This is a genomic window from Salifodinibacter halophilus, from assembly GCA_012999515.1.
GTDB classification, from domain to species: Bacteria; Pseudomonadota; Gammaproteobacteria; order Nevskiales; family Salinisphaeraceae; genus Salifodinibacter; species Salifodinibacter halophilus.
Genome location: JABEEB010000001.1, coordinates 1,671,918 through 1,901,156 on the forward strand (window position 1 = coordinate 1,671,918; position 229,239 = coordinate 1,901,156).

Annotated in this window: 222 protein-coding genes, 4 tRNA genes and 3 pseudogenes (2 of these 229 running past the window's edge); 134 read left to right on the forward strand and 95 right to left on the reverse strand. The window is 60.1% G+C overall.

Annotated elements, in window-relative coordinates; translation table 11 throughout:
• The 4 genes from gyrB to dnaA form a co-directional block, all read right to left on the reverse strand.
• Window positions 1–1,951: the 5' portion of a DNA topoisomerase (ATP-hydrolyzing) subunit B gene (gene gyrB / locus HKX41_07665; protein NNC24033.1), read on the reverse strand. It extends 464 nt beyond the left edge of the window; only the first 1,951 of its 2,415 coding nucleotides appear in the window; it begins with the start codon at window positions 1,949–1,951; the stop codon falls past the left edge of the window.
• A gap of 44 nt (window positions 1,952–1,995) precedes the next feature.
• Window positions 1,996–3,075 carry a DNA replication/repair protein RecF gene (gene recF, locus HKX41_07670; protein ID NNC24034.1) on the reverse strand — a complete coding sequence of 360 codons (1,080 nt, stop codon included), beginning with the start codon at window positions 3,073–3,075 and terminating at the stop codon, window positions 1,996–1,998.
• 42 nt (window positions 3,076–3,117) lie between these two features.
• Window positions 3,118–4,218, reverse strand: a complete 1,101-nt coding sequence (gene dnaN / locus HKX41_07675) for a DNA polymerase III subunit beta (GenBank protein ID NNC24035.1) — start codon at window positions 4,216–4,218, stop codon at window positions 3,118–3,120.
• A 256-nt stretch (window positions 4,219–4,474) separates the two neighbouring features.
• On the reverse strand, window positions 4,475–5,782 hold the full coding sequence (gene dnaA, locus HKX41_07680) for a chromosomal replication initiator protein DnaA (protein NNC24036.1): 1,308 nt from the start codon (window positions 5,780–5,782) through the stop codon (window positions 4,475–4,477).
• A 147-nt stretch (window positions 5,783–5,929) separates the two neighbouring features.
• Between dnaA and rpmH the strand changes: the two genes are divergently transcribed.
• From rpmH to folB, 9 genes are all read left to right on the forward strand, one after another.
• A complete protein-coding gene (rpmH, locus tag HKX41_07685) occupies window positions 5,930–6,064 on the forward strand; it encodes a 50S ribosomal protein L34 (GenBank protein ID NNC24037.1) in 135 nt (44 codons plus the stop codon).
• Window positions 6,065–6,075: 11 nt separating this feature from the next.
• Entirely contained in the window at window positions 6,076–6,450 is a 375-nt protein-coding gene (gene rnpA, locus HKX41_07690) for a ribonuclease P protein component (GenBank protein NNC24038.1), read from the forward strand.
• A gap of 29 nt (window positions 6,451–6,479) precedes the next feature.
• A complete protein-coding gene (yidC, locus tag HKX41_07695) occupies window positions 6,480–8,192 on the forward strand; it encodes a membrane protein insertase YidC (GenBank protein NNC24039.1) in 1,713 nt (570 codons plus the stop codon).
• 5 nt (window positions 8,193–8,197) lie between these two features.
• Window positions 8,198–9,574, forward strand: coding sequence for a tRNA uridine-5-carboxymethylaminomethyl(34) synthesis GTPase MnmE (gene mnmE, locus HKX41_07700; GenBank protein NNC24040.1), 1,377 nt, complete (start codon window positions 8,198–8,200; stop codon window positions 9,572–9,574).
• 302 nt (window positions 9,575–9,876) lie between these two features.
• Window positions 9,877–10,791: a ubiquinol oxidase subunit II gene (gene cyoA / locus HKX41_07705; protein ID NNC24041.1), complete on the forward strand. Its 915-nt coding sequence runs from the start codon at window positions 9,877–9,879 to the stop codon at window positions 10,789–10,791.
• A 53-nt stretch (window positions 10,792–10,844) separates the two neighbouring features.
• A complete protein-coding gene (locus tag HKX41_07710; protein ID NNC24042.1) occupies window positions 10,845–12,893 on the forward strand; it encodes a cytochrome o ubiquinol oxidase subunit I in 2,049 nt (682 codons plus the stop codon).
• Window positions 12,894–12,948: 55 nt separating this feature from the next.
• On the forward strand, window positions 12,949–13,557 hold the full coding sequence (gene cyoC / locus HKX41_07715) for a cytochrome o ubiquinol oxidase subunit III (GenBank protein NNC24043.1): 609 nt from the start codon (window positions 12,949–12,951) through the stop codon (window positions 13,555–13,557).
• A complete protein-coding gene (gene cyoD, locus HKX41_07720) occupies window positions 13,554–13,895 on the forward strand; it encodes a cytochrome o ubiquinol oxidase subunit IV (protein NNC24044.1) in 342 nt (113 codons plus the stop codon). The genes cyoC and cyoD overlap by 4 nt, the downstream gene beginning before the upstream one ends.
• 41 nt (window positions 13,896–13,936) lie before the next feature.
• Window positions 13,937–14,293: a dihydroneopterin aldolase gene (folB, locus tag HKX41_07725; protein ID NNC24045.1), complete on the forward strand. Its 357-nt coding sequence runs from the start codon at window positions 13,937–13,939 to the stop codon at window positions 14,291–14,293.
• Window positions 14,294–14,463: 170 nt separating this feature from the next.
• Here the strand turns inward: folB and HKX41_07730 are convergent, their stop codons facing one another.
• The 7 genes and pseudogenes from HKX41_07730 to HKX41_07760 all read right to left on the reverse strand — a co-directional run bounded on the left by HKX41_07730 (window position 14,464) and on the right by HKX41_07760 (window position 20,504).
• Complete coding sequence (locus tag HKX41_07730) at window positions 14,464–14,574, reverse strand: hypothetical protein (GenBank protein ID NNC24046.1); 111 nt, start codon at window positions 14,572–14,574, stop codon at window positions 14,464–14,466.
• 46 nt (window positions 14,575–14,620) lie between these two features.
• Window positions 14,621–14,752: pseudogene (locus HKX41_07735) on the reverse strand (YbhB/YbcL family Raf kinase inhibitor-like protein).
• A gap of 38 nt (window positions 14,753–14,790) precedes the next feature.
• Window positions 14,791–15,225, reverse strand: a complete 435-nt coding sequence (locus tag HKX41_07740; protein ID NNC24047.1) for a GFA family protein — start codon at window positions 15,223–15,225, stop codon at window positions 14,791–14,793.
• Between the two features lie 82 nt (window positions 15,226–15,307).
• The gene (gene purL, locus HKX41_07745; GenBank protein NNC24048.1) at window positions 15,308–19,189 is read right to left on the reverse strand and encodes a phosphoribosylformylglycinamidine synthase; all 3,882 of its coding nucleotides are present in this window, start codon (window positions 19,187–19,189) and stop codon (window positions 15,308–15,310) included.
• Complete coding sequence (locus HKX41_07750; GenBank protein NNC24049.1) at window positions 19,186–19,950, reverse strand: MBL fold metallo-hydrolase; 765 nt, start codon at window positions 19,948–19,950, stop codon at window positions 19,186–19,188. Before HKX41_07750 ends, purL begins: the two co-directional genes overlap by 4 nt.
• 8 nt (window positions 19,951–19,958) lie before the next feature.
• Complete coding sequence (locus HKX41_07755; GenBank protein ID NNC24050.1) at window positions 19,959–20,321, reverse strand: DUF1820 family protein; 363 nt, start codon at window positions 20,319–20,321, stop codon at window positions 19,959–19,961.
• Window positions 20,322–20,413: 92 nt separating this feature from the next.
• Window positions 20,414–20,504 (reverse strand) — tRNA-Ser (locus HKX41_07760).
• A 102-nt stretch (window positions 20,505–20,606) separates the two neighbouring features.
• Between HKX41_07760 and HKX41_07765 the strand changes: the two genes are divergently transcribed.
• Both HKX41_07765 and HKX41_07770 read left to right on the forward strand, forming a co-directional pair.
• Window positions 20,607–22,076: a transglycosylase SLT domain-containing protein gene (locus HKX41_07765; GenBank protein ID NNC24051.1), complete on the forward strand. Its 1,470-nt coding sequence runs from the start codon at window positions 20,607–20,609 to the stop codon at window positions 22,074–22,076.
• A 53-nt stretch (window positions 22,077–22,129) separates the two neighbouring features.
• The gene (locus HKX41_07770) at window positions 22,130–22,708 is read left to right on the forward strand and encodes an adenine phosphoribosyltransferase (GenBank protein ID NNC24052.1); all 579 of its coding nucleotides are present in this window, start codon (window positions 22,130–22,132) and stop codon (window positions 22,706–22,708) included.
• Window positions 22,709–22,718: 10 nt separating this feature from the next.
• On the opposite strand, the gene moaB is transcribed toward HKX41_07770, so the two are convergent.
• Window positions 22,719–23,246, reverse strand: coding sequence for a molybdenum cofactor biosynthesis protein B (gene moaB / locus HKX41_07775; protein ID NNC24053.1), 528 nt, complete (start codon window positions 23,244–23,246; stop codon window positions 22,719–22,721).
• A gap of 102 nt (window positions 23,247–23,348) precedes the next feature.
• On the opposite strand from moaB, the gene HKX41_07780 reads away from it, so the two are divergent.
• The 6 genes from HKX41_07780 (at window position 23,349) to HKX41_07805 (ending at window position 30,743) form a co-directional block, all read left to right on the forward strand.
• On the forward strand, window positions 23,349–25,247 hold the full coding sequence (locus HKX41_07780) for an ATP-binding cassette domain-containing protein (protein ID NNC24054.1): 1,899 nt from the start codon (window positions 23,349–23,351) through the stop codon (window positions 25,245–25,247).
• Window positions 25,247–26,704, forward strand: a complete 1,458-nt coding sequence (gene sbcB / locus HKX41_07785; GenBank protein NNC24055.1) for an exodeoxyribonuclease I — start codon at window positions 25,247–25,249, stop codon at window positions 26,702–26,704. Before HKX41_07780 ends, sbcB begins: the two co-directional genes overlap by 1 nt.
• A gap of 225 nt (window positions 26,705–26,929) precedes the next feature.
• Window positions 26,930–27,703, forward strand: a complete 774-nt coding sequence (locus tag HKX41_07790; protein ID NNC24056.1) for an ABC transporter ATP-binding protein — start codon at window positions 26,930–26,932, stop codon at window positions 27,701–27,703.
• Window positions 27,684–28,391, forward strand: a complete 708-nt coding sequence (locus HKX41_07795) for an ABC transporter ATP-binding protein (protein NNC24057.1) — start codon at window positions 27,684–27,686, stop codon at window positions 28,389–28,391. The genes HKX41_07790 and HKX41_07795 overlap by 20 nt, the downstream gene beginning before the upstream one ends.
• Before the next feature lie 3 nt (window positions 28,392–28,394).
• Window positions 28,395–29,486: a branched-chain amino acid ABC transporter permease gene (locus tag HKX41_07800; protein ID NNC24058.1), complete on the forward strand. Its 1,092-nt coding sequence runs from the start codon at window positions 28,395–28,397 to the stop codon at window positions 29,484–29,486.
• A gap of 15 nt (window positions 29,487–29,501) precedes the next feature.
• Window positions 29,502–30,743, forward strand: coding sequence for a branched-chain amino acid ABC transporter permease (locus tag HKX41_07805; protein NNC24059.1), 1,242 nt, complete (start codon window positions 29,502–29,504; stop codon window positions 30,741–30,743).
• Between the two features lie 57 nt (window positions 30,744–30,800).
• Here HKX41_07805 and HKX41_07810 read toward each other — a convergent pair whose 3' ends face one another.
• Window positions 30,801–32,150: an ABC transporter substrate-binding protein gene (locus tag HKX41_07810; GenBank protein ID NNC24060.1), complete on the reverse strand. Its 1,350-nt coding sequence runs from the start codon at window positions 32,148–32,150 to the stop codon at window positions 30,801–30,803.
• A 296-nt stretch (window positions 32,151–32,446) separates the two neighbouring features.
• Here HKX41_07810 and HKX41_07815 point away from each other — a divergent pair, with 296 nt between their 5' ends.
• The 7 genes from HKX41_07815 (at window position 32,447) to HKX41_07845 (ending at window position 39,884) form a co-directional block, all read left to right on the forward strand.
• Window positions 32,447–32,677, forward strand: a complete 231-nt coding sequence (locus HKX41_07815) for a hypothetical protein (GenBank protein ID NNC24061.1) — start codon at window positions 32,447–32,449, stop codon at window positions 32,675–32,677.
• Window positions 32,674–33,933, forward strand: a complete 1,260-nt coding sequence (locus tag HKX41_07820) for a sugar isomerase (protein ID NNC24062.1) — start codon at window positions 32,674–32,676, stop codon at window positions 33,931–33,933. The genes HKX41_07815 and HKX41_07820 overlap by 4 nt, the downstream gene beginning before the upstream one ends.
• Entirely contained in the window at window positions 33,927–35,108 is a 1,182-nt protein-coding gene (locus tag HKX41_07825) for a zinc-binding dehydrogenase (GenBank protein ID NNC24063.1), read from the forward strand. The genes HKX41_07820 and HKX41_07825 overlap by 7 nt, the downstream gene beginning before the upstream one ends.
• Window positions 35,105–36,145 carry a proline racemase gene (locus HKX41_07830; protein ID NNC24064.1) on the forward strand — a complete coding sequence of 347 codons (1,041 nt, stop codon included), beginning with the start codon at window positions 35,105–35,107 and terminating at the stop codon, window positions 36,143–36,145. Before HKX41_07825 ends, HKX41_07830 begins: the two co-directional genes overlap by 4 nt.
• A 46-nt stretch (window positions 36,146–36,191) precedes the next feature.
• A complete protein-coding gene (locus HKX41_07835; protein NNC24065.1) occupies window positions 36,192–37,520 on the forward strand; it encodes a paraquat-inducible protein A in 1,329 nt (442 codons plus the stop codon).
• A 94-nt stretch (window positions 37,521–37,614) separates the two neighbouring features.
• Complete coding sequence (pqiB, locus tag HKX41_07840; GenBank protein ID NNC24066.1) at window positions 37,615–39,261, forward strand: intermembrane transport protein PqiB; 1,647 nt, start codon at window positions 37,615–37,617, stop codon at window positions 39,259–39,261.
• 2 nt (window positions 39,262–39,263) lie between these two features.
• Window positions 39,264–39,884 carry a hypothetical protein gene (locus tag HKX41_07845; protein ID NNC24067.1) on the forward strand — a complete coding sequence of 207 codons (621 nt, stop codon included), beginning with the start codon at window positions 39,264–39,266 and terminating at the stop codon, window positions 39,882–39,884.
• 68 nt (window positions 39,885–39,952) lie between these two features.
• On the opposite strand, the gene HKX41_07850 is transcribed toward HKX41_07845, so the two are convergent.
• The gene (locus tag HKX41_07850; protein NNC24068.1) at window positions 39,953–41,563 is read right to left on the reverse strand and encodes a glucan biosynthesis protein D; all 1,611 of its coding nucleotides are present in this window, start codon (window positions 41,561–41,563) and stop codon (window positions 39,953–39,955) included.
• 162 nt (window positions 41,564–41,725) lie between these two features.
• Between HKX41_07850 and HKX41_07855 the strand changes: the two genes are divergently transcribed.
• The 4 genes from HKX41_07855 (at window position 41,726) to HKX41_07870 (ending at window position 44,294) form a co-directional block, all read left to right on the forward strand.
• Window positions 41,726–41,884 (forward strand): hypothetical protein, encoded by a 159-nt coding sequence (locus HKX41_07855; GenBank protein NNC24069.1) that lies wholly within the window; start codon window positions 41,726–41,728, stop codon window positions 41,882–41,884.
• A gap of 182 nt (window positions 41,885–42,066) precedes the next feature.
• Entirely contained in the window at window positions 42,067–42,825 is a 759-nt protein-coding gene (locus tag HKX41_07860; GenBank protein ID NNC24070.1) for a transporter substrate-binding domain-containing protein, read from the forward strand.
• A 38-nt stretch (window positions 42,826–42,863) separates the two neighbouring features.
• A complete protein-coding gene (locus HKX41_07865) occupies window positions 42,864–43,523 on the forward strand; it encodes an amino acid ABC transporter permease (protein NNC24071.1) in 660 nt (219 codons plus the stop codon).
• A gap of 3 nt (window positions 43,524–43,526) precedes the next feature.
• A complete protein-coding gene (locus HKX41_07870) occupies window positions 43,527–44,294 on the forward strand; it encodes an amino acid ABC transporter ATP-binding protein (GenBank protein NNC24072.1) in 768 nt (255 codons plus the stop codon).
• A 54-nt stretch (window positions 44,295–44,348) separates the two neighbouring features.
• On the opposite strand, the gene HKX41_07875 is transcribed toward HKX41_07870, so the two are convergent.
• On the reverse strand, window positions 44,349–45,269 hold the full coding sequence (locus HKX41_07875; protein NNC24073.1) for a DMT family transporter: 921 nt from the start codon (window positions 45,267–45,269) through the stop codon (window positions 44,349–44,351).
• 153 nt (window positions 45,270–45,422) lie between these two features.
• Window positions 45,423–45,623 (reverse strand): hypothetical protein, encoded by a 201-nt coding sequence (locus tag HKX41_07880; protein ID NNC24074.1) that lies wholly within the window; start codon window positions 45,621–45,623, stop codon window positions 45,423–45,425.
• Window positions 45,624–45,705: 82 nt separating this feature from the next.
• Here HKX41_07880 and HKX41_07885 point away from each other — a divergent pair, with 82 nt between their 5' ends.
• The 8 genes from HKX41_07885 to HKX41_07920 all read left to right on the forward strand — a co-directional run bounded on the left by HKX41_07885 (window position 45,706) and on the right by HKX41_07920 (window position 52,799).
• Window positions 45,706–46,398 carry an ABC transporter permease gene (locus tag HKX41_07885; protein NNC24075.1) on the forward strand — a complete coding sequence of 231 codons (693 nt, stop codon included), beginning with the start codon at window positions 45,706–45,708 and terminating at the stop codon, window positions 46,396–46,398.
• Window positions 46,383–46,622: a hypothetical protein gene (locus HKX41_07890; GenBank protein ID NNC24076.1), complete on the forward strand. Its 240-nt coding sequence runs from the start codon at window positions 46,383–46,385 to the stop codon at window positions 46,620–46,622. Before HKX41_07885 ends, HKX41_07890 begins: the two co-directional genes overlap by 16 nt.
• 57 nt (window positions 46,623–46,679) lie before the next feature.
• Entirely contained in the window at window positions 46,680–47,789 is a 1,110-nt protein-coding gene (locus HKX41_07895) for a glycerate kinase (GenBank protein ID NNC24077.1), read from the forward strand.
• A gap of 290 nt (window positions 47,790–48,079) precedes the next feature.
• On the forward strand, window positions 48,080–48,823 hold the full coding sequence (locus HKX41_07900) for a (Fe-S)-binding protein (protein ID NNC24078.1): 744 nt from the start codon (window positions 48,080–48,082) through the stop codon (window positions 48,821–48,823).
• 14 nt (window positions 48,824–48,837) lie between these two features.
• Entirely contained in the window at window positions 48,838–50,304 is a 1,467-nt protein-coding gene (locus HKX41_07905; GenBank protein NNC24079.1) for a lactate utilization protein, read from the forward strand.
• Complete coding sequence (locus HKX41_07910) at window positions 50,301–50,933, forward strand: LUD domain-containing protein (protein ID NNC24080.1); 633 nt, start codon at window positions 50,301–50,303, stop codon at window positions 50,931–50,933. Before HKX41_07905 ends, HKX41_07910 begins: the two co-directional genes overlap by 4 nt.
• 139 nt (window positions 50,934–51,072) lie before the next feature.
• Window positions 51,073–51,816 carry a dienelactone hydrolase family protein gene (locus HKX41_07915; protein ID NNC24081.1) on the forward strand — a complete coding sequence of 248 codons (744 nt, stop codon included), beginning with the start codon at window positions 51,073–51,075 and terminating at the stop codon, window positions 51,814–51,816.
• A 98-nt stretch (window positions 51,817–51,914) separates the two neighbouring features.
• Entirely contained in the window at window positions 51,915–52,799 is an 885-nt protein-coding gene (locus tag HKX41_07920) for a DNA ligase (protein NNC24082.1), read from the forward strand.
• Window positions 52,800–52,849: 50 nt separating this feature from the next.
• Here the strand turns inward: HKX41_07920 and HKX41_07925 are convergent, their stop codons facing one another.
• Window positions 52,850–53,266, reverse strand: a complete 417-nt coding sequence (locus tag HKX41_07925; protein ID NNC24083.1) for an RNA-binding protein — start codon at window positions 53,264–53,266, stop codon at window positions 52,850–52,852.
• Between the two features lie 38 nt (window positions 53,267–53,304).
• Here HKX41_07925 and HKX41_07930 point away from each other — a divergent pair, with 38 nt between their 5' ends.
• Entirely contained in the window at window positions 53,305–53,583 is a 279-nt protein-coding gene (locus tag HKX41_07930) for a DUF3634 family protein (protein NNC24084.1), read from the forward strand.
• Between the two features lie 7 nt (window positions 53,584–53,590).
• Here HKX41_07930 and HKX41_07935 read toward each other — a convergent pair whose 3' ends face one another.
• Window positions 53,591–55,090 carry a hydroxymethylglutaryl-CoA synthase gene (locus HKX41_07935; protein ID NNC24085.1) on the reverse strand — a complete coding sequence of 500 codons (1,500 nt, stop codon included), beginning with the start codon at window positions 55,088–55,090 and terminating at the stop codon, window positions 53,591–53,593.
• A 245-nt stretch (window positions 55,091–55,335) separates the two neighbouring features.
• On the opposite strand from HKX41_07935, the gene mvaD reads away from it, so the two are divergent.
• Entirely contained in the window at window positions 55,336–56,316 is a 981-nt protein-coding gene (mvaD, locus tag HKX41_07940) for a diphosphomevalonate decarboxylase (protein ID NNC24086.1), read from the forward strand.
• Window positions 56,317–56,379: 63 nt separating this feature from the next.
• On the forward strand, window positions 56,380–57,405 hold the full coding sequence (locus tag HKX41_07945; protein NNC24087.1) for a hypothetical protein: 1,026 nt from the start codon (window positions 56,380–56,382) through the stop codon (window positions 57,403–57,405).
• An 81-nt stretch (window positions 57,406–57,486) separates the two neighbouring features.
• Here the strand turns inward: HKX41_07945 and mntR are convergent, their stop codons facing one another.
• On the reverse strand, window positions 57,487–57,948 hold the full coding sequence (gene mntR / locus HKX41_07950) for a manganese-binding transcriptional regulator MntR (GenBank protein NNC24088.1): 462 nt from the start codon (window positions 57,946–57,948) through the stop codon (window positions 57,487–57,489).
• A gap of 140 nt (window positions 57,949–58,088) precedes the next feature.
• On the opposite strand from mntR, the gene HKX41_07955 reads away from it, so the two are divergent.
• Window positions 58,089–60,386, forward strand: coding sequence for a hydroxymethylglutaryl-CoA reductase, degradative (locus HKX41_07955; protein ID NNC24089.1), 2,298 nt, complete (start codon window positions 58,089–58,091; stop codon window positions 60,384–60,386).
• Between the two features lie 48 nt (window positions 60,387–60,434).
• On the forward strand, window positions 60,435–61,013 hold the full coding sequence (gene idi / locus HKX41_07960) for an isopentenyl-diphosphate Delta-isomerase (protein NNC24090.1): 579 nt from the start codon (window positions 60,435–60,437) through the stop codon (window positions 61,011–61,013).
• Window positions 61,014–61,131: 118 nt separating this feature from the next.
• Here idi and HKX41_07965 read toward each other — a convergent pair whose 3' ends face one another.
• The 6 genes and pseudogenes from HKX41_07965 to HKX41_07990 form a co-directional block, all read right to left on the reverse strand.
• Window positions 61,132–62,250, reverse strand: coding sequence for a glycosyltransferase (locus HKX41_07965; GenBank protein NNC24091.1), 1,119 nt, complete (start codon window positions 62,248–62,250; stop codon window positions 61,132–61,134).
• Between the two features lie 72 nt (window positions 62,251–62,322).
• Window positions 62,323–63,492 (reverse strand): adenosyl-hopene transferase HpnH, encoded by a 1,170-nt coding sequence (gene hpnH / locus HKX41_07970; protein ID NNC24092.1) that lies wholly within the window; start codon window positions 63,490–63,492, stop codon window positions 62,323–62,325.
• Window positions 63,493–63,908: 416 nt separating this feature from the next.
• Window positions 63,909–65,189 (reverse strand): NAD-dependent epimerase/dehydratase family protein, encoded by a 1,281-nt coding sequence (locus HKX41_07975; protein NNC24093.1) that lies wholly within the window; start codon window positions 65,187–65,189, stop codon window positions 63,909–63,911.
• Between the two features lie 477 nt (window positions 65,190–65,666).
• Window positions 65,667–66,395 (reverse strand): purine phosphorylase, encoded by a 729-nt coding sequence (locus tag HKX41_07980; GenBank protein NNC24094.1) that lies wholly within the window; start codon window positions 66,393–66,395, stop codon window positions 65,667–65,669.
• Window positions 66,396–66,398: 3 nt separating this feature from the next.
• On the reverse strand, window positions 66,399–68,369 hold the full coding sequence (shc, locus tag HKX41_07985; protein ID NNC24095.1) for a squalene--hopene cyclase: 1,971 nt from the start codon (window positions 68,367–68,369) through the stop codon (window positions 66,399–66,401).
• A gap of 15 nt (window positions 68,370–68,384) precedes the next feature.
• A pseudogene (locus tag HKX41_07990) lies at window positions 68,385–69,425 on the reverse strand (squalene/phytoene synthase family protein).
• A 200-nt stretch (window positions 69,426–69,625) separates the two neighbouring features.
• Between HKX41_07990 and HKX41_07995 the strand changes: the two are divergent.
• Window positions 69,626–70,483 (forward strand): geranyl transferase, encoded by an 858-nt coding sequence (locus tag HKX41_07995; GenBank protein ID NNC24096.1) that lies wholly within the window; start codon window positions 69,626–69,628, stop codon window positions 70,481–70,483.
• A 3-nt stretch (window positions 70,484–70,486) separates the two neighbouring features.
• Here the strand turns inward: HKX41_07995 and HKX41_08000 are convergent, their stop codons facing one another.
• The 3 genes from HKX41_08000 to xth all read right to left on the reverse strand — a co-directional run bounded on the left by HKX41_08000 (window position 70,487) and on the right by xth (window position 74,154).
• The gene (locus HKX41_08000; GenBank protein ID NNC24097.1) at window positions 70,487–71,866 is read right to left on the reverse strand and encodes a hypothetical protein; all 1,380 of its coding nucleotides are present in this window, start codon (window positions 71,864–71,866) and stop codon (window positions 70,487–70,489) included.
• Between the two features lie 4 nt (window positions 71,867–71,870).
• Entirely contained in the window at window positions 71,871–73,283 is a 1,413-nt protein-coding gene (locus HKX41_08005) for an MFS transporter (GenBank protein ID NNC24098.1), read from the reverse strand.
• 91 nt (window positions 73,284–73,374) lie between these two features.
• Window positions 73,375–74,154 carry an exodeoxyribonuclease III gene (gene xth / locus HKX41_08010; protein ID NNC24099.1) on the reverse strand — a complete coding sequence of 260 codons (780 nt, stop codon included), beginning with the start codon at window positions 74,152–74,154 and terminating at the stop codon, window positions 73,375–73,377.
• 65 nt (window positions 74,155–74,219) lie between these two features.
• Here xth and pyrE point away from each other — a divergent pair, with 65 nt between their 5' ends.
• A complete protein-coding gene (pyrE, locus tag HKX41_08015) occupies window positions 74,220–74,870 on the forward strand; it encodes an orotate phosphoribosyltransferase (protein NNC24100.1) in 651 nt (216 codons plus the stop codon).
• A 42-nt stretch (window positions 74,871–74,912) separates the two neighbouring features.
• On the opposite strand, the gene hemB is transcribed toward pyrE, so the two are convergent.
• Window positions 74,913–75,923 carry a porphobilinogen synthase gene (gene hemB, locus HKX41_08020; protein NNC24101.1) on the reverse strand — a complete coding sequence of 337 codons (1,011 nt, stop codon included), beginning with the start codon at window positions 75,921–75,923 and terminating at the stop codon, window positions 74,913–74,915.
• Between the two features lie 300 nt (window positions 75,924–76,223).
• Between hemB and HKX41_08025 the strand changes: the two genes are divergently transcribed.
• Window positions 76,224–76,826 carry a sigma-70 family RNA polymerase sigma factor gene (locus HKX41_08025; GenBank protein NNC24102.1) on the forward strand — a complete coding sequence of 201 codons (603 nt, stop codon included), beginning with the start codon at window positions 76,224–76,226 and terminating at the stop codon, window positions 76,824–76,826.
• Between the two features lie 84 nt (window positions 76,827–76,910).
• On the opposite strand, the gene HKX41_08030 is transcribed toward HKX41_08025, so the two are convergent.
• The 3 genes from HKX41_08030 to HKX41_08040 all read right to left on the reverse strand — a co-directional run bounded on the left by HKX41_08030 (window position 76,911) and on the right by HKX41_08040 (window position 80,055).
• Window positions 76,911–78,104, reverse strand: a complete 1,194-nt coding sequence (locus HKX41_08030; protein ID NNC24103.1) for an aspartate/tyrosine/aromatic aminotransferase — start codon at window positions 78,102–78,104, stop codon at window positions 76,911–76,913.
• 123 nt (window positions 78,105–78,227) lie between these two features.
• Window positions 78,228–79,271, reverse strand: a complete 1,044-nt coding sequence (gene moaA / locus HKX41_08035) for a GTP 3',8-cyclase MoaA (GenBank protein NNC24104.1) — start codon at window positions 79,269–79,271, stop codon at window positions 78,228–78,230.
• A gap of 70 nt (window positions 79,272–79,341) precedes the next feature.
• Window positions 79,342–80,055 carry a DsbA family protein gene (locus HKX41_08040; GenBank protein ID NNC24105.1) on the reverse strand — a complete coding sequence of 238 codons (714 nt, stop codon included), beginning with the start codon at window positions 80,053–80,055 and terminating at the stop codon, window positions 79,342–79,344.
• A gap of 139 nt (window positions 80,056–80,194) precedes the next feature.
• On the opposite strand from HKX41_08040, the gene crcB reads away from it, so the two are divergent.
• The 3 genes from crcB (at window position 80,195) to HKX41_08055 (ending at window position 82,784) form a co-directional block, all read left to right on the forward strand.
• Window positions 80,195–80,596, forward strand: a complete 402-nt coding sequence (gene crcB / locus HKX41_08045) for a fluoride efflux transporter CrcB (GenBank protein ID NNC24106.1) — start codon at window positions 80,195–80,197, stop codon at window positions 80,594–80,596.
• Window positions 80,597–80,751: 155 nt separating this feature from the next.
• On the forward strand, window positions 80,752–81,990 hold the full coding sequence (locus HKX41_08050; GenBank protein ID NNC24107.1) for a DUF445 family protein: 1,239 nt from the start codon (window positions 80,752–80,754) through the stop codon (window positions 81,988–81,990).
• 95 nt (window positions 81,991–82,085) lie between these two features.
• Window positions 82,086–82,784 (forward strand): hypothetical protein, encoded by a 699-nt coding sequence (locus tag HKX41_08055; protein ID NNC24108.1) that lies wholly within the window; start codon window positions 82,086–82,088, stop codon window positions 82,782–82,784.
• A gap of 75 nt (window positions 82,785–82,859) precedes the next feature.
• On the opposite strand, the gene HKX41_08060 is transcribed toward HKX41_08055, so the two are convergent.
• The 3 genes from HKX41_08060 to queA all read right to left on the reverse strand — a co-directional run bounded on the left by HKX41_08060 (window position 82,860) and on the right by queA (window position 84,902).
• A complete protein-coding gene (locus tag HKX41_08060) occupies window positions 82,860–83,372 on the reverse strand; it encodes an acyl-CoA thioesterase (GenBank protein ID NNC24109.1) in 513 nt (170 codons plus the stop codon).
• 111 nt (window positions 83,373–83,483) lie between these two features.
• Window positions 83,484–83,810 (reverse strand): DUF3301 domain-containing protein, encoded by a 327-nt coding sequence (locus HKX41_08065; protein ID NNC24110.1) that lies wholly within the window; start codon window positions 83,808–83,810, stop codon window positions 83,484–83,486.
• Between the two features lie 63 nt (window positions 83,811–83,873).
• Window positions 83,874–84,902, reverse strand: a complete 1,029-nt coding sequence (gene queA / locus HKX41_08070; protein NNC24111.1) for a tRNA preQ1(34) S-adenosylmethionine ribosyltransferase-isomerase QueA — start codon at window positions 84,900–84,902, stop codon at window positions 83,874–83,876.
• Between the two features lie 82 nt (window positions 84,903–84,984).
• On the opposite strand from queA, the gene HKX41_08075 reads away from it, so the two are divergent.
• The 3 genes from HKX41_08075 to HKX41_08085 all read left to right on the forward strand — a co-directional run bounded on the left by HKX41_08075 (window position 84,985) and on the right by HKX41_08085 (window position 86,313).
• Window positions 84,985–85,383, forward strand: a complete 399-nt coding sequence (locus HKX41_08075) for a hypothetical protein (protein NNC24112.1) — start codon at window positions 84,985–84,987, stop codon at window positions 85,381–85,383.
• 93 nt (window positions 85,384–85,476) lie between these two features.
• Window positions 85,477–85,812, forward strand: a complete 336-nt coding sequence (locus tag HKX41_08080) for a hypothetical protein (protein ID NNC24113.1) — start codon at window positions 85,477–85,479, stop codon at window positions 85,810–85,812.
• A gap of 243 nt (window positions 85,813–86,055) precedes the next feature.
• Window positions 86,056–86,313, forward strand: coding sequence for a hypothetical protein (locus tag HKX41_08085; GenBank protein NNC24114.1), 258 nt, complete (start codon window positions 86,056–86,058; stop codon window positions 86,311–86,313).
• A gap of 243 nt (window positions 86,314–86,556) precedes the next feature.
• On the opposite strand, the gene HKX41_08090 is transcribed toward HKX41_08085, so the two are convergent.
• From HKX41_08090 to HKX41_08100, 3 genes are read right to left on the reverse strand one after another with little or no spacing between them, the layout of a single operon-like run.
• Entirely contained in the window at window positions 86,557–87,567 is a 1,011-nt protein-coding gene (locus HKX41_08090; protein NNC24115.1) for a L,D-transpeptidase family protein, read from the reverse strand.
• Between the two features lie 36 nt (window positions 87,568–87,603).
• Window positions 87,604–88,245 (reverse strand): pyridoxamine 5'-phosphate oxidase, encoded by a 642-nt coding sequence (pdxH, locus tag HKX41_08095; GenBank protein ID NNC24116.1) that lies wholly within the window; start codon window positions 88,243–88,245, stop codon window positions 87,604–87,606.
• Window positions 88,242–88,454, reverse strand: a complete 213-nt coding sequence (locus tag HKX41_08100) for a dodecin domain-containing protein (GenBank protein NNC24117.1) — start codon at window positions 88,452–88,454, stop codon at window positions 88,242–88,244. The genes pdxH and HKX41_08100 overlap by 4 nt, the downstream gene beginning before the upstream one ends.
• Window positions 88,455–88,717: 263 nt before the next feature.
• Here HKX41_08100 and HKX41_08105 point away from each other — a divergent pair, with 263 nt between their 5' ends.
• The 3 genes from HKX41_08105 to HKX41_08115 are packed head-to-tail and all read left to right on the forward strand — an operon-like array spanning window position 88,718 to window position 91,749.
• Window positions 88,718–89,842 (forward strand): 2-methylcitrate synthase, encoded by a 1,125-nt coding sequence (locus tag HKX41_08105; GenBank protein ID NNC24118.1) that lies wholly within the window; start codon window positions 88,718–88,720, stop codon window positions 89,840–89,842.
• A gap of 59 nt (window positions 89,843–89,901) precedes the next feature.
• Window positions 89,902–90,306 carry a hypothetical protein gene (locus HKX41_08110; protein NNC24119.1) on the forward strand — a complete coding sequence of 135 codons (405 nt, stop codon included), beginning with the start codon at window positions 89,902–89,904 and terminating at the stop codon, window positions 90,304–90,306.
• Between the two features lie 18 nt (window positions 90,307–90,324).
• Window positions 90,325–91,749 carry a bifunctional 2-methylcitrate dehydratase/aconitate hydratase gene (locus tag HKX41_08115; GenBank protein NNC24120.1) on the forward strand — a complete coding sequence of 475 codons (1,425 nt, stop codon included), beginning with the start codon at window positions 90,325–90,327 and terminating at the stop codon, window positions 91,747–91,749.
• 41 nt (window positions 91,750–91,790) lie between these two features.
• Here the strand turns inward: HKX41_08115 and uvrA are convergent, their stop codons facing one another.
• Window positions 91,791–94,643: an excinuclease ABC subunit UvrA gene (uvrA, locus tag HKX41_08120; GenBank protein NNC24121.1), complete on the reverse strand. Its 2,853-nt coding sequence runs from the start codon at window positions 94,641–94,643 to the stop codon at window positions 91,791–91,793.
• 134 nt (window positions 94,644–94,777) lie between these two features.
• On the opposite strand from uvrA, the gene HKX41_08125 reads away from it, so the two are divergent.
• From HKX41_08125 to HKX41_08150, 6 genes are all read left to right on the forward strand, one after another.
• The gene (locus HKX41_08125; protein NNC24122.1) at window positions 94,778–96,154 is read left to right on the forward strand and encodes an MFS transporter; all 1,377 of its coding nucleotides are present in this window, start codon (window positions 94,778–94,780) and stop codon (window positions 96,152–96,154) included.
• Window positions 96,155–96,156: 2 nt separating this feature from the next.
• The gene (ssb, locus tag HKX41_08130) at window positions 96,157–96,678 is read left to right on the forward strand and encodes a single-stranded DNA-binding protein (GenBank protein NNC24123.1); all 522 of its coding nucleotides are present in this window, start codon (window positions 96,157–96,159) and stop codon (window positions 96,676–96,678) included.
• A 222-nt stretch (window positions 96,679–96,900) separates the two neighbouring features.
• Window positions 96,901–97,248: a helix-turn-helix transcriptional regulator gene (locus tag HKX41_08135; GenBank protein ID NNC24124.1), complete on the forward strand. Its 348-nt coding sequence runs from the start codon at window positions 96,901–96,903 to the stop codon at window positions 97,246–97,248.
• Between the two features lie 10 nt (window positions 97,249–97,258).
• Window positions 97,259–97,672, forward strand: a complete 414-nt coding sequence (arsC, locus tag HKX41_08140) for an arsenate reductase (glutaredoxin) (GenBank protein NNC24125.1) — start codon at window positions 97,259–97,261, stop codon at window positions 97,670–97,672.
• The gene (arsH, locus tag HKX41_08145; protein ID NNC24126.1) at window positions 97,669–98,397 is read left to right on the forward strand and encodes an arsenical resistance protein ArsH; all 729 of its coding nucleotides are present in this window, start codon (window positions 97,669–97,671) and stop codon (window positions 98,395–98,397) included. Before arsC ends, arsH begins: the two co-directional genes overlap by 4 nt.
• A gap of 34 nt (window positions 98,398–98,431) precedes the next feature.
• Window positions 98,432–99,742: an arsenic transporter gene (locus HKX41_08150; GenBank protein NNC24127.1), complete on the forward strand. Its 1,311-nt coding sequence runs from the start codon at window positions 98,432–98,434 to the stop codon at window positions 99,740–99,742.
• 168 nt (window positions 99,743–99,910) lie between these two features.
• On the opposite strand, the gene HKX41_08155 is transcribed toward HKX41_08150, so the two are convergent.
• From HKX41_08155 to HKX41_08175, 5 genes are all read right to left on the reverse strand, one after another.
• Window positions 99,911–100,507, reverse strand: coding sequence for a membrane integrity-associated transporter subunit PqiC (locus tag HKX41_08155; protein NNC24128.1), 597 nt, complete (start codon window positions 100,505–100,507; stop codon window positions 99,911–99,913).
• Complete coding sequence (locus HKX41_08160) at window positions 100,508–102,223, reverse strand: MCE family protein (protein ID NNC24129.1); 1,716 nt, start codon at window positions 102,221–102,223, stop codon at window positions 100,508–100,510.
• A 7-nt stretch (window positions 102,224–102,230) separates the two neighbouring features.
• On the reverse strand, window positions 102,231–103,430 hold the full coding sequence (locus tag HKX41_08165) for a paraquat-inducible protein A (GenBank protein ID NNC24130.1): 1,200 nt from the start codon (window positions 103,428–103,430) through the stop codon (window positions 102,231–102,233).
• Window positions 103,431–103,701: 271 nt separating this feature from the next.
• Window positions 103,702–104,382 carry a type 1 glutamine amidotransferase domain-containing protein gene (locus tag HKX41_08170; protein ID NNC24131.1) on the reverse strand — a complete coding sequence of 227 codons (681 nt, stop codon included), beginning with the start codon at window positions 104,380–104,382 and terminating at the stop codon, window positions 103,702–103,704.
• Window positions 104,383–104,407: 25 nt separating this feature from the next.
• Complete coding sequence (locus HKX41_08175; protein NNC24132.1) at window positions 104,408–105,433, reverse strand: aldo/keto reductase; 1,026 nt, start codon at window positions 105,431–105,433, stop codon at window positions 104,408–104,410.
• Window positions 105,434–105,611: 178 nt separating this feature from the next.
• Here HKX41_08175 and miaB point away from each other — a divergent pair, with 178 nt between their 5' ends.
• The 16 genes from miaB (at window position 105,612) to HKX41_08255 (ending at window position 121,098) form a co-directional block, all read left to right on the forward strand.
• Complete coding sequence (miaB, locus tag HKX41_08180) at window positions 105,612–107,003, forward strand: tRNA (N6-isopentenyl adenosine(37)-C2)-methylthiotransferase MiaB (protein ID NNC24133.1); 1,392 nt, start codon at window positions 105,612–105,614, stop codon at window positions 107,001–107,003.
• Window positions 107,004–108,047: a PhoH family protein gene (locus HKX41_08185; protein ID NNC24134.1), complete on the forward strand. Its 1,044-nt coding sequence runs from the start codon at window positions 107,004–107,006 to the stop codon at window positions 108,045–108,047. It abuts the gene before it with no gap.
• Window positions 108,044–108,544 (forward strand): rRNA maturation RNase YbeY, encoded by a 501-nt coding sequence (ybeY, locus tag HKX41_08190; GenBank protein ID NNC24135.1) that lies wholly within the window; start codon window positions 108,044–108,046, stop codon window positions 108,542–108,544. The genes HKX41_08185 and ybeY overlap by 4 nt, the downstream gene beginning before the upstream one ends.
• A gap of 41 nt (window positions 108,545–108,585) precedes the next feature.
• On the forward strand, window positions 108,586–109,440 hold the full coding sequence (locus HKX41_08195; GenBank protein ID NNC24136.1) for a CBS domain-containing protein: 855 nt from the start codon (window positions 108,586–108,588) through the stop codon (window positions 109,438–109,440).
• Window positions 109,441–109,479: 39 nt separating this feature from the next.
• Window positions 109,480–110,979, forward strand: coding sequence for an apolipoprotein N-acyltransferase (gene lnt / locus HKX41_08200; GenBank protein NNC24137.1), 1,500 nt, complete (start codon window positions 109,480–109,482; stop codon window positions 110,977–110,979).
• Window positions 110,980–111,040: 61 nt separating this feature from the next.
• Window positions 111,041–113,491: a leucine--tRNA ligase gene (locus HKX41_08205; protein NNC24138.1), complete on the forward strand. Its 2,451-nt coding sequence runs from the start codon at window positions 111,041–111,043 to the stop codon at window positions 113,489–113,491.
• 54 nt (window positions 113,492–113,545) lie between these two features.
• Window positions 113,546–114,130 (forward strand): hypothetical protein, encoded by a 585-nt coding sequence (locus HKX41_08210; protein ID NNC24139.1) that lies wholly within the window; start codon window positions 113,546–113,548, stop codon window positions 114,128–114,130.
• Window positions 114,123–114,710 carry a nitroreductase gene (locus HKX41_08215; protein NNC24140.1) on the forward strand — a complete coding sequence of 196 codons (588 nt, stop codon included), beginning with the start codon at window positions 114,123–114,125 and terminating at the stop codon, window positions 114,708–114,710. Before HKX41_08210 ends, HKX41_08215 begins: the two co-directional genes overlap by 8 nt.
• A 121-nt stretch (window positions 114,711–114,831) precedes the next feature.
• Window positions 114,832–115,260: a 50S ribosomal protein L13 gene (gene rplM, locus HKX41_08220; protein NNC24141.1), complete on the forward strand. Its 429-nt coding sequence runs from the start codon at window positions 114,832–114,834 to the stop codon at window positions 115,258–115,260.
• A 2-nt stretch (window positions 115,261–115,262) separates the two neighbouring features.
• Window positions 115,263–115,655, forward strand: coding sequence for a 30S ribosomal protein S9 (gene rpsI, locus HKX41_08225; protein NNC24142.1), 393 nt, complete (start codon window positions 115,263–115,265; stop codon window positions 115,653–115,655).
• 29 nt (window positions 115,656–115,684) lie between these two features.
• Window positions 115,685–115,758, forward strand: a tRNA-Gln gene (locus HKX41_08230).
• Window positions 115,759–116,205: 447 nt separating this feature from the next.
• Entirely contained in the window at window positions 116,206–117,459 is a 1,254-nt protein-coding gene (locus HKX41_08235) for an FAD-binding oxidoreductase (protein ID NNC24143.1), read from the forward strand.
• A 203-nt stretch (window positions 117,460–117,662) separates the two neighbouring features.
• Window positions 117,663–118,715 carry an ABC transporter ATP-binding protein gene (locus HKX41_08240; protein NNC24144.1) on the forward strand — a complete coding sequence of 351 codons (1,053 nt, stop codon included), beginning with the start codon at window positions 117,663–117,665 and terminating at the stop codon, window positions 118,713–118,715.
• Window positions 118,716–118,725: 10 nt separating this feature from the next.
• Window positions 118,726–119,361, forward strand: coding sequence for an ABC transporter permease (locus tag HKX41_08245; protein NNC24145.1), 636 nt, complete (start codon window positions 118,726–118,728; stop codon window positions 119,359–119,361).
• 239 nt (window positions 119,362–119,600) lie between these two features.
• Window positions 119,601–120,152 (forward strand): ABC transporter permease, encoded by a 552-nt coding sequence (locus tag HKX41_08250; GenBank protein NNC24146.1) that lies wholly within the window; start codon window positions 119,601–119,603, stop codon window positions 120,150–120,152.
• A 61-nt stretch (window positions 120,153–120,213) separates the two neighbouring features.
• A complete protein-coding gene (locus tag HKX41_08255; GenBank protein NNC24147.1) occupies window positions 120,214–121,098 on the forward strand; it encodes an ABC transporter substrate-binding protein in 885 nt (294 codons plus the stop codon).
• A gap of 25 nt (window positions 121,099–121,123) precedes the next feature.
• On the opposite strand, the gene HKX41_08260 is transcribed toward HKX41_08255, so the two are convergent.
• The 3 genes from HKX41_08260 to HKX41_08270 all read right to left on the reverse strand — a co-directional run bounded on the left by HKX41_08260 (window position 121,124) and on the right by HKX41_08270 (window position 123,581).
• Window positions 121,124–121,966 (reverse strand): PHP domain-containing protein, encoded by an 843-nt coding sequence (locus HKX41_08260; GenBank protein ID NNC24148.1) that lies wholly within the window; start codon window positions 121,964–121,966, stop codon window positions 121,124–121,126.
• A gap of 159 nt (window positions 121,967–122,125) precedes the next feature.
• Window positions 122,126–123,181 (reverse strand): aldo/keto reductase, encoded by a 1,056-nt coding sequence (locus HKX41_08265; GenBank protein NNC24149.1) that lies wholly within the window; start codon window positions 123,179–123,181, stop codon window positions 122,126–122,128.
• Window positions 123,182–123,254: 73 nt separating this feature from the next.
• Window positions 123,255–123,581: a septal ring lytic transglycosylase RlpA family protein gene (locus HKX41_08270; GenBank protein ID NNC24150.1), complete on the reverse strand. Its 327-nt coding sequence runs from the start codon at window positions 123,579–123,581 to the stop codon at window positions 123,255–123,257.
• Between the two features lie 669 nt (window positions 123,582–124,250).
• Here HKX41_08270 and HKX41_08275 point away from each other — a divergent pair.
• From HKX41_08275 to HKX41_08350, 16 genes are all read left to right on the forward strand, one after another.
• A tRNA-Ala gene (locus tag HKX41_08275) sits at window positions 124,251–124,327 on the forward strand.
• Window positions 124,328–124,387: 60 nt separating this feature from the next.
• Window positions 124,388–125,230, forward strand: coding sequence for a ParA family protein (locus HKX41_08280; GenBank protein NNC24151.1), 843 nt, complete (start codon window positions 124,388–124,390; stop codon window positions 125,228–125,230).
• Between the two features lie 19 nt (window positions 125,231–125,249).
• Window positions 125,250–126,119, forward strand: a complete 870-nt coding sequence (locus tag HKX41_08285) for a ParB/RepB/Spo0J family partition protein (protein ID NNC24152.1) — start codon at window positions 125,250–125,252, stop codon at window positions 126,117–126,119.
• Between the two features lie 137 nt (window positions 126,120–126,256).
• Window positions 126,257–126,643, forward strand: coding sequence for a hypothetical protein (locus tag HKX41_08290; GenBank protein NNC24153.1), 387 nt, complete (start codon window positions 126,257–126,259; stop codon window positions 126,641–126,643).
• A gap of 4 nt (window positions 126,644–126,647) precedes the next feature.
• Window positions 126,648–127,496: a F0F1 ATP synthase subunit A gene (gene atpB / locus HKX41_08295; GenBank protein ID NNC24154.1), complete on the forward strand. Its 849-nt coding sequence runs from the start codon at window positions 126,648–126,650 to the stop codon at window positions 127,494–127,496.
• A gap of 249 nt (window positions 127,497–127,745) precedes the next feature.
• Entirely contained in the window at window positions 127,746–127,976 is a 231-nt protein-coding gene (gene atpE, locus HKX41_08300; GenBank protein NNC24155.1) for a F0F1 ATP synthase subunit C, read from the forward strand.
• A 44-nt stretch (window positions 127,977–128,020) separates the two neighbouring features.
• Window positions 128,021–128,497 carry a F0F1 ATP synthase subunit B gene (locus HKX41_08305; GenBank protein ID NNC24156.1) on the forward strand — a complete coding sequence of 159 codons (477 nt, stop codon included), beginning with the start codon at window positions 128,021–128,023 and terminating at the stop codon, window positions 128,495–128,497.
• Between the two features lie 2 nt (window positions 128,498–128,499).
• Window positions 128,500–129,036 (forward strand): F0F1 ATP synthase subunit delta, encoded by a 537-nt coding sequence (locus tag HKX41_08310; protein NNC24157.1) that lies wholly within the window; start codon window positions 128,500–128,502, stop codon window positions 129,034–129,036.
• Between the two features lie 69 nt (window positions 129,037–129,105).
• A complete protein-coding gene (locus HKX41_08315; GenBank protein NNC24158.1) occupies window positions 129,106–130,647 on the forward strand; it encodes a F0F1 ATP synthase subunit alpha in 1,542 nt (513 codons plus the stop codon).
• A 39-nt stretch (window positions 130,648–130,686) separates the two neighbouring features.
• On the forward strand, window positions 130,687–131,553 hold the full coding sequence (gene atpG / locus HKX41_08320) for a F0F1 ATP synthase subunit gamma (protein ID NNC24159.1): 867 nt from the start codon (window positions 130,687–130,689) through the stop codon (window positions 131,551–131,553).
• Between the two features lie 39 nt (window positions 131,554–131,592).
• Complete coding sequence (gene atpD / locus HKX41_08325) at window positions 131,593–132,987, forward strand: F0F1 ATP synthase subunit beta (protein ID NNC24160.1); 1,395 nt, start codon at window positions 131,593–131,595, stop codon at window positions 132,985–132,987.
• Between the two features lie 27 nt (window positions 132,988–133,014).
• A complete protein-coding gene (locus HKX41_08330) occupies window positions 133,015–133,431 on the forward strand; it encodes a F0F1 ATP synthase subunit epsilon (GenBank protein NNC24161.1) in 417 nt (138 codons plus the stop codon).
• A 94-nt stretch (window positions 133,432–133,525) separates the two neighbouring features.
• A complete protein-coding gene (locus HKX41_08335; protein ID NNC24162.1) occupies window positions 133,526–134,719 on the forward strand; it encodes a hypothetical protein in 1,194 nt (397 codons plus the stop codon).
• Between the two features lie 93 nt (window positions 134,720–134,812).
• The gene (locus HKX41_08340) at window positions 134,813–135,175 is read left to right on the forward strand and encodes a hypothetical protein (protein ID NNC24163.1); all 363 of its coding nucleotides are present in this window, start codon (window positions 134,813–134,815) and stop codon (window positions 135,173–135,175) included.
• Between the two features lie 35 nt (window positions 135,176–135,210).
• Window positions 135,211–137,199, forward strand: coding sequence for a pyrroloquinoline quinone-dependent dehydrogenase (locus HKX41_08345; protein ID NNC24164.1), 1,989 nt, complete (start codon window positions 135,211–135,213; stop codon window positions 137,197–137,199).
• 175 nt (window positions 137,200–137,374) lie between these two features.
• Complete coding sequence (locus tag HKX41_08350; GenBank protein ID NNC24165.1) at window positions 137,375–137,929, forward strand: cytochrome b; 555 nt, start codon at window positions 137,375–137,377, stop codon at window positions 137,927–137,929.
• Window positions 137,930–138,021: 92 nt separating this feature from the next.
• On the opposite strand, the gene HKX41_08355 is transcribed toward HKX41_08350, so the two are convergent.
• Window positions 138,022–138,711 carry a DUF4396 domain-containing protein gene (locus tag HKX41_08355; protein ID NNC24166.1) on the reverse strand — a complete coding sequence of 230 codons (690 nt, stop codon included), beginning with the start codon at window positions 138,709–138,711 and terminating at the stop codon, window positions 138,022–138,024.
• 321 nt (window positions 138,712–139,032) lie between these two features.
• Here HKX41_08355 and HKX41_08360 point away from each other — a divergent pair, with 321 nt between their 5' ends.
• The 4 genes from HKX41_08360 to HKX41_08375 are packed head-to-tail and all read left to right on the forward strand — an operon-like array spanning window position 139,033 to window position 142,569.
• Window positions 139,033–139,233, forward strand: coding sequence for a heavy-metal-associated domain-containing protein (locus HKX41_08360; GenBank protein NNC24167.1), 201 nt, complete (start codon window positions 139,033–139,035; stop codon window positions 139,231–139,233).
• Window positions 139,233–139,544, forward strand: a complete 312-nt coding sequence (locus HKX41_08365) for a metal-sensitive transcriptional regulator (protein ID NNC24168.1) — start codon at window positions 139,233–139,235, stop codon at window positions 139,542–139,544. Before HKX41_08360 ends, HKX41_08365 begins: the two co-directional genes overlap by 1 nt.
• Window positions 139,545–139,558: 14 nt before the next feature.
• On the forward strand, window positions 139,559–142,111 hold the full coding sequence (locus tag HKX41_08370; protein ID NNC24169.1) for a heavy metal translocating P-type ATPase: 2,553 nt from the start codon (window positions 139,559–139,561) through the stop codon (window positions 142,109–142,111).
• Window positions 142,112–142,161: 50 nt separating this feature from the next.
• Window positions 142,162–142,569, forward strand: coding sequence for a DoxX family protein (locus HKX41_08375; GenBank protein ID NNC24170.1), 408 nt, complete (start codon window positions 142,162–142,164; stop codon window positions 142,567–142,569).
• A gap of 26 nt (window positions 142,570–142,595) precedes the next feature.
• Here HKX41_08375 and HKX41_08380 read toward each other — a convergent pair whose 3' ends face one another.
• Window positions 142,596–143,201: a LysE family translocator gene (locus tag HKX41_08380; GenBank protein ID NNC24171.1), complete on the reverse strand. Its 606-nt coding sequence runs from the start codon at window positions 143,199–143,201 to the stop codon at window positions 142,596–142,598.
• A gap of 242 nt (window positions 143,202–143,443) precedes the next feature.
• Between HKX41_08380 and HKX41_08385 the strand changes: the two genes are divergently transcribed.
• Window positions 143,444–144,841, forward strand: a complete 1,398-nt coding sequence (locus HKX41_08385) for a PLP-dependent aminotransferase family protein (protein NNC24172.1) — start codon at window positions 143,444–143,446, stop codon at window positions 144,839–144,841.
• A gap of 33 nt (window positions 144,842–144,874) precedes the next feature.
• Here the strand turns inward: HKX41_08385 and rsmG are convergent, their stop codons facing one another.
• The gene (gene rsmG / locus HKX41_08390) at window positions 144,875–145,465 is read right to left on the reverse strand and encodes a 16S rRNA (guanine(527)-N(7))-methyltransferase RsmG (GenBank protein ID NNC24173.1); all 591 of its coding nucleotides are present in this window, start codon (window positions 145,463–145,465) and stop codon (window positions 144,875–144,877) included.
• A gap of 74 nt (window positions 145,466–145,539) precedes the next feature.
• The gene (locus HKX41_08395) at window positions 145,540–147,228 is read right to left on the reverse strand and encodes a glutamine--tRNA ligase/YqeY domain fusion protein (protein ID NNC24174.1); all 1,689 of its coding nucleotides are present in this window, start codon (window positions 147,226–147,228) and stop codon (window positions 145,540–145,542) included.
• Between the two features lie 307 nt (window positions 147,229–147,535).
• Here HKX41_08395 and HKX41_08400 point away from each other — a divergent pair, with 307 nt between their 5' ends.
• The 7 genes from HKX41_08400 (at window position 147,536) to HKX41_08430 (ending at window position 157,591) form a co-directional block, all read left to right on the forward strand.
• Entirely contained in the window at window positions 147,536–147,856 is a 321-nt protein-coding gene (locus tag HKX41_08400) for a hypothetical protein (protein NNC24175.1), read from the forward strand.
• Window positions 147,857–147,924: 68 nt separating this feature from the next.
• On the forward strand, window positions 147,925–149,214 hold the full coding sequence (locus HKX41_08405) for a TolC family protein (protein ID NNC24176.1): 1,290 nt from the start codon (window positions 147,925–147,927) through the stop codon (window positions 149,212–149,214).
• A 12-nt stretch (window positions 149,215–149,226) separates the two neighbouring features.
• Window positions 149,227–150,540, forward strand: a complete 1,314-nt coding sequence (locus tag HKX41_08410) for an efflux RND transporter periplasmic adaptor subunit (protein ID NNC24177.1) — start codon at window positions 149,227–149,229, stop codon at window positions 150,538–150,540.
• Window positions 150,541–150,558: 18 nt separating this feature from the next.
• Window positions 150,559–153,654 carry an efflux RND transporter permease subunit gene (locus tag HKX41_08415; protein ID NNC24178.1) on the forward strand — a complete coding sequence of 1,032 codons (3,096 nt, stop codon included), beginning with the start codon at window positions 150,559–150,561 and terminating at the stop codon, window positions 153,652–153,654.
• Window positions 153,655–153,668: 14 nt separating this feature from the next.
• Window positions 153,669–153,998: a P-II family nitrogen regulator gene (locus tag HKX41_08420; protein NNC24179.1), complete on the forward strand. Its 330-nt coding sequence runs from the start codon at window positions 153,669–153,671 to the stop codon at window positions 153,996–153,998.
• A gap of 185 nt (window positions 153,999–154,183) precedes the next feature.
• Window positions 154,184–156,097: a tRNA uridine-5-carboxymethylaminomethyl(34) synthesis enzyme MnmG gene (gene mnmG, locus HKX41_08425; GenBank protein ID NNC24180.1), complete on the forward strand. Its 1,914-nt coding sequence runs from the start codon at window positions 154,184–154,186 to the stop codon at window positions 156,095–156,097.
• A gap of 54 nt (window positions 156,098–156,151) precedes the next feature.
• On the forward strand, window positions 156,152–157,591 hold the full coding sequence (locus HKX41_08430; protein ID NNC24181.1) for a cardiolipin synthase: 1,440 nt from the start codon (window positions 156,152–156,154) through the stop codon (window positions 157,589–157,591).
• 58 nt (window positions 157,592–157,649) lie between these two features.
• On the opposite strand, the gene HKX41_08435 is transcribed toward HKX41_08430, so the two are convergent.
• Window positions 157,650–158,420, reverse strand: coding sequence for an EEP domain-containing protein (locus HKX41_08435; protein NNC24182.1), 771 nt, complete (start codon window positions 158,418–158,420; stop codon window positions 157,650–157,652).
• Window positions 158,421–158,649: 229 nt separating this feature from the next.
• Here HKX41_08435 and HKX41_08440 point away from each other — a divergent pair, with 229 nt between their 5' ends.
• Window positions 158,650–159,873, forward strand: a complete 1,224-nt coding sequence (locus tag HKX41_08440) for a hypothetical protein (GenBank protein NNC24183.1) — start codon at window positions 158,650–158,652, stop codon at window positions 159,871–159,873.
• Window positions 159,874–159,914: 41 nt separating this feature from the next.
• Here HKX41_08440 and HKX41_08445 read toward each other — a convergent pair whose 3' ends face one another.
• Window positions 159,915–160,175 carry an RNA-binding protein gene (locus tag HKX41_08445; protein ID NNC24184.1) on the reverse strand — a complete coding sequence of 87 codons (261 nt, stop codon included), beginning with the start codon at window positions 160,173–160,175 and terminating at the stop codon, window positions 159,915–159,917.
• Between the two features lie 193 nt (window positions 160,176–160,368).
• Window positions 160,369–161,121 (reverse strand): M48 family metallopeptidase, encoded by a 753-nt coding sequence (locus tag HKX41_08450; protein ID NNC24185.1) that lies wholly within the window; start codon window positions 161,119–161,121, stop codon window positions 160,369–160,371.
• A gap of 82 nt (window positions 161,122–161,203) precedes the next feature.
• Here HKX41_08450 and uvrD point away from each other — a divergent pair, with 82 nt between their 5' ends.
• Window positions 161,204–163,384, forward strand: coding sequence for a DNA helicase II (gene uvrD, locus HKX41_08455; protein NNC24186.1), 2,181 nt, complete (start codon window positions 161,204–161,206; stop codon window positions 163,382–163,384).
• 40 nt (window positions 163,385–163,424) lie between these two features.
• Here the strand turns inward: uvrD and HKX41_08460 are convergent, their stop codons facing one another.
• Window positions 163,425–164,297 (reverse strand): LysR family transcriptional regulator, encoded by an 873-nt coding sequence (locus HKX41_08460; protein ID NNC24187.1) that lies wholly within the window; start codon window positions 164,295–164,297, stop codon window positions 163,425–163,427.
• A gap of 115 nt (window positions 164,298–164,412) precedes the next feature.
• On the opposite strand from HKX41_08460, the gene HKX41_08465 reads away from it, so the two are divergent.
• Window positions 164,413–165,591 (forward strand): MFS transporter, encoded by a 1,179-nt coding sequence (locus HKX41_08465; GenBank protein NNC24188.1) that lies wholly within the window; start codon window positions 164,413–164,415, stop codon window positions 165,589–165,591.
• A 119-nt stretch (window positions 165,592–165,710) separates the two neighbouring features.
• The gene (locus HKX41_08470) at window positions 165,711–166,610 is read left to right on the forward strand and encodes a DMT family transporter (protein ID NNC24189.1); all 900 of its coding nucleotides are present in this window, start codon (window positions 165,711–165,713) and stop codon (window positions 166,608–166,610) included.
• A gap of 30 nt (window positions 166,611–166,640) precedes the next feature.
• Here the strand turns inward: HKX41_08470 and HKX41_08475 are convergent, their stop codons facing one another.
• The 6 genes from HKX41_08475 to HKX41_08500 form a co-directional block, all read right to left on the reverse strand.
• A complete protein-coding gene (locus tag HKX41_08475; protein NNC24190.1) occupies window positions 166,641–167,258 on the reverse strand; it encodes an SPOR domain-containing protein in 618 nt (205 codons plus the stop codon).
• A gap of 179 nt (window positions 167,259–167,437) precedes the next feature.
• A complete protein-coding gene (locus HKX41_08480) occupies window positions 167,438–169,174 on the reverse strand; it encodes an arginine--tRNA ligase (GenBank protein ID NNC24191.1) in 1,737 nt (578 codons plus the stop codon).
• Between the two features lie 79 nt (window positions 169,175–169,253).
• A complete protein-coding gene (locus tag HKX41_08485; GenBank protein NNC24192.1) occupies window positions 169,254–171,467 on the reverse strand; it encodes a primosomal protein N' in 2,214 nt (737 codons plus the stop codon).
• A 314-nt stretch (window positions 171,468–171,781) separates the two neighbouring features.
• On the reverse strand, window positions 171,782–173,179 hold the full coding sequence (locus HKX41_08490) for an NAD(P)(+) transhydrogenase (Re/Si-specific) subunit beta (GenBank protein ID NNC24193.1): 1,398 nt from the start codon (window positions 173,177–173,179) through the stop codon (window positions 171,782–171,784).
• Window positions 173,180–173,255: 76 nt separating this feature from the next.
• On the reverse strand, window positions 173,256–173,540 hold the full coding sequence (locus tag HKX41_08495) for an NAD(P) transhydrogenase subunit alpha (GenBank protein NNC24194.1): 285 nt from the start codon (window positions 173,538–173,540) through the stop codon (window positions 173,256–173,258).
• Window positions 173,541–173,595: 55 nt separating this feature from the next.
• Window positions 173,596–174,768 (reverse strand): NAD(P) transhydrogenase subunit alpha, encoded by a 1,173-nt coding sequence (locus tag HKX41_08500; GenBank protein ID NNC24195.1) that lies wholly within the window; start codon window positions 174,766–174,768, stop codon window positions 173,596–173,598.
• 216 nt (window positions 174,769–174,984) lie between these two features.
• Here HKX41_08500 and HKX41_08505 point away from each other — a divergent pair, with 216 nt between their 5' ends.
• Window positions 174,985–175,872 carry a phosphotransferase gene (locus HKX41_08505; protein ID NNC24196.1) on the forward strand — a complete coding sequence of 296 codons (888 nt, stop codon included), beginning with the start codon at window positions 174,985–174,987 and terminating at the stop codon, window positions 175,870–175,872.
• 120 nt (window positions 175,873–175,992) lie between these two features.
• On the opposite strand, the gene HKX41_08510 is transcribed toward HKX41_08505, so the two are convergent.
• From HKX41_08510 to HKX41_08520, 3 genes are all read right to left on the reverse strand, one after another.
• Window positions 175,993–176,340 carry a hypothetical protein gene (locus HKX41_08510; protein ID NNC24197.1) on the reverse strand — a complete coding sequence of 116 codons (348 nt, stop codon included), beginning with the start codon at window positions 176,338–176,340 and terminating at the stop codon, window positions 175,993–175,995.
• A 246-nt stretch (window positions 176,341–176,586) separates the two neighbouring features.
• On the reverse strand, window positions 176,587–177,117 hold the full coding sequence (locus tag HKX41_08515) for a GNAT family N-acetyltransferase (GenBank protein ID NNC24198.1): 531 nt from the start codon (window positions 177,115–177,117) through the stop codon (window positions 176,587–176,589).
• The gene (locus tag HKX41_08520) at window positions 177,117–177,395 is read right to left on the reverse strand and encodes a hypothetical protein (protein NNC24199.1); all 279 of its coding nucleotides are present in this window, start codon (window positions 177,393–177,395) and stop codon (window positions 177,117–177,119) included. The genes HKX41_08515 and HKX41_08520 overlap by 1 nt, the downstream gene beginning before the upstream one ends.
• 617 nt (window positions 177,396–178,012) lie before the next feature.
• Here HKX41_08520 and HKX41_08525 point away from each other — a divergent pair.
• Window positions 178,013–179,194: an acyl-CoA desaturase gene (locus HKX41_08525; protein NNC24200.1), complete on the forward strand. Its 1,182-nt coding sequence runs from the start codon at window positions 178,013–178,015 to the stop codon at window positions 179,192–179,194.
• Between the two features lie 79 nt (window positions 179,195–179,273).
• Here the strand turns inward: HKX41_08525 and HKX41_08530 are convergent, their stop codons facing one another.
• The 3 genes from HKX41_08530 to HKX41_08540 all read right to left on the reverse strand — a co-directional run bounded on the left by HKX41_08530 (window position 179,274) and on the right by HKX41_08540 (window position 182,292).
• On the reverse strand, window positions 179,274–180,899 hold the full coding sequence (locus tag HKX41_08530) for a peptide chain release factor 3 (GenBank protein NNC24201.1): 1,626 nt from the start codon (window positions 180,897–180,899) through the stop codon (window positions 179,274–179,276).
• A gap of 267 nt (window positions 180,900–181,166) precedes the next feature.
• Window positions 181,167–181,439 (reverse strand): acylphosphatase, encoded by a 273-nt coding sequence (locus HKX41_08535; protein ID NNC24202.1) that lies wholly within the window; start codon window positions 181,437–181,439, stop codon window positions 181,167–181,169.
• Window positions 181,440–181,467: 28 nt separating this feature from the next.
• Entirely contained in the window at window positions 181,468–182,292 is an 825-nt protein-coding gene (locus HKX41_08540; protein NNC24203.1) for a ParB/RepB/Spo0J family partition protein, read from the reverse strand.
• Between the two features lie 142 nt (window positions 182,293–182,434).
• Between HKX41_08540 and HKX41_08545 the strand changes: the two genes are divergently transcribed.
• Window positions 182,435–183,184: a VacJ family lipoprotein gene (locus HKX41_08545; GenBank protein ID NNC24204.1), complete on the forward strand. Its 750-nt coding sequence runs from the start codon at window positions 182,435–182,437 to the stop codon at window positions 183,182–183,184.
• A gap of 8 nt (window positions 183,185–183,192) precedes the next feature.
• Entirely contained in the window at window positions 183,193–183,897 is a 705-nt protein-coding gene (locus HKX41_08550; GenBank protein ID NNC24205.1) for a hypothetical protein, read from the forward strand.
• A gap of 12 nt (window positions 183,898–183,909) precedes the next feature.
• On the opposite strand, the gene HKX41_08555 is transcribed toward HKX41_08550, so the two are convergent.
• Together HKX41_08555 and HKX41_08560 are read right to left on the reverse strand one after the other, a co-directional pair.
• Complete coding sequence (locus tag HKX41_08555) at window positions 183,910–184,401, reverse strand: hypothetical protein (protein NNC24206.1); 492 nt, start codon at window positions 184,399–184,401, stop codon at window positions 183,910–183,912.
• A 36-nt stretch (window positions 184,402–184,437) separates the two neighbouring features.
• Window positions 184,438–184,836 (reverse strand): glycine zipper 2TM domain-containing protein, encoded by a 399-nt coding sequence (locus HKX41_08560; GenBank protein ID NNC24207.1) that lies wholly within the window; start codon window positions 184,834–184,836, stop codon window positions 184,438–184,440.
• A gap of 172 nt (window positions 184,837–185,008) precedes the next feature.
• Here HKX41_08560 and plsY point away from each other — a divergent pair, with 172 nt between their 5' ends.
• From plsY to HKX41_08600, 8 genes are all read left to right on the forward strand, one after another.
• Entirely contained in the window at window positions 185,009–185,629 is a 621-nt protein-coding gene (plsY, locus tag HKX41_08565; GenBank protein ID NNC24208.1) for a glycerol-3-phosphate 1-O-acyltransferase PlsY, read from the forward strand.
• 23 nt (window positions 185,630–185,652) lie between these two features.
• Entirely contained in the window at window positions 185,653–186,621 is a 969-nt protein-coding gene (locus HKX41_08570; GenBank protein ID NNC24209.1) for a biotin--[acetyl-CoA-carboxylase] ligase, read from the forward strand.
• The gene (locus tag HKX41_08575; protein NNC24210.1) at window positions 186,618–187,373 is read left to right on the forward strand and encodes a type III pantothenate kinase; all 756 of its coding nucleotides are present in this window, start codon (window positions 186,618–186,620) and stop codon (window positions 187,371–187,373) included. Before HKX41_08570 ends, HKX41_08575 begins: the two co-directional genes overlap by 4 nt.
• Before the next feature lie 7 nt (window positions 187,374–187,380).
• A tRNA-Thr gene (locus HKX41_08580) sits at window positions 187,381–187,456 on the forward strand.
• 64 nt (window positions 187,457–187,520) lie between these two features.
• The gene (locus tag HKX41_08585; protein NNC24211.1) at window positions 187,521–188,198 is read left to right on the forward strand and encodes a sulfotransferase family 2 domain-containing protein; all 678 of its coding nucleotides are present in this window, start codon (window positions 187,521–187,523) and stop codon (window positions 188,196–188,198) included.
• 332 nt (window positions 188,199–188,530) lie between these two features.
• Window positions 188,531–189,412 (forward strand): YihY/virulence factor BrkB family protein, encoded by an 882-nt coding sequence (locus tag HKX41_08590; GenBank protein NNC24212.1) that lies wholly within the window; start codon window positions 188,531–188,533, stop codon window positions 189,410–189,412.
• Between the two features lie 4 nt (window positions 189,413–189,416).
• Window positions 189,417–192,218 carry a bifunctional [glutamate--ammonia ligase]-adenylyl-L-tyrosine phosphorylase/[glutamate--ammonia-ligase] adenylyltransferase gene (gene glnE, locus HKX41_08595; protein NNC24213.1) on the forward strand — a complete coding sequence of 934 codons (2,802 nt, stop codon included), beginning with the start codon at window positions 189,417–189,419 and terminating at the stop codon, window positions 192,216–192,218.
• A gap of 87 nt (window positions 192,219–192,305) precedes the next feature.
• Window positions 192,306–193,226: a branched-chain amino acid transaminase gene (locus tag HKX41_08600; GenBank protein ID NNC24214.1), complete on the forward strand. Its 921-nt coding sequence runs from the start codon at window positions 192,306–192,308 to the stop codon at window positions 193,224–193,226.
• Here the strand turns inward: HKX41_08600 and HKX41_08605 are convergent.
• Window positions 193,217–194,176, reverse strand: a complete 960-nt coding sequence (locus tag HKX41_08605; protein ID NNC24215.1) for a hypothetical protein — start codon at window positions 194,174–194,176, stop codon at window positions 193,217–193,219. The genes HKX41_08600 and HKX41_08605 overlap by 10 nt on opposite strands.
• Window positions 194,177–194,313: 137 nt before the next feature.
• Between HKX41_08605 and rfaE2 the strand changes: the two genes are divergently transcribed.
• Entirely contained in the window at window positions 194,314–195,702 is a 1,389-nt protein-coding gene (gene rfaE2 / locus HKX41_08610) for a D-glycero-beta-D-manno-heptose 1-phosphate adenylyltransferase (protein NNC24216.1), read from the forward strand.
• A 38-nt stretch (window positions 195,703–195,740) separates the two neighbouring features.
• Entirely contained in the window at window positions 195,741–196,775 is a 1,035-nt protein-coding gene (gene galE / locus HKX41_08615) for a UDP-glucose 4-epimerase GalE (GenBank protein ID NNC24217.1), read from the forward strand.
• Window positions 196,776–196,800: 25 nt separating this feature from the next.
• Here galE and HKX41_08620 read toward each other — a convergent pair whose 3' ends face one another.
• Window positions 196,801–198,306 (reverse strand): YdiU family protein, encoded by a 1,506-nt coding sequence (locus tag HKX41_08620; protein NNC24218.1) that lies wholly within the window; start codon window positions 198,304–198,306, stop codon window positions 196,801–196,803.
• Between the two features lie 201 nt (window positions 198,307–198,507).
• On the opposite strand from HKX41_08620, the gene HKX41_08625 reads away from it, so the two are divergent.
• Both HKX41_08625 and HKX41_08630 read left to right on the forward strand, forming a co-directional pair.
• Window positions 198,508–199,461, forward strand: a complete 954-nt coding sequence (locus HKX41_08625; GenBank protein ID NNC24219.1) for an alpha/beta hydrolase — start codon at window positions 198,508–198,510, stop codon at window positions 199,459–199,461.
• A 338-nt stretch (window positions 199,462–199,799) separates the two neighbouring features.
• A complete protein-coding gene (locus tag HKX41_08630) occupies window positions 199,800–200,903 on the forward strand; it encodes a tyrosine-type recombinase/integrase (protein NNC24220.1) in 1,104 nt (367 codons plus the stop codon).
• On the opposite strand, the gene HKX41_08635 is transcribed toward HKX41_08630, so the two are convergent.
• Window positions 200,900–201,421 (reverse strand): hypothetical protein, encoded by a 522-nt coding sequence (locus HKX41_08635; protein NNC24221.1) that lies wholly within the window; start codon window positions 201,419–201,421, stop codon window positions 200,900–200,902. The genes HKX41_08630 and HKX41_08635 overlap by 4 nt on opposite strands.
• Before the next feature lie 430 nt (window positions 201,422–201,851).
• Between HKX41_08635 and HKX41_08640 the strand changes: the two genes are divergently transcribed.
• The 8 genes from HKX41_08640 (at window position 201,852) to HKX41_08675 (ending at window position 209,615) form a co-directional block, all read left to right on the forward strand.
• The gene (locus HKX41_08640) at window positions 201,852–202,967 is read left to right on the forward strand and encodes a hypothetical protein (protein ID NNC24222.1); all 1,116 of its coding nucleotides are present in this window, start codon (window positions 201,852–201,854) and stop codon (window positions 202,965–202,967) included.
• A gap of 1,080 nt (window positions 202,968–204,047) precedes the next feature.
• Window positions 204,048–205,559, forward strand: a complete 1,512-nt coding sequence (locus HKX41_08645) for a terminase (protein NNC24223.1) — start codon at window positions 204,048–204,050, stop codon at window positions 205,557–205,559.
• A 1-nt stretch (window position 205,560) separates the two neighbouring features.
• Entirely contained in the window at window positions 205,561–205,848 is a 288-nt protein-coding gene (locus HKX41_08650; GenBank protein ID NNC24224.1) for an HNH endonuclease, read from the forward strand.
• An 87-nt stretch (window positions 205,849–205,935) separates the two neighbouring features.
• Complete coding sequence (locus HKX41_08655; GenBank protein ID NNC24225.1) at window positions 205,936–207,189, forward strand: phage major capsid protein; 1,254 nt, start codon at window positions 205,936–205,938, stop codon at window positions 207,187–207,189.
• The gene (locus tag HKX41_08660) at window positions 207,189–207,743 is read left to right on the forward strand and encodes an HK97 family phage prohead protease (GenBank protein ID NNC24226.1); all 555 of its coding nucleotides are present in this window, start codon (window positions 207,189–207,191) and stop codon (window positions 207,741–207,743) included. Before HKX41_08655 ends, HKX41_08660 begins: the two co-directional genes overlap by 1 nt.
• On the forward strand, window positions 207,743–208,252 hold the full coding sequence (locus HKX41_08665; protein NNC24227.1) for a hypothetical protein: 510 nt from the start codon (window positions 207,743–207,745) through the stop codon (window positions 208,250–208,252). The genes HKX41_08660 and HKX41_08665 overlap by 1 nt, the downstream gene beginning before the upstream one ends.
• Window positions 208,249–208,566: a hypothetical protein gene (locus HKX41_08670; GenBank protein NNC24228.1), complete on the forward strand. Its 318-nt coding sequence runs from the start codon at window positions 208,249–208,251 to the stop codon at window positions 208,564–208,566. Before HKX41_08665 ends, HKX41_08670 begins: the two co-directional genes overlap by 4 nt.
• Window positions 208,566–209,615 (forward strand): phage portal protein, encoded by a 1,050-nt coding sequence (locus HKX41_08675; GenBank protein NNC24229.1) that lies wholly within the window; start codon window positions 208,566–208,568, stop codon window positions 209,613–209,615. The genes HKX41_08670 and HKX41_08675 overlap by 1 nt, the downstream gene beginning before the upstream one ends.
• Window positions 209,616–209,956: 341 nt before the next feature.
• Here the strand turns inward: HKX41_08675 and HKX41_08680 are convergent, their stop codons facing one another.
• From HKX41_08680 to HKX41_08720, 9 genes are all read right to left on the reverse strand, one after another.
• Window positions 209,957–210,748: a site-specific integrase gene (locus HKX41_08680; protein ID NNC24230.1), complete on the reverse strand. Its 792-nt coding sequence runs from the start codon at window positions 210,746–210,748 to the stop codon at window positions 209,957–209,959.
• Between the two features lie 65 nt (window positions 210,749–210,813).
• Entirely contained in the window at window positions 210,814–211,155 is a 342-nt protein-coding gene (locus tag HKX41_08685; GenBank protein ID NNC24231.1) for a helix-turn-helix domain-containing protein, read from the reverse strand.
• Window positions 211,156–211,211: 56 nt separating this feature from the next.
• Window positions 211,212–211,544, reverse strand: a complete 333-nt coding sequence (locus tag HKX41_08690; protein ID NNC24232.1) for a hypothetical protein — start codon at window positions 211,542–211,544, stop codon at window positions 211,212–211,214.
• Window positions 211,541–211,777: a hypothetical protein gene (locus HKX41_08695; GenBank protein ID NNC24233.1), complete on the reverse strand. Its 237-nt coding sequence runs from the start codon at window positions 211,775–211,777 to the stop codon at window positions 211,541–211,543. Before HKX41_08695 ends, HKX41_08690 begins: the two co-directional genes overlap by 4 nt.
• A gap of 37 nt (window positions 211,778–211,814) precedes the next feature.
• Entirely contained in the window at window positions 211,815–214,502 is a 2,688-nt protein-coding gene (locus HKX41_08700) for a bifunctional DNA primase/helicase (protein NNC24234.1), read from the reverse strand.
• A gap of 47 nt (window positions 214,503–214,549) precedes the next feature.
• Window positions 214,550–214,885 carry a hypothetical protein gene (locus HKX41_08705; protein NNC24235.1) on the reverse strand — a complete coding sequence of 112 codons (336 nt, stop codon included), beginning with the start codon at window positions 214,883–214,885 and terminating at the stop codon, window positions 214,550–214,552.
• A 9-nt stretch (window positions 214,886–214,894) separates the two neighbouring features.
• The gene (locus tag HKX41_08710) at window positions 214,895–215,137 is read right to left on the reverse strand and encodes an ogr/Delta-like zinc finger family protein (GenBank protein ID NNC24236.1); all 243 of its coding nucleotides are present in this window, start codon (window positions 215,135–215,137) and stop codon (window positions 214,895–214,897) included.
• Window positions 215,138–215,365: 228 nt separating this feature from the next.
• Window positions 215,366–215,575, reverse strand: coding sequence for a hypothetical protein (locus tag HKX41_08715; GenBank protein NNC24237.1), 210 nt, complete (start codon window positions 215,573–215,575; stop codon window positions 215,366–215,368).
• A gap of 12 nt (window positions 215,576–215,587) precedes the next feature.
• The gene (locus tag HKX41_08720; GenBank protein ID NNC24238.1) at window positions 215,588–215,797 is read right to left on the reverse strand and encodes a hypothetical protein; all 210 of its coding nucleotides are present in this window, start codon (window positions 215,795–215,797) and stop codon (window positions 215,588–215,590) included.
• A gap of 152 nt (window positions 215,798–215,949) precedes the next feature.
• Between HKX41_08720 and HKX41_08725 the strand changes: the two genes are divergently transcribed.
• From HKX41_08725 to HKX41_08735, 3 genes are read left to right on the forward strand one after another with little or no spacing between them, the layout of a single operon-like run.
• A complete protein-coding gene (locus HKX41_08725) occupies window positions 215,950–216,354 on the forward strand; it encodes a hypothetical protein (GenBank protein ID NNC24239.1) in 405 nt (134 codons plus the stop codon).
• A 60-nt stretch (window positions 216,355–216,414) separates the two neighbouring features.
• Window positions 216,415–216,648 carry a hypothetical protein gene (locus tag HKX41_08730; GenBank protein ID NNC24240.1) on the forward strand — a complete coding sequence of 78 codons (234 nt, stop codon included), beginning with the start codon at window positions 216,415–216,417 and terminating at the stop codon, window positions 216,646–216,648.
• A 26-nt stretch (window positions 216,649–216,674) separates the two neighbouring features.
• Complete coding sequence (locus HKX41_08735) at window positions 216,675–217,244, forward strand: hypothetical protein (GenBank protein ID NNC24241.1); 570 nt, start codon at window positions 216,675–216,677, stop codon at window positions 217,242–217,244.
• A gap of 108 nt (window positions 217,245–217,352) precedes the next feature.
• Here HKX41_08735 and HKX41_08740 read toward each other — a convergent pair.
• From HKX41_08740 to avd, 14 genes and pseudogenes are all read right to left on the reverse strand, one after another.
• A pseudogene (locus HKX41_08740) lies at window positions 217,353–217,478 on the reverse strand (adhesin).
• An 83-nt stretch (window positions 217,479–217,561) separates the two neighbouring features.
• On the reverse strand, window positions 217,562–218,182 hold the full coding sequence (locus tag HKX41_08745; GenBank protein ID NNC24242.1) for a hypothetical protein: 621 nt from the start codon (window positions 218,180–218,182) through the stop codon (window positions 217,562–217,564).
• Entirely contained in the window at window positions 218,179–219,810 is a 1,632-nt protein-coding gene (locus HKX41_08750) for a DEAD/DEAH box helicase family protein (protein NNC24243.1), read from the reverse strand. The genes HKX41_08745 and HKX41_08750 overlap by 4 nt, the downstream gene beginning before the upstream one ends.
• Entirely contained in the window at window positions 219,807–220,142 is a 336-nt protein-coding gene (locus tag HKX41_08755; protein NNC24244.1) for a hypothetical protein, read from the reverse strand. Before HKX41_08755 ends, HKX41_08750 begins: the two co-directional genes overlap by 4 nt.
• Window positions 220,142–220,642, reverse strand: a complete 501-nt coding sequence (locus tag HKX41_08760) for a hypothetical protein (GenBank protein NNC24245.1) — start codon at window positions 220,640–220,642, stop codon at window positions 220,142–220,144. The genes HKX41_08755 and HKX41_08760 overlap by 1 nt, the downstream gene beginning before the upstream one ends.
• 233 nt (window positions 220,643–220,875) lie before the next feature.
• Window positions 220,876–221,886 (reverse strand): phage late control D family protein, encoded by a 1,011-nt coding sequence (locus HKX41_08765; GenBank protein ID NNC24246.1) that lies wholly within the window; start codon window positions 221,884–221,886, stop codon window positions 220,876–220,878.
• 2 nt (window positions 221,887–221,888) lie between these two features.
• On the reverse strand, window positions 221,889–222,350 hold the full coding sequence (locus HKX41_08770) for a phage tail protein (protein NNC24247.1): 462 nt from the start codon (window positions 222,348–222,350) through the stop codon (window positions 221,889–221,891).
• Window positions 222,351–222,355: 5 nt separating this feature from the next.
• On the reverse strand, window positions 222,356–225,211 hold the full coding sequence (locus HKX41_08775; GenBank protein NNC24248.1) for a phage tail tape measure protein: 2,856 nt from the start codon (window positions 225,209–225,211) through the stop codon (window positions 222,356–222,358).
• 1 nt (window position 225,212) lies between these two features.
• A complete protein-coding gene (locus HKX41_08780; protein NNC24249.1) occupies window positions 225,213–225,347 on the reverse strand; it encodes a GpE family phage tail protein in 135 nt (44 codons plus the stop codon).
• Window positions 225,348–225,373: 26 nt separating this feature from the next.
• The gene (locus HKX41_08785; protein NNC24250.1) at window positions 225,374–225,712 is read right to left on the reverse strand and encodes a phage tail assembly protein; all 339 of its coding nucleotides are present in this window, start codon (window positions 225,710–225,712) and stop codon (window positions 225,374–225,376) included.
• An 18-nt stretch (window positions 225,713–225,730) separates the two neighbouring features.
• Entirely contained in the window at window positions 225,731–226,240 is a 510-nt protein-coding gene (locus HKX41_08790; GenBank protein NNC24251.1) for a phage major tail tube protein, read from the reverse strand.
• A 12-nt stretch (window positions 226,241–226,252) separates the two neighbouring features.
• The gene (locus HKX41_08795; protein ID NNC24252.1) at window positions 226,253–227,428 is read right to left on the reverse strand and encodes a phage tail sheath protein; all 1,176 of its coding nucleotides are present in this window, start codon (window positions 227,426–227,428) and stop codon (window positions 226,253–226,255) included.
• Between the two features lie 110 nt (window positions 227,429–227,538).
• A complete protein-coding gene (locus HKX41_08800; GenBank protein NNC24253.1) occupies window positions 227,539–228,576 on the reverse strand; it encodes an RNA-directed DNA polymerase in 1,038 nt (345 codons plus the stop codon).
• A 317-nt stretch (window positions 228,577–228,893) separates the two neighbouring features.
• Window positions 228,894–229,239: the 3' portion of a diversity-generating retroelement protein Avd gene (avd, locus tag HKX41_08805; GenBank protein NNC24254.1), read on the reverse strand. It continues 17 nt past the right edge of the window; only the last 346 of its 363 coding nucleotides appear in the window; the start codon falls outside the window, past its right edge; it ends in the stop codon at window positions 228,894–228,896.

The window sequence follows — 229,239 nt, forward strand, 5'->3', positions numbered from 1 at the left end:
TGGTCACACTGTAGCGATGGTTAGAGTCGGATACCGCGTCGAGTCGCTGTTGCAGCTGCGCTCCCCAGTCCGCTACAAACGATTGATCGTAGAAATAATCAGCCGAAAGCGCAGGTAAACCAAGCATCTCAGTGACCACTGTCGGATCGTAACGGCGCGCTAACCGCGCTATATCGTTTTGAACCCGGTTATAGCGACCCAGCAAATCGTGCAACGCGTCGCTGTCATACCGATTGCTTTGGCCCACGATCGTGGCATTCTTACTTGCCAAATCGAGTAAATGAGAGGCCAGCTCCGGATCGTCTTTGACGTAATACTCTCGTTTTCCGGAGCGGACCTTGTAGAGCGGCGGCTGTGCGATATACACGTAGCCAGCCTCAACCAGTGCCGCCATTTGCCGATAGAAGAACGTGAGTAACAGAGTTCGGATATGCGAGCCATCGACGTCCGCATCGGTCATGATGATGATGCGGTGATAACGCGTCTTATCTGGATCGAACTCGTCACGGCCGATCCCGCAGCCAAGCGCTGTGATCAATGCGCCCACTTCCACCGATGACAACATTTTGTCGAAACGGGATTTCTCGACATTCAAGATCTTGCCCTTCAACGGCAGAATCGCTTGATAATGCCGGTCTCGGCCCTGCTTGGCGGACCCGCCAGCCGAATCCCCCTCAACCAGAAACAGTTCCGATTTCGACGCTTCCTTTTCCTGGCAGTCAGCCAATTTACCCGGAAGGCCGGCAACGTCCAATGCGCCTTTGCGGCGCGTAATGTCGCGTGCCTTGCGTGCGGCGTCGCGTGCTCGCGCCGACTGCACCACCTTAGCCGCAATCTGCTTCGCCTCAGCAGGATTTTCCAACAGAAAACTGGACAGATACTCGCTAACCGCTGATTCGACCGCCGACCGAGCCTCGGACGAGACCAACTTATCCTTGGTCTGCGAGGAAAATTTCGGATCAGGCAGCTTAACCGATAGGACAGCGGTCAATCCTTCGCGCGCATCCTCACCACTCGGCGTAACCTTTTCTTTTTTCGCGACGCCATTACGCTCTATATAGCCATTAATGGAGCGGGTCAGGGCGCTACGGAAGCCCGCCATATGCGTGCCGCCGTCACGCTGTGGAATATTGTTGGTATAACACAGCACCTGATCTTGGTAGGAGTCGTTCCATTGCATCGCCGTTTCAACCGTGATGCCTTCGTTGACGCTCGACAGATAAATAACCGAATCGTGCAGCTTCGTCTTGTTCTCATTAAGCGACGCCACAAAAGCCCGGATCCCACCTGCGTATTCGAAACATTCCGAACGATCGGTTGATTCATCGTTTAGCCGAATCCGGACCCCCGAATTCAGAAAAGACAACTCGCGAAGACGCCGCGCTAAAATTTCGTAGCTAAACGTGATATTGGTAAAGACTTCCGGCGACGGATGGAAATGCATCACCGTTCCGGTTTCCGTCGTTGGGCCAAGTGAGTGCAGCTCCTCGCTTGGCTCGCCCATGGCGTAGCACTGACGATAATACTGGCCATCACGATAAATACTTAAGGTCAGCGCATCCGATAACGCATTGACCACCGACACACCGACACCGTGAAGCCCGCCTGAAACCTTGTACGAATTATCGTCAAACTTACCGCCGGCATGAAGCATCGTCATGACCACCTCGGCCGCAGGACGCTCTTCGTCGGTATGCCAGTCGACGGGAATTCCCCGCCCATCGTCGGCGACAGTTATGCTTTGATCTGGATGGATCGTCACCGCAATTTCGTGACAATAACCAGCGAGTGCTTCGTCGATCGCATTATCGACGACCTCGAAGACCATATGGTGAAGCCCAGTCCCATCATCGGTATCACCGATGTACATACCAGGCCGCTTACGGACAGCTTCCAGCCCTTTAAGCACTTTAATATCGCTGGAGTCGTAGGCCGGTGCGGGTTCCGCCATAGCAGTCTTATAACGTTATAAATGTTTGATTTTAGCACCTTTTGCTAAATAACGGTTGCTCCATTATCCGAAGTCGCCAAAGTAATGCGCCTGCCACTAGCTAATGGTTCGGGAACCGAAGCTGCATCGAGGAACGTGATAAAAACCTGACTTCCCAGAGCTGCAAGCTCCTTGCCGAGGAGGTCGCGGTATTCTTGGCCCAGCTCCGCTGCAATATCGTCTACCAACAAGACCGGTGATAATCCACGGCGCCCATACATGACACGGGCTTGGGCCAGAAGTAACGCCGTAGTCAGAAGCTTTTGCTGCCCGCGCGAGACCTGGTTTCGCGCTTGCACTTGATCAAGCTTAATGCGCAAATCCGCCCGGTGCGGCCCAACCTGGGTGAACCCTGCTTTCTGATCGCGATCCAGGGTGCGTGCGAGTGCCCGATCGAAGTTTTCATCAACCGGCCAACCGGGACGATAATGAAAACGAATCCTGGCATGGCCGAATTGGTCGCGAATCGACTGCGGTAAAGCATCTGCGATGGCGTCGACATGAGCGCGACGGCACGCATCGAGATGTTCAGCCTCACGGATTAATATCGCATCCCAGGCGACAACATCTTTCTTGGGCCAGGCATGACGCAACGCCCGATTTCGCTGTTTGAGCGCACGCCGAAACCGCTGCCAAGACCCGAAAAAAGAATGTTCCACGTGAAACACCCCCCAATCGAGAAAACGCCGGCGAAAACGAGGGCCCTCGGTCATCAACCGATGAACGTTGGGGTCAATAAGTTGTAACGGTATCGCTTGAACTAGATCGAGTCGCGTTGTATTAGATTCTGCATCGAGGTGTAACTGCGTCCGGTTACCAGCACCCTCGACGCTCACGCTACGACCTAGATTACGTTCATCGCGTATGCCTGCCTGAACTCGAAAGCGCGATTGACCATCCCGTATGCGATCCGAAAATCCAGTCTGTCGAAATGACTCGCCACGCGCTAAAAGAAATAGTGCTTCGAGCACACTGCTCTTGCCAACCGCATTGTCGCCGAGCAGGACATTGACTCCGGGGGTGGCCTCCACATTCAGGCTTTCGAAACAGCGGAATGCACGCAGAGCCAGGGTTTCGAAATACAAAGCTGGTCCTGACGTCGTTCCGCCCAGCGCTAAGCCGAGACGCTACAACCGCATCGGCATAACCACATAGCGCGTAGATGTGTCCCCTTGGGCTTGAATAAGGGCTGAACTATCCGATCCAGCCAAATCAACCGTGACTTCATCGGCTGACATCGCCCCGAGGGCATCCAGTAGATACGTGATATTGAAACCGATTTCAAACGATTCGCCGCTGTATTCGACTGCGATTTCGTCCTGAGCTTCCTCACGATCAACGTTTTGCGCTTGGAATTGCAGATTATTGGCCGAGAGGATCAGGCGAACGCCCCGATAGTTCTCATTCGATAGAATCGCTGTACGCGATAACGCTTGTCGGAGCGACTGCCGATCAGCGCGTAGCTGATTCGGGGCCGAATCCGGAATGACACGCTCATAATCCGGAAACCGACCATCGATAAGCTTGGTCGTTAATGTGATTTCCGGCAACTCGATACGTAGGTGTCGATCAGATATCCGTATCGACAGTGTTTCATCTTCGGTGCCAAGAAGACGCACCATTTCATTGACAGCTTTACGTGGTGCAATCGCTTGCAGTGGCTGTTCAACGCCGGTTGTCGACTCAATTTCTGAGAGCGCCAAGCGATGACCGTCGGTTGCCACACACCGAATGCCTTGCCCATTTACAACAAATAATAAGCCATTCAAGTAATAGCGGACATCCTGATTGGCCATAGCGAAATAAGTGCGCTCTAAAAGGCCTCGCAACGACCCTTGGTCGACCTGTATCTCCTGCTCGGTTTTCACATCATCCAATCGAGGCCAGTCAGCAGCCGTAATCGTCGCCAGTGAAAAGCGTGACTTGCCTGATTCCACACGCACGACATTTTGGTTCTCGGTCAACGACAGTGTGCTATTTCGATCCAGCCCCCGGCAGATATCCAAAAGCTTTCGGGCGGGCACGGTCACACTCCCCGATTGGCCAATCGACGCTGGACAACGAGCGATTAACTCAAGCTCGAGGTCAGTCGCTGTAATGATGACGGAGTCATTCTCTGCCTCGAGCAGGATATTCGACAGGATGGGCATGGTCTGGCGTTTTTCGACCACGCCTATAACCGACTGCAGAACAGGTAACAGATCGCTGCGTTGAATAGTTACTTGCAATTTGGACCATCCATCTAGTGCGTTTGTATTTGTAAAGTAGTAGTAGTAATAGATGTGAGTTTAACGGTGGACCGTTTCGTTAAATTAAAAATAAATCAAATACTTATAGTTCACATCAGCTCGTATAACAACGTTGTTTGCCTGGGTGCGGCCTGTGGATTACTTGTGTGGACCCAAACCCGTGTGGCGCAACGTTCCGTTTATACAGTTATTTATCCACAGGTTATCCGGGGACTGTACATAAGACAATGTTGGTTTAGCTGGTCAGCGTACGTACGAGGTTGTCGTAATCTTCCCGCAGTCGATGATCGGCTTCGCAAAGCTCGGTCACTTTGCGTTGCGCATGGAGAACTGTGGTGTGATCGCGGCCACCGAAACCACGGCCGATTTCGGGCAGGCTGTAGTTGGTGAGTTCCTTGGCCAGCGTCATGGCGAGTTGGCGCGGTCGTGCGATAGAGCGGCTGCGTTTCTTGCCAACCAGATCGGCGAGGCGGATCTTGTAATATTCGGCGACCGTCTTCTGGATGTTGTCGATAGTTACAAGCCGGTCATAAACCGCGAGCATATCGTTGAGTGCGCGTTTGGCGAATTCCAGATTGATTGGTTCGCCGGTAATTTGAGCAGATGCTTTCAGGCGATGGAGCGCACCTTCGAGGTCACGTACGTTGGAGCGGACGCGCTTAGCCACGAAAAAAGCGACCTCTTGCGGTAGCTGGATTTCATGCAGCGCGGCCTTGGATAACAGTATCGCGACCCGGGTTTCGAGCTCGGGGGGCTCGATCGCCACCGAGAGCCCCCAAGAGAATCGTGACTTCAGGCGATGCTCGAGACCTTCAACGTCCTTGGGGAAGCGATCGCAGGTCAAGATAATGCGCTGGTTCGATTCCAGGAGCGAGTTGAATGTATGAAAAAACTCTTCCTGTGAGCGATCCTTATGGGCAAAGAATTGAATATCGTCGATGAGCAGAGCGTCGAGTGAACGATAGTAGTTCTTGAACTGGTCCATCCGGTTATGCCGGATCGCAGTGATCATTTCGTTGACGAAATGCTCGGAGCGCACGTATTCCAAACGAGTGCTCGCATCGGCCTGCACCAGCCGGTGCCCGACGCCCTGCATCAGGTGTGTCTTGCCGAGTCCGACGCCGCCGTAGATCAGCAGTGGGTTATAGGCCAGGTTATCGGGGGTGGCGGCTTGCTCTGCGGCCGCCCGTGCAATCTGGTTCGATTTGCCTTGTACGAACGATTCGAACGTATAACGATGGTCGAGGTTGTGCGAGATCTCTTGGGCAGCAGGCGCTGCCTCGTTTTCTGATGTGTCCGCGCGGCCATCGGCCACATATACACGGATACGCTCCGGTGTAATGCCGATGTTTTGCAGCGATCGCCCGATCGCCTGTCGATATTCTCGATCCACCTGTTCACAAACGACATCGTTCGGGGCGATCAGGTCGACACCGTCAGCATCGATATGGACATCGAGTGGCCTGAGCCACAGGTTGATATCGCGTGCCGGGAGGTGGGATTCAAGCTGCGCCAGACAGCGCTGCCAGGTACTGTTGGCCAAGCTTAGACGTTCCGCTGTTTATGTGGGCCATAAGGTATAGGCCGGATCATAACGTATCCGGACAGCAGAACTGACCACTTGCGTGCGCATGCCCTGAAGTGTTTTACTTTGGCGGCTAAATGATTTCCACAACAATAGCTCGTTTCTATGAAGCGGACATATCAGCCCAGTAACGTTCGGCGTAAGCGTAAGCATGGCTTCCGAGCGCGGATGTCAAGCCGCGGTGGCCGTCGAGTGCTTGCTGCACGACGTGCCAAGGGCCGTCACCAACTAACACCGTAGCGACGCCGTCCGTGAAAGCCGCGGCGTTTCCTAGACGCCGGCGTTTGACGACCGGGCGAGACTATCGCCGTGTCTTTGCCGAGCGCGATCGAATACCGGGGCGATTTTTCGTTCTGGCGCTCGCACCAGGTACAGATGCGCGCCTTGGGCTCGCCGTCGGCAAGCGTTATTGTCGCCGAGCCGTCGATCGCAACAGGGTCAAACGCGTGGCGCGGGAGTGGTTCCGCCGGCGGCTCGTGTATTTGGATGGCCTTGAAATAGTTTGTAGTGTACGCCGAGGCGTGACGACTGCCAGTAATGATGCGCTTTACGCTGACCTTGAGCGGCTGGGTCGGCGGGCAGTACAGCGCGCCGGGGCTGGCTCGGCCGCTCGCCAGGACGCTTAAAGCCGCCCACCAACCTAACGCTGTACGCGATGGAAAATCTGCGCTTCATTCTTCTGGCGATCGCCGCGTTGTTCGGTGTGCTTCTCTACCAAGCCTGGCAAACGGATTATCCGGGTAACGCGGATAAGACCAAGCAAGCGAACCAGCAACAAACGCAGAACCGCCAAGCCAAGAATCAGTCGCAGGTTGCGCCAGGCCAAAAAGCGGAATCTGGTTCCAAATCCGATCTGGGGCAGAAGGCAAAAACAGCCACTAAGTCCGTGGCGGCCGATAAGCTTATCCACGTTGTTACCAACAATTACAGGATTGCGATCAACCCGCACGGGGGCAATCTGTACCGGACGACACTTCGAAATGTGCCGTTGTCTTCGGATCAACCCGATACGCCGCTGACTCTGCTTCAGCCCGGCGACAGTGATTTCTTTCGCCAGAGTAGCCGGGTCATTGGTGGTGACACGGCACAATCCAATGTGCGTACTTTCAAAGCCGCGAAATCAACGTACCGGCTTGGTGACAACCAGGATACGCTCAAGGTGCCGTTGGCCTGGCATGGGCCGAACGGCCGGACCATCAAAAAGACATTCGTTTTCAAACGCGATACGTATCGCATTGACCTCGATACCAAGGTGCAAAACGGTGATGGCGCCCCCTGGGAGGTATCGAATCTGGTTCGGTTTTGGCGACACGGCGGTGTAACCAAGACGCACCCATGGTTTATTCCATCGACGTTTTCCGGTGTCGGTTGGTATGCCGCCGGATCGAATGGCGACGACTTTAGCTATCATAAGCGGGAGACCGCCAAGCTCGGTCAAAAGCCCGTCAACATCACCCAGACCGGCGGCTGGGCCGCGGTCATGGAGCGTTATTTTCTCGCCGCTGCGATCCCGGACCAGAAAACCCGGGCTCGTTTTTTCGCTAGTCAGAAAGCAACCGACAGCGCGCCTGATGCCTTTACGACTGGCTTCAGAACAGCGCAGGTCAATGTCGCGCCGGGCGATTCAACCCAATTCAACTCACGCTTGTTCGTTGGGCCGAAGCTGCAGAATGATCTAGCCAGTGTCGCGCCTGGGCTGGATCTGACCGTGGATTACGGTTTCATGACAGTGCTTGCCCGACCGATCTTCAAACTGTTGAGTTTTCTGCACTCCGTTGTTGGCAATTGGGGTGTGGCTATCATTTTGCTGACGCTGATCATCAAGCTGCTGTTTTATAAGCTGTCGGAAAAGCAGTTCCGCTCGATGGCACGCATGCGCAAGTTCCAGCCACGCATGCAGCAAATCAAAGAGCAGTACGGCGACGATCGCCAGCAAATGCAAGCCAAAATGATGGAGCTGTACAAAAAGGAAGGCTTCAACCCGTTGGCTGGGTGTTGGCCGATGCTCGTGCAGGCGCCGGTGTTCATTGTTTTGTATTGGGTGTTGTTGGAATCGGCCGAAATGCGCGCGGCGCCATTTCTCTGGATCAATGACCTATCTTCGGCCGACCCGTTCTTCATCCTGCCGATTATCTTCGGCGTAACGATGTTCATCCAGCAACGGCTGACAACCAGCACGGCGATGGATCCGCTCCAGCAGCGCATGATGCAGATCATGCCGCTTGGTTTGGCTGTGTTTTTCACATTCTTTCCGGCTGGCCTGGTGCTCTACTGGTGTACCAACAACACGCTGTCGATCGCTCAGCAGTGGTATATCTATAAAAAATTGGATAACGAGGGGCTGGGCCACAAGGCCAGCAATAATTAGCCTGTATGTCCGGGGCCTCGGCCCGACCCGACACGATTGCTGCACTGGCTAGTGGCCGCGACCGCGCTGGCATAGCGGTCATTCGTGTATCGGGACCCGGCGTACGTCAGATCACGCCCGCGATAATCGGCGACCTGCCCGCCCCCAGACATGCGGTGCATCGATCGATATGTTCGGCCCAGGGGTCGGTAATTGATTATGGTTTGGCGCTGTTTTTTGCCGCGCCGGCATCTTTTACCGGTGAGGATGTGCTCGAATTACAGGGCCATGGCAGCCCGGTTGTGGCCGACGCGATTCTGGCGCGATTGTTCGAACTCGGTGCTCGACCGGCTGAAGCCGGCGAGTTTTCCCGCCGGGCGTTCGAAAACAACCGGCTCAGCCTGGACCAAGCTGAGGCCACAGCCGATGTAATCGCCGCTGAGAGTGCCGCGGCTGCCACGGCGGCGGTGCGCTCGCTCGAGGGTGAATTCGCGACCCGCGCCAACACGTTAACGCGCTCATTGACCGAGTTGCGCGCTTGGATCGAAGGGGCGCTGGATTTCCCCGATGAGGAAGATGTGGACTGGCTTGCGGATGGCCAGATCGGAGAGCGCCTCAACCAATTGCAGATAGATCTATCCAGTTTATCGCGCGAAGCTGGTCAGGGAGCACGGCTGCGCGATGGGCTTCGAATCGCGATTCTGGGACGCCCGAACGCGGGCAAGTCGAGTTTGGTCAATACGCTTGCGCGGCGCGAGACCGCCATCGTTACCACCATTCCGGGGACAACACGCGATGTTGTCACGGAACAAGTTGAGTTGAACGGGTTGCCGGCAACCTTGGTCGATACGGCGGGGCTTCGGGACAGCGATAACCCCATTGAACTCGAGGGCATGCGGCGTGCTCGTAATGCCGCAGAGCACGCCAACCATGTTTTGTACGTCTTTGATGCACACGAGGGTCTGTGTGCAACCGATCGCACCCATATAGACGCGTTACCGGCCGGGGTCGGCGTTACGCTTATCGCCAACAAGACCGATTTAACCACTGAAACCGAGGGTGGTCGGCGCACGGCGATGACCGAACAATCCGAGCCGGTTATCGCATTGTCCGCTGTGACTGGTGTTGGTCTCGAAACATTGATCGATCATCTGGGTGCGGATGTTGCCCGCGGCGCGGTCCGGGGCGCTACATTTTCAGCTCGGCGTCGGCATCTCGATGCTCTGGCGCGCGCTGAACAGTCGCTGCAAAGTGCGACGACAAGGCTGGTTGAAGACGGCGCACCAGAACTCGTAGCCCAGGAATTGGCAGATGCCCAGGCGAGTATCGGCGAAATCACGGGGGCCGTGTCGCGCGATGATCTGCTGGGTGAGATCTTTGCGACTTTTTGCATCGGCAAATGAGGCTGACATGAGCCGGCGGCCAATGGCCATGTGGTGATGCAAAAATAGCCATCAGTCTGGCCCCGCATTACGGGTCTGATATTGCCGTGCGATGATCATACGCTGTACACTAAAACGATTGTTTTGCTGCGGTTGTTATAGCCGACCCCGAATGACACGGGTGAATTGGGCATTCGGGGTGATGTATGGTCGTCTAGGCGGGCACAGATGGGGATCGCGCGTGGTAAGCGCAAGCGATGCTCGTTACATACCGCCCTGTTGGTTAACTAGCCTCCTGCTATGCAGATTGCATATGTCTCGGAGTGCTTCAAGCTTCTGAAGTGATGCGATTAGATAAATTCCGTCCTGTTCGACCCTTAGTTGGCCTGTTTGTTCTACCGCTGGCCGGTTGCAACCTGAAAAGCTTGAATGCGCTTTATACGGCGGGTTCGGTTAGCGCGCAACAGCGTGACTTAATCATCATAACCGCCGTGTTGATGCTGTTCGTGTTCATCCCGGTGGTGTTTTTTACGCTGTTTTTTGCTTGGCGTTATCGGGCGTCAAATGAGAAAGCGAAGTACTCACCGAACTGGTCGCATTCAAGGCTGTTGGAAGTGTTTCTCTGGGGCGGTCCAATCGTGATCATCGCGATTTTGGGCGTGCTGACCTGGAATTCCACGCATGCCTTGGATCCATACAAGGGACTGGTTACCGAGGGGGATAAGGATCCGGTTCGAGTTGATGCGATCGCCCTGTCCTGGAAGTGGTTGTTTATTTATCCCGAGTACAACGTGGCCGCAGTTAATGAGATGGCCATGCCGGTGGATACCCCAATCAGCATGCGCATCACGTCGGATACGGCCATGAATGCGATCATGATCCCGCGTCTGGGGAGTCAGATCTTCGCGATGTCTGGCATGCGCACCAAGTTGAATCTCGTGGCGAACCAGAAGGGGCGGTTTTTCGGTAAGAACTACCAGTACACTGGCGAGCATTTTGCGGCCGAGAAATTCCAAGCTGTCGCTATGGGCCAGCAGCGCTTCAAAGAGTGGATCCAAAACGCGAAAGCATCGGGTCAGAATCTCGACAAGGCTCGCTTCGCCAGCCTGACAAAACCGAGCCATATTGAAGACGTGATTTATTTTGCGCCAGTTAAATCGCAATTATTGGATCACGTCGTGCAGCAGTATAATAACGGCACGCCGCGTAATCGGCTGACCAAGACCGCCGAACGCTAGTGCGTTTCGACGCCTTAAGCCCTGACGCGATCGCCGGCTAATCGGAGTTAAAAATGCTTGGAAGACTCTCGTTACAAGCTATCCCCTACGACAACGTAATTATTATGTCCGCTGTCGCCCTGATGGCGATCACGGGCGCAGTCGTGGTTGGTGCGACGACTTATTACGGTCAGTGGGGGTATCTCTATCGGGAGTGGTTAACCAGTGTCGATCACACGAAGATCGGCATCATGTACATCATCCTTGCCTTTGTCTTTCTCCTGCGTGGTTTTGTCGATGCCGCCATGATGCGGGCTCAACAAGCCACAGCGGGCCCGGGTCAAAGCGGCTATTTGTCCTCTGAGCATTTCGCCGAATTGTTCACTGGGCACGGCACGATGATGATTCTTTTCGTGGCGATGCCATTGATCATTGGCATGATCAACTTGGCGGTACCGCCTCAGATCGGTGCCCGTGATGTGGCGTTTCCGTTTCTGAATTCGGTCAGCTTGTGGCTGACTTATGCCGGCGGCATGTTGATCATGGTATCGATGGCCCTCGGGCAATTTGGTACCGCCGGCTGGACTGGTTATACGCCGTTTTCGGAGCAAGCTTTCACGCCGTCCACTGGTGTGGATTATTGGATCTGGGCGATACAGATATCGGGTATCGGCACCACGCTGACCGGTGTCAACTTTCTGGTAACCATACTGCGTGAGCGTGCGCCGGGGATGACGCTGATGCGCATGCCCATATTCACGTGGTCGGCGTTGATCACGATGGTCTTGGTTGTGTTGGCCTTCCCGGCCCTGACGGTCGCGCTCGGCATGCTGTCGCTCGATCGCTTTTTCGATTTCCATTTCTTCACGGGAGATATGGGCGGCAACCAGATGATGTACATCAACATGTTCTGGATCTGGGGCCACCCGGAAGTCTATATCGTGATTCTGCCTGCCTTTGGGGTGTTCTCCGAGGTGACGGCGACCTTCTGTAACAAGCGCTTGTTCGGTTACAAAACCATGGTGTATGCGCTTGCCGTGATCGCGTTCATGTCCTTCGGTGTATGGGTGCACCACTTCTTCACCATGGGGCAGGATGCGCTACGCAACAGCATATTTGCGATCGCCACCATGATCATCGGCATCCCCACCGGGGTGAAGATCTACAATTGGATGGCGACCATGTTCCGGGCGCGCATTGAGTTCAAACAACCGATGCTGTGGACCCTGGGCTTCATCCTGCTGTTTACGATCGGCGGCATGACTGGCGTCATGCTTGCTATCCCGGGGATCGACTACAAAGCGCACAATAGTGAATTCCTGGTCGCTCACTTCCACAACGTTTTGATTCCCGGCACTATCTTCGGCATGTTCGCCGGCTATACCTACTGGTTCCCGAAAGCATTCGGTTTCCGTCTCGACGAAAAATGGGGTCGGCACGCATTCTGGGGCTGGTCGATCGGCTTTACGGTCGCGTTCATGCCGCTATATGTGCTGGGTGCGATGGGCATGCCGAGGCGCATGGCGTCTTATTCCAATCCAGAGTGGACCCCCTTGTTATGGGTGGCGGCCCTGGGTGCGGTGATCGTCATGTACGGCATCGTCTGCCAGATCATCCAGTTGATCTCGAGCATCAGAAATCGTCACCGGCTAGCCGACTTGACCGGCGATCCATGGGGCGGTCGTACGCTTGAATGGGCGATGTCGTCGCCGCCAGCTGAATACAATTTCCCTGTTATCCCCAGGGTTCACGGTATCGATGCCTTCATGGACATGAAGGAAAATGGCACGGCCTATCAGCGTCCGGCCGAGTACGGCGATATCCATATGCCGCAGAATACGGCTGCCGGCTTGATTCTCGGTATTGCAGCTTTCGTATTCGGCTTTGGTTTGATCTGGTATATATGGTGGCTGGCGATTCTGGCTGGCTTGGTCATGATGGGCGCGGTCATCTGGCGATCCTGCACGGACGACGTGGAATTCACGATTCCGGCGGATGAGGTCAAGCATATTGAGGATGAGCGCTTCCGCAAGATTGCGTTGGCCAGCCAACAAACCGACGTTATCGACTCGGAGTCGCGTGGCCGCGTGAATATTGACGGTGAGCCCCTGTCTCCTGGTTAATGCGCTGATATCAAACGGTATATCAGGACTGTCTTATATTTAAACTGGATCGATGATGGCAACTACTGACGCGGCAGCGCATGACGGCATTCGGGCCGAAGCCAGCCAGGGAACGGTCGTGAACTTCGGGTTTTGGCTCTACCTGATGAGTGACGTAATCATCTTTTCGATGCTTTTCGTCGCTTTCGTAAATCTGTCGACGAACTATGCACAAGGGCCTACTGGCCAGGAGCTGTTCGAGCTGCCGCTGGTCTTTATTGAGACCATGGCGTTGCTGATTAGCAGTCTGACCTATGGTCTGGTCATGATCTGTCTGCGTCAGGGCAATACAAAATGGGTCCAAGGTTGGCTGTTGATCACCTTCTTGCTGGGGGTGGGCTTCGTCGGCTTGGAGCTGTATGAATTTTTGCATCTGGCGTTCGAGGGATACGGGCCACAGCGGAGCGCTTTCCTGTCGTCGTTCTTCACGCTGGTTGGCACCCACGGCACACACGTTACGTTCGGGCTGATCTGGATCCTGGTGATGGTCGGCCAGGTGGCCTATAAGGGGCTGACACCGGCAGTTGCGTCACGCCTGACGCGACTGAGTCTGTTCTGGCATTTCTTGGATATCGTGTGGATTGCGGTATTCTCCACGGTCTATCTCGGAGGCATGTACCGATGAGTCATTCACCGGACACAGACGCCCAGGGCGGTAGCGAAGCGACACTGGGCAGCTATAGCGTTGGCTTTATACTCGCCATTATTTTGACGGCCATCCCGTTCGCCGTTGTCGGTTTCGGCTTGCTCCCGCGCCCCGAAGCCCTTATCACAGTTGGCGTCACCGCCGTCATCCAGATTCTGGTGCACCTGTATTTCTTCCTGCATCTGGATGTGTCGCGAGAACACCTGGCGAACACGATGACGGGCGTTTTCACCGCGCTGATCATGGCGGTATTGGTCGGTGGCACGATCTGGTTATTCTATAGTCTGAATTACCGTACGATGATGGGCGGCGGCTGAGCCGTCGCTGCCCCGCTTGCGCAGGTGACAGGCAGGCATTGATGGATACCGTCTTTATCCGTGGTCTGGAAGTGGCGGCCATCATTGGCATCCATGACGCTGAGCGCCACATGCCGCAGCGTCTGCGAATCGACTTGGCGCTTAACTACGACACTCGAGCGGCGGCTGCGAGCGACGTTGTGGCCGATACGCTCGATTACCAACAGATCAGTAGCGACCTTCAGGCGTTTGTCGAGTCGACTCGATACCAGTTAGTTGAAACGCTGGCCAATCGTATAGCCGAGAAGCTATTGCGCGATCACTCGATCGAAGCATTGACTTTAACGTTGACCAAGCCGGACGTCATGGCGCCTGATGTTGGCGTAACAATCGAACGTAGCCAGAAACCCGGGGCGTAGCCGGATAGAAAGTGCCACGGCTTTACGCCGCCCGGGTTCGATAGGTTTGGGCGTTAAGCGGAAGTCTCCGTGCGCGCGGTGTGATCGCCGCGCTCGTTCAACGAGCCTTGTAAGGTTGCTGTAAACCCTGCTTCGGCCGGCGCATACCCGCGGATTGCGCGTATTCGTTGTCAGCGAGAAACGTATTCGCGCTGCAACTTGGTATCGAGTGCGTAAAGCGTGAAATGATACTGGTGCACGCCGGGCGGGTAGACGCCGGTATAACCGGTATTGCCGGCCATTTTGACTAAAAGCGTGTTGGGTCGGCCAGTTGTGAGCGAGCCATATCTGCTGACAGCTGGTGACGCGAGGCTTCAGGTTATAGACGATCCAATGTACGCAGTGCCCGTTCGGTGTGCCCGGATCGATAATCGCCAACGCGAGTGACCCGCGCCGTCCCGATACAACATGCCGCCAAATACAGCGCTAACCCAAGTGTTCGCTGTGTCGCTCGCATCTCATGCGAGCGCCCATTCGGCACGCAGGGTGGCATCAGCGACCGTGGTTAATCTCGGGTCGGGCGCGTAGTAATCGCCTGCTTCGTCGGCGCAGATCGCGCCGGCGCAAATCAGTCCGGTTGGTGCATTGAGTACGCCGGCCGCGACCGAGATCTGATTGTGGTCGAATTTCTCATAGAACAAGCTACTGCCGCAGTTGCTGCAGAACCCGCGCCGGGCGATTGTTGATGAGTCGAACCAGCGCAGCGTATTGTCGCAGGTGAAGGTTAAATCGTGGCGATGCACCGCGAATGCGGCCCAGACGTGTCCGGAAGTCTTGCGACACGTGTGACAGTGGCACTCGAGCACGGGCCGAATTTCACTCGCTTCAATCTGAAATGTGACGCCACCACACGCACAAGAGCCCGCCAGGTCGATTGTTTCGGCGTGAGCCATACAACCCTCTCGTCGAGAAACGCTTGCTGCAATCGTAGCGCACCTCGTGTCCGCGATCGATCACGACGTTCGTGGTCAAACGTTAGTCGACGAACCGCCGCGCATTAGTGAAAAGTCGCGCCCATGGACTGACATCGTCGCTGCTGCGCGGTGCCCAGGACAAATTCGTCATACGGGTGACGCGCTCAGGGTGCGGCATGGTCAACAACACTCGGCCGTCGCGGCTGGTCACACCGGTGATGCCGTCGGGCGAACCGTTGGGGTTGGCTGGGTAAGTCGTGGTCGGACTGCCGTAATGATCGACAAACCGGAGCCCGACACGGTAATCGGCGGCCAATGTCGCCGGCGATGTGCCGTCAGGAAATTCGACTCGGCCCTCGCCGTGGGCGACTGCGATGGGCACGCGTGTGCCCGCCATACCCGCCAGTAGCACCGAGTTTGATTCCGCGATCTCGACCGCGCTGGTGCGGCCTTCAAACTGGCGCGAGGCGTTATGCGTAAAGCGCGGCCAGCCGCCGGCGCCGGGGATGATGTCGGCCAGTTCGGCGAGCATCTGGCAGCCGTTGCACACACCGAGCGTGAACGTTTCCGGCCGCGCGAAAAAATCGGCAAACACGCGCCGCAAGCGTTCGTCGAACAAAATGGAATACGCCCAGCCGCGACCGGCGCCCAGCACGTCACCATAGGAAAAACCACCGCAAGCAGCCAGCCCCTGATAGGCGGCGAGCGAGCTGCCGGCTTTAAGGTCCGACATATGGAGGTCGTAGGCATCGAAACCGGCGCGCGTAAACGCCGCGGCCATTTCGGCATGGCCATTGACGCCTTGTTCACGCAGGATCGCGACCGACGGACGCGTCGTCGCTGGCCGCGGCCAATCGATAGCCGCATCCGGTTGAAACGACAGCTCATAAGGTAGGCCTGGATCACGCTCGTCGCGGATGGCATCGAATTCGGCATCGGCCGAACCCGCATCGTCGCGCAGATGCTGCATGGCGTAGCTTGTCGCCGCCCAGGTTTGCTGCAGATCGGCGCGACGCGCGGCATAAACTGGCTTGCCGTCGCGCTGGATGCGCAGTTCACCCGTGTCGGTGACAGCGCCGAGTCGCTTGGTGGGCACGCCGAGGGCATCGGCCTCACGTTGCACGGTATCTATCACGCCGCGTTCAACTTGAACCACGGCGCCGAGTTCTTCGCTGAACAACTCGGCAAGGTTATCGGCATGGTTGCCGTGCTCGCTCAGCGCCAGATCGACGCCAACCCGGCCTGCGAATAGCATCTCGGCAACGCAAGCAAACAATCCGCCGTCGCTCCGATCATGGTAGGCCAGCAGATACCCCTCGTGGGTCAGCCGTCGAACCAGGTCGACAAAACCGATCAGACGCGCCGGATCATCGAGATCAGGCGCGGTCTCACCGATTGAATCAAACGCCTGCGCCAGTGCCGAGCCGCCCAGGCGATCGGCGCCAGCACCGAGGTCGAATAAAAGCAATTCGGTGTCGGCTTGCGACGGCGGTGCCAACTGTGGCGTGTGTGTCGCGGCCGCATCGCGTACGGGTGCGAAGCCCGTTATCACGAGCGAGACCGGGGCACGGGCGCTAACCGTCGTGCCTTCATCGCGCCATGCCGCCTGCATCGACAGCGAATCCTTGCCGACCGGAATGGAGATGCCGAGTGCTGGGGCTAGTTCCTGACCGACGGCGCGTACAGCATCGTAGAGCGCAGCATCCTCGGCGGGGTCGCCGGCCGCGGCCATCCAGTTCGCGGACAGCCGCACATCGGAGAGCGTATCGATCGACGCCGCGGCGATATTGGTAATGGCTTCGCCGACTGCCAGCCGGGCGGCGGCGGCCGAGTTGACCAGCGCAACACCCGGGCGTTCGCCTATCGCCATGGCCTCGCCCGTGTCGGCGTCGTGTGTGGTGGTCGTGACAGCGACGTCGGCGACCGGTACTTGCCACGGCCCGACCATCTGGTCACGCGCGGTACGTCCACCGATGCTGCGATCGCCAATCGTAATCAGAAATGCCTTGCTGGCAACGCTCGGTATCCGCAGCACGCGGTTGGCCGCTTCGTCGAGCGCGATATGGTTGACCGCGAATGCCGCCGGGCGCTGTTCGTTATGTATGGCCTCGCGCGTCAGGCGGGGCGTGTGGTCGAACAGCGCGTCCATGGGCAGGTCAACCGGATGCTGGTCGTCGGCTGCCTGTGTATCGGTGTCGACAAGACGCAGCTGTGGTTCGGCAATCGCCTGGCCAACCACACTGAACGGGCAGCGTTCGCGCTCGGCGATGTTGCGGAACCGGTCGAGATCGTCGGCCGTGATGGCGAGAACAAAGCGCTCCTGGGCTTCATTGCACCAGATTTCGGCTGGCGACAGGCTGGTGTCCGCCGCTTGCACGTCGCGTAACTGAAAATGACCGCCACGGTCATCGGCGTGGACCAGCTCCGGCAACGCGTTGGATAGGCCGCCGGCGCCGACGTCGTGTATCGATACGATCGGATTATGCCGGCCGTTGTCGGCGCAAGCGACGCAGGCGTCGATCACCTGCTGAGTACGGCGCTGGATCTCGGGATTGGCGCGTTGCACCGAGGCAAAGTCCAGTTCTGCGCGGTCGGCGGCGCTACCCAGCGAGGACGTCGCCCCGCCGCCGAGACCAATCCGCATTGCCGGGCCACCGAGCACAACCAGCCGCGCGTCGACCTCGACCGGCTGTTTAGCGACGTGGGCTGGACGCATGTTCCCCATGCCGCCGGCGATCATGATCGGTTTGTGATAGGCGCGCAGGCCGGTGGCCGGCTCGTCGTGGTTCAGCGTGCGGAAAAAGCCGGCGAGATTGGGACGGCCGAACTCGTTGTTGTAGCGCGCGGCACCGATGGGCCCATCGCGCATGATGGCAAGTGCGCTCTGGAGATGACTCGGGCGCCGGGCATCGGCTTCCCAGGGTTGAACATCGCCGGGCAGTCGCAGATCGGCTACCGCGAAACCGGTGACGCCGGCCTTGGAAAATCCACCGCGCCCGGTTGCGGCTTCGTCGCGGATTTCGCCGCCGGCTCCGGTCGCGGCGCCGGGCCCAGGGGCGATCGCGGTCGGGTGGTTATGGGTCTCGACCTTGATCGCTAGATGAACCGGCTCGTTGACCGGGCGGTAACGCTGGTGATCGTCGACCAGCAGGCGCGTCGCTTCAGGGCCCGCGAGCACGGCCGAATTATCGCTGTAGGCCGAGAGTACGCCGTTGGGCGCCGCGCGATGGCTTGTTCGAATCATCTCGAACAGCGAATCCGGCGCGCGCTCACCGTCGACGTCGAATGCGGCGTTGAATATCTTGTGGCGACAGTGTTCAGAGTTAATCTGGCCGAACATCATCAGTTCGACGTCGGTCGGGTCGCGACCCAACGTCTGGTAGCGTTCGGCCAGAAATGCGACTTCATCGTCGGACAGCGCCAGCCCCCAGTCGCGATTGGCCGCGGCGAGCGCGTCGATGCCGTTGGCAGCTAATGCGACGCGCCGGAGCGCGCCCGCGGCGTACTCGGCGAATAGTGCCGGCAGCTGGGCCAAATCGGCAACCAGCGTCTCGGTCATCGGATCGTGCAGCAAACCGGTTGCTGTCAGCGCCTCGAGCGGTGGTGCGCTATCGAATGTATACGCGGTGGCTCGCTCGACGCGCTCGACGGCGTCGATGCCACAGCGCGCCACGATATCCTGGGCTTTGCTGGACCATGGCGATACGGTGCCGAAACGCGGTATCGCGATCGCCTGTGGCGTTTGTCCGGTCAACGGCGCAGCGTCGAGAAGCGTGCGCAAGTGCGCCCATTGGTCCAGAGTCGGCTCATACTGCAAACCAACGACGAATAACTCGTGGGCCGCCGTTAAACGGGCATCAAGGCCGACGGCCTCGAGCCGGCGTTGAACATCCGCGTTTACGTTGATCGAACTGCCGGACAGTATTTGGGTATGCGCGATCATTGGCCAAGACTCCGCCAGCCAAGCCCGGCCCGCTGATCAGCAACCTGGACCCAGTCCGGTGTGCAATTCAGCGCGTCGGCCAGTGCCTCGCGGGCTAGATTGGTGTGGTTGTTAGATTGGCTGATATGCGCGGCGACAACGTGTTGCAGCGCATCCGTGTTCAATGCCGCAACAAGCTCGCGCGCCTGATGATTGCCGAGGTGGCCATGGCCGCTGGCAACACGTTTTTTGAGCGTGGCTGGATAAGGGCCACTGGCGAGCAGATCGGCGTCGTGATTGGCCTCTACGATCAGGCCGTGGCAGCCGTCGATCATGCTGCGAATATGCGGGGTGGCGTGGCCAGCGTCGGTTAATATGCCGAGTCGGCTGTCGCCGTTGCTGATTATCAACTGGGCCGGCTCACGCGCGTCGTGGGGGATTGGATACGGGTTGAAGGCCAAATCACCGATCGAAAATGGCTCATGCGGCGAATACAGCTCGCGTGCAAAAACTGGGTCATCGTGCGTGGCGAAGTGGGTGCCGGGCGTCAGCCAGACCGGGAGTTGGTAGCGGTGCGACAAACGCGATACGCCCTGCCAGTGATCGCTGTGTTCGTGCGTGATGACGATTGCGTCGAAAGCGTTGAAATCGCGTTCCAGCTCAGCGAGCCGTCGTTCCAGTGTGCGCGCGCTGAAACCAGCGTCGATGAGCACCCGTGTGTTTGCGTTTTCCACGACCAGCGCGTTACCGGAGCTGCCGCTCCCCAGAACGGCAAAACGCAGATCGTCAGTCACTTGTCACGGCCGTTGCCCGGTGGGCCCGAGCCCCTGTACGGCGATGGGAAATCGGTGATCTTGCTATTACCGTCGGCCGGTGTAATGCGAGCGTTGCCGCGCTTTGTTACTTCATCGATGCGAATGATCGAATGCATTGGCACGTGACAGCGCTCGACATCGGCGAATTCGCTGGCGAGTTTTTCCTCACTCGGATCCACGACAACCGCGCTTCGCTCGCCGAAGACCAGGTCCTCGATTTCGATAAACCCCATGAGATTGCTCTGGACGACCGACCGCGCGTAGACCTCGTAGACTTGGTTATTGTTAACAAAGGCAACGTGGTACAGCGTTTGTTGGGCGGTCGAATTCGCAACCATTATCGATGAATACTCAGAGCGCCTGTTCGAACTCGCGCGGGGCTGACACTGCGCCAGCGACCGGCTGTAAGGTCGTTATCGCATGCCCGGAATGGCGGAGAGGGTGGGATTCGAACCCACGTGGGACGCAAGCCCCCAACCGATTTCGAGTCGGTGCCGTTATGACCGCTTCGGTACCTCTCCGGAACAACGGGACCGCGGTCTCTCGACCGCTTGTACGCCGCTATAATAAACGATCATGAGAACACGTCCCAAACTCGGGCCGGCCATCGTGGCGCGGTCGCTGTGACATTTGGTGCCTTACGCCTTGGCATGCTGGCGATCGTCGTCGGTATGTGCTTGGTGACGACGACGTGTCGTCGTCCGCCGGACGCGCTCGGGCGCGTCGATGCCAATCATGTTCTGCGCGTGGCTGCCGTCCGCAGCAGTCTACCGCCGGATGCGGCAGCCGAAGGTATAACGCCGGTGGCGCGCGTGCTCATCAGCCGTTTTGCTAACGATCTTGACGCGCGTGTACGCGTCCAGATCGAGCCGAGTCAGCGCGCGGTGCGCGCGTCGGTGGAAGCCGGCACCGCTGATCTCGGGTTGGTACGCCAGCGGCCAGGTGCATCCATAGCCGGTATGCACCGGACCCAGGCAGTAGGCGCCAGTCGTCTCGTAGCGGTCGTCGGGCGGGGCGATGACCATCCGGACGAATTGTCCGATCTATCCGGTCGACTGGTGTTGTCCGGTGAGTCCGGGCTCGGTGATTGGCTCAGGAAGCGCCATCCGAGACTCGAATTTCGCGTTGAGCCGGACAAAACGACCAGCCAGATCGTCACGGCTGTGGCCCATGGCACGGATGAGGCGACTTTGATAACGCGCACTCGATTTCGGCGCTACCGACGCTATTTCCCGCAGTTGCATCAGGCGTTTCGGTTTTCGGGCGCGCGATACAAAAATTACTGGTTATTCAACGGACATATGGGAGGCGATAGCGCAGCCCTGTATCACAAGGCGGTGGCGTTTATTGCGCGCCATGAAAAATCGGGCCAATACAAGCGACTTAAGGCACGGTACGAGGCGCGTGGTGCCGATCTGGATTATGTGGGCATCCGCGCGTTTGCCGAATATTTCGGGAGCCGATTGCCGGAGTGGCAGTCGGATTTCGAGAAAGCCGCAAGACATTACGGCATCGACTGGCGGCTACTGGCGGCGATCAGTTATCAAGAGTCGCGTTGGCGTCAGCACGCCGTCAGCTCAACGGGTGTTCGCGGACTCATGATGCTAACCAGCTCCACGGCAAAAGCAGTGGGGGTCAAAGATCGGCGCGATCCCCAGCAGAGTATCGATGGGGGCGCCATCTACTATAAAAAAATGGCACACCGGTTGCCGGTCTCGATCGCACCACCGGATCGCAAATGGTTCGCGCTCGCGGCCTACAATGTCGGGTTCGGGCATGTCATGGACGCGCGACGTTTATTGAAACGCCGCGGGCAGGACCCCGATTTATGGGTGAATCTGAAGCAGGCGTTGTTGATGCTGACCAAGGAGCGTTACGCGCGCCACGCCCGCAACGGACAGGCAAAAGGCAAACAAGCGGTTGCCTACGTGGCGCATGTGCGCGCGTATTACGACATGCTGCGCTGGGAAACCCGCCATTCAGGGGGTTCTTCGTCGCAGCCATGGGGCGAAATGGCAATCGCGTCCGCGCAAGACAATAGCGCGTCGGGCGCAACCGACCCCGTCGCGCCGATTCGTTCGCCGATGTTCTAGAAAAGGCGCATCTTAATCGGGCACCATGGGGAGCTCGACGCGGAGTCTCTGACATGACCGACAGCGCAACGCACGAAATCGAGATCGCCGGGTTACAGCGCTCGTTGCCTTTATTCGAGGTGGCGCCCGGTGTCCGAATCGCCGTGTTGAACATACTAGGCGACACCGAGCTGACCGAGGCCGCGGCTGGCGGACTCGCGGTGCGGTTGGCCGCCCTCACCTACGATGTGCTGGTTACCGCTGAAGCCAAATCCATTCCGTTGGTGCACGCGCTGTCGATCGCGACGGGCAAGCCTTACGTCGTACTTCGCAAGAACTACAAAACCTATATGGGCGATGCAGTGAGCGCCGAGACGGAGTCGATTACGTCAGGCTCAACGCAGACATTGTTTCTGGATGCCAAGGACCGCGCGCTCGTCGAGAACGCACGTGTGGTCTTGGTCGATGACGTCATCAGCTCTGGTTCGACTTGTGCGGGCATGACCGAGATACTGGCCAAAGTCGACGCCGACATCGTGACGCAGGCGGCGATCTTGACCGAAGGCGAAGCCGATGCAGGCGACGTGATCGCGCTTGGCCATATACCCGTTCTCACCGATTCGCAAGCGCCGGCCGCGTCGTCAGTCGGCTAAGCGCGACACGCTACTGAGCAAACCGCGACCCTGGCAGTCGCGGCAGCAGCTCGTGCAGGTTGCAAGGGGCGGTGCGGGCGTCGATCTGCTCGGCGATCAATTTATCCCAGCCGTCGGCGCAGGCGCCCGAGGAACCGGGCAGGCAGAAGACGAAAGTGGCTTTGGCTACGCCGGCGAGCGATCGCGATTGTAGCGTCGACGAGCCAATATCGGCGTGCGACAACACCCGGAACATTTCGCCGAAACCGTCAATGGTCCGGTCGAGCAATGGTGTAATGGCTTCCGGCGTGACATCGTCGCCTGTCAGGCCGGTGCCGCCGGTGGTGATAACGACATCCGGGCGCTCGTTGGCGATCCAGCGCGCCACCCGCGCGCGGATTTCGTAGAGATCGTCGGCGCAGATGGCTTTTTCGTGTAGCAGGTGGCCGGCATCTTTCAGCCGTGTCGTCAGCAGCGCGCCTGACTTGTCGTCGGCCTCGCTGCGGGTGTTCGAAACAGTTAGAACCGCGATATTCAGGGCAACAAACGACTCGGGCATAGCGTTGGCGGACTGGCGGCTGAATAACCATGCCAGATGCTACAGCTTGCGAGGTCGATGCGCGATGGCGGCCGATTTAACCCGGTCGGATAGAATAAGCACATGATCGGATTTCGAAACGTTGTTCTACGCCGTGGCCCACGCCAACTGATCTCAGGATTGGATTGGCGTGTGCAGCCGGGCGAACGCATCGGCATTGTTGGCGCCAACGGCACTGGCAAAACTAGCCTGTTCCAGCTGCTGCTCGGTGAGATCCAGCCTGATGCCGGCGATATCGACCTCTCGCCGGGGCTGGAGATCGCGACGGTGCGCCAGCATGAGCCGGCCGGTACGCGCGCCGCGATCGATTATGTCATCGACGGCGACACCGAACTTAGAGATGTCGAAGCGCGACTGGCGGCCGCCGAAGCCGAAGGCGCAGGTAGCCGTATGGCGGAACTCCATGGCCGACTCGCCGAGATCGACGGCTATACCGCCCGCGCCCGCGCGGCTCGCCTGCTGCACGGGCTGGGGTTTGCTCCGTCCGTGCATGACCGAGCGCTGGACGAGTTCTCCGGTGGTTGGCGCATGCGTTTGAACTTGGCGGCCGCATTGATGCGGCGCTGTGACGTTCTCCTGCTCGATGAGCCGACCAACCATCTCGACATGGACGCTGTGTTCTGGTTGCAGGATTATCTGGCTACGCACCCCGCCGCGCTGTTGATTATTTCCCACGATCGCGATTTTTTGGACCATGTGATCGACACCACGCTGCATATCGAGCATGGCCGCGTCACGTGTTACAGCGGTAATTACACGACGTTCGAACACATGCGCGCCGAAGCCAAGGCGCAGCAGCAGGCGGCATTCGAGAACCAGCAGAAAAAACTAGCCCAGCTCCAGCATTTCGTCGATCGCTTCCGCGCCAAGGCGACCAAGGCCAGCCAAGCGCAGAGCAAGCTCAAACAGATGGAGCGGATGGAAAAGGTCGAGGCCGCACATGTCGACTCGCCGTTTCAGTTCGCCTTCCGCGAACCGAGCCGGCTGCCCGAAACGCTGGTCAACCTCGACCATGCGGCTGTTGGCTACGATGCTCAACCGCTGGTCAGCGGCATCAAACTGCGGTTGGTGCCCGGTGATCGGCTGGCGATTCTCGGTCGTAACGGCGCTGGCAAATCCACGGTGATGAAACTACTGGCCGGAGAGCTGACGGGGATGAGTGGCGAAATCCAGCCAAACCGTTATCTAAACGTCGGCTATTTCGCCCAACATCAATTGGAGCGCCTCGATATGAACGCCAGCGCGCTCGAGCACTTGCGGCGTGCGGCCCCCGAAGCGCGCGCACAAGATCTGCGCGATTTTCTCGGCGGCTTCGACTTTCGCGGCGACAAGGCACTGGAGCCGATTGCGCCATTTTCCGGCGGTGAGAAAGCGCGCTTGGCACTGGCATTGGTCGTCCATGCCCGGCCCAATCTATTGCTCTTGGACGAGCCGACCAATCACCTCGATTTGGATATGCGCCACGCGCTTGAAACCGCACTCGCCGGTTTTACGGGCGCAGTGGTCATGATCGCGCACGATCGACACTTGATTGATGCCACTTGCGATCAACTTTGGCGCGTTGACGACGGTCGGCTCGAGCCGTTTGAGGGCGACCTGGATGATTACCACCGCTGGTTAACACGCCAGCGATCGGCGACAGAGCAAAGCGCCGACCCAGGCGACCAGCCTGCAACCAAAAACCAGTCAGCGGCGGTCAGCGGCGGTCAGCGCCGCCAGCGTGTGAAGTCGCTGCAAAAAGAAGTGCGTCAGGCCGAAACCGAGATAAACCGGATCAGCGGCGAGATCGAAGCGGTCGACGCGGAGCTGGCCAAGCCCAGCGTGTACGAAAGCGCGACCGAATCGGCTCGGCTTGGCCAACAACAAAAGCAGCTGCGTAAACAGCTTGAAGCCGCCGAATCGCACTGGATGGAAAACGCTGAAGCCCTGGAAGCGCTGCAAGCCGACACGAGTACCGCCTAATGGGTGGCAATGGCGCGGCCCTGACCTATTTCTGGCACGACTACGAGACTTTCGGCGCGAACCCGAAGCGCGACAAACCCGCGCAGTTTGCCGGTGTGCGCACCGACGCCGATTTCAACGTCATCGGCGAACCGCTGGTGCGCTACTGCCAACCACCGTCGGATATGTTGGGCGACCCCAATGCGACACTGGTTACGGGCATCACGCCGCAGTATGCCGAACGCCACGGCGTAGCCGAGCCCGAATTCATCGCCGAAATCGTGGCCGAAATGAGCGTGCCGGGCACCTGTAGCGTGGGCTATAACAGCATCGCGTTCGACGATGAAGTCACCCGGCACACACTCTGGCGTAACTTTTTCGATCCGTACGCCCGCGAGTGGCAGCAGGGGTGCTCGCGGTGGGACATCATCGACATGGTGCGGCTTGCCTACGCACTGCGTCCTGACGGCATCGAGTGGCCGACGCGCGACGACGGTGCCCCCAGTTTCAAGCTTGAAGACCTGGCGGCCGCCAACGGCCTGGCTCAGGACAACGCCCACGATGCGTTGTCCGATGTCCATGCCACTATCGCACTGGCGCAGTTAATCCGCGACAAGCAATCAAAGCTGTTCGAGTTCGTGAGCAGCCACCGCGACAAGCAGAGCGCGCGCAAGCTGCTGGATATGGACACGTACAAACCGGCGCTGCATGTCTCGGCCAAGTTCGGTGCGATCAACGGGTGCCTGTCGCCCGTGATGCCGATCGCTCAACATCCGAGTAACCGCAATTGCGTCATCGTGTTCGACCTGCGCACCGATCCTGAGCCATTGTTATCGCTGGATGTCGAGACGATTCGCGACAGGATATTCACGCCAAGCGAAGACCTGCCCGAGGACGCGCCCAGAGTGGCCCTGAAAGGGGTGCATTTGAATAAATGTCCGGTGTTGGCGCCGTTCGAGATGTTGCGGGACACCGAAGCCGAACGGCTGAATATCGACGTGTCATTGTGTCGACGTCGCTGGAAGATGATCCACGACCGGTTGGCGGACATCCAGGCCAAGGCTGCGTCCGTTTTCGATCGCGGCGCCGGGTTCGGCGCTGCAGAAGACGCCGAACTAGCGCTTTACGATGGCTTTGTCACGAATCCCGATCGTGAACGGGCCACACAGGTGCGACAAACGCCGGTCGAGCAACTGGCCGACGACGCGCTGGCCTTCGACGACTGGCGACTCAACGCGTTGCTGTTTCGCTACCGTGCTCGAAACTACCCGCAAACGCTGACGTCGGAAGAAGCGCATACCTGGCGCACTTGGTGTGCCAACCAGTTGCAGTATGCACCGGCCGGCGGCCTGACCATGGATCAGTACGAAGAAACAGTCGCGGCGTTGATGGAAAGTGTCCAAGGGCAACCGAAGCAGCTCCAGCGCCTACTCGATTTGAAAGCCTGGGGGGACGCCCACCGTCGTCTGATCGACTGATCTATCGGATCATAACCGGATACCCCGTTGGGGCGTGCTCGTGGCTTGCCGGCAAGGGTTGGATCGGCCGCGCTAGCTTACGTTAATCGGATTGCGCGCTCGATTCGAATCAGCGTATGGTCGCTAGCGGCAGGATTATCCTGGCCAATGTGCCTGACCTAGCGGCCTTGCAACGAGACAAATGAGCCGGTTATGAGCGATTCCGCGGCGCAACAGGACCGGGCCTTGCTGTCGGTCAATGGGTTGGTCAAGGACTTCGGCGGACTACGCGCGATCGACCACTGCGATCTGTCGGTCGCCGACGGTACGATCACCGGCCTCATCGGCCCCAACGGCGCGGGCAAAAGCACGCTTTTCGACCTGATAACCGGTTTCATCGCCCCGGATACGGGGCGTGTCCATTTTCGTGGCGAAGACATTACCAACTTCCCGCCCTACCGCATGTTCCGGCACGGACTTGCGCGCACCTTCCAGACGCCACGCGAGCAGGCGAGCATGACCGCGCTGGAAAATCTCATGCTGGTGCCGGCCGAACAGTGCGGCGAACGTATCTGGAATAACTGGCTGACACCGGGGCGTGTCGCGCGCGACGAAGTGCGCCATCGCGACCAGGCACTCGAGGTGCTCGAGTTCATGGATCTTGTGCACATGGCCGACCAACCGGCCGGGCAGTTATCCGGTGGGCAGAAAAAACTACTAGAGCTCGCGCGCACGTTGATGGCCGATCCAAAACTGGTATTACTCGACGAGCCCGCGGCCGGGGTCAATCGAAGCCTGATGCAGCGGCTCGCCGAAACGATCGAAACACTCGCGCGCGATCGCGGGATCACGTTTTTGCTCATCGAGCACGATATTGATTTGGTCATGCGACTGTGTAATCCAGTCATCGTGATGAGCGAAGGCCACCATCTGATGGAAGGCGAGCCGACGACGGTGCGCAACGACCCACGTGTTCTCGAAGCTTATCTGGGAGGCCAGTATGGCGCTGCTGGCGGTTGATTCGATCACCTGTGGCTACGGCGACATGGAAGTTTTAAGCGACGTTTCTGCTGTGGTGGAAGCGGGCGAAATCGTGTCGATCATCGGGCCGAACGGCGCCGGCAAGTCGACGCTTATGAAAGCGGTTTTCGGCCTGATCGAACCCTGGCAGGGCTCGATTGATCTGGATGGCGCCGAGCTGATTGGCTGCAAGCCGTACGATATCGTCACTCGCGGCATGTGCTACGTGCCCCAGGTCTCCAATGTGTTTACCGACTTAAGCGCCGAGGAAAATCTCGAGTTGGGTGCGTATGTGGCTTCCGGCAGCGATCTGGACGTCCGCAAGCAGCGGGTGTTTGAACTGTTTCCGCGCCTGGCTGAACGTCGGCGCCAGCCGGCCGGCAAGATGTCGGGCGGCGAGCGTCAGATGGTGGCCATAGGCAGCGCGCTGATGTTGAATCCGAGTCTGCTGTTGCTCGACGAGCCCTCGGCCGGCCTGTCGCCCAAGATGGTCGAGACCATTTTCGAGCGGATCGTGCGGATTAACGAGGACGGCATCGCAGTCATGATGGTCGAGCAAAACGCCAAGGAGTCGTTGCGGATGGCGCACCGAGGCTATGTGATGGCTGCGGGTGAGAACCGGGCCGAGGGCACCGGCGACGCGCTTCTCAACGACACCGAAGTCGCGCGGCTGTATCTAGGAGGCTGATCAATGGCCGAGGATCCGTCGTATACGAGCAGCGATGATGCGGCAGACGGCCCGTATGCCGAGCACGCCGCCGGCGAACAGCGTATCGGTGAGCGTATCCGCGCGGCGCTTGCAAGCCGCACCGCGATCGCCATCGCTATCGCGGTGGTCGTGATTGCGCTGGTGACTCTGGCGCAGATTCAGGGCACGGGGTGGCAACGATTGCTGTCGCTGACCATCTGGGGCATTACCTTTGGCAGTATCATCGCGCTCGGTGCGATCGGGCTGACGCTGATTTATGGGGTGGTCAAATTCCCCAATTTCTCGCACGGGGGCCTGGTTACACTCGGCGCTTATGTCGCCTATACGGTGGTGACCGTATGGCCGGGCCAGTCGGCGGCTTTGCGGCCCCTGTCGTTTGGTTGGGACCTGGTCGTCGGCTTGTTCGTGGCCATGCCGGTGGTGGGGCTTGTAGCGCTTGTGCTGGATCGGCTGGTCTACCGCCGCTTGCGGCGGCAGCAAGCCTCGTTGGTGCTTTTTGCCATGGCGTCGCTAGCGATGGCCTTCCTGCTGCGCAGCGTGCTTTATATCACCTGGGGTTCAGATTTCCATTTTTACTACTCAGGCCGTGCTAACCCGGCCATGGCGCTGCCCTTCAACATCCGTATTCAGGCCGATCAACTATTCACGCTGGGCCTCGCGATCACGCTGGTCGTGGCCCTTTATCTGATGCTTGAGCGCACGCGCCTTGGCAAGGCGATGCGGGCCACCGCCAACAACCCTGAACTCGCCCAGATTCGCGGGATCAATACCGAAAAAATCATCGGCTGGACGTGGCTGCTAAGCGGTGCCTTGGCAGCCGCAGGCGGCGTGATCTATGGTCTGGCCTCCCAGGTGCGGCCGGAAATGGGTTTTTATCTCCTCATCCCGATATTCGCGGCCGTGATCATGGGTGGGATCGGCAATCCGCGCGGGGCTTTGGCTGGTGCCCTGATTGTCGGTGTCACCCAGCAGGTGTCGAGCGCGTTCATCAGCCCGGCTTACGGTCCAGCGATTGCTTTTTTATTGATGATTATCGTGCTCCTGCTGCGTCCGCAGGGACTTTTCGGGCATTAGCGAAGGAGAGCGGCCATGACCGACGACGCTGTGATCAAGGCTGCGCTGCTGGCCATACCACTGTGGATCGGCGCCAGCGCCGTGATCCGCACACGCTGGACGATTCGTTTGCCTGCGGGGTTGATCGCCGCGATCGTTATCGCCTTGCTGGCGGTGACGGTGCTTGACCGCGGCACGCTCAGCTATCTGGTGTCGTTCGCCTGTATGGGGGGCATCTATGCGTTGCTCGCGCTCGGATTGAACGTACAGTGGGGCTATGCGGCCCATCTGAACTTTGGCATTGCCGGGCTCTTTGCGGTCGGCGCATTTACGACGGCGCTTTTTACAACGGCCGCCCCGACCGGCCTGATGGCCAATTACACCCAACAGGTCTTCGGTCTCGAAGCGCCGTTTCTGGTTGGGATGGCAGCCGCTGGCCTCGTCGGCGGCATTGTGGCTTTTGTGATCGCAGTGCCGGTGTTGCGGTTGCGCATGGATTTTCTAGCCATCGCGACACTGGGCGTTGCCGAAATCATCCGACGTATCTTTCAAAATGAGCGTTGGCTCGCCAACGGCCCACAGCCACTGCGCGGTATTCCGCAGCCACTGCATTGCGTCACCGAAAACCCGGCTTGTGGTTGGTTGCCGGACTGGGCCGGCGATGCGCTGAAGCCGCTGACGCCCGGCGATTACAACTATCTGTACGTCATCATCATCACGCTCGTGTTGATGGTCACCTACCTGTTACTCGAGCATGCGGTTCGCTCTCCTTGGGGCCGGGTCCTGCGTGGCACGCGGGACGAAGAAGACGCCGCCACCATGAGCGGCAAGAACGTGACGGCCGTGCGCATCCAGTCGTTTGTCGTTGGCGGCGTGATCATGGGGGTCGCGGGTTCGCTCTACGCCCATTTTTTGGTGACCATCGATTACAGCCACTTTCGCCCCCTATTCGCGACGTTTCTGGTTTGGGTGATGCTCATGCTCGGCGGTAGTGGCAACAATCGCGGCGCAATCCTCGGCGCGTTCATTATCTGGGGTGTATGGAGCGGTACGGCCTTTCTAACCGATGCGATAGAGCCGGCGTTGAATGTAATCAGTTCGGATTTGGCGTCACGCGCTGCGTATCTGCGTTGGTTGTTGGTCGCATTGGTGCTGACCGGCATCGTGCTGTTCCGGCCACAGGGCATCCTGGCCGAGGAGACGATCGTGTCACGGCATTTGCTGGACCGGCGTCGTCGCAAGCAAGGCCAGCATCGCGTACACGAGCGCGCGACCTAGCTGTGCCACGGTGAGAGAGGCAAAGGGACGGGTCAGCGGCCCGCCCCTTCTACTCGCTTATTTATCGGGAATCTGATCGGGGTCACGCAGATCGATGGTTTCGATCTTGCCGTCGGCGGTGTATCGCCAGATGCTGACCGGAACTTTGACATCGCCGTTTTTATCGAACTCTATATCGCCGGCTGCGCCCCGGTAGTCGACATCCTCGCCTTTTTTGATGAGCGTTAGCGCCTTTTTCAAACCATCCACTGTGCCGCCGGAGACCTGGGTCCCGGGCGCATTGGTCACGGGGCGGAGACTGTCGTGTAGTGATTGGCCGGTAACTTTGTCGCCCTGAGCTATAACGCGGGCGGCTGCCAAGCCGATGGTTACGACCGCGTCGTAGGCCGAACTAGTAAATGGCGGCACCCGCTCATTGCCCTTTTGTTCGGCGTATGCCTTGGCAAAATCCTTATACGGTCCGAACGATGTATCGGCGGACGGTGCGGTTCCGTAACTGCCGGCCAGCGCTTTACCGCCGACGGCGTCGATCACATCCGTGGATTTGTTGCCGTCGGTGAATAGCCAACTGGTGTAATCAAAGATATCCCGTGATTCCTTGAGGAAGGTCGACGTATGGCCGGGATAGCTTGGCAGGAACAGAACGTCTGGATTGTCGCGCAGAGCGGCCGATAACTGCGATTTGTAGGTTGATTGCAGTTCCTCGGGATGTGGCACTTGCGCCTGAATGGTGCCGCCCCGAGCTTCAAACGAGCGCGCGAACGCGTCCGATAGCCCTTGCCCGTAAGGGTTATTGACATACAACGTGGCGGCGGTCTTGTGCTTATAGTCGTCGAGGATTTCACCGTTGACCAGTTGGGCATCGACGCGGCCTTGCAACGCATCCGATGCCGTGGTCCGAAACAGCAGATCGGCCTGTTTATCTTCGGGCAGCATCGTGATCAGCGGTGAGGTCGAGCCATAGGCGACGTGCAGCACTTGATTGGGGATCGTGGCCGAGGTTGCTACTGCGGTTGTTACACCACTCGACCAGGATCCGGTGATGGCCGGGACGCCGGCCGATTGGATCAATTTACGCGCCGCTTCGGTGGCTGCTGTCGGTAGCGTATTCGTATCTTCGGTTGCGAGTTCCGAAATCAGCGGGCCGCCTAAGACCGCCTTCGCCGCTTCGTTGAGCTGTTCAGCCGCCAGGTGGCCTGCGTCCCGCCAGAATGGGCCGTATTCGGATCCCGATCCGGTCATCGGTACGAGTTGGCCGAGGGGGAAAGCCGGTGGCGCTTCGTTGGCCATAAGCGACAGCGGCTTGCTGCCGAGGGCGAGGGCACCGCTGGTCACAGCCGTCGATTGCAGAAATCGGCGTCGGCTTATGGACCGGGCTGTTGTATCGTCATCACCGTTATCGGACATTGTTGTCGCCTCCCGTTGGCGCCAGCAGGCCTCAGAGCGCATACAGCACAGTCTGGGCCAGCTGCTTGACAATCAAATCATTGCCTGATTCTGAAACTAGCAAAACCGTCTCAAAAACGAAATGAGGGCCCGGGCTAGATAACAGCGCATGTGTTGAGCCAGATGCCGGCGTACCTGCCGTGCGATGCTCTGGCCCGCAAACGTCAGCGGTACCGATGGGTGGTGTTTTGTGTGGACGAGGCGTGCGCCGGGTTAGACTGCAGGCTAATCAGTGTTGCAGTGGAATCATTTGCCCCATGATGCGATTTGTTTGTGAGCTCGCCGATAGCGAGCATGTTATCGAAGCCGATACCCCCGAGGAGGCGGCGCAGATAGCCGCGGCGCGCGAAGCACGCACCGACCAGAAACAGTGTTTAACGGTGACTGTGTCTGAAGCGAACGAGGCGAATTTGCCGTTGATCGTGGGGGGTGATTACGAGGTCGAGTGCGAGCCGAACGCGGAACCGCGCGTGCGGGGTCGCGAATGAGTATCGGCACTGCCTATCGTTGGCCCGAACTGGCGACGCATCGCGACTGGCTGCGCGCTGAAGGTCGACGACTGCTGGATTTCCACCGCGCGGCTGTAAAGTCCAGCGGCGGTTTTGTCCGCCTGGACGGCGATGGCCGCGCGCCCCCCGATGCCACCGCCGAAACCTTGGTTACGGCGCGCATGACGCATGCGTTCGCGCTGGCCACACTGGCTGGTCACCCGGGCGCTGCGTCGCTGGCACGCCACGGCGTGGACGCGCTTCGCGGCGTGTTGCACGACGATGTGCATGGTGGCTGGCTGGCCGACGAAACCGTGGCGGCACAAAACGCGGACAAGCAGTGCTACCTCCATCTTTTTGTCGCCCTCGGTGCGGCCACGGCCCGGCACGCCGGTATTGATGGCGCCCACGCACTGCTGACGGATGTGCTGGCCATCATTCAGCGTTATTTCTGGTCCGCCGATGAGCAGGCGTTTGTCGAGTCCTATGACTGCGCATGGGGTACGTGTGCGGACTACCGAGGTGGCAACGCCAACATGCACGGCGTCGAGATGTGTCTGGCGCTGGCTGATGTGCTGGGCGAGCCAAGTTGGCGACAGCGCGCGCTCGCGGTCTGCGAGCGACTCATCCATGGGCACGCACGGGCGTGCGGCTACCACGTTGTCGAACATTTTGATGCGGGTTGGCATGAACTGCGCGACTTCAACCGGGAGGCGCCGAACGATGGTTTCCGTCCATTCGGCGTTACGCCCGGCCACGGCTGTGAGTGGGCGCGCCTGTTGTTGCATCTCGAAGCTGGACTGTCTGCTGCCGGCGAGGCGGTGCCCGATTGGTTGGTCGACGACGCCCGTGGCTTGTTTGATGCCGCGATGCAAGACGCGTGGGCGGCCGATGGTTATCCGGGGCTGGTCTATACGTTGGATTGGCAACGATGCGCCTCGTCGTCGCGCCGGCGCCACTGGGTACACGCCGAGGCGATCGCGGCGGCTGATGCGCTGGCCAAACGGACCGGCGAGCCTGCCTACGAGCAGTGGTATCGCGATCTCTGGGACTTCGCCGAGACGACTTTCATTGACCGCGAGCGCGGCAGTTGGCGTCACGAACTGGATCGCCATTTGGCGCTCGATCCGGCGTGTGGCGACGCTAAATCCGATTTATATCACGCCTATCAGGCCACGCTTTTACCGCAGCTACCGCTGGCCCCCGCGCTGGCAGTCGCTGTTGGCCGGCCGGCGGGGCGCACATTGTCATGGTGACCGAGGCTGTCGATACGGGCGCGAGAGTGCCGGCCACGATGGCTGCGATGCAGCTTACCGGCCATGGCGGCCTGGAACAGCTGGTCTACCGCGACGACGTGCCGGTGCCGGTTGCGAGCGCGGGCGAAGTGGTGGTCGAGGTAACCGCTACAGCCAAGAACAATACCGACCGCAAGGCGCGCGAAGGCCTGTATGCGACCGGTCGCCGTGCGACCACGACCTCGTTCGCGGTTGCCGGTGATCCCACGCTCGTTTTTCCGCGCATTCAGGGCGCCGATATTGTCGGCCGGATCGCGGCGGTCGGTTCTGGCGTTGATCCGGCGCGCATCGGCGAACGTGGCTTGCTGGATTTCAATATCTACGCCGATGACCGGCGGGATATCAATCTCATGCCAGACTATTACGGCCATGGCGCCGATGGTGGTTTTGCCGAGTATGTGGCCGTGCCGGCCGATCAGTTTCACGGCATCGACGATGCCCAGCTCACCGATGCCGAGCTCGCTAGCCTCGGGATGTGTTCTTATCAGACGGCGTATCACATGCTCACGGCTGCCGATGTGGCGGCCGGCGAATACGTGCTGGTGACTGGCGCCAGCGGTGGCGTCGGCACGGCGCTGATCCAGTTGTGCCGGGTGTTGGGCGCAGTGCCCATCGCGCTGTCGATGCCCGAGAAAGCCGCGCGCGTTCACCAGGTCGGCGCCGAAGTCGTGCTCGACCGTAGCCAGCCTGAGTCGTTGCTGGACCAGGTACGTGAGGCCACCGGCGGCGCGCCGATCGATGCCGTGATGGATCTGCTGGGAGGAACCGTCACCGAAAGCCTTATCGCGACCATGACGTTCGATATGCGGGCTCGGGCGACCTACCCGCGCTTGTCGATCGCCGGCGCCTCTGCTGGCCGCGCGACGGAATTGCCGTGGGCGCTGGTCTATCTCTATCAGGTACGCATCGTGGGCGTGTCGCACGGCACCCGCGCCGAGGCCGAGCAGCTCATCGAATGGATCCGTATGCGCCGGCTCGCGCCGATCCTGCACGGCACATTCCGGCTGTCCGCGCTACGCGAGGCCGAGCAGTATTTTGCCGATCAGAGCCGACAGACGGTCGGCAAGATTGTGATTGTGCCCGACCGCCACTGGGCGACGCATGGCGCGCCATACGCGCTCGCCGATACGCCATGAGTCATCGCCACGTCATCGAGCTTACCGACGTCCACGCCGGGGGGGACATCAGTCGGATCGTCACCGGCGGCGTAGGCACGATTCCCGGTACAAACGTCCGCGCGCAGATGGAGTATCTACGCGATCGAGCCGATGGTCTGCGTCGGTTGTTGCTCGAAGAGCCGCACGGTCGCCCGGATATGTCGGTTGATTTGATCGTGCCGGCCGCTGATCCGGCTGCCCAGGCCGGCTACGTCATCATGGAGGTAATGGGTTATCCCATCTATTCCGGCTCGAATACGATCTGCACGGCCACAGCGCTGCTTGAAACCGGCCGTGTTGCCAAACGTGAAGGGCGTCAGCAGTTCGTGCTTGAATCGCCTGCGGGCGCAGTTGATATCGCGGCCGAAATCCGGAACGACGTGGTTGAGTCGATTACTTGCGAAGGCTTGCCGAGCTACGTTGAGACGCCCGACGCCCGAGTTACGGTGCCAGGCGTCGGCACGGTCCATTACAGTGTGGTTTACAGCGGCGGTTTCTACGCCGTGGTCGATGCTGAGGCGCTCGGTTTTGATTTGGTGCCGGCCGAGCGCGACCCGTTGGCTGAGACCGCGCACGCCATCGTGACGGCGATCCGCGCCGATTCAGCACCGCGGCATTATCGCCTCGGTGACGTCGGACCGTTACCATTCGTGCATTTTGCGGGGCCGGTCTCGCAAATCGGAGGTGGTCGCTATCGCGCGCGCTCGGCGACTTATGTTCATCCGGGTGTGATCTGTCGCAGTACGACCGGTACGGGGACATCCGCACGGCTGGCGCTCATGCACCGCGACGGCCGCCTGACGCCCGGCGATGTCTTGGAAACGGTGTCGATTGGTGGTTCGGTGTTTTCCGGCTGTTTAACCGGTGTGACATACGAAGCGGAGCGAGCGCTTGTGGCCAATACGATTAGCGGCCGTGGTTACGTCACGGCACGCTCGCAGCTCGTGTTCGACCCTGACGACTCGCTGATCGCGCCCAACATGCGTGATCTGCCACGCGCGCCGGACACGCCCTGAGTAACAGCTCGGACGCGACCGCATTCAATATGAAGCGTCTCAACTATTGAATAGCAAGCCACAGCACGCCGAGGCCGTAACCGACACCGCTACGCTCCTCTGCGATGAATGCGACTGGATGTCGCGCGTCCCCGTGCGGTATTCGGGGCAGCGCGCACACTGCCCGCGTTGTGGCCATCATTTAACCGGCCCGGCGCAGCCAACGTTGCAAGCGCCTGCTGCCTGGGCGGTCGCTGCGCTGGTTCTTCTCGGACTCGCGTTCGCGTTTCCGTTTATCGGCTTTTCCAGCCATGGCATCGGTCACGTCATGCGCTTCGGCGACACCGTGGGCGCGCTGACTGCTCACGGCTATGCACTGATCGCATTTGTGTTGATCGTCACCACCGTCGTGGTGCCAGGGCTGTACGCGCTTGGCCTTGGCTATGTTGTCGCCGGTGTTCACGTTGGCCTGCGACTGCCCGGGATGGGCGTCACTGCGCGCCTGCTTCGGCGTCTCGAACCATGGATGATGCCGGACGTGTTGATCGTCGGTGTATTGGTCAGCCTCATCAAAATCGTGGGCATGGCCGATGTGCATCTCGATGCGGCGTTTGTCCTCTACTGTGGTTATGCGTTGGCGCTCTTGCGTAGCACCATGCTGGTCGATTGGCCAGCGGTTTGGGCCGCCATCGCGCCGCGTGTGTCAGCTGCTGCGGCCACGCCCGGGGCGACCGGTGCGGCACAGGCGGCCACTGCCTGCGCCGGATGTGGTCTGCCCATAGACGACGGTTTCCGTGGTCGCTGTCCACGCTGTGGTAAACGCCAGCGCGCGGCGGTTGTGGACCGGCGTCAGCTAACCGGTGCGTTGCTGGTGACGTCGGCCCTGCTCTATATCCCGGCCAATATCTATCCCGTGATGGTTATTGAACAGCTGGGCAATCAACAACCACAAACGATCGCTGCCGGTATTCTGCATCTGGTCCATGCGGGTGACTGGCCCATCGCCACGGTGATTTTCGTGGCCAGTATCATCGTGCCAATCGCCAAGATCGTAGCCCTGGCTTGGCTTTGTTTGGTGTCTTGCTACAAGCCGCGGGCGCCGCTGATGTACACACAGCTGTACCGCGTGACTGAAAAAATCGGGCGCTGGTCGATGATCGATGTGTTCGTGGTCGCCATGCTGGCGACGTTGGTGCAGACCGACGGCTTGATGTCGGTTACACCGGGCCCGGGCATCGCAGCATTTGCGAGTGTGGTTATCCTGACCATGGTCGCTGCCCTGACGTTTGATAGCCGCACGCTGTGGCCACAAGTGTCGGCTGCCGCGTCGCCATGCTTTGTCGTGATCGCAAACGATCAACGACAGGCGCTGCGACCGGTAGACTGCCGCCGGTAACATATAACGTTGGCCGCCGCGTGGCGTCCGAATGCATCGGGAGATCGGGGAGGCGTGCTTTGGGTAGTTTGAATGTTGAAGGGGTAATCGCTGCGTGACCGATGACAACGGACAAACCGCCCAATTGTCACGCGCGGGCTGGCTGCGCGTTTCGCCGGTCTGGTTGATCCCGCTGATCGCGGCATTAATCGGCGTGTGGCTGCTCTACGACACGTTCGCGAATCGCGGGCCGGTTATCAAACTGCATATGGATGCGGCGCAGTCGATCCAGGCTGGCAAGACGCAGCTCAAGGTGCGCAGCGTTTCGGTCGGGCATGTCACTGATGTATCGCTTGCTAGCGATTATCAGGATGCGGTTATAACTGTCCAGATGGATAGCGACACCGCGAAACTGATTGGCGATGATAGCCGTTTCTGGGTCGTCAAACCCCGGGTTGGTCCGCAGGGCATCAGCGGTCTCAATACGATCCTGTCGGGGGCTTATTTGCAGTTGCGCCCGGCGGGCGAGCCAAGCGGCAAGCGTCGCTTCAAAGTGCAGGATACGCCGCCAGCCGTGCCCGCCAATCAGCCGGGTAAGTCGTTGCAACTCGTGACTTCCGGCAACAACAGGCTGTCGGTGGGCGATCCCATCGTCTACCAGGGGCGCAACGTGGGGCGGCTCGTCGACAGCCGTTTTTCGGTGGGTAAACGCCAGACTGTTTACAAGCTGTTCATTCGCAAGCCTTATTCCAAATTAATCACCGATCGGACCCAGTTCTGGATGCGTTCGGGCATACAGTTCCACCTCGGTTCACAGGGCGCCGATGTTCAGGTTGGTTCGCTGGAAAGTATGCTCGTCGGCGGTGTGACTTTCGGGGTGGCCAAGGGTGTTAAAGCTGGCAAGCCGGCCGAAAATGGCGACCGTTTCAAGCTCTACGCCACACACAACGCCGCGAAGCAGGATCGCTACGATCGCCGCATTAAATACGTGATGCTTGTCGACCAGTCGGTGCGCGGCCTGTCTGATGGCGCTCCGGTCAACTATCGTGGCTTGCGGGTCGGAACTGTCGAAAAAGTGCCGTTTTACCGCAACTTTCACCTAGAGCGGTTCTCGGAGTTAAAAATACCAATTCTGATCGCGATCGAACCGCAACGCCCGAGTCTGGGTTGGACGGACTGGTCGGACGCCGAGTGGCGACAAAAGAACCGGCGCTTTTTCAAACATGGGCTGCGTGCCACTGTTAAATCGTCAAATCTACTGACGGGCAGTAAACTCGTGTCTTTAAATTTCGATCAAAATGCGCCGCCCTACGAGACGAAAAAGATCGGCAAATACCCGGTCTTTCCCAGCGAGCCGAGTCAGATCGCCAGTATTCAAAAACAGTTGTCGGATCTGATGTATCAACTAAACGATCTCGACGCCAAAGCGTTGGCCAATCAGGTCAAAGGCACCGTCGGCGAAGCCAACAAGACACTCAAACAAGTGCACCAGATGAGTCGCCGAATCAATCGTTTGCTAGCGCAGCGCGATACAAAACAATTGCCCGCGAAGCTCAATCAAACGCTCAAACAACTGCGTACGACGCTGGAGGGCTTCCAGCATGACTCGCCGGCCTACAAGCAATTGAACGACACACTGAATCGTCTCGATCAAGTGCTGGGTAATGTGGCGCCGTTGTCGCGCACCTTGCGTGACCAGCCGAATGCATTGATTTTCGGTCGCCCCGAGGGTGAGGATCCGATACCGCGAGCGAGTCACTGATCATGTGGCGAACGCGAGTGGCGACGGCACTGCTTGCTTGTGTACTGGTGCTGGCTGGCTGTGCCAGCAAGCCGTCATCGGTATCTTATTTTCGGTTGCATGCCCCGTCTGGGATCAGCTCGACGGCGCTGGATACGAGTGCGCCAACGCTTGTGATCGCGCCGGTTGCGGTCGCCGACTATCTCGACCATGACGGTCTCGTGTATCAGCCGGATGCGTATCGAGTCGTTATCGCCAACGACAACCGCTGGGCGTCACCACTGCCGGGTCAATTGACCACAACGCTCAAGCGGAATCTCGAGGCGGCCATGCCGAATACGCGTGTGGCACAAGCCGGCTCCGGTACGGCATCTGCCGCCACATTGCGTGTCAAAGTCGACAGTTTTGTCGGCAACCATAATGGCAATGCCCACATCGCCGGGCGTTGGCGACTGGTGGGGCCGGCCGGGCAGGTTCTCAAAACCCAGACATTTGCACGCGATACGCCATTGGCCAGCGATGGTTATCGGGCGTTGGTCGAGAGTCTGTCACGCGGATGGCAACAAGTCGGCCAAGCGATCGTGTCACGGATCACACCGGTGCTCCATTCGGCCGACGACCGAGCCGGCTCGAATGGCACCTGATTAAAACCGTTGGCAGATACGCGCTGATTGGGCCTTATCAGTTGGCCCAATAGCTGTCGCGTGGCTGCTTAGTAGTGTCGGTCCCCGGGCTGGGGTGGCACCCACTGATACAGCCAGGTCTCGGTCAATGTCTGGCCGCCGCTGTGTAGATAGCAGCGCATGGTCACCGGCTCGGTGGAAGCGCTTTCCGGTTGCCAATCGAATTCGGCACGGTATTCGCCGATCGGACCGAGTTGGCGCGTTGTCACCTTGCCGAGCTTGCCGCGTGAGATTGATATATTGGCTTCGACTTCGGCATCGTCACCCAGTTGGTCCAGCGGCTTGCCTTTGAAATCGATCGCAAAGCGCCGTGCGTAGTCTTGGGGCGGATTTTTGCCCGGTATTACGCCCGCTGGCACGTTACCCATGCCTGTGCGCGTCTGGTCCACTTCGGCGAGGCTCGGTGAGACGGGTGGCAGGGGGTACCAATAGAGTTTGTAATCGTAGCTCAGGTGTTCGCCGGCACTCACGGTTTGATGCGGTTGCCAAAACACTGTGATGTTGTCGACGGTCTCGCCCACGGTGGGGATTTCGATCAGTGTGACGGCGCCCTTGCCCCAGTCGTTTTGCGGTTCGATCCAGAGGCTCGGTCGACGGTTATACCAAGCGACGGTGTTTCGGTAGCTGTCGAAGTCGTGGTCGTGTTGGACCAACCCGAAGCCTTTCGGCGAGTCGTCCTGAAAAGCGTTGTCCTGAATCGTTGGGGGGTTATAGAGTGGGCGGCAAACCCATTCCCCATTGCCGCGCCACATCGATAGCCGGTCGGAATCGTGCATGCGCGGATAGATCGTGTCGCGAGCCTGCGGTTGTGCGCTGCCTTTGAGATACATGCTCGACATGGGGGCGATGCCGAGGCGGTTGACCGCCTTACGGGTATAGATATCGGACTGGACTTTCATGGTCACGCCCGGTTCAGCCGTATCGATGTCGAATCGGTAGATGCCGGTTGCGCTGGGCGAATCCATCAGCGAGTAAACGGTCAGTTGTGCCGAGCCATCCGCTGGACGCACGAACCAGTGCTCGATGAACTCGGGGAATTCCTCGTCTTCGGATGCGTTCACATCAATCGCCAGACCGCGCGCTGAAAGGCCGTACTGGTGGGTTTTGTCGACAGCCCGGAAATAGGTCTTGCCTAGAAAAGAGGCCAGTTGGGGCTGGTCGCTCTGGCTTTTTTTGATCGCATAATCAAAGCCCGCAAAGCCCAGTTTTTTGCCCTTCAGCTGCGCGGGGTCGATACCCGCGTCTTGATAATCGAACATGCCGGGTTGAAAGTCGACCCGATGGGCGCGTTCGGTTTTCGGGTTTACGACATTCATGCGCACCGGCGTGTCAAAGGCCATGCCGACGTGCGAAAAACTAACGACGACATTGGTCGAATCTTGGTCGGACCATAGATTCCCCGCCTTTTTCGAAGCGATCTGGTGAAACTGTTTCGGGCTCAGATCCTGTAAAACCGACGGCAGCTCCTCGCTATGTGGTTTGTACGCACGCTGGGCCATCCGTTGTGCACGTTTGTGTAGTGCGTCGACCGAAAACGCTTGGCCGTCGTGGTGCTCGGCGCTGTCGGCCAATGCTCGAACGGTCGGTGTTGCTGCTGCCCCCGAAGCTAGGATGGCCTTGAGAAAATCACGTCGCTGCATCGTGGAAGTTATAGCGTTTGAATGAACTTGGTGATCTAGACACGAAATGGCGCTAAAGATTCCGTGCCGGCGACCGGGGCGAGTGCGTCGGGGGGTACGATAGTACGTGTATCGCTCGCCGTTAATGAATCGGCGGCGTCATCCGGGCATGGAGGAAAGCGCATGTCAGCTAGTTTGATTGGTGTCATCGCCGGACTGACGGCCGTAGTCGTCGTTGCCGTCGCATTTTTGGGGTATCAGTTCTGGCGCGCGCGGCAGATACATAAGTATATCGACTACAGCAAACTCCGCGACTGGGACGATGATCAATGGAATGACTGAGCCGGCGAATGCGGGCTGTAATTTTGGAGCAACGCGCGGGCCGCCACCGCCACGGGCGTACTGAGTTTTTAGTACTCTAAAAAGTCGACTGCCAAGTTTTTCGCTACGGGGGCAAACAGATGCTTAATAAATCGAAGCAACACATGCGTTATGGACGACAGGCTGTAGCAGTCGCTGCGGTCATGGCGACACTGGTGTGGAACGCGGCCGCGGCCGCCGATCAGTCCAGCCAATCCAAGCCGACGCTAACTGCCGCCTTGGTCGCCAGTTTTGTGCCTTTTGAAATGAAGAAAAAAGGCGATGACCGCATCACTGGATTTGATGTCGATATCCTGAAAAACGTCGCCAAACGGGCCGGGTTCGATTATCGAGTCCGTTCACTGGACTTTAAAGGCATCATCCCGGCGCTGCAGACCGGCAGTGCCGATATCGCGCTGGCCGGCATCAGCATTACGCAAGAACGCGAGAAAGTGATCGATTTCTCCGATTCATACTACCTGTCTGGCCTTAAACTCTTGGTCCGTGATGGCGACTCAAGCATCCAGAAACTCGCCGATCTGGCGGGTCACACGGTAGCAACCAAAATCGGTTCGACGAGCTATGAATACCTGCAGTCGCACCTCGACGACAGGGCCAAAATTAAGCCTTATCCTAATAGTTCCAGTATGTATCTGGCGTTGATGTCGGGCAGCGTGGATGCTGTGTTCTACGACGCGCCCAATGTTGCCTACTTTGCACGTACCAAAGGTAAGGGCAAGGTACATATGGTGGGTAAGCTACGCGCTGGCCAGCCCTACGGCATTGCGTTTCCGCAGGGCAGCAAGTGGGTCGAGCCGGTGAACAAGGCATTGGCCGCGATGCATCAGGATGGCACCTACGCTCGCATCTATAAAAAATGGTTCGACAAGGAACCGCCCAAACAACAGACGGCCTCGGAGTAACTGTCTGACAGACAAGCGCGCCTCGAGATCACACTGTCATGCAATTTGACTGGCACGCCGCAATCGCGAGCATCCCGGCGCTGCTGACCGGTGTGCCGTGGACATTGCTGATCTCGTTTTCGGGGCTGGCGATCGGATTCGTGATCGGCATCGTTTTCGGCCTGTCGCGGATCAGTCCGGCAGCGCCGCTGCGTTGGTTGGCCACGACTTATATCGAGATCTTTCGTGGCACACCAGTGCTCGTACAGGTGCTGTTCATCTTCTATGGGCTGCCGCAAGTCATCGGCGGACCGATCAACGCCGTCGTGGCGGGCGTGGCCGCTATCGCGGTCAACGCCGGAGCCTATATCGCCGAAATCGTGCGCGGCGGCGTGGTGTCGGTCGACGCGGGTCAGAACGAAGCCGGCCTGTCGTTGGGACTCGGCCGTGCGCAGACCTTCTGGACGATCATCTGGCCGCAGGCGTTGCGACGCATGATCCCGGCGCTTGGCAATCAGGCCATCATCAGTATCAAGGACACGTCGCTTTTTTCGGTTATTGGCGTCGGCGAATTGGTACGCCAGGGTCAGATCTATATCGCGACCACGTTCGATGCCATGGAGGTCTATTTTATGGTGGCGGTGCTGTATCTGGTAATCACACTCAGCTTGTCGGCCGCGCTGCGTTTGCTTGAGCGGCGTGGCGTGGTTGGTGCGTGAATCATGGCGCAAAGCGACGACACGCAGGGCCCGATCGTTTCTTTAAGCGGCGTCGATAAATATTTCGGCGATGCCCGTGCGCTAGCCGAAATCGACCTGAGCGTGGCCGCCGGTGAAGTCGTCGTGGTGATCGGGGCCAGCGGTTCCGGTAAATCGACGTTGATCCGGTGCGTCAATGGCCTGGAGAGCTTCCAGAAGGGGCGCCTCGATGTTGCCGGGTACACGTTAACGCCGGACAGTGGCGCACAATCGGTGCTGCCCGCGGTGCGGCGCTCGGTGGGCATGGTGTTTCAGCAGTTCAATCTGTTCCCGCACCGATCCGTGTTGGCCAATGTCACGCTGGCACCACAAAAGGTCCAAGGCCAATCCGCCGCGCAGGCGACCGAAACCGCGGATCGGCTGCTGCGTCGTGTCGGCATCGCCGATCAACGCGACAAATATCCGGCACAACTGTCCGGCGGGCAGCAACAGCGCGTGGCGATCGCGCGTGCCCTGGCCATGAATCCGCGCCTGATGCTTTTTGACGAGCCGACCTCGGCACTGGATCCGGAAATGATCGGCGAAGTGCTCGATGTCGTACGCGAATTGGCCGCCGAGGGCATGACCATGATGATTGTCACGCACGAAATGGGGTTTGCGCGCGAAGTCGCCGATCGTGCGGTGTTTGTACACGACGGTCGGATCATGGAACAGGGCCGCCCCCAGCAGGTGTTCGATAATCCGACGGAGCCCCGGACAGCCGAATTCCTGTCACGCGTGCTGCACCACTGAGTCGGCTGAGCGTCGCCGATGGATGCCGGTCTGTGGCTGGGGCTGGCGACCTGATTACGAGCGCAGCGCCCCGCGGCGCGCCAGCAGTACGCCGGTAAGCACAATGGCAATGCCTGCGGCCTGTGTGCCGCCGACGGCTTCGTTGAAGGCCAGCCATGCGATTGCCGTGGCTAACACAGGCTGGATCAGCAGCGTGATAGCGCCAAACGCCGGTGGCAGAAACGCGAACGCGTAGGCAATAAGTCCTTGCCCGAGCGTCTGCGATAATAGTGCCAAACCGATCAACGGTAGCCAGGCCGCGGCACTGGCCGGCAGTGCGGGCGTGCCCGCTAGCCATGCTGCTGGCGCTAGGAAAAGTGCGGTGAAGATCATGGTCCCGGCCATCACACACGGCGTCGTGTACTCACCGCGCAGCCGTGCCACGGCCAGGAAATAGCCGGCGTAGAACATGGCCGTGGATAGGCCGAGAGCGTCGCCGACCAGGTGCTCGTGGTCGACGTTGATGCTAAGCCCAAGCAGCAGGGTAACCCCGATCAGAGCGATGGCCATGCCGAATAAAAACTTGGGCGCAAAGCGTGTCCCGAACAGTGCGAAGGAAAAAATCGCGACGAAGATGGGCGCGGTATTTGGAAAGAGTGTGGCATCGGCTACTGACGTATATTGGATGGCGAAGTGCCAGGTGCCGAGATCGCCGGCGAACATGAAGCCAGCCACCGCAAACCAACCAACATCCGAAGCCCGTGCCGGCGTGCGTCTCAGGTTGCGTTTGTTCGGCGTCATGGCGGCCGCGATCACGAGGCCGGGGACGGCCAGCACCGCGCGCCAGAACGCCGTTGGCAGCATACCGATGGTGGAAAGTCGCACGAATATCGGCGCGAACGAGATGAATACTGCGCCCACGATCAATATGTAGAAGGCACGTCGTGCGTGTATGTCGTTGGTAACGACGGCGAGACGGTGGGTCGCTGAACTCATAGAACACCGGAGCGCGGTGCCCGCGCGATCGGCCGAGGATAGGCTCGCTATTCTTACACGGTAACCCGTACCGTGCCGCCGCTTGCTGCGCGCTGACAAGAGGCCGCGTTTTGGCAACGCACATGGGCACCCCATAAAAGAGCGCGTCAGGGTTTAAGTCGAGGCGCACATGACGTGACGTCGCCAGTTGGCCCGGTAGTCGGTCAGATGGTCCATCCCGGCGGGCGTGGCACGGCACGTAGTCGTGGCTTGTCGGCGCGGGTCGGTCTCATTGGCGAGGCGTGCTGCGCCGGCCGCGTCAGCCGCGAGTTCGACCGGCTGGCCGCGAAGTTGGGCAACGATCGGCGCAAACAATGGGTTCTCGGTGAACCGGCCTTCCAGGATCAGTGGTCTCCGATCAGCGCTGGCCGATTATCAATCGACCAATGATGCGCTCATGGCCAACCACGCGGCGGCTACGGTGGCGGTGTTCTCCATAACGAGCCCCGGTATATGGACGCTGAACGGCATCTTCAGCATGGCGCTTTTGGGTGTGGAGATCGGAATCATTGCGCTGGGCCAGACATTCGTGATTAATACCGGTGCGATCGATCTTTCGGTCGGCGGCATGTATGCCCTGTCGCAGGTTGCGATGGCGCTGCTGATACACACTGATCTGCCGTGGCCGCTCGCCGTTGCCGCCGGCATTCTGGTTGGCACGTTACTCGGCGCGATTAACGGCTTGGCCGTGGTCGTGTTCGCTGTACCGGCGATCATCGTCACGCTGGCGACCATGTTTGCCTATCAAGGCCTAGCGTTGGTCGTGACCGGCGGCGTCAACGTATCCAATCTACCCGAGTCGTTTTTGTGGTTCGGTCAAGGCACGCTATTCGACATCCCGGTTCAACTGCTGCTTATTTACTTGCCGCTTTTGATCGTGTTCGGTTGGATACAACACCGTAGCCGTTTCGGCCGCGAACTCTATTTGGCCGGCACGAACAGTCTCGCTGCGCGGTTGTCGGGCATTCGCGTGGATCGTGTCTATCTACGTGTCTTCATGATTGCGGGCGGTTTGTCCGCCGTGGCTGGTGTCATCGATGCGGCACGGCTCATAATGCACGGCCGGACGCCGGCATGTCGGCCAATCTAGTCAGCATCACGATTGTGGTGCTGGGCGGGTCGAGTATCTTCGGCGGCACCGGCAGTGTGCTCGGAACCGCGGCTGCCACGCTTGTCATAGCGTTGGTCGAGTACGGTCTGAGTTTCAACAATGTGAATACGATCTATCAGTCAGGCATGGTCGGCGTTATCTTGATTGGCACCGTGATTGTTCAGAATGTGCTGCAACGATATGGCCGACGCCGGCCAACCTGATCCAACGCGCCCCGGACGCTGTCGCTATCCATGGCGCTCGGCCGAAGGTCTGTCGGTGTGAGTTCGCCACGCGTTGTCCTCGCGCCGGATAGTTTCAAGGGGAGTCTGGATGCACCGGCAGTTGCCAACGCACTGGCCGACGGCATCCGGTCTGTCGCGCCTCAGTCGGATATCGTGCGAGCACCGATGGCTGATGGCGGCGAAGGCACGCTGGCTTGTGTCGCGGCAGCATGCGATGGCCGGTGGCGATCGGTCACCATGACCGGCATTCACGGCCGGCCCGTTACCGCCGATTGGTACCAAGGTGTCGATGGCACGGCCTACATCGAGTCCGCTGCGGTCCTAGGCCTGCCATTGATCACGCACACCTCGGATGCACCATCGATATGGCATCGCAGCAGCGCGCCACTCGGCGCACTCATACGCCATGTGCTGGATGCCGGCTGTATATCGCTCGTCGTGGCGTTGGGCGGTAGCGCCTGCAACGATGCGGGTCTCGGGCTGCTGACCGAGCTTGGCCTGTGTGCTTTCGATACGAATGACAAAGCGGTCGCCGACGGCCCGGCCGATCTGTTGCGGTTGGCTCGAATCGAGCACTGCGCCTTGGCGGATTGGCGACAGGACATCGACGTGCGGGTGCTTTGCGATGTCGACAATCCGCTGCTGGGCGAACGCGGTGCGACGTATGTCTTCGGGCCGCAGAAAGGTCTCGACGATACCGATCTCGCCAGCGTCGACACGGCCTTCGCGCGTTTTGTGGACCAACTGGGCGCCGATGAATCGAGTCGCCGGCCCGGTGCGGGAGCAGCTGGTGGCCTGGGGTTCGCGCTGGCCACGCTCGGGGCGACACTCGAGCCAGGTGGAGACGGTTTGCTGGAGCTGACCGGGCTACGGGACGCACTTCCCGAAGCGGATTATGTGATTACTGGTGAGGGTCGCACCGACGCCCAGACCCTGGCCGGCAAGACCGCCCTGGCGATTGCCCGTGCCGCTGATCCGGCACCGACCGTGCTCGTGTCGGGTGCTATCGACGAGGCAGTACGTCCGCGGCTAGCAGCCGAGTTTAGCGCCTGTTACAGCTTGGCCGAGCAAAGTGGCAGTATCGATGCTGCACAAGCCGACACGGCATATTGGCTCCGCGAGGTTGGCCGGGATTGGGTAACCTGACCAAGATGCTGGACTCAGCAATCGGTTGTCCGCCGGCTGGCGCCCCCCTGGCCACGGTCGCCAACTGTGTACATATGGGGTAACGACATTCTCGGCGACAAACTGGTTACACTACGCCACGACAGACCCTATCTAGGTTGTAGTCGATGCTTGAGCGCATGGCCAAAGTCATTGCGAATGGTGTGACCGTCAGAGGTTGGCGCTTGCCTAGTAGCTACGCCGAGCTGGCGTTGCATGCTCGGCGGCTCGGGCGACGGGCCGCCGCCGGCCCGAGCTGAGCGATGGGCGCCGTGCACATCGGTCTGTTCGTTCCCTGTTTTATCGACGCGTTCTATCCGAAAGTCGGCATCGCCACGTTGGAGCTTCTCGAGCGCCTCGGTTGTCGTGTCGACTACCCGTTCGATCAAACCTGCTGTGGCCAGCCGATGGTCAATGCCGGCTGCCACGCGGAAGCTGCGGCCACGGAACAACTGTTTGTGGATAATTTCGCCGCGTATGACGCGATTGTCGCGCCTAGTGGTTCTTGCGTGCATCAGGTGCGCGATAACTTGACCGCGATCGAGCAGACGCCAGCGGTCAAGCATGTGCGCGAGAACACGTTCGAGTTGGTCGAATATTTGCACGACGTGCTGGAAGTTGAGGCTTTCCCCTGGGCGTGCTTTCCGCATCGGGTGGGGTATCACGATTCCTGCAATACGCTGCGCCATCTGGGCCATGGCAAGCCCAGCGAGCTGTATGGGCCATCGTTCTCGAAACCGCGCACGATGTTGAGCAAAGTCGAAGGTGTTGAGCTCGTCACCCCGGATCGGCCTGATGAATGCTGCGGCTTCGGTGGCACCTTTTCGGCGACCGAGCCGGAGGTCTCCGGTCAAATGGGACGCGACAAGATCGCCGATCACGGCCGCGCCGGCGCCGATTACATTGTGTCGGCCGATACCTCCTGCCTGATGCACCAAGCCGGCTGCGCCAAACGTATCGGGGCCGGTATCCAATTCCGCCATATCGCGGAAATCTTGAACGGAGCCAATGCTTGAGCAACGTCGATCATATGGCGAGTGATAACGGTGCGAATGCGACGAGTGAGGCCCAGCCGCGGCCGGCCAAGCCGGGCGCTGGCAAGCGTGTCGATCATGCAGCGGGTGCACGGCAGTTTCTCGCGGCCACCGAGCATGCGGAATCGCACGACGAACGCGTTTGGGCGATGCGCCAGCGCCGCGACGCCGCGGTTGAGACCATTCCGGAATGGGAGGAATTGCGCGATCTGGCCAGCCAGATCAAAACTCACGCGTTAACCCACCTCGACGAATATCTGGAACAGTTCGAGGCCAACGCGAAAGCCAACGGCATCCACGTGCATTGGGCCGCCGACGCCGCTGACCATAACCGTATCGTCCACGAGATTTTTCAAGAAAACGGTGTGCAGCGGGTCATCAAGTCCAAGTCGATGCTGATGGAGGAGTGCGGTTTTCGCCAGTACATGGACGCCGCGGGCTTCGATATGATCGAGACCGATCTCGGCGAGCGCATCCAACAATTGGATGACGAAGACCCCAGCCATGTCGTGGTGCCCGCTGTGCACAAGATGCGCTCGGACGTCTCGCAGGTGTTTTCAAAAACACTGGACTCGGATCCGGGCAACGACGACGCCCACTATCTGACCGAACACCAGCGTCAGGCCACGCGGCCGTTGATTTTGGATGCCGACGCCGGCATGACTGGCGCCAACTTCGCAATCGCCGAAACCGGTGGTTTTGTCGTCTGCACCAACGAAGGCAACGCCGACCTATCGGCTAATGTGCCCAATCTGCACGTGGCCAGTATTGGCATTGAAAAGGTCGTGCCCCGCGTCGAGGACATGGGTGTGTTCATCCGCATGCTTTCGCGTTCCGCGCTCGGCAGCCCAATCACGCAGTACACGTCGCATTTCCGCGGGCCGAAGCCGGGCGGTGAGACACATATCGTGCTGGTCGACAATGGTCGCTCCGAACGGCTCGGAAGCGAGAAGTTCTGGAGCGCGCTCAAGTGCATTCGTTGCGGCGCCTGCATGAACACCTGCCCCGTGTTCCGGCGCTCCGGCGGGTTGTCATACGGTGCGACTTATACGGGGCCGCTCGGATTGATCCTGGACCCGAGCATCGATGCCCGTCGCTATTCCAACCTGCCGTTTGCGAGCACGCTAAACGGCAGTTGCACCAACGTCTGCCCGGTCAAGATCAACATCCACGAACAGATCTTCGAGTGGCGTAAAGTGTTGGCCGAGGACAAACAGGTTCCCTGGACGAAGCGGTCCTCGCTGGCTGCTGCGGGGCGTGTGCTAGCTTCACCGAAAAGCTACCGTGCCGCACTCAAAACGGCCCATTCCGCGCTGCACTATCTGCCCGATTGGGCGATCTACAATCGATTGAATGCCTGGGGTCAGGTTCGCGATCTGCCTGATGTGCCCGCCGAAGGCACGTTTCACGACTGGTACCGCAAGCATCGTCTTAATACAGCCGAAGCCGGTGATAACGAATGAGTGCTCGCGCCGATATCTTGGCTGCCATTCGTGCCAACAAGCCCGGATTTTCAGGCCCGGCACCGGACATCCCGAACCACGATGACGGCTACCCATGTGACGCGGCCGATCTGCGGGCGCTCTTTGTCGGCGCGATGGAACAAATGGGTGGTGCCTGGGTTGAGCCAGCAAGTGACGAAACGTTGACCGCAACCGTGCACCGCGCGTTGGGCGATAGGCTCGATGCCGGTAGCTGCATCGCGTCGAATATTGCTGAAATACCCGGCGATCGACGTGTGTGCGAAGCCGATACCTCGGCCAGCCTGAACGATGTGGACGTCGCTCTGCTACGGGCCCGCTTCGGCGTCGCCGAGACTGGCAGTGTTTGCTTTACCGAACACGAGTTGGTCGTCAACGCGGTCGCGTATCTAGCCCAGCATTTGGTTGTTCTGCTCGATCCGAGCGAGATCGTCACCAATCTACATCGCGCCTATCAGCGCGACGACTACAAAACCGCCCGCTACACTGTCTTCCATACCGGCCCATCGGCGACTGCGGATATCGAAGGCGTGCTGGTGCGCGGTGCTCAAGGCGTGCGCTCACTGACAGTTGTTCCGGCAGTTGATCAGGCACCGACCCCAGGTGGATGAATCAGAGGCACCGGTTGAGGCCGTGTCGTTGTGCGTGCGCGGTGTTATCGAAGTCGCTTGCGACTGATTTCGCCAACGTTGCCAGATCGAGCCATCGGCGTTACAACCCCGTATTGGATTGACCAAAGGCGAGCAAGCAATGGCGCGCGCAATCGAAATCTCCAGCGACGACGGCATGATCGATGCCCACGTCTTTACGCCGGGTAGCGCCAGCGGCGCCTATCCCGGTATCGTGCTGTTTCCCGATATTGGCGGGGTGCGGTCGTCGTATTACGACAAGGCTCAGATCATCGCCGACGGCGGCTACGCGGTGCTAATGCCCAACATTTATTACCGCGACGTTACCGGGCCGGCCGTGCCCGCAGGCAAGTCATTTCGCGACGACGATGTGCGGCCGACGCTTTTCGAGTATGCCGGGCGGTTGACGCCCGAGGCACAAAAGCGTGATACCACCGCGCTGTTGGCGGCGATCGAGCGTGAGCCGGAATTCCAGGGCACGCCGATCGGCGTGGTTGGCTATTGTTTGACCGGTGGTTTTGCGCTTCGCATGGCGGCGGATCATCCGGCGGATGTGGCCGCAGCAGCCGGTTTTCATGCGGCCAATCTGGCAGTTGCTGACGACGACGCCAGCCCGGTCCATATCGTGGATCGTATCGGCGCGCGTGTATTTCTGGGCCATGCCGACGGCGATGCGTTGATGCCGCCCGAGCAGATCGCGCGCCTGGACGAAGCATTGGCTGCGTCGGCGGTCGATTTCACTACCGAGTTGTTCAAGGGCGCCGGGCATGGGTATACGGCGAACGATGCGCCGGTTTACAACAGGGGGGGCGACGCGCGCCACTACAAACGTCTGTTTACGTTGCTCGACGAAACAATCGCTTGAGATAAGGGCGCTTACCTTTGGTGTAGCGATAGTATCGTTTTTTAGCGCGCAATCCGCTAGGCTTGGCCCAAAATAAAAACGAATAAGCCATGCATACGATGATCGGCGCCGGCCGGCGACTTGCGGTGTGTGTTTTGTTGGTGATGCTGGCGCACACCGCGGCTGCCGCTTCGCCACCGCCCGTGGAATTGGTCGACGACTATACGGATGGTCTCGATCTATCGAAATTCTGGGTTAGCGAAAAATACGACGGCGTCCGGGGCTACTGGGATGGCGAGCGTTTGTTAACCCGCGGTGGCCAGGTCATTCATGCGCCGGCATGGTTTACCCAGGGTTGGCCGGATCAGCCGATGGATGGCGAGCTCTGGGTTGGTTACGGGCGCTTTGCGGCGGCCTCGGGTATCGCTCGCAGCGAGCAGTCCAGCGATAAGGCGTGGCATAAGGTTAGTTACCGCGTGTTCGACTTACCCGCGCACAGCGGCGATTTCAATGCGCGTGTGCCAGCCATCCGCCGCGTCGTCGCGACAATCGATCAGCCGTGGGTTGTTGCCATACGCCAGTTTCATGTGCCGACCCAAGCTGCGTTAGAGGCCGCGCTCGAACGTATCCACGCACGCGGCGGCGAAGGATTGGTGCTGCATCGCGGTGATGCGCCGTATCGAGCCGGGCGCCATGTAGGCCTTTATAAGCTCAAACCCTACCGCGACGCCGAAGCGCGCGTCGTTGGCTATAACCCTGGCGAAGGTCGGCTCGACGGCATGATGGGGTCGCTGGAAGTCGAAACGCCCGACGGCCGGCGCTTTGCCATTGGCACGGGATTTAGCGACGATGAACGCGCTGATCCGCCGCCAATTGGCAGTTGGGTCACGTATCGCTTCAATGGGCGCACGAGCACCGGTCTGCCACGGTTTGCGCGATTTTTGCATCGTCGGCCGGGTGGCCCGCCGCCAGAGGTTGGTCCTGTGGAGGACAAATCGCACTGACGGATCAGCCGCCCAGCGCCCATCGACTCTCGGTGATACCGGCTAGGCGGCTAATGATTTTGCTTGAATTGTCGCAGCGCCCGGCGCTGTTTCCGATCGGGGCGGCCCTGTGGTGTTGGCGTGGTATGCCGTGTCGCCCGCCGCGCAGCAGCTTCGCGTTCGCGACGGTCGTGGCTGGCCTGGGTTTCGGTGTATAGCTTTTCGGCCTCAGTCGCCGGGCCGCGCTGTTCGCTGATCGCCTGCACATCGACCTCGAACATCTGTTGGTCTTTGGTGATATGAAGCCGGTCACCCGGGCCAACGCCGCTGGCGGGCTTGGCTTTTGTGCCATTCAGCTCGACCTTGCCGCCCTTAATCGCGCTATGCGCCAGACCGCGCGTCTTGAAAAAGCGTGCGGCCCAGAGCCAACGATCAATGCGGGCTTTTGGGGACGAGGGTGACTGCTCGTTGCGCTTTGCTTTCGCCATAGCCAGACTGTGCCTGTGTCGTCTAACAATCGCCAACCGTGTTCGGCCGCTTCAAACTGAATTACAGACTGCGGATCGAGGCTACGGGCGCTCGCGTTATTGTTGGGCGGCCGACGCCGGCGTTTGTGCGCGCGGTTCGCGAGATCGCGCAGCTCCATAAGATTGAGCGCGGCGAGATCGATTGCCGCGGTACCGGTGCCAACGCGCGACTTCGTTTTTCGCGCGATTTTCCGGACCGTGGCCGTCAGGCGATCCGCAACGTTTGGCAGGAACCGACCGCGCCGGCACCGACGCCTGGGCGTCGCGCCAACGGCTGAGTCGGTGCTAGCCAGCCGCCGTTGTCAGCTCTTCAGCTGGTTCGGTGGGGATAAAGCGGTAATACTCGATGCCTTTATCGCAGAAGTCAGTGGTATGCGTGTTACCGATGCGGTCGACAACGAACTCGTCGAAAGCTGGTGTTGACGCGAAATCCACCGGCTGGCCGTCGTGCAAGGCGATGTACTGCTTTTCACTGAGATCTCTCGGCTCGGTGAGCGCACTATCGAAGTTGATTTGTGCGGCGGCACGTTGCCAGCCGTCGACGACCCGCATGGGCAGTGCTTCGGCGGCATCGCCGCTCCCGTAGCCAAGTGTCAGCCATTGCTGGCCGGCGATTTGGATATTGTTAGTCAGTGCCTCGGCGAGGCCGGCGGCCAGCCATGCGGGTAGTGCTGCCGTGTAGAGATTGCCAAGGTCGCGCATGCGTTCACTGCCGAGCGTGAGCTTATCGTCTACGAGATCGCTCCAGAGATCGGTTTTGCGTAGAAAACGTAGAAGCTCGGCGGCCTGCGGGAACGCGTCTTCGCTGCATGCGCCGTTGGCCACACGCTGGCGCATGTCCGGCGCGGTGCTGGCTAATTCATTGAATGCGGCGTCGGCGTCGACGCCGGCGCGCGCGCAATAGTCGTTTAGTTCGGCTCGGCAATCGGCATCCCCGTCGGCGAGCGCGAACAGATAGGCCATGGCCCAGCCAGCGGACGGCATGCGGTGATAAGGCCGGTGCATGAATACTTGATCGACGGTGTGGAAATAGTCGGCGCCTCGGCCGCCGTATTTCACAAGCATGTCGTTGATCGCGTGTCGCGTGGCGTCGACGTAGCAGCTTGTTGAGTAACGCCCATTGAACACGGGTAGGTCCTGCATCTGGCCATCGGCGCGTGCTGTTTGACCGCGGAAACGCGCGAACGGCTTGCGAAAGTCGGCGATCCGGTAGTCGGAGTCGCTGCCGGCGCGCGCCAGGTCGACTTCCAGCATGGCTGGTTCGCTTTCCAGCAGCATTGCCACGGCCCCGGCGCCTTGGGTCGGTTCACCACTGCTGCCGCGTTCATATTCGGCGACATCGGCGCAGACTACGATTGCCTTTTGCCCAGCGCCGTCCGCTGCCAGATAGCGCAGCGCACCCTTCATGGCATACACGCCGCCCAGGCAGGCGTGTTTGTACTCTGGTACTTCGCAGGCGCGGGCCAGCGGCGAATGCGCGTGATTGGCCAGAGCATCGTCCAGCATGCCCTTAACGATGACGGCGCCTGCTGCGTTGTCGCTCGATGATTCCGTGCCGAGCGCGAGATAACCGACTGTTGCCGGGTTGATATCGTACGCCTCGATCAAACGCCAGACGGCGTTGGCGGCCAGCGTGTAGACGCTTTGTTGTGGCCCGCGCATACGAAAACTGCGGCCAATGACCTTTTCAATTTTGGTCCAAGGTTGGTCGTTCCATTCACACCAGTCGGCGAGGTTGACGCGGTAAGGCGGGGTGTAAACAGCCAGTCCACTGATCCCGGGCATAACGATCTCCACAGTGGCGTTCGGCACAAAACGCACAAGAATTTTATACCCGCTAGTTTATCAAATGCTGCGTTATGCAACCTTTTGTTGCAGCGCAGCAAGGCGCTTTTAAGGTGTTTTTGTTGGCTTGTGATGGCGGTATTTCCATCAAACGTCAGGAGGTGTCAAATGCGTAAGGAAAAGGCACAATGCACGCGGCTGCGTAGCCGTGTAGTTGATACTCCCGTTTTTGACGACGCTTTTTGATGATTGCTGACTCGACACCGATATGTGCCCGTGCACACGCCAACATCGCCCTGATTAAGTACTGGGGGAAGCGTGATGCCGCACTCAATTTGCCGGCTGTGGGGTCAATCTCGATCACGCTCGCTGATTTATACACCGAGACGGCGTTGACCTGGCATAACGCGGCGACCGATACGGCGACACTCGATGGTCAGCCGGTCGAAAGCAAACGCATCAGCCACGTCATGGATCTTATACGCGCGCTGGCAGACACGGACCAGCGTGCTGCGGTCACCTCGACGAATAACTTCCCCACTGGCGCTGGGTTGGCGTCGTCGGCGTCCGGTTTTGCCGCACTTGTGGTATCCGCGTGTGCCGCTGCCGGGCTCGAGCTATCGACGCGAGAGCTTTCAATACTGGCACGCCAGGGCTCGGGCTCGGCTGCGCGCTCGATCGAGGGTGGCTTTGTCGAAATGCACCGAGGTCATCGCGCCGACGGCACCGATGCTTATGCCGCACCGTTGGCAGACAAGGATAGTTGGCCGCTGGAAGTTGTGGTGGCGATCACCACGCGCGCGCAAAAAGCCGTCGACTCGACCACGGGGATGACCGATACGGCCACGCGATCGGATTTTTTCGACGCTTGGGTGGCCGGCGCCGACGGCGATCTCGACGCGGCGCGCGAGGCCATCGCGAACCGCGACTTCGATGCGTTGGGTGCGCTGTCCGAACGAAGCTGTCTGAAAATGCACGGCTTGATGTTGTCGACTGGCGACGGGCTGATCTATTGGTCATCGGCTACGGTCGCGGCGATCCACGAAGTGCGCAAACTGCGCGCCGAGGGGGTGCCGGTTTATTTCACGATCGACGCCGGGCCGCAGGTTAAAGCGCTTTGTGCTCCCGGTTACGGCGCCATGGTTGCCGAACGCCTGGGCGCAGTTGTCGGTGTTGAAGCGGCACAGTTGATGGGACTCGGCCCGGCCGCACATGTGATCGCGTGAGCATGGATGGGGTTTTCCGCTCGATGTCCGCTTGCCTCGTAAAATCCAGGTCCGGCTGAATCAGTGTGTAACGCGGTAATTGAAGTCAGCGCGCCGGGCAAGTTATTTCTTGTTGGCGAATATGCGGTACTCGACGGTGCACCTGCGCTACTGACCGCCGTCGATCGGCGTGCAACAGTTCGATTAGTCCCGAGCACGTCTGGTGCTTGGACGCTGAGCGCGCCGGGCATCGGCGATGGTTTTTTCGAATTGAACGCAGACGGCTCGCCGCCGGCCGACGCTACCCCGCAGACGCGGCACGACCTGCGTGTATTCGATGCCTGTCGTCATGAATCAGTGGCGATGTTCGGGCAGCCGTCGTGGCCGTGTGCCATAACCATCGACTCACGCTCTTTTTCGGCTGATGGCCATAAGCTGGGGCTGGGCTCAAGTGCGGCCGTTTCGGTCGCTTTGTGTCAGGCTTTAGCGGTGGCCTCGGGTGCTGCGCCGACATGCGCCGAGCTTATGGATTTGGCGATCCGGAGTCATCGACGTGCCCAGGGTGGGCATGGCAGCGGAGGCGACGTTGCCGTCTCGGTTTATGGTGGGCTGATCCGTTATCAAGCCGGCGTTACTGTTGAGCCGCTGACCTGGCCGACTGGTCTGGATGCCGCCGTAGTTGCGACCGGTACAGGCGCGGATACCACCGAGTTGGTTGGCCAGGTCAAGGCTTTGGCCGAGGCCGAACCGGCAACCTATGCGCGTGTCATGGGCCAGCTGTTCGAGCGTGCCGAATCGGCACGTGACGCCACGGCCGATGTCGATGATTTCGTCCAGCTCTGCCGGGATTATTTCGAGGCGCTGATCGAACTGGATTATCACGCGCAGGCGGGCATCGTGACGGATTTGCACCACCGTTTTGCGGCACGGGCGGACGACAACGGTGCGGTATTCAAGTCGTGTGGCGCCGGCGGCGGCGACGTGGGGCTCGTTTTCGCCCGGTCCGATCAGTTGGCGACGCCGTTGTCGCAATTATTCGACGATAGCTTTGGCCAGGTCGTCGACTTGGCGATGAATGCGCCCGGTGTCCGGGTTGAGCACAGTTCGTGATTATCACGAGGAGACGTCGACTCAAAGCCAGATGAGGCCGGCCAGCTAGCGACGTATAAGTGCTCGGCCGCTAAGCGCGTGTCAGCGCTCGCGTTCGCTGGTGAATTGCTGCATCAACGCTAGCGTTTGGTCACAGACGTGGTGCTCGATCCCTTCGGCGTCCTGCCGCGCGTTGATATCGTCCACGCCGAGCGCATGGAGAAAGCGCAGCACGACCGCGTGGCGCTCGCGCGCACGCGCGGCCATGCGTGCGCCTGCGTCGGTCAGAAAAATCGACCGATATGGTTGACTCGTAACCAGGCCGGCATCCGAGAGTCGGCGTACCATCTTGGCGACCGTGGCGTGCGCGACGTCCATCCGCTGCGCGAGGTCGACGGCCCGGGCTTCACCGTTGGCTGCGATCAGGTCGCCGATCATCTCGACATAGTCTTCGATCAGCTCGGTTTCGTGGGCTTCACGCACGTAACGGTGCTGCCGCGCGTGAGTGGCAGCATCCACTAACTCGCTCGCAGAAGAACGTTGTGAGTGGTCGGAAGTGTTCATACTTTCGGCGTGCTCGGGCTTGTCCATATTTTACCGCGAGCGGTGTGCCGAGGTCTCGTACATAACGGCGGCCCGGCGTGCGTACGCTAAAATACCGCACGACCCCCGGCATACGGGCCGGGTCGTTTCGGAGCGTTGTTTTGGTTTGTTCGCGTTTCCCTGGATTTTATAAACAGTCGATTTCGGACCGACTAGCTGCGCTGCAAGCCAGCGGCGTGGCCGTCGACGCTGACTATCAGTCGTTGCGCGCGGGGCAGCAGGTTATTGACGTCGCAGCGGCCGATCGACTGGTAGAAAACGTGATTGGCGTTTTCGGCCTGCCGTTGGGGCTTGGTCTGAATTTCATCGTTAACGGGCGCGAGCGCGTGGTTCCCATGGTCGCCGAGGAGCCATCGATCATGGCCGCGGTCAGCTCGGCGGCACGCGTTGCTCGATCCAGCGGCGGTTTTACCGTCGAAGTTGGTCCGCGGCTTCTGACTGGACAGATCCAGGTCAACGACGTGCCCGATCCCGACGCCGCGCGCACTGCACTCGAACAAAACGTCGAAGCGTTGGTCCGTGAAGCTAATGCCGTGCACCCTAAGATGGCCGCGCGCGGCGGCGGCGCGCGGCACCTGACCGTGGTTGAACATCGTCACACGCACTATTGTGGCTCGATGTTGGTTGCGCATCTGGCTGTGGATACGCGTGACGCCATGGGAGCTAATTTGGTCAACACCATGTGCGAAGCCATCGCGCCGTCGATCGCCGAATTGACCGGTGGTGCGATCGGCCTGCGCATCTTGTCGAACCTAAGCGATGAAGCGTTGGTCCGAGCCCGGGTGCGGCTGGAACCGGCACAACTCGCGAGTAGCAACCACACGGGCGAAGCGGTCCGTGATGGCGTGGTGCGCGCCGGTGAGTTCGCCGAGGTTGACCCGCACCGCGCGGCGACCCATAACAAGGGCATCATGAACGGCGTCGATGCGGTGGCGATTGCGACCGGCAATGACTGGCGTGCCGTTGAGGCTGCGGCCCACGCATATGCAGCGCGCGACGGCCGCTACCGTGCCTTGACGCGCTGGACGCCTGACGATGGCGCGCTTGTTGGTGAGCTGGTGATGCCGATGAAAGTGGGTACTGTCGGTGGGCAGATCGAGTCCAATCCCGCGGTTGGAATTGCCCACCGCATTCTGGGTGTCGAAAGCGCTGCCGATCTGGCCGGAGTCATGGGTGCGGTCGGCTTGGCGCAGAATTTCGCTGCCCTGCGCGCGCTCGCGACCGAAGGCATCCAGTCTGGCCATATGAGTCTGCACGCGCGTAGCGTGGCGGCGGCCGCCAATGCCGACGACTCGATCTTTGAGGAAGTGGTCGCCCGGCTGATCGAAGGCGGCGAGATCAAGACTTGGAAAGCCCGTGAGATCGTCGATGAATTAACCGCCGGCCAGGGACACAACCAAGGTCAAGTCGCGAGCCAAACGCCGACGTCTGGTACGCACGACATCGCCCCGCACAGAATCGAAACGGCTGAAGCCAAGGGCTTTGGCAAGATTATCCTGCTGGGTGAACATTCAGTGGTTTACGGTCGGCGCGCGCTTGCGGTCCCGTGCCCATTGAAAATGCGCGCCACGGCAACGCTGCAAACCGGTGATTTCGAGTTGTCGATTCCGGCGTGGGACGCCTATGCTCGCCTCGGTGATCCGGCGCCCGCCATACGCTCGCTTCATGACTCGCTGGCGCTGATCGCCGAGCGTTTGGGTGTTGCTGGCTACGGCATGCACATTAACGTTACGCCTGAATTCCCGCGTGCCAATGGCCTCGGCGCATCGGCCGCGCTCGCTGTGGCGGTAATTCGTGCCGCGGCGCATTGTGCGGATGTCGATATGACTGACCATGCAGTCTCCGAACTGGCTTTCGAGTGTGAGCGCATCGCCCACGGTACACCGTCGGGTATCGACAATGCACTTGCCGCCTTTGGTGAGTCGATTGTCTATCAGCGTGACGCTGCCGGCGGCGAACCGTCTATACAGGCGTTACATGTCGCCGAGTCCTTACCGTTGGTCATCGGTTTCACCGGTGTCGCCACCTCGACGGCCGAGACCGTGGGCGCGGTACGTTCCGCGTGGCAGCAACACCCCGCGCGCTTTGACACGATTTTTGACCAGATCGACGAGCTGGCCGGCGCCGGCATTGACGCGCTCGCGACTGGTGATGCGGCCGAGCTCGGTGGGTTGATGAATATCGACCACGGTTTGCTGAACGCGCTTGGCGTGTCGTCCGGACCGATTGAGCAGATTGTGGCTATTAGCCGCGAAGCCGGTGCGCTGGGTGCGAAACTAACCGGTGGCGGCGGTGGTGGCGCGGTGATTGCACTCGCAGCCGATACCACGGGCCGTGATCATATCGCGCACGCTATTCGTGACGCGGGATTCGACGCGGTCGAGACGTGGCTGCGTTAACTGACTGAATGTGAATTGCGTAGGAGCAAATCCATGCACGACGACGAGATGACGGAATCAGCGCCCCAGATATCGTTTACCGATGAGCCGCTGATCCTGGTCGATTCCAACGACCAACCGGTCGGCACCATGGCCAAGGAAGAGGCCCACCGCGGCGAAGGTGTGCTGCACCGGGCGTTTTCCATTTTTATATTCAATCCGGCTGGTGAAGTTCTGTTGCAACAACGGAGCGCCGATAAGGCGCTGTGGGGTGGCTACTGGGCGAACAGTTGTTGTAGTCATCCGCGCCGCGGTGAAGCGATGGATGCGGCCGTGTGTCGCCGACAACACGAAGAACTGGGTCTGGATCCGGAGCCAACCTATCTGTATCGCTTCGAGTATCACGCGCAATTCGGCGAAGCCGGTGCGGAACACGAACTGTGTTCGGTTTTCGTTGGTTGCAGCAACCGGACGCCCGCCGTCAACGCGAACGAAATCGAAGCTACAGCCTGGCTATCGCCTGCGGCGCTCGACGAAGCATTGGCCTCCGAGCCGGAGCGTTACAGTCCGTGGCTGAAACTCGAGTGGCCGCGGATTCGGCGCGATCACTGGTCGACAGTCGAAGCATTGATTACCGCCGCCGGCTAGCGACTTTCTGTCCGTGACGTGGGCGCGGACATCGCGACGTTGAAACCAGTCGGGGTGGTATGGCGACGTGTACCGGGTCAGAGCGTGCCGGTAGGCTGCTGGACTGGTGGCGTCGCTGTCAGCGTTTGTAGATGCGTCCGCGCCAAGCGCTGCGTCGGCCGCGCCAGTAGCGGATGGCCGAAACCCAGGTCATGGCTAAATACATGCATCCGACAGCCGGCAACTGGAGTGCCCGCGCCAGCGACTGACGGTAGTAAGCCAGGGTCGGCAAAAAGCTGGCCACCATCGCCATATAGCCAATGACACCGGCTGCGCGCGCGGCCGGATCCGGCGTTAATACACCCGCGATGGGAGCGATGAACAACACCAACATAGCGGCTGTCGCAGCTAACAGGAGCAGTGTCGAGTAGCCGAGCTGGCTGAATGCCGAGCGCGCGACCATATCGCGTATGCCAGCGAAATCGTCGTAACCGCGCAGACTGACCGCCGCCCGGGTGACGCCCAGCCAGGTTCGGCCGCCTGCGGCGCGGACTTTCGCCGCGAGTGTGCAATCGTCAATGATTGCGCCGGCCAGCGCGCCGAAGCCGCCGATACGTTCAACGGCCGCCGCGTTGATCAACACGCAGCCGCCGGCGGAGGCTGTGACATACCGCGACCCGGCGTTCGATAACGCGAACGGATATAACAGCTTGAAGAAATAGATAAACGCCGGAATCAGCAGCTTCTCGACGGGTGCCTGCATCCGAAGATGGGCCATCAGCGATACCAAGGTGCGGTTGTCGCGTCTGGCTTTGTCTCGTAGGCCGGCTAGTGTGCCGGGTGCGAGCTGGATGTCGGCATCGAGCAGCACCAGCCACGGGGAGGCTGTTTGCTGCCAGGCATGTTCCAGTGCCCAGAGTTTGCCTGTCCAGCCATCGGGTAGAGGGGGTACCTCGACAACGGTAGGAGCAGCGGGATGTTCGTGTGCGATCCGTGCGGTGTCGTCGCTCGACTGGTCGTCGGCGACAATCACCGACAGGTTGTGGCCTTGTGAGGTTAGGCCATCGAGTACCGCGCCCAGTGTCTGGCTTTCGTCACGGGCCGGGATCAGGACTGTGACGTCATCCAGATTATGGTGGGTGTCGGCGGCGTCAGCCTCGAAGGTCTCGCGCATGCGCCACGGCTGCCACGGCAGGGCGAGCATGATCAGCCATGCAAGCGCGGCGGCAGTGGCAACTCCGGTCAGCCAGGCGGTCATCGGCGATCATGAAAATGGCCCGAACCGACGACAGTCGGTTCGGGCCTAATGAGCAACGTTTGGGAACAGGCCTTACGCGTCTTCGTGTTCGCGTTCTTCGGTTTCGACCTGTGTGCTGGTGCTCTCACGCTTGCCGATCGACGAGATCGGTACCTTGGTCGCCGTCGCGTCGGCGCGGGCCTGCTCGTCGTAGACGACCGGCGGATCGCCAGCGAATGCACCGCTCAGCTTGGAGCCGCGCAACTTGACCTTGAGCGATTTCAGGGGATGGCTGAAGGTATCCTCGATGGCCGTTCCCTCGTAGCCGCAATGTGCCATGCAGTTATCGCACTTCGGGTTGCGGCCGACGCCGTAGGAATCCCAGTCGGTGTTTGCCATCAGGTCCTTGAAGGTTGGCTCGTAACCTTCGTCGACCAACAGGTAACACGGTTTTTGCCAACCGAAGATATTGTAGGTCGGGTTCGACCAGGGGGTGCACTGGTACGACTGGTTGCCTGCCAGAAAGTCGAGATAAAGCGGTGAGTGGTTGAGTGGCCACTTGCTGCCGCGCTCGCGACCATGCGAGAAGATGTCGCGGAACAATTGCTTGGATTTGTCGCGACCCATGAACACGTCCTGGCTCGGGGCGTGGTCGTAGGAAAAGCCTGGCGAGGTCATGATGCCTTCGATGCCGAGTTCGGTCGCGTAGTCGAAAAAGTCCGCGACTTCCTTGGGAACTTCGCCGTCGAACAGCGTGCAGTTCACAGTTACGCGAAAGCCTTTGTCGCGTGCGGTTTGGATCGCGTCGATCACCTTGTCGAATACGCCCTCGCGGCAGACTGATTCGTCGTGGCGTTCACGCAGGCCGTCCAGATGGACCGACCAGGTAAAGTAGGGCGAGACCGGGTAATCGTCCATCTTCTTCTTCATCTGGATCGCGTTTGTACACAGGTACACAAACTTCTTGCGATCCACGATGCCTTGTACGATTTCCGGCATCTGCTTATGCAATAGCGGTTCGCCGCCGGGGATGGAAACCATCGGTGCGTCGCATTCATCGACCGCGCCCAGCGCGTCCTCGACGCTCATGCGCTGTTTGAGGATCTCTTTCGGATGGTCGATTTTGCCGCAACCCGCGCAGGCAAGGTTGCACTGGAAAAGTGGTTCCAGCATTAATACCAGTGGGTATTTTTTATTGGCTTTGAGTTTTTGCTTGATGATGTAGCTTGCAACTTTGTATTGCTGAATCATCGGTACGGCCATGCGAACCTCATCGTTTTGCGGGCGCGTGGAGCAACGTCATACACGCACCAGAAAGCTGTCAATGCTTCATCATACAAGCACTTAGCGCTGATTGCGAACGTTTGGCGTGGTTGCGGCGGTGAATGCGGGGTTGGTGCAACTGGGTGCAGTGCCGTTGAGCATGGCCGATGGTTTCAACCCGTCTGCGTCCTGAACCCAGGACAGCCGGTCTCTGTGGCGTTTCGGCCCGAAAGGCCGCTTGGGTAATCGATTTCCGATCCACGGCTCATAAGCGGCGTCCGGAGTCGCATCGACAGCGGGCCGAGCAGCGTGGCCCGAACGATGTAAGCGGCCGCGCATATCGGCAGGTGGTTACCGTTGCCATTGGCGGTTTAGTCCATCCCAGCGGTATGCCGGGCGGTGCGCCAACGTTCGTGTTATTGGGTCGATTTGTTCAGATAGCGGTGGGCGTCGTACCAGGCGATCGCATCAGCAATGGCGTCACGCGCCGGCCGTGCTGCGTAACCGAGCTCCTTGGCCGCACGTTGATACGAAAAGAACATGTGTTTGCGCGCGAGTTTGACACCGTCGACCGTTACGAACGGTGGCTTGCCGGTCAGACGTGCCGCCGCTTCCGCGGCATAGGCGATCGGCATGACCACGCCGTGTGGGATGCCAATACGCGGTGGCGGTCGGCCCGTTAGATTGGCGATCAGTTTCAGGATGCTGGCCAGCGTCATGTCCTCGCCGCCAAGCACATAATGTCGGCCGCTTACGCCATGGGCGTGGGCGAGTATGTGACCGCGTGCTATGTCGTCGACATGGACGATATTTAAGCCGGTGTCCACGTAGGCTGGCATGCGGCCGGCAGCGGCGTCGCGGATCATCTGCCCGGTCGGTGTGGGCTTGTGGTCGCGCGGGCCGACGGGGGCGGATGGGTTGACGATGACGATATCCATATCGTCGGCAGCAAACGTGCGGGCGAGGTCTTCGGCTATGAACTTCGACCGTTTGTAATGGCCGATCATGTCGGCGAGTTCGACCGGTGTGGTCTCGTCGCCGACACCCCCCGTGCTGGGTAGGCCGAGTGTGGCGACGCTACTGGTGTAGACAACCCGCGCGACCCCGGCTGCGCGTGCGGCCTCGAAGACGTTGCGCGTGCCGTCGACGTTATTGGCGTAGAGCTCAGCCGGGTCTTTCGCCCATAGTCGATAATCCGCAGCGACGTGGAAAACCGCGTCGCAGTCCGACATGGCGTGTGTTAGCGCCTCGCGGTCGTGCAGACTGGCGATCGTGGTTTCGATGTCGAGTTCGGCTAGCGCGCGCATATCGCTGGTCTCGCGCCGCAGGGCGCGCACCTCGAACCCGTCTCGCTGGGCGGCGCGGACTACCGCGCTGCCGACAAACCCCGTGGCGCCTGTGACCAGTGCTCGCATGTGCGTTATGCCTCGTCGTTCCGGGCCAGCCAGCACTGCGCAAAAGTGCCCACAATCCAGGCACTGAACAATGGCAGACCAACCGCGGCTAATAGAAGAAATGGAGCCTGCACCCCGAACAAGGTGATCAGCGGGAGCAGGTATAAAATGTCGTCGATCTCGAACCAGGTAAGTGTAGGCAGGCGAGCCCTGCTTTTTCTGAAATGCACGCGCATGACTTCGTGTATGACGGCGGTAAACGCAACGAGTGCGCCGCAGAAAATGCCCAGCCAGAGCGGCCATGTGCTGTCGTCGTAGCTAGCCAGTCCCAGCCCGAGGCCGACGAAAAGCAAGGCGTGAATCAGCCAGTCGGCAGCCAGCTTAAAAGCGTGGCCGAATCTCGTGGCGTCGTTGGTCGCGTGCGCCAGCTCATCGTCGGCGTGATCGATAAAGTTCGAAATGATGAATAAGAACGCGCCTATGTTGGCGGCGATGTAGCCCCCAAGCGCGAGCAAAAAGCACGCGACAAGCCCTAGCACCGCACGTGCTGCTTTGATGTGCGGCGGGCGCAGCCGTGTTGGACGAAATGACTCGATGAGCGTGCGCGCTAGTCGAGCATCAAGTGGTCTCGGCTCGTTGATCGCTGGCGTCGCTGCTGTTCTGGCGTTTGTTGCTGCCACGTCGCTTGGTCCCCACCTGCGGCTTGCGCCGGTCGGCGCCGCTTATTTTGTGTCCGCATTATATCGCCCTGATGCGATGCACTACAGCGTTGTGTGCGCCTCACGAGGCCTGATCGGCTGCGTCGGCGGCTGCGAGCAGCGCCGGCCGGGCGTGGCCGAGCGCGCGTTGGGCACTACGAAAGCCTGTGGCAGCCTGCTTCAGGCCGCGCAGTTCGGTGTGCAATTCGCGCCGTGCCGCGAGCAAGCAGCGGAGTAATTGACGCAGTGCCAAATGGCCGTCCGCAGCGACTGAGGCGCGTGCGCTGGCCGGTAGTGTAGTGCAGGCATCGTCAGCGATGGCGCGTATGGTCAGCATTGCTAGACCGTGCTCGGCGGCGACGCGAGCGATGGCCGCGCTTTCCATGTCGGCCGCTGAGGCTGCGGTATTGCGTGCCAATGCGGCTTTATCGTCGGTGGTGGCCAGTATGCTGGGCGCTTCAGCCATTAGCGTGTCTCGCGCCACCTGACAATCGGTGCTCATAGCCGAGGCAAGATGGTGACGCCAATCGGCATCGGTTTGGAGCCGCTCACCGTCGGCGGCAACCAATGTGCTTGGCAGCACTAAGGTGCCGGCCGGCAGTGACGGCTCGAGGCCGGCCGCGCTACCCCAGCTAATCAGGGTTTCTGCGCCGTCGGCCACCAGTTTGCGTGCGGTGGCTTTTGCCCGTGTCGCGCCGATGCCGGAGAGCGCCAGTTGGTGCCCGCCGGATAGCGTCGTGTGGCTACCGGCGCGCAGACGCGCGAACATCGCCGTCTCGGAGGGCAATGCCGCGACGATGCCGACGGGCACGTATCAGGTGTCCGTGGCCGTAACGCGTCGATATCGAGCCAGCGCCCAGAGCGGGAAGTAGCGCGTGTAACCGTGATATTTGAGATAGAACACGCGTGGGAAACCGGGGGCGGTGTGCTCGGGGTCGTGCCAGGCACCGTCGGCGCCTTGTCGGGCGATCAGCCACTCGGCGCCGCGATCGAGCGCAGGGCTGGGGTGCTCGCCAACGGCCATCAAGCCGAGCATTGCCCATGCGGTTTGGAAACTGGTTGCGATGTCGGCGCGGCCACGTGGCGGCTGCCAATAGCTGCCTTGGTCCTCGCCCCAGCTGCCATCGGCACGCTGCATCCCTTTGAGCCAGGTTATGGCCGACTGGATCCAGGGCTGGCTTAGGTCCTCACCCAGTGCGTTCACGGCCTCGAGTACTGACCATGTGCCGTAGATGTAGTTGGTGCCCCAGCGTCCGAACCAGGAGCCATCAGCTTCCTGTTCGCGCTTGATGTAGTTCAGCCCACGTTCGATGAACGCCTGATCCTCCGCCTCCGGACGCTGCATCAGCCCGAATACGGTCAGCGCACGCGCGGTGACGTCGACTGACGGTGGATCGAGTAGTGCGCCGTGGTCGGCGAACGGAATGGCGTTCAAGTAGGTGTGGTTGTTATCCGAATCGAAAGCGGCGACGCCGCCGTTGGACGACTGCATGCCGCGCAGCCAGTTGGCCGCGCGGGTCAGCGCAAAGCCGTAGCGTTCGGAATCGCCCGTGACTTGCAAGGCCCAGCCGATCATGGCGGTGTCGTCGAGGTCGGGGTAGTGGGCGTTCTGGTACTGGAATGGCCAGCCACCGCCGGGCAGATCTGGGTGTTCGTCGCGCCAGTCGCCCGGAGCGTCGAGCACTTGACGATCGCACAGCCAGTCAAGCCCGGCGCAGGCCGGCTCGCTGTTCGTATCGTCGTCGGCGGCCTGGAGCGCGAGCGCGGCGATACCGGTATCCCAAACCGGCGAGGCGCACGGTTGGACTGTGTCGGTGTCGCCCCGGTCGACGACCAGGTTGTCGATCGCACGTTTGGTAGATGCGCGGTCCGGATGGTCAGCGCTGTAGCCGAGTTCGCCGAGCGCTTCGTAGGCATTGACCATGGCCGGGAAGATGGCACCGATGCCGTGCTCCGAGTTGATCCGCTCGCGTATCCAGGCTTCGGCGCGTTTCATCGCGCGCTTTCGAACCATACCGGGGATGAATGGCTCGAAGCCGCGCCCAAGTTTATCCATGCGCTTGAATAAGCGGGAAATGGGGCCGCTGACAGCCGTAAATTCGCGTTGCTCTTCCGGAGGGGTGGTAAACAACTCGCGCACGTTCACGCCGCGCGGGTTGCGGGCCATGGCACGCAGGCTGGTCAGGATAAACAGCGGTACCATCACGGCCCGCGACCAGTACGAGACCTTGCTGATGTGGAACGGCGAAACGCGTGGCAGCAGCATCACCTCGACCGGAATGAACGGCACTGCCCGCCACGGCACCTGCCCGAACTGGGCCAGCGCGATCAGCGTAAAGACGTTGACGCCACCTGCGCCGCCGCGTGCCAGGATCGCTTCGCGGGCATGTCGCATGTGAGGGGCATCCGGGTCGTCACCCGCGATTTTGAGCGCGTAATAACACTTGACCGAGCAGGAAAGCTCCAGTTCGCCGCCGTAGTAAAGGGGCCAGCCGCCGTCGACACCTTGTTTTTGCCGTAGGAACGACGCGATGCGTGCTTCCCTGGTGCGGTCGATTTCGCCGGTGAAATGCATCATCAAGATGTATTCGGCCGGTATCGTGCAATCCGCTTCGCACTCATAGCACCAGTGGCCATCGTCGGCCTGGTCGGCCACGAGCCGGTCGCGGGCGCGTTTGATCGCGGCAGTAACCCCGTCCGGCCTCGTCGAGGCGGTGTGCGATGCGGCCTTGCTCTGGGCCGCCGGTTCGCTCTCGGTGACCGGTGCGCCCGGCTCGTCGGTCAGCTCCGGTGTCAGTGCGGGCAATGGCTTGGCGATCAGGTGGAACAGATGTCGCAGACGCTCGTTGTCGCCGACCGCGAGGTTAGTGGTGAAAATCGTCGCTTTGACCGTCCGGCGCGAGACTTTGACTTCTTCACCGTCGGTATACAGTGGGTTGGCGTGCAATTTCCGGAGCGTGAGCACCGCGAGGCCGATTGACCAGAGGCAAAAGCGTCGGATGCCGGTCTGATCCGAGGGCATGCTCAGGGTGTATTCCAGCGCGTTTCTCAAGTGGCCGTGTGCGACGGAGATCAGCTCGCGCATACCGGCAGCAAAGGCTTCGTTATCGGCCCGTGAGCGGGCGGAGCCGAGCCGTTCCAGGTCGAATCCGTGGCGGGCGAAGACATCCTGCGGGAGCCAGCATACGCCGCGGGCGTGGTCGGTCCAGATATCCTTGAGGATGTTGGTCATCTGCAAGCCTTGGCCGAAAGATACCGCCCACTGCGCCAGCGGTCGGTCGGTTTCGTCCAAGGCCGGCACATGGCCGGCAAATAACTCGGTCAACATCTCGCCAACTACGCCTGCCACGAAATAGCAGTAGCGATCCAGGTGGCGTTGTGTTGGTAAGCCATCGATGCTGGCTGCGCGCTCAAAGTCGGGCATGCCGTGGCACATGATGCGCACGCAGCGTGCGATAGCCCGCTGTTGGCGTGCGTCGAGCTCGGCCGTTACGGCCAGTACTGTGGCGGTGTTGCTGACCAGGCGAAGCTCGGCATCCGGCGTCTGGGCCGCGAGTTTGGGGGCCAGCATTTCGCCCAGTGCATGCCCGCCGGTCAGGTTCTCGACCACGGCGGTAAATTCGTCGTGCCAGTAAGCCTTATCGGCGGTCGGCAGCTCGGCGTCGTCCTCGATGGTGTCGGCAATCCGACACAATAGATAGGCGTTGGCTACCGCCGTATCTAGTGGCTTCGGGAGCTCGGGGATGGTCAGCGCGAAAGTTCGCGAGACCAAAGGCAGGATTTCATCCTGAAAAGCGAAGGCGTCGGTACCTTGTTCAGTTTCTGCCACGATTTCCGACATGTCTCGGCTCTTCCTTCGTTCGGGCATCGGGGCGATACGCCGATTCGTCCCGACGCATGACTATGCGATCATTACGCGGCCGCGAGGCGTTATCAACGCTAGCTCGTATCAGCGCCTCAAAAGTTGAGGCAGATTGTGTTGCCAATCCATTCGCGGGAGCGAACATTTAATTGACTGATTATACTAAACGTATCAACGACATGCTTGAGCTGAGCCTTCAGCCGGGTCAGCCAGGGCAGAATCAGCGGCTCGTCGAGGCCATGCGCTACAGCGTTTTAGGCGGCGGTAAGCGACTGCGTCCGAAGCTTGTTTATGCCACCGGGCAAGCCCTAGACGTGGCCGATTCACGGCTTGATGCGCCCGCTGCGGCAGTTGAATGCATTCATGCTTATTCGCTGGTGCACGACGACTTGCCGGCCATGGATGACGACGATCTCCGCCGTGGGCAGGCGACCACACATATCGCCTTCGATCCGGCCACTGCGATTCTTGCGGGCGACGCGCTTCAGGCGCGCGCATTTGAGATGCTGGCTGGTAACGAAGCGCTCGATTGCTCGGCGGGTGAGCGCAGTGAGCTCATCCGGTTGTTGGCCGAAGCTGCGGGTTGGCGCGGCATGGTTAGCGGCCAGATTAGCGATATGGCTGCCGAAGGTCAGGCCTTAACGCAGGAGCAACTGGAACACGTCCATGCCCGCAAGACCGGCGCGTTACTCCGTGCTTGCGTCTTGATGCCGGCCGCGCTGTGTCCGACATTGTCGCGTGATAGCCATGCTGCCCTGGATCGTTTCGCGACGCACATTGGTCTGGCCTTCCAGGTCCGTGACGATGTCATCGACGTGGAATCCTCGACCGAAACGCTGGGCAAGACCCAGGGGGCTGATGCAGCGCACCATAAGGCGACATACCCCGCGCTGATGGGGTTGGATGCTGCCAAGGCCTATGCCGAGCGATTGGTCGAAGACGCCTGTGCCGCCCTCGCCGAGATCGAGGGTCGAATCGATGGCGACACCGACGCACTCGAAGCGATCGCGCGGGCGATCGTCGAGCGCGAGAGTTAGCCGTTAGGAACGTTTCGGCCAGCGCACCGTATAGCGAAGCGAGGCGTTTGAATGCGCTTCGATCTCGAATTGCCAGCGTGCGTTCCCGGGCGACGTGTTGTCGGATGGTTGCGTAGCCGAGGTGACTTTCGCTTGCTTCGGCAGATGCTCATCCAATTTAACGGTCGCCGCGTTTGCCCCAGCATTGCGGAGTTTGATCGCTATCGTGCGCCGCTGTGTGTCGTTCTGGGTTTCGTCGGCGATGATCTGTCGTGTGCTGGTGACGTCGAAGGCTCGGCCCAGGTTCAAATCGACCTGGCCGCCGGCCGGTGTATTTGCAATCTGATCGGCGCCCAGTAGTGCAGCCGGGCGCTTGGCCGCGTAGATGCGAAAGGCGCCCGCGGGCAATGGCGCTTGGTCCGGGTTTTTGAAGCGCAAGCGCACCTCAGCATGGCGTCGATGTGGGGTTTTGTATTGGTCGTTGAAGCCGTTGTTGAACTTGAACGTGCGCGTGGCTTTGATTTGGTTGCGATGAATAATCGTGTAGGCCCGCGTCTGGCCGGCCGGTAGATTGAGCCCGTCGTCGAGCGTGTAACGGTAGCCTTGTCCAAGTTTTTTTGGCTTCGATGCTGCAGTACGTGAGCGTTTTGCTGCAGCCATCGTGGTTGGGCGTGGCTGATGGTTACCGACGCGGTTTATGTCGCCCGCGACAAGGTCGGCTTGGCTGGCATGAATGTCGGATTTCGACTTGTTGTGGACCACCGCGAGGCTGTGGAAGGTAAGCGTCTGATTGGCCGCATCGTATTCACCGGTTGTGCTTGCTTGCCAGTTCAGGCCACCGATCTGGTAGGTCGCCATGGGCTTCGTTTGGCCTGCTTGGTCGCTTTGCAAACGCAGCTCAAGCGTTCGCTCACTGTTGTGTTGTGCGGCCTGATCCGGCGCGGACCAGCTTATATCCCAGCGTGAATTCGGTGTGATCCGCAGGGTCTGTCCGTTGACGTCGACGTAGGCGGTGTCGTCAGTCACGGCGGTCAAGGTGCCGTGTTTTTCGTTGCTTGCCGGGTCGGTATCTTTGGATGCCTTGGCACGTGTCAGCGTGACTTGTTTGTCGATCCGGCGATGCAGCGGATCGTTCGGCGTCGGTGCTGATGCACCAGGTTTGACCTGGGTTAGCGACACGTTTTTATCAGCCAGCCAGAACGTGGCGGGTTGTAGATCGCCGATCACTGACCAGCGACTTTGGTTGGCACCTTCTTCAAGGTCGAGCGACTGTGAATCCGCGACTATGGCTGCGCCACTCGGATAGATCGCGAGATGATCGACAGACGGTGTCGCCGCCACGGTAGCCATCGGTGCGAGCGCCACGAAAATGGGGGCTAGGCGGCTAAAGGAAAAACCAGGCATCGTCTTACTCCTTGGGCACTGTCGCGGCGGGCGAAGTGTCGCGATGGATCTGCAATAGTGCTGTGACCAGTATTATAGCCGGCAAGCCGGCGGCCGCGGTGGCGAGGAAAAACCAGCCGTAGCCGTAGTGATCGACCATCCAGCCGGAAAATCCACCGAGGAGCTTGCCCGGCAGTGTCATCAGCGACGAGAACAATGCGTATTGAGTCGCGGTGTAGGCTGTGTTGGTCAGGCTTGAGAGATAGGCGATGAAGACCGTGCCTGCCAGGCCGCCGGCCAGATTCTCGGCCGAGATGGTGAGTGCGAGCAGTATCATGCCGGGATCGTCCGGTATCAGCAGCGGTGCTGGTGCGCTGGCAAGCAGGCGCGTCAACGGTGCCTGATCCGTCAGCGTCTGTGCGTTAGCGGCCACGAAATCCGGCGGCACGCTGGTCTGGCCTTGTGTCGCCAGCCAGGCGAATACGAGGTTGGCGCCGGTGGTCAGTAGCGCAGCGGCCCACAATGGCCGCATGATGCCGTAACGCACCACCAGCATGCCGCCGACGGCGGCACCGCCCAGCGTCATCAGCATGCCGAAGATCTTGGAAACGCTGGCGATCTGGTCGAGCGAGTAGTGCATGTCCAGATAGAACGGATTAGCCATGACACCGAGCGTGATATCGCAGATACGAAACACCGCGATGAAAGCCAGAATCACGAGCGCGCTTCGTCCGTAGCGTTTGAAGAAATCCGAAAGTGGGGCGATTAACGCGGTTAACACCCAACCGTAAGCAGTACGCGCCACGCCGTGTGAAAGGCCGATCTGGTCCAGATGCGTATCGACCCATGGCTCGTGTGCACGAGCGCTGGGCCGATTGGAGGCCTCCGGCTCGGCGACGATAAGCACCGTAACCATGCCTACACCGACCAGCATGGCCATGACCGCATAAGCGATGGGCCACGAAGTGCCGGAGGCGATGAAAAGCGCGCCGGCACCGGCGGTTAGAAGCGCGATTCGGTAGCCGGCTTGATAAGCCGCGGCCATCGCGCCCTGGATACTTGGTTCGATCGCTTCGATGCGCCACGCATCAATTGCTACATCCTGGGTCGCCGACGAGAACGCAACCAACAGCCCGAACCACGCCAGCCACGTGAGGTCCATCGCTGGGTCCGTGGCTGCCATCGCCGCCAAGCCTGTCATCAATCCAAGTTGGGCGACCAGCATCCACGCCCGGCGTCGGCCGAGCGTACGGGTCAGCACCGGCAATGGCACCCGGTCGATGACTGGCGCCCAGACCACCTTGATCGAGTAGGTAATCCCGAGCCAGGAAAAAAAACCGATCGCAGTGCGCGATACGCCGGCCTGGGTGAGCCATGCCGACAGTGTCGAGAACACCAGCAGAAATGGCAGGCCGGACGCAAAGCCCAGAAACGCCATGCTGGCGACGCGCGGCCGGGCATAGACCGCGAGTGCCTGCCACCAACCGCCGTGTCGACGCATATGCGTCGTATTGTCGTCGGGTGTTTCGCTAGAATGCGACGTCATAGTCGATGGTCAGCGGCGCATGGTCGGACAAGCGTTGCTCGCGGTAGACTGACTCGGCCGTGGCTTTGGCAGCCAGCGCTGGCGTGGCGACCTGGTAGTCAATCCGCCAGCCGACGTTGTTGTCCCATGCTCGGCCGCGCTGCGACCACCAGGTGAATTCGTCCTCGTTTGGATTCAGTTCGCGAAAGACGTCGGCAAACCCCCATTCGCCAAACAGTTTGTCCATCCATGCGCGTTCGTGCGGTAAAAAGCCCGAATTTTTCTTATTGTTTTTCCAGTTCTTGAGGTCGATTTCGTTGTGGGCGATGTTCCAGTCGCCACAAACCAGATAATCACCGGGCGCGGCTTCACGCTCGGCCAGCAGTTTGGGAAAATAGGCTAGGTAGCGCTCTTTTGAGTCCTGCCGGTGATCGCCTGACGAACCGCTCGGCGCATACAGGCTGGCGATGGATAATGAGCCGAAGCGCGCTTCGATGTAGCGTCCTTCGGCGTCGAATTCGGCATCGCCCATACCCCGAATGACTTCATCCGGTTCGCGCCGGGTGTAGATCGCAACGCCGGAATAGCCCTTGCGGTTCGTCGCGCCTTCGTAGAAGCAATGGAAACCGGCCGGCCAGAAGGCATCCATGCCTTGAAGCTGGTGTGGCTGGGCTTTTAGTTCCTGGATGCAGACCACGTCGGCGTCCTGCGTGGTCAGCCAGTCGAAAAAACCCTTGCGTTCAGCAGCGCGGATGCCGTTGGCATTGAAGGTGATTACGCGCATACAACGTTCAGCGTGGAATAATTGGCACGCATGATACCCATCACGACACGAAAATCACGATAACCATGACCGCACCCGACGCCGACGCTAGCCAAGCGTTTCTACGACTGGCGGCCGAGCATGACGCACTTAAGTTTGGTGAATTCACGCTTAAATCCGGCCGAGTGAGCCCGTATTTTTTCAACCTGGGCGCGATTGCGTCGGGCGATGGGTTGCGCCGTCTAGCTGAGTTTTACGCCCATGCGCTAGCTAGCGCCGGTATTGCGTTCGACACAGTCTTCGGCCCTGCCTACAAGGGGATCCCGTTGGCCGCGGCGCTTGCCACGGAATTAGCCGGGCGCGGCATCGATGCCGGCTTTGCCTACAATCGAAAAGAGGCCAAGGATCACGGTGAAGGCGGCAGCCTGGTCGGCGCGCCCGTGACGGGCCGTGTGGTGATCATCGACGATGTTATGACGGCCGGCACTGCAGTGCGCGAAGCGATTGAAACCATACGTGGCGCCGGTGGCGAAGTGGCGGCGGTTCTAATCGCACTCGATCGCGACGAGTGTGGCGCCGATGCACGCTCACCGACCGCCGCGCTCGAAGCCGACGAAGGTATCCCGACGATCGCGGTCGCGGGTCTAGCCGACGTGTTGGCTTATGCCCGGCGCGAAAATATAGGTCCCGGGACCGAAGCTGCCATCGAAGCCTACCGAGCCGAGTACGGCGCCTGAACATCCGCTGCATGGACGACGCGTACCCGTGCTCGGTACGTTTTAGTTGTAGGCCTCGGCCATCTGTTTGGCGACATCGTGCGCGAAGTAGGTGAGGATGCCGTCGCAGCCGGCCCGTTTGAACGCTGTGAGCGATTCCGCGACCACGCTGGCTTCGTCGAGCCAACCTTGTGCCGCCGCTGCCTTGAGCATGGCGTATTCGCCGGAGACCTGATAGGCAAACGTGGGCACACCAAAGTGCTCGCGGACGCGTGAGACCACGTCGAGATAGGGCATGCCGGGTTTGACCATGACCGAGTCTGCGCCTTCGGCCAGATCGAGGGCGACCTCCCGAAGGGCTTCGTCGCCATTGCCGGGGTCGAGTTGGTATGTCTTTTTGTCTGCCATGCCGAGGTTGGCGGCCGAGCCGAGCGCGTCGCGAAATGGACCGTAGAAGCTCGACGCGAACTTCGCAGCATAGGCCATGATCATGGTCTCACTGTAGCCATTGGCTTCGAATGCGTCGCGGATTGTGCCGACACGGCCGTCCATCATGTCGGATGGTGCGATGATGTCGGCGCCGGCTTCGGCGTGCGCAAGCGACTGGGCGACGAGTCGCTCGACCGTTTCGTCGTTAATGATTCGGCCGCTGTCATCCAGTACGCCGTCCTGGCCGTGGCTGGTATAAGGGTCGAGTGCGACGTCGGTAATAACACCGAGGTCTGGCACGCGCGCCTTTAAAGCGCGAATCGTGCGTGGAATGAGTCCATCGGGATTTTCGGCCTCGGTGCCATCGGCCGTTTTAGCGTTCGGGTCGATGACTGGGAACAACACGACTGCCGGAATGCCGAGCTGGGCGCTGGTTTCTGCGTGGTCGACCAGGGCGTCGATACTGCGCCGTTCGACACCGGGCATGGAGGGTACGGGCCCGGGCGCATAGTCGCTGACGAACAAGGGTTCAATCAGGTCGTCCGCACTTAGATTTGATTCCCGGCATAGGCGTCGGGAAAAAGCGTGGGCGCGACTCCGGCGCAGGCGCGTGGCCGGGAACCGGCCGGTAAACGGATGCTGCATTGTTGCGGTTCTTCGCGGGTTTGTCATGTATCTTAAGCGTGGCTTGCCACCAGTCAACGCCTGATATACTGTCTTTGGAAGGAGTGCCCGCGGCACCGGCGAGATCGTATGGTTCGACGCCGCATAACCGCGCGATGGTGTCTGACCGACGTCAGTTGCGTCGGCCGTTGACCCTTGAACGCCGGTCCGCTGAACGACGGGAGTCGTTGGTAAACGCAACACTAAAGATCTCGCGGGCTGGAAGCGCATCGAAAGCCGATTGACGCTGTCACCGCCCTGTGGCCCCGGCCGCAGGTGGAAATGCCGCCCGCCTGCCGTACGTCGAGGCCCAATACCGTGGTTGACCGTGAACAATTAGCCGAATGGCTCGTGGCGAGCGCCGATGGCGACCGCATCGCGTTTGAAAAGCTCTACGCCGCGACGTCGTCGCAACTCTATGCTTCGGTGCTGCGTATCCTGCGCAGTCCGGAACGCGCGCAGGATGTGCTTCAAGATGCGTATGTGCGCATCTGGCAGAAGGCGGGCACGTATGCACCGGAACGTGGCGCACCGCTGGCCTGGCTGAAGGCCGTCGCGCGCTATCGGGGTTTGGACGCACTCAGGCGCAAGCGCCCGGAAGTACCGATGCCGGAAGAGCCGGACATGGTGGCGCGTCTGTTGGAAGACGACCAGAGTCTGTCGCCGGACGAGAAAAACGAAAACCAGCAGTCGTTGGACGTAGTCAATAAATGCCTGCAGACATTGCAGGCGAAGCAGCGCGAGAGTGTTGTATTGGCGTACTACCAGGGCCTAACGCACCAGGAATTAGCTGAGCGCATGAATGCGCCGCTGGGTACCGTCAAGAGTTGGGTACGCCGTGGATTGGCGCGGTTACAGGCCTGCCTGGCGGAACAAACCGGTTAGCCACCGACACACCGACGAGTTTTAACTCGAACGCCAGGCCAGTGGCCGAACCGGCCGCTGGTTCGGCAAACGCCGCGCGTTGCCCTATCCGTTGACGACGTCGCTTATGGCGCCGGCCACATAATCCAGGTTGTCCTGCCGTAAACCGGCGACGTTGGCCCGGCCGGATGCAACCATGTAGATGCTGTACTCGTTTTTCAGCCGCTCGACCTGGTCGCTGTTCAAGCCGGTATACGAGAACATCCCGCGCTGGTTGGCGATGTGGCCGAACTGCTGCTCGAGCCCATAGGGCGCGAGTGCGTCCACCAGGTCGCTGCGCAGGGCATTGATGCGGCTACGCATCGCTGAAACTTCGTCGCGCCAGCGTGCGGATAACTCTTCGGAGTTCAGGATGGTCGACACGATTGCGCCGCCATGCGCGGGCGGGTTGGAATAGTTACCGCGCGCCGTCGTGGCGAGCTGCGAGCGCACATCGGTCATGGCTGATTCGTCGTGAGCGACCGCGATCAGGCAACCGATGCGTTCACGATAAAGCCCGAAATTCTTGGAACAGGACTGGGTGATCAGCGCTTCGTCACAGGACTCGGCGACCAGCCGCGGACCGAAGGCGTCGTCTTCCAGCCCGTTACCGAAGCCTTGGTAGGCGAAATCGACCAGTGGCAGCACACCGCGATCGCGTACCACGTCGACTACTTGTTGCCATTGCTCGCGATTCAGATCAAACCCGGATGGATTATGGCAGCAGGCATGCAACAAAACGATGTCACCGGCCGGGATCGACTTCAAATCGGCCAGCATGCCGGCGAAGTCGAGCTGATTATTATCGTCGACGTAGGTGTAGCGCTTGATCGGCAGGCCGGCCGCCTCAAACAGCCCGATGTGGTTCGGCCAGGTCGGTGTGGGCAGCCAAATCGAGGCCGTTGGGAACTGGGTGCGACAGAAATCGCCGGCCAGCCGTAGCGCGCCGGTGCCGCCCGGCGCCTGGGTGGCGGTGGCCCGGTTGGCAGCCAGCACGGGCGACGCTGCACCGAACACCAGCCGTTGTATGCTGTCACCGAATTCGGGGTCGCCGTGTGAGCCGATATAGGTCTTGGTTGCTTCCTCGGTCAGGCGCGTTTTTTCGGCTTCGTGGACGGTTTCCAAAATCGGTGTGCGGCCGTATTCGTCGCGATACACGCCGACACCGAGGTCCACCTTATTGGGGTTGTTGTCGGCCTGGAATTCTTGGATCAGGCCGAGTATGGCGTCACCCGGGACGCGGTCCACGTTCTCAAACATCGATTCGTACCTTGTGCGCTTGGCGCGTCGCGGCGACGGCGATGCGCGACGTTGGTAAAAGGTTGCGTAGCTTATGCTACCCGCTGTCGGCTGCCGTGCGCTAGTGGTGCTCGGCGCAGCTGATCAGCCGCCGATATAAGACATTTCGACGCGCCGGCCGGCGGTTTCATGTTGCGTCGCCGCGGTCCGGCGCTCCGAGAAGCGGTCGGTGCGGGTGCGCCAGATCGAAGCCAGTGTGGACTCGATCGTCGCGTCGTCGGCGCCATCACGAAGCAATGCACGCAGATCACGACCGTGAACGCCGAATAGGCAGGTGTACAACTCACCGATTGCCGATAACCGTGCCCGTGAACAGCCGCCGCAGAACGGCTGGGTAATCGACGCGATCACGCCGAATTGCAGGCTGTCGTCGGTTAAGCGCCAGCGGTTGGCGGTCGCACCCGGCGCGGCCGGCGCTAATGCCGTGATGTCGTGTTCCGTGCGTACGGTGTCGACGATCTCGCGCGCCGGGACCACGTCATCCAGCCGCCAGCCGTTACTCGCGCCGACATCCATATACTCGATGAAGCGTGGTACCACGCCCGTGCCGCGAAACTGTTCGATCATGGGCAGGATCTGGTTTTCATTGACCCCGCGTTGTAGTACGCAGTTCACCTTGATCGGCCCCAGTCCGGCACTCTGCGCGTTGTCGATCGCGCCCAGCACGTCAGCAACGGGGTAATCGACGTCATTGATCGATCTGAAAACCGCGTCGTCGATCGCATCGAGACTGAGCGTGACCCGGCTCAGGCCGCTCGCGGCCAGTGCCTCGGCGCGTTCGTGGGTCAGTAGTGACCCGTTGGTCGTCAGACAGAGGTCGTCAATGCCGTCGATGCGCGCCAGTCGGTCGACCAGTTCTGGCAATCCGCGTCGGAGCAGGGGTTCGCCGCCTGTCAGGCGGAGCTTATGGACACCCAAGCCGGCAAATAGCCGGGTGAGTCGTTCGATCTCGTCGAAGTCGAGCAGTTCGCTTTTCGGCAGGAACAAATGCTCGGCGCCGAAAAGCTCACGCGGCATGCAGTACGTGCAGCGAAAGTTGCAACGATCAGTCAGCGAGATCCGCAGATCGCTGAGGCCGCGATTGTATTGATCGGTCGGTTGCACGGGGTTGCTCGAGCGCCGCTCCATACACCGAGTCTGGGCCCGATGCTACGTTTCGGCAAGGTCCGGCGAGTACACGAATCCGGTTGTGCAGTCGCTAGCCCTTGTTCGCCTGACGCGACACCAGTTCCTTGATCTTTTCATACGGCTTGCCGCCGGTTATGACGCGATTGCCGATGAGCAGCGTGGGTGTTGCGCGGACGCCGATCTCCTGGCCGACCTTTTTCTCGGCGTTGACCGTATCCTGGGTTGCATCATTGGCAACGCATTGTTTGAGCGTTTTGGTGTTCACGCCAGCTTCGACGGCCAGGTCGAGGAAATGGCCCATCGGCTTATCGCTTTCACTCCACTCAGCTTGAGTGGCATATAAGCGGTCGTGGTAGGCCCAGAAATCGCCTTGACGCGCTGCGCAGCGCGCGGCGACGGCCGCCTTGGGCGCGTTCTGGTGCATCGATAACGGGAAGTCGAAAAATAGATACCGGACCTTGCCGCTGGCCACCAGTTGTTTGCGGATTTTTTTCGCGACCGGGGCAAAGGCGCCGCAGGCTGGGCATTGATAGTCGCCGAACTCGCGGATTGTCACCGGTGCGCTCTTAGAACCGATCGCCACGCCGCGCTGATCGTAGTTCTGGCGGAATTTTTTCATCGTGGCCGCGCTGAGGCGCTTGGAGTTGTCCGCATCGGACTGGCGCGAGCCATTGCCGACAGCGCTAAGGATCAGGAGTGCGACGATGATGAGAATTCCGACAAGGAACACCGGGATGGCAAAGGCGCCGATCAGGCGCCGGCGATCGGGGTTATCGTCGCTCATGGGCTTATCAACTCCATTGCTGGCACGGCCGGCAGTATACGCACGGGCGCCCGCCGGGTCAGCCCGGCGGGTGGGTAGGTGTTAGGTGTGTGATAGTTTTTGCTCCCGATGCGACTGGCTTTGTTCCGATAATGGCCCCATGAACGTATTCACGACCATGGCTGCAATCGGCGTGGGCGCTGCACTCGGCGCCAACCTACGCTGGGCGCTGGGTTTGACGCTGAATTATTTATTGCCGCAACTGCCTTTGGGGACGCTGGCGGCCAATGTGCTCGGTGCCTTCCTGATCGGGCTCGCGATCGCGCTGTTAGCTGCGGCCCCCGTTACCATGCCGGCCGTATTTCGACCGCTTGTCATTACCGGGTTTCTGGGCGCTCTAACCACGTTTTCGACATTCTCGGCGGAGATTTTCAACCAGTTGGCCGAGGGGCGGCCGCTGTGGGCCATTGCTGGCATCGGTGCACATGTCCTGATGTCATTGGCCGCTGTAGCCCTTGGTGTGGGGTTGGTCGGTCTGGCCCGCTACGGCCTGTCGTCGTAACGGACGATACGCCGGGCCTTGATTACAGCGCTTAGATGTCCCACAGATCATGGTGAATCCGCGATAATTGTGGTGGTGGCCTCCGAAATCCGGCCCGGACAACCACGGTTGCTGATGATACGACAGCGCAATGTCACGACGCGGCTAATCAAGGCGTGATTCCCTCACTGCCCGATCCGACGATCTGGAATTATCTGTCGATGCCGGTGATAACGGCCATTGTTGGCTATATCACCAACGTGGCTGCGATCTGGATGATGTTTCATCCGGTTCGTTTTGTCGGCATTAAACGGCTGCGGCTTGGCTGGCAAGGCGTGGTGCCGCGGCGTGCGTCGACCATGTCGGGCATCGCCGTCGACACTATCGTGGGACCGCTGATCACGCGCGAGGATATTGTAGGCCGGCTCGACGCGGACGCGCTGGCCGAACGCTTGCGACACTCGAGCGAAGAACTGGCCGACGCCATCGTGGACGAGATTGCGAGCCAGTACTTCCCCACGACGTGGGAAAGCATGCCGGCATCGCTTAAGGCACAAGCGCGGCGCCGTGTACGCCAGCAGGCGCCGTGGGTGGTGCGCGATCTGATCGCCGATCTGCAAGGCGAAATCGACTCACTGCTGGATTTAAAACATCTGGTCACGCATGCGCTCATTGCTGATAAGCGTCTGCTGAACCATATCTTCAAACAAATCGGACATCGCGAATTTGTTTTCATAGCGCGCGCCGGCGGCATTTTCGGGTTTTTGTTCGGCCTGATTCAGATGTCGGTCTGGGCGGCCTGGCAGCCGTGGTGGTTGTTGCCGGTTTTTGGCGCACTTGTTGGTGGTGCCACCAACTGGGTCGCGCTCAAGATGATTTTTAATCCGCGCCAGCCACGCCGGATCGGACCGTTTCGGGTGCAGGGTGTTTTTTTCCGTCGTCAGGCAGCGGTTGCCGGTCAGTATGGTCGACTAGTCGCCGAACGCTTACTGACGCCCGATAATCTGGCGTCGGCGATATTCACCGGGCCCAGGGCGTATCGCTTCCGAGCGCGCGTGGCCGCACGCATCGAACGTGGTTTCGATGACGCGTTGGGGCCGTTGCAGCCGCTGGGGTGGCTGGCAGTCGGCCGAATGCGGCGGGCATTGATACGCGGCGCGGCCGCCAACAGCTTGGCCCGGGGGCAGCAGATGATTGAGGCGAATCGCGATGATTTGACGCGGCGTATCGGTTTGGCTGATTTATTGGCCGATCGATTGCGTTCGCTTGCGCCGGTCGACTTCGAGCGCATGCTGCGGCCGGCATTCGAGCAGGACGAATGGTTGTTGATATTGGCCGGCGCAGCGCTCGGCACCGCGGCCGGCGTGTTTCAACTAATCACGCTTTTTACCAGCGTGATCGTTCATGCACTTTAAGCACGCGTCGTTACGCGAACGTGTGACCGGCTAAACTTGAGGCGTCGTTGCCAGCCGACTGAGCAGCGCACTAGAGGCCGCAAAGAGGAAACGACATGCCCGAGACCAAGCAATCGCCGCGTGCCGGCGATTTCTCCTGGAAACGTGAGCTCCACCGCTTGACCGACGATTGGCCAGTGGCCAATCGTGTGTTCCGCGGCATGGCCGATAGTCGGCACCGTGCCTTGATCGAGCTGAAACAACAGCTCGATGCCGTTGAACAAGAAGCCGCGCGTGCCAGCCAGCCTACGATTGCTGAGCTGATGAGCGAACGTCTGGCGCTCGCCGAACAGGTTGATGTGGCGTCGGCGATAGACGCCCTCTATCGGCGAACGCTGGCTGCACTCGTGCCCGATGAGCTTCTGATGGTGCGGCGCTTGGTGACAGTCGGTGAGGCGCCGTTGGCCCATATCGGCGTCGCTCGTTGGCCGTTCGGCCGAGCCCGCTGGTGGGTGCTGGAAAATGCGACGCCCCTGGGGCGCGATGCGGGTGTTGCACTGCCAGACCGAGTGGATGTCTACATCCGGCAATTGAAATCGTTGGCGCTGGTCGACGAAGTGCCGGCTGGCGGCCAGCTCGAGACGGGTTTCGAGCAATTAGGCGCCGAAACCGGCGTGCGACGGGCGTTGGAGACGATCCGGGGCACCACCGGCCAGCGCCCCAGGTTCGAACGTCGAAGTCTGAGGCCAAGCAGCTTGGCGACTGCTCTTATCCAGGCCGGTGGTATCTCGTCCGATGCCGAACGGGAGGCCTAACCGCGCGGGCCGTAGGCCAACAGATCACGTGTCAAATAGCCTCGCGAAGCGCATATCGCGCGCTTGATTGGCCATTTACTCGGCAGCTGGATCGTTATCCGCACCGCCGTTTCGGAGTTCGTTTTCGAACGCCTGAGCCTCTGTCTGGCCTGCTTCGCGCAACTCAATCATGCGGCGTGCATAGGTATTGAGTCGCTGTTCGTGTACCGAACTTGGTTGGAAGGTGGGCACCGGAGCCTTGGCGCCGTCGTCATCGAGTGCGACGAAGACGAGGATGCAGTGCGTGGTCAGCTGATTGTCGACATAGCGTGGGTTACGTGCGTGAACACTGACCGAGATATGCATGCTCGAGCGGCCTGTATACATTAATTCAGCGTGCAGGGTGACCAGGTCGCCGACGTTTATCGGTGCCACGAACTGAATGCCGCCGACGTACGCCGTCACGCAATAGCAGCCGCTCCAGTTGGCGGCACAGCTATAGCCGGCGTGGTCGATCCATTTCATGACCTGGCCGCCATGGACCTTGCCGCCGAAGTTGACATCCGATGGCTCGGTCAGAAAACGCAGGGTAATGTCGTGTTCGGCCATGAAGCACACTCAGGCAGTGGAGTTGAATAACCATGATGCCTTATACCGATGCCATGTGGCGTGGCGGCCATGGCGTCAACGCCCGTCGGCACATACGCACTTGGCCAGCGGTTACCGTGCCTCGTCGGGCGTGGGGTGTGGTTCGAGATGGACCCGGGCGGCACGGTGGCCGACAACGTCAACATGGCCAGTGTAGCGTTGGTCGCCGCGCTGGTAGAACTCGAAGCAGTAACTTCTGCGGATGCGCCAGCCATTGGGGCGGCCACGGTCTAGCCGCCATCCCTTAAATGCCAGCTCGTCGATGAAATAGAGGCCGTGTTCACGGCAATGACGTTTGGCAGCGCGTCGCGCGACATTACGCGCGCCAAGCGTGTGCCACCACACGAGTAAACCGACGGCCAGTCCCAATAGCCAGGGCAGGAGATCGAACGAGGTCATCCGAGGCGCATGCGCTGAGCTACCAAGCTTAGTTGGCCGGCACCATAGATTCGTTCACGGTTATCAGGCGATCCACATCGCATCGCCGTAGCTCAGAAATCGATAATCGTGGGCGAGAGCGTGGTGGTAGGCGTTTAGCACCGTTTCGTGTCCGGCGAATGCAGCAACCAGCATCAACAGGCTGGATTGTGGTTCGTGGAAATTGGTCAGCATCGCGTCGGTGACGTGGAACGTGTCTCCGGGTTTGACGAACAACTCGGTTTCGCCGTTATAAGGCGCAATCGTGGCATCGGTGGGCGCGGCGTGCGCGGCGGTCTCGAGCGCGCGCACCACGGTTGTGCCGATCGCCACCACGCGGTTCGATCGTGCCCGGGCCGCGTCGATTGTCTGGCAGGTGTGCGCATCGACGCTGAGTCGTTCGCTGTGCAGGCGTTGTGTGTGGATGTCGCCATCGCGTAGCGCTTGATAGGTGCCGGCACCGACATGGAGCGTGACGGTGGCGGTCTCGATGCCCCGAGCCGCGAGCTCGGTAAGAAGCGCGTGGTCAAAATGCAGGCTGGCTGTCGGCGCTGCCACAGCGCCATCATGGCGTGCCCAGACGCTTTGATAGCGAACGCGGTCATCTGCAGTGTCCGGCCGCTGTATATAGGGCGGCAATGGGGTGTGACCGGCGTGTTCGACCAATTCGGCGATTGGCTGCGAGGATTCGGTTTCCAGCGTGAATAATTCGCCGTCGCGGGCTGCCACCATCAATTCGGCTGCGCCGACCTGGATACGGGAGCCGATCGTGGGGGCTCGGTTGGCACGGATTTTAGCGCTTGCTTGGTGCTGGCCCAGAATCTGCTCGATGAGTATCTCGACCCGGCCGCCGCTTTGTTTGTGACCGAATAAGCGTGCCGGGATTACCCGCGTGTCGTTGAAAACCAGCACGTCACCGGCGGTAAGCTGATCTGGCAGCTCGGCAAACGTTTGGTCGGACAGTGCGCCGGTGTCTCGGTCGAGACATAGCAGTCGCGCATCGCGTCGTTGCGTTGGGGGATGCGTCGCGATCTGCTGTGACGGCAGGTTGTAGTCAAAATCGCGTTTATCCACGATACTGCGGGTCTGGTTTGATCGTCGAACAGCCTAGCGGAGTTGGCCAATGAGTGACAGCGAAGCGCGCATCGGTTACCGCATGTTTATTCGCGTTGTGGTTGTTGGCGCGGCGTCACTGACGGTTCTCGCGGGCTGCGCTAATCAAAAGCCCGTTATGTACGGCGATCACGGCAATGGGGTATCGCAGGCAATCAAGGTTTGTGAGCAGCGTGCCCACGCGCATGGCCTGAGCTATCGCAAGGGGGGTCATATGGCGCGCCGCTCGGCCGAACGGGGAGCGGTAGGTGCGGCCGGTGGCGCTGCAGCCGGTGCCATTTATGGCAATGCGGGCCGAGGCGCGGCCGCCGGCGCTGCCGGCGGTGTCGTGACCGGGCTGACGCAAGCGCTTTTCTCCAGCCATAAACCGGCGCCAATTTATCGGCGCTACGTCAATCGATGCCTCCGGGATAAGGGCTACAAGCCACTAGGTTGGCGATGAATGTGGCCGGACCGCGCAGCGCGTCTGTGCGCTAGACTTGATACGTGCAGCCGTTTTTCGATGTTCGCCATGCGATGTTCAAACCGACAATCAATGCCCACGCTTATCAGTTTAGCCGCTGCCGTGCTTTTGGCGGGCTGTACGCCACCGCCACATCACCAGGGCCCAAAGCAGATCAATACGCCTGCTGATGCCGTTCAATCGACGCCGGCTCCGCGTCAGATGGGCCATGCCCGGGGCAATACGGGGCTGACCAGTGACGTCGAGCAGTTGAAAGATGCGCGCAGTACTTATAAGCGGGCGCAGGAGCGCCGGCGAGCGCGCGTCAAGCGCAAGCAGGCGCGCTGCCACAAGGCTGAGAATAAAAAAGAAGTGCCGATTAACGAAGGCGGTCAAAGCGGTGCCCGTTTTTGCCAGCAAACAGACTGAATATAGAGCATATGCCCGGAAGACGCCCGCTATAGGCGCTTCGGAGTAGCGCGATATGGGGCGACTGGTGGCGTAGTCATGGGCCGTTGAGCGGTTACAAAAGGTAGATAAGCGGACAAAAATTGCCTGAATGAAGCGTATTGGTTGTCTCTACAATCATATTGTGTCTATCATTCAACCTCGGTTTAGGTCGGCACGAAGGTCGACCGCCATGCAAGAAAGGAGTCTTCTATGACTAAAACGATGCTCAAGTCTGGTTTCGCGGTCGGCGCAGCTGTCGTCATTTCGGGCTGTGCGGCTGGCAGCCAGCCGTCGACTGCTGACCAAGCCTTGAACAAGGCTGAGTCCGCACAACAGACCGCAAACTCTGCCAAGCAGACGGCGCAGAGTGCACTGCAACGTGCCAACAAAGCGCAGCAGACGGCGAACAAAGCCGGTAAGACGGCTCAGGCGAACTCGCGCCGTATGCAGCGTATGTTCAAGCAGTCGCAGCAGAAGTAATATCTTCTGAAACGGCCGGCCGCTACCGGGGTAACCGTTAGCGGCCTTTTAAAACCCCGCTGCGGCGGGGTTTTTTTATGCGCAAATGGTGGGGCCGATATTGTTTGCAACGCCCCATTGACGCGACGCGGTGCCCTTATCTGTCGTGAGACGGCTTAGCTTATAGCGTAGTCCACGCGCCGCGCGGGCTTAGTGGATCAGCGGCGCAAATCTAGCTGAGAGGCATGCATATCTGCTTTGGCGTCAGGAGTGGTTTTTAGCCTCCGAAGCAGATTCTGTTTTTTGTTCGTCGGCATTTGAATTATGGCTGGCCTCGGATGAGGCGTCGTTGCCAAGGTCCGTAATTGGTTGGGGTATGCCGTTTGCCTTACTGGCGACCGACTGCGCACGCTCCCAGTTGATGTTGGTGTGCTCATGCTCGTTTGAGGCGGTAACGATGGTCTTGGTCCAGGAGGCGTAGTTTTGTTTGCCTGATTTTTTTTCTTGAGCCGGCGGATGGGCTGACATCACGAGTTGCTGGCCGTTCCAGCCTACTTTGTAGGGCTGGTCAACGATATGTACTGGCGTTCTGGAACCGAGCATCGCGAACAGATTTTCGATGTCTTCCGGGTATAGCCGGATACAGCCGTGGGAGACTTGCATACCGATGCCACGTGGCTTGTTGGTGCCGTGTATCAGATAGCCTGGTAAGGCGAGTTGTAATGCGTACTGGCCCAGTGGGTTGTCCGGTCCCGCGGGTACCACTTTCGGCAGTGGGTCACCGTCTTCTTTATGTTCTTTGCGAATGGATTCGGGCACCGTCCAGGATGGTTTGCGAATCTTGTTGGAGACGTGGGTTTTGCCCAGCGGCGTCTGCCAGCCCTTGCGGCCGATGCCGAGCGGCATCGTCACGACCTTGCCAGCATTTTTGCTGCCTTTAGGCGGATAGTAGTAGAGCCGCATTTCGGACAGATTGATGACAATGCCCTTGTGGGGGGCGTTCGGCAGCACATAGCGGGTCGGTAGCGTGATGGGGGTGCCGTCGCCGGGCAGCCAAGGGTCGACATCCGGGTTGGCGTGCTCTAATTCCCGGTAGCCGAGGTCGTATTTTCGCGACAGGGCCACGAATGTATCCGAGTCCCCGGTTTTGGTGTGTTGGATTTTGCCGACCACGGTGACGCCGTCACCCGGTAGCTCATAAATCGCCGCCTGAGCGGCACTCAACCAGAGAGCCGGAATGCTGATCATGAACGTGATAGCGATGAGGCGTGCCATATTTTTTGATCTCGTTGAAACGTTCGATGTGCGTTGTCAAGGTGCCAGTCGTTCCAGCCGCCACCCGTGCGATTCGCGTCGATAACGGAGACGGTCGTGCAGCCGGTTCTTGCGGGCTTGCCAGAACTCGATGGAAGCTGGCGCAAGATTATAGCCGCCCCAGTGATCCGGTCGCTCGGGTGCTTGTTCACCGAGCTCGGTTGCCAATGCCTCCGCGTGGGATTCGAGCGCTCCGCGGTCGGTTACGACTTGGCTTTGGGGCGAAGCCAAAGCACTGATCTGGCTGCCGCGCGGACGCCGATCGAAGTAGGCGTTGGAATCTTTCGTGGGCAGTTTTTCGACCGATCCGGCGACCCGCACTTGGCGCTCACAAGCTTCCCACCAGAATACGAGTGCGGCCCGGGGGTCACTGTCGAGTGCCACGCCCTTGGCGCTTGAATAGTTGGTGTAGAAGCGAAATCCTTTGTCGTCGTAGCCTCTGAGCAGGACGATCCGTGCGCTGGGCGCGCCATCCGGGTCGACAGTAGCAAGCGTCATCGCGCTTGGCTCCTTCATGGCAGACTCTTGCGCGGCCTCGAACCAGTCGCTAAACAGCGCCAGCGGATTAGCCGGCGCGTTGGCCTCGCTCAGATCGCTGCGGTCAAAGTCGCCGCGCCAAGCGCTAGGTTGATCGTTCACTGGTTATCGATAGTGAAGCCGACTTTGACGCTAACCTGCCAATGGCCGATTTCGTTGTCGACGATATGCCCGCGCACGTCGGTGACTTCGAACCACCGCAGATTCGCGATGGATCGGCTCGCCTCGTGGATCGCCTTACGCACCGCATCTTCTTGACTGGTTTCCGACGAACCAGTCAATTCCACAGTTTTATAGACGTTGTCGCTCATGGTGTCGGCCATCTGGATTGGCGTTGGTTAGTGGTCAAGCCTATACGGCTCGCGGGATGGCCTCAAATATCGGGTGTGAATCGGAAAGCGTTGGCACGGTATGCTGCTTGGTCTGGACGCCAAGCAGACTGAAGGCGCGAGCGATGAAGGCACGCCGAGTTGTTGGTGAGAATGCGCGGGATGACGCCCTGATCGCGGGTGAACACGTCGGTCGCACGGCGGTTGCGATCGGCGCCGAGACTTGATTTTCGAGGAGGTGAGTCATGTCTGATAATACAGCCGGCCTCGCCGGCGTCACTGCCGGCCAAACAGCTATATCGACAGTGGGTGGCGAGAGTGCGGGGCTGACGTATCGTGGCTACGCGATCGCGGACTTGTCCGCTGGGGCATCGTTCGAGGAAGTCGCGCATCTGTTGATCCATGGTCAACTGCCTGGCGCTGGCGAATTGACCGCGTTTCATGCGCGGCTCGCTGAATACCGATCTCTGCCGCCGCAACTGGTGCGTGTGCTGGAAGCGATCCCGGCCGATGCGGCGCCGATGGACGTGCTACGTACCGGTGTGTCCATGCTCGGAACGCTGATGAGCGAGCAGGACGAAGCGTTGGAGGCGGCCACAGTCGGCGAGCGGCTATTGGCGATGATGCCGTCGATGCTGATGTACTGGCACCACTACGCGCGTGGCGGACAGCGGATCGAAGTCGAAACCGACGATGACACCATCGCCGGCCAGTTCCTTCACTTGCTGCATGGCGCTGCCCCCGAGGCCGATGCCGAAGGCGCGTTGGCCGCGTCGTTGATCCTCTATGCCGAGCACGAGTTCAATGCCTCCACATTCACTGCGCGCGTCATCACCGCGACGCAGGCTGATTGTTTTGCGGCAATCACCGGTGCAATTGGTGCCTTGAGTGGCCCGCTTCACGGCGGTGCCAATGAACAAGCGATGGCTTTGATCGACCGCTTCGCCGACGCGGATGACGCCGAACGTGGCGTGCGTGAGAGGTTGGCTGCAAAACAGCGAATCATGGGCTTTGGGCACCGGGTCTATCGTGAGTCGGATCCGCGTAGTGCGATCATCGAGGCTTGGGCGCAGCGGCTGGCCGGCGACGATCCGGGCCGTGCCAATGTTTATGACATTTCCAAGCGTATCGCCGAGGTCATGTGGCGCGACAAAGCGCTGTTTCCCAACGCCGATTTCTTCCACGCGAGCGCTTATCGCTTTCTCGGCATCCCGACCGATCTGTTCACGCCGATCTTCGTGATGTCGCGGCTGACCGGTTGGATCGCCCACATCGTCGAGCAGCGTGCCGATAACCGCCTGATACGGCCGAGCGCCGACTATGTCGGCCCGCCGCTGCAGACATTCGTCGCGCTCGACGAGCGCTCGTAGACCAAGCTGTTCCGGCGTATCATCCGAACGTCGGGGAATGTGACACACGAGGATTGCCGATGTTGATTGCCTACTGGTGCGTGCTGATTGCAGCCGTCATGCCGATCGGTTTTGTTGGCTACGCCAAGTTTGCCGGCCAGCGTAAGCTCGGCCCGCAGGCCAACCACGACCCGCGCGCCTGGTTGGAGCGCACCGAAGGTGCTCAGCGTCGCGCCTGGTGCGCCCAGCAGAACGGTTTCGAGGCGTTCCCGCCGTTTGCTGCTGGGGTGATCATCGCGGCGATCGCCGGGGCGCCGGCGGTCGCGATGAATGTCCTGGCCGTATTGTTTGTGCTGCTGCGCCTGCTCTATGGATGGTGCTATATATCCGATCGCGCATCGCTTCGCAGCACGGTTTGGTTCGCGGCGACGCTTTGCACCGTGGTGCTGTTTTTCTTGCCACTGTTTGGCTCGGCCATGCCTTAATCGTCGCTAGGTTCTGCCATGGCTCAGGCTGGTTTCGACGCCGTCATTGAAAACATTGCCGACTACGTCTGTAACGGCGTGGTCGACTCATCCGTGGCCCGTGAAACCGCGCGTCATTGTCTGATGGACACGCTCGGCTGCGGGCTGCTCGCGCTGGATTATCCGGCTTGTCGGCGAGTGCTCGGCCCGGTGGTCGACGGTGCCGGCATGGACGGCGGTGCCCGCGTACCCGGCACGGCTTATCAACTCGATCCGGTCACGGCCGCCTTCAATATCGGAGCGATGATCCGCTGGCTGGATTATAACGACACATGGCTGGCGGCCGAGTGGGGGCATCCGTCGGATAATGTCGGCGGCATCCTGGCTGTGGCCGATTACATGTCACGCCGTAACGCCGACCGCGGCGAGGCTCCGTTGATGCTGGGCGATGTTCTCACGGCCATGATCAAGGCCCACGAGATCCAGGGCGTGCTCGCGCTTGGCAACAGCTTCAACCGCGCCGGGCTCGATCATGTGCTACTGGTGCGAGTCGCCACGGCTGCGGTTGTTACGCCGATGTTAGGGGGCGATCGCGACGCTGTTTGTCGTGCGCTTAGCCATGCGTTTGCCGACGGCGGCTGCCTGCGGACCTATCGCCACGCGCCGAATGCGGGTCCTCGCAAATCGTGGGCGGCCGGGGATGCAACGGCGCGCGGTGTTTGGCTCGCGCTCATGGCGACGCGCGGCGAACTCGGCATTGCGTCAGCACTGACGGCGCCGGAGTGGGGGTTCCAGGATGTGCTGTTTGGTGGCCGCGAGATCACGCTGACACGCGAGCTTGGGAGTTACGTGATGGAAAACGTGCTCTTTAAGCTCAATTTTCCCGCCGAATTCCACGGCCAAACCGCTGTCGAAGCCGCGCTCGAGTTGCATCCGGCTGTGCATGGCCATCTGGCCGATATCGACCGTGTGGTTATCGAAACCCAGGCATCGGGCAAGCGCATCATCAATAAGACCGGCGCGCTGACCAATCCCGCCGACCGCGACCACTGTATCCAGTATATGGTGGCCGTGGCGCTGATTTTCGGGCGACTGACGGCGGACGACTATGAAGCCGACGTTGCCGCCGACCCGCGCATTGACGCGTTGCGCGATCGGATGAAAGTGGTCGAAAACGAGCGTTTGACCCGCGAGTATTTAGAAGAAGACAAGCGCGCCATCGGCAACGCGGTGCAAGTGTGGTTTGGTGATGGAACCGCCAGTGACCGGATCTGTATCGATTACCCGATTGGCCATCGCCGCCGCCGCCATGAGGGCATGCCGGTGCTCGAAAAGAAGTTTGCGCGCCATGTCGCCGGTGCGCTTTCGCCGCAGGCGGCCGCATCGGTGCATGCGGTGCTGGCCGACGCGACAAGCGTCGAGACAGCCGCCGTCGATACATTCACCGATCGACTTGTGCGTTAAACCGTCAGCGCGACGAACCGGGTTTTGTATGTGAGCCCGCGCTAAGTTCCCGTCTCGCGTGCCGGTTCGGCGGCACCCAAAAGCGGTTTCAGAAAACGCCCGGTGTGTGACGCCTCGATGTCGGCGACGTCTTCGGGGGTGCCGGTGGCGATGACCTCACCGCCCCCATCACCGCCTTCCGGACCGAGATCGATAACCCAGTCGGCCGTTTTGATGACATCAATGTTGTGTTCGATGACGACCACTGCGTTGCCCGCTTCCCGGAGGCGTAGTAGCACGCCGAGCAGTTGCTTGATGTCGTGGAAGTGTAGGCCGGTGGTTGGCTCGTCCAATAAGTATAAGGTGTTACCGGTGTTGCGCTTGGATAATTCACGCGCGAGTTTGATGCGCTGGGCCTCGCCACCGGACAGCGTGGTCGCGTTCTGGCCGAGTTTGACGTAGGACAGGCCGACATCCATCAACGTTTCCAGCTTGCGTTTTAAGCTCGGCACGGGCGAAAAGAAATCCAGCGCGGCTTCCACGCGCATATCCAGCACATCGGCGATGGTCTTGCCTTTGTAGTGGACTTCCAGCGTTTCACGGTTGTAACGCGCCCCGCGGCAAGTGTCGCAGGTGACATAAACATCAGGCAGGAAGTGCATCTCGACCTTGATCACGCCGTCGCCTTGGCAGGTTTCGCAGCGCCCGCCTTTGACGTTGAAGGAAAACCGTCCGGGTTTGTAGCCCCGAGCCCGGGCTTCCGGCGTGTTGGCGAAAAGGTCGCGAATGGTGTCGAACAGCCCGGTGTAGGTTGCCGGGTTGGAGCGTGGTGTGCGGCCGATCGGCGCTTGGTTGATGTCGATGACTTTGTCCAGGTGCTCGAGGCCGTCGATCGCGGTGACGGGGGCGCTGCGCGCGACGGTTCGGTTGACCTGGCGTGCGGCGGCTGGAAAAAGCGTTTCGTTGATCAGGGTGGACTTACCCGAGCCGGAAACGCCGGTCACGCAGGTCAGCTGCCCCATCGAGAGGCTCGCGTTGGCATTCTTTAAGTTGTTGCCGCGCGCGCCGCGGATGGTGATGGGACGCTCGGCATCGAAAGGCTGGCGTGCCTGGGGTATGGCGATAACCTCGCGCGCGGATAAATAGGCACCGGTTAGTGAATCCTGGTTGGCGGCGACCTGCTCGGCGGTGCCTTCAGCGATGACGTGGCCGCCGTGGTCGCCGGCGCCGGGGCCGAGATCCAGTACGTGGTCGGCTTCGCGAATGGCATCCTCGTCGTGTTCGACCACGATCACTGTATTGCCGAGATTGCGCAGGTGCTCAAGGGTGTTCAGCAGGCGCCGATTATCGCGCTGGTGGAGGCCGATCGATGGTTCGTCGAGAACGTACATCACGCCCACCAGGCCGGCGCCAATCTGGCTGGCCAGCCGGATGCGTTGAGCCTCGCCGCCGGACAAGGTTTCGGCGGCGCGTGACAGGGTCAGATAGTTCAGGCCGACGTCGAGCAGAAATCGTAAGCGCTGGTCGATTTCGCGGATGATGGGTGCCGCGATTTCGGCGCGGTGGCCTGGAATGGCCAGTGATTCGATCAGCGTTTGGGCGCCAGCGATACTCTCGGCATTGACCTGGCCGATGGTAGTGCCGGCCACGCGAACGTGGCGGGCCGCTTCGTTCAGGCGGGCACCACCGCAGGTGGGGCAGGGTTTCGACGACAGATATTTCGCCAGTTCTTCACGCACCGCGAACGACTCGGTTTCGGCGTAGCGCCGCTGCATGTTGTTCAGCACGCCTTCGAACGCGTGCTTGCGAACGCGCGTCCGGCCGCGAGCGTTGATGTAACGGAACTCGATTTTGTTGCCGCCCGAGCCGTGCAGGATGATGTCTCGGGCTTGTTGTGGCAATTCGCGCCACGGCTGGTCGACGTCGAAATCGTACGCATCGGCCAGCGATTCGATCAGGCCGAAGAAATAGGGGTTGCGCCGGTCCCAGCCACGCACCGCGCCGCCAGCTAGCGAGAGGTTCGCATCGATGACCACGCGATCTTCATCGAACACCGACTGAGAGCCCAGACCGTCGCAGTCCGGGCAGGCGCCGTGTGGCGAGTTGAAGGAGAAAAATCGCGGTTCCATTTCCTCGATCGAGAAGCCGCATCGTGGGCAGGCAAACTGCGAGGAAAAAACCTGTGTCGGCCCGTCGCCACGCCACGACATCGTCCAGGCGGTGCCCTCCGAGAGGCGCAAAGCGGTTTCGAAACTCTCGGCTAGCCGTTGTTCGAGTCCCTCGCGGATTTTGAAACGATCGACGACGACTTCGAGGTTGTGGGTCTTTTTGGGATCGAGCTCGGGCACGCCCTCGTCGAGCTCGACCACTTCGCCGTCGATGCGCATGCGGATAAAGCCTTGGCTGCGCATCTGCTGGAAGATTTCGCGGTGCTCGCCTTTACGGCCTCGAATGACGGGCGCCAGCAGCATGACCGCGGTTTCGGAGTCGCCGGCCAGGGTTTGGTCGACCATTTCCGATACGCTTTGGGCGGTTAATGGTTCGCCGTGTGTCGGGCAGTGCGGCGTGCCAACCCGGGCAAACAGTAGCCGGAGGTAGTCGTGGATCTCGGTGACGGTGCCTACCGTTGAACGCGGATTATGCGAGGTCGATTTTTGTTCGATGGAGATCGCCGGTGATAGACCCTCGATCGAGTCTAGATCTGGCTTTTCCATCATCGACAGAAACTGGCGCGCGTACGCCGATAGGGATTCGACGTAACGCCGCTGACCTTCGGCGTAGATCGTGTCGAAAGCAAGGCTTGATTTGCCGGAGCCGGATAAGCCCGTCATTACGATCAGCCGGTCACGCGGCAGGTCGACGTCGACGTTGGCTAGATTGTGGGTGCGTGCGCCGCGGATGCGGATGCTGTCCATAGCGGAGTCGGTCTCGCAACGATAAGTTGTCCAGTATACGTGTTGCGTCGCGTACTGGATGAGTGGCCCCGCATGCTAAGCTATCGCGTTGCTGTCAGCGTCCAGACAATACCGCAAATGCGAGCGGCAACCCCATGAATTCGACCGAGTTCCGCGCGGCCTATTCGCTGGCCGGCATTTTTTCGCTGCGCATGCTAGGTCTGTTCATGATCTACCCGGTGTTCACGATCTTTGCGCAGCAACATCTCGTCGGGGCAACGCCAATCACCATCGGGCTCGCATTGGGCGCCTATGGCCTGGCGCAGGCCGTGTTCCAAATCCCGTTCGGTTTGGCGTCGGATCGTGTTGGCCGCAAAAAGATGATTGCGATCGGCTTGTTGATTTTTGCCGTTGGCAGCGTCGTTGCCGCGCTATCAGACTCGATTTGGGGCGTGATCGCGGGACGTCTGCTCCAGGGCGGGGGCGCGGTCAGTTCTGTCATTCTGGCGCTCAATGCGGACCTGACACTGGAGGAAAATCGCAACAAGTCGATGGCGATTATCGGCATGACGATCGGGCTCGCGTTCGCGATCGCGCTGGTGTTGGGGCCGCTATTGAACGGCTGGATCGGTGTGCCCGGCATTTTCGGCTTCACCGCGGTTCTGGCCCTGGCCGGTGTGCCGGTGTTGTATAAGGTGACGCCCGAGCCGGCCGCCGCGTATTCCCACCGCGACACACAAGCCGTGCCGGCCATGTTTTGGACCGTGCTTGGCGATCCTGAACTGCGGCGCTTCGATTTCGGCATCTTCGCCTTACACGCCATGCTGGCGGCCAGCTTCATCGCGCTGCCCGAGTTGTTGCGCGGGACGCTCGATATTGGCGAGCGCCAGGAGTGGATGGTCTATCTGCCAGTGCTCGCGGTCTCATTCGTCGTCATGATCCCGGCGGTCATTCTGGCTGAGGCCAAACGGCTGATGAAGCCAGTATTCATTGGTTCGGTCGCGCTTTTGTTGGTCACCCAGGTGGTGTTGGCCGCGTATCACAATAGCTGGCTTGAATTAGTGGTATTGCTGACGCTGTTCTTCGCTGCTTTCAATGTCATGGAAGCGAGTTTGCCGTCGCTTATTTCCAAGGCCGCACCGGCCGATGGCAAGGGCACGGCGATGGGCGTTTATTCCAGCGCGCAGTTTTTCGGCATATTCGCTGGCGGTATGCTGGGTGGCTGGGCATATGGTGCCGATGGTGTCTCCGGCGTGTTCTGGGTAGGCAGTGCCATTGCTGTGGTCTGGCTCGGGGTCGCGGCAACCATGCCGCAGCCGCGGTTCGCGCGCACGCATCTGCTGGCGGTGGGTGCTTTGGATGACGACGAAGCCAACGCGCTCGCCCGGCGTATCGAGGCCGAAGCGGGCGTTTTCGAAGCCAGCGTGGTGTCGGCCGACCGCGTGGCATATATTAAATTTGACGGTAAGCTGACCAGCGCTGATCATTTGGATCAGTTCGCAGCCGCGCAAGCCCACGCAGGGGAGTCCTGATCATGGCCACTCGAGGTGTCAACAAGGCAATCATCATCGGCAATCTTGGCGCCGATCCGGAAACGCGTTATACCGCCAGTGGTAGTGCGGTAACCAACGCCAGTGTCGCGACCACGGATAGCTGGCGCGACCGAAACTCGGGCGAGACGCAAGAGCGCACCGAGTGGCACCGGATTGTGTTTTTCGGTCGGCTGGGTGAGATCGCCGGCGAATACCTACGAAAGGGCAGCAAGGTCTATATCGAGGGCCGGCTTCAGACCCGCAAGTGGCAGGGCCAGGATGGCCAGGACCGCTATACCACCGAAATCGTGGGCAATGACATGCAAATGCTCGATTCGCGCGGTGGTGGCGGCGGCAGCGCGCCCATGGGTGGCGGCCAGGGTGGCGGCCAGCAGCAACAAAACCGCCAGCCAGCTGGTAATCAGCCGCAGCCGCAGCCGCAGCCGCAGCAGCAACAGCAATCGGGGCAACAGCCGGTCGATACTGGCTTTGATGACGATCTGGACGACGATATTCCGTTTTAACGGTCGATCACGATGGGCGAGCTGCCCATTCGTTGCGGGCGCAGGTGGTTGAGTCAGCGCCGATGAGCTGACGGCGGCACTGATATTGCGGCCGATTATCGTTGTGTTGCGAGCTGTGTCAGTTCCCGGTGTGCGCGGGTTGAGAAACCCTGATATGTGACATGACAAGAACGCTGGCGCGTCGGTTTGTGGTTGGTTTAATATGTCAGTATTATTAGACATATGGACTCGAAGCAGGCAATCGAGTGCTTTTCAGCACTCGCACAGGACACGCGGTTCGCGGCTTTCCGCCTGCTCGTACGCTACGAGCCGGATGGCTTGCCGGCGGGTGAAGTCGCGCGTTTACTGGAAGTGCCGCACAACACCATGTCCGTGCACTTGGCGGCATTGACGCGGGCCGGTCTGACTTTATCCCAGCGTCATAGCCGCTCGATTATTTATCGCGCCAACCTCGCGCACGTACAGGAAACCGTGCAGTTTCTCGTGCGCGATTGTTGCGGCGGGCGACCAGAAGTTTGCCAGCCGTTGCTGGATTCGTTGGCTGATTGCACACCGCCGCCTGATCAATGAGGGCTGATGCATGCACCCGCTGATTTATCACAACCTGAACTGCAGCACGTCGCGTAATACGCTGGCCATGATCGAAGCAGCCGGTGAAACGCCCGCGGTCGTTGACTATGTCGAGGATCCACCATCGCGGGATCAGCTGTGCTGGTTACTCGAGCAAATGGGCATGTCGCCGCGTGAACTGTTGCGCCGCAAGGGCGCGCCCTATGATGAATTGGGTTTGGACGAACCGGGGTTAAGCGACGCGCAACTGATCGATGCCATGCTGGCACATCCGATCCTGATTAATCGGCCGATCGTGGTAACTGACCGGGGCGTGCGGCTTTGCCGACCGTCCGAACGGGTGCTAGCGCTACTGGATAATCCCGGCGATCGTTTTATCAAGGAAGACGGTGAAGTCATCACGTACGCACAGGACGCGACATGAACGATGACTTAGTTCGGCACGATCTGCCGAATATCGACCCGGATGCGCTCGATCCCGTCGATGTTGACGCACTGGCTGGTGCGGACAGTCCACGGCATGCGCCTCGCATTCTTATCCTCTATGGTTCGTTGCGGTCGCACTCCTATTCGCGCTTTCTCTCGCAGGAAGTTGGCCGATTGCTGCGCTGGTTCGGCTGCGAGGTGCGATTCTTCGATCCGGCCGGTTTGCCGCTACCCGACAATGCCGAGGCCGATCATCCACGTGTGCAGGCACTGCGCGATCTGGCGACCTGGTCGGAGGGCATGGTGTGGATTAGTCCGGAACGCCACGGTGCGATGACTGGCGTCATGAAGTCGCAAATCGACTGGATTCCGTTATCGCTGGGTGGCGTGCGGCCAACCCAGGGCAAAACGCTGGCAGTGATGGAGGTCTCCGGCGGTAGTCAGAGTTTCAATGCAGTCAATCAGTTGCGTGTGTTGGGCCGCTGGATGCGCATGGTCACGATTCCGAATCAGTCGTCGGTTCCCAAGGCATTTGGTGAATTCGACGATAATGGCCGCATGAAAGACTCAGCGCTGTATCGGCGCGTGGTCGACGTCTGCGAGGAGCTCGTGAAATTCACCTGGCTGATACGTGAGCGGGGCGATTATCTGACCAGCCGTTACTCCGAGCGCGTCGAAAGCGCTGAACAAACCTCGCGGCGTGTTAATCAGGCCGCGCACTAAAAGCGTCCCACCACCAGAAGCCTGAACGACGGACATGCTAGCGCTGGTCATTTTCATCGTCACGCTCGTGCTCGTTATCTGGCAGCCGAAGCGTGTGGGTATCGGATGGAGCGCATTGGGCGGCGCGGCTGTCGCGTTGGCTACCGGTGTCGTGCAGCCGGCCGATGTTGTCGTGGTCTGGCACATCGTCTGGGATGCCACGTTTACTTTCGTCGCACTGATCATCATCTCGCTGATTCTCGACGAGGCGGGGTTTTTTGCGTGGGCTGCGCTGCATATCGCGCGTTGGGGCAACGGACGTGGGCATGTCCTATTTCCACTGATCGTTTTGCTGGGTGCGGTGATCGCCGCTTTTTTCGCCAACGACGGCGCAGCCTTGCTGCTCACGCCGATTGTCATCGCGATCCTGGTGCGGCTGGAGTTTTCCGCTGCGGCGTCATTGGCCTTTATCATCGCCACTGGCTTTATCGCCGATACAGCAAGCCTGCCGTTGGTGATCTCGAACTTGGTCAACATCGTCAGTGCTAACTTCTTCGAGGTGTCGTTCGACCGTTACGCCACGGTTATGGTGCCGGTCGACCTAGTCTCAATTATCGCCACGCTGACAGTCGTCTGGCTGGCTTTCGGCCGTAAGATACCGCGGCGTTATGCGGTGGACGCACTCGATCAGCCGACCACCGCAATCGTGGATCCGTACGTGTTTCGGGCGGCGCTGCCCGTGCTGGTTGTTCTGCTGGTTGCCTATTTTGTGCTGGCGCGATGGCACGTGCCGTTTTGCGTTGTCACTGGTGCCGGCGCCTTCGTTCTGACAGGCATTGCTGGTCGCTGGTGGCGTGGCGGTCGCGGTACGACCATATCGCTCGGCCCAGTGATTCGCGGTGCGCCCTGGCAGATCGTGCTTTTCTCGCTCGGCATGTATCTGGTGGTCTACGGCTTGGGCCAAGCCGGACTGACGCACTATGGTGCCGTGGTGCTTGATTGGCTCGGTCAACAGGGTGTGATTGTGGCCACGCTTGGCACTGGTTTCTTGTCGGCATTTGTTGCTTCGATTATGAACAACATGCCGTCCACGCTTGTTGGCGCACTGGCGATCAAGCAGACGCAAGGGCCCGAATTAATCCACGAGCTGATGATTTATGCCAACGTCATCGGCAACGATCTCGGCCCGAAATTCACGCCGATCGGCAGCCTGGCGACACTGATGTGGCTGCATGTACTGGCCGGCAAGGGATATCGCATTGGCTGGGGGCAGTACATGAAAATCGGTCTTATCCTGACGCCACCGGTGCTGCTGGCAAGCCTGATCGCGCTAGCACTTTGGCTGCCATTGATCACATCCGGATGAGCCGGTTTTAACGCGCTCAACCGAAGTCTTACGGCCAAGCGCGTCATGAACATAACTGTGGCCTGGTGTCGCCGCGTGCCACCATGGCCTAGACAGCCTGCACCCGTGGCGCAGCGGGCCGTCAAGGTCATGGAAACCGCCGGCGACTGGCTCTGGCTCAGTTCGCGCCTAGCCGTTTGCCGGCTTACGTTGGAGCATGGCGACGATGCGCGTGCTCAGTTGCCCGAGTGCGTGACTCATGGCGGCGGCGATGTTGCCGGGCGTGTGGGACTCGGCCTTGATCGTTAGTTGCGCATGCCCTGAACGTCGGCGTTCTGCATCGGCAGCGCCCACATGCCAATCGGCCGTCAGGTGGACGACGTTATTTGCGTCCGCTATAAAGCGATCGATCGACACGCTCAAAATGCGCTCGGTATCCGAGCTCGAGACGGTGCCCGCGTATTGTTTCGAACCGAGCCGATTGGCCAGATCGCGGCCCAGGGTTTGGTGAACTTGCTGGTCGAGCGGGGCGATCCAGCGTGCGGTCGTGCTTACCTTGCGCGTATTGGCGCCGGTCTCGCGGACCAGATACGGTCGATCCAGTGCACTAGCAAGCTCGACATGCCCGAGCGCCAGCGCTGGTTGGCCGATGTCGGTGGTCGGGCCGGACGACGACGTAACGTTGAGTGCGATGAACTGCGTGGGCGGGCTGCCGGCACAGCCGGCGAGCAGCAATGTGCCCGAGACGATTAGCGCCGGGCGTATGAGCTGGCGATACAAGTGCATTTATTGCCCCCGTCCACGGAGCAGCGCGTCCGGATGTTGTTGGAGGTAACTCGTGAGTGCTCGAATCGAGCGCGAAGTACGTGTCACTTCGCCGACCAGTTGCTGCACGTTGGCCTGATTGCTCGCGGGGCCGCCTGTCACCTGCTTGATCTGTCGCAGTGTATTGTCGGCCTCCGCCGCCGCTTCACGTAAACTTTCCAGCGTCGGTTTGATCTGTCCGTTGGCGTTCGCCGTAACGTCTTCAACGTTGGCCAGGCTATGGTTCAAGTTCGACAGTGCCTGGCGGATTTGGGGAGAACTTGCGATCTGTTGCGCGTTTTCGGTCGTTTTGGCCACGTTTTGACCGATGCGGGCGATAGGCACGGCGTCGAGCTTGCTGGCGATATCGCCGATCTTGTCCATTATGTCGCCGATGCCGCCACCGGCGACCATCGGTATGGCAGGCGGATCCTGCGTATGGTCGAGACCCTGGGCGTCTTTCTGCCCGACCATTGCCAACTCGATGTGCTTGCCACCGACCACTGGAATATTGGCTGAGATTTTGGCACGCAGTCCGTTGGAGACCAGCTGGCTCAACGCATTAACGAGCCGGGCGGTGGCGTTGTTTTTCGCTGTTGCCTGTTCGTTATTGCTGGTCTGGCCACCGATGCCGAGCGCACGTGCGTAGATCGTTACATCCAGTCCGGTCTGAATACGTTTCGATGAAGGGTCGTAGCGCATTCGGACAGCGCTAACACGGCCTATCTTCTGACCTTCGAGTGTCACCGGTGCACCCGTCGAAATACCGTCTAGGCCGTTGGTTGGTGTCAGTGAGAAGCGCCGATTCGGGCCCGCGAGCGCCGACCGTGCCGCCGTTTGTCCATCGTAGAGCGGGTACCGATCAGCGGTTTTCTTGTCGCCGCCCGTATGGCCGTTTTGCGGCTGTGATTGTGCGACGTTGCCGAACGCGATCGCGCCGGAAACCAAGGCTTGGGGGCGTGGTGTCTTGATGTTGACAGCATCCGAGCCGGTTCCGATATTGAATCCGCCGGCGCGCCAGAAACGGGAGCTGTCGGTGAGTTTTTTGGCAAACGGTTGTTTGATTAGCGCACGGATTTCGACGCGGTCTTTATTGGCGTCATAATCCGTAGTCAGAATGCGCCCGGCCTGGATGCCGTGATAAAGGACCAGCGAACCGCGCCCCAGTAGCCCTTTATCCGCTGTGGTCAGCGTCACGATTCGCCCCGAGACTTGGTCGGGACGACGGGGCGGGTGCAGGCGACCCTTGAAATGCTCCCGGTCCGCGCCTTTGCCGGGGCGCATCGCGATATAAGGACCGCTGACGAGCGACTGTATGTCGCCGTTCAAAAGACTGGGCGACACAATCCAGAATTTGGTCCCATCGTTGACGGCATCGGCTACCGAGCCCCGTAGCTGAAGCGTTGCCTGCACTTTGCGCAAGTCGTCGACCAGATCGACGCTGGTGACATGGCCTACTCGCATGCCTTTGTATTTAACAACTGTCCCGGGCGCGCTAATGCCGGCGCTGTGTGGAAAGGTGACGGTTACGGTCGGGCCAGCGAACACCCAGGTGCGCACGACCAGATAGGCGACCAGGATCATCGCTGCGAGTGGCACAGCCATCAGCCAGCCACGCCAGGGCGTGCGACGGATGCGTGCCGTCGCCGGTCCGGTTTCGGCGCCCTCGAGGCGGCTGTTGTTGTTTGTTTGTTCCACTAAACAATCAAAGATGCGCGTAGGCAGCGTCCCACATTAGACGCGCGTCAAAACATCGCGACGCCAGCATGGTAATAATCACGACGAGCGCGAACGGCAGTGCGGCGCGCCCCACGTGGACGTCGGCTAAGCCACTGAACGATATCATGGGTGCCATGAGTGCCACGATGAATGGATCGGTGTTCGACCAGCGACCGATATAGTGGATGTAGCGATGCAAACGGGTACGCAGCGCCAGCGCGCGTGTACTCGGAAACTTGACGCTGATCAGCAGCCAACTGAGACCGATTAGCTTCACGAGGGGGATCATGATGCTGGCCACGAAAATAATGACCCCGACAATATAGAAATTCGCCGAAAAAAGCCGTTCGACACTACTGATGATGGTGTGCGCTTGTAGGCCACTGGGTTGGATCGAGTAGCTCATTGGGTAGTAGTAGGCCGGGAAATACAAAATGTATCCGGCCAAAACGAGCGCGGTGGTGCGGCTGAGGGCGTCCGGTTTGCGCAGATGCAGGCGGTGTCGGCAGCGCGGACAGCGCGTGTCTTCGGTGGAAAGCGGCAAGACAAGATCGCAGCTGTCACAACTAATCGCGGCTTCATCGGTGGGTGGCTCGCGGTTAGGCATGATTTTGCGCCATACGTGGTGAGGGGAGAGCAACCACGGCAGAAGCATGTTCAGACAAGCGGCCGCGACCAGACACCAGCCGCCGGCCAGTACTTGTGAGCCGAGTTGGACCTGCGTTCGCATGAAAATGACCAGCCCGGCTAGAACCAGCACGTCAGGCATGGCCCAGAGTCGGAGATTTTGACTGTAGCGATACATGCGACCAAGCCAGCGTGGTCGCCGCCGGGTGAGCAGCATCGTTAGCACGAGGGCGAGACTGCCAGTGCGAACGATGGGGAAGACGATCACGAAGAGCGCATACATGAGCGCGAGGATCGGCCAGTTTTCGTCGCCGAGTGCCACCACCCCCGAGCTTATGTAGCCGACCCGTATTTCGCCGCCGAGCATGACTTGCCCGATCGGAACGGCATTGGCCGCAAGCAGCAGGAAGAATAAAGCGAGGACCCAGGCCAGTGCGGTCCGGACCCCCGAATCGGCGCGGTCGAGCACGCGCCCACAGCGAATGCATTCGGCCACGGTCCGCGCCCGGATTTCTGGAATGTTTTGTTCGGTGCCGCAGTCTGCGCAGGCAATCGCCATGACCGGGAATCCGATGCGCGTCAGTTATGCCGTTAGTCTAGCGCAGCCGGCCGTTTGCGCTGTCAAGCCGTTTACGCCTCGGGGATGGCTCATGCGAGCGGGCGTTCAAAACGGTGTTTAAGCGGTCACCTGGCGGTGTTGCGGGAGATGGCCCGCGTCAGGAAAGCGAGTACGGCCGAGTAGCCGGCGATGCCGGTGTTCGAGTCAGCCGGAAACGGCGGCAGCCGTGTTGAGGCAGCGCGCCAGAATCCGGTTACTCGGCCGTGCTGTGTTAAACGTCTAGTTGTCGCAGCAATACCAGCGCCGTCCGGGTCGATGAAGCCGGGTTTTGCCCCGTAATCAGGGCACCGGATTCGACGACGTGGGCCTGCCAGTCCGCGCCCTGGCTGTAATCAGCGCCCTGTTCGATGAGCATCTGCGCCACCAAAAATGGCACCACATCAGCCAATCCGACGGCCGACTCCTCGGTGTCAGTAAAGCCGGCAACGCGCTTGCCAGCGACCAGCGGTTGACCGTCTGTACCTTGGACATTCTTAAGTGCCCCGGGGGCATGGCAGACGAGCGCAGTCGGCTTGCCGGCATTGAACATGGTCTCGATAAGGGCGATCGAGTGGCGGTCATCGACCAAATCGTAGAGTGGGCCGTGGCCGCCGGGATAAAACACCGCGTCGAATGAATCTGGATCAATTTCGGCCAGCGGCGTCGTGTTGGCCAGCGCGTGTTGGCCCTGGGTATCGGCTTTGAAGCGCCGCGTATCGTCGGTGGCAGCCTCGTCCGTGTCACTGTTCGGGTCTATCGGTGGCTGGCCGCCGGCCGGGGAGGCTAGCGTGACCTCGGCGCCGGCATCGCGGAAGACATAGTAGGGCGCCGCGAACTCTTCTAGCCAGAAACCGGTTTTGTGGCCGGTGTCGCCTAGGTCCGCGTGCGATGTCAGAACCATCAGAATTTTCATGGGAGCTCCTTCGTTGGGGCTGGATCTAGTGAGCGCTGTTTTGACGTTCGACCATCCATGCTGGATACAGGGGCGTCGGTGCGGTCACGTCGTTTAGACGCGCTAGCTGTTCGTCGGACAGCGTCACGTTAACCGCGTCGAGATTGTCATCCAGCTGTGTGCGTTTGTTGGCGCCGATGATGGTCGAGGTTACGCCCGGCTGAGCGAGTGTCCACGCCAGGGCGATCTGCGGAGTGCTGGCGCCAGTTTCGTTCGCTACGGCCTCGAGCACATCGACAGCATCGAACACGCGCTCATCAACGGGCGGAAAGTTGAAATCCGTGCGTCGCGCGCCTTCCGGTCCGGCCTGATCACGGCGGAATTTCCCCGACAGCATGCCACCGGCCAGCGGCGACCATGGCATCACACCGAGGCCCTGCTCGCGCGCCAGCGGCAACAACTCATGTTCCAGGTCGCGACCGGCCAGTGCATAGTAGGCTTGCAGCGAGATGAATGACGCCCAGCCTCGGTGCTCGCAGATAGCAAGCGCGCGGGCGATGTGGCGCGCCGGCCAGTTGGAGCAGCCGGGGTAGAGCACCTTGCCCATACGCACCAAGTCGTCGAAGGCCTTCAGCGTTTCTTCCAGCGGCGTCGATTGGTCCCAGCCGTGGGCCTGATACAGATCGATGTACCCCGTATCCAAGCGTTTCAGACTGGCATCGATCGAGGCCATGATGTGCTTGCGCGATAGTCCGACGTTATTGACATCACCGGTGCCGTAGGCCGCGTCCTCGCTCATGGGCGCGCGGAGCTTGGTGGCGATAACGACTTTGTCGCGGTCGACGCCGAGGTTCTTGAACGCCTGGCCGAGAATGACCTCGGATTCGCCGCGCGAGTACATATCGGCGGTGTCGAAGAAGTTTACGCCGGCATCCAACGCGCGCTCGACCAGTTCATCGGCGTCGCGTTGTTCGACTTCGGCGATGTTTTTGAAGCTGGTACCGAAGGTCATGGTGCCAAGACAGAGCTCGGAGACCTTGAGGCCAGTTTGGCCGAGGTTGCGATAGTGCATGCTGGTTTTCTTTGGTGGCGTGACCTGAAAATGCGCGCTGGCCGCGACTGCGGCTGTATAGTGGAAATGGCGTGCAGCGGCGCCGTATTCAAGTGCTGGCTGGCCAGCCCGTGAGTATGGCGGCGTAATCATTTACACTAGCGCTAAATCATGATCAACGCACAGTTCAACCGCATCCATGCCTGAGTCTGTGACCGGCCCGTCCGTCTTCGTGCAGACCTGGGGTTGTCAGATGAACGAGTACGACTCGGCCCGGATGGTCGACGTGCTCGCTAAAGACCGTGGCGCCACGCGCGTGACGCGCCCTGAAGACGCGGACATCATTCTGCTCAACACCTGTTCAGTACGCGAAAAAGCCGCCGAAAAAGTGTTTTCGCAACTCGGGCGCTGGCGGGACCTGAAGGAAGAAAATCCCGCGCTCGTCATCGGCGTGGGCGGCTGCGTGGCATCCCAGGAAGGTCATGCGATCCGCGAGCGCGAGCCGCTGGTGGACATGGTCTTTGGCCCGCAAACTCTGCATCGCTTGCCGCAGATGCTGGATAACGTCGCCGACAACGGTGCCGGTACAGTCGATGTGGCCTTCCCCGAGATCGATAAATTCGACCATGTGCCGCCGGCTTCGGCCGAGGGCGCCACGGCGTTCGTGTCGATCATGGAAGGGTGCTCCAAATACTGTAGTTTCTGCGTGGTGCCCTACACCCGCGGTGAGGAAATCTCGCGCCCGTTCGATGATGTGATACTCGAGGTCGTCGAGCTCGCCGACCAAGGTGTCAAAGAGGTCACGTTGCTTGGTCAGAACGTCAATGGCTATCGCGGCCCGATGCACGATGGCAGCGTGTGTGATCTGGCCATGCTCGTTGAGCATGTCGCCGAGATCGAAGGCATTGAGCGTATCCGATTCACCACCAGCCACCCGCTGGAGTTCTCCGATGCGCTAATCGACGCTTATGCGCGCGTGCCCGAACTCGCGAATGATCTGCACTTGCCCGTGCAGTCTGGGTCCGACGATGTGCTGGCGGCGATGAATCGTGGTTACACGGCGGCACATTTCCGCGAGCGCATTGCGCGTCTGCGCGAGGTGCGCCCGGATATCAGTCTGTCGACCGATCTGATCGTGGGCCATCCAGGCGAGGGCGAAGAAGAATTCGAGGCCACCATGGATTTGGTTGAGGCTGTTGGCTTCGATAGTGCGTTTTCGTTTGTCTACAGCTCGCGCCCCGGGACGCCGGCCGCCGACATGGCTGACAACGAATCGCGCGAGGTGAAACGACAGCGTTTGAGTCGTCTGCAGGCGCGTATCGCCGAGTTCAATCAGGCCTATATGCGATCAGTGGTCGGTACGCGTCAGCGGGTGTTGGTCGAGCGCGAATCGAAGCGCGGCGATGGCCAGTTGGCTGGTCGGGCCGATTGCAACCGATGGGTCAACTTCGACGCCCACCCGCGCTTGATTGGTCAGTTTGTCGACGTGGACGTTACCGAAGCATTGGATAATTCGCTCCGCGGACGACTGGTAATCCATGAGCCGGCCGAGGTTGGGCCGTCGACCGAAGCGGAGGCCGTTGGCGGCTAGTTGCAATCAACGACTCGACCGACTCTGGATCTGGAGCCCGCGGATAGCACCCGCTTGGCGCGCCTGTGCGGCCCGCAAGATGAGAACTTGCGGGTAATCGAGCATGCGCTTGAGGTGCGTATTCACAATCGCGGCCACCACTTTGAGTTCGACGGCCAGCCGGACGAGGCCGAAGCCGCCGTGGCGAGTGTAAGCGAGCTCTACGCGCAGTCGGCGAATGGCGAAATCTCGCCCGAGAAAGCCCACGTCGTCGCGCGCAGTGCAGGCAATGAGCGTGATATCGAAATGGTCACAAATAGTAACGGCAGCGAAGAATCGAGCGCCCCGGACGCGGCTTCTGATCGTCCCGATGACGCGTCGTCGGATGTAGTCATCAAGACACGTCAGGGGTTGGTGCGCGGCCGAGGCCCGAATCAGCGCGCCTATCTGCAGCGACTGGTCAACAACGACCTGGCTTTTGGTATCGGCCCGGCCGGCACCGGTAAGACCTTTCTGGCCGTGGCCGCAGCCGTCGATGCGTTGGAGTCGCACCGTGTACAGCGTCTGCTGTTGGCCCGGCCGGCAGTGGAAGCGGGTGAGCGGCTGGGGTTTTTGCCTGGCGATCTGTCCCAGAAGGTCGACCCTTACCTGCGGCCACTCTACGATGCTCTCTACGAAATGCTCGGCGTCGAGCGTGTGGGGCGTTTGATCGAACAAAACGTCATCGAGATCGCACCACTGGCCTATATGCGTGGCCGCACGCTCAACGAGGCGTATATCATCCTCGACGAAGCCCAGAACACGACCGTCGAACAGATGAAGATGTTTTTGACCCGCATCGGCGTAGGCTCGACGGCCGTGGTTACCGGTGATACGACGCAGGTCGATTTACCGGCCAACCAGCGCTCGGGTTTGTCGCACGCGGTGGGTTTGTTGCGGGATATCGACGGCATCAGTGTGACTGAGTTTGCCGCCCGCGACGTCGTCCGCCATCCGTTGGTGCAAAAGATCGTGCAGGCTTATGAGGGCGATAAGGCCTCAACGCCGGGTGGTAATGGCTCATGACACTGTCGTTAACTGTCACCAGTGAACTCGATTTTGAGGCGCCGGTCGAGCATGCGCGGTTGGAGTTGGCCGCCGCCTGCGCGCTCGAGGCAGCCGATTATCCGCCGGAATCGGCGGACGATGGCGACGAGATCGAGGTGAGTCTCTGCCTCGTGGATCGTACGGCGTCGGCGCAGTTGAACAACGCCTATCGCGGCAAAAATTACGCGACCAACGTCCTGTCATTTCCAGCCGATGCGCAGGTGCCGGGGCTCGTGGCTTTGGGCGATCTGGTGATCTGTCTACCGGTGGTGGAGGAAGAAGCTGCCGCGCAACATAAGTCCGTCGGCGATCATCTGCTGCATCTGGTCGTCCACGGCACGTTGCATCTGCTTGGCTTTGACCATGTCGGCGATGCAGAGGCTGATTCCATGGAAGCCATGGAACGTCGCGTGCTAGCTGGTTTCGGCATTGGCGATCCGTATGCGCCGACGTCCGATGCCGATCGCACGGACTAAAATGTATCCCGCCATCACGGTCTGTTTCGACAAACGCGCCCATGAACGACGATGAAACTGAGCAGTCACGCAGCAATAGTTGGCTGCGACAGATCGGCCACAGCTTGGTGGGGCCGCCGCGCGACCGCGAGGAATTTCTAGACGTTCTGACCGAGGCGCGCGAAAACGAGCTGTTCGACGCCGACGCGCTGTGGATGATGCGCGGTGTGTTGAATGTCAGCGAGCTGCGGGTGCGCGACATCATGGTGGCGCGCTCGCAGATGACCGTCATCGGTGTCGACGACAATGTCGATGACATCTTGTCCACCGCGCTCGAATCCGGGCACTCGCGCTTCCCAGTGGTCGGCGATTCGCGTGATGAAGTCGTCGGTGTTCTGCTGGCCAAGGATCTATTGACCCTGGCGGTCAGTGGCGCCGAGCGCGGCGGATTCGATATCGACCGCGTGCTGCGGTCAGCGGTCTACGTACCGGAAGCCAAGCGCGTCGATGTGTTGTTGAAAGAGCTGAGAGCATCGCGCAATCACATGGCTGTTGTGGTCGACGAATACGGTGGCGTCGCGGGGCTGATCACAATCGAGGATGCGCTCGAAGAGATCGTCGGCGAGATCGACGACGAATTTGATCGTAGCGAGGGTGCCCAGATCCTCAAGCTCGACGACAACCGCTTCCAGATCCGTAGCCTGACGCCGGTCGAAGCCTTCAATCGCTACTTCGAAACCGAGTTCGCCGATGACGAGTTCGACACTATCGGTGGCTTGGTCGTGCATGAATTTGGCCATGTGCCGGGTCGGGGTGAGACGACATCCATCGGCCGCTTTTCGTTTACCGTGGTGCGCGCCGATTCGCGCCGTATGCATCTATTGGAAATGACTATCCTGCCGGGCGATGCCGAGTAATCAGCGCGGTCCCATCAATGCGTCTATGAATAAATGCCCATGACTAAAGGCTTGGCAGCCAATATCGTTGTGCCCGCCATCTGTGGCGGGCTGATCACACTCGGCTTCGCGCCGTTTGGCTGGTGGCCACTGACTTTGCTTGGCGTGGTCGGGTTGATCGCGCTCTGGTGGGATGCGCCGGTGCGCCCTGCGGCTGTACGCGGTTTCGTCTTCGGCCTGGCCTCTTTCGGCACGGGCCTATATTGGCCGTATGTCTCGGTCCACGAGTTCGGCCACGCCTCGGCACCGGTGGCCGTCGCAGTGACGGCTTTGCTCGTCGTCTATCTTGCGCTCTATCCGGCGTTGGTCGGCGCCTTTGCTGGCGCGACGCGGCGCTGGCCGCGGCTCCTCTGGGCGCTCGTTTTGGTGCCTGGTGCCTGGCTTTTGAGTGAATTGGCCCGCGGCCGGATTGGCACTGGTTTTCCCTGGCTGTCGCTTGGCTATTCGCTGGTCGACTCGCCGGTTTCAGCGCTAGCGCCAATCGTTGGCGTTTACGGCATGAGCTTAGCGCTGGTCGTGGCCGCCGGTGTGTTGTGCCTGCTTGTGGCCGGGTCTCTCGTTGGTCGGGTTATCGCGGTCGCGGTGATCGCGATAACGCCTATCCTTATCTGGCTCGTGCCGGTGCCGAGCCATTGGACCGAGCCGGCTGGGGAGGCCCTTTCGGCCAGCGTCGTCCAGGGCAGCTTCGGGGAGAAGATCAAATCGAAATCCTCCACGCTGGGCCCGACGCTTGAGCGCTACAAACAACTGACTAAAGCCTCGGACGCCGATTTGGTGGTATGGCCGGAAACGGCTGTGCCGGTACCCGCCAACCGGGTGCAGTCTTATTTAAGCGACATCGACGCCATGGCAAAGCGTAAGGATCAGGCTTTGCTCGCCGGTACGCTCGTCGCCCGTGAGTCGCGCTACTACAACGCGCTCCTCGGCTTGGGAGCGGCTAGCGGTCGTTATTACAAACGCCATCTCGTGCCGTTCGGCGAGTATTTCCCCGTGCCGAGTTTCGTCAAACGCTGGATCGGCGAGATTGTCCCGATGCGTTTTGGCGGTCTGGCATTCGGGCCGGCGCAACAGGCGCCCATCGAAGCGCACGGCGTCGACATTGGGCTGTCGATCTGTTTTGAGGATGTTTTCCCGCGTGAGATCGCGCGCTCGCTCCCGCAAGCCGGGGTGCTGGTCAACGTTACCAATGATGCTTGGTTCGCCGGCACCATCGGGCCGGCGCAACATCTTCAGATCGCTCGAGTGCGGGCGCTGGAATCCGGCCGCCCCATGCTGCGTGCCGCGAATACAGGCATCAGCGCGATCATCGGCTACGCCGGCCGCGCTCGCCAGACCACGCCGCAGTTCCAGGTCGCCACGCTGGATAGCCCCAACGTTCAACCGCGCAAGGGCGCTACACCGTACGTTGCGCTCGGCAACGAGCCGGCCTGGTGGACGGGCGGCACGGTCGTTTTGATCGGCCTGATTGGCGCTGCGCTCGCGCGGCGCCGGCGCCTGTGATCGCGGCCTGCGCTACAATCCGCCGGTAATCATTCAACCACATAAGCTGACGACGCCGCTGATGGAGCGCGAACCCCGTTTTCAAGACATCGAAGTCGACGTACAAGCGCGCTGGGACGCCGCCGAAGCCTTTACCGTGGCCGACGACGCGCCTGGTGAAAGTTTCTACTGTCTGTCGATGTTTCCTTACCCCAGTGGCAAGCTCCATATGGGGCATGTCCGCAACTACACCATCGGCGATGTCATCGCCCGTTATCAGCGCATGTGCGGCAAGAAAGTGCTTCAGCCGATGGGCTGGGACGCGTTTGGATTGCCGGCAGAAAATGCCGCCATCGACAACGGTGTGCCGCCCGCGCAATGGACGCGCGACAATATCGACTTCATGCGCGGCCAATTGCAACGGCTCGGTTTTGCTTACGATTGGTGCCGCGAGTTCGCGACCTGTGATCCCGAGTACTACCGTTGGGAGCAGTGGTTTTTTACGCGGCTCTACGAGCGCGGCCTGGTTTACCGCGCCAAAGCGACGGTGAACTGGGATCCGGTTGATCAGACCGTGCTGGCCAACGAACAGGTCGTCGATGGCCGCGGTTGGCGATCCGGCGCAGTGGTCGAGCAGCGTGCCATCAACCAGTGGTTCGCGCGTATCACCGATTATGCCGATGAGTTACTCGACAACCTCGATGAACTGACCGGTTGGCCCGATGCTGTGCGTACCATGCAGGCGAATTGGATCGGCCGGTCAACAGGGCTGACGATCCGGTTTGATGTCGCCGGTCGCGAGACACCGCTGGAAGTGTTTACCACGCGTCCGGATACGCTGTTCGGCGTCACCTATATGGCGCTAGCAGCCGACCATCCGTTGGTCGTCGAATTGGCAACGGGCGACGCTGACTTGGCAGCATTCTGTGACGAATGCCGGGCCGCCGAAGCACACGAAGTCGGCGCCGCCACCGACACCAAGCGTGGCTGGCGCCTACCGCTGGAAGCCGTCCATCCGCTGACTGGCGAGCGGCTGCCGATTTTCGTGGCCAACTTCGTGCTGATGGGGTATGGCACGGGGGCCGTCATGAGCGTGCCCGCGCACGATGAACGCGACTATGCGTTTGCGCATACTTACGAACTGCCGATACGCGCTGTGGTGGCGAATGCCGACGGCACCGAGCCCGATCTGGGCGCGGCCGCGCACGTCGAGGCGGGCCCACTGATCAACTCGGATGCGTTCGATGGCTTGGAGTTCGAGGCGGCATTCGAGGCCGTTGCGTCGCGACTAGAAGCTGATGGCCGAGGCGAGCGCGAGACGCAGTATCGCCTGCGCGACTGGGGGCTGTCGCGCCAGCGCTATTGGGGCGCGCCGATTCCGATCATCCATTGCCCGGATTGTGGGGCTGTGCCCGTGCCGGATGCGGATCTGCCGGTCCGATTGCCAGAAAATGTCACGCCGGACGCCAAGGGGTCGCCGCTGCCGGACATGCCCGAATTCGTCGAGTGCGTGTGCCCGCAATGCGGCGTTGCTGCTCGACGCGAGACCGACACGTTCGACACCTTCATGGAGTCGTCGTGGTATTTCGCGCGTTTCACCTGCCCAGATGCCGATTCGATCGTCGATGCGCGCGCCGACCATTGGCTGCCGGTTAATCAGTATGTTGGCGGCGTCGAGCATGCAGTCCTGCATCTGCTCTACGCGCGGTTTTTCCAGAAGCTTTTGCGCGATACCGGGCTGTCCAGTGTCGGCGAGCCATTCGCGCAGCTGCTGACCCAGGGCATGGTGCTGTCTGACGGCGCCAAAATGTCGAAATCCAAGGGCAACACGATCGATCCGCAATCGCTGATTGAGCGCTATGGCGCGGATACCGTGCGCTTGTTCATGATGTTCGCCGCGCCGCCGGAGCAGTCGCTCGATTGGTCCGATGCCGGTGTCGAGGGCGCGCATCGTTTCTTGAAGCGGCTTTGGCGCCTTGCAGCCGACCATGTTGCTGTCGGCAACGTTGCTGTCGAGACGACCGTGGCTGAAGATGATGAAGCTGTCGCCTTGCGGCGCCGTTTACACGAAACTATCGCCAAGGTCGGCGATGACATTGGCCGTCGTTATACGTTCAACACGGCTATTGCTGCGGTCATGGAGTTGACCAACGAACTGGGTCGACTGGCTGCCGAGCCTGGCCGGTTGCTGCACAGCGTCCGACAAGAAGGACTCGAGGCAATCATTCGGTTATTGGCACCGATCACACCGCATGTTTGTGACCGCCTATGGCGAGAGCTGGGTCACAATACGCTGCTGGTGGACGAAGCCTGGCCGGTTGCGGATGAAGCGGCATTAGTGCGGGACACAGTTGAAATGGTGGTCCAGGTCAACGGCAAGCGGCGTGGCTCGGTTGAAATTCCGGCCGATGCCGAACGCGATGCGGTTGCCGAGGCGGCGCGTACAGCCGATAACGTCGCCCGCTTTATCGACGGATGCACGATCAAAAAGACAATCGTCGTGCCCGGCAAACTGGTCAATCTGGTGGTTTAGCCCTCAATGCAGCGTGATCGACAGGCGCAAACTAATCCGGCAGCGACACGCTGCATGACGCTTAGATCCGGCCGGTCGCTCGGACGGCTCGTAGTGGCGATCGGGCTTGTTGCGCTATTGGTCGCACTCAGCGGTTGCGGTTTCCATCTGCGTGGGCGGTCACCGTTGCCTAAAGGTGTCGACGCCATGCAGGTGACCTACGGCAACAACTACAAGGTGGGCGACCCCGCGTTGGTTCGCACGGCACGCCAGCGGCTGCGTGAACAAGGTCGGCTAGGTGGTAGTGAGGCGCCCGCCACGCTGGCTATCAAAAACGTCAGCGATAGTCGCGACGTAACCTCGGTTACACCAGGGAGCGGCAACGTCGCGACCTATGCGGTCGAAACATCGGTTATCTTTTCTTACAGCGTGAATGGGGCGACCCAGATCGCGAACAAGAAACTCTCGATTTCGCGCGAATATACCCTCAACGAGACCCAGCGACTCGCTGCGAACACCGAGCGTCATCAGCTTGCCGATAGCATGCAGAAACAATTGGTTAACGAAATCTTTCTGCGCATCGCAACATACAATCGGGAATCCACCGACAAACCGGGGTCGACTTCGAACACCGAGCAATCCTGGAGCGATCATGACTGACCGACAGCGGCTTACGTCCAGCCCAGTGGGGCCGGCTGAGGCCGGCGAATTCCTGCGTGGGCGGCGAAGTGTCGATCAATTCGAGTCGACACCGGTCGATACGGAGCGGTTAGAAGAGGCATTCGAGGTGGCCCGTTGGGCGCCCAATCACCATCTGACCGAGCCGTGGCAGTTTTATGTGATCGGGCCCGAGACCAAAAAAGCGATCGTCGAATTGAACGCCGAGCTCGTCGCCGAGGCCAAAGGCGAGGAAGCGGCCGATGCAAAACGTCAGCGCTGGCATGCTGTGCCTGGCTGGTTCGCTGTGACTTGTCGGCGCGCGGACGACGCAAATACCGCGGCGGAGGACTATGCCGCCTGCGCCTGTGCGGCGCACAATATCGTGCTTTATCTGCACAGCGCAGGGATGGCCTGCAAATGGACCAGCGGCCCGGTTACACACGACGCACGCTATCTCCGGCTATTGGGGGCGGATCCGGCAAGCGACTATAGTGTGGGGCTTTTCTGGTATGGTGTGGCTAAACGCGCACCACGCACGCAGCGAAGCGAGGACGGGCATCGTCCCGTACGCTGCCCGTGACGCACGAACCAATTACAATGGCGATTCCGCGTGCCCGCATTGCAATGGATGGATATCATCGTTACCATTCCATGTTTAACAAAGCACGGCGCGTCTACGCCCAACCTGAATCGAACCCGTCATGAAGACGTACTCTGCAAAGCAAAACGAAGTGCCGGCCGACTGGTACGTAGTCGATGCCGCCGACAAGACGCTCGGTCGCATGGCCAGCGAGATCGCGTTCCGGCTACGTGGCAAGCACAAGCCCGAATTCACGCCGCATATGGATGTTGGCGACCACATTGTTGTGATTAACGCACAGCAGGTGCGCACGACGGGCGCCAAGTCGGCTAAGAAGATTTATTATCGGCATACCGGCTATCCGGGTAATATGAAGTCGATGAGCCTGGCCAATCGACTCGAGCAGCATCCCGAACGCGTTATCCGTGACGCCGTTACCCGTATGTTGCCAACCGGGCCGCTTGGTCGACAGATGGCGCGCAAGCTGCGCGTCTATGCGAGCGAGGATCATCCGCACACGGCGCAGCAGCCGCAAGCACTCGAATTCTAGTTATGGCATCAGAACAGTTTTACGGCACCGGCCGTCGCAAATCCGCCACTGCACGGGTGTTCATCAAACCGGGCAGCGGTGACATCAGCGTCAACGGCAAGACGCTGGATCAATATTTCGGTCGCCCGACATCGCGGATGATCGTTCGTCAGCCGCTCGATACCACCGATTCGCATGACCGCTTCGATATCAAGATCACGGTCGAAGGCGGTGGCCCGAACGGTCAGGCTGGCGCGATTCGGCATGGCCTGTCCCGCGCGTTGATGCGTTACGACGAATCTATGCGTCCTCCCTTGCGGGCGGCTGGTTACATCACGCGTGACGCGCGTCACCCGGAGCGCAAGAAGATCGGTCTGCGAAAAGCGCGCAAATCGCCGCAGTACTCCAAGCGCTAAGCGATACGAGCGCTGCGGTCCCGGCAATTTGGGGGATCGTCTAAAGGTAGGACGACGGACTCTGACTCCGTTAGTGGGGGTTCGAATCCCTCTCCCCCAGCCAATAAAAACCCGCCATCTGGCGGGTTTTTATTGCTTAAGGCCACGCTATCCGGGTTGGTCGCGCAGCCAAGCTTGGGTGTTGATCTTGGGGTGGCATGCATCCAGTCGGAGCGTGATTGGCTGGGTAGCCGTTTCTCGGAAACCGGATTGTGACGCCGGTCGCACAAATCTTATTACGCTATTGGCAGCCGCTGCGAGGCTTGGCGAGTCGGCCCCGAGCAGGTCATTACCGGCGTTTCCACGGCAAAGCCGGTCGGCCGTTTGATCTATGCGCCGCAGCCGTTGAGACTTGCTTAGCCACAAAACAGTCGCCAAGCCATGGTGCTTCCCCAAAACGTCGGGTAGCCCTCGGTCGCCATCCTCTGTCGGATATATGCCTGCCTTGTGGCATTATGCTGAGCGCTAGTGCGCTACGCGCTTCAAGTTGGGAATCGACCGGAAACGATTTATGGCAGGACAACGTGAGATAGCCGTATTGGGCGCCGGGATGGTCGGCGTGTGTGTCGCGGTCCATCTGCAGAAGGCTGGCCACAACGTCGTGCTGGTTGATCGCAAGGCCCCCGGGCAGGAGACCTCCTACGGCAATGCGGGCCTGATTCAGCGCGAGGCTGTCGAGCCGCATCCGTTCCCGCGTGATATCGGCACGCTCTGGCGTGTGTTGCCAAATCGCAGTATTGATATCCGTTATCGCGCCTCGGCCATGGTCGGCAATGCCGGCGCGTTGGCGCAATATTGGCGCTATTCGAGTACGCGTGAGTTCGAGCGCATCGTGCCCGAGTACGCGTCGCTGATCGAGCAGTGCACGGCCGAGCACGATGGCATGATCAAGGCGGCCGCTGCGGAGTCGCTCGTGCGCAGCGATGGCTGGCTGCAATTGTTTCGGCATTCGGCAACACTTGAAGCAGAAGCGGCCAAGGCCGAAGACTTTCGCAAGCGCTTCGGTGTCGAGTTCAAGACACTAGATAGTGCGGCGCTGGCGCAGGCCGAACCCGCGTTGAATGAGCAGCTCGCGGGCGCAATCCACTGGACCAATGCGTGGTCGGTGGTCGATCCGGGCGCGTTGGTGCAGGCCTACGCTGATGATTTTGTGGCCGCCGGTGGCACGATTGAGACAGCGGACATCACGGATATCAGCCATAATGCTAATGGCTGGCGGTTGCACTCAGACAGCGCGACGATCGATGCCGATGGTCTGGTTCTGGCGACGGGGCCGTGGTCGAAGCCGTGGCTCGAAAGCCTGGGCTACGCATTGCCGTTGTTCGTCATGCGTGGATACCACATGCATTATGCGTATCCCGAGAGCGGCCAGACACTCAGCTACGGCATCATGGACTTCGAGAAGGGCTATCTGGTGACACCCAAACGCGCCGGTCTGCGCCTGACAACTGGGGCTGAGTTGAACAGCCCGGGCGCGCCGCCGAACTATGGCCAGTTGAATGCTGCCGAGTCTGTGGTCCAATCGCTTGTAACACTCGGTGCACGCAGCGATCCTGAGCCGTGGCTCGGTGCGCGCCCGTGCCTGCCGGACATGAAACCGATTATTGGTCCCGCGCCGGCACACCGCAAGCTCTGGTTCGCCTTCGGTCACGGCCATCAAGGCTTCACGCTGGGGGCGGTGACTGGCCGGATGATCCGCGAAATGGTTGATGGCGAAGAGCCGTTTATCGATCCGGTGCCGTATCGTGCGGAACGCTTTATTTAGCTGGATCAGCGTGTCTTTCAGCCACGACAAAACGCACTGTTGACGTAGCCGGGATGAGTTTGGCCGATACACGCCGGTGGCGAGCGTGGCGTATCAGAAGCGAAACTTGTGGCGTCGACCATTCACAGTATTGTTGGCCGATCTGACAGGATGCGACGCAAGTGATCGAGTTCTCGGGCGTCGGTAAGCAATATGGCGATGGCATGGCGGCGATCGAGTCGCTGGATATGACCATCGCTACCGGTGAGCTTACGGTGCTCGCCGGTCCGTCCGGCTGTGGCAAAACCACCACGCTGCGGCTGATCAACCGGCTTGAGGAAGCAACCAGCGGCATCGTTTCCATCGACGGCATGGACGTGCGCGCGCGTGAGCCAACTGAGCTGCGCCGCAGCATTGGTTACGTGATGCAGCACTCGGGGCTGTTCCCGCATCGGACAGTGCGCGACAACATCGCGACGGTGCCGCATCTATTGTCGTGGAGCAAAGCGCAGATCGCACAACGCGTCGACGAACTGATTGAAACCGTCGGCCTGCGCACGGAGATCATCGACCGCTACCCGCACCAGCTTTCCGGCGGCCAGGCACAACGTGTCGGCGTCGCGCGCGCACTGGCCGCGGATCCGCCGATCCTGCTGATGGACGAGCCTTTCGCGGCGGTCGATCCGATCGTACGGGGGCGCCTGCAGCGTGAATTCATTCAACTGCAGGAAAAGGTTGAAAAGACCATTGTCTTCGTGACCCACGATATTGATGAAGCCATCAGTCTTGGTGACCGTATTGCGCTTTTCGAAACAGGAGGCCGGCTTGCGCAGTATGCGCCGCCGGCTGATGTGCTGGCGGCTCCGGCTAATGGGTTCGTGGCCGATTTTCTGGGCGGCGAGCGTGAGTTGCGGCGCCTAGCGTTGATGCGCGTTGCAGCGGTCGAAACCGAGCCAGGCCCAGAGGTCACCTCGGATGCAAGTTCGGCAAGTGCGCTTGCAGCCGCTGACCGCTATGGATGGAGCTGGGTGGTGATCGTAGGCGACGATGGCCAACTGATCGGCTGGGTGGCGTGCGGTGATCTGGTTGGTGGCGATAGCCGGATTGATGAGGCCGTTATCCAGCCGTTTGGCCAGGCTGTGTCAGCCGACGATACGCTGCGCACCGCGCTCGGCGCTATTGTGACTTCGCCGCTTGGCGTCGTGCCGCGGGTTGATGGCGCACGTGGTTACGCGGGCTTGGTGACCCACGCCAGTCTCAACCAGAAGCTGGCCTAGGCGGCGCGTGATGCGCTGGTCGTGGATCGCTCGGCACAGCGATACGATAAGTGCCGCGCTGGTACAACACATCCAATTAACCGTGCTGGCGCTGGTCATCGGGTTCGCGATCGCGTTCCCACTGGCGCTTGCCGCGATCCGTTGGCCGCGACTCCACGGTGTATCGTTAGCCGCAACCGGTGTGTTGTTCACCGTGCCTTCGCTAGCGCTGTTCATCCTGCTGATCCCGCTGACCGGTTTGTCGCTGGCGACCTCGCTGATTGGTCTGACGATCTACACGTTGTTGATTTTGTTCCGCAACATCGTGACTGGCCTGAACGGTGTGCCGCCCGACGTCAGTGAGGCTGCACGTGCGCTCGGCTATTCCCGCCGCTGGCAGTTACTGACCGTGGAATTGCCGATCGCGCTTCCCGTGATTGTGGCCGGCATTCGGATTGCCGCTGTGACCACCATCGGTCTGGTGACGGTTACGGCGCTAATCGGCCAGGGCGGGCTGGGGCAGTTGTTCATCACCGGTTTCACACTGCATTTCACTACGCCGCTTGTTGTGGGCTTTGTGCTGTCGGTCGTCCTAGCGGTTGCGGTCGATCTGCTGCTGGTTGGCCTGCTGTGGCTGCTCACGCCGTGGCAACGGAGGCGCGCGTGATACGTGTGGTTACTCGGTGGCGCGTTTTGGCCGCGGCCGCTGAGCATTGGATCGTGTTGTTGGCGGTGCTGGCGCTGGTGGGCAGCATACCTGCCGCATTGGCCGGGCCGCTCGATGTGGGTTCCGTGCCGAGTCTGTTGTCTCAGATTATCGGCTGGTTTTCTGCATCGGGGCAGTGGTACGGGGGGAATAGCATTCCATATCGGGTGCTCCAGCACGTCTACTATTTCAGCGTTTCAATGGGCGTAGCGGCGGCAATCGCATTGCCAGTCGGTATCGGACTGGGACATTTCGGCCGTGGCGGGTTGCTAGCGATCAATATCGCCAACGTTGGCCGGGCGGTGCCATCGTTTGGGCTCATTATCTTGATGTTTTTGTTGGTTGGTGTCGGCTTTGTGCCGGTTCTGGTCGCGCTAGTCGCACTTGCGGTTCCGCCGATGGTGACCAACAGTTACGTCGGCATGCGTGCAGTGGATCCCGCCGTGCGCCAGGCCGCCGAGGCCATCGGCATGACCGGTTGGCAGCGGCTTATGCAGGTTGAGTTGCCGATCGCACTGCCGCTTGTCATGGCGGGCGTGCGCACCTCGGCCATCCAGGTTGTTTCGACGGCGACGCTGGCGGCTTACGTCGGTCTAGGCGGGCTCGGGCGCTATCTGATCGATGGCCTGGCTCAGCACCAGCTCACCCAGGTCGTCGGCGGCGCGATCGTGGTCGCGCTTCTGGCGCTTCTGGTCGAATGCGTGTTGGCCGGTTTGCAACGGCTGATTACGCCGAAAGGGTTAGCGACCTGAGGCGAGTGATTCGTGTAGGCTTTTTCTAAAGTCCGAGACAGCCGCCAAGGAATTACAAGCCATGTCGATTGTTCGCAAACCAGCCGGCAGCCTGCTTCTGGTCGTCGGCATGCTGGCCGGGCTGGCCAGTCAAGCGGCCGGTGCCAAGCCCGTGGTCGTGGCCTCGACCAACTTTAGCGAGCAACTTGTGCTGGCCAATATCTACGCCAATGTTCTCGAAAAGCACGGCGTTAAGGTCAAAAAACGCTTGCATCTCGGTTCGCGGGAGGTGGTGTTTCCGGCGCTGAAATCGGGCGAGGTCGATGTGCTGCCTGAATATTCGGGAGCGTTGCTGGCTTACCTGGCTGACGATAAGGTCAAAGAAACCGGTAAACAGGCTGTGCTCGACCAACTCCGCGCCCAATTGCCGGCAAAATTGGTCGCGCTGAAAGCCGCCAGCGCGCAAAACAAGGATGCCCTCGTGGTCACGGCCAAGACAGCCGAGCAGTATCAGCTAAACACCATTGCTGATTTGAAACCCGTCGCCGGCCAACTCACATTCGGCGGTCCACCGGAGGTTAAAACCCGGCGCGATGGCATGCCCGGCTTGAAATCGGTTTATGGCATCCAGTTCAAGAACTTCCGCTCGCTGGACGCCGGCGGGCCGCTCACCCAGAGTGCGCTGTCCTCGGGCGCGATCCAGGTTGCGCGCATGTTTACGACCCAAGGTGTGATTCAAGATAAAGGGTGGCGGGTTTTGAAAGACACCAAGCATTTGGTGCCTGCTCAGAACCTGATACCGATAATCCGCAAGTCAGTGGTCACGCCCAAGATCCGCAAGCTGTTGAAAGCGGTCTCGAGCGCGTTGACGACCAAGCAACTGCGTGCGATGAACAAACGGGTCGCGGTGGATAAACGCGACCCAGCCCAAGTCGCCCAAAAGTGGGTTGCCAGGCATGATCTTTGAGTCGATGGCCTAGGCTGGCCTTTAATCACGACGTCAAAGAACGAAAGGCTGGCGCCTGCCAGATTGGGGTGACGTTGTTGGGCAGCGTCGGCAGCCGGCCGAGCTCCAGCCAGGATTGCTCGGGACTGTGAAAATCCGAGCCGGCGGAGGCGTAGAGGCCATACTCACCCGCTTCGGATGCGACCCGCGCGACACTGTCTGGAGGCGTCGTACCGGTGGCAACTTCCACGCCGTCGCCGCCGTTCTCGGCCAAAGCAGCCAGCGCGCGGCGGCGGACATTGTTCGAGAATCCGTAGGCCATCGGATGCGCCAGCACCGCCAACCCGCCCGCGGCATGGATCCACTCGATAGCGGCCGGCAGCGCCGCCCATTCGACCGGCACGTGGGCATTTCGACCGGGTTTCAAATAGTGTTTGAATGCCTGTTGGAAATTTTTGCAGAAGCCGGCCTCAACCAACACGCGCGCGAAATGTGCACGCCCGATCTGGCCGGTGCCGGCGAGTTCACGCGCGCGCTCTGCCGCGCCGACCACGCCGAGACTTTCTAGCTTGCTGCCGATCGTCGCGGCGCGTTGCTTGCGAGTGTGCTGCAGGTCGGCCAGTCCGTCGTTTAGGGTTGGTTCATCGGGATCAATGCCCAAGCCAGCTATGTGCAGTGTCTGCCGTTGCCAAGTGACTGAAATTTCCACGCCGGCGACCAGCGCAATGCCATGGTTGTACGCAGCCGCGGCCGCCTCGGCGATGCCGTCGACGGTGTCATGGTCGGTTAAAGCCAGTGTGTCAACGCCCTGCTCGGCGGCACGTGCGACTAGTTCGGTTGGCGAGAGGCGGCCGTCGGAACGGCTTGAATGACTGTGTAAGTCCTGCATGGCGCCATTATTTTAGGGTGGTGAGCAATATAAGCGGCGACAACGCCGACGATTGCGGTGCGTCGGTCGTCGCAGCCCAAGCACGCCAGTCTAAAGATCGCCACGCCTCGCACCGTTCGGCGCGAGGCGTGCATTGGCGTTTGGCTGCTAGTAGTTGCGTCAGTCGTCGGTGTGGTTGGCGTGCAGTACCTGGTCGGCTGGGCCGAAGCGTTCCGAAGCAGTTTTTTTCTGGTGCCAGTACGGATAGATGAGCGGTGGACGGCTGACTTTTTCGATAGTTGCGATTTCTTCGTCGCTAAGTTTTAGATGGGCGGCGTCGAGGTTGTCCTGTAGCTGGTGGGCTTTGCGGGCGCCGATGACTGACGTGGTTACGCCGGGGCGGCTGTTGATCCAAGCAATGGCGACCTGGGCGGCGGATACGCCGTGGCCATCGCCGATTTCGGCTAGTTCCTCGATGAGGTCAAACAGGGCTGTTTCGTCGCGGATGGGCGGCTCATCCCAGCCTTCGGCGAAACGGGTGCCCTCCGGTTGGCTCTGGTCGCGGCGATATTTGCCGGACAGCAGTCCGCCGGCCAGTGGCGACCAGATCATGGTGCCAAGGCCTTGATCGCAGGCCGCGGGCATTAGTTCGTATTCGGCGTCGCGGGCTTGGGCGGTGTAGTGGATTTGTTGACTGATCGGTTTGGTGAAGCCCTCGCGCTCGCAGATCTGCATGACTTTCATCAACTGCCAGCCGGAGAAGTTGGAGATGCCGTAGTAGCGGATCTTGCCGTGGCCGATCAAGGTGTCGATGGTTTGCAGGGTTTCTTCTAGCGGTGTGGTGCCGTCCCACATGTGGAGTTGATAGAGGTCGATATGCTCGGTGTCGAGTCGTTTCAGGCTGGCTTCGACCTGCTCATGGATGTGCAAGCGCGATAGCCCGCCTTCGTTCGGCCCATCGCCCATCGGGAAGCGGACCTTGGTGGCGAGCAATACGTCCTTGCGTTTATCGCCGAGCGCCTGGCCGAGGATTTCTTCCGATAGGCCACCCGAGTACATATTGGCGGTGTCGAAGATGTTGATGCCCTTGTCCAGCGCCAAGTCGATCAGCTCGCGGGCCTCTTTAATGTCGGTGTCGCCGAGCTTGGACATGCCACCACGGCCGCCGAAAGTCATGGTGCCGAGGGTGAGTTCCGAAATCTTCAGGCCGCTGTTGCCGAGTACGCGGTAGTCCATAGTCGATACGCCGATTGAATGGGTGAACGATTGCCCTTCGGTTTCGAGTTGTGTCGTAACGAGGCGGCGTTTGTCAACGCGGCAGTAGCCGTACTCGAACCTTGGCAGTACCGGCCTCGATCATGCGCAGTTTCTCAGCGGCGTGCCGTGAGAGGTCGATAATGCGATTTTTCGCAAACGGGCCACGGTCGGTAATGCGGACAACGATCTGGCGCTGGTTTCGGAGGTTGGTCACCCGGACGCGTGATCCGAGCGGCAACTGCAGGCTGGCGGCGGTCATGGCGTTGGGGTCGAATTTATTGCCGTTAGCCATGGTCTTGCCCGCGAATTTGGCGCCGTAAAATGAGGCGACGCCTGTGCGCACAAGTGGTTTGGCCGTGGCGTAAGCTGTGTTTGCCATCGCCAGGAGCAGTAGTGACAAAACGGGGGCGGTGCATCCGATTGTTTTTAGCCGCTCCCGTCCAGCAAGCCAGGATTGTGCTGCGAATGTGATGGCCATGCGCTCTACTCTGGCGGCAAGTCGGCAGCCGCCTGTTTGGTGTTGCTCGGTATCGCCCGCGTGGGGCGGTGCGTGTCGCGTGTGGGTTGCCACTCCAGTCGTGTCCGCAATCGAGATCATGCGCGGCGCCGAGTCAACACAGCGCTAGCCAAGGCATGTGCTGTGGCCACGGGATGAGCGCGTAACCTAGTTATCGTGCCAGTGATGGTACTGAAAAAGCCGGTGTTCAATAGGTTGTAGCCACGTGTCGAGTGGTGCCGTTAGTTAACCGGCGCCAGATTTGGGCAGTGTGTCGATACCGCCGGCGAGTCGTGAAGCACTTTCGATTGGTTGGTTCGTGCCGGCGTTGATCCACGCGGTCGATATGTTGATCGAGCATACGAAGGCTGGCGTGGGGCGCACATCGAGCGGGTTGTCGGCCTGATAAGCGCAGCGCGATGTGCATTCTGGAGGTTGGTGTGCGGGGGCGGATGGCGATTGCCAGGCCGTTTGCGCGGCAGTAGTGGTCCGCTGAACCGCCAAAGTGTGTTGGCCTGGCGAGCGCATGCTGTTAACCTGTCGGCTTCTGTCGGGGCCGTAGCTCAGTTAGGGAGAGCGTCGCGTTCGCAACGCGAAGGTCGCCGGTTCGATCCCGGCCGGCTCCACCAACCCTTTTGCTAAAGCCGCCGCTAGTCGGTCGTCCACAAACGTCGGTTAGACTCGCACACATGAGCGAGATCATAGCGATCGCCAATCAAAAAGGCGGTGTTGGCAAAACTACGACCAGCGTCAACCTGGCCGCCGCATTCGCGGCGCAGGATAAGCGCGTGTTGTTGGTGGACATGGATGCGCAGGGCAACGCCACAATGGGCGTCGGCCTGGATAAGCGCACACTAGGCGCCACGGTCTGTGACTTCCTGCTGGGCGAAAAGGGTGTGGCTGATGCGCTGGAATTAGCGCTCGATGGCCAACTCTATGTGCTGGGCGCAAACGGTGACATGACCGCCGCTGAAGTCGGGCTGCGCGATTTGAGCGACGGCCGGCGCGCGCTGGCCAACGCACTTGCCGGTATTGCCACCAGTTTCGATTATGTGATTATCGACTGTCCGCCGGCGTTGTCGATGCTCACGATCAATGCGCTGGTCGCTGCGCGCGGTATTATTGTGCCCATGCAGTGCGAATACTATGCGCTCGAAGGTCTGTCAGCGCTTCTGGAGACCATCGAACACGTGCGGCATAATCTCAATCCGAAGCTGCACATCGAGGGTGTGCTGCGCACGCTCTACGACCCACGCAGTCGACTGACCAATGACGTGTCGGATCAGCTGGCCGATTATTTTGGCGACAGTCTCTACAAAACGGTCATCCCGCGAAACGTGCGGTTGGCTGAAGCGCCGAGCCACGGTGTGTCGGTGCTGAAGTATGACGGTGCCTCGAGCGGAGCGCGCGCGTATAAAGCGCTAGCCCGCGAAATACTGGGCCGGGACGAAGACGAGGCCATAGTGGCGCCGACGCGTGGCGCCCGCCGGGCGGCTTCGGCCGTTTTTGGGCGCCGCCGGCGCTCCGAATAGACATGGAAGGAAACTCTCGATGACCAGTCGTAGCAAGCGCGGCCTTGGCCGCGGTCTGGAAGCACTGCTCAGCGAGGAGGCCACTGCCGACGAGCAACAGCGCATCGTCGAGTTGCCGGTCGAGGAGCTTACAAGCGGGCGACATCAGCCGCGCCAAAGCATGAACGACGAGGCGCTGGATGCGCTGACGCGGTCGGTCCAGGCGCAGGGGATCGTGCAGCCACTAGTGGTGCGCGTGGCCGGCGAGGGCTATGAGATCGTAGCCGGCGAACGGCGATGGTTGGCGGCCCAGCGAGCGAACTTTGCTTACGTGCCGGCGCTGATTCGCGCGTTCGACGATCAAACCGCGAGTGCGGTCGCGCTGATCGAAAACATCCAGCGCGAAGAGCTCGACGCGGTCGATGAATCGGTCGGCCTGGCCCGTTTGATCAACGAGTTCGGTTTAACCCACGCCCAGTGTGCCGAGGCTGTGGGTCGCTCGCGTGCCTCGGTGTCGAATCTGTTGCGTCTGGCCGAATTGGCGAGCGAAGTGCGCGAACACGTGCGCGCGGGGCGGCTGAACATGGGCCATGCCCGCACGCTTCTCGGTTTGGATGTTGCCGATCAATCTGTGGCTGGCGAGCACGTTATTGCGCACGGCCTGACTGTGCGCCAGACTGAGCGATTGGTGCGCGACTGGCCGAATTGGGGCGGGGCTGACGCAACCCGCGACGAGGGTGATGAGGCCCGAGCTATGGCGCGTTCGCTGACCGATAATCTCGCGATGCCAGTGCGTGTGACCACCCGCGCTCGCGGGGGTGGCCGGGTCACGATCGATTTTTCGAATCGCGAGGAGCTGGATGCGTTGGCCGGGCGTCTGGGCTTGACAGATGCGCAGGACAGCAGTTAAACAACCAGAATTAGCTTGCGCCACTGCGGCGCATGTCACATTTTGAGTGCCTACCTGTTGATCGTCGTGGTCGATGGCCGGTAGGATTCGGATCGAACGCGACGTAGCGCGTACGACGGGAAGCAGGGGAACCGCCGATGCAAAACGTGCTCATTCGCGTTCTGTTGATACAGATCGTAGCCGCTTGCGTGTGCAGTGCGGCTTTTCTTATCGCTATTAATGGATGGGCAGCTGGATCGGCTGCCTACGGGGGAGGAGTCAGCGTTTTGACATCGCTTTTGTTGGGGTGGCGTATGAATCAGGCCGCCCGTCCGGGCGCCGATTTGCGCGCGCTTTATATTGGTGCTGCTGAGCGCATGGGGGTTGCGATCGCCGCATTTGGTGTAGGGATCGCGTTGTTTGATCTGACGCCGCTGGCAGTGATTGTTGGTTTTGCTAGCGCGCAGCTCGTATATTACGCCAGTGCCGGGCCGCTCCGGCAATTTGTCATGACCGGCGCGGCCGAAGGTCGCAAAGGCGAGTAAGGCTGTGAAGTCTCCAGGCGAATACATTACCCATCACCTGACTGACTGGTGTGTCGGATGCGGGGCGGATCATCAGCCGCAAGGGCTGGTTGATTTCAATGCGGTCACGCTCGATCTGCTGCTGGTGTCGTTGGCATGCGCGCTCACGATCGCCGTCGTGGCGCGTGTTCTCGGTAGTCGGCTCAGCATGGAGAGTCCGGGGCGTCTGCAGCTTGCCGTCGAGGCCGCAGTGGAATACATCACGGACCAGATTCGCGAAGTTTTCCCGCGTGTCAATCATTTCGTCGGCGCCATGGCGCTGCTGATTTTCTTCTGGGTCTTGTTGATGAATATGGCGGATCTGGTGCCCATCGATCTGCCGCCCACAGTCGCTGGACTCATTGGCGGCGCATTCGGTGTCGAGGAAACCTATTTCCGGTTTGTGCCGACCGCTGCGCTGGATACGCCGTTTGCAATGGCGATCGTGGTATTCGTGATGACCGTCACGTATCAAATCCGCGCGAATGGTGTCGGCGGCTATTTCAAGCGCTTTTTGGTCCATCCGTATGGCAAATACGCGCTGCCGGCTAATATTGTGACGGTCCTGATCGAGGATCTGTCGAAGCCAATCAGTCTCGCCCTGCGTCTTTTTGGTAACTTGTTCGCAGGGGAGTTGATTTTCGCGCTGCTGGCATTGTTGACATTTGCCACACTGGAGCCAATTAGCGCGGCCGTAGCCATTTGGGCGCCGCTGCATTTCATTGGCGGTGTTATCTGGAGCTTGTTCCATTTATTGATCATCGTGTTGCAAGCATTTATCTTCGCCGTGTTGACGATTGTTTATCTCGGCATGGCGCAGCAGCCCGAGCATTAAGGGTGGACGCGATGTGTAGCGGATATGTTCAAACAGCTGGACATTAGCGCTGTGTAAAAAGCATTCCCTAGCTGGCGTGGCCGATTGTCTGAATCGGTGGTATTCGTCGGCTGGCGGGATAGTTGGGGTTCAGCGTTCGGCGGTGCCGGAAGTTGATGTTAGTCAGTATTCGAAGGAGTAATTAACGTGAATGCAGACCCAAGTGTAATCGCCGAGATTGTCGGTGCGACTGCGATCGGCGTCGGATTGATGCTGGCCGCGGCCGGCCTCGGTTCGGCCATCGGCTGGGGGCTGATCACCTCGAAAGCGCTCGAGGGCATCGCGCGTCAGCCGGAAATGCGGCCGCAGTTGATGGTGAATATGTTTATTTTCGCCGGGCTGATGGAATCTTTCCCGTTCATCCTTTTCGGCGTGTCGATGTGGTTTTTGTTCGCCAATCCCTTCGTCGGTACGCTCGCAAGTATGGCGGGTGGCGGCTGAGTGGCCACCCAATCGCCATCCAATCAGAGTAGCTGAGAGACGCCATGGTTGCGATTACGGGCACGTTGTTCGTCCAGATTGCGGTATTTCTGGTCCTGGTCTGGTTTACCAAAGCTTATCTTTGGGGGCCGCTCACTAATCTGCTTGAGCAGCGCCGCCAGACCATCAACGAAGGGTTGCAAGCCGCCGAGCGCGGTAAGCGAGAACTCGACGAGGCAATCACCGAAGCCGATCGGCGAATGGCCGAGGCGCGGGAGCAGGCCAATCAAGTGCTCGCTAATGCACAACAGCAGGCCGACGACATCCTCGATCACGCGCGTGCCGAAGCCCGTGACGAAAGTCAGCGCATTGTTGCCGCTGCTAACGAGGAAGTTGAGCATGCGGTGACTGCGGCACGGGAGCAGCTGCGTCGCGAAGTCGGTGAGATCGCGGTCAGCGGTGCGGAACGCATCCTCAAGCGCGAGGTTGATCAGTCGGCGCATAACGACATCATTGACGATCTCGTTGCGGAGATTCGCTAGCCGTGGCGGAAACTGAAACAGTCGCGCGCCCCTATGCCGAAGCGGTATTCGAGCTGGCCCAGGCGGACGGTGCGCTGACAGCATGGGCCGATGCGCTGGCGGCTATTCGCGCCGTGGTCGAAAACCCGGACGGGGCGGCGATGATTCAGGATCCGCTGATCGATGCACGTCAATTGGCGGATGCCGTAATCGGTGTCGCAGGGGATGATCTGGGCGTGAAGGCGGCGAATCTCGTGCGGCTGCTGGCCGACAAGTCACGGCTGGAGATTGCGCCGTCGATCGCGGCGGCTTACAACGAGTTGTATGCGGCTGAGCAGAATACGTTGGACGTTGACGTGACGACCGCCAATGGTTTGACCGAAGAGCAGTCGAGCAAACTGCAGAGTGCGCTCGAAACACGTCTTGGCAAAACGATTCGTCTGCACGTCGCCGAAGATGAGAATGTCCTGGCCGGTGCGGTCATCAAGGCCGGTGATCTGGTGTTCGATCATACGGTGTCCGGTCAGCTAGAACGCTTGCACCAACAGATGGCGCGCTAGCCAGCCACACTGGCTGGTGCGGGGTCGACCGAGCATGTCGGCCAGAAAGACACGAAGAGGAAACGACCAATGAAGCTCAACCCGGACGAAATATCGGGCCTGATTCGCAAGCGCATCGAGGACTTCGATACCGAAACCGAATCGCGTAATGTCGGTACGCTGGTCAGCCTATTCGACGGGATCGCGCGTATTCACGGCCTCGGTAATGCGATCCAGGGCGAAATGCTGGAGTTCCCGGGCGAAACCTATGGCCTGGCGCTAAACCTCGAACGCGATAGCGTCGGCGCGGTACTGATGGGTGATTACACCCACATTGCCGAAGGCGACGAAGTTAAGACGACTGGCCGTGTACTCGAAGTCCCCGTGGGCGAAGAGCTATTGGGACGCGTCGTTAATCCGCTCGGCCAAGCGATCGACGGCCGCGGTGAGATCAACGCCGAACAAAGCGAGCCGATCGAGAAAGTCGCGCCGGGTGTGATTACGCGTGAAGGCGTCGATCAGCCTCTGCAGACTGGCCAGAAACCGATCGACGCGATGGTGCCGATCGGCCGTGGCCAGCGCGAGTTGATTATTGGCGACCGGCAGACGGGCAAGACGGCGATCGCGGTTGATGCCATCATCAACCAGAAAAACAGCGGCGTGAAGTGCATCTACGTCGCTATTGGCCAAAAGAACTCCTCGATTGCAGCAGTCACGCGCAAGCTCGAGGAGCACGGCTGCCTGGATAACACTATTATCGTGGCTGCCAGTGCGTCGCTGTCGCCGGCGCTGCAATACATCGCGCCGTATGCTGGGTGCAGCATGGGCGAGTTCTTCCGTGATCGCGGTGAAGATGCGCTGATCGTCTACGACGACCTGTCCAAACAGGCCGTGGCGTATCGACAAGTGTCGCTGCTGCTGCGTCGCCCGCCCGGGCGTGAAGCCTACCCGGGGGACGTGTTCTATCTCCATTCGCGGTTGCTCGAGCGCGCTTCGCGCATTAATGCTGCTGAAGTCGAAGAGCGAACGAACGGTGAAGTGACCGGCAAAACAGGGTCGTTGACGGCGTTGCCGATTATCGAAACCCAGGCCGGTGACGTGTCGGCATTCGTGCCCACGAACGTGATTTCGATTACTGACGGTCAGATCTTTCTCGATACCGACAAGTTCAATTCCGGCATTCGGCCTGCGGTCGACGCTGGGTTATCGGTGTCGCGTGTCGGTGGCTCGGCGCAGACCAAGATCATCAAAAAACTGGGCGGCGGTACGCGCTTGGCGCTTGCCCAGTACCGCGAACTGGCGGCATTCGCACAGTTCGCCTCGGATCTGGATGCTGCGACCCGCAAGCAGCTCGAGCATGGCGAGCGTGTCACCAACCTGATGGTGCAAAAACAATATGCGCCGCTGTCGGTTGCGCTAACCGCGAGTTCCTTGTTTGCCGCTGAAAAAGGTTTCCTGGAAGACATCGACGTGGGTAGCGTGACCCAGTTCGAGGCCTCGCTGCATGACTACCTCCAGCGTGAGCAGCAGCCACTGCTCGACAAGATCAACGAAAACGGTGACTACACCGATGAGATCGCGCAGGAACTGCACGACGCGCTGACCAACTTCAAGCAGAACCACACCTGGTAGGCCGCGCGACGCGTCCGAACAGGCGAATAGGGACACCCGATGGCAGGCGCCAAGGAAACCAAGGCCAAGATCAAGAGCGTCCAGAACACGCAAAAGATCACGCGTGCGATGGAAATGGTCGCGGCGTCCAAGATGCGGCGCGCCCAGGAGCGGCTGGAATACGCCCGACCTTATGCTGAAAAGATACGTCGTACGATTCGGCATATGGCGCATGCCAATCTTGGCAGCCATACCCACCCCTTTCTGGCCGAACGCGAGGTCCGGCGCGTAGCACTGGTGGTTGTGGCTACCGATCGCGGTCTCTGCGGTGGTCTCAATATCAATCTGTTCCGTCGGACGCTCGCCGAAATGCGGGCCTGGCAAGAGCAGGGTGTCGAGGTAGAGCTGATCTGCTTTGGCCACAAGGGCGTCAGTTTTTTCCGTCGATTCAGTGATCTCAAAGCCGACGTCACCGATCTCGGTGACCGGCCGCAGATGAATGACATCATCGGTGCGGTCAAGGTGGCGCTGGACGACTACCGCGCGGAATCGATTGACCGCTTGTATCTGGTGTCCAACGAGTTTGTGAACACCATGACCCAGCGGCCATCGGTAATGCAGGTGTTGCCGGTTACCGACAGTGAGCAAAACGAGGAAGTGCCGAGCGACTGGGATTACATCTACGAACCCGATCCGGAAAGTCTGCTGGAAGACTTTCTGGTACGTTACGTTGAATCGCAGATCTATCAAGGTGCGGTCGAAAACGTGGCCTGCGAAATGGCTGCGCGCATGGTCGCTATGAAGGCGGCTTCCGATAACGCCGGCGAAATCATCGACGACCTGCAGTTGCAGTACAACAAGCAGCGCCAGGCGCAGATCACGCAGGAACTCTCGGAAATCGTGGCGGGCGCGGCCGCGGTTTCTTGACCCGACAAGTCCAAGGCTAATACACAGGAATGACAACCCATGAGTAATGGAAAAGTCGTACAGATCATCGGCCCGGTCGTCGACGTCGCCTTCGATCGCGAATCGCTGCCGAGCGTCCACGACGCGGTGGTCGTAACCGAGCGCGATTTGACTCTGGAGGTCGAACAGCAGCTCGGCGACGGTGTGGTTCGCTGCATCGCTATGGGCGTGACCGAAGGCATGGCCCGAGGTGAAGCCGTCCACGACACTGGTGCGCCGATTGCGGTGCCGGTCGGACACGCCACACTTGGCCGTATCGCCGATGTGCTGGGTAATCCGATCGACAAACAAGGCGAAATCGGCGCCGAGCAGACCGCGCCGATCCACCGTGAGGCGCCCAGTTTTGAAGAGCAGGCTGGCAGTCAGGAACTGCTCGAGACCGGTATCAAGGTCATCGACCTGCTGTGTCCGTTCGCCAAAGGCGGCAAGGTCGGATTGTTCGGTGGTGCCGGTGTCGGCAAGACCGTCAACATGATGGAATTGATCCGCAATATTGCCGCCGAGCACTCTGGTTATTCGGTGTTCACGGGTGTGGGTGAGCGTACGCGTGAGGGCAACGATTTCTACCACGAGATGAAGGAATCGCAGGTCATCGACAAGGTGTCGCTGATCTACGGCCAGATGAACGAGCCGCCGGGCAACCGCCTGCGTGTCGCGCTGACTGGTTTGACCCTGGCCGAATTCTTCCGTGACGAAGGCCGTGACGTGCTGTTGTTTATCGACAACATCTATCGTTATACGTTGGCCGGCACTGAAGTCTCGGCATTGCTCGGGCGCATGCCGTCGGCGGTGGGCTATCAGCCGACACTGGCCGAGGAAATGGGGCTGCTGCAGGAACGGATTACTTCGACCACGACCGGCTCGATCACATCGGTGCAGGCTGTCTACGTGCCCGCCGACGACTTGACCGACCCGGCGCCAGCCACCGTGTTTGCGCATCTCGACGCCACAGTTGTGCTGGCGCGTTCGATCGCCGAGCGAGGCATCTATCCCGCGGTTGATCCGTTGGATTCGACATCGCGTCAACTCGATCCGAACGTGGTCGGCAACGAACATTATCAGTGTGCACGTGACGTGCAGAAAACGCTGCAGCGTTATCGCGAATTGAAAGACATTATCGCGATCCTGGGTATGGACGAACTGTCCGAAGAGGACAAGCTTTCCGTGGCCCGGGCGCGCAAGATCGAGCGGTTCCTGTCGCAGCCATTCTTCGTGGCCGAGGTGTTCACCGGCGCGCCCGGCAAGTACGTGTCGCTAGCCGAGACCGTGCGCGGTTTCCGCGGCATCGTCGATGGCGAGTACGACCATATGCCGGAGCAGGCATTCTATATGTGCGGCACGATCGACGAAGCGATCGAAAAGTACCAGGGTATGGAGGCCGAAGCGGCGGCCTGATTCGCCGCTGCTTCAGAGTAACCGCGCATGAGTATGCAGATCGACGTTGTTTCGGCCGAGGGCCAGATCCATTCCGGGCCGGCGCACACGGTATTCGTCGAAGCCGTGGAAGGCGACATGGCGATCATGCCGCGTCACGCACCGTTGCTGACGCGGATTCGCCCCGGCCCTGTGCGCATTCGGCAAGAGGACAGCTCGGAGGATGCGCAGATATTCGTTTCTGGTGGTTTGCTGGAAGTCCAGCCGAATCTCGTGACCGTGTTGGCCGATATGGCCGAGCGCGCCGAGGACATCGACGAGGCCGAAGCCGACAAGGCCAAGCAACGTGCGGAAGATGCGGTTAATGCCGCTGAAGAACAATCGGACATCGAACGGGCGCAGGCCGAACTGGCCGAAGCTGCTGCGCGGCTGCAGATGGTCAAGAAGATCCGGGGTAGCCGTTAGGACGGTCACAGCGGTCTCGTTTAAGCCCCCGGCCTGAAAAAGGCGGCTAGCATGCTGTACAATCTGGCGTCAAGTATGCCGGATGACAGCAACGATGAAACGCGAGGGAAGTGCCCGGCACGGATTCCCGGGCGTTAATGCCGTTGGCCCGATCGCAATATTGGCTATTGCCCTGAATATGTGCGCTGTTGTCGCCCATGCGGGGGCAGCCATCCCGTTGCCGGGTGACGACTCGGCACGGCGTTTGCACGGCGCGGCGCCTAGCACGCCACTCGATATCGGCGGTTATCAAGTCGGGCGCGCAGAAGCTTTTTTCGGCGTCGATGATCGCAGCACCACCGAGACGCAGTATCTGACCAGTGGTGTGAATTGGCGCCTCGCGCGCGATGAGTTCAAATCGTTGAAGCTCTCGATGCGCCATACCGAGGCGCGCGGTGCGCAAACCGGTGGTCAGGTGGATGCGCGTGCACAGGCGCAGATGGATACCGGTCGGATGTGGTTCTTGCCCACTTTCAACGCTGAATTTGAACATCGGCGCGCGGCACAGCCCGGCTTGCTAAGCGGCAACACGCTTCGCTTTGGCGTGCGTAATGAATTCGGGCCGAACCAGTTCGGGGTGCAGGTGTTTCGGACCGACGACGCCGACATGCCTCTGGTCTGGGGGCCGCAAACGGCGACGCGAGGGGTGGCATTCAACACGAAACTGCGTGGGCCGCGGCGTATCCATTTATCAAGCCGCGTCGTGGCGCGGGAGCCCATTGCTAATGCGGGGCAGGCGCGTGTCGGTCAACGATTGTCGCTCGAAGGGCCGCTCGGACTGGTCGGGCAAAACGCCAATTGGCATGTCCGGGCGCGCTATGGGGCCGGGCAACACGTGGTGGTCGACAATGACCGACCATTGAATTTCGGTATCGGACTATCCGGTCTACCGGTTGGCGACTGGCGTATTCAGTCAACGCTGGGGTGGTATCGTGATTTGGCCGTCGGGCCGAATGCGTTGCCTGTTGAGGGGGGCATGGGTCGCCTCGACGCTAGTCGTATACTCGATCTGGAGGCGGGCCAGGCCACGATCACGCCTGAGTTCGCGATCGGGCAAAGTGCCGGTTCGGACAACAAGTGGGCCGGCCGCGGGGGCATTTCTCTTGCATTCTCGCGTGCGCGCAACCGCGTCAGCTTGAATGTGGACTATACGACTGATGGTTGGCGCATGGCCGCGGGCGGCGCTGCAACCACGGGTATGCTCACATACACCCGAGCTGGCGCATTCGGCCTTGCTGGGCTCTGGTAACGATACGCCTCTTTCGGTGCCACCGCGGCCTAAGGATCCGATAGGCCGATGTTAATATGCCGCTAGTTCTTATTAGGCGGGAATAATAACCATATGTCGCGATCAAGGCCCTCGCTAGTTGGTGCCATCGTACTTTTTGCCAGCGCTGTTATCGGTGTCGTTATCGCACTGTATGGGTATCTCGCGCCGCTGACCGGCATCACCGGCAGCCTCGGCGCGCTTCTGGTGGTTGTAACCAGTGCCTTGCTCGCGCTCATGGCGATCGTTTTGGCCTCGCTGCGAGGCCGGATCACGCGGAGCATCTGGCGCGTGTTGATTCTATTCGCACTGGCCGGTACCTGTTTCGCCGCGTTGTTGCTGCATGAGTGGTGGCTCTGTGCCGCAATGGGGGCTGGTCTGATTGGTTTGATTCTGGATCTCGCCGCACCCGGTGACCGTGGGGCCATTTACTCATGAGTGTTTCTTATCTATCCCCGAGTTGTGCTGCCATTATGCAGCGCCTTGTCGCGATCGCCGCTCTGATTCTGCTGACCACGTCGGGGGCAGCTCTCGCTCAGGAGCAGTCGACGCCCAACAAGCAGAGCGCGCCGAAGGCTAACCAACCAGCTCAGTCAGATGCGGGCTCGCCTGGGCCGAAAAAACCGACCTGGGATACTTTCCACGGTCAGCTAAACGCACAGAAGTACAGCCCGCTCAAGCAGATTACTGCCGATAACGTCGGTCAGTTAAAAAAGGTTTGGGAATACCACACAGGGGATGTGTCCGATGGCAGTGGCAAACGGCCGGCCACTGTTTGGTCTGCGACACCGATTTTCGCTAACGACACCCTTTACATCGGTACGCCGTTTTATCGCATTATCGCCTTAAACCCGGCTACGGGTGAGAAAAAATGGAGCTTCGACACCCATGCGAAGCTCGAGGCGTTGACCCAGCCAGCACTCAAAAGCCGTGGTGTCGCCTACTGGCAGGCGGATGAACCAAAACCTGACAAGGCATGCCAGAAGATCGTCTACATCGGCACGATGGACGCAAAGTTGTATGCCGTCGATGCGGATACTGGCAAGCAATGTTCTAACTTCGCTGATGACGGTGTTCTGAACGTCGACCAGTGGAACACGATCAACAATAAATGGCCCTTGTCGCTGCTCCAACCGCCGACCGTGGTCGGTGATCACCTGATTTTTGGCTGGGCCGGTAAGGACTGGGTCTACGAGCAGGCGCCGCCGGGAACCCTTTTTTCCGTTAACGCTCGCACCGGTAAACGCGAATGGACCTTCCACGCGTTGTCGCCGGAAATGCAAAAGAAAAGCGGAACGGCGAACGTCTGGACCGCAATATCAGCCGATCCGGAGCTCGGTTTGGTTTATGTGCCGGTTTCTTCACCGTCGCCCAACTACTGGGGTGGCAACCGTAAAAAGGATGTGCCGCTTGGCACCTCCACTACCGCGCTCGATGTGGATACCGGCGAGGTTGTGTGGTCGCGCCAGTGGGTACATCACGATGTGTGGGATTACGATATCAACGCCGCACCGACATTGATGGACATCACGGTCGACGGCGAGCAAATTCCTGCGCTTATCCAGTCCACCAAGATGGGATTCCTGTTCGTCGTTAATCGTAAGACCGGCGAGGATGTCTGGCCCATCGAAGAACGCCCGGTGCCGCAGGGAGATGGTTCGGTCAAAGGCGACAAGCTGTCGCCCACGCAGCCGTTCCCGACCAAGCCCAAGCCGCTGCTTGACCAGTCAGAGAAGCCGAATATTTGGAAACTGGCCGATGCCGTCAGCGGCGGGCAGTGTTCACGTCTTTGGGATAAGCTTGAATACCGGGGCATGTACACGCCGCCGACCACCAAGGGTGAAGGTGCCATGGCTTTCCCCGATAGTGCGGGCGGCGTGCAGTGGGGCGGCGTCGCATTTAACCCCGCCACCCAGACGGCCTATGTGAACACGTCGCGACTCGTGCAGTACATCAAGCTGTACAAGCGCGAGGCGTACGACAAGGCCGATTCCGGATCGGGTAACGAGTCTGGTTTTAGCCCTCAGAAAGGGTCACCCTATGGCATGCGTCTCAAAGTGGCCAGAAACTGGCTTGGCATGCCGTGCTGGGAGCCGCCGTATGGCGAGCTCGTGGCACTTGATATGCACACTGGTGATGTGAAATGGCGCCGCCCGGTCGGGGCCTCGCAGCAGTACGGTTTCTTCATGCCTGAAAGCTGGGGGTCGCCGACGATTGGTGGCCCCGCTACCACGGCGGGTGGCGTCGTGTTTATCGGGGCGTCGATGGATTCCAAAGTGCGTGCTTACTCGGCGAAAACCGGCAAGGAGCTCTGGTCCGATCAAACCGAGGCGCCGGTCGTAGCGAACCCGACCGTCTATAAATACAAGGGACGTGAATACGTGGCCTTCGTGTCTGGCGGCAATACGATCCTCAAGGACCAGGTTGGTGACCAGGTGGTTGTGTACGCGCTACCCAAATAACGTGGGCATGTGCCGCGCATAAACAGTCGGCCCGGAAACAGCGCGTTCTAGGGGCGTTGCCTAGCCACCCCTGGCTGGAAGTGGTTGCCACTCACGTGTAAATCCGGCTGCGGATTGCGGTCGGATTCTGAGTCTGGTAGCACGGGGTCGAGGATGGTCTTTGGAAGTGGCGCCCATGGCAATACGTGATACGCATTCAAGCTACGGGCTGATCACACGCGGGCTGCACTGGGTGTTGTTCGTGTTGATCACGATGCAGTTGCTGCTGGCCTTGCTGTTTACCGACTTGTTTAGTGGCAGCGCCCAGCAAATCGCAATGTGGTTGCACGAATCGCTGGGCTTGCTGATATTCGTGCTCGGCGTGGTGTTTGTCGCTTGGCGGCTGAAAAACCCCAGGCCTTCGCTCGCCCGCGTGCCCGCTTGGCAGCGCGGGGCCGCGTTTATTGTGCACGCGCTCATCTATGTCGCGATCGTGGTCCAACCGATTGTCGGTATCCTGATGAGTTTCGGATTCGGTTTTACTATTCCGTTTTTCGGGTTGTTCACGGTGCCGGTGTTTATCCCAGTTGGTAATGCCGCTGGTAACGCGCTGATGCTCTCGCATGTGTATGTCGGTGTCTGGGTGATTCCGATTTTGCTCGGTGGCCATATTGCCGCGGCGTTGTACCACCGTTTCGGCCGTCGCGACGATGTCTTAAAGCGCATGTGGTCGGGGCGCGGCGACAGCTGAATGCGGCGCAACCGGTGGCCCGGCCGGTAAGACATGCAGACCGGCGCCGCTTTATATCGGGATGTAACCAGCCCGCTTATAGCGACGTGTCGTCACATTCCATGCTTGATACCACGACCCACCAACCACCAATTGGCTGGATAGGCGGTTGCGAAGCCGATCACCATCGCGATCTGCATCATGAACCAGTAAACCGGCGAGGCCACTGACGGTACCGCCGGTAATAAAACCAGAGCGGCCAGGCTCATGAAGCCGAACATGCCGATCTCGAAGGCAACCAGTGACAAGGTATCGGCCTTGAGGGCGTTGACGAGCGCTTGTTTTGGTTGGATGTTGCCCATGCTCATCATCGGCAGAAACTGAAACGCGATACCGAACAGATAGGCCGCCACGAATTCGCCCGCAAAATGCGCGGCCAATTCCGAGCCGGCGACCGTCAGTCCGAGTGCGGCGATCAAGGGGGCGGCGATGGAGTCACCGAGCGCGCAGCCGCCGCCACAGTGCGTCACGCCGACGAACACGCCCTGCCATTTCGGTTTGGGCGCGTGATGGTGTTTGTGTCCGCCGCTGTGTGAACTGTGGTGGGTGCTGCTTGGCATACCGTCGGGGCGGCCCATGACAGCGTAAATCCACCAGCCGATTATGGGTAAGTAGAGGCCGGTGATTGGCCACGTAATGTTCATGATCGACATGTTTTGCGGGCGTCTGACGACATCCACTACGATCGCGGCGGCCGTTAACACGCCCAGTAATATGGATAGCCAGGCAACGATGGTCAGGATCATGGTGGCCTCCTTGGTTGGCCGTTTCGCGTATGTTGTTGGTTCGGTGCGAGGCCGTCTCCATTTTTAACGCAGAGATAAAGTCGCGTCATACCGGCAAATGCTTGATTCGGCCGAGCATGGGTGTATAGCTATAGCCTTTGTCGGGGTGATCAGCGGAACCCTTCGCTGTTCAGAATGAGGGAAAAGTTCGCTTGCGCCCTGGGGAGTCGGTGGATCAGGGCGGATTGGCTGATGTTCCCCGGTGGGTTATTGACGTTAGTCATGCATCAGCATATTATTATCCCACCCCAGGAGGGGTGCACTTAACGGAGATGAAAGATGATTCAGATCAAAATCGACGGTATGAGTTGTCAGGGCTGCGTCGGCGCGGTAACAGATGCGCTGGCCGATGTGGACGGCGTTGAGCGCGTGGTCGACGTCAGTCTCGAAGCGGGCACGGCCGACGTCGAGGGTAATCCGGCACCGGAAGCGTTGATCGCCGCCGTGGAAAATGCTGGTTTCGACGCACGGGCGGTGTGATGGCCGAGGCAGAGAAACACGACAGCTCGCCGAATGAGCATCTGGCGCTTGATCCCACGATCCGCGACGATGCCAGTGCTCGGCTGCGCTCGATCCGGGGCCACATAGACGGCATTTTGCGGATGCTCGAGCGCGACGATGTCTACTGCGTGGACGCGCTCAAACAGATCAAGGCCGTTGACGGCGCGCTTGCCAAGGTCGGCGATCGGGTCTTGCGTGGCCACTTGAAGCACCACGTTGTTACGGCCCACGAGCGCGGCGATGAAGACGCCATCGTCGATGAACTGATGGACGTTTTGAAGTATCGATAAGCCCGGGTGAAGGTATGAATAGCGACTCTGGTCTGCAGCGGGTTGATTTTGGCGTTGATGGTATGACCTGCGGTAGCTGCAGCGCACGCGTGGAAAAAGTGCTCGGTCGCGTCGATGGCGTCGAGCGTGCGTCGGTCAATCTGACAACGCAGCGTGCCGACGTCGAACTCGATCCGCGCCAAACCGGGGTGTCCGATGTGTTTAGCGCGGTCGAAAAAGCTGGCTATACACCGGTAGCCGAGCGTATCGAGTTTGGCATCGAGGGCATGAGTTGTGGCGGCTGTGCGGCACGTGCCGAGAAAAACTTGAATGCGCTGACCGGCGTGGTCAGCGCGTCGGTCAACATAGCCACCGAACGCGCGCGTGTTGATTACCTCGCCGGAACTATCGCGCGTGACGCACTTTTCTCAGCGGTCGAGAAAGCCGGGTTCTCGCCGATCGAGCCTGACACCGACAATACTCAAACCTCGGCTGAGAGCCCGAGTGATGCCGCGATCTACAAGCAGTCGTTGCTCTTCGCGGTGGTTTTCACCGTGCCGCTGTTCGTGGTCGCGATGGCGTCGATGGTGCCGGGTGTCGGTACGGCCATGCACGATGTTTTGCCTGAGCGCGGTTGGCAACTGATCGAATTGCTTCTAGTGCTGCCGGTTCAGTTCTGGGCGGGGCGGAATTTCTATCGCTTCGGCTGGCGTGAATGTCGCCATCTTGCGCCGGGCATGAACAGCCTGGTTATGATCGGTTCAAGCGCGGCTTTTCTATATTCACTGGCCGCGTTGGCCATTCCGGGTGTTTTTCCGGCGGAAACGGCACAGACCTATTTCGATGCCGCCGGCATGATCATCACTTTGATTCTATTGGGGCGGTATCTGGAAGCGCTGGCCAAAGGTCGGACGTCCGAGGCCGTTCATCAATTGATGGCGCTACACGCGCCGACGGCACGCGTAGCACGTGATGGCCAGTGGCAAACAATAGATGCTGATGAGGTCGTGGTTGGCGACGTCGTGCAGGTGCGCCCCGGCGAGCGTATACCGGTGGACGGTGCGGTGACCGCGGGCAACAGCTACGTCGATGAGTCTATGATCTCCGGCGAGCCCGTGCCAGTCGAAAAAAGTGCGGATGCCGAAACCATCGGCGGCACCGTGAACCAGAACGGCCAGCTCGAGGTTCGCGTCATGCGGACCGGCAACGATACGGTGCTGGCCAAGATCGTACGCATGGTCGAGTCCGCGCAATCCGAAAAACCGGCGATTCAGGCAATCGCGGATCGCATCGCCGGTGTGTTCGTGCCGGTCATTCTTGTCGTGGCCGCGGTGACTTTTGCAGCCTGGATGGCTTTCGGCGCGTCGCCGGCGTTGCCGACCGCATTTGTGACCGCTGTCGCGGTATTGCTGATCGCGTGTCCGTGCGCCATGGGGTTGGCGACGCCCGCAGCTATCATGGTGGCCACTGGACGCGGCGCGCGCATGGGCGTTTTATTCCGACGCGGTACAGCCGTCGAGCAATTAGCCAGTGTGGCGACCGTTGTTTTTGATAAAACCGGCACGCTGACCGAAGGCACGCCGCGCCTGACGGAGCTCGAAACTACGGGCGGCTTCGATCGGCGCGCGGTACTTCGGCTGGTTGCCAGTGTCGAGGCCAAAAGTGAGCATCCGCTTGGTGCCGCATTGGTGGCCGCGGCGCGCGACGACGCGCTTGAGATTGCCGGCGCGCACGCATTCACAACCTATCCAGGGCAGGGTGTTGAAGCCGTCGTCGACGATCGTCGTGTGCAGGTTGGTTCGAGTGCCTACCTGGCAAGTCTCGGTATTGAGACCGGCGCATTTGCCGCGCGTGCCGAAGAACTCGCGCATCAAGCCCGCACACCGTTGTTCGTTGCGGTCGACGGCCAGCTTGCCGCATTGGTTGCCGTCTCCGACCCGATCCGGGACGATGCGCGTCGTACGATCGAAGCGCTCCACGCGGCCGGCCTCGAGATCGCGATGCTAACGGGCGACAACCGCGCTACGGCCGAAGCCGTTGCCGCAGAGATTGGCATTGATCGGGTCATGGCCGACGTCATGCCCGATGCCAAGGCTGACCAGATCAAGCGACTGCAGGATAGCGCCAACGCAGTCGCGTTTGTCGGCGACGGGGTCAACGACGCGCCGGCACTGACCCGGGCCGATGTCGGTATCGCGGTTGGCAGCGGCACCGACATCGCGATCGAAGCCGGCGACGTTGTTCTCATGCGCGCCGATCTGACCGGCGTTGTGGGGGCGCTCCAGCTCGCCCGACGTGCCATGCGCGTCATCCGTCAGAACTTTGGCTGGGCTTATGGCTATAATGTGTTGTTGATCCCGGTCGCTGCCGGCGTGCTCTATCCGGCAACCGGCTGGCTACTGAGCCCGGTGCTGGCTGCCGGCGCCATGGGCGCGTCCGATGTGATGGTGCTTGCCAACTCGTTGCGCCTGCGCCGGGGCGGCGGCGTAGGCGCCGAGATGGCAGCTCGCGATGATGGCCGGGCCAACGGCCCGACGGACCGTGACCGGCCGCATGAGTCTGGACAGGGTACTTCTAAGACCGCCTGACGCTCCCGTAGAATTATCGAACCCGATCCAACGCCAAGAGAAAAACATCCATGCCCAACCGAAACGTTACGCTACTGGTCGCACGCTGTCTGATCGCGCTTTTGTTCGTGCTTTTCGGTTGGCAGAAGCTGAACGACTTCAACAGCGCAGTGGCCGTTATGGCGCACCACGGTCTGCCGCTGCCGATGGTGGCCGCGATCATCGCGATTGCCATGGAGTTCGTCGTCGGCATCGCGATCGCCGTCGGGGCGCTGACTCGGCCGCTGGCGTTGGCACTCGCGGCTTACACGCTCGCGACCGCAGTCCTTGGGCATCCCTACTGGACCATGACCGGGGGTGCGGCGTTCGAAGCCGAAATCAACTTCTACAAAAACATCAGCATTATCGGCGGCCTATTGGCGTTGTACGCGGTCGGGCCGGGCCGACTGGCGGTTGATGCCGCACTCGGTCGGAGCTAAATGGCAATAGCCCGGGCCGCGTACTTTTAATCGACTACGATAAAGCCAACGCAAGCTGCCGTTGCCAGGCCCATTGTTACGTTGAAAATACGCCAGGCTCGGTCCGTGACCAGCCATCTGGCGATCGCCTGCCCGAATGCTGCCCAGAACGACACACAGGGGAACGCGATCACTTCCATCAGCATGGCGAGACCGAGTGCGTTGAGCCAAAGCACGCCGTGCGCCGGCATGAAAGTGGCGACCAATGTCAGGCCCATGACCCAGACCTTGGGATTAGCGAACTGAAAGAATGCCATCTGCCAGAGCGTTAGTGGCCGCTCTTCGGCATCGCTCGACAGGCCCGGCGGGGGTGCGCTCGCGATTTTCCAAGCCAGGTACAAAAGATACGTCGCGCCGACCACTTGTAGCACGCGGTGGGCCAACGGAAACGCTTGAAAAAGCGCGCCGAGGCCAAGGGCTAGGCCCATATTGAGCACAAGGCCGCCGAGCAAAATACCGAAAATCGCCGGTAGCGTCCGCCGATAGCCATAGCGTGCGCCGGAAGCCGTCAATATGACGTTATTCGGCCCTGGCGTACCGGTCATCGACACCGCAAACAGGCTCACCGAGATAAACCAGCCAAGTGACATCATGACGCACTACCGATTTTGTGCCCGGCCGCTTTTATGTGCTTTGCTCGGGGCGTGGCGGCAGCTGTCCGCTGTGTAGAGCCGGCCGATGGTTCGAGTTCGGCGTGTCTCGTGGGCTGCACAGAGGGACCGGCGCTGCTATTGCCTGTATAAATGTATGGGTTCATTATTCAATACAAAGGTACATTTATCGCTTTGTTGAGTTTAAATGGTGGAACAATGGCGTCAATAATTTTTTTGTAACCATGACAATTTGGGTGCCTAAGCTGCGGGGCGTGGGCCCGCGCTATCGCGAACTAGCCGATGCAATTGCGAGCGCGATCGAGCGCGGCGAGCTGGCATCCGGCGTCAAGCTTCCGCCGCAACGTCGGCTTGCGGATGCGCTCGGTGTCACCGTGGGCACAGTCACGCGCGCTTACCGCGAAGTGGAAACACAGGGGTTTGTCGACGCGCGCGTCGGCAGTGGTACGTACGTGCGGTTGCAGGATGGCGCAACGTTCGCGTTTGGCAACGTCGGCTCCGGCCGGGAAAGTGCTGACATGATCGATCTCAGCCTGGCGTTACCCTCGCCGACGCCGGAGCGCGCCTCGGGGATGGCGCGTGCGTTGGCCACAGTGGCCAGCGATTCGGCGGCCATGGACCATGCGAGTGACTACCAACCGGAAGGTGGGTTGGTGGCCCACCGAGAGCGCATAACGCATTGGATGGAATCACTCGGCCTGGCGGTTGATGCTGACGATCTGATCATCAATCAGGGCGGCATGAATGGCATTTTCCTGACATTGTCGGCCCTTCTGGGGAGCGGCGAGCGCGTAGCCGCGGAAGCCCTTAGCTATCCTGGGTTAATCAGCGTCGCGCAACAGTTGGGCGTGCGCACCGTGCCGGTCGCGTTCGACGCCGAGGGCATCGACATCGAGGCATTGGCGCGCAGTCATGAGCGCCAACCGTTCGCCGCGCTCTATCTGATGCCCGAACACCATAATCCAACCACCGTGCAACTGACGGAGGCGCGCCGCCGGGCCCTGGTGGATCTGGCACGTGAGCGCGATTTTTGGCTGATAGAGGATGGGGTTTTATATATGCCGCCCGAGGCGCGTGGTACGCCGCTGTATCAATTGGCGCCAGAGCGGACGATTTATTTGTTTTCCATGGCCAAAATTCTCGGCGGAGGGATTCGCTCCGGCGTGATGCGTGTGCCTGCGACCATCCGAGACCGCGTCACATCGGCCGTGCAGAACCTGAGCTGGATGCCGCCTCCGATCGTCGCGAGTGCGGCGTGTCAGTGGATAGCTTCCGGCGATGCTGATCGGTTGCTGCACTGGCAGATGGAAGAGCTGAATGCGCGCCAAGCGATGGCCCGTGATTATTTGGGCGACTACGCGATAGCAGCGCATCCATGCGGTTTGTATGTCTGGCTCGAGTTACCTGAGGGCCATCGTGCCACCGCGCTCGTCGATCAGCTCTCGACGCGGGGCGTTCGTGTAACCAGTGCTGAGGCGTTTTGCGTCGGCGCGACGGCGGCACCGCAAGCGATCCGGATCTGTATCAGCGCTGCATCCAACCGTGGGCGGCTCGCGAACGCGCTGAGCCGGATACGCGCGGCGCTCGATGATCCGGCGCCTGTCCCTTGGCAGACGGTTTGATCAGCATGTTTGCTGCCGCGGTGGCTGGTAAGCTCAGAGCAGACCGCGGCTGAGTCTCACCACGTGACGTTCACCGTCCAGCCCGGGTATCGAGACAGGGCGGTTCTCCATGATCCGCCACGCAGGCGGTAACTCGCTGAGTTCGTCGCTCGGATTGACGCCTTTCATCAGCATGAATTCACCGCCGGCTGCGAGTAGATGTTCGGCGGCTGACACGCATTCGGCCGCCTGTGCGAAGGCGCGCGCCGTAATGATGTCGAAAGTCGTGTCCGCATGCCACTGTTCGATCCGCCTCGGAACAATATGGACATTGGTAAGCCCAAGTTCGCGCTTGGCGTGGCGCAAAAAAGCAGCTTTCTTGCGGCTGGATTCGATCAGGGTAACCTGGATTTTCGGTCGCGCGATTGCCACAACCAGACCGGGTAATCCCGCCCCGCTGCCGATATCGGCGAGCGTGCGGCCCGACAGTAGCGGTAGCACGGCCACGCAGTCCAGAATATGGCGCACGACCATGGCGCGTGGCTCGCGTATCGCCGTGAGATTGTAGGTCGCGTTCCAGGTCGTCAGTGGCTCGAGATAGCGGATGAGTTGGCTGCGCGCTTTGAGCGACACATTGCTATCCATGGTCTCGATGCCGGCATCGAGCACACCGCGTGCATCGGACCATGCTGACGGCGCCACCTCGGCGCGCCTCTGACTTATGCGCTCTGTTTCGCCCAACTGTCGCGCAGCGCTACGGTTTGGTTGAAAACGGGCGAGCCGGGCGCGTGGTCGTGGCGGTCGGCCACGAAATAGCCGATGCGCTCGAACTGCACGCGGGTTTCGGGTTCGGCTTGAACCAACCCGGGCTCGACATAGCATTCGTTGTGGATGGTCAGCGAGTCTGGATTGATGTCGTCGACGAAGTCGCTGGCATCGTTGCCGGGTTTGGGCGTCGCGAACAGTCGGTCATACTGGCGGACGGTGGCGCGCACCCCAAAGCTGGCCGATACCCAGTGGATGACGCCCTTCGGTTTGACACCGTCGGCGGGTAGTTCGCCGAGCGTGTCGGGGTCGTAGTGACAGTGGACTTCCACGATTTCGCCGGCGTCGTCTTTGACCACATCGTGGGCTTCAATCACGTAGGCGTTGCGGAGCCGAACCTTTTTGCCGAGCACCAGCCGTTTGTATTTCTTGTTGGCTGCTTCTCGAAAATCCTCGCGCTCGATGAACACTTCCCGCGTCAGCGTGAGGTTGCGGGTGCCCATATCGTCGCGATCGGGATGCGCGGATGCCGTCAGCGTTTCGACCTGGTCGTCCGGCCAGTTGGTGATGACGATCTTTAGCGGATCCATGACGCACATCGCCCGTGGGGCGTTTTTGTTCAGGTCATCGCGCACCGCGTGTTCGAGTTGGGCGACGTCGACGGTGCCGTCGGTGCGCGCCACGCCGGCTGCCTCGCAGAAGTTACGGATCGACGCCGGCGTGTAGCCGCGCCGGCGGATGCCGGACAGCGTTGGCATCCGCGGGTCATCCCAGCCATCGACGAACCCTTCGTCGATAAGACGACGCAAGCGGCGTTTGCTGGTAACCGTGAAGGTGAGGTTGAGCCGGCCGAACTCATACTGAACCGGCTGCGCCGGCACCGGCAAATGCTCGATAAACCAGTCGTAGAGCGGCCGGTGGTCGGCGAATTCCAGCGTGCAAATCGAGTGTGTAACGCCTTCGATGGCGTCCGATTGGCCGTGCGCGAAGTCATAGGATGGATAGATGCACCACGCATCGCCTGTTTGGTGGTGGCTCGCGTGGCGTACACGGTAGATGATCGGGTCGCGCAGATTCATATTCCCGGCGCCCATGTCGATTTTTGCGCGCAGGGCGGCCGCGCCTTCGGCGAATTCACCGGCGCGCATCATTTCAAAACGGTCGAGGTTTTCCGCCGGTGAGCGTTCGCGGTAGGGGCTGTTGGTGCCGGGTGTGTTCCAGTCGCCGCGATATTCACGCGCTTGTTCCGACGATAACTCGTCGACGTAAGCGTCGCCGTTTTTGATCAAATGAAGTGCGTATTCGTAGAGCGTTGGGAAATAATCCGAGGTAAAGCGAATCGCGCCTTCCCAGTCGAAGCCGAGCCAGTGCACGTCTTCAGCGACCTGGTCGATGTAGCGCTGTTCTTCTTTTTCCGGGTTGGTGTCATCGAAGCGCAGCCGGCAGTATCCACCGAAATAATCGGCTAGCCCGAAGTTCACGCAGATCGATTGGGCGTGGCCGATATGCAGAAAGCCGTTTGGCTCCGGTGGAAAACGCGTGATCACCGGTCCGTCGAATGCACCGCGCGCCGATTGGTCCGCGATCAATTCGCGCAAAAAGTTGTTACTCGGTCGCGTATTTGCTGTCGCGTCGTGCGCCATAACGGGTCCGTGACTGGTGCGAAAGGATCGAGTATCGATCCGCGATAGCACAAATTATAGCCGTCGACCGCGCTTATGGGGGCATCGTATGGCTGCGATAGCGACGGCGCTGGTCGGCCTCGCGTGCTGTTCAGCACGCAGCAACACGAATTTGTCGCCACTGTAGCGCGCCACGAAATCGTTTGGCCGTGCTCCGGAAATGTCGCGCCGGTCGGCGTTGGCAGGCGCCCGACGTGAACCGTCTCCATCGCTGCGGTGTTTGCCGTATTTGACGGCCGGCCACGATAGCGGCTAGCGTCTTAGATAGATGCACCGATTGATGCGCCATTGCGTCCACCTGGTCGCAATTCTTTGCCTGACCGCCAATACCTTCGCGTGGGCCGCACACGTCGATGCCCCGGCGCCTGTCGATGGCACGGTTGCTGAAGTAAAGCACGCGCATTTTGGCGATGACGAGCTTGCTGAACGCTGTGGGCATTACTGTCATTTCGGTGCCCATCTATTTGGATTGTTAGCACCGGGGGTGGGTATACCGCTGCCGGCAGCGCCCATTGTCACGCCGGAACGCCGAGTAACCCCGCCGCTGGTAGCGCGTTCCGAGCCACCTTATATCCCGCCTATCGCTTGAGTCTTTTTCACCTTTTGCCGCGGACGCATACCGCGTCCAAAGCTTATGTCTCGTGATGAGGACTCACAATGCGATTTTTTCTGCTTCTCGGCATCGTTGCCGGGCTGGCTTGGGCCGTTAGCGTAAACGCGGCCGATCGGGCCCAGCGGCCGCCGAAACCCTTGACCCTGGAACAGGCACTGGCCTGGGGTCAGGACAACAATCCAACGCTGCGTGGCGCGCGCATCGAATTACGCCGCCAGCAAGGCGCGCTGGAACACGCCGACCGGTCGGTACCGTCCAACCCGGAATTGCAGTTCAAAGCCGGCGATCGCGACAGGCCGGATGGGACGAGTACGACCGATATTGGCATCCGTCTGTCACAAGAATTATGGATCGCCGGGCAAGGCGGTTTGCGCGAGGACGCGGCGCAAGCCAGCGTGTCTGGCGCCCAGGCAAAACTAGATTTCCTGCAACAGAGTATCGCGGCGCGGATACGTGCTGCGTTTCTGAAGGTGCTGGTTGCCAAGCGTGCAGTGGCTACCGCGGAGCAAGTGCTCGCGGTGAATCGCGATCTGTCGGAGTACGCCCAACGTCGGCTTGACGCCGGCCAGGGAACACGTCTACAGACCAATACTGCTCGCATCGGCGCCGGGCGTGCCCGCGCGTTACTGGCCAAGGCTGAAAATCGGCACACTCGGGCGCGGCTGCGGTTGGCCGAGCTGCTGGCGCTGGATCCGTCCCAGCCGTTGCCGTTAACCGGCGAGCTTACCCCCAGCCAACTAGCCATTCCCAGCGAGAAGAAACTACTACGGCGAGCGGTGCAGCGCCGTGGTGATCTAGCGGCCGCGGGGCAAGCGGTGACTGCCGCGCAGGGCAAACTGAAGCTGGCTCGGCGCCGGATCATTCCCAATCTGCGCGTCTTCGGCTTCTACAAGGAAGAGAACAAGAATGAAATAGCCGGCGGCGGTGTAGCGGTCGAGCTGCCGTTGCTGCACCAGTACGAAGGTGAGCGCCAACAGGCCAATGCTCGGTTGGATGCCGCGCGTTTGGAACGCCGGACCTTGCAGGTGACTGTGCGCCAGCAGGTCTTGGAAGCCCTCTCGGATTACCGTAACGCCCGCAAGCGGGTCGCCGCCCTTGGTGATGACGTGGTGGCTGCGGCGCGCGAGAACTTCGAGCTCACCCAACGGGCGATTGAAGCGGGTGAGCTGGGTGCGCCAGCACTGACGACCGCCCAGGACACCCTCATCAATACGCGCCGCGAATACCTGGAGGCCCTGGAGGCTTTAGTCACTGCCGGCAGCGATCTGGAGCGCGCTACTGGCGGCCTGCTCGTCATGGACAACCCCGCCAAGCCCAACGGCGCGACGCAATAAGGAGTTTCCCCGATGTATTTCAGACAATGGATACGAGCGTTATTGCTCGTTAGCTTGGTGGTGTTGGTCGCGGCATGTGGTCAATCCGCGGACAGCAAGGCAAAAGGCGAAAAGGCTGACGGGCAAGGCGATGCCCCAACCCAAGCCGACAGCGATCACGGCCAATCCGAATTGAAAGAGGGCCAAACGAATGGCCACGACGCACATGCCGATAAGAGCGACAAGCAAGCGCGCGGTGCTGACCACAGCCAACACGCGCGTCGCGTACGTCTCGACAAACAGCAACGCGAGCACCTGAACCTGGAAGTCGCCAAAGCGGAGGCGGGATCGGCCAACGCGATGATTCAGGCATCGGCGACGGTGCGTTTCGATGCTGATCGCGTGGCCCGTGTGGGACCACGCCTGGAGGCTAAAGTGGTCGAAGTGGTCGCAGATCTGGGCGATCGGGTCGAAGCCGGGGAGACCGTGGCGGTTCTGGAAAGTGTCGAATTGGGCCGTGCTAAGGCGCAATATCTGACCGCCCGGGCTCGCTTCAATGCCGCATCCGCCCAGTACCAACGCGACCAAAAGCTGGCAGAGCAACAGATCGCCAGTGAGGCCGATCTCTTGGAATCCAGGGCTGCTTACCAGCAGGCCAAGGCCAAGCGAGATGCCGCCCGCGCGGAACTGCGTCTCTATGGGATGAGCGAATCCGACATCGAATCGGTCGCGGTCGGCGGTTCCCAGCCGCTGTCACGCTATGCATTGACTGCACCCATGGAAGGCATTGTCCAGAAGCGGGATTTGGCTCCGGGTGAAACCGTATCCGGGGCGCAAACGCCGATCCACATCGTGAACAACAAAAACATGTGGGTGATGATCGAGGCCTACGAGAAAGCGCTGCCGCGCTTGGCGACCGGACAACAAGTCACGCTCAATCTGCGTGCCTTCCCGGATAAAAGTTTTACCGGCGTCACCGACTGGGTTTCCCGTGATCTCGATGAGCAGTCTCGTACGGTGCGTGTGCGCGCCACGGTGCCCAATGAGAAAGGCCTGCTACGTGCCGGCATGTTTGGTACTGCCCATATCCAGACAAAAAGTGAACAGCGTTTCGCGCTGGTGCCTGTAGACGCGGTTCAGACCATCAACGATAAGCAGATGGTCTTCGTGCCCGGAGAGCAAAGCAGCGCTTTCCAGGCGGTGACAGTCAAAACCGGTGCCGAAAGCGGCGGCCAGATAGAGGTCCGCCAGGGACTGCAACCCGGAGAGCGCGTTGTGATCAAGGGCGCATTCGATCTCAAGTCTGCCTATACCGCGAGTGGCCGCAGCGCGGCTCACAGCCATTAATCGGCGCTGAGAGAAAACATGATTGAAGGCATTGTTCGAGCCGCGCTCAATAACCGTTTGCTGGTGTTGGTGGCACTGGTTGGCCTGGCTGCGGGTGGCTATTTTTCTTATCAGCAGCTGTCGATGGACGCTTATCCGGATGCGACCCCGACCATGGTGCAGGTCTTCACCAGCGCCGAGGGGTTGTCGCCGGTGGATGTCGAGACCCTGATTTCGTATCCCGTTGAGAGCAGCATGTATGGGTTGCCCAATCTGGAGCGGGTGCAATCCACCTCCATCTTCGGACTGTCCCGGGTCAACGTCTATTTCGAGGACGGTACCGACATCTACTTCGCCCGCCGGCTGGTCGATGAGCGGCTGGCCCAGGCGCGCCGCAAGATTCCGTCCGGCCTGGGTGAGCCGCAGCTCGGTCCTATCGCATCGGGGCTGGGGCGTGTGCTGCTGTATACCCTGGAAGGCGAAAACTTCTCGCCCATGGAAAAGCGCACCTATCAGGATTGGATCGTCAAGCGCCAGATCCGGACGGTGTCCAATGTAACCGGTGTGCTCTCGCTAGGCGGTTTCACCAAGCAATACCAGGTGCGACTGGATCGGAATGCGCTGCGGGCGCGCGATCTGACCATGGCGGATGTGCGCGAGGCGTTGGCATCCAACAACCGTAACGTGGGGGCTTCGTTTATCAACCGCGCCGGTGAGGAAAACATCATCCGCGGCTACGGTTGGGTGTCCGCCGGCGAGCAGGGCGCCGCCGATATTCGCAACATCATCGTTGCGAAGAACAATGGCAATCCGGTGTATGTCAGAGACATCGCCGAGGTTGGATTCGGTGCGGCTATCCGGCGAGGTGCGGAGATCGCCAACGGCGAAGAAGCGGTTGCCGGGTACGTGCTCAAGTTGATCGACACCAATACCCAGCAGGTTCTGTCCAACCTCGAATCCAAGATCGAGCAGATCAATGAATCGCTGCCCCAGGGGCTCAGTGTGGAGCCGTTCTACTCCCAGGGCACACTGGTGGATAAGGCGATTGGCACGGTGGAGTCCGCCCTGTTGGAAGGGGCGGTCCTGGTGCTGATCTTCCTGTACTTGTTTTTGGGTAACTTGCGTTCGACGCTGATCGTCGTCGCCAGTTTGCCGTTATCGGTGCTAGCGGCTTTCATCGCCATGAACGCGATGGGGTTGTCCGCGAACCTGATGAGTCTGGGTGGTCTCGCCATCGGCATTGGCATGATGGTGGACGGCTCGGTGGTGATGATCGAGAACATCTTCCGGCATCTGGAAGAACGCAGTCATGAGAATATCTCAATGCTTCGCTTGGTCAGCGAGGCTGCGAGCGAGGTCGCGCGCCCGATTGTGTTCGCCATCGGTATCATCATCATCGTCTTCCTGCCGCTGTTCACGCTGCAGGGCGTCGAGGGCAAGCTGTTCTCGCCCATGGCTTACACCATTAGCTTCGCGCTCCTGGGGGCGTTGCTGCTAGCGCTGACCATGGTGCCGGTGCTGACATCGCTGGTCTTCAAGAAAGGCAGCGTGCACGGCGAGCCCCGGTTGGTGCGCTGGATCAAGAGCGCTTATCGGCCGGTGCGCGATCGTGTGATTCGTGCGCCGGTGCTGGTGCTGAGTGTTGCGCTGGTGCTGTTCGGGGCTAGCCTCGCGCTTTTCCCCAGCCTCGGCACAACGTTCATACCGACGTTACGCGAAGGCACGTTCCTGGTGCGCTCCACGTTGCCGCCCGGCGCCAGCCTCGATTCTTCGAGTGCATACGCCAAGCGTCTGCAAAGTGTTTTCAAGGAATTTCCGGAAGTGACCGGCACATACTCACGTGTGGGCCGGGCTGAAGTCGGCGGCGACCCCGAACCGGTCAATGTAATCGCCACAACGGTCAATTTGAAACCGCTAGACGAATGGAGCGCTGGGCGCGATTACGAAGAACTGCAAACGGCCATGGCGAAGCGGACATCGAAACAAATCCCCGGTTTGGCCAACAACTTCTCGCAGCCGATTCAGTTACGCACCGACGAATTACTCTCAGGCGTAAAAGCAGCCCTGGTTGCAAGCATTTTCGGCGACGATCTCGACAAACTGGCCGAAGTCGGGCGACAAGTGGAAGCAATCGCGAAGGATACGCCGGGTGCGGTCGACGTCCGAATGCAGCAACAAAGCGGCAAGGGGCAAATAACGGTCAAACCGGATCGTGACGCGTTGGCGCGTTACGGGATCAGTGTCGACAAGGTGTTGAGCACGCTCTCGACCGGGGTCGGCGGCGAAGTCGTTGGGCAAGTTTTCGATGGCATTCGTCGCTTCGATGTGTTCGTGCGTCTACAAAAAAATCAGCGTGATCGTCTGGATTTGATCCGCAATCTCACGCTGCAAACCGCCGAGGGCGCGACGGTGCCGTTATCGCGGGTTGCCGACGTGAAGCGCTATACCGGTGTCAAAAAGATTTCCCGCTCTAATGCCAGTCGTCGATTATTCGTGCAGATGAACGTGCGTGGCCGGGCCATGGGTAGCGTGGTCGAGGAGCTCAATAAACGCATCGACAAAAATATCGACATGCCGGCTGGTTATTTCGTGGAGTTCGGTGGCCAGTTCAAGAACCAGCAACGGGCCATGCAGCGCCTGTACTACGTGGTGCCTGTCACGCTGGCACTGATCTTTTTACTGTTGTTTGCCGCCTTCAGGTCCGTGCGATACGCGGCATTGATCTTTTTGAACGTGCCGTTTGCTATCACCGGTGGCATATTCACCCTCTGGATTTACGGACTGTACCTCTCGGTACCGGCGGCCGTCGGGTTTATCGCCGTGTTTGGTGTGGCTGTGCTCAATGGCGTGGTACTGGTGTCGTATATCAACCAGCTGCGCGATCAAGGCATGGACAGGGATGAGGCCGTGCGCACCGGGACCGAGCATCGTCTGCGTCCGGTGTTAATGACTGCCTCGGTCGCGATCCTCGGCTTGATTCCGTTACTGCTGGCCGATGGTATTGGTTCCAACGTGCAGCGGCCGCTGGCAGCTGTGGTCGTTGGTGGCCTGATCACATCCACGTTGCTCACATTGTTGGTATTGCCGGCGGTCTATCGCTGGTTTGCCGAGCCACGCCGGGAAGTTGAGATCTAGCGGAGGAGGAAACCATGCAGGAAATCAAGGCTTACGTCCGCGAACACATGTTGGATCATGTCATCGACGCGCTCGCCGCTGTGCCCGAACTACCGGGCATCGCGGTGGTGCATCTGCGTGAGTTCGGGCACGCCACTGAGGACGGCCGGCTGGTCAAGATCGATATGGCTAAGCTGGAAATCGACGTGCCGGATTCACTGGCGGAATCCGTTGTCCAGACAATCGCCGAGCATGCCCGTACGGGTGACGGCCATTCCGGCGATGGCAAGGTGTTTGTTTCCGAGTTGCGGGAGGCCGTTCGCATTGCCGACGGCGCGTGTGGTGACGTGGCGGTGCGACGGTGATGGCCGTTACTGGCAGGTGGCGTTCAATTGGCCCCGTTGTCTGGGGCTGTGGTCTGGCGAGTCAAAACCGGCCGCCAAGTCGAGCGAAAAGCGACGCCATCCTTGGACTGGACCGTGAGAGATTTCAATACGACTTTTATGTAATGTCATACTGATAACTGGTCGCAAAATCGGAAATCGGCATCGTGAGCACGCAAGACGAATTCGACGTCGTCGTAGTCGGCGGTGGCCACGCGGGCACCGAAGCCGCCACCGCCTCGGCGCGCATGGGACGCCGCACACTTTTATTGACCGACAACATCGAAACCATCGGGCAGATGTCCTGTAACCCGGCGATCGGTGGTATCGGCAAGGGTCACTTGGTCAAAGAAATCGACGCGCTTGGTGGCGTCATGGGCCGCGCTGCGGATCGCGGCGGGATCCAGTTCCGGCGTTTGAATAGCCGCAAGGGGCCGGCTGTGCGCGCGACGCGCACCCAGGCCGACCGCGGTCTGTACAAGGCCGCTGTGCGTGAAATGGTCGAGAATCAGCCGAATCTGGCGCTGTTTCAGCAGTCTGTGGCTGATTTGGTTGTTGAAAACGGCCGAGTGGCCGGCGTCGAAACAACTATGGGGCTGGTATTTCGCGCGCCGCGTGTCGTGCTTACGGTCGGAACCTTTCTCGGCGGTTGTATCCACATTGGACGCAAACAATTCGGTGGTGGGCGAGCCGGTGACGCACCGTCCAACGCCTTGGCCGAGCGTCTGCGCGCACTCGATCTGCCGGTCGGCCGGTTGAAAACCGGTACGCCGCCGCGGATCGACACCAAATCGATCGACTACTCGCAGCTCGATGCGCAGCCGGGCCACGAGCCGCGCCCGGTCTTTTCGTTTGTGGGGAGTCGTGCCGATCATCCGCGGCAGGTCGATTGCTTTATCACCCATACCAACGAGCAAGCCCACGCGGTCGTGCACAAGCGGCTGGATGAATCGGCCAGCTTCAATGGCTCGGCCGATGGTGAAGGGCCGCGCTACTGCCCCTCGATCGAAGACAAAGTCGTGCGCTTCGCCGACAAGCCGAGCCACCAGATCTTTCTGGAGCCGGAAGGCCTGACTGCGGCTGAGGTTTATCCCAACGGGATTTCGACCGGCATCGGCTTCGATGGTCAGCTGGAGCTCGTGCGTTCAATCGCCGGCTTCGAGAACGCGCACATCACGCGGCCGGGCTATTCCATCGAATACGACTATTTCGACCCGCGCGCACTTGAATATACGTTGGAGACGCGTGCCATCGGCGGGCTCTATTTTGCCGGTCAGATCAACGGCACTACCGGTTATGAAGAAGCGGCGGCGCAGGGCATTCTGGCCGGTATCAACGCAGCGCGCGCGGCGACGGGCGAGTCCGCGTGGTGGCCGCTGCGACACGAGGCCTATATCGGTGTGCTCGTCGACGACTTGGTCACGCGCGGCACGATTGAGCCGTACCGTATGTTTACGTCGCGTGCCGAATATCGGCTGCGGTTGCGTGAAGATAATGCCGATGTTCGGTTGACGCCCGTCGGGCGTGAGCTGGGCCTCGTCGACGACGCGCGTTGGCAACAATTCGAGTGCAAACGTGACTCGGTGGCCGCCGAGCAGACACGACTGGCCGCGACTCGCATCAAACCTGCCGATCTTGGTTCCGACCACGGCGCCGAATGGCTTGGCAACGCGCTCGGCGAAGCCACGACGGCGGCCGATCTGCTGCGCCGACCGAACGTGTCGCACGCGGACTTGGTGTCGCTTGCCGCGGTTGGCGGTATGACACAAAACGGCCTCTCGCCCGAAGCATTCGAGGCAGCCGGCGAGCAGGTCGAGATTCAAGCGCGCTACGCCGGCTATATCGAGCGACAGGACGCCGAGATACGTCGTGCTCGTGATGCCGAGGCGGTCGCAATACCAGCGTCGATCGACTATAGCGACGTCACTGGTCTGTCCAACGAACTGGCCGAAAAACTGGCCGAGGTTCGGCCGACTACGCTTGGCCAGGCCGAGCGCATGCCCGGTATGACGCCCGCAGCGATTTCGCTTTTGCGCGTCCATCTGAAAAAATACGGCGCGAATCTGGCGGCCAGTGCATAACTGCTTTCGCTAAGCAGCTTGATGGCTGCCAAGCGACTATAGAGTCGATCACCGATGGCCGATGGGTTTTCGCTTATTCAATTTTCCATCGGCGGTGTGGCCGTTGCGGTCGTTAGTCTCTGGGCCGCCGGCCATGCACTTCTGACGCGTGACAACCCGAATAGCGCGCTTGGCTGGGTTGGCGTGTGTCTGTTGTTTCCACCGTTTGGCGCGGTGCTCTATTTCTTCTTGGGGGTCAACCGCGTCCAGGCACGCGCGCGCCGTCTCGACCGTGAATCAAGCTACGGGTTGGGCGCACATCGTCCTGGCCCCGATTCGACGATCGGCGATTATCGCTCACTGGTCGCGCCCGCCCGGTTGGGTCTGGCGGCCGCCGGTGATCGGCTCGGGCCCTGGTCGATCCAACCGGACAATCAGGTCGTACTTTTCGAGACAGGCGACGCTGCGTTCGAGGCCATGCTTGCGGCGATCGACGCCGCCGAATCGTTCGTCTATCTGACGACGTATATTTTCAAAAGCGACGAGCTGGGCAATCAGTTTATCGATGCTTTAGCCGACGCGGTTCGGCGCGGCGTCGATGTGCGCGTACTCATCGACGGTGTGGGTGCATTCTATGGGTGGCCACAGTCGCGACCCATAGCGGGGCTTCACGCCGCCAATGTGCCAGTGCGGTTGTTTCTGCCGCCGCGGCTCTGGCCCCCTGCATTTCGGCTCAACCTGCGGAATCACCGCAAGATGCTGGTAATCGACGGTAAGCGTGCGTTTACCGGGGGCATGAATATCGATAACGCGCATCGGTTTCACGGCGGCCACGGTATAAGCGATAGCCATTTCAAGCTGGTCGGGCCGGTTGTTGGCCAGATCGAGACCGTGTTTCTGGAAGACTGGGCATTCGTCACCGATCAGTGGGATCCGCCAAGTGCACCGGCGCTTGCTTCGGCCGGTACGATTGCCTGTCGCGCGTTCGAAAACGGGCCGGCGCGCGATCCCGGGCGTCTCAGCAGTTTGATTCAGTGCGCCGTTGCTAATGCCGCCGAGCGTGTCATTATCGCTAGTCCCTATTTTCTGCCGGATGCGGCCCTGATGGGGGCGCTGGAGGCGGCCGCGCTGCGTGGTGTGGATGTGCGCGTGGTATTGCCGTCGGCCAGCAATTTGGTCTATGTCGATTGGGCATCGCGCCACAGTATCGGTCCTTTGCTGAACCGTGGCGTGCAAGTCTTTCTGCGCCCGGCGCCGTTCGCGCACACCAAACTGCTGATGGTCGACTCGGATTACGCGATGGTCGGTTCACCCAATATGGATCCGCGAAGTCTGCGCCTGAATTTCGAATTTGCCGTTGAAATCTACGACGCGTCGAGCGTGTCATCCATTGACGATTATCTTGAGCGCAACCTGGCGATCAGTACGCCGTACACGCTGGCCGACCATCGTGCTCGTGGCGTGCTCGGCCGGCTCCGTGATGGCTGTTGCTGGCTGGCTTCGCCGTATCTTTAAAAACCAACGGCTGGCCAAATCACCTGTGCTTAGCTAAGGAACGCGCCCCGTAAAACAGTTACGACTGTGCGTATGCGGCCTCAGTAATCATGTCGTCGGCAAAAGCTTCGGCAGGGCACCCGATCATCTGGCAGACGGGGCGGTGATCGGATAGCCGCACGTCGAGTACACGCGCCGATCGCGTGGCCAGATTCGGCGTACAGATGATGTGGTCGAGATCGCGGCGGGGTCGCCAGCTTGGATAGCTGGCCAGTGACGGCGCGTTGGTCTGCATGCCGTGGCGCCGTAATGCCGGGTTAGCAGTGAGTACGCGTCCGCTGCAGTTAGTGTCGGCTAGAATGATGCCGTGATCGGCGCCGGCCATAAGTTCAATCAAGGCGTCGAGTTGGGTGCGGCAGCTTTTAGCGCCAAGCGCGAGATGCGCAACCGCGATGGCGAGTGTGGTGTCGCCGTTCTCGAAACGAGCGATTAGGGCGCCGCGGCCCGGAATTCGGCCGGGCAGCGTGTGTTCGCTGACCTGGGAGGGTTCGAACCGGCTAAGCAGACCGAGCCCGTGTTGCGCAAAGCGGCCGAAATTACGATTGATCCGGGTATACCAGTGCTCGAAGCCGGCGAGCTGGGCCAATCGTTGGACTTGGTTGTGTTCGCTTGTGCGCCAGCTACCGGCGTCTATTTCCTGCAAACCAACAATGTCGTGTTCGCCGAGCAGGCGCGCGATGTGGCGGATATTGGCGTGGCTGGCACGGTTGGGCGCAAGTTGGCGCCAGCCGCGACTGACGTAGTGCCGTGCTTGTGCTGTGCCGGCGCCGACCTGCACGTTATAAGTCATGCAGGATAACCAGCGTGTTGGCTCATTTTTCGGTATTGTCAAAAGCGGTATGTCCAGTCGAGAACAAAGTCTGCATCTATGCTGTTATCGGCCGAGGCTGACGTCGCCGTATCGTTGCCAGTCGATTGTCGCTCGCTCCTCACAGATCCGTATGATCGCAGTTTATTATCAGTTTGTTGGGACACTTGTCGAATCGCAGCAGCGGTTTGACGGGATTTAATCGCGCATAGTGAATTGGCGACGCCTCGTTTTCGCTTGGCTGCTGCGCATTGCACTTGTGGGCATCGCATTAGCCGCGGTTGGCTTTTGTATCTGGCAGTTTGCGTTGACGTATTACGGGCGCGGCTGGGGCCATGAGCCCGCCAGTGCGCCGTGGGTGCTTGGGCACCGCGCCCGAGAGCTGTTAACCAATGCGACGTCTACCGGCAAGCAGAAAACACTTGTTGACGGTGCCGTCCATGTTCGGACTCATGGCCAGCTCTCCGGCCCGGATTTCGTCAATCGAAGTCATACGGCACCGTCCGGCAGTATCGTCGGGCAGCCCTGGGCGTGGTGGCGCAACCGCGTCACAGCTAGCGCGGCCGGGGCGACGCGGGGGCCGAGTTTCGACGGCGAGTATGTGTCCAGGCTGCTGCGCCAGATACGTGCGCTTCCGGGCGATTATCGGGCCTACATTCTAGCGCGCTCACGCCCGCAGGGCGGGGCGGAAAACGCTTCGGCGCCTGTGGTCACCAATCGCTACGTGGCTTGGCTTGCCGAGCGTGCACCGCAGCAGCTGATGCCGGTCGCATCGATCCTGCCGGGGCGAGCCAATGCGGGACAAAACCTCGCGCACTGGGTCGAAAAGGGCGTCCAGCGAGTTCGCTGGCTGCCAGTGCGGCAGCATATCGACTTAACTAGCGCCGCGGCTCGCACTTTCTACAAGAAGTTGGCGCAAGCGGAGGTCACTTTGAAGTTGCCTGTCGGTGCGGTACGCGATCGCCATGGCACTTATCGCTGGATATCGCCCGCGGCGATCAAGCCAATGCTTGCAGCGGGCGTCGACGTTGAATTGACCCTGGCTGACGCGCGTGGCCCCAAAGGCCAAGAATTGATGCCGGCACTGTTTCATCTGCTGGCCACGTCTGATCACGCCAAGCAAATAACAATCAGTCTGGCCAATGTGTTGGCCGGCAAGCGACCACAGCAGGTTCTAAAGCCACTGTTGGCGCATCCGCAGTACTACAAGCATCTGCGTTATGCCAGCGGCTATCCACAGCCGGCGCTGGCGGGGCGGATCGATGTCGAAGCGTTAGCCGACGATGGGTTTATTGACCGGTCGCTGGTGCCGCCGCTCAAGGCGATCTACGACGTTAACCCGCTCGCGTTTGCGCTCGTCGTTATGCGCAGAGTGCATCTGCCGCACACGCGGCTGGGCTTCCCGGAATCTGTGTTTGTGCGGAAAAAATCGTGAGGCGCGCCGGCGCCGGCAGCGACGGCGCGCCGTATTAGCGTCTAGCGCCGCGGACGCTCCTCGCGCGGGCGGGCTTCATTGACGCGTAGGTCGCGGCCCATCAGGGATGTGCCGTTTAGACCTTCGATCGCCTGGTTAGCGGCCGAGTCGTCCGACATCTCCACAAAGCCGAAGCCGCGTGAACGGCCGGATTCGCGGTCCATGATGATCTTGGCCGAGTCAACCTGGCCGTATTCTTCAAAAGCCGCACGAAGGTCGGCGTCGCCGGCGCTCCATGCGATATTACCAACAAAAATATTCATCGCTAGAAAAGTCCTGATCAGTTCAGTCGTGTCACTCGTGGGCAAAAAACCGGCGGGACTCGCGAATGACACAGACCAAGACCTCGGGCGCAGCGTTCACTACGCAAACCTGAGTCTACATGAGACAACACGCGTCACAAGCCCGGTCGGTCTGTGCGCTTTCGTTTTATGCCGTCTCAGCTAGTGTTTAGCGCTACGGATGTTGGCAGTTGGGATGCCGCGGCGCGCGCCGGTAAATGGCTAACGCCTTGGTCATGTGTTTTTCTAGGTTTTGAATGCGATTTCTGTCGCTCGGGTGTGTTGATAGCAATTGCGGGGGTTTTTCTCCGCCTTGTTCCGCCATGTTGCGCCATAAATTGACGGCTTGGCGCGGATCAAAACCGGCCTTGGCCATGAGATCCAGGCCGATGCGATCGGCCTCTGCTTCCTGCGCGCGTGAAAAAGGCAGAAGAACCCCGATTTTAGCGCCAGTTCCCAGCAGCCCCATGATGGAGCGTTGGCCTATGCCGCCGGTCTGACTGCCGATGGCAGCCGACAACACCGACAGGCCGACACTGGTGGCGGCTTTTTGCGACATGCGTTCGTTAGCGTGGCCTGATTTGACATGGCCCATTTCGTGACCGAGAACTGCCGCGAGCTGGGCGTCGTTGTGGGTCACTGGCAGAATGCCCGAGTAGACACCGATATTGCCGCCCGGGATCGCGAATGCGTTGGCCTGATCGGATTTGAATACGGTCACGCGCCACTTGTGCTTGGTCACGCGGCTTAGGTTTTTGACGACGCAGCTGACGAAGCGGTTGTTGGCCTTGTTATGGTCAATCTGTTTTTGCTTCCGGAGCTTCTTATAGCTCTGGTCTCCGGCTTTGCTCATCTTCTGATCGGAGTAGAGCTTGAACTGGCTGCGGCCGGTGGGCGAATTAACGCATGCCGCAACAGCCAGCGTCATACCCAGGGCCAGCAGGCTGCGGCTAATGGTCGCAGTGGTCGAACGTGGACTCGTTAACACAAGCTTTGCGTACAATCTCGCCATGACTGAGATTTCTAGCATACTGGATTCGCTCAACGAAGCTCAGCGCGAGGCGGTCGGTGCGCCCCCGGGTCATCTGCGGGTGTTGGCTGGTGCCGGCTCTGGCAAGACGCGCGTACTGATCCACCGCATTGCCTGGCTCGTCGCTGTCGAGGGTATTTCGCCACAGTCGATTCTGGCAGTCACGTTTACCAACAAAGCCGCGGGTGAGATGCGTGGACGTTTGGAACCGATGCTGGATATACCGGTCGATGCGCTCTGGGTCGGCACGTTTCACGCGATCGCCCATCGCATGCTGCGCTTGCACTATCGCGAGGCAGGGCTGGCGCAAAATTTTCAGATTATCGACGCTGACGATCAGCAGCGGCTGGTTCGACGTGTGCTGCGTAATCTGGAAATGGACGACAAGCAATGGCCGCCGCGCCAAATGCAGTCTTTTATCAATAGCTGCAAGGAAGAAGCCCAGCGTCCGCGTAATCTCGGTGACTCTGGCGATTATGCCCGGGAGCAGATGATCCGCGTGTATAAAGCCTACGAGTCGGCGCGTGAATCTGCTGGGTTGGTCGACTTTCCGGAGCTGTTGCTACGAGCTTACGAGACCTGTCGGGACAACGCCGATCTGCTGGCCCACTACCAGCGACGGTTTGGCCATCTATTGGTCGACGAATTCCAGGACACGAATGCGCTGCAGTATGCCTGGGTACGGCTGCTGGCCGGTGATACCGGGCGCGTGTTTATCGTTGGCGACGACGATCAGTCGATTTACGCCTGGCGCGGTGCACGCGTCGACAACATCCTGCGCTTCGAGTCGGATTTTACCGATACACACACTGTGCGCCTGGAACAGAACTATCGTTCGACCGGCACCATTCTCGGCGCGGCTAACGGTTTGATTCGCCACAACGGCTCACGGCTCGGCAAAGAGCTCTGGACCGATGGCCACGACGGCGATCTGATCGATGTTTATGCGGCATTCAACGAATACGACGAAGCCGGCCACGTGGTTACCCGGATTCAGGAGTGGCTGGCCGATGGCGGCGCGCGCGCCGATTGCGCGGTGCTGTATCGCTCGAACGCCCAGTCGCGCGTGCTCGAAGAGCGGCTCATCGCCGCCGAATTGCCGTATCGGATCTACGGTGGCCAGAAATTCTTCGAGCGGGCCGAGATCAAGGACGCATTGGCCTATATGCGGCTGATCCAATCCCGAGCCGACGATGCGGCGTTCGAGCGCGTGGTTAACACCCCGACCCGTGGTATCGGCGCGTCGACGCTGGATCGCATTCGCAGCCACGCGCGGGCCGGCGCACAGAATTTCTGGCAGGCGGCCGGTGATCTGGCTGAAAACGGCTTGGCCGCGCGCGCGGCTAAATCGGTCAACGCTTTTATCGCGACCATCGACGCACTAGCCACGGAAAGTGCCGAGATGGCGCTACACGAGGCGATTGAGCACGTTATCGACAAGACCGGGCTGAAAGCGCATCACGGCAAAGGTGGCGACGAAAAAGCCGAAGCCCGTAAGGACAATCTGGATGAGTTGATCAGCGCCGCACGCGGTTTCGCGCCGGATGACGACGAGACCATGGACGAGGCCCAGCAATTTCTGGCTTATGCTTCGCTCGAAGCTGGTGAGAACCAAGCCGGTGCCTGGGATGACTCGGTTCAACTCATGACACTGCATTCGGCGAAGGGGCTAGAGTTTCCGCGGGTGTTTCTGGTCGGCATGGAAGAAGGTCTGTTCCCGCACCAGCGCTCGGCGGACAATCCCGATGGTCTCGAGGAAGAGCGCCGATTGTGCTATGTCGGCATGACCCGTGCCCGACAGCGTCTGACGCTATCGCACGCGGAGATGCGCCGGTTGCACGGCCAGGAAAATCTCTCGCCGCCGTCGCGGTTTTTGCGCGAAATTCCGCCCGATTATCTCAATGAAGTGCGGCCGCAGACCGGTGGTGTCCGGCAACCGGTGTATCGGCCGGGTGCCAAGGCGCGTGCTGCCGAATCGGCTAGCGAGGCCGGTGGCAATGGATTGTCGCTTGGTCAGCGGGTGCGTCACCAGAAATTCGGTGAAGGCACGGTGCTGACTTTCGAGGGCGACGGCGCGCGAGCCCGGATCCAGGTGAATTTCGACGACGTTGGCAGTAAGTGGCTGATCGCCGGTTTTGCCAAGCTCGAACCGATAGCGTGACGCACCAACCGACGCGCCACGGTTAGCTGAATCTCGAAGGCTAGGTGGTGCCCGGTGCGACCTCAGTCGTAATCAGTTCATCGAGGCACGCAACGGCCTTGCTGGTACGCCCCGGGCTGCGATGAACCGCGATATCGACCTTGGGCAATTCCGGTAGATTGCATGCTGCGGGATCGAGTATGGCCATATGCTTATCGACCATGCTGGGAATCGCCAGCGTGATTGCCAGCCCGACGCCGACCGGCGACGACAAGGCCGCGAAAGTCTGGCTCTCATAGGCTGCGCGCCAAGCGCGGCCGGCTGCGTCCAGGCGTGCGGTGGCCGCGGAGCGGAATTCGCAATAGCCTTTAGGGTACATGGCGAGTGGCAACGTCTCGTACTGATGCGCGGCACCGCCTGGCGCGCCTACCCAGACCAGCGGTTCCCGTCGGAGCCGCGAGCCGCCGGGCGAGTTGGTTTGACGCGTGACGATCGCGAGATCGAGTTCACCCGCGCGTACGCGTTCGACCAGTACGGCGCTTAGTTCAGTGCGGACCTCGAGCTGGGCGCGTGGATAAAGTTCGGCGAAGCGGGCCAGGGGGCGGGGCAGATAAGTCGTGAAATCGGCTGGTATGCCGAGCCGGACACGGCCTCCGACGTCGCGTGCTGACAGTTTGGCTTGCAGTTCCGCGTTTTGCCGCAGCATCTCGCGCGCGGTGCCTACAGCTTCGACGCCAGCCGGTGTCAATTCGATGCGACGCGAAGTGCGGGTCAAAAGCGGCGTGCCCAGTTGAGTCTCCAAGCGTCGCAACTGCATGCTGACTGCCGATTGCGAATAGTTCAAACGTGCCGCGGCCGTGGTCACGCTATCGCAGTCGACGACCGTGACCAGTGACTGCAGGGCAGCAAGGTCGAGTGTTTGATTACGCATCATGAGTGATGGTTGACCATCAACACTGTTGATGTAAACAGCCAAAGTGCAAAACGCCGGTTATGTGCAATGACCGTTCCAACTCTGTTATGTGCCACGTAGACTCCGCCCCATGACGATGACCCGTACCCAACAAGACCGCATTCGGTTTGTGCTGACTCTGATTGTTCTCTGGCTCGCGGGGTTATACCTGCGGCTGCCGATTCTCATCGTGCCGCCACTCGAGCCGTTGATTAGCAATACCCTCGATTTGGGCGCAGTAGCCACGGGCGCGTTGACAACAATGCCGATGCTAATGCTTTCGGTCGGTGCTATTGCCGGTTCGAGCGCGGTCGGACGCCTGGGTGCGCGAACCGCTGTCGTGCTCGGGTTGACACTGATCGCACTGGCGTCTGCGGCGCGCGGACTGGCGCCACCGATCACGGTTTTGTTCGTCGCCACACTGGCTGTCGGTCTGGGGGTCGCGATGATGCAGCCGGCTCTCGCTGCACTTGCCAATGCACTGACGCCGGCACGCGTTGCGTTGGCGGTTGGGATCTACATGAATGGTATGTATGCCGGCGAATTTGCTAGCGCCGGATTAACCCGTATGACCCTGCTGCCCTTGCTTGGTAACGATTGGCGGCTGGTGCTTTTATGTGTTTCGGCGCCGGCCATACTGATTGCGGCAGCGGTTGCTTTTTTGCGTGCGCCTGGCTCTGCCGGTGTTACGGAAACAGCGCCACAGCGCCCTCCTCTCTGGCCGGATTGGCGCAATCCTGTGATGTGGCAACTTGGATTTTTATTAAGCGCCACGTCGGTTCTGTTTGTCGGCACCAACGCGTACATGGCCAAGATCGTCGGCTCATCCGATAGCGAGCTCGCCGCGGCGTTGTTCTGGTTCAACTTGAGTCAGGTGGTGGTCTCGCTGGTTATGCTGTCGGTCGCGAATCGTTTAGTCATGCGACGCGGGCCGCTCATTGCAACGATGCTGGCGAGTTTGGCCGGTGCCTTGGTTTTTGTCTTCGCCGGCGGTGGCATTGGTCTGGTTGCGGCCTTCGTGCTTGGCATGGCTACGGCTTTACAACTGACACTCGTGGTCATGGCCGCGCCGTATCTGGCCCCGGTTGGTGAAACCGGCAGGATGTCCGCTGGCATATTCACGATCGGCTACAGCCTGGCGTTCTTTATCCCGTTGATCGGTGGTGGGGTGGCCGAATGGACCGGCGTCTCGTGGACTGCCATGTTGCCGATGATCGGCTATGCGATGGCGGTGCTGCCGATCGCGTTTACGATTCGGCTACGTCGCCCGGGTTGAGTTATCCGGCGTCCGGTAGATCAATCAATAATATTGATAATAAAGGCAAAACGTTTTATTTGAGTCATTGGTAAACGGCAGCACACTAGTCGCATATCCAGTTGTTTCGGAGATGCGACGTGCGTGTCGAAAAAGTCGGTTCGATTGTGGCGTCCGGCCGTTTGCGTTTGGTGGTTCTGGCGGGATCGGTCGTGTTTCTCTGGGGGATTTCGTCCTTGCTGCGCGAAATCGCCGCGCGTATACCAGCGTTGGAATTGACCGCCATTGCACTGGCTGCGGCTGCCTGTTGTAGCGCCTGTTTCCGGCCGACCGATCGAAAACGCGCCATTGTTAGTCACCGCTGGTACGCATGGCTGATTGTGCCGCTGGGTTTGGTCGGCGGTGCCGCATTCTATTTTGCCGGGCTCGAATACGCACCGCCGGAACAGGTCGTGGTCATCACTTACACTTGGCCGCTTTTGTTTGCACTAGCCAGCGATCTCCTCGCGCGGCGTCGGCCGGCGCCGGCCACCCTGGTTGGGCTGTTTCTCGGACTCGCTGGGGTCGCGGTTATGCACGGTGTGGATGAAGCGCCCGCGGCTAGCGATTGGCTCGGTTATTTATTCGGGTTGGCGGCGGGCGTTTGCTGGGTGGTTTATTCGGTTTTCGTGCAGCGCTACAGCAAACCGTTGGGGGGCGCCTATCCAGCATTTCTGGCCGTCGGTGCGCTGGTGGCAATCGTCGGACAAGCGTTGACCTCCGGTCTCGTTTGGCCGAGTGCGGCCACCGCAATCACGGCCGCCATCGTGCTGGGTGTCGGGCCGTATGGTCTTGGTTTTCTGGCCTGGAGCTACGTCATTCGCAATGGCAATCCACGGATCGTTCCGGTATTGCCGTATGCGGTGCCAGTCGTTGCGGCTGTGGCGCTGGTCCTGTGTGGGCAGACAGCACCCACGCCGCAATTGGCGCTCGGCTGTGGAATGGTGTTCGTGGCTTGCGCGTCTGCCGCGTTGGCGGGCCAGCGGGCGATCGGCACGTAGCCGTGTGGCGCCTATGTGGCTGTTCGAGCCTCAGAGGTTTCGAACCACTAGGTTGATGTTCTTGGCACGCAGTTTCGAGCGAAGCTTGTCCAGACGTTGGCGCGACTTGATCGGCTTGCTTTGAACGCGGTAGAGGGTTTTGCCCGAGGTTAATGTTTGTTTCGAGAGCTTGGCATCGACCCCGAGCAGTGTGATTCGAGCAACGCGCTGCTGCGCCGCTGAGCGATCTGAAAACGCGCCGACCTGAATTCGCCACGGACCGTTGGCGTCGCTGTTCGTGCTGGTGTGGCTGGTCGAGCTAGCACTGGATTGCCGGGTCGTGGATGATTGCTTGGTTGGCTGGCCGGTGCTTGCGCGCGAGTTTTGGGTTGTGCCGGCTTGGCTGGCCGGTGCCCCCGAAGCCTGATCGATCGTGGCGTGATAGTTCGGCAACATCCGGTAAAACCCGAAGCGCGGTTTACCGTTGCCCTTTTTGTCTTTGGCCGAAGCACTAGCCTTGTCGTTACGCGTGTCCTGTCCGCTGGATTGGACGGCTTGGCTGGTTGTCTCGCTTTGGCGTGGTGCACCATTTGGATTTGATGTGCCTGCGTTGGTCCCGCCACCGGGCTGCACGATGATATACGCGATGGCCGCCACGGCTGTCGCCAATGCCAGGCCGCTTAAAAACCAGACCCAAGGCGGCGCGGTTCGGGGTTGTTTGCGTGCGCGCTTTTTCTTGTTGGGACGCGGCTGTTGAGTGCGTTTAGTGGTCGATTGGCGGCGCCTCTGATAGGAAGACGACCGGTTACTGCGCCTGCCGCGATTGGTGGTGCGTCTGGAACCTGCCATTACATCCGCTCCGGTGCGCTCACACCGATGAGTTTGAGGCCGTTGGCCAGTACCTGACGCGCCGCGTAGACCAGGGCCAGGCGGGCGTGGCAAGTCGGCAGGTCATCGACCAGAAAACCAACGGCGTTATAGTAGCTGTGAAAGGCATCAGCGACTTCTCGAAGATACGACACGATGGCATGTGGCTCGGCGTCGACGGCTGCGGCTGCCACAACTTCGCCGTAACGGTCGAGGATGCGGATCAATCGGTGCTCGGCGTCGTGTTCCAGCGTTGCTAGATCGGCGAGCTCTCGATCGAAGCCGGTGCCCCGTGCGTCGGCTTGCTCGGCAACGCGGCAGATCCGGGCGTGGGCATATTGCAGATAATAGACCGGATTGTCGTTGGTTTTCGAGGTCGCCAGCGATAGGTCGAAGTCTAGATGTTGTTCGTTGGCTCGGAGCACGTAAAACAGACGCGCGGCGTCGACGCCGACCTCGTCGCAAAGTTCGGCCAGGGTGACGTACTGGCCGGCCCGCGTAGACATCGACAGGCGCTCGCGGCCGCGATAGAGGTTCGCGAATTGCACCAGCCAGACGTCGAGGCGGTCAGGGTCACCGGACAGGGCGGCGACCGCAGCGCGAACGCGGGCGACGTAGCCGTGGTGGTCAGCACCGAGGATGTCGACCAGCCGATCGAAACCGCGGTCGAGTTTGTTCATGTGGTAGGCGATATCGGCCGCGAAATAGGTCAGCCGACCGTCACTTCGCTCCACGACGCGGTCTTTGTCGTCGCCGTAGCGCGTGGCAGCGAACCAGCGCGCGTTATCGGCGGTGTAGAGAACACCGCGTTCGTCCAGCCGATTGATCGCACGGGCGACCGCGCCGTCATCGACCACGCTTGACTCGAAAAACCAGCGGTCGAAATCAACGCCAAAGCGGGTCAAATCACGCTTGATTCCGGCGAGCTGTTGGTCGAGGATGCGCCGACGAATCTCTTCGAACGCGACATCGCCGATGTGGCCGCGAATGGCATTAATCAGACCGTCGATGTGGGTATCGGCGTCATCCTCATCCGAGGTGCCGGCGCTCGCGGCCAGCTCGGCGTATGGCACCGCTAGTTCGCGACCCCGCTCGGCGTGGATTTGTTCACCGGCCGCGTTGACATAGTCGCCCTGGTAGGCTGCATTCGGTAGTGTCAGCGTTTCGCCGGCGTGTTGTAGATAACGCAGATAGGTGGAAGCCGCCAGTATCGCCATCTGGCGACCGGCATCGTTAACGTAGTATTCGCGTTTGACGTCAAAACCTGCCGCCGAGAGAAGACGTGCGACGCAGTCGCCGTAGGCAGCGCCACGGCCATGGCCGACGTGCAGTGGGCCGGTCGGATTCGCGGAGACGAACTCGACCAGCACCGATTGGCCAGCGCCGACGTTCGAACAGCCGTAGTCAGCACCGGCGTCTAGCACCGTATCGACTGTGGCTCGGAATGTGTCCGCTGACGGGAAGAAGTTGAGAAAGCCCGGCCCGGCGATTTCGACGCGATTGATTGCCGGATCATCGGCCAGTTCGGCGTGGATGGCCGTGGCGATGTCGCGTGGCTTGGCGCCTACGCTGGACGCTAGGCGCATGGCGGCGTTGCTTGCGAACTCGCCGTGGGCGGGATTCTTTGTACGTTCCACGAACGCCAGGTCATTGGCGTCCGCCTCCGGAAACGCGCGATTGATGGCAGCGGCCAGAAGACCGCGAACGGTGTCTTTCAAAAATGTCGATTGTGTCGCCGGGGTAGCGCGTAAGTTTAACGTGCCAGGGCGGCTGCGCCATAATCGGGCACTGTTTGAGTTATAAAAGATTGACCGGGTCGACGTCGAGCGACCAGCGCACACGGTTCGGATTGGCGTTGGCGATTAGCCATTGTCTGAGTTCGGTCAGCGTTCGGTGCAGCGCTCGGCGGTTGTCGGCGCGCAGTAAAAGCTGCGATCGAACGCGGCCGGCGCGGCGCTGCATCGGCGCGGGAGCGGGGCCCCAGCATTCGACGCCGGTGGTTACGGCGATCTGTTCGGTCGCACGCTGCAACAGCGCGTCACACTCGGCGTAGCCGCGGCTATCGGCGCGTACCAGCGCCAGCCAGCCGAACGGTGGCAGACCGGCTGCGTGGCGTTCGGCTAGTTCGGCTTCCGCGAATGCCGGATAACCGCTTGTCAGCAATGTGTCGAAAAACGGGTGATCAGGATGGCGTGTCTGTAGCCAGACTGCCCCGGGGGTCGCACCACGCCCGGCGCGACCGGCGACTTGCGTGAGCATCTGCGCGAGTTGTTCACGGGCGCGGTAGTCGGACGAGAATAGCCCGCCGTCGACGCCGATCACCGCCACGCCGGTCAGATTGGCGAAATCGTGGCCTTTGGCCAGCATCTGGGTGCCCACAAGAATCCGGGTTTCGCCACGGGCGACAGCGGCCAGCTGCGCGTCCAGTTCGCCCGCCGCGGCGACGGCGTCACGGTCGAATCGCGCTAGCGGATAAGCGGGGAAATGCTTGGCAAGTGTATCGGCAACACGCTGGGTGCCGGCACCGAAGGCCACCAACTTGCTATTGCCACAGGCGGGGCAGCTGGCGGGTGGCGCCGCACTCGCGCCGCAGTGGTGGCAACGCAGCGTCCGACCGTGTTTGTAGAGTGTCATTGGTGCGTCGCAGTGGTCGCACGGCATCGTCCAGCCGCAAGCGTGACAGCCGAGAGCCGGCGCAAAGCCGCGCCGGTTGACGAATACCATGACTTGGCCGCCAGCTTCGAGATGTTCGCCAAGATGCGACAGAAGTGGTGCTGACAGGCCCCCATCTAGCGGGCGCGAACGGATATCGATACGTTCGATGCTCGGCGGCCGCGCGCCGCCGGTGCGCTGGCGCAATGAAACGTGTGTGTAGCGTTTGTCGCGTGCGTGTTGCCATGTCGTCAATGCGGGTGTTGCGGAGCCGAACCAGATCGGCACGGCTGCGTCGCGCGCGCGTTTCGCAGCGACATCACGGGCGTGATAGCGCAGCCCTTCCTGTTGTTTGTAGGACTCGTCATGGGACTCGTCGACTACGATCAGGCCAAGTCGTGGCATGGGCGTGAACACCGCCGAGCGAGTGCCGAGGACAATATCGGCACGACCGTCGATTGCCGCGCGCCAGGCTGCGGCCCGCTCGGCTTCGGTACGGCGCGAGTGTAGGACGGCGAGCCTGGCGTCAAAGCGTGCTAGCACGCGATCGATCATCTGGCGTGTCAGGCCGATCTCGGGCACGAGATAGAGGATTTGCCGGCCGGCGGCGAGCTCAGCAGCCATCCGGGCGAAATACAGTTCGGTCTTGCCGCTGCCCGTCACGCCCTCGATGACCGTGGGGCGGAAGCCGGTTGACTCGATCCCGAGTGTGTCGAGTGCTGACTGCTGGTCGGCCGTTAGTCGCGGTGGCTCGGCAGTCGGCTGACCGATTTCCACGTCATCGCCGGCGGCGACACGCGTGACGAGCTGTTTGTTTTCGAGTGCGCGGAGATGTGTCGACGCCTGCTTAAAGCTTCGCCCAACGTCGGCGGTGCGTGTGGGGGCTTTGTGTGTGGCGAGCCAGTCGAATATTGCGCGTTGTTTGGGCGCATTCTGAAGCGTCGCCTGGTTCGAAGTGTCGATACCTTCGGCGATTTGCCACGCATCCGGTCGGTCTGTACGCGTGGCGCTATCGACGCGCCGCAGACGGGCGGGTAGCGCGACTGCGAACACTTCGCCAAGTGGGTGATGGTAGTAGCGCGCGCACCATTCGATAAGCGACACGATCGCTGGTGACAAAAGCGGCTCGGGGTCGACGAGCCGCTCGACGCTGCGAAGTTCCGCTGGTGCGAGCGGACTGGTTACATCGGTTTCGACAATAACGCCGATGATGCGTCTTCCACCGAGCGGGACGATAACGCGGGCACCTGATGTAACCGTGGCGTCGTTGTCGGCCAGTCGGTAATCCAGTGCTGTGGTGAGCGGCACCGGCACAGCGACACGAACAATCCGCGACGGAGTCTCGTGCCCGTTGCTCAACGGTCACAGCCTGTGGATAAGTCAGTGGATAAAATGCAAGCCCGGATAATATTTTTTTGTTTAAACGACTTGCCGGACTTGCAAGGCACAAATAATAGGTAGTAAAAACAACTAGTTATAGATGTCATGCCCAGCCCGCGGTTGCTCGAAAGTCTTGCGCGTCGTATTGGGGCCGTGTGGACAAACCGGCATGCTTTATGCGTTCAGCCGGCATGTTGGGTCGGAAACTTGCCTGTAGCGACAGGCGTTGGATATGGGTCGGCGCCGATGCGTTTTGATGCATCGGCGCCGACCGAGCGAACGCTGCCGGTTGCTTAGAGTTCCTTCAAGCCAGTGGACAGGTCCGAGCAGACCTGTTTGGCATCGCCGAACACCATGCGGGTGTTGTCGCCGAAGAATAGCTGGTTGACCACGCCGGAAAAGCCGGTGCCTCGGCCACGTTTGATGACATAGACTTCCTGCGCCGAGACGACATCGAGAATCGGCATGCCGTAGATCGGGCTGGATTCGTCAGTTTTGGCCGCCGGGTTGACGACGTCGTTGGCGCCAATGACCAGGGCAGCGTCGGCTGCGGGGAATTCCGGGTTGATCTCTTCGAGATCGTAGATCATGTCGTAGGGTACGCCAGCCTCGGCCAGCAGCACGTTCATATGGCCGGGCATACGGCCCGCGACCGGATGAATCGCGAATTTGACCTCGACGTTGTGTTCGTTTTTCAGAATCTGGCAGAACTCCCAGAGCTTGTGCTGCGCCTGGGCGACCGCCATGCCGTAGCCCGGTACGACGATCAGCTCATTGGCGTAGGCAAAAGATGCCGCGGCGTCGAACGGTTCCACCGATTTCATTTCGCCGTCGACCGCTGTGCCTTCGCTACCGTCGTCGCTGCCGAAGCCGGCGAAGAGGACGTTGGTAAGCGAGCGGTTCATGGCCGAGGCCATTAGCCAGGTCAAAAGCGAGCCGGCTGCGCCGACGACCATACCGGCGATGATCATTGCCGGGTTATCGATCACAAAGCCTTCGAAGGCCACTGCCAGGCCAGTGAAGGCGTTGTACATCGAGATGACGACCGGCATGTCGGCACCGCCGATCGGGATTGTAAGCACGATCCCGAAAATGAACGAGACCAGGAAAAACAGCGTGACCAGCACGGGCGCGCTGACGCTCGAAGTCATCGTCCAGATGCCAAGCAACAGGATCAGCACGAGCAGGCCGATGTTGATCAGCTGTTGCCCTGGTATCCGGAATGCTTTGTCCAGTTTGCCTTCGAGCTTGGCCCAGGCGATCAGCGATCCGGAGAACGATACCGCGCCGATCAAGGCGCCAAGTACGGCCATGACAAGCGGTGCCAGGCCGTGCAGGAATGCTTCGTGTGAGTAGAGTTCGACCAGCGCGATCGCGGCCGCGGCACCGCCGCCCATACCGTTATAAAGCGCGACCATTTGCGGCATCGCAGTCATCTGGACACGCTTGCCGCTCACCCAGGCGCCGATACCGCCGATGCCCATGGCCAGGATCATCAGCAGGTAGTTCCACCAGGCGCCCTCGATGGCTGGGTGGAAAAAGGTGAAAACCACCCCGATGCCCATGCCAGCGCCGGCCCACTTGATGCCGCGCGGTGCGGTGCGCGGCGAGCCCATCTGCTTGAGGCCGTAGATAAACGCGATAGCGGCCACGAAATAGCTGATGTTGACGACGTAGTACCAAGCACCCATAGCTGTTATCCCTGTAGGCCCGCGCGGTGCGACTGCCGGCGCGGGCTTGATTGTCTGATCGTTTCTTTGAGAGTGGTTAGTCGTTCGACGACTTGAACATGCCGAGCATACGGTCGGTGACCACAAAGCCGCCGGTCACGTTGCCAGCGGCCAGAATGACACCGATAAAGCCGATCAGCGTTTCCCAGAAGCCGCCAGCGTTGCCAAGCGAGACCATCGAGCCGACCAGCACGATGCCGTGGACGAAGTTGGAGCCGGACATCAGTGGCGTGTGCAAGATTGTGGGCACGCGGCCGATGATTTCGTAGCCGGTAAATGCGGCCAGCATGAAGATATAGAGGGCGACAAATCCTGTAATCACGAGCTACTCCCGGGCAGTGTTGGGCGTATGGGCCAGGCGATCGGGCCGGCTGCGTCTATTGCTCGCCGCTCAACGCGTTGCGAGCTGCATCCGAGGCCGGTTCGCCATCGCGTGTGAGTACGGCGCCGTCGATCACGGCGTCGTCCCAGTCGATAGCTAGATCGTGCATCTTCGTGCCGCGTTGGGCCGCACTCTGGTCCTCGGCTTCAGTCAGCATAAGTGACAGCAGATTGGCAAGGTTTTGCGCGTACATTTCGCTGGCGTGCTCCGCGAGCAGCGCCGGCACATTGGACGGGCCGATTATCGACACGCTGCCGTAGGTGACAGTCTTGTCAGGCTCGGTCAATTCGCAGTTGCCACCGCCGGATGCGCCGAGGTCCACGAGTACAGAGCCTGCTTTCATGCCGTCGACCATGGCTTTTGAGATGATCTTGGGCGCTGGCTTGCCGGGCACCGAGGCCGTGGTGATGACCGCGTCGGCGTCGGTCATGTTGTCCGCGAGCATATCCTGTTGTTTTTGTTTCTCGTCGTCGGTCAATTCACGGGCATAGCCACCTTCGCCTTCGGCAGTCACGCCTTGAGCGATGAGAAATTCTGCGCCGAGCGACTCGACTTGTTCTTTGGTGTCGGTCCGCACGTCGTAGGCAAAGACCTTCGCGCCCAGTCGATTAGCGGTTGCAATCGCTTGCAGACCGGCTACACCAGCGCCGATGACGAGCACCTTGGCCGGGCGGATCGTACCGGCCGCCGTTGTCAGCATGGGCAGAAAACGTGGCAGTGACTCAGCGGCGATCAGCGCGCATTTGTAGCCGGCCGCCGCGGCCTGGGACGACAGTGCGTCCATTGATTGCGCGCGTGTAATGCGTGGGATCAGCTCCATCGCGAAGCAGGTCACCCCCGCTTTTTGCATGGCCTCGACCACTTTTGGATTATTGTGGGCCTGCACAAAGCTGATCAGAACGGCGCCGGAGCGCATCTTGGCGATTTTGCTCGGTGCCGGTGGATTGACGGCCAGAACGACATCAGCGCCAAAGACATCTGCCTCGCGCGATGTAATCGTGACGTTGTCGCCAAAATCCTGATCGGGGATGCGGCTCGCTTCGCCGGCACCTTGCTGGATTTGTAGATCCGCGCCGAGCCTGGCGAGCTTGGCCGCTACTTTCGGTACCACGGCCACGCGTGTTTCGCCGCTCACCGTCTCTTTGGGGACTCCGATCGATATACTCATAAACTCCCTTAGTCACGACCGCCGGTCTGACTGGCCGTTTACCGGCCTGATCGGTTCGAAGTCTAACGTATTTGTCAGCGACTGCGAACGGGTATCGGGCCGCTCCGAGCTGGCGGTCGCAGGTCATTATTATGTGTGGCCAGAGCTGGGGGTGGTGTCATCTGAAAGTCGCGGGTTGTGGGTATGAATATGCCCAGTAGCGGTTACACTGCGTGCATGAGAGATTGGCCGGCGATTCGCGCCGCTCTTGAGCACCAAACCGGCGCCTCGCTTACCGACGCGCATGTGCAGCCGGTTGGCGGCGGCGATGTGAGCGACAGCTTTTGCGTTGACGCCAAACGGCGGCGACTGTTTGTCAAACGGGAGCCGGCCAGCAATGCGGACCGTTTACACGCTGAGGCCGCGGGGCTCGATGAGCTGCGCCAGGCAGCGCAGATCCGCGTGCCCGAAGTGTTGGCGGTAGGCGCCACAGAAGCGAGTGCTTATCTGGCGCTGGAGTATGTCGACCTGTGCTTGCCGGATGAGGACGGGCCGGCGCGCCTCGGTGATGCGCTAGCCGAGATGCACGATATCGTTTCGCCTACCTACGGTTGGCGGCGTGATAACTATATCGGCATGAATCCGCAGAGCAATCACGTGACCGGCGATTGGGTCGAGTTTTTTCGTGAAAACCGGCTGCGGGTGATGGTCGATGCACTGGCGATGGAGTTCCCGACGCTGGCCGCGCGCAGTGACCGATTATTAACATCGCTTCGGGGGCTGGTCTGCGATCATCAACCCGAGGCAGCGCTCGTTCACGGCGATCTTTGGGCCGGCAACGTCGGCTTCGATTACCGTGGAACGCCGGTGTTGTTCGACCCGGCCGTGTATTACGGCGATCGTGAAACAGATCTTGCGCTGGCCGAATTGTTCGGCGGGTTTTCGCCGCTGTTTTTCGAAGCCTACTGGCGTGCATGGCCCATGCCGTCCGACTATCGGCGTGTTCGGCGGCCGCTATACCAGCTCTACCATTTGCTGAACCACGTCCGGCATTTCGGCGCTGGCTTCGTGGACCGCAGTCGTGTGGTCGTCGATGGGCTGTTGGCCGAGATCGCGGACGGCTAGGGGAAGGCCAGCGTAAGCGGCCCAGCGATTAGTGCCGGATGCAGGGTGCTTTGCACTGGGGTGCCATCGCCCATTGCCTAAAGCGCAGTCGCGCTTTGGGCGGTTAACTACGGTTTCTTCTCAGGTTCTATCGACAGTTGAGACGCACTCACAAGGAACCCAGCCTTCCTTGCCATCTTGTTTCTTGACCCAGAAAAAATCGCTTTCCCCTAAAGCGACGTGCAAAAGTTCATCTGGAACTATAGTGAGCTCGATTGCATTAAAAATTCGATCGATACGCCAGCCATCGCTGGACCGCGTCAGCCAATTGAGCGGAGTCCATCCGGAGCGTCCATCTGTGCCCGTGCACCAAACCCAACCGGGAATATCTGTAAATTTGTCAAAATCTGGCGTTACCGAGTCGTCGGCACTAACGCAAATGGGATTTGCGTAAGGCTGCTCATATGCTTCGATTACTACGGCTTCCATCACATATCACCTAACGTGTCGGTTCAGGCACGCACAAAAGCGCTGCCCCGAGCTGGAGCGCACAAGAAAGGCGATGCATTTTGTGCATCACCTAGCGCCGACGGGAAGATCGAGGGACAGTCTGCTGGATTGTTTATCGCCGTTGTTTCACTGCCCAGCGTTGAATTCAGTATTCTGTCCCCAGGACTCCTGCCCTAGAACTCCAATATCAAGCGGTCGGCGCGCTTTTCTTCGCACCATGCCGGACTAGTTAGTCGTGCTGATCCAGAAGCGCCGCATTATGCAGGAATGCATGTCCGACCAGATTTCGCTTTCGAGAATGCCGCCATTCTTGCTGATTGCCTGCTCTGAGCCTACGTTGCCTTTTTTGCAAGTCACAAGAACGTTCTCTATTCCCTGGCGTCGAGCCTCCAATACGGTGCAGCGGAGAACCTCCGTGGCGCATCCTCGAAGGCGTGCGGTTGGCCGTACGCCGAAACCGATATGCCCGCCGACCTCTTGTAAGAACTCGTTTAGCCAATGACGCAAGTTTGAGACTGCCACGACCTCATCCGAAGCCCCCAATAAGAAAAAGGTCGAGTGGGGCACATGCCCCTCACGCAGATTTTGCCCACAAGCCTGCTGAGAAAGGCGCGTGACATACGCCTCAAAGTCGCTATCTACGTGGTCGAGCACCCATGGCACCAGAACCTCATCTCTATCCTTAAATTCCTGAACAAGGGATCTGACACTTTTCTCATGTTGCACATCGGGCCGAACTAGCTTGGGGGTGCTCATCAGGCCACAGCCGGGTGTTGGCTTGAAAGCTGGCACATCCGCTTCGAGACGCCGGGCGTTTTGATTGATGTATGCACCGAGTCGCTGAAGGCGATGGCCTTTGCTTCCTCCATGTTCTTCGTCTGAATCAGATCAACGCCGCCAGACTTATCCGTGAATGGCCTGGCAGGCTCGAGTTGCCTTTTTTCCCTGAGGCCATCAAGGAACGCATAGTGCGCCTCGATTAAGGATGGATCGAGCTGAGGTGTGCGAAAGCTCGTAATTAGGTGCTTAAACATTTGTTTTCCTTTTTTGCACCAACTGCCTAACGCTTGAGGTGAGCGGCGCAAAACCGCGAAGTGGTTTTGTGTCCGATCCACCAACTTGTTAGGCGCAATCTGCCGCTATACGGATCATGCCAGAGGATGTCTGGTTGTGGATCGAGAGGCAATATATTGATTTATTTATCGCCGCCGTTTCCATTGCCCAGCGTTGAATTTAGTAGCCCGCTCCTGGGGTCAGCTGGCTTCAGGCACAACGCCCATCCCGCATCCGACGTGTCGAATGGGACGGAAAAGCGGCGAACGCCTCAGGCCTCGGCTGTCGAGTTGCATGATTGCTGTGGGCGAGGTGGGCCGCCTAGTGTTTGGCAGTGTCGGGGCGCATCGTGGCTTGATCTGGCGGGAGGTCGTCAATCACAGGCGTGCGGATAGCCAGCACCGTGTCATGCGAAGCGAACTGACCCAGCCTCACTCAGAGTCAAAAGCCGATTGTGCATCCGCAGGCTCACTCGATGCGTATAAGCACGTAGGCGGGTTGATTTACACAGTATCTCGCCGCATGCTTGAGGGTAAGTCGTCAATCGCGATACGTGAATCGGTGGCGGCTGCATATAAACATTGAGGTAATCGTCTCCATGAACGACGAACGTGAGTATCCGGAGAATCCGGAACTTGATGACAGTTTCAAATGGCTTGATTTCATGCCATTCGTGTTGCTCCACGTTGGGCTTATCGCCATCTGGTGGACTGGTTTTACGCTGACATCGATACTGCTTTGTGTCGGTTTGTATGTAACGCGTGTATTTGGCATCACGGGCGGTTATCACCGGTATTTTTCGCATCGCGGGTACAAGACAGGCCGTGTTTTCCAGTTCGTGATTGCGTTCATGGGCGCATCGGCTTTTCAGAAAGGGCCGCTGTGGTGGGCTGCTAAGCATCGTGAACATCACCGCGAATCAGACATGCCGGCTGACGCTCACTCGCCGCGTCACTACGGACTGGCCAACGCGCATGTTGGCTGGGTGTACCGGAAAGCGCGTAACCACGCGGATCTGGATCTGGTCAAAGACTTCTCCAAGTATCCCGAGATTCGCTGGCTGGATCGTCATCAATATCTGCCGGGGCTGCTGCTGGCCGTGGCCTGTGTGGCCATTGATGGCTGGGCCGGACTCGTAGTGGGCTTTATGTTGTCGACTGCGTTGGTGTATCACGCCACGTTCACGATCAATTCGCTCGACCATATGATTGGCCGCCAGCGTTACTTGACCGGTGACGACTCACGCAACAACTGGCTGCTGGCCCTGTTCACGATGGGCGAGGGGTGGCATAACAACCACCACTACTATCCAGCGGCCGCCCGCAACGGGTTTTTCTGGTGGGAAATCGATCTCACCTATTATCTGCTAGTCGGCTTGTCCAAGCTGGGCATCGTCTGGGATCTACGGCAGCCGCCGCAAACGATCCTGGCCAACGAAAAAGCGCCGACGCAAAAGGTCATTGATAAATGCGCCGTCTATATCGCTGACGGGTTCTCGGTCGAGCATATTAGTGCGACCGTGCGCCAGCGTTGGGAAGGCAGCCATGTTCTCGACGATTTACGCTACAAGGCGGTCCATAAATGGAGTGACGCCGAGGCCTATATCGCGGAGATGGAATTGCCGGGATTGCCTAACTTTGAACAGTTGCGAAACCGCGCACACAGCAAGTTCAAGCTACGCCATTCGGGGCTCGAGCACGCGATCGAGCGGGCACGGGAATTGCTGCACGAAGCGGTCGCCTATCGTTTGCTCGAACGGCTTCGAGCCGAGCCTGTCTGAAGGACACGCACGACGGCGTTAAAAACAGCGACTGCGACAGTCGCGGAATAACGCCGGGCCGTTTCGGGGTCCGGCGTTATTAGCGTCGGCCGGTGTGCTCGCGGGTATCGGAAAATGTCAGCTCGGGCCAACGATCGCGTGTCAGATCGAGTTTGACCTGCGACGAGGCGAGATACACCAGCGCACCGCTGTGATCGAATGCAACGCCTTCGGTTAGCTTATCCCGAAAGCGTTGTAGTTCGGCACTCGGCCCGCTAACCCAGCGGGCGACCGTCACTGGCACACCTTCGAAAGTGGCCGACACGCCGTACTCGGCGCGCAGACGCTCGGCGACCATATCGAACTGCAGTGTGCCGACAGCGCCCAGGATGACGTCATTATTCGCGGTCGGTCGGAATACCTGCGTCGCACCCTCTTCGCAGAGTTGATTTAGGCCTTTATGCAGGGCCTTGGCTTTGAGTGGATCACGTAGCACGACGCGTTGGAACAATTCCGGCGCGAAATTGGGGATGCCGGTATAGGCGAGTGGTTCGCCTTCGGTAAAGCAGTCGCCGATCGCGATCGTCCCGTGGTTGTGTATACCGATGATGTCTCCTGGCCAGGCTGTATCCGCAGCGTCGCGCTTGTTGGCCATGAAGGTCGTCGCATCGTTGATGCGGATCGTGCGATCAGCGCCGACGTGGTAAAACCGCTTGCCGGGCGCGTAGTGGCCGGCACAGACCCGCATGAACGCGATGCGGTCGCGGTGTTTCGGGTCCATATTGGCTTGGATTTTGAATACGAACCCGGATAGTGCGGTTTCATCTGGCTGGACGGTGCGTGATTCGGTAGCACGCGCCTGCGGCATGGGGGCGTTGCTGCAGAAGTCATCGAGTAGTGGTGTAACCCCAAAATTGCTGACTGCGGAGCCGAAATAGACGGGGGTTAATTCGCCGGCTAGATAACGCTCATGGTCGAAGGTCGTTCCGGCTGCCTGCACGAGCTCGACTTCCTCGTAGAACGTGTCGAATGCGTCACCGGCGATTTCGGCAAGCTTCGGGTCATCGAGGCCAACGACTGGGATGATTTCTGGATTGCTCTGGTCGTCGGCGTGGCTGAACAGGTGGACAGTGTTGTCGTCGAAGCGAAAGACGCCCCGGAAGTTATTGCCCATACCAATCGGCCAGGTCACCGGCGCGCATTCGATACCGAGCGTTTGCTCGATCTCGTCGAGAACCTCTAACGGTGGACGACCTTCACGGTCGAGTTTATTGACGAATGTAAATATCGGTGTGGTCCGCAGGCGACAGATTTCCATGAGTTTAATTGTGCGCGGCTCGACGCCCTTGGCGGCGTCGATCACCATCAGCGCTGAGTCGACTGCGGTCAGCGTACGGTAGGTGTCTTCGGAAAAGTCCGCGTGCCCGGGTGTATCGAGCAGATTGATAATCCGATCGCGGTATTCGAACTGCATGACTGAGGTGGTGACCGAAATACCCCGCGATTTCTCCATCTGCATCCAGTCGGATGTCGCATGCCGCGTGGATTTGCGCCCTTTAACGGTGCCGGCAAGGTTGATGGCGCCACCGAACAACAGCAGCTTTTCGGTCAGCGTGGTTTTACCGGCGTCGGGGTGCGAGATGATCGCGAACGTCCGTCGGCATGCTGCGGCATCGCCCGTTGTTCGGTCGGTAGCGGGGTTTAAATCGGCCGATGGATTGGCCATATATCGAACCTGTGGATGATTATTGCGGCAAATCGGCTGTAAGCCTCATCACCTAATAATTAGGTGGCAAAAAATTTGCATGCACGTTACACCGAAATTATACTGATATTGGCAAATGGTTTCCCCCCTTTATCATTTGCTTTTGGCGGCTTCAGCCGTTGGCTGGCCGCCTGACGGTATCGCTTACCCCCTAGCGATATCGTTTTTTGCTGGCTTGGAGCGCATAATGCTCCAAGCCTTTTTTATGGCACCGCGTTGTGCGTTGAATCAGCGTATTTTGAAGCCGTCGGTATTGGGCGAAATACCGTTTTCCAGTGGTGTCAGGCCATCGACACGTGCGCCGGGTGGACCCGTGGTCAGCCAGTTTTGGAGTTGAGTCAGCGCGGCGTCATCGCCTTGGGCGCAGACTTCGACATTGCCGTCGGCTCGATTGGCGACCCAGCCGGTGACGCCGAGTGCTTGGGCGCGTTCGCACGTGGCCGCGCGAAAACCAACGCCTTGTACAACGCCGCTAACCATTAGATGTATCGTTTGACTCATCGTCGCTTTACGTTTGGGTGTCTGTCATTTAGTTGGCTTGATAACCGAGTCTGGCGAGTAGGCCGTCGAATTCCTCAAGTGAATTGAACCGGATGCGTAACTCGCCGCGGCCGGTCTCGGCTTGATAGGAAATGTTGGCGTCGTTGCCGAGTTCGGCGCTTAATCCGCGAGCGAGTTTCGCGAGTTCGTGCTCGGTCGTATCAGCGTGTTGATTGTCGTTAGGCGCGTTCGATTCACGCGCGGCGGTTTCAAGCCGGCGTACACTCCAAGCGTGGCCTATCGCGCAACGGCCGAGCTCGATTTGGCGTGCGCGTGTCAGCCCGGCCAATATCTTGGCGTGGCCGAGAGATAATTGGCCGGCGTCGACCCAATGTTGAACATCGCTAACAAGCTGCGTCAGTCGTAGGAAATTGGTGACGAACTCTCGGGATTTGCCGATCCGGCGGGCGATGAGGTCGTGTGTCAGTCCGAAATCATCGGCCAGGCGCGCCAACCCCCGGGCGGTTTCCATCACGCTGAGCGATTCGCGTTGAAGATTTTCGACGAGGCCAAAACTGCTGGCTTCGGCGTCGTCGAGGTCGTCGCGCACGATGGCGGGTAGGCCAGTCAAACCGGCCCGTTGGGCTGCCCGCCAACGCCGCTCACCGGCTATCAGGCGATAGGTCTGCCGGTTGGTCGAACGCACGACAATCGGCTGCAATAGCCCGATGCGGGCGATCGAGTCGGCCAGCTCGTCGAGTGCGGGCTCATCGAAATGCTGCCGGGCCTGATTACGGTCGCGCTCGATCGCGCTGAGCGCGATGTGTCGAGTGCCGGCCGATGTGCTGCTGTGTCCGGGCTCGTCGTCGACCATGCTTGATTATGCCTGTTATCGCACTGGCGTGATTACCACGGTGTAAGTTGTCACCATCCTTGGCGGCACGCACAATAGTTGCAATAAGCTTCGGTGGGCGTTCCGCATTCGGATCCAGCCTGCCACTTGGGGCCAATTGACCATGCAAACTCGTTTTATCGGCGTTACGGCGTCCTTACTGGTGGCCGGCACGTTATTGCTCAGCGGCTGCGTCCACAGTCCACCGGATAAGCCTTGGGATCCAATTGAGCCGGCCAACCGCGCGGTGTTCAAGTTCAATCGCAAGGCCGATCAATACGTGCTCAAGCCGGTAGCCAAAGGCTACGATACAGTCACCCCGGATCCGGTGCAGTCGAGTATCGGCAATTTCTTCGCTAACGCACACGAGCCGGTAACGATCGTGAACAGCGCACTGCAGTTGAACTTTAAGCGGTTCAACGAGTCGCTCGGTCGATTCATGATCAATACTGTTGCCGGCGTCGGCGGTTTGTTCGACGTCGCCAGCAAAGTCGGTGTTCCCGACCCTGACGAAGACTTCGGTCAGACATTTGCAGTCTGGGGGCTGGGCCGCGGACCGTATCTGGTTCTACCGGTGTTCGGGCCGAGCGACGGCCGTGACTTCGTGGGTCGCGTCGGTGACCACTGGCTGTATCCCATTACCTATCTCGACTGGGTGGATAGCGACTATCAATATATTGAGTACGGCCTGGGCGTTCTCTACGCGGCCAATAAGCGGGCGGAGTATCTCGGTTATGAGCAATTGCTGGCGCATCAATTCGACCCCTATATCTTTATGCGCGGCTACTATCTGAAATGGCGTGACAAGCAAATCAATAACGAGGCTGACACCCGGGGCGCTAATGATGATAATCAGATGCCGACTGGTGGCTGACGTTTCCATTGCCTAATCAACCCAAGGCTGGCTCGGGGCACGGTGGGGCGTTCGACGCGGCCGAGCTTCGCCAACGCGAGACGACAGTCCTGAGTGCAGGGGATGCCACCGCACCCCGCGTTTCGGTGGTCTGGATCGACGAAAAACCGGCGGTATTTAAAGACTACGCGACAACCGCCGGATTTTTCCGCGCTGTGATCGCGCCGTTATTGGTAACGCGCGAAGTAAGTGCGCTGCGCCGACTCGATGGTGTTGCTGGCGTGCCGGATCTCATCCGGCAGATCGGCCGGCGTGGTCTGTTGATGGATTATCTGCCGGCGCAGCCGTTGCCTCGAGCGCAGACCGTATCGACGACGCTCCGAGCACTCGAATCGCTCGTCGCGTCCATGCACGACGCCGGTGTGGCCCACGCTGATCTACGTGCGGCGCGAAACGTGTTGGTCGATGAGCACGGTGCGCCCTATATCGTCGACTTCGTCGCCCGCGTACATCGTGGCGCGCGGTGGAACTGGCCGTGGAACTGGCTGTTCGAGCAATTCGCGGCCGCTGATCGTTCGGCGCTGGCCAAACTACGTCTGCGCTATGCGCCTACCGAAGCCAGCGAGGCCGATCAACGACTCGCCGCGCATTCCGGCGCGCGCGCTTGTCTGGCACGCGCTATCGGGGGTGGCACGCGCCGCGTGGTGCGGTGGGTGGTCAACCGCACGCGGTAATCGCGGTCGCGCTTATTGGCTTGCCGTTTGTTCCCAGGCGTCAATCGCCTGCGCGATTGCCAGGACGCTGCGCTGGAGATAGCGATCTGCAGCGTCGCGTTCGTTATCGTTTAAGTATGACCAGGCCATGGCCACGGTCGGCCGCGGGTCGCCGATGACCATCTGCTCGCGGACCCGCGTGTCGGCGGCAGCGAGAGCATTGGTCATGACTTCAATGGACGCGGCGTCGAGATCGGCTTCACGCAGGACCATGATGGCCGCGCCCTGGGGAGCGGCGGCCAATTTGTCGTGCTCGGCGCTGGCCTGATTGTTTTCGGTGTAGAGATCGGCGAGTCGGGTCACGAGTTCGATCAGCGCGATCATGCATGGCAGGTCGTCGTGCAGCGTTGGATAACCGCGCTTGGCGGCGACCTCGGCCGTGGCCTTGAGCGCGGGGCCAACCGTCGCGTGATATGCCGCCGGCGACAAGCCGTCGGCGTCGGTCTGCGTAGCGTCGTCGATCATCCGGTCTATGCGCGCTGTCGTACTGTGATCATCGTGTTACCGGGCGGTGTTGGTTCGCTGCTGCTGGTGGCCGCCGCCCTGTCGGCGAAGGCAGTTCTGTCGGCGATTTTTATCCATGCGTTTAGCGTTGTATGCACCCGCTGCCGCACCGGCCGCGGCGCCTGCGCCGGTCGCGATATTGCGGCCGGTGTGGGAGCCGAACTGGTTGCCCAGCAGACCACCCAGGATGCCGCCGATCGCTGCCTGGCCGGAGGTGCTCTGGGCGGCCTTGACTGCGCCGTTGCGATTGTCGCCCGCATAGGCGCAGTTATAGCGGCTGCCGGGTGTGGCTTTGAAAATCGGGTCGACATTGGCCTGTCGTTGTCCCATGCAGCCGGCGAGTAGCGTGCCGGCCAGGGCGATGGTCAATAGGCGTGTGATGTTGTACGTAGTCATGGCACCTCCTTTTCCGAGCTCAATTATACGCTTGGCCGAGTTTTTCGAGATTGTCCCGATTGGTCAGCATTGTCTGCAACCAAGCGGTACGACAAGGCCTGCTATGCTTTTGGCACGCATAACCAATAAAATGCCCGTGCGGGCTGGCGACCGCTTTTCCGGTTTTTAAATTATGGCAATAACGCAATACGTGATTGTCGCCGTGCTGGCGTATCTAATCGGCAGCCTGTCCGGCAGTTTGATCATCGGCCCAATACTTGGCCGCGATGACCCACGCAACGGCGGCAGTCACAACGCTGGTGCGACTAATGCCCTGCGTACTGGCGGTGCGTTGTATGGCGCGCTGGTGCTAGCTTTCGACGGCCTGAAGGGCGTTGTGGCGGTTATAGCGCTGCCGCTACTGGTTGCCGTCGGTCCGCCGGCCGGTATGATCGCTGGTGCGGCCGCTGTCATCGGGCATTTATATCCTGTCTTTTTCGGTTTTCGTGGAGGCAAGGGCTTCGCTACGGTGCTGGGCGCACTAATCGCGGGCTTGCCGTTGACTTTGGTTGTTGTAGCGGTGGTTTTTGCGGCGACGCTGGTCACCAGCGGTTACGTTGGTTTGGCCACGGTCCTGTCGATGTGGGGCGTGATGGTATTCTGCGCAGCTGCACCGTTTTACGGCCTTGCGGCCAAACTTTTCACGCTCGCCATGAGTCTGGTTATCACCTACACGCATCGGGGTAATATCCAACGAACGTGGCAGGGTACCGAGCACCGGTTTGACAAAGCTATGTGGCGCCCTAGTCGGTAAAGATCTGTCGATCTGTTCGCTCCATGAATGACGCGCCGACGCTTCTAGAATTGCTCGCCGACCGTGAATGGCATTCCGGCAATGAACTCGCGCACCAGCTCGGTGTCAGCCGTGCGGCTGTTTCCGCGCGCGCCAAAAAGCTGACCGAGCGAGGTTTGTCGATCCATTCGGTGGTTGGCCGGGGTTATCGGCTCGCACAAACCAGTGAATTGCTCGATGCGGGCGCGATCCGCGATAACCTGCCGGCAACGGCGAGTCACCGGATCGACGACGTGCGCGTTTTCGAGACAGTCGACTCTACCAACGATGTACTCGATCGCCTCGATGACGGCGCCGGCCGGATCGCAGTGGCAGAGGCGCAGACGGCCGGCCGTGGTCGGACCGGGCGTGGTTGGGTATCGCCGTTTGGCTGTAATCTGCATATGTCGCTGATGGCGCGCAGTCACCAACCCCAGGCGCCGGTGACAGCGCTCGCGCCGCTCATCGGTGTCCGTATCGCGGCGATGCTGAGCGATATGCAGGTGAATGGGGTCGGCCTGAAATGGCCGAACGACTTGCTGATCAACGGTACCAAGGTGGGCGGCATCCTCGTAGATTATCGTGGCGAAGCCGCGAGCGATGCGCGGTTGATTATCGGTGTTGGTATTAACGTCGCTATGGCGCCGGCCGCTGCCGCGGCCATCGATCAGTCCTGGACTACGTTGTCCCAACATCTATCCGAACCGCCGTCGCGGAACACACTTGCAGCGCGCGTCACGGGTGCTGTTGACGATGCCATCGAGTGTTTCAGGCTGGGGCAGGCCGAGCACTTAGTCGATGATTGGCAAGTGTTCGATCGCTTAGCCGACACGCCAGTGGTTAGCTTTGGCTCGAATGCGCCGGCGAACGGTATTGCGCGCGGTATCAACACCGACGGCAGCCTGCGCATCGAGGCCAACGGTCGCGTATCGCGTGTGTATTCGGGGGATGTATCAATTCGCCCCGTGCTATGAACCTACTGATCGACGTCGGTAACAGCCGCGCCAAGTGGGCACTGTCCACTGGACGGACCGTCCATGCGACCGATTGCTCGGAAAGAAGCGGCGATTGGTTGAGCCGCTTACCCATCGATCAGGCGTCCTCGGTCTGGCTGGCCAGCGTCGCTGCGTCGGATGTTGCTGACGCCGTTGTGGCGCGCGCTGCGGATGCAGGCATCGACTGTCGGCGCCTGCGTAGTGAATCACGTTTCGGCGCACTGGAAAATGGCTATAGCGTCCCTGGGCAACTGGGTGTGGATCGCTGGATGGCCTGTGTGGCGGCGGTTGCGCGATTTAAGGGCTCGATTCTGATCGTCGACACCGGTACCGCGTTGACGTTGGATTGGATCGGCGCCGATTGCCGCCATCAAGGTGGCTTTATCACGCCCGGGATCGGGACCATGCGGCAGCGCTTGTGTGGCGCGACACAACTCGATCTGCCAGCGGAACAGGATGTGCTGAACATACCTGGGGTCGCGTCGTCGCAGGCGATCGAACGTGGTACGCGTTTAAGTGCGGTGTCATTGGTCGATGCGATGGCGCATCAATATCCAACTGATAAGCGTTTGTTAACCGGCGGTGAAGCTAGTTTAATTCAGCCTCATCTTGCGGATGAATGGCAGTGTGTGCCGGATCTGGTGTTGCAGGGAATTGCGGAATACGCGAGTGCTGGCGATCAATCGTCGGCCACGACCACTGGATTCGTAGCGCATCAGGCCTCAGAATAATATGCGGGCCGGCGTAGCTCAGGCGGTAGAGCAGCTGATTTGTAATCAGCAGGTCACGGGTTCGAATCCTGTCGCCGGCACCATTTTCAGCTGGATCGATCCACGCGTAGATGCGTGTCGATTGGCTAGACGGAAGCAAGCAGCGCCGTGCAGCTATCCCTGAAGTACAACTTTTTGTTCGTGCATATAGCCAAAACGGGGGGCACGAGTGTGCGCGCCGCGCTGGCACGCTACAAATGGCGTGAGGCAGCGCGCGTGCCGATGTTTATCGCCAGCCGACTCAGTTCGCTGAACGGTCATCGACTCGGTATCAAATTGCCGCGCCACGCCCGCGCTATCGCGGCACAGGAGATGCTGCCGCCGGACGTCTTCGCCCGACTTTTCAAGTTCACGTTTGTGCGCAACCCATGGGATCTCCAGGTGAGTTCCTACCACCATGTCCAGCGCGAACGCCCGGATTTGCTGTCGGGGATTCCGGATTTCTCAGCGTTTATTCGCTATAAGCTCGATCCGAACCGGCCGCCGCAGTATCACCTCGATACGTCGAGCCGTGTCCAGTGCTCCTACCTGGTCGATCTGGACGGTCATCGGATCGTCGACTTCGTCGGCCGCTATGAGCATCTAAGTGCTGATTTTGCCGAAGCGTGCCAGCACATCGGCATTGAACCCATTGTGCTGGGGCAGCGGCGGCGTGCGCCGGATCGGCTTGGTGAATATCGTCGTTACTACGATACTGCAACCGCCGAACGCGTTGCGGACTTCTTCGCCCGTGATATCGAAGCGTTCGGGTATCAATTCGATCCGCCGGACACGATAGTCGAATAAGCGGGCCGTTCTCGCTGGCCGTGATCGTGTTGCGGGCGCAGTGGGGCAACCGACAGGCTTATTGCAGCCGATCGGGTATGGACACCGATCGCCCATCATGGCGCCCATGCTGGTGTGCGCTGGGTAAGGCACAAGACATAGGCACATCGAGCGCGTGCTTCAATGCCTGTTAGGTGATTGGGCGTGGTCAGTGTCGGCTGGCACCGGGCCGGCATCGCTGGCACGCTCTCAACCGCATAGTAGAAACAATGGCACGAGCGTGACGCCGAGCCTCACGAATCGTGTTAACAATAACGCTGGGGCGCGGTCGGCGTAGCGTTTGAGGGAGCAAAATGCGCGAGTTGTGGCGGTTTATTGCCCGAGTTTTGGCGCGCGTGCGGGAACACCGGCTGTCACTAGTCGCGGCGGGCATGGCTTTTTACGCGATGTTATCGATCTTCCCGGCACTGACCGTGATTATCTCGGTCTACGGATTGGTCGCGGATCCGGCCACCGTCTCGCATCAGATCACCATGTTGCCGGCGAATCTACCGCCGGCGCTAACCGACATTGTCGCGAAACAAGTGCGCGATATCAGTCAGGGATCGGGCGTCGCACTCAGTCTCGGTTTGGTCGTGAGCGTTGCGTTTGCCACTTATTCGTCTTCGAAAAGCACGCGCGCGCTCGTGGCGGCGATGAATATCGCCTACAACGTCTCCGACAATCGTGGGTTCATACGGTTTTATCTGCACACCATCGCGTTGACGTTCGCGGGGGTTCTGCTCGTTATCGGTCTGCTGGCACTGATCGGGCTGTCGGGCCTTCTAAAGATTGCCCACATCGGCTACTGGCCCGCGCTTTTGATCAGCTTTGTACGCTGGTTTTTGATGCTGGTGCTCATGACCACCGCGCTCGGCGCTGTCTACGCGTTCGCGCCGTACCGTCGTCCGCCGCGCTGGCGCTGGTTGACGCCGGGGGCGGCGTTGGCAACCGTTTTCTGGTTGCTGGCTTCGCTGGGATTCAGTTTCTATATCTCGCAGTTCGGCAACTACAATAAGATCTATGGGTCCACTTCGGCGCTCATGGTCCTGATGATTTGGCTTGCGTTGAGTGCGTTCATCGTTTTGATCGGTGCCGAAGTTAATGCCGAGTTCGAATCGAGCTCCGAAAACTCGCCGCAGGCGACAAATCCGTTGAATACGATCAGCGCGCTTGTCCGGGAAAAACGAGGGTAAAAACGTGGGCGCAGGCGACACACAGGATGATCCATCGGCTGCGGCTACGATCGGCGTTCGGGGCGCCGATGCCGCCAATATCCGGGCTTGGTCATCTTTCGTCGACGATTGGTGTAACGCCCATCCTGATCGTCTGAGCGAGTTGCGCGACAGCGGCCGTCTTGGCGCGTCAGGCAAGCCGAATCCCGCACCAGCCCCTGATCCCGCGGTGACCGACGATTTCGACAAAGCGCTGCGGGCTTATCGTCACGAGTCACTGGCGGTCATCGCGTGGCGCGATTTGGCCGGTCTAGACGCGCTCGAAGCCACCTTGGCCGCGCTGACGGCGCTTGCCGAAAACTGTATCGAGGCAGCTTTGGTTGCCGCCGAAGCCGAGATCGCCACACGTCATGGCGTTATCCGTGATGCCGATGACAACGTCGTGCGTCTTTGTGTCATGGGCATGGGCAAGCTTGGCGGCGGCGAACTGAATTTCTCGTCGGACATCGACTTGATATTCGCTTATCCCCACGGTGGCTGTGGTGAATCAGACGGACAACGCCCACTGGCGGTTGTCGAATATTTCCGAAAACTCGCCCAGCGATTGGTTCGGTGTCTGCATGCGGCAACCAGCGATGGTTTTGTGTATCGCGTGGATACGCGGCTGCGGCCGTTTGGCGATGCGGGCGCGCTGGTGGCTTCGTTCTCGGCAATGGAGGCTTATTACCAGAACCATGGCCGGGAATGGGAGCGCTATGCCTGGATCAAGGCGCGACCGGTAGCGGGCGATATCGACGCGGGCCAGGTTCTGAACAAGATGTTGCGGCCGTTTGTGTACCGGCGCTATCTGGATTACGGCACCTTCGAATCCATTCGCGAAATGAAGGCTCTCATCGACCGCCAGATCCAGCAGGCGCGTCTGGCGTCGAACATCAAACTCGGCCGCGGCGGGATCCGTGAAATCGAGTTTATGGTTCAGGCATTTCAGTTGATTCGCGGCGGCCAAGAGCCAGAGTTAAGAGATCATCGCCTGTTGCCGGCGATGGCCAAGCTAGTGGAAGGTAATCATCTGCTGGCGCACCAAGTGGAAGATCTGGAAGCGGCCTATTGGTTGCTGCGGCGCGTCGAAAACCGACTGCAGATGGTTGCCGACCAACAGACACATGATTTGCCACGCGAATCGGCGGCGCAGGCACGCTTCGCGGCCATGCTTGGTTATACCGACTGGTCGTCATTCGTCGCCGACCTCGATGCCACCCGGAACACCGTGCAAGCCGCCTTTGGGCAGATTTTCGCTGGGCCGCAGGCCGGAGCGGGTACTGCCGTCGATGGTCGGGAAGCACGTCTGACCGCGGCTTGGGAGGCGAGCCTGGACGAGGCCGATGTGTATGCCGTGATCGGTGAATATGGCGTCGACGATGCTGAAAGTGTCTATAACGCGTTCGCTGATCTGCGCCATCGTGCCAATCGTTATGACGTCGAACAGCGTGGCCACCGGTGGCTGACTGGGCTGTTGCCGAGGCTGTTCGAGGATGCGGCCGCCAGCGATAACCCCAACCTGGCGCTCGAGCGCGCATTGCCGGTCATTGGTGCCATTGTCGGGCGCAGTAATTACCTGGCATTGCTCGTCGAGCATCCGGCGGCACGTTCGATGCTGGTTCGGTTATGCGTCGGTAGCGCCTGGATTGCCGGGCGCATCGGTGAACAACCGGCGCTTCTGGATAACCTGCTGGACCCGCGCCAGTTGTTTCGGCTACCCGCCCGCGATGCGTTGGAAACCGAATTGGCCGATGAGATCGCCGCCGTTGGCGACGATCTGGAACAACAGATGAATGTCCTGCGCCGTTTCACGCAAGCGGCGAAACTAAAAATCGCGGCGGCCGATGTAACCGAGGCGGTGCCGCTGATGACTGTTTCGGACCGGCTGTCGGAGTTGGCCGAGGTGGTTTTGAATCAGGCCGTTGAAATGGCTTGGCAACAGCTGGCCGCACGCCATGGCATCCCGCGTCGTGATGACAACGGGCGTGCGGGCTTCGGTGTGATCGCCTACGGCAGGCTCGGCGGATTAGAGCTTGGTTATACCTCGGATTTGGATTTGGTGTTCGTCTATGACGCGCCGAGCGAGCGTGTCAGCGATGGCGACCGGCCACTGTCCGCGCAAGTGTTTTTCACGCGGCTTGCACAGCGACTGATTCATATTCTGGCCACCCAGACCCCGGCGGGGCGTGCGTTCGAAGTCGATATGCGCCTGCGTCCGAGTGGTCGTTCGGGGCTGATGGTCAGCCATATCGACGCGTTTGCCACCTATCAGGACAAAACGGCCTGGACGTGGGAGCACCAGGCGTTGGTGCGTGCGCGCTACGTTGCCGGACCAGAAGAGCTTGATGCGCGGTTCCGTGCGATCCGCGCCGATGTCCTTGGCTGTCAGCGCGATCCGGTGCAGTTGGCCACACAGGTTCGTGATATGCGCCGTCGGATGTCCGAGGCCAAGGATCAGTCCACTGACGATCTGGCTGACGTCAAACAGATGCGCGGTGGTTTGATCGACATCGAGTTCATGACCCAGTTTGCCGTGCTTTCTCGCGGCCATGACTGCCCCGAAGTGTTGATCTTCTCCGATGCCATCCGGATTCTGGAGACGCTCGAGTCCGCTGGGCTGGTCTCGTTTGAGGACACCCGCATTCTGGTCGAGGCGTATCGGGACTACCGTCGGCGCCGCCACAGCCAAGCGCTGCAACTGGAGCGCGCCATGATTCCCGCCGATGCGTTGGCGGAACGCCGCGAAGCCGTCGCCGCCCTCTGGGATCAATGGCTCGGCGAGGCTTGAGTTAGGCCACGTCTGCCGTAAGCGCGTCATTTTCGCTAAAATTCGCAGGGTTACAGAGGCTGCTACCCCGATACGAGAGTGCCGATTATGACGATGGCCGATAACGATGGCGTGATTTGGCTCGATGGCGAGCTGGTGCCCTGGCGCGAAGCGCGCGTGCATGTTCTAACGCATACGCTGCATTACGGCATGGGAGCGTTTGAAGGTGTACGCGCCTACAAAACCGACCAGGGCCCGGCAATCTTTCGTCTGGACGACCACACGCGTCGACTCCGCGATTCGGCCAAGATCCTTGGCATGCCTTTAGCGTATAACCAGGACGAGTTGAACGACGCCCAGGTTCAGGTCGTGCGTGAAAATGGCCTCGAAGCAGGCTACATTCGGCCCATGGTCTTCTACGGCGCAGAAGGTATGGGCTTGCACGCCGACGCGTTGTCGACCCACGTCATGGTTGCGGCGTGGAGCTGGGGCAGCTATCTCGGTGAATCCAACATCGTGAACGGTATTCGCGTGAAGACCTCGTCGTTCACCCGCCACAACGTCAATTCGGCGATGACGCGTGCCAAGTGTAACGGTGCCTATTTCAACTCCATGCTGGCTGTCAGCGAGGCCAGCCGTGCGGGTTATGACGAAGCACTGTTGCTGGACGCTGAAGGCTATGTCGCGGAAGGAAGCGGCGAGAACCTGTTCATGGTGGCCGACGGCGTACTCTACACGCCGGCGCTAACGTCGGTGCTCAACGGCATCACGCGGCGCACGGTCCTCGAGTTTGCCACGGAAATGGGTCTCGAATGTCGCGAAAAACGCCTGACGCGGGATGAGCTCTACGTCGCTGATGAAGTCTTTTTGACCGGTACCGCCGCCGAGATCATGCCAGTGCGCGAACTCGACGACCGCACCATTGGCAACGGCAAGCGCGGCGTGCTGACCGAGCAATTCCAAACGCGGTTCTTCGATCAGGTCGCCGGCCGTCGCAGTGACCATGCTGACTGGCTGACCTACGTCTGATCGGCGTCCGTTGGGTCGGCGTAAGGGTCGAACTCCGGGCGCCGAAAGCGCCGGTGTAACCAGAAGTACTGTGCCGGTGCGGCGTTTATTTCGGTTTCGATCAGTGCGTTAACACGGGCCGCGTCCGCGGCCTCGTCACGGCTTGGCACATCCGCCAGTGGTGGTAGGAAGCGCGCTTGATAGCCGCCGTCGTCGCGCTGGTGAATGAAGTAGGGCAGCAGCGTCGCGCGGGTTAGCCGCGCGATGCGAAAAATGGACACGTGGGTTTGCACGGAGCGGCCGAAAAAATCGGCTGCCACGCCGAGTCGCTGCCCGGCTTTCTGATCGCCGGCGAACCAAAGGGCTTCGCCGCATTTCAGGCGCTCGATTGCGTGCTGAACGTTATTGTGTGAAATAAGCGTGCCGCGCATGTGGGCACCACGGTGGCGCTGCATGGCGCGATCAATGACTGGGTCGGCCGGCGCTTTGTACATAGCGTTTAACGTCAGCCCGAGCTCATCCAGTTGACGTTGTGCCACCCGCACGCCCAGTGCCAGCGGTGTGAAGTGGGCAGACATCAGAATCACACCACGCCCGGTCGTCGCCGCGGCCTCCAGGTGTTCGAAACCGTCGGCCTGGCAAAGCGCGTCGACCGTGGCATCGGATCCCCACCAAGCGAGCGTTGTTTCGACTACACCGTCGCCGAGCGCGTGAAAATGCCGGCGGAGCAACGCGTCGCGCTCAGGCGGCTTGGTGTCGGGAAAACAGATGTCGAAATTGGTTGTGGCGATCTGTTTGCGACGCCCAGCCAGCAAGCGCCCGATCGCCCCCAGGCCACGACCGATACCGGCGCGCACGCGACTGGGAGAGGCCGCGATGAGACGTCCCAGCCCGAGGATCAGCCAGCTCGGCCAGTGTTTGGGCGCAATAAGGGCGCGCCCGGTGCGGGTTGTCGGAGAGGATTGCGCCATAATGGATGGAATACGAGGGCGTCGGCGGCCATAGTGTAGCGAAGCTGTGCCGGTATGCTGTGTGTATCGACTCGTTCAGTGAATTGTGTGGAGGCTGATTGTTCGAAAACTGTCGTATTCTCGTGGTCGGTGACGTGATGCTCGATCGTTACTGGTTCGGGTCTGCCGAGCGCGTTTCGCCGGAGGCGCCGGTGCCCATCGTCAATGTTGAAGATGCTCAGTCGTGCCTCGGCGGCGCTGCCAATGTGGCCCGGAACCTGGTGGGGCTCGGCGCCAATGTTCATCTGATTGGCAGCGTCGGGGATGATGCCGCGGGTCGGGAATTGGCCACGTTAAGCGACGAGATCGGAATAGAAAGCGAACTGGTGGCCGATACACGCGTGGCGACCACTGTTAAACAGCGGGTCATCAGCAGCAATCAGCAGCTGATGCGCCTCGATTTTGGCACTTCACAGCCGGTTAACGCCTCGGTGGCGACGGCCGAGCTTGATGATCGGGTCGCCTCGGCATTAGCCAACTCGTCGGTCGACGTCGTGGTTTGTTCCGATTACGCCAAGGGCGCGCTTGACGGTGTGGCCGGGGTCATCGAGTGCGCGCATAAGTATGCGGTACCGGTGGTGGTTGATCCCAAACGTCCGGACTGGACTGCCTATCGCGGCGCCGATATCGTTACTCCCAATGCTGATGAATTGGCGGCTGCCATCAGTGGCAGCGACACCACAACTGACGACGGTGTCATCCGCGCTGCGGAGATGGCGCGTTCGCGCTATGCGATTGGCGCGATGCTTGTGACGCGCAGCCAACGTGGCATGACCCTCGTCAACGGCGCTGATAGCGCAATACACCTGTCGGCGCAGGCTCGCGAGGTGTTTGATGTTACCGGCGCGGGTGACACGGTGACAGCGCTGGTTGCTGCCGGGTTGGCCAGCGGTGAGCCGCTTGCTACAGCCGCCGAGCGCGCGAATCGAGGCGCCGGTGCGGTCGTGGGCCGGCTCGGCACCACGGCGCCCACGCATGCCGAACTCGATAAGTCCAACGCACACGGTGTATCCGCGGATCAGTTGGCGGCCAGCCTGGCCTGGATTCAGAATGAGCGTGCGGCTGGCGCTCGGGTCGTTTTTACCAATGGCTGTTTCGATCTGCTGCACCCGGGCCATGTTGACCTGCTGCGACGGGCGCGGGCATTCGGTGATCGGCTGGTGGTCGCCGTCAACGACGATGCCTCGGTCGCGCGTCTTAAGGGCGTGGATCGGCCGATCCAAACGATTTCAACGCGCATGGCCGTTCTGAGCGCGTTGGCGGATGTCGACTGCGTGGTTTGTTTCGGCGAGGATACGCCGGCCGTGATTATCGAGGAGATTCGCCCGGATGTGCTGGTTAAGGGCGGTGATTATCGAGTGGCGGATGTTGTGGGTGGCGAGTTTGTCCGTGCCAACGGTGGGCGCGTTGAAATCCTAGAACATCTGCCGGGCTATTCCACGACTGTAACCCTGGCTGACCTGAAACAAAGCGGCAGTGAGCAATAAACTGCCGGCGATTGTCGACAACTAATCCGTTTTTGAATATGACTATACTTTTGACCGGCGGTGCCGGCTATGTCGGTTCCCATACCGCGCTTATGCTGCTGCAAGGTGGCTTTGATGTTGTCGTTATCGATAATTTCGCCAACGCGTCGCGGCAAGCGTTGGCGCGGGTCGAACAACTGGCCGGGCGGCGCGTTGCGTGTGTTGAAGCCGATCTGCGTGATCGCGCGACGGTGGCCGATACACTGCGCGACTATGCCGTCGATGCAGTCATTCACTTCGGTGGTTTGAAAGCTGTCGGCGAGAGTACCGTGCAGCCGCTGGCCTATTACCAGACCAACATCGATGCCACGATCGCGCTGTGCAGTGCGATGGATCAAGCGGGCGTCAAATCGTTGGTATTTAGCTCGTCTGCGACTGTCTACGGCGATCCGAGCGCGTTGCCGATCGCTGAGACTGAACAGCTCGGTCGCCCGACTAATCCCTACGGTTGGTCGAAACAGATGATCGAGCAGATACTGACCGATCTACAGGCCGCCGACCCGACTTGGTCGATTGCTTTGCTGCGCTATTTCAATCCGGTTGGTGCCCATGAAAGTGGGGTGATTGGCGAAGATCCGAGCGATACGCCCAACAATCTGTTGCCGTTTGTGACCCAGGTCGCCGTCGGTCGCCGGCCTTATTTATCGGTCTTTGGTAACGATTACGACACGCCTGACGGCACCGGTGTGCGTGATTATATCCACGTCATGGATCTGGCCGAAGGCCATCTCAAAGCCATGCGCGCGATCACCGATAGCGGTGGTTGCCGGGTTTGGAATCTGGGCACGGGGCGCGGCTATTCGGTGCTCGAAGTTGTCGATGCCTTTCAGCGCGTTACTGGCCAACCAATCGACTATCGCCTCGTCGATCGTCGGCCTGGTGATATCGCCGCCTGCTATGCGGACGCGCGTCGTGCCGAGGTGGAGCTCGGTTGGCGTGCGCGGCGCGATCTGGCCGCGATCGTGCGCGACGCCTGGCGTTGGCAGCGGTGGAATCCGTACGGCTACGCCAACGCTAGCGCGGCATCTGAATGACGCTTGCAGGCACCATGAGCTTGGCTCAAGTGCCGCAAAATGTCCGCGTTATCTTCTCGTTTTCGGCGGGTGGCTCGGCATAGTGGGCACGGTTGGGGTGGTCGTCGAATGGCTGTGAGACCACCGCCAAGAGCTCGTTCAGCGGCTCGAGGTCACCGTTTGTCGCGGCGTCGATCACTTGTTGGACGCGGTGGTTGCGCGGAATGAAAGCTGGGTTGACCGCGCGCATGGCGTTACGCCGAGCGTTGAAGCCGCGGGTTTCAGTTGCCAGTCGTTCACGCCAGCGCGTCGCCCATCCATCGAATGCAGTGGGGTCGGCGAACAGTGCACGCACGTTCGTGTCATTGGTTGAGTCCACTGCGTGCGCGGCGTCGGCTAGGTAACGGAACCCCAGCGTAAAGTCGACGCTTTGCTCGGCCATTGTCTGCAGCAGGTTCGAGGCCAGCTCGACATCGCCTTCGTGGCATTCGGCCAGCCCGATCTTGGTGACCAAGCCGCCGTGGTATGCGGTCTCGAACGCGTTGCCATAGGCGTCGAGCGCCTCCTTGGCTTGTGATACGGCCTCGTCCTGATCGTCGGCCAAAAGCGGCAAGAGGCACTCGGCGAAGCGTGATAGGTTCCATAGCCCAACTCTGGGCTGCTGGTTGTAGGCGTAGCGGCCGCCACTGTCGATCGAACTGTAAACCGTGGCCGGGTCGTAGGTGTCCATGAAGGCACACGGCCCGTAGTCGAGGGTTTCGCCGGCAATGGAGACGTTGTCGGTGTTCATGACGCCGTGGATAAAGCCAACCAATAGCCAGTTCGCGATCAGGGTGCCGGTGCGTTCGGCAACGGCCTCGATTAATGCGCGGTAGGGCGCCTCGGCGTCGGCTATTTCGGGGTAGTGGCGCTCGATGACGTAATCGGCCAACGCTTGCACAGCCTCGGTTTCGCCACGCTTCGCGGCGTATTCAAAGGTGCCGACACGGATATGACTGGTGGCGACGCGGGTCAGGATTGCGCCGGGCTCGGGGGTTGGCCGCAAGACATTTTCACCCGTGCTGGTTGCGGCTAGGGCGCGCGTGGTCGGTACGCCGAGACCGGCCATCGCCTCGCTGACGATGTATTCGCGCAGTACCGGCCCGAGCGCAGCGCGTCCGTCGCCGGTGCGTGAAAACGGTGTGATACCGGCGCCTTTCAACTGAATATCGCGTCGCACGCCCGCTGTGTCCACGCGTTCGCCGAGCAGCACTGCGCGGCCGTCACCGAGCGTGGGCACAAGGTTGCCGAACTGATGGCCCGCGTACGCCATCGCCAATGGTGTGACGTCGGCCGGCGTCCGGTTACCGGCCAGCGTGGCTATGCCATCGGGCCCGGTGAGCGCGCCGGCGTCGAAGCCGATGTCGTCGGCCAATGCTCGATTGAGCCGTAAAAGCTGTGGCCTTTTGGTCGGCGTTGGTGTGGCATTTTCGTGGAACAGCGCGGGCAATTGCCGAAAAGTTTCGGTTAGCGCTAGCGGTTCGGTTGCAGTCTCGGATAGAGGAGAGGCCATGATGAATTAGGCGCGGGACGCCTGGCGATGTCGCGATATAACGACTATGCGGGCCGGGGTGGAGCGCATCAACCCGGGCGCTTTTGTGTGCGCCGAACGTGCACGTCTCGTATCGTGCATACAGCGATCAGCACGACGAGACGACGCTGGGCAGCCGGCTTGAGTTGGTGTTGTTGGCGTTCAAATGATCGAAGGTGGTGTATGACGCTTACATCTGAAGTCCAGTCGGTTGTGGATTATCTGGACAGCGCGGAAATCGCTTTCACCGATCTGTCGGTGGCCGATGCGCGCGCGTTCTACGTGGAAATGTTGGCCCATTCCGGTGGTCAACCGCTGGCCATGGCCCAGGTCGAGGATTCTCAATTGCCGCTGACTGATGCCGGGCTCGGCGTTCGTCGGTATCGACCGCAAGAGCTTGTCGAATCGCCGGCTCCGACGATTGTTTACTACCACGGCGGCGGCTGGGTGTTGGGCGGTTTGGATTCGCACGATCGCATTTGTCGCCAACTGGCAGCACGAAGCGGTCTGCAATTGATCGCAGTCGACTATAGGCTGGCACCTGAATGGCCGCTGCCGACCGCTAGCGACGACGCGATCGCCGCATTTGAGTGGCTACAAGCGCATGCAGCGACCTATGATATCGATACGAGTCGAATGGCCGTCGCCGGGGATAGTGCGGGCGGGCATCTATCGGCGGTTGTGGCGCTCGCGGCGCGGGATAACGGCTGGCCACTAGCGTTTCAGGCACTTGTTTATCCGGTAACGGATATGCGCGATGCAGCGTGGAGCCATCCGTCGCGCCTACGCAACGCCACTATTCCACCATTGACCGCTGAATTAATGGATTGGTTCGGGCGACAAGCGGTCGGCGACCGGACCGATACTGCCGAGTGGCGTGTCTCGCCGTTATTGGCGACTTCGTTGGAACATGCCGCACCGGGATTGGTGGCAACTGCCGGTGCCGATATGTTGATGGACGATGGCGGCCTGTTCGCATTGCGCCTTCGTGATGCCGGCGTGACCTGCGAACATGCCCATTTCCCGGGCGTCATCCATGGATCATTGGAGATGATCGCTTGGCTCGAAGTGACGGTCACTATGCTTGACCGGGTCTCCGGCTCAATACGCGCGGCGCTGCTTGCCGGCGAGTCGTGATTCATTGCATACGGGAAGCGGAGGCGAGGGAATCAAGTAGCGGATGAGCTGTTTGCGCTTCAGCAGTGAGCCGGAGGCAGACAAGGATTGCGATGCACCCGCGCTTGCCGCAAGCGAGTCCCAGTTTTAGTGGACTGGCTGTTAGCGCGCCGTAAGTTCTTGATTTTGGTGGGCGGTGCTGGGCTCGAACCAGCGACCCCTGCCGTGTGAAGGCGAAATAGCGCACGATTGTGGACGCATGCGAATAATGTAAACTATTGAAATAAAATAATAAATATACATTGCCGTTCGTATTTGTTCACGGTAATATATCCGTACATGATCCGTACGGATTGAGAATGGCACGGTATAACATCGACAAGGCAGGAACCCGGAAAAAGCTAAAGCCTCGACGCGAACCATACTGGGGCGCGCCGATTGATCGCGGGCTATATCTTGGTTTCCGCAAGCTGGAGCATGGCGGTAACTGGGTTGCGCGTTACTACGATGAAGGCCGGCACCGCTATAAATCACTGGGGCCGGAAGCCACGCCGTACGATGAGGCAGTACAAACGGCACGCCAGTGGGCCAAGACATTAGAGGCTGGCATTGATACCAGTCAGGTGCAGATCGTGGCCGATGCCTGTAAGGAATATGTAGAGGATCGGCGGCGAGAAAAGGGAGAGGCTACCGCCAGAGATGTCGAGGGACGATATCAGCGCACCGTCTACGATGATCCGATTGGTAAGGTGAAGCTGTCGAAACTACGCATGGCGCAGATTAAATCATGGCGGGCCAAGCTAGACATGAAGCCGGCGAGCTCAAACCGCTATCTGTCTGCGCTCAAGGCCGCGCTGAATTACGCCGTCGCATCCCGATATGTTGATGGCGGTCGGGCAATTGAGTGGCAAAACGTCAAACCGCTGGAAGTAACAGCGCGGCGTGACTTGTACCTTGAACGTGACCAGCGGCGGGCGCTCATTGAGGCATTGCCGGATCATGCTAAGACGTTTGTCTGGGCGTTGTGCCTGCTGCCGCTGAGACCGGGGGCGTTGGCAGCGGCAACCGTGGCCGACCTGAACGCTGACGCGCTCCGTATTCGCCAAGACAAGGCTGGAGCGGGTCGTACTATCGCATTGCCCCAGGCGACCGCAGATTTACTCCAAGAGCAGGCAAAAGACAAGTTGCCGGCCGCGCCGTTGGTGTCGTACAGCGATGGCTCGCACTGGAACCGGTGGCGTTGGAAAAAGCCAATCAAAAGCGCGGCGGCGGCCGTTGACCTGCCGCCGGAAACTTGTGCTTATACGCTTCGCCATTCAGTGATAACTGACATGCTGGCCGGTGGTATGGATAGCCTGACCGTGGCGCGGATGGCGGGCACTAGTCTGGCGATAATCGAGAAACATTATGGGCATCTGCTGCACAAGCACGCGGCGGACGCTATGGCGCGGTTGAGTCTTTAATCAGAACGGAAATGGTGTGCCGATAAGCAGGGCGGGTCGATGCCGGCCTGTCGTAGTTCATCCTTGGTCAATCCGACGATGACGGGACGCTCGGCAGCCTCCATGACAATAGGTCGCAGCTTTTCCCATGCGGGTAACACTTCGGAAAAGTCGAATACTTTATGGCTTAGACGGTGATCGCCCCACAAGGCTTTGGTGCGCCGGAGAACTTCTACCATCCGTTCTTCATCGTAAGTCAGTAGCCAGTAGGCATGTTCGGCTAACAGGATCACCCGTTCCAATTCGTTGACTGACCACATCGCATTTAACGCATTGTCTAAGGATGATTTACCGCCGGTATCCATCTCCAGAGTGCAATTCGAGAACGCTTGCGCAACTGCCCACTCTACAACGCCAGTCACAGACCGGCGCTGAATCCGGCTGAGTAATTCCAGGCCGTATTTCGTTTTTTCGTCTACACGAATGGACAGCGCAGCACTTCGTTTTGCGGTGTCTTTGGGTGCCTTACGAGTCGCCATCCCATCAGCCCAAGGGTAAGTTAAGACGGACCTTAACGGACCTGTGTTGACGTTTGCAACCATGTGTGTATAATAAATACATAGTCGCAATATGCTTCACGCGTGCTCTCAACCCGTTATGAGGTCTCTTAGCGATGGATACGAAACCTGATTATGCGTTCGGTAGCTTGGTGGAGGAATGCGCCAAGCGCGGTATCGGCCGAACTGTAGCGTTCGAGCTGGCAAAAGACGGGACGATTGAGACCTTCAACATTGGACGGCGGCGTTACGTCAAGCTGGCTAGCCTCGACACACTTCCCGAACGAGTCCAACAAAGCGAGAGCGGGAGGGCGTCTTGAATAGTGCATAAAAAAACCCGCCGGGTCATGCTGGCGGGTTATCTTTATTCAACGGGCGAGAAACCGCGAATCACACCAAGAGCAGGTGCCAGATGGATACTATCAACACTGAGAGTTTGCCGCAAGACTTGGTACAGCGCGACAACTGGTTGTTATGGCGCCAAGAATCTAGCGGTAAAGTGCCATACCAGGCCCAGGCGCCACAAGTTCGCGCCAACCCAACCGACCATTCAACTTGGGCGTCGTTTGACGCAACTCGGTCTGCCTACCACCCGCAGCGCGACGCGGGTATCGGATTCGCACTTGATGGTGAAGTGGCGGCTGTGGACATTGATGGCGATACCAGTAGCAAAGCGGTCGACTTGTTACATGAAGTGGGCTGCGGCTATATCGAGCTGAGTCCATCCGGCAACGGGCTACACGGCTGGGGCCTGTTCGATGGCGAGCTGCCTCGCAAGAAGGTCGTGGTAGATGGGATCAGCGTCGAGATTTACAACTCGTCTCGATACATGAGTGTTACAGGCAACACCATTTGCCATGGCCAGCTCCTACCTCTGAGTGGTATTGAGAAAATTTATCATCCGCCCGCTACGCAAGTCAGCACAAGTCATCCCAAGTCTAACGCACGTCAATCCAATTCAGGCACACGTCAGTACCCACGATGCGAGATTTTGCGTTTCCTCCCGCCTGAAACCGGCAAGCGAAACGAGTATCTCTACAAACTGGCCAGACACCTGAAGGCGTGCTACCCAGAAAGGCGGGCAAAAGACATGCTGGATATTGTCCAACAGTGGTTCGAGCAGGCGAAGCCCTATATTGCTACTCAGGATTTCATGGAGAGCTGGAGCGATTTCACTCGAGCCTGGGAAACTATTCAGTTCTCTGAGGGCGAAGGCATTGAGAGCCTGCTCGTAGACGTGGAATCAGATCCTGATGTAGCTGGTGTGCCGCCCGTCTTTACCTCACATGCCATGTTCTTGGCCAAAGTGTGCAGGCGACTACAAAACCATTCCGGCGATGAACCGTTTTACCTGAGCGCTCGCAAGGCAGGTGAATTATTGGGCATCCATTGGACTAACGCAGCCCGTCAACTCAACGGGTTAGTATCCGTTGACGTACTGCAACTAGTCGAAAAAGGCACAAAGACTAGCCGCAAGGCGAGGACCTATTGGTTCCTCGCGGAGAGTGAACGAAATGAAGCATCATGAAGTCGAGCAGTGCACTGGTCGAGGATTACCGTAAGCTGGGCGTTGCCTTGATTGTGGTCGATGCACTGGGCGGAAAAGGCCACACTAGCTAAACCCTGCCCAAACACCATGAGCCCGCCAAGCGCGGGCTCTTTTGTGCCGCGCACCCGCCGCGGCGCCAGCACGAACCCGAGGGCCAAAATGGCCCCCGGTCACAGACGGGGGGGCCAAAATGGCCCGGAACCCGAGGGCCAAAATGGCCCCCCACAAAAGACAACCCCAAAAAACAACCCAAAAGACAGTAGCGCCGACCCGGGCAAGCCGGGATCGGCTACCACCGGCAAGCAGGAAAGATCGCCGGTGGGGGATTGAGTTGTTCTAGCTTCCATTCATGGTTACGGGAATGAATGCTGTGCCTTCTGTGACGCTTCACAGCTGCCGTTCGGACATTAAGATGGCCAACACTACATACCCATCTAGACTTAAGTGACACAGCGGCGCACAGGAGGTAGCGCAAAAGCTGGCCCAAAAAATTATTATCTTCTTCGTCCACACCCGCTGCCCAAAACCCCCTGGGGGGGGGTTATGGGGGGATCCCTGATCCTTGGTAATCTGATTATTGGTATTCTGATCGTCGTGCAATTTTGCACTGGGTTGCGTGCAATTTTGCACTGGGGGTCGTGCAATTCTGCACGGGCTGTTCATTCGGCGGCGCCTCGCGCACGTGCGCGTGCGAGGGTTCCTGACGGTTCCTGACGGTTCTATGCGGGTGCAACCCGTTGCACCCTTTTGTGTTGTGTTTTGCACCCTTTTATGTCGTGATTTGCACCCTTTTGATCTGAATTGGGCGCAGTTTTTGCACCCTTTCTCGTGCGGTGGTGCCACCCTCTACAGAGGCGTCTACAGAGGCGTCTACACTCGCGACTACAGTGCCAAGTGCAGCACATGACGGCCGCAATGCTTTGATTGCGCAGTGTTTCACGCAGCGTAAACTTTATTTTTTGCGTTTATAAACAGCCGGTTATCGCGCGCCAACTTTCATATTCTCATTCACAAGTTATAAGGATGCGCTCTTGTATAACAATTAGTTATAATTGAGGCATGAGCGAATCCAAAACAGTTATCGACTTCATCGAGGGCCTAGAAGTCGCCGAGGGTAAGCGCGCCGGCAAGCCGATCAAGCTGGCCAAGTTCCAGAAGGACTTCATACGCGGTGCGTTCAAGCGTTCCACGTCGGTCGGTTGCCTATCCGTCGGCCGTGGCAACGGCAAGAGTACGCTCACGGCTGGTATTGGACTGGCCTCCCTGCTGGGCGTCTACGACACGCAACCACGCCGTGAGATTCTGGTCGCGGCCCGGACGCGGGATCAGGCCAAAATCGTTTTTCAGTACACGATGGGGTTGGCGACAACATTGCCGGAGGAAACGCAAGCGGAGCTCACATTCCGCCAAGGGCAGCGGCTCGAGATTGAATTCGATGGGCAAGGCGGTGGCCACCTCCTGCGCTGCCTCGCGGCCGATCCGAAAAACGCGCTTGGGACGTCCCCGACGCTGGCCATCATGGATGAGCGCGGCCATTGGCACGAAGAAAAAGGCAACGATTTGGAATCTGCCTTGCTGTCCGGTCTGGGCAAGCGTGGCGGCCGCTGTCTAATGATCTCGACCAGTGCCTCATCCGACACCCATTCGTTCAGTCAGTGGCTCGACAGCCCGCCCGAAGGGGCCTATGTTCAGGAACACCGGCCATCACCCGGATTGCCGGCTGACGATCTGGCCTCAATCCGCGAGGCCAATCCCGGCGCCAAGGCTGGTATCGGTGCGGACACCAAGTGGCTTGTGGCGCAGGCGCAACGGGCAATCGCTCGCGGTGGCTCGGCCCTGTCTAGTTATCGGCTGTATAACCGCAATGAGCGCGTATCGGGCGAGCGCCGCGATATGCTGCTCGATATCGATACCTGGCTCGACTGTGAAACCAGTGATCTGCCACCGCGTGAAGGCGGAGCTGTCGTGGGCATCGACCTGGGCGGCAGTAGTTCCATGTCGGCGGCTGTGGCGTACTGGCCCACCACCGGCCGCATGGAGGCGATGGGCGCTTTCCCGAAGACGCCGAGCCTGCTGGATCGCGGCCAACGCGATGCGGTAAAAGACCGCTACGTCGAGATGTACGACCGTGGCGAGCTGCTGACGTTGGGCCAAAAGGTCGTTCCGACTGACCAGTTCCTGGCGGCAGTCATGGAGCAGTTGGGCGACTCGTCTGTGGCATGTCTCACGTCCGACCGTTACCGCGAGGCGGAGTTCTACGAAGCCATGCAATCGGCTGGGGTGCGTGCGCCCGTGGTTTTCCGTGGCATGGGCTTCAAAGACGGATCAGAAGATACCGAACGGTTCCGGTCAGCTATCTTTGATGGCCATGTGAAGGTTAAGCCAAGCCTTCTATTACGTTCGGCGCTAGCCGACGCTGTGACGCTGGCCGACGTGTCCAATAACCAGAAGCTGGCCAAGGCGCGCAGCCTCGGCCGAATCGACGCGGCGGCTGCGGCCATTCTGGCGGTGGCCGAGGGGCAACGCCGGCAGGCACGACCGATCCCGCAATCCCGCGCTATGTGGGCATAGCTTGCCCCATCGACCCGGCAACTGGGCGCTACGCACCAGCCGCTGGCAAGCAGTTCGGCTACAGGCCAAGCGGCGCGACGGTTTCAAGTGCACCCAATGTGGAAGTCGACACCGGCTTGAAGTCCACCATATAAAGCCAGTTCGAACACACCCCGAGCTGGCGTTCGATGTGGCTAACACAGCGACGCTGTGCGCGTCGTGCCACAACGCCGAGACACGTCGAGAGCTTGGGCAATCTCCCCCCGATCCGGAGCGCGCCAAGTGGCGCGAGTTGATCCGCCGATCCTGAGCTATGCGCGAGTAACATATAACTCAATTGAATGTAAATTGATAAGTGATATAATTAATTAACATATACGGATGGGTGTGGCACCACATGTTGCAAAGCAAAACGATCGAAAAGCGCCAATCGGAGATTCGTGAAGAACTCTCGACGCTGGCCGGAAATGACCAATTGACCAACGAGCAACGGCAGCGGCTGGATACGCTTGACGGCGAATACAAGGACAACGAGCGCCGTTACCGGGCTGCACTCGTGTCTGAGGATGAACAGCGTCAGAACGCCGGTGCCGAGTTGGAGACTCGTGAGGGCCGACAATGGTCCGACCTGCTGGCGGGCTATGAAGTCCGCCAAGCGGCGCTGAACCTGGACGAGGGCCGGCCGCTGGATGGCAAGACGGCCGAAGTGGTTACTGAGCTCCGTAACCAGGGTGGTTACCGAGGCGTGCCCGTTCCCTTCGCGGCATTCGAGCAGCGCGCGGGCGAAACCACATCGAGTCACGTTCCTGATCCCGTCGACACTCGCCCGCTGATTGATCGGCTGTTTCCGCAGTCCGTTGCCAGTTCGATGGGCGCGCAGATGGTCAACATCAGTAGCGGCAGCGTTGAGTATCCGGTTTCCACATCGAGTGTGAGTACCGGCTGGGCCGGTTCCGAGGGGGCCGAAGTAGCCGGGCCGACCGAGTTCACGACCGTCGACCGACCGCTGTCGCCTGATAGCACGCTAGGCGTTCAGATGAGCATCACCCGCAAGGCCATGAAGCAGTCGGCTGGCATCGAAGATGCAATTCGCCGCGACATGCAGGGCGCGATTCAGGCCGAAATGGATAAGGTGATCTTCCAAGGAAGCGGCAAATCGGGCCAGCCATCTGGCGTGATGGCCAAGGCTAGCGACTACGGCATCGCATCTACTGCTGTGGACAGCGAGGCGACTTACGGCGCATTCCGCAAGGCTGTAACCGAGTTCATGCTGTCTAATGCGGCCACCGGGCCGAACAGCGTCAACGCACTGATCCGCCCTGAGGTCTGGGACGCAATGGATGGTGTGATTTTCGACAGTGGCTCGGGCGTGACCGAATACGATCGCCTGGCGGCCAAGTTGGGCCGCGTGACCCAGAGTCACAACGCATTGGCTGATCCGAGTGGCAGTCCGAAGGCGTCGTCGGCGCTGTTGACCACCAACGCGGGTGGCCAATCGCCTATCTTCGTCGCCACCTGGGGGGCGATCGATATGATCCGCGATCCGTACTCGGATGCGGCCAGCGGCGGGCTGCGCCTGACCGGGTTGGTCACGCTGGACGTCTCGATCAGCCGGGCCGAGCAGCTGCGGATTCTGTCGGGCCTGCAGTAATGCTGTTCGCGCCAGTCAACGGCGGGCTTGAGGTCCGGGGTGAGCCGGACGGGGGCGCCACCATTGCGGGGCGCTTCCCGTTCGGTGCCGAAGCCGAGCTGCAACGCGGCCGGTTCGAGACGTTCCAGCCGGGTGCCTTCGAGTATGAGGATGTGCACCTGTTAGCTTCGCACGATTTCGCTAAACCGCTGGCGTCGCGCGGTGCGGGCAGTTTGTCCGTCAACGATACCGACGACGCGCTTCAATTCGAGGCGCGGATCAGTCCCGAAGTGGCCAACACCAGTCACGGTCGGGATACGCTGGCACTGGCGCGCGCCGGCCTGTCTGTGGGGCTGTCACCGGGCTTTGCCGTAGCACCCGACGGCGAGACCGTTTCCCGGCGCGACAACGGTGTCCTGCGCACAGTGCGCTCGGCAAAGCTCCATGAGTTATCCGTCGTTACCCGGCCAGCCTATGACGCGGCGCAAGTCGAGGCGCGTTCCTGGGACCCAGCCGTCGATCTCGACGCATTCATCAATCACCCCATGGTTTTACCCGCGTTTAGGTGGCGGTAATGGTCGAGACAATCCGCATAGAGGAAAGCACACCGACGTATCCCGCACCACCGGCTGATCTGTCCGACGCGGCTGCGGCCATCGAGCCGGCCGTTGTCTGGGGGCGACTGGAAGCGTGGATGAACCGGCGCTGGGCCAAGCGCCAGGTGATCTGTGATACCGATAGCGGCGGCGCGTTCTCGCCCCCACTGCGCCCGGCCAAATTGGGCAAGGCCGAGCAATGGACGGGGTGTGCATGGAAGGAAATCACCCCGAAAGAAGGGCCATTTGGCGTCATTCTGGCCGACGCACCGCACCGGCTGACATTCACGGTCGGCGACGACACGGACGTGCCGGCTGAGCTCTATGAAGCCTACCGGCGCTTGGCTGAATACTGGGCCGAAACACCGATAGACGGCGGCTTAACCGAAGTCAGCGACGGCGACTATTCGCACAAGCGGAGCGCTAACGCAGCAGCCCGAGCACTGCCCAACAGCGGCGCGGCCGACTTGCTGAGGCGCTACCGGTGAGCGGCGGCTATTTCACGCGCACGTACGAGCTATGGCGCTACATCAAACAAGAGAATGATTACGGCGAGATCATTAAAGAGTGGCACAAGCAATGCGATTTCACGGGCCGCGTTTATCCGCAGCGTCAGGAGCATTCGTTCGTGGGTGGCCAGATTCCCACCACAACGATCGCCTACACCGTTGCCGCGCCGGCCGAAACCGATATGAAGGTCGGTGACCGGGTGCGCTTTGGCGATCACAAGTTGGAGGTGCAAGCAGTATCCACCACCAGCCGCGGCGACCGCATCGAGGCGTTGGCCAAGGAGATTGACTAATGGGCCTGCTGAATTTGTTCAAACGCCACAAGCCAGAGCAACGTAATTTCACATCGCAGGCGATGGCAGCCCGATTTGCTGAGATCCAGGGCCAGGCCGGCGTCGGCGATCTGACGGCCACCACACAAACCTGCGTGGGCCTTTGGGAAAACACACTGGCGCAAGCCGATATTGACGGCACGCAGTCATTGTCACCGCGTCTCATGGCCATGGCCGGGCGTAGCCTAGGGTTGACCGGCGAGGCGGTTTTTCTGATCGGCGAAGGCCGGCTGATCCCTGCTTACGAGTGGGATTTGTCCACCCGGGACGGCGAGCCGACGGCGTACCGGCTCACACTGCCCGACGTGACCGGCGGCCGTAGCGTAACGGTACTAGCGCCCGAAGTTATTCACTTTCGAATCGGTAGCCGCCCGTCGGCACCGTGGCGTGGTAGCAGCCCCTTGCACCGCGCTAGCCTCACAGCCGGGCTGCTGGATGCAATCGAGCGGGCACTTGCTGAGGTTTACACCGATTCGCCTTTGGGCAGTCAAGTCATGAGCACGCCGGAGGACCCGGACGGCAGTAACGCGAATCTGCAACGCAGTTTCAGAGGTCAGCGCGGTCGTGTTCTGCTACCAGAATCCACCAACGTTACCGCAGCCGGCGGGCCAGCGCCACAGCAAGACTGGAAGCCAGCGGACTTATCCCCCGATCTGTCCCGCAGCATGACCACAGAGAGCCACAGAGCGGCGCACAACGCCATTGTGAGCGCTTACGGCGTCCTGCCGGCTTTGTTGAACGACCAAAGCGCCGGCCCAGTAATCCGCGAAGCTAGGAGTCACCTAGTGCAGATGAGTTTGCAACCGATTGCTGAACTGATGGCACAAGAGGCCACTGACAAGTTGGGCGCCGGCGTAACCATTGATGCACTGACGCCCACACAGGCGATGGACACCGGTGCCAGAGCACGGGCGCTACAGGCCACCGTCAAGGCACTGAGCGAGGCCAAAGAAGCGGGTGTTGAAGCCGGTCAAATCCAGCAGGCGATGAATTTTTCCGGTGTGGAATAGCATCCGGCCACGGGGCGCTTAGGTTCTAGCTACCGAGCACAGCGTGGCGGCGGGCAAGTCGTGAGTGTCCGTCCATGAGTAAACAACCACGACAGCCGGCGGCAACTCCTCCTGGTTGCGCGGCCGGTAGGCCGGGGTGCGATGCTCCGGCCTTTTTGGCCCCAATATCCGTACTGCGGTCCGTACGGGGCCAGGTTGCGCTGTTAATTGTCTGTAACTTATTGATTTTATGGTGGGCGGTGCTGGGCTCGAACCAGCGACCCCTGCCGTGTGAAAGCATCGGGCTATCTATACTTTCAATAAAATCAACTAGTTATTTTATTTATGTGGGACTATAGTGGTCAGGTATGGCCAGTGTCGGCCCCGTTTTGCCCGTTGTGCGTCCCAATCGAGTCCCAGTCCAGTGCGGCCACTGCTGCTCTGGTGTTTTCCGGAGCTAGGTGGGCGTAGCGCATCGTCGTCTGGATAGACCGGTGGCGCATGACCTCTTTGACTGCGGCTAGCGAGACGCCTCGCTGGATCATCCAGCTCGCGGTCGTGTGCCGCAAGTCGTGGATTGTGAAATCGTCAATGCCAGCCTGTCGGCACGCGGCCCGAAAAGATTTTTTAGCGGAGGCAATTGGCTGGCCCTGATATGTGAAAACGCGATGACGGTCGATGCCGCGCCGGTTGTTCAAAGCCGTCTGGGCTGATTTGTTCAGCGGGATCGAGCTGACGCGTTGGCTTTTTTGGTCTGCGCTATATAGGTAGATGAGGCTGTTCGATTCGTCCACTCGATTCCATGCCAGGTTTAGCAGTTCGCGATGGCGTAGTCCGGTATGGAGTGCCAATCGGACCATGTCGACCAAATATGGCGCGCGTCGGCGTGAGGCCGCGGCCTCGAGCAGTGAATCGGCCTCATCATGTGTTATCCAGCGGATGCGGCCATCGGGCGGCGTCGGGATGCGTCCGTGCATCGGGTTTGGTACGTGCCAGTCCCATTCGGCGTTCGCGTGATTTATTGCGGCCGATAGCAGGTGCATCTCTTTGCCGACGGTGGCGGCGGCGGCCTCAGAAAACCGACAGCGTTTGTATTCGGCTACGTGTGCGGCGGTGATGTCGGCAATCGCTAGCCCCCCGAAATGTGGCCGCAAAGCCTTGACTGAATATGCGTCGCGCTCGGCCGAGCGTTTGTCGGGTGTTGCTTTGAGGTAGGCCGTCAGCAGTTGTTCAAATGTATAACGCGGCCGCTCGCCCCACCGAGTTTGTCGGTGGACTTCGGCGCGCCACTTGCCCTCGAGCGCTTTGGCTTCCTGGTAGTCCGCTGTGCCAGTAGATCGTCGAGTTCGCCGGCCGCGTGCGTTGACGTAGCTGGCGAACCAGTATGGGGATCCGTCTTTTCGGTGCGGCATACATCTAGCAGGCTTGCGTATTGGACGCGGCGGGCGCCGCGTATATGTACCGCAATAAGTTCGCCGTCGTCCAGCATACGACGCACGGTACGCGGCGACACAGCTAGCGAATCGGCGGCTGCCTGGATTGTGATGGCTAACGGATGCATAGCTATTACTGCTCGATTATCAATGCGCTGGCCAATGGGCCGTAACGGCTGTTCGTCTATTCAGACGGCGCTAGATATTCGGCCGGCAGTTCGATGGCAGCGTCAGGCAAGCGGGCTTGCAGGCGTGGGAAAAAATCGCGCAAGTGTTCGGCCTCTGCGGGCGCGGCGGATTTGAATCGGCGCCAGGCGCGATTGACGGCGGCTGGATCAGCTTGCGCGCGAGCTACGATGTTGACCATATCGGCGCCCGTGGTGGGCTCGACGCTAACCTGGTGCGGCGCGAGCGGTTTGTTAGCGGTGGCGGGGCGCGTGGTCGCGACGAATGCCGCCGCCCCAGCGCCGCGGCGGTCGCGCGCTGGCTTTCTGTTGACAGTCGAGCGCGGCTTCACGACGCGGCCTCACTGTGCTGCAAAAATTCCAGGCATTGGGTCGCATAGCTAGCCAGGCGCCGGTATTGGCCTGCGCCGGTGGCTAGGTGCGCCCCCTCGGCACGTCCCGCGATGCGGTCTAGCCCGTCGCTGTCATTAGCGTCGAATGCCGCCCCGATATCCTGCCGCAATACGTCGGCGTACCCCGGGCCGGGCACGTGTTCTAGTGGCTTCTCATTCGCTCGATCGGTCATGGCTATTCCGTGTGTTTCGGTTTTATTGAGGCACATCTCATGGCTTCTGTTGCCGGTTAGGGGAATCGGTGAACACCCAGCAGCGCACGGTTGCGGCGTTGTCGCGCAGGCGGCTACGCACCGAAATGTTGGAATCGACGAACGGGCGCGATCGTGAACCACGCAGATAGCGCTTCATCTCTTTGACTGGCGGCACGCTGTGAAGCCTGTGCTGTCCGCACATGGCCTCGAATTCCTTTAGATTGATGGCGATGCGGCCGTGATCTTCGTTGGATCCGTAGTGGTTCAATGACGATCCCTCGTACATCGATTCGATGAAATCGTAGGCCTCCCAGAACTCCTCAACCATCGGGTGATCGGCGTTGATTGCGGTTTGGCGCTCGCGCGCCATCTGGATCACGCGCTCGTTGCCGTCGCCGACCGTGGATTCGTCGATCAGATTCAGCCCGTCGGGGCCGAGCGCATCGACCAGCGCTAATAGCTGGGCGTGATTTTTCGCGATGCGCCGTGCCCGGATATGATCATCCTCCAACAGATAGGCCTCGTAGCTGGCCACGCGCTCGGACACGAGGTCGACGATCTGTTGCGCATGGGTCGCAGCCCGGACTGAAAATCCGGAAACCGCATCGACGTCGGCACGCTCCAGCGCCTCGGCCAGCTCCTTGGTGGCACGGGTCTGACGGGACTTGGTGAACCGCAGGTGGCAGATGCGCGACTGAATGGCCTCACTGGCCTGCACCTCGGCGTTTTGCGATATCACGATTGCGCCGCGAAACGGCGGCTCGTAGGTTTCGTTACCCGCGTTTTTAACGCCACGTGCACGGATGTTGCGGCCGTTATACGCGGTTTTTAGCTCGTCCCAATCGAACTGGCGGCCTCGCGCGCCACCATCGAGCTCGCGGTCGGACTCGTTCAGCACCACGGGCAGGTTGGCGACCTGGGCAAAATTGCGCGAGCGCGCGGGCAGCGACGCTTTGGTCGGGTCAAATCCCTCGTAATCCACGCGCCCGGCCAACTTCCACAAAAACTCAATCAGCGTCGATTTGCCGGCCCCGGCTTCGCCGACGATCTCTAAAAAAGGGAATGATTTATGGGCCTCGCGGATCTGCTCGGCAACCATCGACCCCAGCCAAAACGCCAGCGCGGCCACGCCGTCGGCACCGAATGCGCCGACCAGGTTGGCGACCCAGCTAGTATCAAACGCCTCGAGGTCGGGGTTGATGTGCAGCTCCGGCGAGTGCGACAGGGATTTGAGACGTGTTCGCCCGAAATCGAAATAGTCCTCGCCTGTTTTGCGATAGACACGGCCACGCGAAATCGCGATATCGCCGAGCAGATACGCGCCGTGTTCGCGGGCATAGCCGACAAAATCCACGGTCTCGACTGTTTTGATGCGTTGGAATTGGTCAGTCAGCAGCCGATCAAGCTGCATCGAGCTGCCGGACCAGATCGCGCCGGCCGAAATGCCCATCAGGCGCTTTTTGAATTCAGATGCCGCGGCTAACTGGCCGCCGTTGAAAGTATTCTGGACCGATGTGCCGTCCGGCGAATCGACGCGGCAGTAGTACCAGGCCTCGTCGGTGTCGGCATTAGCCTGGTAATAGAGCGCAGTCGGATGCGCATTGCAGATGCGGCTGATTTTGCCAGCCTGGCGGATGGCCTCATCCATTTCGGCAGCAGTCGGCTGGCGCTCGTCGGCATCGCTGTCGCCGGTGACTGATTCCAGCGCCTTGTTGAGATCATCGGGATTGAGCTCGAACCAGTACACACGCCGGCTGTGCTCGAACCAAAAATCACGGCGTGGGGTGCGGCGATAGATGAGCGCTGCCTTGGCTGTCGGCGTAGGGGCCAGCAGCAGCGCCCCGTAGTAGCGATAGCGCTCGACATCTGCATCCTCAAGCTCGCCGTGCTGCCACAGCTTGTTCCAATCGCGCCCACCTGGCGGTTGGGCGCCATCGTTTGTCCACCCGAGCGCGGCCGCGCGCTCGATGTGACGCTCCATGGCATCGCGCCCAGCGGGATTGTTGTCCAGCGCCCAGATCAGCGCCGGGCGCTTGGTGCTCGCGTCTGTTGCGGCCTGCTGCAGGCGCGCCAGCCGATCGCCGGGGAAATTCGCACAGCTCATCGCCGAGATCGCGCGGATGCCGACGTGTGCCAATGCAATCGCATCGAAAATGCCCTCGACGATCCAGACCTCGCCAGCCTGGGCCAGGTCGGTGTCGTCGTATAGCGACCACGCATCGCCCCGGTATTGGCCGCGAAAATGCGCTTTTTGGCCGAAGCGGTGCGGTCGGTCGAGCAGCCGCTCCCAAGTCGCCCCGCTGGGCAGCGTAAAACGCACTGTGGTCGTGCCGATCCCCCACTGTTGGCTAAAAAACGACTCTTGCGTATATGTGCCGTGGATCAACGTCAAATCGAACCCGCGCCCATCTCGCAGGTAGCCATTGGCGACCGCGGTTGGATTCGGCTTGGCATCCGCCGGCGGCTGGTAGCGCTCTGTCCACGAATCGAAAATCTCGGGAAAAAGATCTGTGACGTGTGACCGCACGCCACAGTTGTTCAGCCGGCCGCAGAAAACCAGCCACGGCGAATCCGCGTGGGCATACGCCTCACGCTTGTGACACTCGGGGCAGGTGATTTTCTGGATCCACGTGTGGCGCTCGACGCCACGGAATTCGGCGTCGGTCAGTCGTGCGACGATGTCGCTTCGCAGGCTGGCGAACATGGATTATGCTGCCGGGTCGAGGTCGTAAAAGTCTTTGATTAGGCGCATCATCCGGTGAAAACCGACGCCACGGCCATCAGCCCGCCCATCACAATCGTCAGCGACATCGCAGCGCCGATCTGCTGAAGTAAGCCGGCCGTCCGACGCTGTTTGCTCGGTATGCCAGCGCGGCGTATCGCCGCCGAGTGCGGCGGCATGTGCTCATGAATCAGGAACCAGCGGGTGTCGGCCGGCGGCGCCCCAAAGCCCGCGCTGTGGTTGCTCTCGGCATCATCGAGATGCAAATGCTGGCCGCAGCCGACGTGGGCGTACCAGCGTGGGTCGCTGTCTGGCGGCCAGGCGCCGATATGGGTCTGTACGCGCTGATTGATGCGTGATGGCATAACGGTCTCCTATTGATCGGGCTCGGGATTGAGCCGCTTGGCGATCTGGGGCGATAGCGGTATGCGCACGCTGGTATCCGGCGCCAACGCCGGCGAGAGCGTGTGTGTCATGGAAAACACATATTTGCCGCGCCACAGACACTCGACGTTGCGGCACTCGATTACACCCTCGCGGGTGATGTTTGATACCGCCTCGGATTTGCGGATTCGAGTCGGCCCGCCGCAGTGCGGGCAGGGGATTGGCGTCGCCATATCAGGACCCCCGATTGATCAGGTGCATAGCGCGGCCACGCCCGCTAGCCGCCCGGGCTGAGCGGCGCAGACGGCGCCTTAGCAGGAATTCATAGGCCTCAGCTTTGCTGGGGATGCCGCGCGCGGCCGCGACGCGGGCTAATAAATCGTCCAGCTGTGGGTCACTGGCTGAGGTTTCGGAGTCGGGGGCCTTTTCAGGCCCTGAATCGGGATTATTGCCGGTCACAATCAGGCCTGGCGCCGGTCGAATTCGTCCACCAAGCTGTTCTCATGTTCGACGCCCAGCACATCCAGCGCTTCTTTGATGACGAGATGCCTGAGCAGCGACGCCCGTTCGACGCCGGTGTAGTCGACCAGTGCATCCAGCAGTTTGCGCTCGTAATCATCCAGATTGATGCGAGCGTAAGGCTGCCGCACGCGTTTTGGATCTCCGTACATTGGTGTTCTCCTCTAACCGGCCAGCGAAATGCGCCGGTTGTCGGTCCGTTTTCCCAGTCCGCGCAGCATCAGCAGCCGGGCTGTGGCACCCAGCGTCAGCCGCTCGGCATTCGCCAGCGCGACAACCTGGTCGCGCTCGGCCGGCGTCAGCGAGACATAGATCGGCGTCGCGTTACAGCCGGTGGGGCTGCGACTTTTCCGGTTGTCGGCGGTGTGCGGCATAATGCAAGACAGTTGTGCAAGACAGGCATCAGTTTAGTCCCGATACGGGATTATTTGCAATACAAATAGGGACTATTTTTAGAATGAATAGCTCTAATGAATCCCGAATAGGGACTATCGATGTTATAAGCCGCATGAAGGAGGCCGCTGGCGTGACTAGCGTGGCGGCGCTATCGCAGCTATTGGGCTACCGTTCGAACGCAGTGCAAAACACCGCGTCACGTGGGCGCGTCCCGTACAAAGAAGCTGCACAGCTTGCAGATAAAGAAAACGTCAGCCTCGACTACCTGATATTCGGGCATGAGTCGCCGGGTCACGGCTTATTAAATCCGGGCGACGAGGTCTCTATGCCGGCCAATCAGGGTGCGCCGGCACCCAATGCCGACGTGCTCCATGCCGTAGTCGTGGGCGTGGAATCCGCATTGACCGAAGCGGGTGTGACGCTGACACCGGTCAAAAAAGCGGATTTAATCTCGACACTGGTGGACATCTACGCGCAGGCTCATGCGCGCCCCAGCCGGGATCACATCATGCGGCTGGTGCGAAGTGCCTCATGAACACCAGGGAGACGGTCACACGTGCATCAACATATTCAGCGACAGATCCGGGAGGCAATCATGGCATCGGTGTCTGACCAGGCGCGCGGCGACGAGGCGACGGGCGCGCCGGTGGTTGTCGGCAACCAAAATGTTATCGGCGACCACAACACGGTGGTATTTTCGCCTGTTGTAGCCCCGGCCGACGACAAGCAGGCATTTATCGTCACCCAACTGGCCTCGCTGCCACAGCCCGAAATCGACCGGATTTACCAGATCATGGTGCAGGCTAGCGGCTGTGGCCAGGGCGTGTAGATGCCATCAGACTGGGGAAAATGAAGATGGCAAATCATAAAATCACCGTTATTGGGCTGGCCATGGCGTTAGCCGGGATCGTGGTCGTGGCGCCCCAGGGAGCGCACGCTAAAGCCGGCGATTCGGCAACGCGCTATTTCGAGTCGACCTATAAGGCGCTCCAGGACACCGGTGATTACCCACCGGAGCACAAACAGCTCGCTCATCTAAAAAACGGCGGCGTGCGAGTCTCGCCACTGGTCTATAAGGGCGATATGCGCGAGGTAATCGACGATAGCACTGCGCGTGCGGCTGTGAACGCCATCTATATGACGTTCGCGCAGACTCATCGCGACACGGTCCATGTTGTGGCTTTCCCGATGCAGACCGACAGCCAGTTGACCCATTACAAGGAGCTCGACGCGCCGCATTATGATCTGACTGTCACGCGGACCGAGGCTGCCAATGTGGCGAACCGTTTGACGGGGATGCACAGCTTCGAAGAGCTGATCAAGAAGAAATATGGCCTCTATTTGTGGAGCGATACCGCCGAAAAAATGCTGTATTCAGCCCAGGGCCCAGGGCCGATCCGCGTACTACGCGCGCTGGGTTCTTGAGCACGTGATGCTGTGCGGTAATCAGATGTTAGTCAATACGTCGTCTATCAGTCGTCGTCGTCCCTTTAGCAGAGTGTGCAGTTCTCCCCAGACGCCCGCAGGCGGATCATGTTTCCCGGCCGCCCAGTAGCGTACCGAGCGCGACGCGACACCCAGGTCTTTGGCTAGCGCCGTTTGCCAGCGAGGCCCATAAAGGGCCTCGCCGGCTTGACGTAGCTTGTCGGCGTCAGTCATCTCGCCGACCCTCAGAAACTTCCTTGAAGTTCATGTCTTCGTGAATCTGCATTTTTCGCTCCTTTTGTGATTCTGATCCCGGCTTAGTTGGGTGCTTTCACGTCACCACCAATGAACATCAGATTGTCGCGTGCATTTAATAGCGACTCTCTGTCGTGATCAATCAGTGTCGCGCTGCAGCCGTTGTTGCATGCAGCGATACCAGTTGTGCACGTGCCGGCAAACGGGTCGATAATCCGGCCTGCCGCGAATGCGGCCATGATGTCGGTAATCGCTTGCTCATTTTTCGCGTAGCCACCGTCGGCCACGCGGTCACGTGGGGCGCGAACAATGGACGGCCAATAACTGGCCGAGAATGCATCCTCGCGTTGACCGCGACGCCGATCGAAGATTGATGCGACATGGGTCTGGCGTAGATAAACGACGTTTGTGTGCGTGTAATGCGGTTGTCGGTAGCTTTTGCTGTCTTTTGGTGTTGCGGCATCGAGTACCAGGTCAAATGCCAGCGTGTACCCCGGCGTAGCGCATGCAGCCACGATTTGCCGGAGTGTGCCAAGCAGCACGACGTGGTCGACTGGCGCATTAGCAATCAATCGCTGCAAATGCTGGCCGTCCAAGTCAAATGGGGGGTCGGTGAGAAGTAAGTCGTGCCGTTCAAGATTTGGAACGTGCTCGAACGCATCACCATGTATCAGATTGATCATGCGTGCGCCTGTGTCTGTCGTTGCCAATCATTGATCGCGTGCGCGGCTTTTTTCGGGGCTTGCGTACGCGTATCAGCTAGCGTGAATCGCTGCATGTACCACTGTGGATCTTCAGCTTGCTCGGAGCGCAGCCAATCGTTAATCGTAGCGATCGGCACGTCGTTGCTGGCCTGGTTCGCCACCCAGTCGCGGATTCGAATGCAGGCTTGGCCGATACTGCCCTGCGCTTGAAGACGTGTTGGCGATGGCAAATCAATCTCGCGTGCCAGACGCTCGGCTTCAGATTGCTCGGCGCGACGCTGCAAAATCGCAGATCGCTCTTGTTTGACAAGTTCCCAATCTATGTTTTTGACAGCGTACGTGCCCGGTTTATCGCTGCGCTCTTCGGGCTCGATAAGCCAGCCGCAACATGGGCACGCAGCGCGGTAGACGTTGAATACGTACTCGCATGCTTGACATGCGATTAGCCGATCATCAGCCGGTGGCCGGATGAATCGCTGTGACCAGTCGATATGCCGATCCGGCATCCCATGCGTCATGATGTTGCCGACGTGGTCGATAATACGTGCGCGCTTGCCAGGTGCACTGCGCAGCGTGCGGCCTACCCATTGACGGTATAACACCGTTGATTGAGTTTTCCGCAACAGCGAAATAGCTTCGATGCCGGGTAAGTCGAAGCCTTCGTTGATGATGTCAACGTTGCATAAAAACTGGAACTCGCCGTGCGCAAAAGCGTCGATGCGTCGATATGTTTCAGTTTGCGGCATTTTACAATGCACCGCCGCTGCCGAATAACCAGCGTCACGCAGCGCGTATGTAAATGTTTCAGCGACGTCGATGCGTGGCAGCATTACGACAGTGCGCCGGTCACCGATCAAGCGCTGGTAAATATCGAGTATGTCACCAAATAAGATGTGGCCGTTGATAGCCCAGCTTTGGGCACCCCGATGTAGACGCGGCCCATATTCGTTGTGCGAGTCAATCGTGCCGTCGCCGTATGTTAGCGCCGGTGCCCACGCGTCGAAATCTGCTATATGACCGTTTTCGATCAGTGTGCGCACACTATCTTGCCTTAGCGCGCTGGCTTGGACCAATCGGTCGAACAAGCCGTGGTTGTCAGCATGTAGACTGCGGCCGTCGGTCCGAGCTGGTGTTGCTGTAAAACCGACGAAACGTGCATTGGGAAGCACTTCTGCAAGCGCGCCCCACTTATTGTCGCAAATCGCGTGATGTGCTTCGTCGATGAGCACGAGCCACGGCTGATAGCGGTCGATATGGAGCTGGCCGCGCTTGTAGCGCGCCATGATACCGTCAACACTGGCCACGAGCGCTGACGAGCAGCCTGGCACTATATGTTCATGCCCTTGTTCGCGATGCGCGGCCATGCAGCGCCGGCGTGTATATGCGCTGCTGATAGTGTCGTGGTCGAGACCGAATCTGGCGATCGTAGCGCTGGCTTGTTGAATTAGCGTATTGCGGTGCGCAACGACTAGCCAGTACTGTTGTTGCTGCGCTAGTGCGGCGATAATAGGTGTTTTGCCACCGCCGGTATCGAGCTGAATAAGATCATTCGACGCCGCGTTGTGCACGGTGTCGAATAATTCTTGCTGGTAATCTCGCAGCTTCATACGGCGTTGCCGTCGCGGTCACGCGCGATAATGTCCGCATGGTAATGCGTTGCCAGTCGTCCAGCTTCATTGATATACAACTTTTCGAGCGCGTTGTACATATTCTGCATCGTATCCGGCGATTCGATTTCGTCGACTTCGCACATAATCGACGCTAGAACATCATCAACGTCGACCAGCGTGCCACCGCTATATTCCTCATCGAAATTGTTGTGACCGTGGTTGACATGCGCGAATGCCTCCTGGCGCGCTTCTGATTCGTCGTCACCAATGCCCATGAGCAGGACGTTGCCTGCTCGTGAGCCGGTTTCGTATTGAATAATGGCCTTCATTAGAACCCCCACTCAGTCGTTAGCGCGTTGTATTTGCTGGCGATTTCTGCTGTTGCAGTTTCGTCGCCGTTAGCGCGCGCTGTTTTGTGCTGTTTGAGTAGTGCTTTTTGAGCCTGGAAGAATTCACCGAACTCGCGTCCACTGCGCTTTCTGTTTTCGATCCAGAATTTGGCCGTGCGGCCCAGGCCATCTCGATCGCAGGCCATTTCGGCTTGGTCGATATCCATGCTTTTGATCTTGTCGGCGCGGATATCTTCGCCCCAGTCTTTTTGCTTTTTGGAGCCTGTCAGCGCGATGCCGCCGAACATTTTTGCGGCAGCACGCGACTCCTCGGCCTTTTGCGAGACCGTGCCTTTGCTGGCTAAGCTGCGATGGCCGCCGTTGACATAGTCGATTTTTGGGTCGTATGCGAAGCCCGTTTCTAGGTCACGCCACACACCGTTTTGTTTTTCCGGCATGTCGGCATCGTTGATCCAAGCTTCGAAATTTTGTGCTGCCATTTCCCGCTCCTTTAATAAGCTGAGCCAGCGGGGCCCATCCCCTGCTGTTAATTCCCATTAAACGGAAATTATTACAGCATGCAACGGGTTTTAGAGGGTTTGTGATTCGACTTTAGTCGCAGGCTCGTGCAACAGCACGCTGTTGCAATCGGTGCTTAAAGTCGACGCGCTGTGCGCCCGCACAATCGCCGATCGAAGCCGGGGCAATGGGGTTGGTTAGGGTCGAACTCGGCTTATGGGCCGCTATCGCGGCTCTGTCCGATCATTTCGAGCTTGAGATCGGTGGTGTAGCCGCTGGCCGTTAAATTGTGGGTCGCGGTCTTGATCTGCCAGCCGATGCCGTCGATGGGCGATGGTAGGCCGCTAATCTGCACCGGCATCTCGGCTACCAGATCCGCACGGCCCTCGGCTAGCGTATAGGACAGCCGGCGCTCACCACGCTGGATGCGCTGCCATTCGCTTTGGGCGGCCGCCAGTGCGTCGTCCTCGGTGGCGAATACTGCGCGCAAGTGCTTGGCGTGGTCCTGTTTGCCGGCGACCACGGTGTGTTTGTCGCCGTCGTCCACCCGGTGCCAGTCGGCGGTGACACCACTGGTGCTGTCGCGGTCGGTGATCGAGTAGCGGTGGCGATCGCCGTCGGCGCGCGTGAGATGCGCACTCGGCAGCGATTGACCGCTGACGGTCTGGCCCTGGCCAGCGGGCAAAAAAAGCAGTTTATCGTCTTTGACCGCGGCGACGGCGTCGAATCGCTCGCCCAGGCGGGTCAAAAAATTGAGATCGGATTCATCGGTCTGATCGATGTGGGGAATAACTGTGTCTGCTAGATCGTCCTCCACGCGGTGGTCGATATCGTGGGTGCCGGCGATGGTATTGATGATCGCGCCGATGGCGATGTCGTCCCAGCTCTTGGTTTTTTTGCCCGGCAGTCGCGCGCGCATGTTTGCACTGCGGGCGAGGATCGACAGTGTATCCGGCGCGCCGCTATGCTCGATCTCGTCGGCGGTAAAATGGCCACGGTCGGTTAGGCCGTCGCCTTGCCAGCCGATGGCCACGCGGATGGTCACACCTGTCGGCGGGATCGCCAGCGAACCGTCGTCGACGAGATCCAGTTTCAGCTCGTCGGCATCGCCGCCGCTGTGATCCGTCAGCCGCAGACTGGATAGCACGCGGCGCACCGTGGGCGTGATGACCTGGCCGTCGACCTCGATGCGGTAGTCGGGCGCTTTTGGATGCGCATCGGCCATGGCTAGCCGATCCGGCGGTTGGCCGAGCCTAGCGCGAGCTGGTCAATATCGTCGGCTGTCAATTTGCCGATGCGTGCCTGGGCCTGATCGTCGTCGACACGCTCCAGTGCCAGATCGAACCGGATGTGTGCGGCCGCGCCGTCGTGAAAAAAATGGTCGTGGGTCTCATTCAGCCGACTGATCACGTATACGCCGTAATTGTGGCCGGTGCCCTCGATCAGCGGCCAGGCGTTGCCCTTTTCGGCCATGGCGCGCAGCTCGTCGAGATTTTGCTGGCCGCCAGTAAAATGCGGCAGCAATTCGCCGCGCAGTCGGATGGTGTCGTCGCCGGGGCCGAGGTACTGGTGCGCCGGCCGTGCGCCGACGCGGTCGCTTGTCGGGTGGCGCCATGCGGTCTGGCGCTGAAGTTCGTCGTAGGCCGCGGTCGATAGACCGAAAACGAATTGCCCATAGCTCATCATCATGGCCGTCATTCCGTATCGTAGAGGGCCGAGCGGCGGCTGGCGGCCTGATCATAGCCGGCGTCGGCCAATGCGCGCTGGACCTCAGTCGCCACATGCTCGGACAGCGCGCGCTCGTCCATGCCTGGTGCTGCATTAATCGTAATGCTGCCAATCAGCGGTCCGGTGGCCGCCGGTGCCGACCGGGCGGCCACCGGCGGCCGATTGTCGATGCCGATGTTTTGGCCAGCACTAGCTGGCATCGAGGCGCCGCCAGCCGCCACGCCCAGGCCAGCACCGGCGCTGGTCAGCGCACGCACCAGCGTGCCCATCTGGCCGACCGCCCGCGTTTGCTCACGCGCCAGCCCCAGGCGGTAGCCCTCGACCGTATTCTGACCGAGGCCCATGAATACGCGCGACGGTGACTGGATACCGAGCTTGTTCTTGAACCATCCGACCGTGCTGCTGCCGAGCCCGACCACGGCGTCTTTGACCGCGCCGCCGGCGTTTTTGAGGCCAGTGACGATGCCGTGGGCAATGGCTGATCCGAGCTGCATGAATTTTTTCGGCAGCTCGTTGAGCAGCGCGGCTAGAGCGGTTTTTATAGCGCCGCCCAGCCCGTCAATGATGGCACTGCCGAGGGATTGGAATCGTTTGGGCACCTTGAGCCCGAGCGATTCGGCAGCCGCAACCAGGCCTTTGTAAATCAGCCCGAACGGTGACCAGTTGAGCGCGAGTTTGGCGACACCGCCGAGCCCTTCGCTGAATGCCTGCTTGATGCGCGCCCATGCTTGGTTTAATTGGGTGGGCAACGACCGGATGCCGTCCATGATCGCGCCACCAAGGCCGTCGACAATCAGGCCGCCGAGCGTGCGGTACTTTTTGGGTATATCGACGCCGAGCAGCTGCAGCGCTTTGGTGAGGCCACGGTAAATCAGCCCGACGGGGCTCCAGTTCAGGATCAGCTTGGTGACGCCGGCGATGCCGTGGCTGAATGCGTCTTTGATGTCCTGCCAGCGCTGTGAAAACCAGGCGCTGACGCTGTCCCAGTGTTTGTAGAGCGCGTAGACTGCAACGCCGAGTGCGATCACGGCGCCGATGATCCAGGTGATCGGATTAGCCAGCAAAACGGCATTAAACGCAGCAAACGCCGCGGTAACAGCGGGCAGCGCCGCGCCGATGAGATAGATCGGCGCGATTATCGAGCCGAGCATCACTGTGAGCATGCCACCAACGGCGACGAGCGCAGCGACTGCACCAGCCGCTGTCGTCAGCTTCGAGGCGAGCTCGGGGTTGGCTTTAATCCAGCTGCCGACCCCGCGCGTAATTGTGGTGATGGTTCCAATCAGGCCTCGCAACGGGCCTTTGTTGGCGTCGGTCACGCTGATGCCGACCTCGTCCCATGCCGATTGGAGCGATTTCAGATCGCCGCCGATGTTGTCGGCCATGACAGACGCTTTTTTCGCGGTCTCGCCTTGGGCATTTTGCACCGAATGCAGCAGCCCTTGCAGCCCCTCTGAGCCGAGCTTGTCAATCAGCGAGGCCACGCCGGCGCCCGCACGGGTCCCGAAAATAGCCGACAAGTTGGCCGCGCGTTCGGCGTTGCCCATGTCGTTCGTGGCCTGGGCGACCTGCTGCAGGATGTTGGGGACCGATTTGAGATCGCCCTGCGCGTCGGTCAGGTCGAGCCCGAGGCCCTGGATGGCCTTGCGGGCCTTGGCCGTCGGCGCAGACAAGCGTTGCATCATCTGGCGCAGCGTCGTGCCGGCTTGCGAGCCTTGCACACCCATATTGCCGAGCACGCCAGCCAGTGCAGCCGACTGCTCTAGCGTCACGTCCAGACCCTTGGCCTGGCCGAGATATTTCATGGTGTCGCCGAGCATCTTGATGTTGACGTTGGCGTGCGTGGACGCCGCTGTGAGCGTGTCGACGACCCGGCTCATGTTGCCGGCTTGCTCGGGGTCGATCTGGAAAACGCCGGCGATGTTCGAGGTGATGTCAGCCGCACTGGATAGATCCAGCCCGCCGACCAGGGCTTCGTCCAGCACATCTTGCATCGATGCGCGGATTGCGTCGGGGGTGAAGCCCGCGCGGGCCAGAAATGTCTGGCCAGCGGCGGTTTCGGTGGCCGAGAACTGCGTTGTGCTGCCTAGGTGGCGCGCTTGTTTTTTGAGCGCGTCGAGCTTTTTATTGCCCTGGTCCAGGCCGGTCACGGCCTGCAGCTCGCTGGTCTGCTCGCCGTAGGATACGCCGGGCGCCAGCATGCGCCCGGCGCCGTAAAGCGCGGCTGCGCCACCGGCCGCGGCGCCGAAGCCGCCCCCGCGCATCCGGCCGCCTAAATCGGCGCCCCGGCGGTAGCGTTCGGCCGCGCGCGCTGCGGCTTTTTGCCGTTTGGCGACGCGTGCCAGGCGCTGTTCTTGCGTTTTGATCTGTCGGTTGGTCGACTCGACCTTGCTGCCGAGCCGACGTTGGGCGCGCGCGTAATTACCCGTGATGCCGTCGGTCTTTTTGATCGTCCGGCGCATCTGCTCGAGCTCGCCTTGCTCGCCGGCATAGCGTTGTTTGAGCTTGCGCGCCTGCCGGATGGCTTTGTCGCGCGACTGGGTCAGGCGCTTGGTGGGGCCGTCGGCCTGTTTGATCTGGCGCGTCAGCGCCTTGATCTTTTCCTGCTCGGCATTCAGTGCTCGGCCGGTCTCGCGCGATGTCGATTTGAGCTTCTCGAAGCCCTTGAGGCGTTTTTGCGCCGCGTTGAGCTGACCCAGCTGTTTGCGACTGGCTTTAAGCGCCTCGGCGGTTTTCGAGCCGCTGCGGTCGATTTTTTTAAGCGGTCGCGTGACTTTGTCGATCGCCCGCAGTGTGACCGATAGATTCAGATCCTGGGCCATGTCATTGCCCTTGTGGCGCGTCTTTCGGCGGCTCCGAGCGCACCCGCGCGCGTTCGCGCCAGGCCATAAGGTCGGTCAGACTCATCGCGTCCATCGTCTCGGGCGGCCAGTGGAAGGCGATCGCAATGTCGGCCATCGCATCTTCCACGTTCCGGGGCAGCTCTAACTCGGGGTCGCGTCCGCCTGGGCGGCTTTCGTGAGCAAAAAACCGGCTACTGCCGAGCCGCACTGTACGAGATCGGCCGGATCCAGTCCCTGGACCTCCGACTTGGTAAGCACGGGTTGGCTGATGCGCGGGACCACGCTGGTCAGGGCGTCGACATCCATGCGCAGGACGTCGGTCAGTGCCACGCCACGCAATTCGCCAGCACCGGGCTTCCGCAGCGTGATGGTTTCGATGCTCGATTTGCCGCGCTGGATCGGCGTGTCGAGTGTGATGGTCTCGGCCGTGGCCGACTGCGTGTCGGCGGCATCGGCAGACGTAGCGGATTCGTCGGACATGCGAGTCTCCGGGTCGGGTTACAGTTGCAGCGCGGCACGTCGGTCGGCCATACGGTCCTCGCCGCGGACGTTGAAAACCATGCCGGGGCCGTCGATCTCGATGATCGTCTCGTCGTCGATCGTGAGTTTGTAGTAGCTGCACGTCGTCGTGATCTGGGTGTCCGAGTCGTCACCGGGGCTCGAATCCGCGCCACCGATGGTTTTGTCGCGGCCGCGCACGACGATCTCGACGGCTTTGATGGTGCCGTCCTCGTCGGACTCGTAGCTGCCGACAAACCGGCGCTGAGTGGCGTCGTGGACCGGCGACCCGTACTCGTTGTAGATCTCGGCCAGCACGCCGGCGATGGTCCACTGGAACTCGATGACCTGCTGGCCCATATCCAGCTCGACCTCGGCATCCATGCCGCCGGCTCGGTACGACGTGACGTTGCGCGACAGCTCGGGGGTGGTCAGCGATTTAACTTGCCCTTGCCATGAGTTGCTGTCGCCGTAGAGATTGAAGTCTTTGAGCTTGTGGGGGAGCGCCATGATCGTCTCCGGTTACGCGGCCGCAACGCGGGTGGCGAAATCGGCCAGGTAGGTGTCGGTGATGTGCTGCTGAAAAACCAGGTTCTCGAGCGGCGGCACCGGCGTGTAGTCGTAGCTGATATAAAGTTTTCCCTTTTTCAGCACGTCTTTCGGGTTCAGCGCATCGTCGAACCAGGCGCTTCCGCCGAGTAGATAGCCGAGTCGCGTCATCTGGCGCAGCTTGGCGTTAACGCCCTCGATCAGGTCTTTAGCGAGCGCAGGCGTCATCGGCTTGTCGACGACGGCAAACTGCGCCTCGGCTATGGTGTCGGCGATGATCTGCGCTGTGCGGGTGTAGTTCTCGAACGGGAAATAGCCGCTCGGGTCGGTCGTGCGCGAGCCCCAGAACCGGTAGCCGTTCTGGTTGATCAGCGTGGTGATGTTCGCGTCGTTGAGCAGGTCCGCGTCGGTGCCGGTGGACTGCAGGTCCCAGTAGACATCGCGGCTGATGCCGGTCACGCCATTAACGGGGATATTCGAGATCGTCTTGTGCCAGCCGACGGTTTCGTCGAGCTTGGCGCGCAGGCCGAGCACACGGGCCACGGCCGGCAGTGTCACGGTCGCCGCGGCATCGACATCGAAACCTTCGAACTGCGGCCAGACGGGCATCAGCTCGCGCGCGCCGAACGACTCGGCGTACGTTATCGCGTCCGATACCGTCGTCGCGCCATCGCAATAAACGTAGGCGAACGCCCGCAGCGTCTGGGCGAGGGTGATGAGCTCCTGGGCGACGGGTTCGGTGTCCAAATCGGGGCAGCCGAGAATTCGCGGGGTGACACCGAGCTTTTGTTTAGCCGATAGCAGCGCCTGCAGACCGGTCTTTTTGTTCTCGCTGGTGGTGGTGCCGATGACGTTGGCGTCGGTGTCGCTGTCCGTGGCGCCTTCTTCGACGCGGACCACGACCACGACTGGATTCGCCTGGTCGGCGATGGCATTCAACGCGGGCTTCAGCGTACCGGATGTTCCGGCACCACCTTTTGCGTCGTCGACATTAGTGACCAGCGTGGGCGTATCCAGCGGGAACGCATCGGCGTCAGCGTCGGCAGCGGTGGCGACAAGGCCAATAATGGCGGTGGAAATCGTGCGGATCGGGCGGATGCCGTCGTTGATTTCGACAACGCGGACGCCGTGGTGGAAATCCTGGGGCATGACGTGTACTCGCGGCAGCTTCTACCCCATGCTGCCGCGCGCGGGCGCTCAATGGCAGTCGTGGCTAGTGTCGTATGGCTGGGTGACACGCGGCAGTACCGAGGCGGCAATCAGCCCCTAGACACCTTTGTGAAAACGGCCGCGTCGAGCAATTGGCTTTTTAGCGTATCGCTGTCGGCATGATCGGCGTGCGCGATCCATGAATTGATGCGGTTACGGATTTCGTCATGGGTGATCGTGTTGTTTCGGTAGCGGTGCTGCATGTTGCGGATGCGCCGTTTTATCCGCCGGATCGAGTCTTTTCGAAGCAAGCGCTTATGGGCCCAGATCTGGTAGCCGAGAAAATTCACGCCGCGGCTGGCTGGGAGCACGCTGGTCTTACTAAAGCGTAGGCCGAGACTGGCGAGCTGGGCGTCGAATTGATCGCGAATAGCAAGCGCTTCCTGTTTGCTGCGCACGAGTACGACCATGTCGTCCATATAACGGATGTATCGCCGCAGCCGCAGGTCGCGTTTGGCCCATTGGTCGATTTCGTTGCCGACGAGGTTGGCGATCCACTGGCTGACCAGGTTGCCGACGGGGATGCCGGTCGGATCCATTTCATCACTGCCAGCAGTGCTGTCGATGATGGTATCCAGCGCGCGTAGCGTGGCCGGGCACTGGACCTTTCGCCGCATCACTTTCTTAGCGAGACGGTGTGTTATTGACGGAAAATACTGGCTGATGTCCATTTTTAGCACCCAGCAATCGCCAGTTGCCGTCATGCCACGCAGCCATTGTTGGACGCGATCGGCACCGGCGTGCGTGCCTTTGCCGGGGCGGCAGGCATAGGTGTCATCGATCATGGATCGGTGCCATATCGGGCCGCAGATGCGGCAGATCGCGTGCTGGGCGACACGGTCGCGGTATGGGGCGGCGAGGATTTCGCGGCGCTTGGGCTCATAGACGCAGAATGCGCGGTAGCGGCCGGGCTGATATTCACCCCAGAGCAGCTCCATTTGCAGCGCGCCGAGGTTGGGCCACAGGTCAGCCTCGAATAACTGCACGTCGCGCCGATCGCGCTTGCCGCGTCGTGCGAGTCGGTGAGCTGCGGCCAGATTGTCCCAGTCGATGACTTGCTCGATGAGCCGCTTGTTCTTGCTACCCATTCAGTCCCTTATTCAAGTCGACCGGCCGGGGCGTTCGCGTGCGCTACTGACGCCGGCCAGGCTATCGTTTTCGGCCCGCCGAAGCGGGACCAGGACAGATCGGCTGACCCCTGTTGGGTCGCGGTGACGGCGAGTTCCGCGCCATCCTCTCGATGCAAAGGGTCACAGACGCCGCGCAGGCCAATGTTGCCGTTCGAATTCCACGGATTATGATTCGAATTCAAACAGCGGGCGCCACAGCGCACGCCGTCATCGAAACGGCCACCGCCGCCGAACGAGCGCCAGCCGGCGCCGAAACCCGATCTGCCCTCTACTTATTACTGCTTCATACGCCCCAGCCAAGAGCCAATCATGGCGCCGATTTCGGCAAGTTTCCGGCTCGCTTCGCCGATACGCCCGGGGCTGATAAAGCGTCGCTCGGCGCCATGCCGCAGCAGCGCATGAATAAGCCGCACTTGTTCGTCGGCGCGATACAGCTTGCTTTTCTGGCCGCTCATCGCGGCCTCGATCAGGCGCTGCACCAACCCCCATAGGGAATCTTCCAAGCGCGCTGCATAACGAAAGCGTTGATGGCGCGGAATGCGATCGATATTCGGTGCTAGATCTACAATTAGCTGCTCGGCCTTGTTGACGATGACGAGCCCGCGCTGCCGCGCGGGCTTT

Bases quoted from the DNA above. Each gene is read 5' to 3' on its own strand.
- HKX41_08410 (NNC24177.1), top strand. From the start codon at position 149,227: ATGTATTTCAGACAATGGATACGAGCGTTATTGCTCGTTAGCTTGGTG.
- HKX41_08240 (NNC24144.1), top strand. From the start codon at position 117,663: ATGGCGGCGATCGAGTCGCTGGATATGACCATCGCTACCGGTGAGCTT.
- HKX41_08085 (NNC24114.1), top strand. From the start codon at position 86,056: ATGCTCAAGTCTGGTTTCGCGGTCGGCGCAGCTGTCGTCATTTCGGGC.
- HKX41_08710 (NNC24236.1), bottom strand. From the start codon at position 215,137: ATGGCGACGCCAATCCCCTGCCCGCACTGCGGCGGGCCGACTCGAATC.
- HKX41_07830 (NNC24064.1), top strand. From the start codon at position 35,105: ATGAGTCATCGCCACGTCATCGAGCTTACCGACGTCCACGCCGGGGGG.
- pyrE (NNC24100.1), top strand. From the start codon at position 74,220: ATGACCGCACCCGACGCCGACGCTAGCCAAGCGTTTCTACGACTGGCG.
- HKX41_08660 (NNC24226.1), top strand. From the start codon at position 207,189: ATGCTGTTCGCGCCAGTCAACGGCGGGCTTGAGGTCCGGGGTGAGCCG.
- HKX41_08375 (NNC24170.1), top strand. From the start codon at position 142,162: ATGCCCAACCGAAACGTTACGCTACTGGTCGCACGCTGTCTGATCGCG.
- HKX41_08285 (NNC24152.1), top strand. From the start codon at position 125,250: ATGACCAGTCGTAGCAAGCGCGGCCTTGGCCGCGGTCTGGAAGCACTG.
- atpE (NNC24155.1), top strand. From the start codon at position 127,746: ATGCTGGCCGCGGCCGGCCTCGGTTCGGCCATCGGCTGGGGGCTGATC.
- HKX41_08715 (NNC24237.1), bottom strand. From the start codon at position 215,575: ATGTACGGAGATCCAAAACGCGTGCGGCAGCCTTACGCTCGCATCAAT.
- HKX41_07710 (NNC24042.1), top strand. From the start codon at position 10,845: ATGCTTGGAAGACTCTCGTTACAAGCTATCCCCTACGACAACGTAATT.
- HKX41_08005 (NNC24098.1), bottom strand. From the start codon at position 73,283: ATGGCGTTTCTGGGCTTTGCGTCCGGCCTGCCATTTCTGCTGGTGTTC.
- HKX41_08460 (NNC24187.1), bottom strand. From the start codon at position 164,297: ATGATGCGTAATCAAACACTCGACCTTGCTGCCCTGCAGTCACTGGTC.
- HKX41_07965 (NNC24091.1), bottom strand. From the start codon at position 62,250: ATGACCGCCTGGCTGACCGGAGTTGCCACTGCCGCCGCGCTTGCATGG.
- cyoD (NNC24044.1), top strand. From the start codon at position 13,554: ATGAGTCATTCACCGGACACAGACGCCCAGGGCGGTAGCGAAGCGACA.
- HKX41_08705 (NNC24235.1), bottom strand. From the start codon at position 214,885: ATGCCATCACGCATCAATCAGCGCGTACAGACCCATATCGGCGCCTGG.
- HKX41_07905 (NNC24079.1), top strand. From the start codon at position 48,838: ATGGCGAGTGATAACGGTGCGAATGCGACGAGTGAGGCCCAGCCGCGG.
- HKX41_07865 (NNC24071.1), top strand. From the start codon at position 42,864: ATGCAATTTGACTGGCACGCCGCAATCGCGAGCATCCCGGCGCTGCTG.
- HKX41_07730 (NNC24046.1), bottom strand. From the start codon at position 14,574: ATGGCCGGCAATACCGGTTATACCGGCGTCTACCCGCCCGGCGTGCAC.
- HKX41_08515 (NNC24198.1), bottom strand. From the start codon at position 177,117: ATGAGCACCCCCAAGCTAGTTCGGCCCGATGTGCAACATGAGAAAAGT.
- HKX41_07855 (NNC24069.1), top strand. From the start codon at position 41,726: ATGTCAGCTAGTTTGATTGGTGTCATCGCCGGACTGACGGCCGTAGTC.
- HKX41_08345 (NNC24164.1), top strand. From the start codon at position 135,211: ATGCAGCGCCTTGTCGCGATCGCCGCTCTGATTCTGCTGACCACGTCG.
- HKX41_08450 (NNC24185.1), bottom strand. From the start codon at position 161,121: ATGACGCTGGCTGTTGCGGCATGCGTTAATTCGCCCACCGGCCGCAGC.
- HKX41_08075 (NNC24112.1), top strand. From the start codon at position 84,985: ATGTTTATTCGCGTTGTGGTTGTTGGCGCGGCGTCACTGACGGTTCTC.
- HKX41_08105 (NNC24118.1), top strand. From the start codon at position 88,718: ATGTCTGATAATACAGCCGGCCTCGCCGGCGTCACTGCCGGCCAAACA.
- HKX41_08760 (NNC24245.1), bottom strand. From the start codon at position 220,642: ATGGCAGCACAAAATTTCGAAGCTTGGATCAACGATGCCGACATGCCG.
- HKX41_08520 (NNC24199.1), bottom strand. From the start codon at position 177,395: ATGTTTAAGCACCTAATTACGAGCTTTCGCACACCTCAGCTCGATCCA.
- galE (NNC24217.1), top strand. From the start codon at position 195,741: ATGACTATACTTTTGACCGGCGGTGCCGGCTATGTCGGTTCCCATACC.
- HKX41_08575 (NNC24210.1), top strand. From the start codon at position 186,618: ATGAACCTACTGATCGACGTCGGTAACAGCCGCGCCAAGTGGGCACTG.
- HKX41_07850 (NNC24068.1), bottom strand. From the start codon at position 41,563: ATGCAGCGACGTGATTTTCTCAAGGCCATCCTAGCTTCGGGGGCAGCA.
- HKX41_08170 (NNC24131.1), bottom strand. From the start codon at position 104,382: ATGAAAATTCTGATGGTTCTGACATCGCACGCGGACCTAGGCGACACC.
- HKX41_08590 (NNC24212.1), top strand. From the start codon at position 188,531: ATGCGCGAGTTGTGGCGGTTTATTGCCCGAGTTTTGGCGCGCGTGCGG.
- HKX41_08785 (NNC24250.1), bottom strand. From the start codon at position 225,712: ATGTCCGACGAATCCGCTACGTCTGCCGATGCCGCCGACACGCAGTCG.
- HKX41_08655 (NNC24225.1), top strand. From the start codon at position 205,936: ATGTTGCAAAGCAAAACGATCGAAAAGCGCCAATCGGAGATTCGTGAA.
- HKX41_08395 (NNC24174.1), bottom strand. From the start codon at position 147,228: ATGGCGCACGACGCGACAGCAAATACGCGACCGAGTAACAACTTTTTG.
- HKX41_08435 (NNC24182.1), bottom strand. From the start codon at position 158,420: ATGACTTATAACGTGCAGGTCGGCGCCGGCACAGCACAAGCACGGCAC.
- uvrD (NNC24186.1), top strand. From the start codon at position 161,204: ATGACTGAGATTTCTAGCATACTGGATTCGCTCAACGAAGCTCAGCGC.
- rplM (NNC24141.1), top strand. From the start codon at position 114,832: ATGAAGACGTACTCTGCAAAGCAAAACGAAGTGCCGGCCGACTGGTAC.
- HKX41_08380 (NNC24171.1), bottom strand. From the start codon at position 143,201: ATGATGTCACTTGGCTGGTTTATCTCGGTGAGCCTGTTTGCGGTGTCG.
- HKX41_07920 (NNC24082.1), top strand. From the start codon at position 51,915: ATGATCGGCGCCGGCCGGCGACTTGCGGTGTGTGTTTTGTTGGTGATG.
- HKX41_08675 (NNC24229.1), top strand. From the start codon at position 208,566: ATGGGCCTGCTGAATTTGTTCAAACGCCACAAGCCAGAGCAACGTAAT.
- HKX41_08385 (NNC24172.1), top strand. From the start codon at position 143,444: ATGACAATTTGGGTGCCTAAGCTGCGGGGCGTGGGCCCGCGCTATCGC.
- HKX41_08290 (NNC24153.1), top strand. From the start codon at position 126,257: ATGCAAAACGTGCTCATTCGCGTTCTGTTGATACAGATCGTAGCCGCT.
- HKX41_08750 (NNC24243.1), bottom strand. From the start codon at position 219,810: ATGAAGCTGCGAGATTACCAGCAAGAATTATTCGACACCGTGCACAAC.
- HKX41_08135 (NNC24124.1), top strand. From the start codon at position 96,901: ATGGACTCGAAGCAGGCAATCGAGTGCTTTTCAGCACTCGCACAGGAC.
- ssb (NNC24123.1), top strand. From the start codon at position 96,157: ATGGCCACTCGAGGTGTCAACAAGGCAATCATCATCGGCAATCTTGGC.
- atpG (NNC24159.1), top strand. From the start codon at position 130,687: ATGGCAGGCGCCAAGGAAACCAAGGCCAAGATCAAGAGCGTCCAGAAC.
- HKX41_07995 (NNC24096.1), top strand. From the start codon at position 69,626: ATGCTTGAGCTGAGCCTTCAGCCGGGTCAGCCAGGGCAGAATCAGCGG.
- HKX41_08400 (NNC24175.1), top strand. From the start codon at position 147,536: ATGCACCGATTGATGCGCCATTGCGTCCACCTGGTCGCAATTCTTTGC.
- HKX41_08665 (NNC24227.1), top strand. From the start codon at position 207,743: ATGGTCGAGACAATCCGCATAGAGGAAAGCACACCGACGTATCCCGCA.
- HKX41_08640 (NNC24222.1), top strand. From the start codon at position 201,852: ATGGATACTATCAACACTGAGAGTTTGCCGCAAGACTTGGTACAGCGC.
- HKX41_08370 (NNC24169.1), top strand. From the start codon at position 139,559: ATGAATAGCGACTCTGGTCTGCAGCGGGTTGATTTTGGCGTTGATGGT.
- HKX41_07805 (NNC24059.1), top strand. From the start codon at position 29,502: ATGACCGACGACGCTGTGATCAAGGCTGCGCTGCTGGCCATACCACTG.
- mnmE (NNC24040.1), top strand. From the start codon at position 8,198: ATGTCCGGGGCCTCGGCCCGACCCGACACGATTGCTGCACTGGCTAGT.
- HKX41_08560 (NNC24207.1), bottom strand. From the start codon at position 184,836: ATGACTACGTACAACATCACACGCCTATTGACCATCGCCCTGGCCGGC.
- moaA (NNC24104.1), bottom strand. From the start codon at position 79,271: ATGGAGCGGCGCTCGAGCAACCCCGTGCAACCGACCGATCAATACAAT.
- HKX41_07860 (NNC24070.1), top strand. From the start codon at position 42,067: ATGGCGACACTGGTGTGGAACGCGGCCGCGGCCGCCGATCAGTCCAGC.
- HKX41_08795 (NNC24252.1), bottom strand. From the start codon at position 227,428: ATGCCCCAGGATTTCCACCACGGCGTCCGCGTTGTCGAAATCAACGAC.
- HKX41_08415 (NNC24178.1), top strand. From the start codon at position 150,559: ATGATTGAAGGCATTGTTCGAGCCGCGCTCAATAACCGTTTGCTGGTG.
- HKX41_08280 (NNC24151.1), top strand. From the start codon at position 124,388: ATGAGCGAGATCATAGCGATCGCCAATCAAAAAGGCGGTGTTGGCAAA.
- HKX41_08340 (NNC24163.1), top strand. From the start codon at position 134,813: ATGTCGCGATCAAGGCCCTCGCTAGTTGGTGCCATCGTACTTTTTGCC.
- purL (NNC24048.1), bottom strand. From the start codon at position 19,189: ATGATCGCGCATACCCAAATACTGTCCGGCAGTTCGATCAACGTAAAC.
- HKX41_08250 (NNC24146.1), top strand. From the start codon at position 119,601: ATGGGCGTAGCGGCGGCAATCGCATTGCCAGTCGGTATCGGACTGGGA.
- arsC (NNC24125.1), top strand. From the start codon at position 97,259: ATGCACCCGCTGATTTATCACAACCTGAACTGCAGCACGTCGCGTAAT.
- HKX41_07800 (NNC24058.1), top strand. From the start codon at position 28,395: ATGGCCGAGGATCCGTCGTATACGAGCAGCGATGATGCGGCAGACGGC.
- crcB (NNC24106.1), top strand. From the start codon at position 80,195: ATGAACGTATTCACGACCATGGCTGCAATCGGCGTGGGCGCTGCACTC.
- HKX41_08745 (NNC24242.1), bottom strand. From the start codon at position 218,182: ATGATCAATCTGATACATGGTGATGCGTTCGAGCACGTTCCAAATCTT.
- HKX41_08800 (NNC24253.1), bottom strand. From the start codon at position 228,576: ATGGGTAGCAAGAACAAGCGGCTCATCGAGCAAGTCATCGACTGGGAC.
- sbcB (NNC24055.1), top strand. From the start codon at position 25,247: ATGGGTGGCAATGGCGCGGCCCTGACCTATTTCTGGCACGACTACGAG.
- HKX41_08430 (NNC24181.1), top strand. From the start codon at position 156,152: ATGGCCGATGGGTTTTCGCTTATTCAATTTTCCATCGGCGGTGTGGCC.
- HKX41_08645 (NNC24223.1), top strand. From the start codon at position 204,048: ATGAGCGAATCCAAAACAGTTATCGACTTCATCGAGGGCCTAGAAGTC.
- miaB (NNC24133.1), top strand. From the start codon at position 105,612: ATGCCTGAGTCTGTGACCGGCCCGTCCGTCTTCGTGCAGACCTGGGGT.
- HKX41_08040 (NNC24105.1), bottom strand. From the start codon at position 80,055: ATGAGCGACGATAACCCCGATCGCCGGCGCCTGATCGGCGCCTTTGCC.
- HKX41_08115 (NNC24120.1), top strand. From the start codon at position 90,325: ATGGCTCAGGCTGGTTTCGACGCCGTCATTGAAAACATTGCCGACTAC.
- HKX41_07915 (NNC24081.1), top strand. From the start codon at position 51,073: ATGGCGCGCGCAATCGAAATCTCCAGCGACGACGGCATGATCGATGCC.
- HKX41_08080 (NNC24113.1), top strand. From the start codon at position 85,477: ATGCCCACGCTTATCAGTTTAGCCGCTGCCGTGCTTTTGGCGGGCTGT.
- HKX41_08255 (NNC24147.1), top strand. From the start codon at position 120,214: ATGTCGATTGTTCGCAAACCAGCCGGCAGCCTGCTTCTGGTCGTCGGC.
- atpD (NNC24160.1), top strand. From the start codon at position 131,593: ATGAGTAATGGAAAAGTCGTACAGATCATCGGCCCGGTCGTCGACGTC.
- HKX41_08695 (NNC24233.1), bottom strand. From the start codon at position 211,777: ATGACCGATCGAGCGAATGAGAAGCCACTAGAACACGTGCCCGGCCCG.
- HKX41_08685 (NNC24231.1), bottom strand. From the start codon at position 211,155: ATGCATCCGTTAGCCATCACAATCCAGGCAGCCGCCGATTCGCTAGCT.
- HKX41_08445 (NNC24184.1), bottom strand. From the start codon at position 160,175: ATGAATATTTTTGTTGGTAATATCGCATGGAGCGCCGGCGACGCCGAC.
- HKX41_07820 (NNC24062.1), top strand. From the start codon at position 32,674: ATGAGTATCGGCACTGCCTATCGTTGGCCCGAACTGGCGACGCATCGC.
- HKX41_08210 (NNC24139.1), top strand. From the start codon at position 113,546: ATGACGCTTAGATCCGGCCGGTCGCTCGGACGGCTCGTAGTGGCGATC.
- hemB (NNC24101.1), bottom strand. From the start codon at position 75,923: ATGCAGCATCCGTTTACCGGCCGGTTCCCGGCCACGCGCCTGCGCCGG.
- HKX41_08215 (NNC24140.1), top strand. From the start codon at position 114,123: ATGACTGACCGACAGCGGCTTACGTCCAGCCCAGTGGGGCCGGCTGAG.
- HKX41_08510 (NNC24197.1), bottom strand. From the start codon at position 176,340: ATGGAAGCCGTAGTAATCGAAGCATATGAGCAGCCTTACGCAAATCCC.
- cyoC (NNC24043.1), top strand. From the start codon at position 12,949: ATGGCAACTACTGACGCGGCAGCGCATGACGGCATTCGGGCCGAAGCC.
- moaB (NNC24053.1), bottom strand. From the start codon at position 23,246: ATGCCCGAGTCGTTTGTTGCCCTGAATATCGCGGTTCTAACTGTTTCG.
- HKX41_08090 (NNC24115.1), bottom strand. From the start codon at position 87,567: ATGGCACGCCTCATCGCTATCACGTTCATGATCAGCATTCCGGCTCTC.
- lnt (NNC24137.1), top strand. From the start codon at position 109,480: ATGACTAAAGGCTTGGCAGCCAATATCGTTGTGCCCGCCATCTGTGGC.
- HKX41_08330 (NNC24161.1), top strand. From the start codon at position 133,015: ATGAGTATGCAGATCGACGTTGTTTCGGCCGAGGGCCAGATCCATTCC.
- HKX41_07815 (NNC24061.1), top strand. From the start codon at position 32,447: ATGATGCGATTTGTTTGTGAGCTCGCCGATAGCGAGCATGTTATCGAA.
- HKX41_08505 (NNC24196.1), top strand. From the start codon at position 174,985: ATGAGAGATTGGCCGGCGATTCGCGCCGCTCTTGAGCACCAAACCGGC.
- idi (NNC24090.1), top strand. From the start codon at position 60,435: ATGACGGAATCAGCGCCCCAGATATCGTTTACCGATGAGCCGCTGATC.
- HKX41_08195 (NNC24136.1), top strand. From the start codon at position 108,586: ATGAACGACGATGAAACTGAGCAGTCACGCAGCAATAGTTGGCTGCGA.
- HKX41_08700 (NNC24234.1), bottom strand. From the start codon at position 214,502: ATGTTCGCCAGCCTGCGAAGCGACATCGTCGCACGACTGACCGACGCC.
- ybeY (NNC24135.1), top strand. From the start codon at position 108,044: ATGACACTGTCGTTAACTGTCACCAGTGAACTCGATTTTGAGGCGCCG.
- HKX41_07875 (NNC24073.1), bottom strand. From the start codon at position 45,269: ATGAGTTCAGCGACCCACCGTCTCGCCGTCGTTACCAACGACATACAC.
- HKX41_07810 (NNC24060.1), bottom strand. From the start codon at position 32,150: ATGTCCGATAACGGTGATGACGATACAACAGCCCGGTCCATAAGCCGA.
- HKX41_08525 (NNC24200.1), top strand. From the start codon at position 178,013: ATGAACGACGAACGTGAGTATCCGGAGAATCCGGAACTTGATGACAGT.
- HKX41_08110 (NNC24119.1), top strand. From the start codon at position 89,902: ATGTTGATTGCCTACTGGTGCGTGCTGATTGCAGCCGTCATGCCGATC.
- HKX41_08360 (NNC24167.1), top strand. From the start codon at position 139,033: ATGATTCAGATCAAAATCGACGGTATGAGTTGTCAGGGCTGCGTCGGC.
- HKX41_08165 (NNC24130.1), bottom strand. From the start codon at position 103,430: ATGGCGATTGCCTGCGCAGACTGCGGCACCGAACAAAACATTCCAGAA.
- HKX41_07885 (NNC24075.1), top strand. From the start codon at position 45,706: ATGGCCAACCACGCGGCGGCTACGGTGGCGGTGTTCTCCATAACGAGC.
- HKX41_08315 (NNC24158.1), top strand. From the start codon at position 129,106: ATGAAGCTCAACCCGGACGAAATATCGGGCCTGATTCGCAAGCGCATC.
- HKX41_08155 (NNC24128.1), bottom strand. From the start codon at position 100,507: ATGCACTTGTATCGCCAGCTCATACGCCCGGCGCTAATCGTCTCGGGC.
- HKX41_08570 (NNC24209.1), top strand. From the start codon at position 185,653: ATGAATGACGCGCCGACGCTTCTAGAATTGCTCGCCGACCGTGAATGG.
- HKX41_07845 (NNC24067.1), top strand. From the start codon at position 39,264: ATGTGGCGAACGCGAGTGGCGACGGCACTGCTTGCTTGTGTACTGGTG.
- rfaE2 (NNC24216.1), top strand. From the start codon at position 194,314: ATGCTCGATCGTTACTGGTTCGGGTCTGCCGAGCGCGTTTCGCCGGAG.
- HKX41_08730 (NNC24240.1), top strand. From the start codon at position 216,415: ATGGCATCGGTGTCTGACCAGGCGCGCGGCGACGAGGCGACGGGCGCG.
- HKX41_08490 (NNC24193.1), bottom strand. From the start codon at position 173,179: ATGGGTGCTTGGTACTACGTCGTCAACATCAGCTATTTCGTGGCCGCT.
- HKX41_07755 (NNC24050.1), bottom strand. From the start codon at position 20,321: ATGGTTGCGAATTCGACCGCCCAACAAACGCTGTACCACGTTGCCTTT.
- HKX41_08030 (NNC24103.1), bottom strand. From the start codon at position 78,104: ATGTTTGAGAACGTGGACCGCGTCCCGGGTGACGCCATACTCGGCCTG.
- folB (NNC24045.1), top strand. From the start codon at position 13,937: ATGGATACCGTCTTTATCCGTGGTCTGGAAGTGGCGGCCATCATTGGC.
- HKX41_08735 (NNC24241.1), top strand. From the start codon at position 216,675: ATGGCAAATCATAAAATCACCGTTATTGGGCTGGCCATGGCGTTAGCC.
- HKX41_08125 (NNC24122.1), top strand. From the start codon at position 94,778: ATGAATTCGACCGAGTTCCGCGCGGCCTATTCGCTGGCCGGCATTTTT.
- HKX41_08420 (NNC24179.1), top strand. From the start codon at position 153,669: ATGCAGGAAATCAAGGCTTACGTCCGCGAACACATGTTGGATCATGTC.
- HKX41_08365 (NNC24168.1), top strand. From the start codon at position 139,233: ATGGCCGAGGCAGAGAAACACGACAGCTCGCCGAATGAGCATCTGGCG.
- HKX41_08625 (NNC24219.1), top strand. From the start codon at position 198,508: ATGACGCTTACATCTGAAGTCCAGTCGGTTGTGGATTATCTGGACAGC.
- HKX41_08175 (NNC24132.1), bottom strand. From the start codon at position 105,433: ATGCACTATCGCAACCTCGGCCAAACTGGCCTCAAGGTCTCCGAGCTC.
- HKX41_07910 (NNC24080.1), top strand. From the start codon at position 50,301: ATGAGTGCTCGCGCCGATATCTTGGCTGCCATTCGTGCCAACAAGCCC.
- HKX41_08720 (NNC24238.1), bottom strand. From the start codon at position 215,797: ATGCCGCACACCGCCGACAACCGGAAAAGTCGCAGCCCCACCGGCTGT.
- HKX41_08100 (NNC24117.1), bottom strand. From the start codon at position 88,454: ATGAGCGACAACGTCTATAAAACTGTGGAATTGACTGGTTCGTCGGAA.
- HKX41_07975 (NNC24093.1), bottom strand. From the start codon at position 65,189: ATGGCCGCTCTGGCTGGGCATTTTCTGCGGCGCACTCGTTGCGTTTAC.
- HKX41_08540 (NNC24203.1), bottom strand. From the start codon at position 182,292: ATGGTCGACGACGAGCCCGGACACAGCAGCACATCGGCCGGCACTCGA.
- HKX41_08530 (NNC24201.1), bottom strand. From the start codon at position 180,899: ATGGCCAATCCATCGGCCGATTTAAACCCCGCTACCGACCGAACAACG.
- HKX41_08305 (NNC24156.1), top strand. From the start codon at position 128,021: ATGGTTGCGATTACGGGCACGTTGTTCGTCCAGATTGCGGTATTTCTG.
- HKX41_08600 (NNC24214.1), top strand. From the start codon at position 192,306: ATGACGATGGCCGATAACGATGGCGTGATTTGGCTCGATGGCGAGCTG.
- HKX41_08775 (NNC24248.1), bottom strand. From the start codon at position 225,211: ATGGCCCAGGATCTGAATCTATCGGTCACACTGCGGGCGATCGACAAA.
- HKX41_07740 (NNC24047.1), bottom strand. From the start codon at position 15,225: ATGGCTCACGCCGAAACAATCGACCTGGCGGGCTCTTGTGCGTGTGGT.
- HKX41_08770 (NNC24247.1), bottom strand. From the start codon at position 222,350: ATGATGATGAGCTATGGGCAATTCGTTTTCGGTCTATCGACCGCGGCC.
- HKX41_08265 (NNC24149.1), bottom strand. From the start codon at position 123,181: ATGGACTACCGCGTACTCGGCAACAGCGGCCTGAAGATTTCGGAACTC.
- HKX41_08025 (NNC24102.1), top strand. From the start codon at position 76,224: ATGCCGCCCGCCTGCCGTACGTCGAGGCCCAATACCGTGGTTGACCGT.
- HKX41_08500 (NNC24195.1), bottom strand. From the start codon at position 174,768: ATGAGTATATCGATCGGAGTCCCCAAAGAGACGGTGAGCGGCGAAACA.
- HKX41_08545 (NNC24204.1), top strand. From the start codon at position 182,435: ATGCAAACTCGTTTTATCGGCGTTACGGCGTCCTTACTGGTGGCCGGC.
- HKX41_08790 (NNC24251.1), bottom strand. From the start codon at position 226,240: ATGGCGCTCCCCCACAAGCTCAAAGACTTCAATCTCTACGGCGACAGC.
- uvrA (NNC24121.1), bottom strand. From the start codon at position 94,643: ATGGACAGCATCCGCATCCGCGGCGCACGCACCCACAATCTAGCCAAC.
- HKX41_07825 (NNC24063.1), top strand. From the start codon at position 33,927: ATGGTGACCGAGGCTGTCGATACGGGCGCGAGAGTGCCGGCCACGATG.
- HKX41_07935 (NNC24085.1), bottom strand. From the start codon at position 55,090: ATGCCCGGGATCAGTGGACTGGCTGTTTACACCCCGCCTTACCGCGTC.
- HKX41_07890 (NNC24076.1), top strand. From the start codon at position 46,383: ATGTCGGCCAATCTAGTCAGCATCACGATTGTGGTGCTGGGCGGGTCG.
- HKX41_08065 (NNC24110.1), bottom strand. From the start codon at position 83,810: ATGACCTCGTTCGATCTCCTGCCCTGGCTATTGGGACTGGCCGTCGGT.
- HKX41_08350 (NNC24165.1), top strand. From the start codon at position 137,375: ATGGCAATACGTGATACGCATTCAAGCTACGGGCTGATCACACGCGGG.
- HKX41_08205 (NNC24138.1), top strand. From the start codon at position 111,041: ATGGAGCGCGAACCCCGTTTTCAAGACATCGAAGTCGACGTACAAGCG.
- HKX41_08060 (NNC24109.1), bottom strand. From the start codon at position 83,372: ATGGCCGAACACGACATTACCCTGCGTTTTCTGACCGAGCCATCGGAT.
- mntR (NNC24088.1), bottom strand. From the start codon at position 57,948: ATGAACACTTCCGACCACTCACAACGTTCTTCTGCGAGCGAGTTAGTG.
- rpmH (NNC24037.1), top strand. From the start codon at position 5,930: ATGAAGCGGACATATCAGCCCAGTAACGTTCGGCGTAAGCGTAAGCAT.
- HKX41_07780 (NNC24054.1), top strand. From the start codon at position 23,349: ATGATCGGATTTCGAAACGTTGTTCTACGCCGTGGCCCACGCCAACTG.
- HKX41_08535 (NNC24202.1), bottom strand. From the start codon at position 181,439: ATGAGTCAAACGATACATCTAATGGTTAGCGGCGTTGTACAAGGCGTT.
- HKX41_08235 (NNC24143.1), top strand. From the start codon at position 116,206: ATGGCAGGACAACGTGAGATAGCCGTATTGGGCGCCGGGATGGTCGGC.
- HKX41_08000 (NNC24097.1), bottom strand. From the start codon at position 71,866: ATGCCTGGTTTTTCCTTTAGCCGCCTAGCCCCCATTTTCGTGGCGCTC.
- HKX41_08245 (NNC24145.1), top strand. From the start codon at position 118,726: ATGCGCTGGTCGTGGATCGCTCGGCACAGCGATACGATAAGTGCCGCG.
- HKX41_08620 (NNC24218.1), bottom strand. From the start codon at position 198,306: ATGGCCTCTCCTCTATCCGAGACTGCAACCGAACCGCTAGCGCTAACC.
- rsmG (NNC24173.1), bottom strand. From the start codon at position 145,465: ATGGATAGCAATGTGTCGCTCAAAGCGCGCAGCCAACTCATCCGCTAT.
- HKX41_08055 (NNC24108.1), top strand. From the start codon at position 82,086: ATGCCCGAGACCAAGCAATCGCCGCGTGCCGGCGATTTCTCCTGGAAA.
- HKX41_08150 (NNC24127.1), top strand. From the start codon at position 98,432: ATGCTAGCGCTGGTCATTTTCATCGTCACGCTCGTGCTCGTTATCTGG.
- arsH (NNC24126.1), top strand. From the start codon at position 97,669: ATGAACGATGACTTAGTTCGGCACGATCTGCCGAATATCGACCCGGAT.
- HKX41_08555 (NNC24206.1), bottom strand. From the start codon at position 184,401: ATGATCGACGACGCTACGCAGACCGACGCCGACGGCTTGTCGCCGGCG.
- yidC (NNC24039.1), top strand. From the start codon at position 6,480: ATGGAAAATCTGCGCTTCATTCTTCTGGCGATCGCCGCGTTGTTCGGT.
- HKX41_08765 (NNC24246.1), bottom strand. From the start codon at position 221,886: ATGGCCGATGCGCATCCAAAAGCGCCCGACTACCGCATCGAGGTCGAC.
- HKX41_08630 (NNC24220.1), top strand. From the start codon at position 199,800: ATGGCACGGTATAACATCGACAAGGCAGGAACCCGGAAAAAGCTAAAG.
- HKX41_07925 (NNC24083.1), bottom strand. From the start codon at position 53,266: ATGGCGAAAGCAAAGCGCAACGAGCAGTCACCCTCGTCCCCAAAAGCC.
- hpnH (NNC24092.1), bottom strand. From the start codon at position 63,492: ATGGCCGTACCGATGATTCAGCAATACAAAGTTGCAAGCTACATCATC.
- HKX41_08270 (NNC24150.1), bottom strand. From the start codon at position 123,581: ATGGCAAACACAGCTTACGCCACGGCCAAACCACTTGTGCGCACAGGC.
- HKX41_08605 (NNC24215.1), bottom strand. From the start codon at position 194,176: ATGGCGCAATCCTCTCCGACAACCCGCACCGGGCGCGCCCTTATTGCG.
- HKX41_08260 (NNC24148.1), bottom strand. From the start codon at position 121,966: ATGCAGGACTTACACAGTCATTCAAGCCGTTCCGACGGCCGCCTCTCG.
- HKX41_07795 (NNC24057.1), top strand. From the start codon at position 27,684: ATGGCGCTGCTGGCGGTTGATTCGATCACCTGTGGCTACGGCGACATG.
- HKX41_08465 (NNC24188.1), top strand. From the start codon at position 164,413: ATGACCCGTACCCAACAAGACCGCATTCGGTTTGTGCTGACTCTGATT.
- rpsI (NNC24142.1), top strand. From the start codon at position 115,263: ATGGCATCAGAACAGTTTTACGGCACCGGCCGTCGCAAATCCGCCACT.
- HKX41_08335 (NNC24162.1), top strand. From the start codon at position 133,526: ATGAAACGCGAGGGAAGTGCCCGGCACGGATTCCCGGGCGTTAATGCC.
- HKX41_08780 (NNC24249.1), bottom strand. From the start codon at position 225,347: ATGGCCGACATTGCGATCGCCTTCCACTGGCCGCCCGAGACGATGGAC.
- plsY (NNC24208.1), top strand. From the start codon at position 185,009: ATGGCAATAACGCAATACGTGATTGTCGCCGTGCTGGCGTATCTAATC.
- mvaD (NNC24086.1), top strand. From the start codon at position 55,336: ATGATTGCTGACTCGACACCGATATGTGCCCGTGCACACGCCAACATC.
- HKX41_08405 (NNC24176.1), top strand. From the start codon at position 147,925: ATGCGATTTTTTCTGCTTCTCGGCATCGTTGCCGGGCTGGCTTGGGCC.
- HKX41_08755 (NNC24244.1), bottom strand. From the start codon at position 220,142: ATGAAGGCCATTATTCAATACGAAACCGGCTCACGAGCAGGCAACGTC.
- HKX41_07870 (NNC24072.1), top strand. From the start codon at position 43,527: ATGGCGCAAAGCGACGACACGCAGGGCCCGATCGTTTCTTTAAGCGGC.
- xth (NNC24099.1), bottom strand. From the start codon at position 74,154: ATGCGCGTAATCACCTTCAATGCCAACGGCATCCGCGCTGCTGAACGC.
- HKX41_07770 (NNC24052.1), top strand. From the start codon at position 22,130: ATGACCGACAGCGCAACGCACGAAATCGAGATCGCCGGGTTACAGCGC.
- HKX41_08635 (NNC24221.1), bottom strand. From the start codon at position 201,421: ATGGCGACTCGTAAGGCACCCAAAGACACCGCAAAACGAAGTGCTGCG.